Origin of the sequence: uncultured Lutibacter sp., assembly GCF_947493565.1 — a bacterium.
Taxonomy (GTDB): domain Bacteria; phylum Bacteroidota; class Bacteroidia; order Flavobacteriales; family Flavobacteriaceae; genus Lutibacter; species Lutibacter aestuarii.
In genome coordinates this window covers 115,343-346,028 of sequence record NZ_CANLRG010000001.1, presented here as the reverse complement: position 1 = coordinate 346,028, position 230,686 = coordinate 115,343, and the positions used below count along the sequence as shown (strand labels likewise).

208 protein-coding genes and 1 tRNA gene (1 of these 209 only partly in view) are annotated in these 230,686 nt (G+C 30.2%); 105 read left to right on the top strand and 104 right to left on the bottom strand.

Annotation, left to right across the window (positions count from 1 at the left end; translation table 11 throughout):
- Positions 1–113 precede the first annotated feature (113 nt).
- Entirely contained in the window at positions 114–446 is a 333-nt protein-coding gene (locus Q0714_RS01535) for a hypothetical protein (RefSeq protein ID WP_298262531.1), read from the top strand.
- 143 nt (positions 447–589) lie between these two features.
- On the top strand, positions 590–919 hold the full coding sequence (locus Q0714_RS01530; protein ID WP_298262530.1) for a hypothetical protein: 330 nt from the start codon (positions 590–592) through the stop codon (positions 917–919).
- An 86-nt stretch (positions 920–1,005) separates the two neighbouring features.
- On the opposite strand, the gene Q0714_RS01525 is transcribed toward Q0714_RS01530, so the two are convergent.
- Positions 1,006–1,446 carry a cold-shock protein gene (locus Q0714_RS01525; protein ID WP_298262529.1) on the bottom strand — a complete coding sequence of 147 codons (441 nt, stop codon included), beginning with the start codon at positions 1,444–1,446 and terminating at the stop codon, positions 1,006–1,008.
- Positions 1,447–1,757: 311 nt separating this feature from the next.
- On the opposite strand from Q0714_RS01525, the gene Q0714_RS01520 reads away from it, so the two are divergent.
- The 4 genes from Q0714_RS01520 to Q0714_RS01505 all read left to right on the top strand — a co-directional run bounded on the left by Q0714_RS01520 (position 1,758) and on the right by Q0714_RS01505 (position 5,384).
- A complete protein-coding gene (locus Q0714_RS01520; protein ID WP_298262528.1) occupies positions 1,758–2,036 on the top strand; it encodes a DUF3817 domain-containing protein in 279 nt (92 codons plus the stop codon).
- A gap of 67 nt (positions 2,037–2,103) precedes the next feature.
- On the top strand, positions 2,104–3,519 hold the full coding sequence (locus tag Q0714_RS01515) for an aldehyde dehydrogenase family protein (RefSeq protein WP_298262527.1): 1,416 nt from the start codon (positions 2,104–2,106) through the stop codon (positions 3,517–3,519).
- A 100-nt stretch (positions 3,520–3,619) separates the two neighbouring features.
- Positions 3,620–4,048 (top strand): hypothetical protein, encoded by a 429-nt coding sequence (locus tag Q0714_RS01510; protein ID WP_298262526.1) that lies wholly within the window; start codon positions 3,620–3,622, stop codon positions 4,046–4,048.
- A gap of 103 nt (positions 4,049–4,151) precedes the next feature.
- On the top strand, positions 4,152–5,384 hold the full coding sequence (locus Q0714_RS01505; RefSeq protein ID WP_298262525.1) for a glycosyltransferase family 4 protein: 1,233 nt from the start codon (positions 4,152–4,154) through the stop codon (positions 5,382–5,384).
- 1 nt (position 5,385) lies between these two features.
- Here Q0714_RS01505 and Q0714_RS01500 read toward each other — a convergent pair whose 3' ends face one another.
- The 6 genes from Q0714_RS01500 to Q0714_RS01475 all read right to left on the bottom strand — a co-directional run bounded on the left by Q0714_RS01500 (position 5,386) and on the right by Q0714_RS01475 (position 11,141).
- The gene (locus Q0714_RS01500) at positions 5,386–5,784 is read right to left on the bottom strand and encodes a thioesterase family protein (protein WP_298262524.1); all 399 of its coding nucleotides are present in this window, start codon (positions 5,782–5,784) and stop codon (positions 5,386–5,388) included.
- A 369-nt stretch (positions 5,785–6,153) separates the two neighbouring features.
- On the bottom strand, positions 6,154–6,309 hold the full coding sequence (locus Q0714_RS01495) for a hypothetical protein (protein WP_298262523.1): 156 nt from the start codon (positions 6,307–6,309) through the stop codon (positions 6,154–6,156).
- A gap of 11 nt (positions 6,310–6,320) precedes the next feature.
- Positions 6,321–6,632 carry a CAP domain-containing protein gene (locus Q0714_RS01490; RefSeq protein WP_298262522.1) on the bottom strand — a complete coding sequence of 104 codons (312 nt, stop codon included), beginning with the start codon at positions 6,630–6,632 and terminating at the stop codon, positions 6,321–6,323.
- Positions 6,633–7,214: 582 nt separating this feature from the next.
- Positions 7,215–7,661, bottom strand: a complete 447-nt coding sequence (locus Q0714_RS01485) for a MarR family winged helix-turn-helix transcriptional regulator (protein WP_298262521.1) — start codon at positions 7,659–7,661, stop codon at positions 7,215–7,217.
- A 393-nt stretch (positions 7,662–8,054) separates the two neighbouring features.
- Positions 8,055–9,824 carry a translational GTPase TypA gene (gene typA / locus Q0714_RS01480; RefSeq protein ID WP_298262520.1) on the bottom strand — a complete coding sequence of 590 codons (1,770 nt, stop codon included), beginning with the start codon at positions 9,822–9,824 and terminating at the stop codon, positions 8,055–8,057.
- Positions 9,825–9,974: 150 nt separating this feature from the next.
- On the bottom strand, positions 9,975–11,141 hold the full coding sequence (locus tag Q0714_RS01475) for a proline dehydrogenase family protein (protein WP_298262519.1): 1,167 nt from the start codon (positions 11,139–11,141) through the stop codon (positions 9,975–9,977).
- 88 nt (positions 11,142–11,229) lie between these two features.
- Between Q0714_RS01475 and aroB the strand changes: the two genes are divergently transcribed.
- Positions 11,230–12,297 (top strand): 3-dehydroquinate synthase, encoded by a 1,068-nt coding sequence (gene aroB / locus Q0714_RS01470; RefSeq protein WP_298262518.1) that lies wholly within the window; start codon positions 11,230–11,232, stop codon positions 12,295–12,297.
- Here aroB and bshA read toward each other — a convergent pair.
- The 4 genes from bshA to dnaB form a co-directional block, all read right to left on the bottom strand.
- Entirely contained in the window at positions 12,294–13,427 is a 1,134-nt protein-coding gene (gene bshA / locus Q0714_RS01465) for an N-acetyl-alpha-D-glucosaminyl L-malate synthase BshA (protein ID WP_298262517.1), read from the bottom strand. The genes aroB and bshA overlap by 4 nt on opposite strands.
- A 120-nt stretch (positions 13,428–13,547) precedes the next feature.
- On the bottom strand, positions 13,548–14,393 hold the full coding sequence (locus Q0714_RS01460) for a transketolase (RefSeq protein ID WP_298262516.1): 846 nt from the start codon (positions 14,391–14,393) through the stop codon (positions 13,548–13,550).
- A 95-nt stretch (positions 14,394–14,488) separates the two neighbouring features.
- Positions 14,489–15,799, bottom strand: a complete 1,311-nt coding sequence (locus tag Q0714_RS01455; RefSeq protein WP_298262604.1) for an asparagine synthetase B — start codon at positions 15,797–15,799, stop codon at positions 14,489–14,491.
- Entirely contained in the window at positions 15,780–17,297 is a 1,518-nt protein-coding gene (gene dnaB / locus Q0714_RS01450; RefSeq protein ID WP_298262515.1) for a replicative DNA helicase, read from the bottom strand. Before dnaB ends, Q0714_RS01455 begins: the two co-directional genes overlap by 20 nt.
- Positions 17,298–17,573: 276 nt before the next feature.
- Between dnaB and Q0714_RS01445 the strand changes: the two genes are divergently transcribed.
- From Q0714_RS01445 to Q0714_RS01405, 9 genes are all read left to right on the top strand, one after another.
- Positions 17,574–18,653: a DUF3810 domain-containing protein gene (locus Q0714_RS01445; RefSeq protein ID WP_367181309.1), complete on the top strand. Its 1,080-nt coding sequence runs from the start codon at positions 17,574–17,576 to the stop codon at positions 18,651–18,653.
- A gap of 99 nt (positions 18,654–18,752) precedes the next feature.
- Positions 18,753–19,562 carry an RNA methyltransferase gene (locus Q0714_RS01440; protein WP_298262514.1) on the top strand — a complete coding sequence of 270 codons (810 nt, stop codon included), beginning with the start codon at positions 18,753–18,755 and terminating at the stop codon, positions 19,560–19,562.
- Positions 19,563–19,578: 16 nt separating this feature from the next.
- Complete coding sequence (locus Q0714_RS01435) at positions 19,579–20,811, top strand: M48 family metallopeptidase (RefSeq protein WP_298262513.1); 1,233 nt, start codon at positions 19,579–19,581, stop codon at positions 20,809–20,811.
- 44 nt (positions 20,812–20,855) lie between these two features.
- Positions 20,856–23,075: a RelA/SpoT family protein gene (locus tag Q0714_RS01430; RefSeq protein ID WP_298262512.1), complete on the top strand. Its 2,220-nt coding sequence runs from the start codon at positions 20,856–20,858 to the stop codon at positions 23,073–23,075.
- 103 nt (positions 23,076–23,178) lie between these two features.
- Positions 23,179–23,622, top strand: a complete 444-nt coding sequence (locus tag Q0714_RS01425) for a Fur family transcriptional regulator (RefSeq protein ID WP_298262511.1) — start codon at positions 23,179–23,181, stop codon at positions 23,620–23,622.
- A 15-nt stretch (positions 23,623–23,637) separates the two neighbouring features.
- Positions 23,638–24,909 (top strand): adenylosuccinate synthase, encoded by a 1,272-nt coding sequence (locus Q0714_RS01420; protein WP_298262510.1) that lies wholly within the window; start codon positions 23,638–23,640, stop codon positions 24,907–24,909.
- 94 nt (positions 24,910–25,003) lie between these two features.
- The gene (locus Q0714_RS01415; protein ID WP_298262509.1) at positions 25,004–26,575 is read left to right on the top strand and encodes an OstA-like protein; all 1,572 of its coding nucleotides are present in this window, start codon (positions 25,004–25,006) and stop codon (positions 26,573–26,575) included.
- On the top strand, positions 26,572–27,759 hold the full coding sequence (locus Q0714_RS01410) for an aminotransferase class III-fold pyridoxal phosphate-dependent enzyme (protein WP_298262508.1): 1,188 nt from the start codon (positions 26,572–26,574) through the stop codon (positions 27,757–27,759). The genes Q0714_RS01415 and Q0714_RS01410 overlap by 4 nt, the downstream gene beginning before the upstream one ends.
- 151 nt (positions 27,760–27,910) lie before the next feature.
- Positions 27,911–28,033, top strand: coding sequence for a hypothetical protein (locus tag Q0714_RS01405; protein WP_298262507.1), 123 nt, complete (start codon positions 27,911–27,913; stop codon positions 28,031–28,033).
- Between the two features lie 81 nt (positions 28,034–28,114).
- Here the strand turns inward: Q0714_RS01405 and Q0714_RS01400 are convergent, their stop codons facing one another.
- The 15 genes from Q0714_RS01400 to Q0714_RS01330 all read right to left on the bottom strand — a co-directional run bounded on the left by Q0714_RS01400 (position 28,115) and on the right by Q0714_RS01330 (position 40,457).
- A complete protein-coding gene (locus Q0714_RS01400) occupies positions 28,115–28,654 on the bottom strand; it encodes a hypothetical protein (RefSeq protein ID WP_298262506.1) in 540 nt (179 codons plus the stop codon).
- Positions 28,655–28,673: 19 nt separating this feature from the next.
- A complete protein-coding gene (locus Q0714_RS01395) occupies positions 28,674–29,111 on the bottom strand; it encodes a hypothetical protein (RefSeq protein WP_298262505.1) in 438 nt (145 codons plus the stop codon).
- Positions 29,112–29,289: 178 nt separating this feature from the next.
- Positions 29,290–30,594: an outer membrane beta-barrel protein gene (locus Q0714_RS01390; protein ID WP_298262504.1), complete on the bottom strand. Its 1,305-nt coding sequence runs from the start codon at positions 30,592–30,594 to the stop codon at positions 29,290–29,292.
- A 3-nt stretch (positions 30,595–30,597) separates the two neighbouring features.
- Positions 30,598–31,152 (bottom strand): RNA polymerase sigma factor, encoded by a 555-nt coding sequence (locus tag Q0714_RS01385; RefSeq protein ID WP_298262503.1) that lies wholly within the window; start codon positions 31,150–31,152, stop codon positions 30,598–30,600.
- 49 nt (positions 31,153–31,201) lie between these two features.
- On the bottom strand, positions 31,202–31,735 hold the full coding sequence (locus Q0714_RS01380) for a hypothetical protein (RefSeq protein ID WP_298262502.1): 534 nt from the start codon (positions 31,733–31,735) through the stop codon (positions 31,202–31,204).
- A gap of 29 nt (positions 31,736–31,764) precedes the next feature.
- Positions 31,765–32,241 carry a hypothetical protein gene (locus Q0714_RS01375; protein ID WP_298262501.1) on the bottom strand — a complete coding sequence of 159 codons (477 nt, stop codon included), beginning with the start codon at positions 32,239–32,241 and terminating at the stop codon, positions 31,765–31,767.
- A 12-nt stretch (positions 32,242–32,253) separates the two neighbouring features.
- Positions 32,254–32,697, bottom strand: a complete 444-nt coding sequence (locus Q0714_RS01370) for a hypothetical protein (protein WP_298262500.1) — start codon at positions 32,695–32,697, stop codon at positions 32,254–32,256.
- 137 nt (positions 32,698–32,834) lie between these two features.
- The gene (locus tag Q0714_RS01365; RefSeq protein ID WP_298262499.1) at positions 32,835–33,395 is read right to left on the bottom strand and encodes a TlpA disulfide reductase family protein; all 561 of its coding nucleotides are present in this window, start codon (positions 33,393–33,395) and stop codon (positions 32,835–32,837) included.
- 122 nt (positions 33,396–33,517) lie between these two features.
- Positions 33,518–34,390 (bottom strand): succinate--CoA ligase subunit alpha, encoded by an 873-nt coding sequence (gene sucD / locus Q0714_RS01360; protein WP_298262498.1) that lies wholly within the window; start codon positions 34,388–34,390, stop codon positions 33,518–33,520.
- Positions 34,391–34,461: 71 nt separating this feature from the next.
- A complete protein-coding gene (locus tag Q0714_RS01355; protein ID WP_298262497.1) occupies positions 34,462–35,388 on the bottom strand; it encodes a UDP-3-O-(3-hydroxymyristoyl)glucosamine N-acyltransferase in 927 nt (308 codons plus the stop codon).
- A gap of 7 nt (positions 35,389–35,395) precedes the next feature.
- Positions 35,396–35,962 (bottom strand): elongation factor P, encoded by a 567-nt coding sequence (gene efp, locus Q0714_RS01350; protein WP_298262496.1) that lies wholly within the window; start codon positions 35,960–35,962, stop codon positions 35,396–35,398.
- 17 nt (positions 35,963–35,979) lie between these two features.
- Entirely contained in the window at positions 35,980–36,762 is a 783-nt protein-coding gene (gene lpxA / locus Q0714_RS01345; protein WP_298262495.1) for an acyl-ACP--UDP-N-acetylglucosamine O-acyltransferase, read from the bottom strand.
- Positions 36,762–38,159: a bifunctional UDP-3-O-[3-hydroxymyristoyl] N-acetylglucosamine deacetylase/3-hydroxyacyl-ACP dehydratase gene (locus Q0714_RS01340; RefSeq protein WP_298262494.1), complete on the bottom strand. Its 1,398-nt coding sequence runs from the start codon at positions 38,157–38,159 to the stop codon at positions 36,762–36,764. Before Q0714_RS01340 ends, lpxA begins: the two co-directional genes overlap by 1 nt.
- Before the next feature lie 2 nt (positions 38,160–38,161).
- Positions 38,162–39,193: a UDP-3-O-(3-hydroxymyristoyl)glucosamine N-acyltransferase gene (gene lpxD / locus Q0714_RS01335; protein WP_298262493.1), complete on the bottom strand. Its 1,032-nt coding sequence runs from the start codon at positions 39,191–39,193 to the stop codon at positions 38,162–38,164.
- 34 nt (positions 39,194–39,227) lie between these two features.
- Positions 39,228–40,457, bottom strand: a complete 1,230-nt coding sequence (locus Q0714_RS01330; RefSeq protein WP_298262492.1) for an HD domain-containing protein — start codon at positions 40,455–40,457, stop codon at positions 39,228–39,230.
- A gap of 39 nt (positions 40,458–40,496) precedes the next feature.
- Between Q0714_RS01330 and Q0714_RS01325 the strand changes: the two genes are divergently transcribed.
- From Q0714_RS01325 to Q0714_RS01310, 4 genes are read left to right on the top strand one after another with little or no spacing between them, the layout of a single operon-like run.
- Positions 40,497–42,044 carry a PglZ domain-containing protein gene (locus Q0714_RS01325; RefSeq protein ID WP_298262491.1) on the top strand — a complete coding sequence of 516 codons (1,548 nt, stop codon included), beginning with the start codon at positions 40,497–40,499 and terminating at the stop codon, positions 42,042–42,044.
- 24 nt (positions 42,045–42,068) lie between these two features.
- The gene (gene tsaE, locus Q0714_RS01320; protein WP_298262490.1) at positions 42,069–42,485 is read left to right on the top strand and encodes a tRNA (adenosine(37)-N6)-threonylcarbamoyltransferase complex ATPase subunit type 1 TsaE; all 417 of its coding nucleotides are present in this window, start codon (positions 42,069–42,071) and stop codon (positions 42,483–42,485) included.
- On the top strand, positions 42,478–43,683 hold the full coding sequence (locus Q0714_RS01315) for an alanine dehydrogenase (RefSeq protein ID WP_298262489.1): 1,206 nt from the start codon (positions 42,478–42,480) through the stop codon (positions 43,681–43,683). The genes tsaE and Q0714_RS01315 overlap by 8 nt, the downstream gene beginning before the upstream one ends.
- A 1-nt stretch (position 43,684) precedes the next feature.
- Positions 43,685–44,053, top strand: coding sequence for a hypothetical protein (locus Q0714_RS01310; RefSeq protein ID WP_298262488.1), 369 nt, complete (start codon positions 43,685–43,687; stop codon positions 44,051–44,053).
- Here the strand turns inward: Q0714_RS01310 and Q0714_RS01305 are convergent.
- Complete coding sequence (locus Q0714_RS01305; RefSeq protein WP_298262487.1) at positions 44,040–44,720, bottom strand: RNA methyltransferase; 681 nt, start codon at positions 44,718–44,720, stop codon at positions 44,040–44,042. The two genes, Q0714_RS01310 and Q0714_RS01305, sit on opposite strands and share 14 nt — an antisense overlap.
- Positions 44,721–44,776: 56 nt before the next feature.
- On the opposite strand from Q0714_RS01305, the gene Q0714_RS01300 reads away from it, so the two are divergent.
- The gene (locus Q0714_RS01300) at positions 44,777–45,460 is read left to right on the top strand and encodes a Sir2 family NAD-dependent protein deacetylase (protein ID WP_298262486.1); all 684 of its coding nucleotides are present in this window, start codon (positions 44,777–44,779) and stop codon (positions 45,458–45,460) included.
- Here the strand turns inward: Q0714_RS01300 and Q0714_RS01295 are convergent.
- From Q0714_RS01295 to priA, 6 genes are all read right to left on the bottom strand, one after another.
- Positions 45,435–45,911, bottom strand: a complete 477-nt coding sequence (locus Q0714_RS01295) for a DUF6495 family protein (RefSeq protein WP_298262485.1) — start codon at positions 45,909–45,911, stop codon at positions 45,435–45,437. The genes Q0714_RS01300 and Q0714_RS01295 overlap by 26 nt on opposite strands.
- Before the next feature lie 110 nt (positions 45,912–46,021).
- Positions 46,022–46,210 (bottom strand): hypothetical protein, encoded by a 189-nt coding sequence (locus Q0714_RS01290; protein ID WP_298262484.1) that lies wholly within the window; start codon positions 46,208–46,210, stop codon positions 46,022–46,024.
- A 59-nt stretch (positions 46,211–46,269) separates the two neighbouring features.
- A complete protein-coding gene (gene rplI, locus Q0714_RS01285) occupies positions 46,270–46,722 on the bottom strand; it encodes a 50S ribosomal protein L9 (protein ID WP_298262483.1) in 453 nt (150 codons plus the stop codon).
- A 14-nt stretch (positions 46,723–46,736) separates the two neighbouring features.
- Positions 46,737–47,030 (bottom strand): 30S ribosomal protein S18, encoded by a 294-nt coding sequence (gene rpsR / locus Q0714_RS01280; protein WP_298262482.1) that lies wholly within the window; start codon positions 47,028–47,030, stop codon positions 46,737–46,739.
- Between the two features lie 5 nt (positions 47,031–47,035).
- Positions 47,036–47,377, bottom strand: a complete 342-nt coding sequence (gene rpsF, locus Q0714_RS01275) for a 30S ribosomal protein S6 (protein ID WP_298262481.1) — start codon at positions 47,375–47,377, stop codon at positions 47,036–47,038.
- Between the two features lie 141 nt (positions 47,378–47,518).
- Positions 47,519–49,963, bottom strand: coding sequence for a primosomal protein N' (priA, locus tag Q0714_RS01270; protein WP_298262602.1), 2,445 nt, complete (start codon positions 49,961–49,963; stop codon positions 47,519–47,521).
- Positions 49,964–50,175: 212 nt separating this feature from the next.
- On the opposite strand from priA, the gene Q0714_RS01265 reads away from it, so the two are divergent.
- Positions 50,176–51,294, top strand: coding sequence for a hypothetical protein (locus Q0714_RS01265; RefSeq protein WP_298262480.1), 1,119 nt, complete (start codon positions 50,176–50,178; stop codon positions 51,292–51,294).
- 35 nt (positions 51,295–51,329) lie between these two features.
- Here Q0714_RS01265 and Q0714_RS01260 read toward each other — a convergent pair whose 3' ends face one another.
- Entirely contained in the window at positions 51,330–52,493 is a 1,164-nt protein-coding gene (locus tag Q0714_RS01260; RefSeq protein ID WP_298262479.1) for a class I SAM-dependent RNA methyltransferase, read from the bottom strand.
- Between the two features lie 149 nt (positions 52,494–52,642).
- On the opposite strand from Q0714_RS01260, the gene Q0714_RS01255 reads away from it, so the two are divergent.
- Together Q0714_RS01255 and Q0714_RS01250 are read left to right on the top strand one after the other, a co-directional pair.
- Entirely contained in the window at positions 52,643–53,371 is a 729-nt protein-coding gene (locus tag Q0714_RS01255) for a cyclopropane-fatty-acyl-phospholipid synthase family protein (protein WP_298262478.1), read from the top strand.
- Positions 53,368–54,039 carry a ZIP family metal transporter gene (locus Q0714_RS01250; RefSeq protein WP_298262477.1) on the top strand — a complete coding sequence of 224 codons (672 nt, stop codon included), beginning with the start codon at positions 53,368–53,370 and terminating at the stop codon, positions 54,037–54,039. Before Q0714_RS01255 ends, Q0714_RS01250 begins: the two co-directional genes overlap by 4 nt.
- Here the strand turns inward: Q0714_RS01250 and Q0714_RS01245 are convergent, their stop codons facing one another.
- Both Q0714_RS01245 and Q0714_RS01240 read right to left on the bottom strand, forming a co-directional pair.
- The gene (locus tag Q0714_RS01245) at positions 54,040–55,218 is read right to left on the bottom strand and encodes a hypothetical protein (RefSeq protein ID WP_298262476.1); all 1,179 of its coding nucleotides are present in this window, start codon (positions 55,216–55,218) and stop codon (positions 54,040–54,042) included.
- A 209-nt stretch (positions 55,219–55,427) separates the two neighbouring features.
- The gene (locus Q0714_RS01240) at positions 55,428–57,626 is read right to left on the bottom strand and encodes an ATP-dependent DNA helicase RecQ (protein WP_298262475.1); all 2,199 of its coding nucleotides are present in this window, start codon (positions 57,624–57,626) and stop codon (positions 55,428–55,430) included.
- A 186-nt stretch (positions 57,627–57,812) separates the two neighbouring features.
- Here Q0714_RS01240 and Q0714_RS01235 point away from each other — a divergent pair, with 186 nt between their 5' ends.
- The 5 genes from Q0714_RS01235 to Q0714_RS01215 are packed head-to-tail and all read left to right on the top strand — an operon-like array spanning position 57,813 to position 61,635.
- Positions 57,813–58,778, top strand: coding sequence for a KpsF/GutQ family sugar-phosphate isomerase (locus Q0714_RS01235; protein WP_298262474.1), 966 nt, complete (start codon positions 57,813–57,815; stop codon positions 58,776–58,778).
- A gap of 1 nt (position 58,779) precedes the next feature.
- Complete coding sequence (gene tatC, locus Q0714_RS01230) at positions 58,780–59,601, top strand: twin-arginine translocase subunit TatC (protein ID WP_298262473.1); 822 nt, start codon at positions 58,780–58,782, stop codon at positions 59,599–59,601.
- Positions 59,594–59,950 carry a carboxymuconolactone decarboxylase family protein gene (locus Q0714_RS01225; protein ID WP_298262472.1) on the top strand — a complete coding sequence of 119 codons (357 nt, stop codon included), beginning with the start codon at positions 59,594–59,596 and terminating at the stop codon, positions 59,948–59,950. The genes tatC and Q0714_RS01225 overlap by 8 nt, the downstream gene beginning before the upstream one ends.
- Before the next feature lie 14 nt (positions 59,951–59,964).
- The gene (gene lptB / locus Q0714_RS01220) at positions 59,965–60,705 is read left to right on the top strand and encodes an LPS export ABC transporter ATP-binding protein (protein ID WP_298262471.1); all 741 of its coding nucleotides are present in this window, start codon (positions 59,965–59,967) and stop codon (positions 60,703–60,705) included.
- Positions 60,706–60,720: 15 nt separating this feature from the next.
- Positions 60,721–61,635 (top strand): glutaminase, encoded by a 915-nt coding sequence (locus tag Q0714_RS01215; protein WP_298262470.1) that lies wholly within the window; start codon positions 60,721–60,723, stop codon positions 61,633–61,635.
- On the opposite strand, the gene Q0714_RS01210 is transcribed toward Q0714_RS01215, so the two are convergent.
- Positions 61,632–62,372 (bottom strand): CDP-alcohol phosphatidyltransferase family protein, encoded by a 741-nt coding sequence (locus Q0714_RS01210; protein WP_298262469.1) that lies wholly within the window; start codon positions 62,370–62,372, stop codon positions 61,632–61,634. The genes Q0714_RS01215 and Q0714_RS01210 overlap by 4 nt on opposite strands.
- Before the next feature lie 78 nt (positions 62,373–62,450).
- Here Q0714_RS01210 and Q0714_RS01205 point away from each other — a divergent pair, with 78 nt between their 5' ends.
- Positions 62,451–63,419, top strand: a complete 969-nt coding sequence (locus Q0714_RS01205) for an alpha/beta fold hydrolase (RefSeq protein ID WP_298262468.1) — start codon at positions 62,451–62,453, stop codon at positions 63,417–63,419.
- 128 nt (positions 63,420–63,547) lie between these two features.
- Positions 63,548–64,720, top strand: coding sequence for a DUF4105 domain-containing protein (locus tag Q0714_RS01200; RefSeq protein ID WP_298262467.1), 1,173 nt, complete (start codon positions 63,548–63,550; stop codon positions 64,718–64,720).
- A gap of 232 nt (positions 64,721–64,952) precedes the next feature.
- Here Q0714_RS01200 and Q0714_RS01195 read toward each other — a convergent pair whose 3' ends face one another.
- The 28 genes from Q0714_RS01195 to Q0714_RS01060 all read right to left on the bottom strand — a co-directional run bounded on the left by Q0714_RS01195 (position 64,953) and on the right by Q0714_RS01060 (position 93,397).
- Complete coding sequence (locus Q0714_RS01195) at positions 64,953–66,338, bottom strand: sugar transferase (RefSeq protein ID WP_298262466.1); 1,386 nt, start codon at positions 66,336–66,338, stop codon at positions 64,953–64,955.
- Between the two features lie 52 nt (positions 66,339–66,390).
- Positions 66,391–67,134 (bottom strand): glycosyltransferase family 2 protein, encoded by a 744-nt coding sequence (locus tag Q0714_RS01190; RefSeq protein WP_298262465.1) that lies wholly within the window; start codon positions 67,132–67,134, stop codon positions 66,391–66,393.
- Between the two features lie 3 nt (positions 67,135–67,137).
- The gene (locus tag Q0714_RS01185; RefSeq protein WP_298262464.1) at positions 67,138–68,421 is read right to left on the bottom strand and encodes a phenylacetate--CoA ligase family protein; all 1,284 of its coding nucleotides are present in this window, start codon (positions 68,419–68,421) and stop codon (positions 67,138–67,140) included.
- Positions 68,421–69,425, bottom strand: a complete 1,005-nt coding sequence (locus tag Q0714_RS01180) for a glycosyltransferase family 4 protein (RefSeq protein WP_298262463.1) — start codon at positions 69,423–69,425, stop codon at positions 68,421–68,423. Before Q0714_RS01180 ends, Q0714_RS01185 begins: the two co-directional genes overlap by 1 nt.
- Positions 69,422–70,774 (bottom strand): O-antigen ligase, encoded by a 1,353-nt coding sequence (locus Q0714_RS01175; RefSeq protein WP_298262462.1) that lies wholly within the window; start codon positions 70,772–70,774, stop codon positions 69,422–69,424. The genes Q0714_RS01180 and Q0714_RS01175 overlap by 4 nt, the downstream gene beginning before the upstream one ends.
- Positions 70,764–71,903, bottom strand: coding sequence for a glycosyltransferase (locus Q0714_RS01170; protein WP_298262461.1), 1,140 nt, complete (start codon positions 71,901–71,903; stop codon positions 70,764–70,766). Before Q0714_RS01170 ends, Q0714_RS01175 begins: the two co-directional genes overlap by 11 nt.
- 184 nt (positions 71,904–72,087) lie before the next feature.
- Entirely contained in the window at positions 72,088–73,299 is a 1,212-nt protein-coding gene (locus Q0714_RS01165) for a glycosyltransferase (RefSeq protein WP_298262460.1), read from the bottom strand.
- A complete protein-coding gene (locus Q0714_RS01160; RefSeq protein ID WP_298262459.1) occupies positions 73,296–74,432 on the bottom strand; it encodes a glycosyltransferase family 4 protein in 1,137 nt (378 codons plus the stop codon). The genes Q0714_RS01165 and Q0714_RS01160 overlap by 4 nt, the downstream gene beginning before the upstream one ends.
- Positions 74,423–75,808 carry a hypothetical protein gene (locus Q0714_RS01155; RefSeq protein ID WP_298262458.1) on the bottom strand — a complete coding sequence of 462 codons (1,386 nt, stop codon included), beginning with the start codon at positions 75,806–75,808 and terminating at the stop codon, positions 74,423–74,425. The genes Q0714_RS01160 and Q0714_RS01155 overlap by 10 nt, the downstream gene beginning before the upstream one ends.
- Positions 75,809–75,816: 8 nt before the next feature.
- On the bottom strand, positions 75,817–76,947 hold the full coding sequence (neuC, locus tag Q0714_RS01150) for a UDP-N-acetylglucosamine 2-epimerase (RefSeq protein WP_298262457.1): 1,131 nt from the start codon (positions 76,945–76,947) through the stop codon (positions 75,817–75,819).
- Positions 76,948–77,100: 153 nt separating this feature from the next.
- A complete protein-coding gene (locus Q0714_RS01145) occupies positions 77,101–78,141 on the bottom strand; it encodes an N-acetylneuraminate synthase family protein (protein WP_298262456.1) in 1,041 nt (346 codons plus the stop codon).
- 279 nt (positions 78,142–78,420) lie between these two features.
- Positions 78,421–79,086 carry an acylneuraminate cytidylyltransferase family protein gene (locus tag Q0714_RS01140; RefSeq protein WP_298262455.1) on the bottom strand — a complete coding sequence of 222 codons (666 nt, stop codon included), beginning with the start codon at positions 79,084–79,086 and terminating at the stop codon, positions 78,421–78,423.
- Positions 79,086–80,009 (bottom strand): PIG-L family deacetylase, encoded by a 924-nt coding sequence (locus tag Q0714_RS01135; protein ID WP_298262454.1) that lies wholly within the window; start codon positions 80,007–80,009, stop codon positions 79,086–79,088. Before Q0714_RS01135 ends, Q0714_RS01140 begins: the two co-directional genes overlap by 1 nt.
- 3 nt (positions 80,010–80,012) lie before the next feature.
- Positions 80,013–80,948: a sulfotransferase gene (locus Q0714_RS01130; RefSeq protein WP_298262453.1), complete on the bottom strand. Its 936-nt coding sequence runs from the start codon at positions 80,946–80,948 to the stop codon at positions 80,013–80,015.
- Entirely contained in the window at positions 80,941–81,585 is a 645-nt protein-coding gene (locus tag Q0714_RS01125; RefSeq protein ID WP_298262452.1) for a CatB-related O-acetyltransferase, read from the bottom strand. The genes Q0714_RS01130 and Q0714_RS01125 overlap by 8 nt, the downstream gene beginning before the upstream one ends.
- Positions 81,582–82,499, bottom strand: coding sequence for a sulfotransferase (locus tag Q0714_RS01120; RefSeq protein ID WP_298262451.1), 918 nt, complete (start codon positions 82,497–82,499; stop codon positions 81,582–81,584). The genes Q0714_RS01125 and Q0714_RS01120 overlap by 4 nt, the downstream gene beginning before the upstream one ends.
- A complete protein-coding gene (locus Q0714_RS01115; RefSeq protein WP_298262450.1) occupies positions 82,489–83,505 on the bottom strand; it encodes a glycosyltransferase family A protein in 1,017 nt (338 codons plus the stop codon). Before Q0714_RS01115 ends, Q0714_RS01120 begins: the two co-directional genes overlap by 11 nt.
- An 8-nt stretch (positions 83,506–83,513) precedes the next feature.
- The gene (locus tag Q0714_RS01110; protein WP_298262449.1) at positions 83,514–84,407 is read right to left on the bottom strand and encodes a glycosyltransferase family A protein; all 894 of its coding nucleotides are present in this window, start codon (positions 84,405–84,407) and stop codon (positions 83,514–83,516) included.
- The gene (locus tag Q0714_RS01105) at positions 84,407–85,180 is read right to left on the bottom strand and encodes a glycosyltransferase family 2 protein (protein ID WP_298262448.1); all 774 of its coding nucleotides are present in this window, start codon (positions 85,178–85,180) and stop codon (positions 84,407–84,409) included. Before Q0714_RS01105 ends, Q0714_RS01110 begins: the two co-directional genes overlap by 1 nt.
- Before the next feature lie 42 nt (positions 85,181–85,222).
- Positions 85,223–86,491: a hypothetical protein gene (locus tag Q0714_RS01100; protein ID WP_298262447.1), complete on the bottom strand. Its 1,269-nt coding sequence runs from the start codon at positions 86,489–86,491 to the stop codon at positions 85,223–85,225.
- A 6-nt stretch (positions 86,492–86,497) separates the two neighbouring features.
- Entirely contained in the window at positions 86,498–87,595 is a 1,098-nt protein-coding gene (locus Q0714_RS01095) for a DegT/DnrJ/EryC1/StrS aminotransferase family protein (RefSeq protein ID WP_298262446.1), read from the bottom strand.
- Between the two features lie 2 nt (positions 87,596–87,597).
- On the bottom strand, positions 87,598–88,347 hold the full coding sequence (locus tag Q0714_RS01090; protein ID WP_298262445.1) for a class I SAM-dependent methyltransferase: 750 nt from the start codon (positions 88,345–88,347) through the stop codon (positions 87,598–87,600).
- Positions 88,348–88,350: 3 nt separating this feature from the next.
- A complete protein-coding gene (locus Q0714_RS01085; protein ID WP_298262444.1) occupies positions 88,351–88,776 on the bottom strand; it encodes a hypothetical protein in 426 nt (141 codons plus the stop codon).
- Positions 88,761–89,744 (bottom strand): glycosyltransferase, encoded by a 984-nt coding sequence (locus tag Q0714_RS01080; protein WP_298262443.1) that lies wholly within the window; start codon positions 89,742–89,744, stop codon positions 88,761–88,763. Before Q0714_RS01080 ends, Q0714_RS01085 begins: the two co-directional genes overlap by 16 nt.
- Before the next feature lie 91 nt (positions 89,745–89,835).
- The gene (locus tag Q0714_RS01075) at positions 89,836–90,735 is read right to left on the bottom strand and encodes a glycosyltransferase family A protein (RefSeq protein ID WP_298262442.1); all 900 of its coding nucleotides are present in this window, start codon (positions 90,733–90,735) and stop codon (positions 89,836–89,838) included.
- Positions 90,729–91,565 (bottom strand): glycosyltransferase, encoded by an 837-nt coding sequence (locus tag Q0714_RS01070; protein ID WP_298262441.1) that lies wholly within the window; start codon positions 91,563–91,565, stop codon positions 90,729–90,731. Before Q0714_RS01070 ends, Q0714_RS01075 begins: the two co-directional genes overlap by 7 nt.
- Positions 91,566–92,558: a glycosyltransferase family 2 protein gene (locus tag Q0714_RS01065; protein WP_298262440.1), complete on the bottom strand. Its 993-nt coding sequence runs from the start codon at positions 92,556–92,558 to the stop codon at positions 91,566–91,568. It abuts the gene before it with no gap.
- 17 nt (positions 92,559–92,575) lie between these two features.
- A complete protein-coding gene (locus Q0714_RS01060) occupies positions 92,576–93,397 on the bottom strand; it encodes a glycosyltransferase family 2 protein (protein WP_298262439.1) in 822 nt (273 codons plus the stop codon).
- Between the two features lie 925 nt (positions 93,398–94,322).
- Between Q0714_RS01060 and Q0714_RS01055 the strand changes: the two genes are divergently transcribed.
- Positions 94,323–94,703: an HU family DNA-binding protein gene (locus tag Q0714_RS01055; protein ID WP_298262438.1), complete on the top strand. Its 381-nt coding sequence runs from the start codon at positions 94,323–94,325 to the stop codon at positions 94,701–94,703.
- A gap of 836 nt (positions 94,704–95,539) precedes the next feature.
- On the opposite strand, the gene Q0714_RS01050 is transcribed toward Q0714_RS01055, so the two are convergent.
- From Q0714_RS01050 to cysQ, 15 genes are all read right to left on the bottom strand, one after another.
- Entirely contained in the window at positions 95,540–96,460 is a 921-nt protein-coding gene (locus Q0714_RS01050) for a GDP-L-fucose synthase (protein ID WP_298262437.1), read from the bottom strand.
- Between the two features lie 251 nt (positions 96,461–96,711).
- A complete protein-coding gene (locus Q0714_RS01045; protein WP_298262436.1) occupies positions 96,712–96,999 on the bottom strand; it encodes a GIY-YIG nuclease family protein in 288 nt (95 codons plus the stop codon).
- A 229-nt stretch (positions 97,000–97,228) separates the two neighbouring features.
- Complete coding sequence (gene gmd, locus Q0714_RS01040; protein WP_298262435.1) at positions 97,229–98,341, bottom strand: GDP-mannose 4,6-dehydratase; 1,113 nt, start codon at positions 98,339–98,341, stop codon at positions 97,229–97,231.
- A 23-nt stretch (positions 98,342–98,364) separates the two neighbouring features.
- Positions 98,365–99,177, bottom strand: a complete 813-nt coding sequence (locus Q0714_RS01035; protein ID WP_298262434.1) for a glycosyltransferase family 2 protein — start codon at positions 99,175–99,177, stop codon at positions 98,365–98,367.
- A gap of 13 nt (positions 99,178–99,190) precedes the next feature.
- A complete protein-coding gene (locus Q0714_RS01030) occupies positions 99,191–100,342 on the bottom strand; it encodes a glycosyltransferase (RefSeq protein ID WP_298262433.1) in 1,152 nt (383 codons plus the stop codon).
- Positions 100,321–101,214 carry an NAD(P)-dependent oxidoreductase gene (locus tag Q0714_RS01025; RefSeq protein WP_298262432.1) on the bottom strand — a complete coding sequence of 298 codons (894 nt, stop codon included), beginning with the start codon at positions 101,212–101,214 and terminating at the stop codon, positions 100,321–100,323. Before Q0714_RS01025 ends, Q0714_RS01030 begins: the two co-directional genes overlap by 22 nt.
- Positions 101,215–101,243: 29 nt before the next feature.
- Positions 101,244–102,092 (bottom strand): sulfotransferase domain-containing protein, encoded by an 849-nt coding sequence (locus tag Q0714_RS01020; RefSeq protein ID WP_298262431.1) that lies wholly within the window; start codon positions 102,090–102,092, stop codon positions 101,244–101,246.
- Positions 102,093–102,102: 10 nt separating this feature from the next.
- Positions 102,103–102,918: a sulfotransferase domain-containing protein gene (locus tag Q0714_RS01015; RefSeq protein ID WP_298262430.1), complete on the bottom strand. Its 816-nt coding sequence runs from the start codon at positions 102,916–102,918 to the stop codon at positions 102,103–102,105.
- A 28-nt stretch (positions 102,919–102,946) separates the two neighbouring features.
- Positions 102,947–104,155, bottom strand: a complete 1,209-nt coding sequence (locus Q0714_RS01010; RefSeq protein WP_298262429.1) for an ABC transporter ATP-binding protein — start codon at positions 104,153–104,155, stop codon at positions 102,947–102,949.
- 234 nt (positions 104,156–104,389) lie between these two features.
- Complete coding sequence (locus tag Q0714_RS01005; protein ID WP_298262428.1) at positions 104,390–105,235, bottom strand: ABC transporter permease; 846 nt, start codon at positions 105,233–105,235, stop codon at positions 104,390–104,392.
- Between the two features lie 354 nt (positions 105,236–105,589).
- A complete protein-coding gene (locus Q0714_RS01000; RefSeq protein ID WP_298262427.1) occupies positions 105,590–105,877 on the bottom strand; it encodes a GIY-YIG nuclease family protein in 288 nt (95 codons plus the stop codon).
- A gap of 117 nt (positions 105,878–105,994) precedes the next feature.
- Positions 105,995–107,251: a GTP-binding protein gene (locus Q0714_RS00995; RefSeq protein ID WP_298262426.1), complete on the bottom strand. Its 1,257-nt coding sequence runs from the start codon at positions 107,249–107,251 to the stop codon at positions 105,995–105,997.
- Positions 107,252–107,491: 240 nt separating this feature from the next.
- A complete protein-coding gene (gene cysD, locus Q0714_RS00990) occupies positions 107,492–108,397 on the bottom strand; it encodes a sulfate adenylyltransferase subunit CysD (RefSeq protein WP_298262425.1) in 906 nt (301 codons plus the stop codon).
- A gap of 8 nt (positions 108,398–108,405) precedes the next feature.
- Positions 108,406–108,990, bottom strand: coding sequence for an adenylyl-sulfate kinase (cysC, locus tag Q0714_RS00985; protein ID WP_298262424.1), 585 nt, complete (start codon positions 108,988–108,990; stop codon positions 108,406–108,408).
- 3 nt (positions 108,991–108,993) lie between these two features.
- Positions 108,994–109,881 carry a 3'(2'),5'-bisphosphate nucleotidase CysQ gene (cysQ, locus tag Q0714_RS00980; protein WP_367181308.1) on the bottom strand — a complete coding sequence of 296 codons (888 nt, stop codon included), beginning with the start codon at positions 109,879–109,881 and terminating at the stop codon, positions 108,994–108,996.
- Positions 109,882–110,084: 203 nt separating this feature from the next.
- Between cysQ and purL the strand changes: the two genes are divergently transcribed.
- A complete protein-coding gene (gene purL / locus Q0714_RS00975) occupies positions 110,085–113,747 on the top strand; it encodes a phosphoribosylformylglycinamidine synthase (RefSeq protein WP_298262423.1) in 3,663 nt (1,220 codons plus the stop codon).
- Positions 113,748–113,819: 72 nt separating this feature from the next.
- Here purL and Q0714_RS00970 read toward each other — a convergent pair whose 3' ends face one another.
- From Q0714_RS00970 to Q0714_RS00930, 9 genes are all read right to left on the bottom strand, one after another.
- The gene (locus Q0714_RS00970) at positions 113,820–115,085 is read right to left on the bottom strand and encodes an OFA family MFS transporter (protein WP_298262422.1); all 1,266 of its coding nucleotides are present in this window, start codon (positions 115,083–115,085) and stop codon (positions 113,820–113,822) included.
- A 22-nt stretch (positions 115,086–115,107) separates the two neighbouring features.
- Complete coding sequence (gene pflA / locus Q0714_RS00965; protein WP_298262421.1) at positions 115,108–115,905, bottom strand: pyruvate formate-lyase-activating protein; 798 nt, start codon at positions 115,903–115,905, stop codon at positions 115,108–115,110.
- A gap of 22 nt (positions 115,906–115,927) precedes the next feature.
- Positions 115,928–118,153, bottom strand: a complete 2,226-nt coding sequence (gene pflB, locus Q0714_RS00960; protein WP_298262420.1) for a formate C-acetyltransferase — start codon at positions 118,151–118,153, stop codon at positions 115,928–115,930.
- Between the two features lie 293 nt (positions 118,154–118,446).
- Positions 118,447–121,257, bottom strand: coding sequence for a pitrilysin family protein (locus Q0714_RS00955; protein WP_298262600.1), 2,811 nt, complete (start codon positions 121,255–121,257; stop codon positions 118,447–118,449).
- Positions 121,258–121,413: 156 nt separating this feature from the next.
- Entirely contained in the window at positions 121,414–123,699 is a 2,286-nt protein-coding gene (locus Q0714_RS00950) for a family 20 glycosylhydrolase (protein WP_298262419.1), read from the bottom strand.
- 60 nt (positions 123,700–123,759) lie between these two features.
- A complete protein-coding gene (locus Q0714_RS00945) occupies positions 123,760–125,403 on the bottom strand; it encodes a sulfatase (protein ID WP_298262418.1) in 1,644 nt (547 codons plus the stop codon).
- Positions 125,387–126,940, bottom strand: coding sequence for an arylsulfatase (locus Q0714_RS00940; protein WP_298262417.1), 1,554 nt, complete (start codon positions 126,938–126,940; stop codon positions 125,387–125,389). The genes Q0714_RS00945 and Q0714_RS00940 overlap by 17 nt, the downstream gene beginning before the upstream one ends.
- A gap of 88 nt (positions 126,941–127,028) precedes the next feature.
- Positions 127,029–128,441, bottom strand: a complete 1,413-nt coding sequence (locus Q0714_RS00935) for a sulfatase (protein WP_298262416.1) — start codon at positions 128,439–128,441, stop codon at positions 127,029–127,031.
- 101 nt (positions 128,442–128,542) lie between these two features.
- Entirely contained in the window at positions 128,543–130,783 is a 2,241-nt protein-coding gene (locus Q0714_RS00930; protein ID WP_298262415.1) for an alpha-L-fucosidase, read from the bottom strand.
- Positions 130,784–131,028: 245 nt separating this feature from the next.
- On the opposite strand from Q0714_RS00930, the gene Q0714_RS00925 reads away from it, so the two are divergent.
- From Q0714_RS00925 to Q0714_RS00665, 53 genes are all read left to right on the top strand, one after another.
- Positions 131,029–132,582: an arylsulfatase gene (locus tag Q0714_RS00925; RefSeq protein WP_298262414.1), complete on the top strand. Its 1,554-nt coding sequence runs from the start codon at positions 131,029–131,031 to the stop codon at positions 132,580–132,582.
- Position 132,583: 1 nt separating this feature from the next.
- Complete coding sequence (locus tag Q0714_RS00920; RefSeq protein ID WP_298262413.1) at positions 132,584–134,431, top strand: sulfatase-like hydrolase/transferase; 1,848 nt, start codon at positions 132,584–132,586, stop codon at positions 134,429–134,431.
- A complete protein-coding gene (locus Q0714_RS00915) occupies positions 134,431–135,843 on the top strand; it encodes a sulfatase (protein WP_298262412.1) in 1,413 nt (470 codons plus the stop codon). The genes Q0714_RS00920 and Q0714_RS00915 overlap by 1 nt, the downstream gene beginning before the upstream one ends.
- On the top strand, positions 135,827–137,389 hold the full coding sequence (locus Q0714_RS00910) for a sulfatase (protein WP_298262411.1): 1,563 nt from the start codon (positions 135,827–135,829) through the stop codon (positions 137,387–137,389). The genes Q0714_RS00915 and Q0714_RS00910 overlap by 17 nt, the downstream gene beginning before the upstream one ends.
- Positions 137,390–137,522: 133 nt before the next feature.
- Positions 137,523–139,025: a sulfatase-like hydrolase/transferase gene (locus Q0714_RS00905; RefSeq protein WP_367181307.1), complete on the top strand. Its 1,503-nt coding sequence runs from the start codon at positions 137,523–137,525 to the stop codon at positions 139,023–139,025.
- Positions 139,025–140,506 (top strand): sulfatase-like hydrolase/transferase, encoded by a 1,482-nt coding sequence (locus tag Q0714_RS00900; RefSeq protein ID WP_298262409.1) that lies wholly within the window; start codon positions 139,025–139,027, stop codon positions 140,504–140,506. The genes Q0714_RS00905 and Q0714_RS00900 overlap by 1 nt, the downstream gene beginning before the upstream one ends.
- Before the next feature lie 14 nt (positions 140,507–140,520).
- Positions 140,521–142,122: a beta-N-acetylhexosaminidase gene (locus Q0714_RS00895; protein WP_298262408.1), complete on the top strand. Its 1,602-nt coding sequence runs from the start codon at positions 140,521–140,523 to the stop codon at positions 142,120–142,122.
- Positions 142,123–142,152: 30 nt separating this feature from the next.
- Positions 142,153–144,444 carry a family 20 glycosylhydrolase gene (locus Q0714_RS00890; RefSeq protein ID WP_298262407.1) on the top strand — a complete coding sequence of 764 codons (2,292 nt, stop codon included), beginning with the start codon at positions 142,153–142,155 and terminating at the stop codon, positions 144,442–144,444.
- A 15-nt stretch (positions 144,445–144,459) separates the two neighbouring features.
- Positions 144,460–146,037 carry a sulfatase gene (locus Q0714_RS00885; RefSeq protein ID WP_298262406.1) on the top strand — a complete coding sequence of 526 codons (1,578 nt, stop codon included), beginning with the start codon at positions 144,460–144,462 and terminating at the stop codon, positions 146,035–146,037.
- Positions 146,034–147,800, top strand: a complete 1,767-nt coding sequence (locus Q0714_RS00880; RefSeq protein WP_298262405.1) for a glycoside hydrolase domain-containing protein — start codon at positions 146,034–146,036, stop codon at positions 147,798–147,800. Before Q0714_RS00885 ends, Q0714_RS00880 begins: the two co-directional genes overlap by 4 nt.
- Before the next feature lie 84 nt (positions 147,801–147,884).
- Complete coding sequence (locus Q0714_RS00875) at positions 147,885–149,660, top strand: long-chain fatty acid--CoA ligase (protein WP_298262404.1); 1,776 nt, start codon at positions 147,885–147,887, stop codon at positions 149,658–149,660.
- Between the two features lie 82 nt (positions 149,661–149,742).
- Positions 149,743–151,533 carry a long-chain fatty acid--CoA ligase gene (locus Q0714_RS00870; RefSeq protein ID WP_298262403.1) on the top strand — a complete coding sequence of 597 codons (1,791 nt, stop codon included), beginning with the start codon at positions 149,743–149,745 and terminating at the stop codon, positions 151,531–151,533.
- Between the two features lie 89 nt (positions 151,534–151,622).
- Positions 151,623–153,311, top strand: a complete 1,689-nt coding sequence (gene dnaX / locus Q0714_RS00865) for a DNA polymerase III subunit gamma/tau (protein ID WP_298262402.1) — start codon at positions 151,623–151,625, stop codon at positions 153,309–153,311.
- A 2-nt stretch (positions 153,312–153,313) separates the two neighbouring features.
- Entirely contained in the window at positions 153,314–153,928 is a 615-nt protein-coding gene (locus Q0714_RS00860) for a hypothetical protein (RefSeq protein WP_298262401.1), read from the top strand.
- Positions 153,928–154,509, top strand: a complete 582-nt coding sequence (locus Q0714_RS00855; protein WP_298262400.1) for a tRNA-(ms[2]io[6]A)-hydroxylase — start codon at positions 153,928–153,930, stop codon at positions 154,507–154,509. The genes Q0714_RS00860 and Q0714_RS00855 overlap by 1 nt, the downstream gene beginning before the upstream one ends.
- Positions 154,509–154,952: a DUF4268 domain-containing protein gene (locus Q0714_RS00850; RefSeq protein WP_298262399.1), complete on the top strand. Its 444-nt coding sequence runs from the start codon at positions 154,509–154,511 to the stop codon at positions 154,950–154,952. Before Q0714_RS00855 ends, Q0714_RS00850 begins: the two co-directional genes overlap by 1 nt.
- 62 nt (positions 154,953–155,014) lie before the next feature.
- Positions 155,015–156,430, top strand: a complete 1,416-nt coding sequence (mnmE, locus tag Q0714_RS00845) for a tRNA uridine-5-carboxymethylaminomethyl(34) synthesis GTPase MnmE (protein WP_298262398.1) — start codon at positions 155,015–155,017, stop codon at positions 156,428–156,430.
- A gap of 166 nt (positions 156,431–156,596) precedes the next feature.
- On the top strand, positions 156,597–157,013 hold the full coding sequence (locus tag Q0714_RS00840) for a helix-turn-helix domain-containing protein (RefSeq protein ID WP_298262397.1): 417 nt from the start codon (positions 156,597–156,599) through the stop codon (positions 157,011–157,013).
- A gap of 96 nt (positions 157,014–157,109) precedes the next feature.
- The gene (locus tag Q0714_RS00835) at positions 157,110–158,204 is read left to right on the top strand and encodes a site-specific integrase (RefSeq protein WP_298262396.1); all 1,095 of its coding nucleotides are present in this window, start codon (positions 157,110–157,112) and stop codon (positions 158,202–158,204) included.
- The gene (locus Q0714_RS00830; RefSeq protein WP_298262395.1) at positions 158,204–159,154 is read left to right on the top strand and encodes a DUF6617 family protein; all 951 of its coding nucleotides are present in this window, start codon (positions 158,204–158,206) and stop codon (positions 159,152–159,154) included. The genes Q0714_RS00835 and Q0714_RS00830 overlap by 1 nt, the downstream gene beginning before the upstream one ends.
- 155 nt (positions 159,155–159,309) lie before the next feature.
- Positions 159,310–159,606, top strand: a complete 297-nt coding sequence (locus Q0714_RS00825) for a helix-turn-helix domain-containing protein (protein ID WP_298262394.1) — start codon at positions 159,310–159,312, stop codon at positions 159,604–159,606.
- A 2-nt stretch (positions 159,607–159,608) separates the two neighbouring features.
- Positions 159,609–159,905, top strand: a complete 297-nt coding sequence (locus tag Q0714_RS00820) for a helix-turn-helix domain-containing protein (protein WP_298262393.1) — start codon at positions 159,609–159,611, stop codon at positions 159,903–159,905.
- Entirely contained in the window at positions 159,892–160,800 is a 909-nt protein-coding gene (locus Q0714_RS00815; RefSeq protein ID WP_298262392.1) for a BT4734/BF3469 family protein, read from the top strand. The genes Q0714_RS00820 and Q0714_RS00815 overlap by 14 nt, the downstream gene beginning before the upstream one ends.
- Positions 160,797–162,548, top strand: coding sequence for a DUF3987 domain-containing protein (locus Q0714_RS00810; protein WP_298262391.1), 1,752 nt, complete (start codon positions 160,797–160,799; stop codon positions 162,546–162,548). The genes Q0714_RS00815 and Q0714_RS00810 overlap by 4 nt, the downstream gene beginning before the upstream one ends.
- A gap of 154 nt (positions 162,549–162,702) precedes the next feature.
- On the top strand, positions 162,703–163,002 hold the full coding sequence (locus tag Q0714_RS00805) for a helix-turn-helix transcriptional regulator (RefSeq protein ID WP_298262390.1): 300 nt from the start codon (positions 162,703–162,705) through the stop codon (positions 163,000–163,002).
- Positions 163,003–163,009: 7 nt separating this feature from the next.
- Complete coding sequence (locus tag Q0714_RS00800) at positions 163,010–166,324, top strand: DNA methyltransferase (protein WP_298262389.1); 3,315 nt, start codon at positions 163,010–163,012, stop codon at positions 166,322–166,324.
- A gap of 232 nt (positions 166,325–166,556) precedes the next feature.
- Positions 166,557–167,474, top strand: coding sequence for an Abi family protein (locus tag Q0714_RS00795; protein ID WP_298262388.1), 918 nt, complete (start codon positions 166,557–166,559; stop codon positions 167,472–167,474).
- 19 nt (positions 167,475–167,493) lie between these two features.
- Positions 167,494–169,581: a Piwi domain-containing protein gene (locus Q0714_RS00790; RefSeq protein ID WP_298262387.1), complete on the top strand. Its 2,088-nt coding sequence runs from the start codon at positions 167,494–167,496 to the stop codon at positions 169,579–169,581.
- Positions 169,582–169,595: 14 nt separating this feature from the next.
- A complete protein-coding gene (locus Q0714_RS00785) occupies positions 169,596–171,368 on the top strand; it encodes a helix-turn-helix domain-containing protein (RefSeq protein ID WP_298262386.1) in 1,773 nt (590 codons plus the stop codon).
- Between the two features lie 104 nt (positions 171,369–171,472).
- The gene (locus Q0714_RS00780) at positions 171,473–172,552 is read left to right on the top strand and encodes a serine hydrolase (RefSeq protein WP_298262385.1); all 1,080 of its coding nucleotides are present in this window, start codon (positions 171,473–171,475) and stop codon (positions 172,550–172,552) included.
- A 21-nt stretch (positions 172,553–172,573) separates the two neighbouring features.
- A complete protein-coding gene (locus Q0714_RS00775; RefSeq protein ID WP_298262384.1) occupies positions 172,574–173,440 on the top strand; it encodes an SDR family oxidoreductase in 867 nt (288 codons plus the stop codon).
- Positions 173,441–173,453: 13 nt separating this feature from the next.
- Positions 173,454–173,822: a hypothetical protein gene (locus tag Q0714_RS00770; RefSeq protein ID WP_298262383.1), complete on the top strand. Its 369-nt coding sequence runs from the start codon at positions 173,454–173,456 to the stop codon at positions 173,820–173,822.
- Between the two features lie 11 nt (positions 173,823–173,833).
- Positions 173,834–174,451, top strand: a complete 618-nt coding sequence (locus tag Q0714_RS00765) for a CatB-related O-acetyltransferase (RefSeq protein WP_298262382.1) — start codon at positions 173,834–173,836, stop codon at positions 174,449–174,451.
- 177 nt (positions 174,452–174,628) lie between these two features.
- Entirely contained in the window at positions 174,629–175,606 is a 978-nt protein-coding gene (locus tag Q0714_RS00760; protein ID WP_298262381.1) for an alpha/beta hydrolase, read from the top strand.
- A gap of 116 nt (positions 175,607–175,722) precedes the next feature.
- Positions 175,723–176,367 carry a hypothetical protein gene (locus Q0714_RS00755; RefSeq protein WP_298262380.1) on the top strand — a complete coding sequence of 215 codons (645 nt, stop codon included), beginning with the start codon at positions 175,723–175,725 and terminating at the stop codon, positions 176,365–176,367.
- A 32-nt stretch (positions 176,368–176,399) separates the two neighbouring features.
- Complete coding sequence (locus Q0714_RS00750; RefSeq protein ID WP_298262379.1) at positions 176,400–177,005, top strand: DUF3575 domain-containing protein; 606 nt, start codon at positions 176,400–176,402, stop codon at positions 177,003–177,005.
- Positions 177,006–177,057: 52 nt separating this feature from the next.
- Entirely contained in the window at positions 177,058–178,194 is a 1,137-nt protein-coding gene (locus Q0714_RS00745; RefSeq protein ID WP_298262378.1) for a serine hydrolase, read from the top strand.
- A 4-nt stretch (positions 178,195–178,198) separates the two neighbouring features.
- Positions 178,199–179,446 (top strand): S41 family peptidase, encoded by a 1,248-nt coding sequence (locus Q0714_RS00740; RefSeq protein WP_298262377.1) that lies wholly within the window; start codon positions 178,199–178,201, stop codon positions 179,444–179,446.
- 790 nt (positions 179,447–180,236) lie between these two features.
- On the top strand, positions 180,237–180,686 hold the full coding sequence (locus Q0714_RS00735; protein WP_092205671.1) for a LexA family transcriptional regulator: 450 nt from the start codon (positions 180,237–180,239) through the stop codon (positions 180,684–180,686).
- A 1-nt stretch (position 180,687) separates the two neighbouring features.
- Positions 180,688–181,947 (top strand): Y-family DNA polymerase, encoded by a 1,260-nt coding sequence (locus tag Q0714_RS00730; protein ID WP_298262376.1) that lies wholly within the window; start codon positions 180,688–180,690, stop codon positions 181,945–181,947.
- Between the two features lie 31 nt (positions 181,948–181,978).
- Positions 181,979–182,710: an SOS response-associated peptidase gene (locus Q0714_RS00725; protein WP_298262375.1), complete on the top strand. Its 732-nt coding sequence runs from the start codon at positions 181,979–181,981 to the stop codon at positions 182,708–182,710.
- 436 nt (positions 182,711–183,146) lie between these two features.
- Entirely contained in the window at positions 183,147–183,443 is a 297-nt protein-coding gene (locus Q0714_RS00720) for a helix-turn-helix domain-containing protein (protein WP_298262374.1), read from the top strand.
- Between the two features lie 245 nt (positions 183,444–183,688).
- Positions 183,689–184,162: a hypothetical protein gene (locus tag Q0714_RS00715; protein ID WP_298262373.1), complete on the top strand. Its 474-nt coding sequence runs from the start codon at positions 183,689–183,691 to the stop codon at positions 184,160–184,162.
- 85 nt (positions 184,163–184,247) lie between these two features.
- Complete coding sequence (locus tag Q0714_RS00710; RefSeq protein WP_298262372.1) at positions 184,248–184,886, top strand: DUF6266 family protein; 639 nt, start codon at positions 184,248–184,250, stop codon at positions 184,884–184,886.
- Between the two features lie 259 nt (positions 184,887–185,145).
- Positions 185,146–186,948 (top strand): tetratricopeptide repeat protein, encoded by a 1,803-nt coding sequence (locus Q0714_RS00705; protein WP_298262371.1) that lies wholly within the window; start codon positions 185,146–185,148, stop codon positions 186,946–186,948.
- Between the two features lie 80 nt (positions 186,949–187,028).
- On the top strand, positions 187,029–188,987 hold the full coding sequence (locus Q0714_RS00700; protein WP_298262370.1) for a serine hydrolase: 1,959 nt from the start codon (positions 187,029–187,031) through the stop codon (positions 188,985–188,987).
- Between the two features lie 45 nt (positions 188,988–189,032).
- Positions 189,033–189,554, top strand: a complete 522-nt coding sequence (locus tag Q0714_RS00695) for a GNAT family N-acetyltransferase (protein WP_298262369.1) — start codon at positions 189,033–189,035, stop codon at positions 189,552–189,554.
- A 90-nt stretch (positions 189,555–189,644) separates the two neighbouring features.
- On the top strand, positions 189,645–189,800 hold the full coding sequence (locus Q0714_RS00690; protein ID WP_298262368.1) for a hypothetical protein: 156 nt from the start codon (positions 189,645–189,647) through the stop codon (positions 189,798–189,800).
- Position 189,801: 1 nt separating this feature from the next.
- The gene (locus tag Q0714_RS00685; RefSeq protein ID WP_298262367.1) at positions 189,802–191,280 is read left to right on the top strand and encodes a serine hydrolase; all 1,479 of its coding nucleotides are present in this window, start codon (positions 189,802–189,804) and stop codon (positions 191,278–191,280) included.
- A 10-nt stretch (positions 191,281–191,290) separates the two neighbouring features.
- A complete protein-coding gene (locus Q0714_RS00680; protein ID WP_298262366.1) occupies positions 191,291–191,668 on the top strand; it encodes a cupin domain-containing protein in 378 nt (125 codons plus the stop codon).
- Positions 191,649–192,434, top strand: a complete 786-nt coding sequence (locus Q0714_RS00675) for a CPBP family intramembrane glutamic endopeptidase (RefSeq protein WP_298262365.1) — start codon at positions 191,649–191,651, stop codon at positions 192,432–192,434. The genes Q0714_RS00680 and Q0714_RS00675 overlap by 20 nt, the downstream gene beginning before the upstream one ends.
- A 75-nt stretch (positions 192,435–192,509) precedes the next feature.
- Positions 192,510–193,472 (top strand): NAD(P)-dependent alcohol dehydrogenase, encoded by a 963-nt coding sequence (locus tag Q0714_RS00670; protein ID WP_298262364.1) that lies wholly within the window; start codon positions 192,510–192,512, stop codon positions 193,470–193,472.
- A 29-nt stretch (positions 193,473–193,501) separates the two neighbouring features.
- Entirely contained in the window at positions 193,502–194,359 is an 858-nt protein-coding gene (locus tag Q0714_RS00665; RefSeq protein ID WP_298262363.1) for an alpha/beta fold hydrolase, read from the top strand.
- A 270-nt stretch (positions 194,360–194,629) separates the two neighbouring features.
- On the opposite strand, the gene Q0714_RS00660 is transcribed toward Q0714_RS00665, so the two are convergent.
- Both Q0714_RS00660 and Q0714_RS00655 read right to left on the bottom strand, forming a co-directional pair.
- Positions 194,630–195,958 carry a HAMP domain-containing sensor histidine kinase gene (locus Q0714_RS00660; protein ID WP_298262362.1) on the bottom strand — a complete coding sequence of 443 codons (1,329 nt, stop codon included), beginning with the start codon at positions 195,956–195,958 and terminating at the stop codon, positions 194,630–194,632.
- A 16-nt stretch (positions 195,959–195,974) separates the two neighbouring features.
- Positions 195,975–197,321, bottom strand: coding sequence for a sigma-54 dependent transcriptional regulator (locus Q0714_RS00655; protein WP_298262361.1), 1,347 nt, complete (start codon positions 197,319–197,321; stop codon positions 195,975–195,977).
- 143 nt (positions 197,322–197,464) lie between these two features.
- Between Q0714_RS00655 and Q0714_RS00650 the strand changes: the two genes are divergently transcribed.
- The 4 genes from Q0714_RS00650 to Q0714_RS00635 are packed head-to-tail and all read left to right on the top strand — an operon-like array spanning position 197,465 to position 203,159.
- Positions 197,465–198,706 (top strand): efflux RND transporter periplasmic adaptor subunit, encoded by a 1,242-nt coding sequence (locus tag Q0714_RS00650; RefSeq protein WP_298262360.1) that lies wholly within the window; start codon positions 197,465–197,467, stop codon positions 198,704–198,706.
- 12 nt (positions 198,707–198,718) lie between these two features.
- On the top strand, positions 198,719–199,423 hold the full coding sequence (locus Q0714_RS00645; RefSeq protein WP_298262359.1) for an ABC transporter ATP-binding protein: 705 nt from the start codon (positions 198,719–198,721) through the stop codon (positions 199,421–199,423).
- A 15-nt stretch (positions 199,424–199,438) separates the two neighbouring features.
- Positions 199,439–201,847, top strand: a complete 2,409-nt coding sequence (locus Q0714_RS00640) for an ABC transporter permease (RefSeq protein WP_298262358.1) — start codon at positions 199,439–199,441, stop codon at positions 201,845–201,847.
- Positions 201,840–203,159: a TolC family protein gene (locus Q0714_RS00635; RefSeq protein WP_298262357.1), complete on the top strand. Its 1,320-nt coding sequence runs from the start codon at positions 201,840–201,842 to the stop codon at positions 203,157–203,159. Before Q0714_RS00640 ends, Q0714_RS00635 begins: the two co-directional genes overlap by 8 nt.
- A gap of 106 nt (positions 203,160–203,265) precedes the next feature.
- Here Q0714_RS00635 and Q0714_RS00630 read toward each other — a convergent pair whose 3' ends face one another.
- Together Q0714_RS00630 and Q0714_RS00625 are read right to left on the bottom strand one after the other, a co-directional pair.
- A complete protein-coding gene (locus tag Q0714_RS00630; RefSeq protein ID WP_298262356.1) occupies positions 203,266–203,634 on the bottom strand; it encodes a DUF2200 domain-containing protein in 369 nt (122 codons plus the stop codon).
- Between the two features lie 21 nt (positions 203,635–203,655).
- Positions 203,656–204,243: an alpha-ketoglutarate-dependent dioxygenase AlkB gene (locus Q0714_RS00625; RefSeq protein ID WP_298262355.1), complete on the bottom strand. Its 588-nt coding sequence runs from the start codon at positions 204,241–204,243 to the stop codon at positions 203,656–203,658.
- 296 nt (positions 204,244–204,539) lie between these two features.
- Between Q0714_RS00625 and map the strand changes: the two genes are divergently transcribed.
- The 7 genes from map to Q0714_RS00590 all read left to right on the top strand — a co-directional run bounded on the left by map (position 204,540) and on the right by Q0714_RS00590 (position 213,124).
- A complete protein-coding gene (gene map / locus Q0714_RS00620; protein WP_298262354.1) occupies positions 204,540–205,304 on the top strand; it encodes a type I methionyl aminopeptidase in 765 nt (254 codons plus the stop codon).
- Between the two features lie 56 nt (positions 205,305–205,360).
- Complete coding sequence (locus tag Q0714_RS00615) at positions 205,361–205,894, top strand: pyridoxamine 5'-phosphate oxidase family protein (RefSeq protein ID WP_298262353.1); 534 nt, start codon at positions 205,361–205,363, stop codon at positions 205,892–205,894.
- A gap of 450 nt (positions 205,895–206,344) precedes the next feature.
- Positions 206,345–206,851: a winged helix-turn-helix domain-containing protein gene (locus Q0714_RS00610; protein ID WP_298262352.1), complete on the top strand. Its 507-nt coding sequence runs from the start codon at positions 206,345–206,347 to the stop codon at positions 206,849–206,851.
- On the top strand, positions 206,835–207,956 hold the full coding sequence (locus Q0714_RS00605) for an efflux RND transporter periplasmic adaptor subunit (protein WP_298262351.1): 1,122 nt from the start codon (positions 206,835–206,837) through the stop codon (positions 207,954–207,956). Before Q0714_RS00610 ends, Q0714_RS00605 begins: the two co-directional genes overlap by 17 nt.
- 21 nt (positions 207,957–207,977) lie before the next feature.
- Complete coding sequence (locus tag Q0714_RS00600) at positions 207,978–211,124, top strand: efflux RND transporter permease subunit (protein WP_298262350.1); 3,147 nt, start codon at positions 207,978–207,980, stop codon at positions 211,122–211,124.
- 3 nt (positions 211,125–211,127) lie between these two features.
- The gene (locus Q0714_RS00595; protein ID WP_298262349.1) at positions 211,128–212,522 is read left to right on the top strand and encodes an efflux transporter outer membrane subunit; all 1,395 of its coding nucleotides are present in this window, start codon (positions 211,128–211,130) and stop codon (positions 212,520–212,522) included.
- An 11-nt stretch (positions 212,523–212,533) separates the two neighbouring features.
- Entirely contained in the window at positions 212,534–213,124 is a 591-nt protein-coding gene (locus tag Q0714_RS00590) for a TetR/AcrR family transcriptional regulator (protein WP_298262348.1), read from the top strand.
- Between the two features lie 66 nt (positions 213,125–213,190).
- Here Q0714_RS00590 and Q0714_RS00585 read toward each other — a convergent pair whose 3' ends face one another.
- Together Q0714_RS00585 and Q0714_RS00580 are read right to left on the bottom strand one after the other, a co-directional pair.
- Positions 213,191–213,562: a GerW family sporulation protein gene (locus Q0714_RS00585; RefSeq protein WP_298262347.1), complete on the bottom strand. Its 372-nt coding sequence runs from the start codon at positions 213,560–213,562 to the stop codon at positions 213,191–213,193.
- A gap of 11 nt (positions 213,563–213,573) precedes the next feature.
- Positions 213,574–214,059 (bottom strand): hypothetical protein, encoded by a 486-nt coding sequence (locus tag Q0714_RS00580; RefSeq protein WP_298262346.1) that lies wholly within the window; start codon positions 214,057–214,059, stop codon positions 213,574–213,576.
- A gap of 751 nt (positions 214,060–214,810) precedes the next feature.
- Between Q0714_RS00580 and Q0714_RS00575 the strand changes: the two genes are divergently transcribed.
- Complete coding sequence (locus tag Q0714_RS00575; protein ID WP_298262345.1) at positions 214,811–215,584, top strand: LexA family transcriptional regulator; 774 nt, start codon at positions 214,811–214,813, stop codon at positions 215,582–215,584.
- Positions 215,584–216,978, top strand: coding sequence for an exonuclease domain-containing protein (locus Q0714_RS00570; protein WP_298262344.1), 1,395 nt, complete (start codon positions 215,584–215,586; stop codon positions 216,976–216,978). Before Q0714_RS00575 ends, Q0714_RS00570 begins: the two co-directional genes overlap by 1 nt.
- A gap of 11 nt (positions 216,979–216,989) precedes the next feature.
- Here the strand turns inward: Q0714_RS00570 and Q0714_RS00565 are convergent, their stop codons facing one another.
- The 3 genes from Q0714_RS00565 to Q0714_RS00555 form a co-directional block, all read right to left on the bottom strand.
- Positions 216,990–217,229, bottom strand: a complete 240-nt coding sequence (locus tag Q0714_RS00565; RefSeq protein ID WP_298262343.1) for a hypothetical protein — start codon at positions 217,227–217,229, stop codon at positions 216,990–216,992.
- A gap of 55 nt (positions 217,230–217,284) precedes the next feature.
- A complete protein-coding gene (locus Q0714_RS00560) occupies positions 217,285–219,192 on the bottom strand; it encodes a S9 family peptidase (protein ID WP_298262342.1) in 1,908 nt (635 codons plus the stop codon).
- A gap of 63 nt (positions 219,193–219,255) precedes the next feature.
- Positions 219,256–219,996 carry a slipin family protein gene (locus Q0714_RS00555; RefSeq protein ID WP_298262341.1) on the bottom strand — a complete coding sequence of 247 codons (741 nt, stop codon included), beginning with the start codon at positions 219,994–219,996 and terminating at the stop codon, positions 219,256–219,258.
- Positions 219,997–220,261: 265 nt separating this feature from the next.
- On the opposite strand from Q0714_RS00555, the gene Q0714_RS00550 reads away from it, so the two are divergent.
- Positions 220,262–220,846 carry an alkylphosphonate utilization protein gene (locus tag Q0714_RS00550; RefSeq protein WP_298262340.1) on the top strand — a complete coding sequence of 195 codons (585 nt, stop codon included), beginning with the start codon at positions 220,262–220,264 and terminating at the stop codon, positions 220,844–220,846.
- A gap of 49 nt (positions 220,847–220,895) precedes the next feature.
- Entirely contained in the window at positions 220,896–221,057 is a 162-nt protein-coding gene (locus Q0714_RS00545; protein ID WP_298262606.1) for a hypothetical protein, read from the top strand.
- A gap of 9 nt (positions 221,058–221,066) precedes the next feature.
- Here Q0714_RS00545 and Q0714_RS00540 read toward each other — a convergent pair whose 3' ends face one another.
- The 3 genes from Q0714_RS00540 to Q0714_RS00530 form a co-directional block, all read right to left on the bottom strand.
- Positions 221,067–222,803, bottom strand: a complete 1,737-nt coding sequence (locus tag Q0714_RS00540; protein WP_298262339.1) for an ABC transporter ATP-binding protein — start codon at positions 222,801–222,803, stop codon at positions 221,067–221,069.
- Between the two features lie 141 nt (positions 222,804–222,944).
- Complete coding sequence (locus Q0714_RS00535; RefSeq protein ID WP_298262338.1) at positions 222,945–223,082, bottom strand: hypothetical protein; 138 nt, start codon at positions 223,080–223,082, stop codon at positions 222,945–222,947.
- 50 nt (positions 223,083–223,132) lie between these two features.
- On the bottom strand, positions 223,133–223,717 hold the full coding sequence (locus tag Q0714_RS00530) for a sigma-70 family RNA polymerase sigma factor (protein ID WP_298262337.1): 585 nt from the start codon (positions 223,715–223,717) through the stop codon (positions 223,133–223,135).
- Positions 223,718–223,944: 227 nt separating this feature from the next.
- Between Q0714_RS00530 and uvrA the strand changes: the two genes are divergently transcribed.
- Positions 223,945–226,725 (top strand): excinuclease ABC subunit UvrA, encoded by a 2,781-nt coding sequence (gene uvrA, locus Q0714_RS00525; protein ID WP_298262336.1) that lies wholly within the window; start codon positions 223,945–223,947, stop codon positions 226,723–226,725.
- 3 nt (positions 226,726–226,728) lie between these two features.
- Here the strand turns inward: uvrA and Q0714_RS00520 are convergent, their stop codons facing one another.
- The 3 genes from Q0714_RS00520 to bshB1 all read right to left on the bottom strand — a co-directional run bounded on the left by Q0714_RS00520 (position 226,729) and on the right by bshB1 (position 228,485).
- On the bottom strand, positions 226,729–227,412 hold the full coding sequence (locus tag Q0714_RS00520; RefSeq protein ID WP_298262335.1) for a tetratricopeptide repeat protein: 684 nt from the start codon (positions 227,410–227,412) through the stop codon (positions 226,729–226,731).
- A 227-nt stretch (positions 227,413–227,639) separates the two neighbouring features.
- Positions 227,640–227,715 (bottom strand) — tRNA-His (locus Q0714_RS00515).
- 53 nt (positions 227,716–227,768) lie between these two features.
- Positions 227,769–228,485, bottom strand: coding sequence for a bacillithiol biosynthesis deacetylase BshB1 (bshB1, locus tag Q0714_RS00510; protein ID WP_298262334.1), 717 nt, complete (start codon positions 228,483–228,485; stop codon positions 227,769–227,771).
- Positions 228,486–228,714: 229 nt separating this feature from the next.
- Between bshB1 and Q0714_RS00505 the strand changes: the two genes are divergently transcribed.
- From Q0714_RS00505 to Q0714_RS00495, 3 genes are all read left to right on the top strand, one after another.
- The gene (locus Q0714_RS00505; RefSeq protein WP_298262333.1) at positions 228,715–229,557 is read left to right on the top strand and encodes a Two component regulator three Y domain protein; all 843 of its coding nucleotides are present in this window, start codon (positions 228,715–228,717) and stop codon (positions 229,555–229,557) included.
- 133 nt (positions 229,558–229,690) lie between these two features.
- Positions 229,691–230,152: a MarR family winged helix-turn-helix transcriptional regulator gene (locus tag Q0714_RS00500; protein ID WP_298262332.1), complete on the top strand. Its 462-nt coding sequence runs from the start codon at positions 229,691–229,693 to the stop codon at positions 230,150–230,152.
- A gap of 24 nt (positions 230,153–230,176) precedes the next feature.
- A protein-coding gene (locus tag Q0714_RS00495) for an HlyD family efflux transporter periplasmic adaptor subunit (protein WP_298262331.1) crosses the window boundary here: on the top strand, positions 230,177–230,686 show its start. The gene runs 612 nt beyond the window's last position; 510 of the gene's 1,122 nt are visible here — the first part of the coding sequence; its start codon is at positions 230,177–230,179; its stop codon lies beyond the right edge, outside the window.

Here is a 230,686-nt window from a genome sequence, read left to right as displayed (position 1 = left end):
GTACTCACCTCTATTAAGGTGTAGTTTTACAAAACTAATTATGATATAGCTATAAAAGTTAGTAAAACCAATAATCAAACAATTACTAAAATTTAAATTAAAAACTATCAATTATGAAAAATGTTAAAGTATTATTACTAGCCTTCGCCTTTACTTTTGGAACACTTGCTTTATTCGCTTTTGAAACTACACCTGACATACCAGTAAAAGAAATTAGAAGCCAAATTATTGAACTTTTTGATACTCCTGAATTTTATGTTGCTGAAGATATCAATGTTCAAATTAAATTTTCCTTTGATTCTGAAGGTAAAATAGTCATTTTATCTGTAGATTCAAAAGATCCAGAAATTTTAAAATATGTTCGTAAAAGTATGAATCATAAAGTTATATATACTCCAGGAGAAACGGATAGAGTATTTACAATGCCGTTGAGAATAACCAAATAACAACCATTAATTAAAACAAAAAAACTTAAGCTGATAAAGTTTAAGTTTTTTGTTCTACTAACTAAAAACTACATTTATATGTAGGTGACTTTATAAAATTACTATTGTAACTTTATATGACCAACGAATTAAAATCTATTATTATGAAAAATATTAAACTATTATTATTGATTCTAGTCTTTGGAACTTCAAGTATTTACGCTTTTAATTCTGATTCAAAAAAACCTAAAGATAAATTTAAACCAATGACTCAAATTATAGTTTCATACTCCAACGGTTTTAGCGGAATGGAAGGAAATAATATATTATATTTTAATCACAATTTCAAAGGGCATTTATTCACTGAAAAAGTGGTTTCAAAAAAATATTCTGTATTAACAATTATAAAAGAAAAATTGAATTATAAAAAGTTTGAAAAGCAAGCAATAAAAAATCATTCTTATTTACTACCTGAAATTGCTTTAAAAGAATAAAAACTATGAAAAAAAACTTAATTAAAACTTAAAAAGACTCAAATTTATTGGTTTGAGTCTTTTTTAATTTATATTTTCTCAGCGGATTATATTTTTTTAACACGAACAGCATTCATCCCTTTTAAACCCTTTTCTAATTCAAAAGAAACTTTATCATTTTCTTTAATTTCTTCAGTTAAACCACTCACGTGAACAAAATATTTTTCTTGCGATTGGTTATCAATTATAAATCCAAAGCCTTTAGAAGTATCAAAAAATGAAACTTTACCTTTATAATCAGTAGCTTCATCCTCTCCTCTATCTTCTTTCTTAGGAATTCCAATTTCTATACTTGAAGCATCCACTTTTACTTTTTTGGAAGGATCTGGAGGTGTACTTGTAAGTTGTCCGAATTCATCAACATAAATAAATTCACTATCTTGACCGCTTGCTTTACGTTCCTCTTTTCTAAGAAGTTTATCTTTCTTTTTCTTTAATCGTTTTTTTTCTCTTTCTTTTTTCCCAAAGGTTTCTTGTGATCCTGCCATTAATTTAAGTAAATTATATTTTTAGTTATACTACCAAATTTTTATTAAGGTAATTTAGTTGTTATTATAACACTAATAAAATGTTTGCTAACTTAATTTATTTAACTTAAATTTTACAAAAACAAACCAAGTGAAGGTAATAACTTGTTTCAACTTTATACATTGAAAATAAATGCTTCTAAGTGAAACTTTTGCAAATATAGTATTTTAATTTATTAAACATTTAAATTATTTTAACGACTTTAACAAACCTTTTTGCTTTATTAAACTTTAGAATCTTATTTTTGCTGACTAATTTATAAAATTAACAAATGTCATTTTTAACTATTTTTAGATCAATCGCATTTTTAGAAGGTCTATCCTATCTATTACTTTTATTCATTGCAGTCCCTATTAAATATTCTATGGGCAATGAAAGTTATGTTAAAATGTTAGGTATGCCTCATGGTTTTTTATTTATTGGTTATGTTGTAGTAGCATTTTTAATAAAATCTGATTATAAATGGACTAATAAAGAGTTTTTATTTGTATTGGCAGCTTCAATAATTCCTTTTGGCACATTTTATATTGATAAAAAATATTTGAAATAATTTATTTGCTACTTTTAGGTTTTACCTAAGTTTTATATAACTTTAAAACTTTTTATAGGTCATTTATATGCAAAATTTAAAAAGTAAAGAAGCATTAATTAAGTTATTTAATAATCAGCAAAAAAATCAATTTTATGTTGGAAATTCCACATATAAACAACGTTTAAAAAAATTAAACGCCTTAAAAAAAGCTATTGAAAAAACGTATAGAACAAAAATACAAGAAGCCTTGTATGCTGATTTTAAAAAGCCATTTACTGAAACCGATTTAACCGAAATTTATCCTATTATTAGTGAAATTAAGCATGTAAAATTTCACTTAAAATCTTGGATGAATAAACAAAGAGTTGCAACTCCAATTGCACTTTTAGGTGCTTCATCTTATGTAAAATACGAACCAAAAGGTGTGTGTTTAATTATTTCTCCATGGAATTTTCCTATCAATTTAACATTTAGTCCATTAATCTCTGCTATTGCTGCTGGAAATACGGTAATCATTAAACCATCAGAACTTACACCAAATACTTCGCATTTAATGAAGGAGATTGTTGAAGAGCTATTTGATGAACAAGAAATTGCCTTAATAGAAGGTGAAATAGAAACTTCTCAAGAGCTTTTAAAATTACCATTTAACCATATTTTTTTTACAGGCTCTCCATCTGTTGGAAAAATAGTTATGAAAGCAGCAGCAAAAAATCTAAGTTCTATAACTCTTGAATTAGGTGGTAAATCTCCAACTATAGTTGATAAAACTGCCAACATTAAAACAGCCGCTAAAAAAATCATTTGGGGAAAATTTATAAATAACGGACAAACTTGTATAGCTCCTGATTATATTTTAGTACATCAAACCGTAAAAAGTGAACTTTTAAAAGAGTTGAAAAAACAAATCAGTAATTTTTATTCAAACAATCCAGCTGCTTCAAGTTCCTACTGTAGAATTGTAAATGAAAAACACTTTAATAGGTTAAAAGATCACATTTTAAAAGCTAAACAATCAGAAGCTTCCATTGAATTAGGTGGAAATTTTAATAAGGATGAAAATTATATAGAACCCACAATAATTAGCAATCTACCTATAAATTCAGATTTATTACAAGAAGAAATCTTTGGACCCATTTTACCAATTATTAGTTTTCAAAATTTGAATGAAGCTATTAATTATATAAATTCTAAAGAAAAACCTTTAGCACTTTATATTTATACTAAAAGCAATAAAACAGCCAATTTTATTATTCATAATACAAGAGCTGGTGGTACGTGTATCAATCATAATATCATCCATTATTCAAATCACAACCTCCCTTTTGGTGGATCAAATAATAGCGGAATAGGTAAAAGTCATGGGTTTTATGGTTTTCAAGAATTTTCTAATAAAAGAGCCATTTTAAAACAACACACAAAAGGAAGCATTGAGTTTTTATTTCCCCCTTATTCAAAACTTAAACAGAAACTTATTAATTTTACAATTAAATGGCTTTAATTTTAATAAATGTATAATTAAACATGTTAATTTTATGAATAGTAATTTATTTTAATTAATTTGGTTGTCATATAATCATCTAACTTTTAAACTATTTATTATGACAAGTTCAAAAAAACCAACAACTGTATTTTGGATAATTAGTGTTTTAGCCCTTTTTTGGAATATTATGGGGGTGGTTGCTTATTTAGGGCAAGCTTATATGACTGATGAAGTTTTAACAATGTTGCCCGAAGCTGATCAAGCATACCACAATGGGGTTCCAGCTTGGGTAACAGCTGCATTTGCTTTAGCTGTCTTTTCTGGTTTACTCGGATGTGTAGGATTATTAATGAAGAAAAAATTTGCCACTACGCTTTTTATGTTATCACTTATAACAGTTATAATTCAATTTATTTACAATGCATTTATCCAAAATTTTGTAGAAGTCACTGGATCAAAATTAATGATGCCTATTGCAATAATTGTAATTGCAATATTTTTAGTTTGGTTTTCCAAAGACGCTACTAAAAAAGGTTATTTATCCTAAATTAATGAAAAAGAGTAACTCAAAAAGCTTGAAATAAATTTCAGGCTTTTTTTATCCTTAAATTCAAATTTAAAATACAAATTGTTTATACATTTGAATTTGTATGAAAAAAATAATAATTATAGGATTTGTATGGCCAGAGCCTAATTCAACAGCAGCAGGTAGTAGAATGCTCCAGCTAATCCAGCTATTTTTAAGTAATAATTATAAAGTTACATTTGCTAGTGTAGCTTCACAAAATGAAAAATCGTATAAATTAGAAGCATTAGGAATTGAAACTAATTCTATTCAACTCAACAGTGCTAGTTTTGATACATTTATAAAAAAAATAAACCCTGAAATTGTTTTATTTGATAGGTATATAACAGAAGAACAATTTGGATGGCGAGTAGCAGAAAATTGTCCTAATGCACTTAGAATTTTAGATACTGAAGATTTACATTTTCTTAGAAATGCACGTTTTGTATCCTATAAAAAGAAATGCGAACTCACACCAAACTTGCTAATTAATGACATTACTAAAAGAGAAGTCGCTAGCATTTATAGATGTGATTTAACACTAATTATTTCAAAATATGAATTGAAATTGTTAAAAAAAACATTTAATATTCCTAAGCAATTACTGTTTTATATTCCTTTTCTATTTGATTCCATCTCTGAAAAAGCATTTAAGCTCTACCCTTCATTTGAACAAAGAATAAACTTTATGACTATTGGAAATTTTAAGCATGAGCCAAACTGGAATGCAATTGTATATTTAAAAGAAACTATTTGGCCATTGATCAGAAAAGAACTTCCTAAAGCAAATTTAACTATTTATGGGGCATATAGCTCTCAAAAAGTAGAACAACTCCATAATAAAAAAGAGGGGTTTTTAATTGAAGGCTGGGTTGAATCTACTGAAAAAGCATTTTCAAATGCTAAAATTTGCTTAGCCCCATTGCAATTTGGAGCTGGTTTAAAAGGTAAATTAATTGATGCTATGAAGTATGGAACTCCAAGTATTACGACTACTATTGGAGCTGAAGCAATGCATCAAAAATTACAGTGGAATGGTTGTATTGAAGATGATCCAAAGAAATTTGCTGAAAGAGCAGTTGAGTTTTATAAAAATAAAATGTTGTGGAAACAAGCACAGCAAAATGGTGTTAAAATAATTAACCAGTGCTATCTAAAAGAAAAATTTGAATCTAAATTTATAAACCAACTTGAGTATGTACTAAAAAATATTGAGTTACATCGGTTCAATAACTTTATAGGAGCTATGCTAACACATCATACATTAAAAAGTACTAAATATTTATCTAAATGGATTGAAGAAAAGAATAAGATTTAAATTATTTTTTTACTTCGTTTAATATTTTTAGTATTTCTTTTGGAATTCGTATGGGCTTCATATTTTTCTTATCTAATAAACACCAAATAGTTTTAGCTTTTGCAATTACTGTATCATTTCTAAAAATCTCCACAAATCTCTCAGACTTTACTCCGTACGAATCGCCCACCCAAGTAGTTATCTCTATTTTATCACCTAATACTGCTGAAGCTAAATAATCTATTTCATGTCTTAATACTACCCATACAAAACTATTTTCAAAAGCGTTGTTTGTTAAAAAACTCCAATGCTTTTCAGATGCTTTTTGAACCCATTTTACATAATTTATGTTATTTACGTGATTCAAATTGTCTAATTCTTCTTCTTTCACAAAAAATGAAAAACTGTAAATATTTTTCATAAAATACATTTTTAAATCATTTATTAACAATAAATTACAAATAAAATAAAAATAATACTATAATATTTATTGTTTTTATTAATCTTATATTATAAATTTACTGACCTTAAAAAGTTCAAGAATATTTTAAACTTTTAACATTATTCTCAAATATGGTTAAAAGATTTACAGTCGTAATGCTTGTATTTAAAAAAATTTTCGTGGGGACGACAGTTTTTTTCAAGATTTTGCGGCTGTTTTAAAGTAAACACATGTGTTATCTAAAAACAGTTGTAAATTAAAATCTTACTATACTACCGTTGTGGGGACGACAATTAAAAGATTTTTTACAACTGTTTTTTTGTGGGAACAACAGTTTTCTTCAAATTGTTAGAGCATTACGCAACAATTTACCGGCTTTATTAATTTCCCTTTTTTGCTTTCAAATTCAAAATAAGGAGTTAATGTATTTACATAAATTCTTTTTAATTTTTTTGAAGATTTATAACTTCTAATTTGTTCAATTTTTTCTTTGAATGATTTCATAATTCATTTTTTTATCGTTTAATGAATATTTGTGTAAAATAATTTTTCCCACTAGCATTTTTAGCGGTTGAAATTCCAAAATGTGTAAAACTAGCATTCTCAATTAAAGCCCTATGAGAATCACTATTTAGCCAACTTGCTAAAACTCCTCTAATAGTGTTATATCCATAAGCAATATTTTCTCCAACAATTTTGGCATTAGCTAATGAAGGCAATTGTTCTTGCCTTTCATTAAAATAAAGACCTTCTTCTTCTTTTGAACATGAGGTCAAAATAATTGCCGTAAAGACTAGCAATATCATTCTAATTTGAATAATTTTCATTGGGGTTAGGGGTTTATTAATAATATTTTCAATAAAATACAGCCGCAACAATTATCTTCTTACTAACCGTTGTGGGGAGGTTGGGTGTTGATAAATATGCTGCGACTGATTTTATAAATACTTATAAATTCAACTAATTTTCGTTTATTCATAATAAAATAATTAGTTAAATCGATAGTATTTATCTTTACCATAGATTTTGATAAAACTCTATGATAAAACCTACTATAGAACATAGCAGAGTAGGAAATAATTATTAATAGGGTTAATAATAGGGAGTTCATGCTTTTGGGGTTTTGGGCTTGTTTGGGTTGATTTATTTACTCTTCAATATGTCTTTAATTTTTAAAAAAAGAGGTAGAATCAAGGGTCTTACTAACCATCTAACTTTTATATAAAGCATTTTCGGATTGCTTTATTGAAGTATGTGATTCCAGAGAAACTACCTCCTAAGGGTTGATTTACTTTTTCATAAATTCTTACTGTTCTTACTATTTTTAATTTAAAACTTACTTAATCACTAATTATGGGGTAATAATTAAATGTTTAAAATAAATTATCTTTTGTCTTTGGGCGTTGATTTTATTTATTCCTTATTTTTTCCAATAATTTATTGAGTGTTAAAATTTCATTATTTGATAAATTTTCAACAACACTATTTTCAAAATCTGTGTGTATTGCATCAATCTCATCTAATAATTTTAAACCTTCTTCAGTAATGCTAATATCAACCTGCCTCCTATTCTCTTCATTTTGCACTCTTGATATCAATCCTTTTAATCGTAATTTTTCAACTAAACGTGTTGTATTACTGTTTTTACTAACCATTTCAGCTGATAACGCTAAAAGATTTGTTGGTTTACCATTTAACTTTCTCAAAGAACGTAAAACTTGATATTGTTGAATAGATAAGGCATATTGTTTTAAATGATCTGAAAATTTCTCATTCATCCAGTTACCTGTATGCAATATGTTATCAATTGTATAAGCAGGTAAGTTTAACTCATCCTTTTTATCATTTTTATTCAACTTCGGGGGGACAACAATTATCTATACTACTATTGTATAGACATCAAATGTATATACAATTATTTTAACAAACAAATTTTTTGATAAAAAAATTAAATTAATTACTTCATTTTTAATTCAATATTTTATTGATTTTAAGTAATTTAGAATCTTAAAACCTTTTAAACACTAGGGATTTAAAAGGTTTTAAGTAATTTTAATTAGAAAATTAAAGTTTTAAAAATTGAATTATAGATTCAAAAAAAGAAAGCTTTCTGTACATATAAATTTTATTAATAAATGGAATTTAATTATAAAATTAAGTATATTTTTATTGAAAAGCGTACTATAAACAACCCAAAAAGCTCTTCCAATTATTTTGAAAGAGCTTTTTATATTTTTGATATTAGATAATTATCTAAATGTTATTTTACGCATACGTAAACTTTGTGGAGTTACTTCTAAATATTCATCCTCTTTAATGTATTCCATACATTCTTCTAATGAAAAATCAACTTTAGGAGCAATTTTAACACTATCATCTGTACCTGATTTACGTACATTTGTTAGTTTTTTTCCTTTAATAAGATTAACAGACATATCTTCTTGCTTATTATTTTCACCAACAACCTGTCCTTTATAAATTTCTTGATTTGGGTCTATAAAAAATCGACCTCTATCTTGAAGTTTATCTATGGAATAAGCAGTCGCTTTTCCTGTTTCAGCTGAAATAATAGCGCCATTATTTGAAGTTGCAATTTCACCTTTAAAAGCATCAAAACCACGTAATCTATGATTAATAATAGCTTCTCCTGCAGTTGCAGTTAATATTTTATTTCGTAAACCTATTAAACCTCTAGATGGGATATCAAATTCTAAATGCTGTAAATCTCCTTTTGGTTCCATTACTAATAAATCCCCTTTTCTAAGACTTACTAAATTAATGGCTTTGCTTGCTGATTCTTCAGGCACATTAATTACTAAAGTTTCATAAGGCTCACATTTCACTCCTTCAATTTCTTTAATAATAACTTGTGGACGTCCAACTTGTAGCTCATACCCTTCTCTCCTCATTGTTTCAATAAGAACAGACAGATGAAGAATTCCACGACCAAATACATTAAATTTATCTTCAGTATCAGTTTCTTCAACTCTTAAAGCTAGATTTTTTTCGATTTCTTTAAATAATCTATCACGTAAATGACGAGATGTAACGTATTTACCTTCCTTGCCATAAAATGGTGAATTATTGATGGTAAATAACATACTCATTGTAGGTTCATCAACTTTTAATCTAGGTAATGCTTCTGGATTTTCTATATCGGCTATGGTATCCCCAATGTCAAATCCTTCAATTCCAGTAATAGCACAGATATCGCCACTTCTTACTTTAGCGGTTCTATCTTTCCCTAAACCTTCAAAAGTGTGTAACTCTTTGATACGAACCTTTTTAGTACTCCCATCTGCCTTACAAAGCATATAGTCTTTTCCCTCCTCTAAATCTCCTCTGTAAACACGTCCAATTGCTATACGACCTACAAATGATGAGAAATCTAACGATGTTATTTGCATTTGAGGAGTTCCTTCTTTATATGGGGCTTCTGGAATATTTTCTAAAATAGAATCTAATAATGGAATAATATTATCTGTTTCTTCGTTCCAATCATAATTCATCCATCCATTTTTAGCTGAACCATAAATAGTCTTAAATTCTAATTGTTCTTCCGTTGCATCTAAAGCAAACATAAGATCAAAAACTTTTTCATGAACTAAATCTGGTGTACAGTTTGGTTTATCAACTTTGTTTACAACTACTATTGGAGTTAAGCCAAGTTCGAGAGCTTTCCCCAAAACAAAACGAGTTTGCGGCATTGGACCTTCAAAAGCATCAACTAGTAATAACACTCCATCTGCCATTTTTAAAACACGCTCTACTTCTCCACCAAAATCCGCGTGACCAGGGGTATCAATAATATTTATCTTAACGTCTTTATATTTTACTGAAACATTTTTAGATAAAATAGTAATACCTCGTTCACGTTCTAAATCGTTATTATCTAATAATAAATCGGTACGCTCTTTACGCTCGTCTAATAACTGAGCTTGGTCAATAAGTTTGTCAACTAAAGTAGTTTTTCCGTGGTCAACGTGCGCTATAATAGCTATATTTCTGATAGATTGCATGTTCTGATTTTTAAAGCGCTGCAAAAGTAGTTGTTTTATTTTGTTTTACACTATAAAAAATAAAGAAACATTCTTACTATAATTAATTGATTTACAGTTAAATAAAAAAAGAGCTGTTAAATAGCTCTTTTTAAATGAAAATTTTAAGTTTTAAATTTTACGCCTTTCTCTTTCTGTTTTAAGTAAATTAAGCTCTCGAGTTGTTTGTCCAGCAACAGAAGTATTTTCTTCTGCTCTTCTAATTAAATAAGGCATTACATCTCTAACAGGTCCAAAGGGAAGGTATTTTGCAACATTGTATCCATGAGCGGCTAAATTATAACTTATATGATCACTCATGCCATATAATTGTCCAAACCAAACTCTAATGTCATTTTTATCTAAACCAGATTTTGCTATTAAATCCATTAATAAATAACTACTTTCCTCATTATGAGTTCCAGCAAAAATAGCCATATCATCAATATTTTTATACATATAGGTTAAAACATCATTATACATTTTATCGGTAGCAGCTTTATTTTCACAAATTGGATCTTTATAACCTTTTTCTTCAGCTCTTTCTCTTTCTTTTTCCATATAAGCTCCTCTTACTAGCTTCATACCAATTTTAAAACCTTCTTCTTTAGCTCTTTTATGTAAATTTTTAAGATAATCTAATCTATCCCAACGATACAACTGTAAAGTACCAAATACAATCACTTTTTCTTTATTGTACTTTTTCATCATTTCTTCAATCAAGTCGTCAGCAGCATCTTGCATCCAGGTTTCTTCTGCGTCAATTAATAATGGAACGTCTCTTTCGTAAGCTGCTTTACTAACAATATTGTAGCGTTCTTTAATTCTTTTCCATTCAATTTTTTCATGAGCATCTAATTCTTCACCTTCCGTGATTTTTTGATAAATTTTAAATCGTCCAAACCCTGTTGGTTTAAAAACCGCAAATGGAATACTTTCTTTTTCTGTGCCAAATTTTATGGTATTTAGCGTTTTTTCCATAGCTAAATCAAATTGTTCTTCAACTTCTTTTCCTTCAGCTGAATAATCTAACACAGAATGTACATTTTTAGTATACATTTTATCAATTGTAGGCATACAATCTACCTCTGTAACTCCACCACAAAAATGATCAAAAACTGTGGCTCTAATAATACCTTCAACAGGTAAGTGGGTTTTCAGTGCAAATTTGGTAACTGCTGTACCAATTTTAACTAATGGTTCTCTCTTAATCATTTCAAACAAATAATAAGCTCTATCTAGCTCAGCATTTGTCTTTAAAGCAAAAGCAACCTCTGTATTATCAAATATTTTTTCCATTGTAAATTTGTTGTTTACACAAAGATACTTCCTAAGAGTTTATTTTTTCATTATTTTACCTTTAATTTGCACATCAAAATTATCCAAAATGCAACCAATTTTATCCAATAATTACTTTGTTCAATTTGAAGCTCAATCTTATATTGAATTAAACCGCTATTTATCTGAAAATTTACCATCAACCATTTTTATTTTAGTTGATGAAAATACTAATAAATATTGCTTACCAATTTTATTACAAGAAATTGAAACTACCAGTAATATTGAAATTATTGAAATTGAAGCTGGGGAAATTTATAAAAATTTAGATACTTGCATTGGTGTATGGGAAGCCTTAACTGAATTAGGGGCTGACAGAAAAAGTTTGCTTATAAATTTAGGAGGTGGAGTAATTACAGATTTAGGTGGCTTTGTAGCTTCGTGTTTTAAACGTGGTATTTCATTTATAAATATTCCTACAACACTTTTAAGTATGGTGGATGCTTCTGTTGGAGGAAAAACAGGTGTAGATTTAGGAGTGCTAAAGAACCAAATTGGATTGTTTTCTGATCCTGAAATGGTACTTATTGATCCTAGATTTTTAAATACCGTTATAGTTCGTGAAATTAAATCTGGTTTGGCTGAAATTATTAAATACGGCTTAACTTATGATGTTAAATTATGGAGTGAAATAAAAGATTTTAAAGAATTGAATATTAATAATATAAGCAATCTAATTTATCGCTCTATAGAAATTAAAAATGAAGTGGTTACCACCGATCCAAAGGAACAAGGTTTACGGAAGGTTTTAAATTTTGGACATACTTTAGGACATGCAATTGAATCTTTTTTCTTAGAATCTGAAGACAAAGAGAATTTAACACATGGTGAAGCTATTGCAATAGGAATGATTACAGAAGCTTATCTATCAAACAAACTTCTTAATTTTTCAGAAAATAAAGTTCAAGAAATTAAAGAAACATTATCAACTATATACGATAAAGTAGCTATTAATCCATCTGATTTTGAAGCGATACTTGCTCTTTTAATTCATGACAAGAAAAATATAGGCGGTCAAGTAAATTTTGTGTTACTTACTGATTTTGAAAAATTTAAACTTGACTGTAAAGTTGATAAAGCCTTATTAATTGAAGCTTTAAATTTTTATAATAATTAACAACAGTCAGCAATTACTTCTCTATACACTTCTTTGTAAGAAGGAAGGATGTTTTTTAAACTAAATCGTTTTGCTTGTTTTAACGCATTTAATTTAAATTGTTGCAACCTATCCAAATCTTCCAAAATATAGACTCCATTTTTTGCCATATCATCCGTATCCCCTACATCGCTTAAAAAACCTGTAACGCCTTGTATATTAACTTCAGACAACCCTCCTGCATTGGTTGATATTACAGGGGTTCTAGCTGCCATAGCTTCTAAAGCTGCTAATCCAAAACTTTCTGTTGCTGAAGGAAGTAAAAATAAATCAGAATAACATAAAAGCTTATTGACTTCATTACTATTTCCTAAAAACAATACTTTGTTAGAAATACCCAATTTTCTAACTTGTATTTCTAAATGTTCTCTATCGGGTCCTTCACCAACTAATAACAGCTTAGATGGTACTTCTTGTTGAATTTTATAAAAGACATCTATTACGTCAGAAGCTCTTTTTACGGGTCTTAAATTACTTACATGTGCAATAATCCGCTCATCTTCCCTTGCAATAGTATGTCTTTGACATTCAGGTGATTTAATTTCGGGATATTTTTCAAAATCAATAAAATTATGAATTACTTTAATCTCCTTTGTTATATTAAACAATCTTAAAGTATCTTTCTTTAAGCTTTCAGAAACTGTTGTTACTACATCAGAATTATTAATACTAAATTCAACTGCTGTTTTATAATTAGGATGACTCCCAACTAAGGTAATATCTGTTCCATGCAACGTGGTTACTACCTTAATATCTATTCCTTTTTCTTTTAACATTTGCTTTGCCATGTAAGCTGCATACGCATGTGGAATGGCGTAATGCACATGTAATATTTCTAAATTATACTGTTGCACAACTTCAACCATTTTACTCGACAAAGCCAATTCATAGGGTTGAAAATGAAATAATGGATATTCTTCTACAAATACTTCATGGAAGTGAATATCGTTAGATATAAAATCGAGACGCACTGGTTGTTTATACGTTATAAAATGAACATGATGCCCACGTTGAGCTAACGCCATTCCTAACTCTGTTGCCACTACTCCGCTTCCTCCAAAAGTTGGATAACAAACAATTCCTATTTTCATTTAATTAGTTTAAATTATTTTTTTGAACAGACGTAAAGATAAATGTAATCTTACAAATTATTAAATGTAAAACAATAAATAAATCATAAAAAAATCCTGCATAAAGCAGGATTTTGTTTTTTAATAATCTCCTAAAGTTTCAGGATTTTGATTTAAAGCACTTTCTAATTGAGCATCACTTGGTGGTTTTCCATGCCAAGCGTGGGTATGCATCATAAAATCAACTCCATTACCCATTTCAGTATGTAATAATATACAAACTGGTTTTCCTTTACCAGTAATTGCTTTAGCTTCTTTTAAGCCTTGTTTTATAGCTTCAATGTCATTCCCCTTTTCAACTTCTATTACAATCCACCCAAACGCTTCAAATTTTGCTTTTAAATTACCTAATGGCAATACATCATCAGTTGCGCCATCAATTTGCTTTAAATTGTAATCTATAGTTGCTATGTAGTTATCAATATTTTTACCAGCAGCGTACATTGCCGCTTCCCAAATTTGACCTTCTTGCATTTCACCATCTCCATGTAAAGAATAAACTAATTTATCATCTCCATTTAACTTCTTTGCTTCAGCTGCTCCAATTGCAACACTCATACCTTGTCCTAATGAACCTGAAGCAACTCTTACTCCTGGTAAATTTTCATGTGTAGTAGGGTGTCCTTGCAAACGTGTATTTAATTTTCTAAATGTAGCTAATTCACTTACTGGGAAAAAACCACTTCGTGCCAATACACTATAAAAAACTGGAGAAATGTGTCCGTTAGACAAAAAGAATAAATCTTCGTTTTTACCATCCATACTAAAATTAGTAGAATAATCCATGACCTCTTGATATAGAACCGTTAAAAACTCATTACAGCCTAATGAGCCTCCTGGATGCCCTGACTGTACATCATGCACCATACGAACGATATCTCTTCTTACTTGTTGTGCAAAATCTTGCAGTTGTTGTGTAGTTGACATTTTTAATTATTTAATTTTAAAGTTGCAAAAATACTATTTTTGATAGTTGAAACCATAAAAAAAGTTGGGAAAGTTATTGAACTGTTATTAACAGCTTAGGTTTTTTGCTTTTTTTTCTTTGCGGCTGGAAACAATACGTTGTTTAATATCAATCTATATCCTGGTGAATTAGGGTGTAAATCCAACTCGGTTTTAGCATCTCCTACTCTATGCTGATAATCTTCGGGATCGTGTCCTCCATAAAAGGTAAACATACCTTTTCCTTTTACTCCATGAATATAACGTGCTTCTTTATTGGTTTTATTTTCGCCCATTATTAATACACTTGATTTTATTGCTAGTCTATTAAATGAAGTAGTTTGCCCCATAAATCCTTTAATTAGCTGAGTATGATTTTGACAGAGCATAGTTGGTATTGGATCCCATTTTGCTGAATATTCTTGTAATGAAAAATAATCGGAAGTACGTTTAATGCTTTGGCGCTTACGAGTCATGTCAATAGATGAAAACTCATATTCCATAGGGTTTCTAACCAGCGTAAAGTCTTTAAAAGCAAACGTTTTATTATAATCAATTTTTTGCTGATAATTGATTTCTGAAGGATCTCCATCAAACATGACTTCACAAATATCAACTCCTTCAGCAGCTAAAGCAATATCAAAACTATCTGTAGCTGAACACATTGCAAACATAAATCCACCTCCTATTACAAAATCTCTTATTTTTTTGGCAACTTCTAGTTTCTCTTGTGAAACTTTTGAAAACCCTAATTTTTTAGCTAATTCTTCAGCATCATTTTTTTGTTCTATGTACCAAGGAGCCGTTCTATATGCACCGTAAAATTTTCCAAATTGACCAGTAAAATCTTCATGATGAAGATGCAGCCATTCGTATAACAATAATTTTTCTTCTAACACTTCGGTATCGTACACTACATCGAAAGGAATTTCAGCATAGGTTAATACCATAGTAACAGCATCATCCCAAGGCATTTTATCTTTTGGCGAATAAACTGCTATTTTTGGTGCTTTTTCTAAATCAATAGCTTCCATATTTTTTGATGGACTGCTAATTTCTTTTAAAATAGTTTCAGCTTGTGTATCTGAAATTATTTCAAAAGTTACCCCTCTTATTTTACATTCGTTTCGTGTAGCTTCATTATCTTCTAATAAAAAAGAACCGCCTTCATAGTTAAGTAACCATTTAGCTTTATTTCCTTGTTGCAAAGACCAAAAAGTAATTCCGTAGGCTTTTAAATGATTGGTTTGGGTTACATCATCCATCGGTAATAATATGAATGATGCAAACATATTTTGAGTGAATATTAACATTACACTCAACAGCAGTATTTTATAAACTGAAACCTGTTTTGTATTCTTTTTATTTTTAAAATGGTACATCGCCATCATCTAAACTATCAGGAGTTCCAAATGCATCTTGAGGACTTATCATACTAGAAGACGAAATGCTACTATTCATTTTAGATTGAAACTCATTTCCAAAATCTTCATCTAAATTACTAAATTGTGCTAAATGCCCCGTGAATTTCAATCTAATATTCTCTAAACCACCATTTCTATGTTTTGCTACAATAAACTCAGCCTGTCCTTCACAAGGTGTTCTTTCTTCATCATCCCACTCAGTTAATCCATAATATTCTGGTCTAAAAATGAATGAAACTATATCAGCATCTTGCTCAATTGCACCTGACTCTCTTAAATCTGATAACAACGGTCTTTTGCTTCCACCACGTGTTTCCACTGCTCTACTTAATTGAGAAAGTGCTATAACCGGAATGCTTAACTCTTTTGCCAATGCTTTTAAATTTCGAGAAATCGTAGAAATTTCTTGTTCTCTATTTCCTCCTGAAGAATTTCCTGCAGTCATTAATTGTAAATAATCAATGATGATAATTTTAATTCCATGCTGTGAAGCTAAACGACGAGCTTTAGCTCTTAAATCAAAAATTGATAATGAAGGTGTATCATCAATAAATATAGGAGCTTTTGATAAGTTTTTAACCTTTACATTTAATTGTTCCCATTCGTGAGGCTCTAAGTTTCCTTTTCTAAGTTTTCCAGAAGAAATACCTGTTTCACTCGAAATCATACGTGTAATTAATTGTACTGATGACATCTCTAAAGAAAAAATAGCTACAGGTGTATCAAAATCTATGGCCATATTTTTAGCCATAGACATGACAAATGCTGTTTTACCCATACCAGGACGCGCTGCTAAAATTACCAAATCTGAAGGTTGCCAACCTGAAGTAAGCTCATCCAAACGAGTAAAACCTGTAGCAACACCACTCATCCCTTTTTTATTTGATATTTCTTGAATTTTATCAATCGCTTGTTTTACAAGTCCTTGCGCATCTTCCGATCCCTTTTTAAGATTTCCCTGTGTAACTTCAAATAATTTTGTTTCTGCATCATCTAATAAATCAAAAACATCTATGGTTTCATCATAAGCTTCTTCTATAATTTCAGAAGAAATAGAAATCAATTTACGTTGTATGTATTTTTGAAGAATGATTCGTGCATGAAATTCAATATGAGCAGAGGAAGATACTTTTTGTGTTAAACTCACCAAATAATAATCGCCCCCTATTTGATCTAAATTTCCAGTTTTTCTAAGTTGATTGGCTACAGTTAATAAATCTGTAGGTTCAGAATTTTGAAACAACGTATAAATTGCATCGTAAATTAACTGGTGAGCTTCCTTATAAAAAACTTCTCCATGCAAAATATCAATAACATCATCAACCCCTTTTTTATCTATCATTAAAGCTCCCAAAACGGCTTCTTCTAAGTCAATGGCTTGTGGTGGTAATTTTCCTTTTTCAAGACTTATAATGGTGCTTTTTTTAAAACTTTTAGATGGTATGGGTTGTAAATTTTTCACGCGTTTATTTATTTGTATTTAACTAACTATCAATTGTTTATTAACTATAACAAAGATAAATAAGAATTATTACTCTTTATTTCTTAATTTATAAATTATTTTTAAAGAAAACAATCATTTACTGCAAATTAATCGAAAGCAAATGTAATTTTTTCATCTTCAAATTTTAGCTAAATAAGCATTTTTATTTTTGCACATTTGTTGTTAACAACTAACTATTTTGTTAATAACTATTTAAATTCATTCAACTGACTTTTAATTTTTTATTTTTGTGATATGGAGCGTCAAAAAATATATAAAATTTTAACTTTATTATTGCTTATGCAATGGGCATTTGTGCAAATTCTCTCACAGTATCCATCTTTTATTGAAAAATATTACTCAAATGGTTTATACCTTTATATTTCAAAATTTATGAGGTTGATTTTAGGTTGGCTTCCATTTTCTTTTGGAGATTTAATATACATAGCTTTAATTGTTGTTATTTTATATTCAATATTCAAACTTTTTAAAAAGAAAAAAATAGCTTTAAAAACTGCTTTTTTTAAAATTGGAGCTCTTGCATCCATCCTTTTTTTTGTTTTCCATTTAAACTGGGGATTAAATTATTTAAGACCTTCGTTAAGTAGTCATTTAAAAATTGATAATAAGCCATATACTGATGAGGAATTGATAACTTTCACTAAAAAATTGATTCATAAAACAAATCAAATTCATTATTCAATTACCAACAACGATACCATTTTAATTCAAAAAAATATTTCAAAAAAAGAAATACGAGAATATTCTTTCGAAGCTTATAAACAATTAGCAACGATATATCCTCAATTTAAGCACCAAACATCATCTTTAAAAAATTCTTTATTTAGCGTTCCTTTAACATATATGGGATTTGCTGGTTATTTAAATCCTGTAACTAATGAGGCACAGGTAAATTATTTAATTCCTAAAAACTCTTACCCTGCCACCGTATGTCATGAGTTGGCTCATCAAATAGGTATTGCTCCAGAAAGTGAAGCCAATTTTGTAAGTTATTTAGCTACTAAACATTCTAAAAACCCTTTTTTTAACTATGCTGGTAGCACTATGGCTTTACGTTACTGTTTAGCTGATATCTATCGAAAACAGCCTGCACAATTTGAATTGCTTAAAAAAGAACTAAATAAAGGAATTTTAAAAGATTTAAAAGAAAGTCAAGAGTTTTGGCAGTCTTACCAAAACTGGTCTGAAAAATACTTTAAATTATTTTACGATTCTTTTTTAAAAGCAAACAAACAAAAAGACGGAATTAAAGGGTATAGTAAAATGGTTACTTTATTAATTAATTACTATAATATTGAAGAACATCAATTATAATTCTTCAAATGGTGCATCTTTTTTATTTTAAATCTTAATTCAAATCAATTTCATGAAAAATAGCTAGAATTAGTATCTTTGCAATTAACTTTAATCTTTATGAATAAACAGATTACGAGCACACAAAATACTTATATTAAAGAATTAATTCAACTTAAAGAAAAATCAAAGCAACGCAAAAAAACTCAAACTTTTTTAATTGAAGGGTTAAGAGAAATTTCTTTGGCTATTGATGGGCAATATAAAATTGAAAAACTTCTTGTTGACATATCAATCATATCAGATAAAACTCTTGAAAAAATAATACATTCATTCACTTATAAAATTGACTGTATTGAAATTTCAAATGAAGTATATCAAAAATTAGCTTTAAGAGGTTCTACTGAAGGTATTATTGCAGTTGCTAAAAGCAAAGATTTGTCGTTAAACTCTATACAATTTAAAAATAAAAATCCGTTAATTTTAGTAGCCGAAGCTCCTGAAAAACCTGGTAATATTGGAGCATTACTTCGTACCGCAGATGCTGCAGGAATTGATGCTGTTTTAATTGCTAATCCAAAAACAGACATGTACAATCCCAATATTATTAGATCTAGTGTTGGTTGTGTATTTACCACAACAATTGCAACTGGAACAAGTTCAGAAATAATCAACTTTTTAAAACAACATCAAATTAATATTTATGGTGCAGCTTTAACTGCTTCGGTTGAATACCAAACTATAAATTACACCAATGCAAGCGCCATAGTTGTTGGTACTGAAGCTACTGGGTTAACTGAGAATTGGCTACAAAATACCACTGCAAATATTATTATTCCAATGAGAGGTAAAATAGACTCTATGAATGTGTCCGTTAGCGCTGCGATTCTTTTATTTGAAGCGGTTAGACAAAGACAATTAAGTAATTAATTACAACATTTTTTCAATGACTCCAACTATCGTATTCTATATTTTAATCAGTATTATTTGTATTAAATTTATTTTTGATACCGTACTCAATTATTTAAATTCTAAGCATTTTAATGATAAAATACCCGATGAACTCAAAGGTATTTATAATGAAGAAGAGTACCTAAAATCACAACAATACAAAAAAGAAAAATATAAATTTTCATTCATTTCAAGTACTTTTTCTATAATTGCCACACTCTTATTTTTTATATTTGATGGATTTGCTTTTGTTGATACTTTGGCAAAAAGCATCACTAGTAATTCCATTTTAGTAACGCTCGTATTCTTTGGAATAATTGCATTGGCAAGCGATATTTTTTCAATCCCTTTTTCATATTACAAAACCTTTGTAATTGAAGAAAAATTTGGATTCAACAAATCTACTAAAACTACGTTTGTTTTAGATAAACTAAAAGGCTGGATGATGTTATTAATTATTGGGGGAGGAATTTTAGCTTTAATCACTTGGTTTTATCAAATTACTACAAATACTTTTTGGTTATATGCTTGGCTTTTAATAAGTGTTTTTACAGTGTTTATGAATATGTTTTACTCTAAATTAATTGTTCCGTTATTTAATAAACAAAAACCATTAGTTGAGGGAGAACTAAAAACCAAAATTGAGAATTTTGCCAAAAAAATTGGGTTTAAACTTCAAAATATATTTGTAATTGATGGCTCTAAACGTTCAACTAAGGCAAATGCATACTTTTCTGGTTTTGGTTCACAAAAAAGAATTACCTTATATGACACATTAATAAATGATTTAGAAACTAATGAAATTGTAGCGGTGTTAGCTCATGAAGTAGGACATTATAAACAAAAACATATTATTTACAATCTTATCGCATCTATACTTTTAACAGGCTTTATGTTATATATTTTATCATTAATGGTAAGTAATCAAGTTTTATCTCAAGCTTTGGGAGTTGAACAAGCTAGTTTTCATATTGGTTTAATTGCATTTAGCGTTTTGTATAGCCCTATTTCTGAATTTACCAATTTTATTATGAATATTTTATCTAGAAAATTTGAATATGAAGCCGATGATTATGCCAAAAAACATTACAATGCCAATGCTTTAATTTCATCTTTAAAAAAACTTTCAAAAAACAGTTTAAGTAACTTAACGCCTCATCCACTATATGTTAAATTTCATTATTCACATCCAACATTATTGCAAAGAATTTTAAATTTAAAAAAATAATAATTTACAATTGCATAGTTAAATTTTAAATGTAATTTTAATCAATGACATACAATTTATCAACAGAAGAAGAAAATAAAGAAATAGCTAGACGCTATAAAGATTTACTAAAAGGCGCCTACCAAACATTTACAGATGCAGACAAAAAAGAAATTAGAAAAGCATTTGACTTATCGGTAGAAGCGCATAGTAGTCAGCGTAGAAAAACTGGCGAACCTTATATTTACCATCCCATTGCAGTAGCTAAAATTGTAGCGTATGAAATTGGTTTGGATACCACCTCTATTGTTGCAGCCCTTCTTCATGATGTGGTAGAAGATACAGAATATACTATTGAAGATATTGAGCGTTTGTTTGGCGAAAATGTGGCTCGAATTGTAAATGGATTAACTAAAATTTCTCACTTAAAAAAAGATCAAGATGCCTCTGTACAAGCCGAGAATTTTAGAAAAATGCTACTTACCCTTAACGATGATGTTCGAGTTATTTTAATAAAAATAGCAGACCGTTTGCATAATATGCAAACAATGGATGCTATGCCACATGAAAAACAAGTTAAAATTTCCTCTGAAACACTATATATCTATGCTCCCTTAGCTCATAGACTTGGTTTATACAATATAAAAACTGAACTAGAAAATTTAGGTTTAAAATATACCGAGCCTGAAGTTTATAGCGATATTGCCAAAAAAATCACCCAAAGTAAGGAAGAACAGAATAAATATATTGAGTCCTTTTCAAATATTATAAGTGATACTCTTGATAAAGAAGGTTTTAAATATTACATAAAAGGAAGAAGAAAATCCATCTATTCTATTAGAAAAAAGATGCTTTCACAAGGCGTTACTTATGATGAAATTTATGATAAATTTGCCATTAGAATTATTTATAAATCTACTTTAAAAAATGAAAAGTTTGATGCTTGGAAAATATATTCGATAGTAACAGATCACTTCATTCCTAACCCAAGTAGGTTAAGAGATTGGATTAGCCAACCAAAATCTACGGGCTACGAATCTCTTCATATAACCGTAATGGGACCAAAAGGGAAATGGGTAGAAGTTCAAATTCGTTCAGAAAGAATGAATGAAATTGCAGAAAAGGGTTATGCCGCACATTATAGATATAAAAATAAAAATGAACGTGAAAGTGGCTTAGATGATTGGTTGAATAAAATTAAAGAAACTCTTGAAAATTCAGATAGTAATGCTGTTGATTTTGTTGAAGACTTTAAATTAAATTTATACTCGAAAGAAATTTATGTGTTTACTCCTAATGGAGATTTAAAGGCACTTCCAAAACATGCCTCCGCATTAGATTTTGCATTTGCTATTCACACACAAGTAGGTATGACCTGTCGTGGAGCAAAAGTAAACGGAAAATTAAAACCCATAAGCCACGAGTTATTTAGTGGAGATCAAGTAGAAATTATTACCTCAAAAAGTCAAAAACCAAATATTGGTTGGTTAGACTTTGTTGTTACTGCAAGAGCTAGAACACGTATTAAAAGTGCTTTAAAAGAAGGACAAAAGAAAATAGCTGAAGAAGGAAAAGAAATTTTAGCCAGAAAACTGAGACATCTTAAAATAAACCTTAATGAAAAAGTTGTAAATGATTTAGTAACCCATTTTAAACTTAAAACCAGTTTAGATTTATTTTATAGAATGGGTAACGGGTCTATTGATAACAACCAACTTAAAGAATTTATTTCTAAACGAAATAATGCTTTTGTAAACTTCTTTAAAAATAGGATAAAAAGAAGTTCTAGCAATCCAGACTTTATAGAAAAAGATGAAATTGTAGATAAATATGATTCGCTAGTTTTTGGCAAAGAAGAAGAACGATTAGACTATAAAATGTCACAATGTTGCAATCCAATACCAGGAGATAAAGTATTTGGCTTCATCACAATTAATGATGGTATAAAAGTTCATAAACAAGACTGCCCAAACGCTATAAGCCTACAAGCAAATTATGCCTACAGAATTATGAGCGCAAAATGGATAGACTCTTCTAAACAAGAATTTAAGGCGATTTTGAAAATTTATGGTGCAGACCATGTAGGAATGGTAAATGAAATTACACAAGTAATTTCTAGAAATATGAGTGTGAATATCCATAGCTTAAACATTTCTGGCAACGATGGCATTTTTGAAGGAAAAATAACGGTGAGTGTAGTCAATCAATCTCAACTTCAAAAATTAAGTGATAGTATTAAAAAAATTGAAGGAATAGAAACTGTTGAAAGAATATACAAACACTAGTTTATTCACAATAAAAGTTAATAAATAAGAAAAAAATCAGGTTAAATATTTAAAAAATAGAAGTAACTTTGTCGTTTAGGTTTAAACTCAAATTTAGTGATTTATGAGTAGCGAAAATCAAAAAATTGTAAAAACTGTTTTTGTTAATTTTTTAGAAGCAAATAGCCATAGAAAAACACCAGAACGTTTTGCAATTCTTCAAGAAATTTATGATTTAGATGATCATTTTGACATTGAATCTCTTTACATTCAAATGAAAAATAAAAACTATAGAGTTAGTAGAGCAACACTTTACAATACTATAGAATTATTATTAGAGTGTGGGTTGGTAAGAAAACATCAATTTGGTCAAAACCAAGCACATTATGAAAAATCTTATTTTGATAAACAACATGACCATGTAATTTTAACAGATACTGGTGAAGTTATTGAATTTTGTGATCCTAGAGTTCAAATTATCAAAAAAACTATTGAAGACACCTTTAATATCGATATTCACAATCACTCGCTCTATTTTTACGGAACAAAAAAACAAAACAACAACTAACATATATTAAACAACATGGCTGTTAACTTATTACTAGGACTACAATGGGGAGATGAAGGAAAAGGAAAAATTGTAGATGTCCTTACAAAAAATTATGATATTATTGCTCGTTTTCAAGGAGGTCCTAACGCTGGACATACCTTAATTTTTGATGGACATAAACACGTATTGCACACTATTCCTTCAGGGATATTTCACAAAAATGCAGTAAATGTTGTTGGAAATGGCGTAGTAATTGACCCCATCATTTTCAAAAAAGAATTAGAGAATTTGGCGCAATTTAATTTAGATATCAAATCTAAATTACTTATTTCAAGAAAAGCACACTTAATTTTACCAACACATCGTCTTTTAGATGCTGCTAGTGAAACTTCAAAAGGAAAAGCTAAAATTGGTTCTACACTTAAAGGTATTGGTCCAACTTATATGGATAAAACTGGAAGAAATGGAATGAGAGTTGGAGATTTAGAATTAGAAGACTGGAAAGAAAAGTACCAAGCACTTACTGAAAAACACATTAAAATGATCGATTTTTTTGATGTTGACATTGAGTATAATTTAGAAGAACTTGAAACGGAATTTTGTGAAGCCATTGAAGTGTTAAAACAACTTACCTTTATAGATAGTGAAGAATATTTAAACAATGCCATAAAAAATAAAAAAACCATTTTAGCTGAAGGTGCACAAGGTTCTTTATTAGATATTGATTTTGGAACCTATCCTTTTGTAACTTCTTCAAATACAACTGCTGCTGGTGCTTGTACCGGTTTAGGAGTAGCGCCAAATAAAATTGGGGAAGTTTTTGGAATATTTAAAGCCTATACAACTCGTGTAGGATCTGGTCCATTTCCAACTGAATTATTTGATAAAGATGGAGAAATAATGGCTAAAGTTGGTCACGAATTTGGAGCTACTACTGGCAGGCCAAGACGTTGTGGCTGGTTAGATTTAGTAGCCTTAAAATATGCTGTGCAAATCAATGGTGTTACACAATTAATGATGATGAAAGGAGATGTTCTTTCTGGGTTTGATACTTTGAAAGTATGTACCTCATACAACTATAAAGGAACCGAAGTAAATCATTTACCATACAACATTGAAGAACACAACGTAACACCTATTTATACTGAACTTAAAGGTTGGAAAGAAGATTTAACTTCTATGACAAGCGTAGAAACTTTACCAAAAGAATTAAACGATTATATTAAATTTATTGAAGATTTTGTTGAAGTCCCTGTAAAAATTGTATCTGTAGGTCCAGATCGAAAACAAACTATTTTAAAATAAATTTAAAAGCTTCTTTATTGAAGCTTTTTTTTTAACGAATAGTTATCAATTAAAAAAAAACTTTTTCATTAGTTTTGCTATTAAATCTAAAAATTTGAAAAATATCTTATTCATACTTATTGCTTTTATTAGCATTCAAAGTTTTTCTCAATCTAAAAGAGTTAAAATTTTAAAAGCAGATAATACCTTTGTTAAGCCTGAATATCCTGGTGCTACCATAGTTTTAGGAAATGTTTTTGTGGAGCATGAAGGCGCAACGCTTAGGTGTGATAAAGCCTATATTTACCAAGATATAAAATTGATAAAAGCCATTGGTAACGTAATTATGAACCAAGGTGATACGGTTTTTCAATATAGTAAGTATGCCGATTATGATGGTTTAAAAAAAATGGCTACTTCTTGGGGTGATGTTCTTTTAAAAGATGAATTAATGGAGTTACGTACCGATACTCTTCATTTCGATAGAATTAATCAACATTTATACTATAAAAGCGGAGGAACTATTAAAGACACCACAAATGTTTTAAAAAGTAAAATTGGTAATTATTATTTAAGAACCAATAAATTTCAAGCATTTGACAGAGTTGATGTGTTAAATAAAGATGGTAGCACTTTAGTTTCCAAGCATTTGGATTATTATACAAGTACTGGAATTGCAGATTTATACGGTCCTTCAACAATTACTACAGATGGCAATAAAATTTATACCGAAAAAGGGCATCATAATTCTAAAACAAACATTTCTCACTTCTTAAAAAATTCCAAAATATTTTATGGAGATAGAACTATTGAAGGCGATAGTTTGTATTACAACAAAAATATTGAATATGCTTCAGCAACTGGAAATATAAAGGTTATTGATACCACAAATAATTCGTTCATCAAAGGAAATTTTGCTGAATATTTTAAATTAAAAGACTCTGTTTATATTACCGATAAAGCAGAAGCCATCACAATTATGGAAAATGATTCAATTCATATTCATGGTGATATTTTAATGGTTACAGGCAAAGTTGAAGATAGAATTGTTAAAGCTTATAACCATGTAAAAATTTTTAAATCTAATTTACAAGGTAAATGCGATTCTTTAATCACTTTTGAAAAAACTGGATTAACAAAATTACTTACTAATCCAGTTTTATGGGCGCAAGGAAACCAAATTACTGGAGACACTATACATTTAATTTCAAATACAAAAACTGAACAACTTGATTCTTTAAAAGTATTAAATAATGCCTTTATGATACAAAAAGATTCAGCTGGATACAGTCAGTTAAAAGGGAAAAATATGTATGGTAAATTTTTAAACAATCAACTAAAAACATTAGATGTAGTTGGAAATAGTGAAGTGGTATTTTTTATCCGTGATGAATTTAACGTATTAGTAGGTATTAATAAAATGATGAGTAGTAAAAATATTTTTATTACTCTTGGAGACAATCAAATTGAACAGGTTGATTTTATTCAAAAACCTGAAGGAAAAACCTACCCTCCTTCCGAATTTGAAAAATTAAATGAAAATGAAAAACTTTTAAAAGGCTTTATTTGGAGAGAAGATGAGCGACCAAAGAAAAAAGAAGATATCTTTATCAAAGACGTAACTGCTGAAGTACCAAAAAAAGATAAATTGGAAAAACCTTTACCTAAAGAAAGAATTAAAGATTGAAAAAGGACTTTTTAAAATATCAAGCACAAACTGGTAGTCATCCACTTGCCTTAGAAATTTCTCATGCAAATGGTAATTATGTTTATGATTCTGTAGGGAAAAAGTATTTAGATTTTATTGCTGGAGTATCTGCAAACACCTTAGGTCATAATCATCCTAAAATTTCTGAAGCAATTAAACAACAGGTTGATAAATATACTCATGTAATGGTTTATGGAGAGTTTATACAACAACCTCAAGTTGAGCTTTGTAAATTATTAGTGGAACATCTACCTAAAAGTTTAGAAACTGTTTACCTAACCAATTCGGGTACTGAAGCTACAGAAGGTGCTTTAAAATTAGCCAAGAGAATTACTGGTAGAAGTGAAATTATAGCTGCAAAAAACGCTTATCATGGAAATACGCAAGGAGCTATGAGCGTTTGTGGAAAGGAGGAACAAAATAGTGCTTTTAGACCTTTAATTCCTGGAATCAAATTTATTGAATTTAACAATGAATTTGATTTAATTCAAATTACTAAAAATACTGCAGCAGTAATTTTAGAAACTATACAGGGCGGAGCTGGTTTTATTGAACCTCAAAATAATTTCCTAAAAAAAGTTAAAGAACAGTGTTTGAAAGTTGGAGCACTATTAATTTTAGATGAAATTCAATCTGGAATTGGAAGAACAGGAACATTTTTTGGATTTGAAAATTACAATGTTATTCCTGACATTATTGTTGCAGGTAAAGGTTTAGGAGGTGGAATGCCTATTGGAGCATTTATTTCTTCAAATAAAATAATGAGTAGTTTAAAAGAGAACCCCAAATTAGGACACATAACCACTTTTGGAGGGCATCCTGTTATTGCAGCTGCAGCACAAGCTACATTATTAGAACTTTTTAATTCTACTTTAATTCAACAAACACTTGAAAAAGAAGCCTTATTTAGAAAATTACTAGTTCATCCATTAATTACAGAAATACGAGGAAAAGGCTTAATGCTTGCTGCTATGGTTGAAACAAGTGAAATTGCTTCAAAAGTTATTTTAGAATCCTTAGACAAAGGTTTGTTATTATTTTGGTTGCTTTTTGAAGGTAGAGCCATTAGAATTACGCCTCCTTTAACAATATCAGAAAATGAAATTTATGAAGGCTGTAATATAATTATTGATATTTTAAACAATATACTCTCTGATTTATAGATTTTTACTTAACTATAAATTAACAAATCTCCTACTTTTAAATTCTACAAAGTTAAATATTTGTTAATATAGTACTATGTATTGCATAATAGCGTAACAATTTGATTTTTAGGACGTCATTTAGTAAACGACAACTTTAAAACTCAATATTATGAAAACTTTAAATTTAAACACACTGCAAGAACACAAAAAGAAAGTTCACTTTATCAACTTCACAAACACTAAAAGATTACAATGGGATAAATTTAGAAGATATGGATTGTATGCTTCATAACCATAAAACTATAAAATTATGATTTTAGGTAACTAAGCCTGTAGCAAAGTAAAATCTACAGGCTATTTTTTTACCCAAAAATTATTTATTTGTCCATTTAAATGATTTAATAGTAACACCAATATAACAATCATCCATACAATTATTAGGAACAAAACCACACATTTTCATTAAACCATCTTCATCGGTTTCAAAATATATCCGATTGTCTTTTTCACTTACCACTAAATATTCTGCGGCACAAGTTGTATATAAATCATCTATTGTTTGTGGAATTGCACCTTTTGAATGTTCTCCTAAATTATCAATTGTTTCAAAATAACTATTTAGCACTTCATTTTCTCCATTTTGAAGATTAAATCTATACTCTTCATAAGCTCTTGAGACTACCTCACCATCTTTTATTTCTAACTCTGTGCTACTTCCAAATCCTGTCCAAGAGACAAATGATAATTTATAGACATAGGAGTTATTATTAACTTCTTTTAATGCATTCCATGTTTTTAAACTTTTGTTATAACTATACCCCTCTTCTCCTACTTTATCAAAAATGTCATTATTTTCACTACAAGAAATTAGTAAAAAAAGAAGTACTAAAACTATGGATATTTTGTTACTCATTATTTTTAAAAATTTAAATTTATTTTGTTCCACATAATGCTTGTCTTTGGTATTCAAGTGCTGGACCATCACAAGCATTCCAAGTTCCAATTAATTTATAGTCTTGAACTAACAAGTATTCTTCTAGTGTTGAAGTGCAATTTGCAATTAATTCATTTTCTTCAAAATAAGTGAATACTATAAATTCTTGTTCATTTATAGTTTTATAAGAATAACTACCTTTTACCTCAGTATTTACATCATTTCTATATCTAGATTTTAAAAATGTTCCATCAAAATTTAGCATATAAAATTCTTGCCATTCCATAGCTGTTCCTGTAGTTTCAGAACCTTCAACATTCCCTGTCATTTTAACTAATTGCCAAATTTGAGAGCTGGTTTCTTCTATAGCTTCTTCATTGTTTGAACAGCTAATAATTAATAGGTAACAGCAACATAAAACTAAATATTTTCTCATAATATCTCTTTCAAAAAAATTAAGGATCTGAAAGCATTGATAAGTAAAATCTCAGCTTATTCTAAATGAATAAGCATTGAGATTCTACAACCAAAACTATAAATTGTAATCATAAAAATTTATGAACCTATATTAACTAATACGTTGTAAATAATTGAAACGCTACAACAAAAGCGAATTATTTTTTTTGAATATTAAAATTGTAACGTAGATGCATCCCAAAACTAGAAAAATCTAATTTTTCTACTGTAGTCGGTTTTAATGAATATTTAAAATAAGGCTCAATTATAAGTGATTGCTGTTGTTTATTAATAGGTACTTCAAGTCCAAAAGAAAAGTTTAAAATATTAGCAAAATTAAACTTATTAGCATCATTAGGAGTGATTACTTTCTCATCTTTTTGCACCAATTCATACTTTACAACATTATTTCCATAGCTATCTTGCATAATAGTTGCTGATCTATCATTTACAATAAAATTTTCTTCTATGGATTGTTTTATATAAGATGTTGAAGAAAAACCTGTACTAACAAAAATATTCTTTTTATTTATTTTAAAGTTATACTTTACATTTAGTGGGATTTCTACTCCTTTAATAACTGCTTGTTTATTAATTAATTGACTACTACTCCTATAACTAACAACATCCGAAGCGTATTTTGGAGACGTATTTAAACTTAAAGTTTGATCGGAATAATAGACACCCATATTGATATCAAACTTTTTAGTAACTGGTATTTCCACCAATACACCAGCTAAAAAACCTACATCCGTACTCTCATTCGACTGATTATAATTAATTAAAGGAGATAAATTAACCCCTAATTTTATAGATTTTTTATCTATTTTATCTTCAGTAGCTACTTTTGTTTCATTTTCGAGAAGTACGAGTAAATCTTTTTTCTGAGTAATAGAATCTTCTTTTTTATTTAAGTTTAAATTGTTATCTGCTAGTTTTTCATTTAAAGATATTGAATCATTTGTTTTAAAAATTTCAATATTTTGAGCAATAACATTATTTTGTTTATCTAATTTCTCTTTAATTAATTGTTGTTGTGTAGTTTCTTTTAAACTACTAGAACTCTTAACTTTTTTGTTTAAAACAATAGCAGCTTTACTTTTAGTAGATTTATTTATATCAATTTTTGAATCTAGTGAATTTAAACTATCTATTGGACTTGCAGTTATAAAAATCTTATTATGTTTTGTAATACTATCAATTCTTAATGAATCATTGATTTTATCTAAAATAATTTCAGGTTTATATTTTTCTTCATAGTTCGTTTTAAAGAAATAATTTCCAATACTTCCAGCCAATAATGCTATAATTAAAAAAGCAGCAACTTGCCAATAAAAAAGAATTCTTTTCTTCTTCTTTTTAGCCATGAGCTTATCCCAATGTTTTGGGTTGTAAGGATATTCATGATTTTTGGTAACATCCTTAATTTTATTTGCTAATATTTTATCAAAATTATCTTCCATATTTTAAAAGTTTTTACCAATTAAAACTCTTAATTTTTTTTTGGCTCTAGTTAAAAAAACTCTTGAAGAACTTTCACTTATTAGAAGCTTTTCAGAAATTTCATTGTGTTTAAACCCTTGAATTTCATATAAATTAAAAACAACACGCTGAATTTCAGGCAATTGATCTAATAAACTTAAAATATCTTCAGCAGTTAAATTATCAATAACATTTATATCTGCAAAAATCTCATTAGATTCTTCAATATCTAGATGATTTAAATGCTTTATATTTTTTCTATAATGGTCTATTGCTGTATTAATTAGTATACGCCTTAACCAGTTTTTAAAAGGGATGGTGCGGTTATATCTTTTTTTTTCTATAGAGGTAAAAACCTTTAAAAAACTATCATTCAAAATACTAACAGCTTCATCATTGGAATATGTATATAACCTACAAACAGTTAATGCATAGCCATAATACTTTTTGTACAACATTTCTTGATGTACAACACTACCTCTTTCACATTTAGAGATTAGTTGTTCTATAGCTATGTTTTTATCTAGTTCCTTTTCCAAATTGAACGATATTAATTCAATGTATGTTATTTTTTAAAAGTACTTAAAATTAATTGATACTTTCCACAACAACATCGGCTAAATCTGTTGAATTATAGGTGCTAAAAATACGATACTCACAACTATCTTTATAAATTACATCCCCTACTAATTTTTTTAAATCTACAACAAGTGTTTCTGTTATTAAAGCCTCACAGGAATCTTCACTTTCTTTATGTATTAATAATAAATTCATATGGCTAGGCTCATCTGTATACACTAAACCATCCCATATAATTTCAAAATTATGTGGCATACAACCTCCCGAATATGATAAATTTATTTCTATAAAATCACCTTTACGTATGGCATTATTTATTATATAAGAATCTCCACTACTTATATTATTTACACGATTATCATTAATTTCTTTAAAAGCTTCTTCATTTATACGTAACACAACATTTCCATAAGAAACCAATAAACTTGAATTTTCACTATCTAATGAAGTTGAATACATTGCTGTATCTGTTTCATTTACACATGACATAGTGAGTATAATTATAATATAAAGTGACAACCGTGTAAATAATATTTTGTTCATTTAATTAAAATTTAGAGTATAATCGCCAATCATTTAGTTAAAATAAAATATGGATTTGTTCCATTAATTGATTCCCAAATTAAATCTCCATTCAACCAAATTTTTTTTTGAATAATAGCGTTCGAAGACCTGTAATAAGCCGCTTCAATTGTATCTGTTTCACTTTCGTTCCATTGTATATAAGTTAGTGGCTTATCCTCATTTTCTGAATGATTTTGAAAAATACCAATTCTAAATTCATTCTGGTGTTCATATATTCTGAAATTTCTTGGAAAATCATAGTTTGGATTATAAACCTCTTTTTTAATTCCATCAATAAGGTAATACAATTTAATATTAGATTCTTTAATACAATCTGGATGGCTTGGATTTAAAATATCTTCTCCATTAGAATTTACAATAGAAAACTCTAGTCCAACATCTAAAGTAGAGTTAAGTTCTTCTACAGACTCTTCATTACAACTAATAATGGTTAAACTAATAATTAAAACAATATACTTTTTCATTTTTTATTTTGCCTATATTTTAACTTGAATTATTCCTGTTGTAGTTGACTCAGAGAACTCATAAGTAGGTATTAAAAACTCAATTACCTCAAAATAGGTACAACAATCTCCTTGTTTTTTATCCATATCTAGAAAAAAACCTACTGAAACATCATCACTTAATTCAACTGTATAGGTTTTTGGTTCTAACTCCCATCCAATTGTATTAAGGGACAGTATTTTACGATCATTGTAAGGCACTAATTGAAATTCAATTTCTTCGTCGTTTTCGTCATACACTTTTAAATCATCTTCTTCAAAAGTACCATTTGTAAAAAGATTCTCTTCAGTATCTTTATCAGCAAAATCAAAATTAAATTGTCTAGGAGGAGAAAAACAGTCTCCACAGTCATTATTATCTAAATCACAAGAAATTAACGTTAATGATGCAACTACTAATACTAAAATTTTTTTCATTCTTTTGTTTTTTAAATTAAACTTATTTTAAATTAATTGAAATCAACTTTTAATTGAAATCTATAATATCAATACGTTTATTTATATAAGAACGCTACATCTGTTGTAAATTATTTTAGAAAAATTTTATTTTAGGCTTATTCTAAAATTAGCTCATCTAATAATTTTCTTATTTTAGTGCTATTCCAATCTGCAGCTCCAACTTTTGAAATACGAATATTCCTTTGTTTATCAATCAAATAAGTAGCGGGAATACTATTAGTTTCTAAAAAGGCATTTGGAGGTGTAGATAACGAATTATAAACGGGTAATTGGTAATTATTTTTTTTAAAAAATAAATCTACTGTTTCCCAATCTTCATTTGTAAGAAATACAAATTCAATTTTGTCTTTATAATCGTTATATAGCTTTTGAATCATTGGCATTTCAGCTCTACAAGGAGGACACCAAGTAGCCCAAAAATTAACAAAAACTACTTTATTTTCAAATTCCTGAAAATTGATGGAGGTGGTATTTAAACCTTTAAGTTCCCAATTATAAGTACTTAATTTTTTACTATCTTGCTTAGTTTCAACTGATGGGGAAAAAGCAATTTGTCTCATAAACCATTCTCTTGAAGGAGGATAAAGTAAAACCAGTATGGCTATCACAAAAACTATATTTGATATCGACTTTTTATTTAATTTAAAATTCATCATAAATATTTTATCGTTTTTAGTAGGTAAATTTAAATAACCTTACAAGTTTAAACTAAAAAAACCTTTGAATTCAAAGGTTTTTTTATTACAATTTAGAACCTATAAATTGGTTCAATTCAATTTTATCCTAACACTTCAGCAACTTTATCTCCAATTTTAGCTGGAGATTCTACTACATGAATTCCATTTTCTTTTAAAATAGCCATTTTTGCTTGAGCAGTATCATCTTTTCCCCCTACAATAGCTCCTGCGTGTCCCATGGTTCTTCCTTTAGGAGCAGTTTGCCCAGCAATAAACCCAATAACCGGTTTTTTATTTCCTGTTTCTTTTACCCAACGTGCTGCTTCGGCTTCTAGCTGTCCGCCAATTTCACCAATCATAACTATACAATGAGTTTCATCGTCATTCATTAATAACTCTACAGCTTCTTTTGTTGTAGTTCCTATAATTGGATCTCCTCCAATACCAATAGCTGTTGTAATTCCATAACCTTTTTTTACCACTTGATCAGCTGCCTCATAAGTTAAGGTTCCAGATTTAGAAACAATACCTACATTTCCTTTTTTGAAAATGAAACCAGGCATAATACCCACTTTAGCTTCTTCTGGAGTAATAACACCTGGACAATTTGGACCTACAAGTCTGCAGTCTTTATTGTCAATATAGGCTTTCACTTTAACCATGTCTGCAACAGGAATACCTTCAGTAATACAAATAATTACTTTTATTCCAGCAGCAGCAGCTTCCATAATTGCATCAGCTGCAAATGCAGGTGGTACAAAAATAATTGAAGTATCTGCTTGTACTTTATCAACTGCATCTTGAACCGTATTAAAAACAGGTTTATCCAGGTGAGTTTGTCCTCCTTTACCTGGTGTAACACCTCCCACAACATTGGTTCCATATTCAATCATTTGAGATGCGTGAAAAGTACCTTCACCACCTGTAAATCCTTGTACTATAATATTTGAATTTTTATTAACTAAAACGCTCATTAGTGTGATTTTATATTAAAATTATAAACTAATTACAAATGTAATTTTTTATATCTTCTATCTGAAAAAAATTAGATTTTTTTTTGATTTTTTATTAGCTGCTTTATTTCAGCCATTTCCTTTAACTTTTTTCTAGACTCTTCAACAGGTGTTCCAAAATAAGTATGACCGCCTTTAACTGATTTTGTTACACCAGTTTGACCTAATATTACTGCCTTTTCACCAATAGTAATTCCACTATTAGTACCTACTTGTCCCCAAATTGTAACATTATCTTCCACAACTACACAACCAGCAATTCCAGTTTGTGAAGCAATCAAACAGTTTTCTCCAATAATAGTATCATGACCTATTTGAACCTGATTATCAATTTTAGTTCCTTTTTTTATAGTGGTGTTTCCTGATACTCCTCTGTCAATTGTACATAAAGCTCCAATATCAACATTATTTTCAATGATTACAGATCCACTTGATAATAATTTATCATAACCATTAGGTCTTTTCTTATAATAAAATGCATCAGCTCCTAAAATACTTCCAGAATGAATGGTCACATTATTCCCAATTACCACATCATCATAAATAGTTACATTGGGATGGATGACACAATTTTCACCTATTATAACATTGTTTCCTAAAAAGACATTTGGTTGAATAATAGTATTGGCTCCAATCTTGGCTGTAATAGCTATCGAAGAATCTGTTGATTTGAATGGATTAAAATATTTTGTCAATTTATTAAAATCTGAAAAAGGATCATTTGAAATTAACAAGGCTTTACCTTTTGGGCAATCTACTTTTTTATTTATTAAAACCACTGAAGCTTTTGATTGTAGCGCTTTATCGTAATATTTAGGATGATCTACAAAAACGATATCTCCTTCTTCTACTACATGAATCTCATTAAATCCTAAAACAGGAAAATGTGATGAGCCTACAAAGTCAACATCAATTAATTCTGCGATTTCTTGTAAACTGTATTTACGCGGAAATTTCATAAATACATTACTCTTTTACACGCTCTAAATAAGCGCCTTTAGCGGTATCAATTTTAATTTTATCACCTTCATTAATAAATAAAGGTACATTGATATTTGCTCCCGTTTCTACCGTAGCTGGTTTTGTTGCATTGGTAGCTGTATTACCTTTAACACCTGGTTCAGTATGTGTTATTTCTAGTATTACACTCGAAGGCATATCTACAGAAAGGGGCATATTATCTTCCGTATTTATTATAATCGTTACTATTTCACCTTCTTTTAAAAGTTCTGGAGCATCTAAAGCTGACTTTTGAAGTGTTATTTGATTATAATCTTGAGTATTCATAAAATGATACGAATCACCTTCAGGATACAAGTATTGAAATTTTTGAGTTTCTACTCTAATATCATCTATTTTTCTACCAGCTGGAAAGGTATTATCTAATACTTTACCAGTAGATAAACTTTTTAATTTAGTTCTTACAAATGCAGGTCCTTTACCTGGTTTTACGTGTAAAAATTCAACAATTTTATAAATATCATTATTATATTTAATACACAATCCGTTTCTAATATCTGATGTTGTTGCCATGTTTTTTATTTATATTTTTAACTACCTGTATATCCTTTCATAATTCCTCTTTGAGAGTTTTTAATGAATAGAATAATTTGGTCTCTTTCTTTTGTTGCTTCCATTTCAGCTTCTATAATTTCCAAAGCTTGTGTGGTATTGTAATTCTTTTGATATAAAATTCTAAAAATATCTTGAATTTCTCTAATTTTTTCTGTTGAAAAACCTCTTCTTCTTAATCCTATTGAATTTATTCCAATATAAGATAAAGGTTCTTTACCAGCTTTACTATAAGGTGGAACATCTTTTCTAACCAATGAACCTCCAGAAACCATTGCATGTTCCCCAATATGGATAAATTGATGAACTGCAACCAAACCACTTAAAATAGCAAAATCTCCTATAGAAACGTGACCCGCAATTACAGATCCGTTAGCTAAAATGCAGTTATTTCCAATCACACAGTCATGGGCTATATGAGAAGTAGCCATAATAAGGCAATTTTTTCCAATTTGAGTTTTACCCAAGGCTTTGGTTCCTCTATTCACAGTAACACACTCTCTAATTGTAGTGTTATCACCAATTACAGCTAAAGAATCTTCACCATCAAATTTTAAATCTTGTGGTATTGCTGAAATAACTGCTCCAGGAAAAATTCTACAATTTTTACCTATACGAGCACCTTCCATAATAGTTACATTAGATCCTATCCAAGTTCCTGATCCAATAATAACATTATTGTGTATAGTTGTAAATGGTTCAACAACAACATTGGTTGCTATTTTGGCTCCAGGATGAATGTAGGCAAGTGGTTGATTCATTATTCTTTTGGTTTTTTTGCGATTTGTGCCATTAACTCTGCTTCTACTACTAACTTACCATTTGCATATCCATAGGATTGCATATGGCAAATTCCTCTTCTAATTGGCGACATTAATTCAGCTTTAAAAATTAACGTATCTCCAGGCAATACTTTTTGTTTAAATTTAACATTGTCCATTTTCATAAAATAGGTTAAATAATTATCTGGATCTGGTACGGTGCTTAATACTAATACCCCTCCACATTGTGCCATTGCTTCTATTTGCAATACGCCAGGCATTACTGGAGAATCTGGAAAATGACCAACAAAAAAAGATTCATTCATTGTTACATTTTTCATTCCAACTACATGTTTATCAGATAGTTCAATAATTCTATCTATCAATAAAAATGGGGGTCTGTGAGGGAGAATATTCATAATTTGATGAATATCCATCAATGGTGGTTGGTTCAAGTCAAACGTTGGTACATTGTTGCGTTTTTCTTGTTTAATTATTTTTTGAAGTTTTTTTGCAAAAACGGTGTTTACTAAATGCCCAGGTTTATTGGCAATTACTTTTCCTTTAATTCTTGTTCCTACTAATGCCAAATCTCCAATTACATCTAATAATTTATGACGAGCAGCTTCATTAGCCCAACGCAATGTTAGGTTGTCTAATATTCCATTAGGCTTTACAGTTAAAGATTCTTTATTAAACGCTTTCTTCAATTTTCCCATTGTATTTTCAGAAATTTCTTTATCAACATAAACAATGGCATTATTTAAATCTCCTCCTTTAATTAAATCATTATCAAGTAACATTTCAAGTTCATGTAAAAAACTAAAGGTACGTGCATCGGCTATTTCATTTTTAAAATCTGTAAGCGACTCTAATGTTGCGTTTTGTGTTCCTAAAACTTTGGTTCCAAAATCAACCATTGTAGTAATTTTGTACTCATCACAAGGCATTAAAATAATTTCACTTCCGGTTTCTTCATCTCTATATGAAATTATATCTTTAACTACATATTCTTCTCTTTCAGCATCTTGCTCCTCAATTCCAGCTTTTTCGAGTGCCTCAATAAAATGTTTAGATGAACCATCCATAATTGGAGGTTCTGGCGCATTTATTTCAATGATAATATTATCAATATCTAAAGCAACAACCGCTGCAAGTACATGTTCTGAGGTGTTTACTGTTACGCCTCTTTTTTCAAGATTGGTTCCTCTTTGAGTATTAATTACATATTCGGCACTAGCTTCAATTACTGGTTCTCCTTCTAAATCAATTCGTACAAAAGCATAACCATGATTTACTGGAGCAGGCTTAAAAGTCATTGTGACCTTATTTCCTGTATGCAAACCTACACCTGAAAGTGTAACTTCTTGTTTAATTGTTTTTTGATGTCGATTCATTTTCATTTTTTTAATGCTTTTATTTCTTTTTGTAAAGTGTTAATAGTTGCAACAAGTTCTGGTAATTTTTTAAAATAAACATACGATTTATTAAAATCTGAATAACCAAATGCAGGTGTTCCTTGAATTACCTCATTATCTTTTACATTTTTAGCAATACCTGTTTGTGCTTGAACTTTAACATTGTTTCCGATTGTTAAATGTCCTACAATACCTACCTGACCTCCAATCATACAATTTTCTCCAATTTTAGTAGAACCAGCTATTCCAGTTTGAGCAGCTATTACTGTATTTTTTCCTATTTCAACATTGTGAGCAATTTGTATTTGATTGTCTAATTTTACTCCTTTTCTAATAATAGTAGAACCTAATGTGGCTCTATCTATGGTAGTTGCAGCTCCAATATCAACATTATCTTCAATAACAACATTTCCTATTTGTGGAACTTTGCTGTAAATACCTTCTTCACTAGGTGCAAAACCAAAACCATCCGATCCAATAACTGCACCTGCATGTATTACACAATCACTACCAATGGTAGTTTCAGAATATATGTTTACTCCTGAAAAAATAATTGTATTATCACCAATAAACACATTTTCTCCAATAGTTACATTGGGATATATTTTTACATTATTTCCTATGTTTACATTGTCACCTATAATAGAAAATGAACCTAAATATAAATTTTCTCCTATGGTTGCTGTTTTACTTATAAAGGTATATTCTTCTATACCAGATTTATTGAGTTTTACTTGGTTGTAAAATTCTAACAAAGTTGAAAATGCTTTATACGCATCTTCTACTTTAATTAAAGTAGTTTCAATTTGTTTTTCAGGTACAAAATCTTTATTCACAATAGCAATGGTTGCTTTTGTTTCATAAATATAGTGAATGTATTTTGGGTTGGACAAGAATGTTAATGAACCTTCTTCTCCTTCTTCTATTTTAGAAAGTTTATAAACTTCAACATTTTTGTTTCCTTCTATCTCCCCTTCTAAAATACCTGCTATTTGAGTTGCTGTAAATTTCATCAATTGCAAAAGTAAAAAAAAACTTCAACTCTACCTACTTCTTAGGATAGCAGATATAATACTTATCTACTGGTTTTGATAAGGTTTGAATATTTAAATGGTCTGAAGCCTCGGTAACGTCTTTTAAATCTCCGTTTTTAAATAAAATTTTTATGGTATTTTTAGTTGCATCGTAGGCTTGATTAGATATTTTACCATAATATACAAAATAATCAAGTTCATTATTAGATAACTCAAGACTTCTCTTTATATCTTGTTGAATTTGTTTTAATTGTTTTTTATCAAAAGAGTTATTTTGGATCATCACTTTTGGTAAGTTCCTATTAATCAAACTTTCAGATAAATTGGCTAAAATTTTATCATCGCAAGAAATCCATTCTTTAATAGAGGATAAAACATCATAATCATCTAATTTGGCAAAAGTTTTAAGTGTTTCTTTTGTAAAATTTGTTTCATCTATTGCATTCTTTAAAAAATATGAAAAAGCTTTTGTTGCTGGTAATTTTTTACCTGTAAAAGATAGTTCATTGGCTCTTTTTAATACTTTTTCAAGTAGTTTTTCAGCTGCTAAACCAGTTTTATGTAAATAAACCTGCCAATACATAAGCCTTCTCGCCACAATAAATTTTTCAACTGAATAAATGCCTTTTTCTTCCACAACTAAATGATCATTTTTTACATTAAGCATGGTTAATAGACGTTCTGAGTTGATATTTCCTTCGGCAACACCTGTGTAAAAACTATCTCTTTTTAAATAATCTAGCCTATCCATATCTAACTGACTAGAGATTAATTGGTATAAAAATTTTCGAGGATACTCTCCTTTAAAAATGGTAATTGCCAATGAAAGTTGTCCGCTAAATTCTTCATTTAAAGCTTCCATAAACTTTAAAGAAATAGTTTCATGGTGAATTCCATTTGCAATACTACTTTCCAAAGCATGTGAAAACGGTCCGTGTCCAATATCGTGTAATAAAATAGCAATATACAATGCATTGGCTTCATCATCAGAAATTTCCACTCCTTTAAATTTTAAAATTCTCACAGCCTTTTGCATTAAATGCATACAACCAATGGCATGATGAAATCTTGTATGATGTGCACCTGGGTAAACTAAATGCGACAAACCCATTTGTGAAATTCTTCTTAATCTCTGAAAATAAGGGTGTTCTATTAAATCGTAAATTAACGCATTTGGAATGGTAATAAATCCGTAAATTGGATCGTTTAATATTTTGAGTTTATTCGTTTTTTTTTCGGTCAAAATTCTTATTTTATTAATATAAAGTACAAAGATAACAATATGAGCAATATAAACATTTTATGGGTTGATGATGAAATTGATATTTTAAAACCACACATTTTATTTCTTGAAAAAAAAGGATATAACGTTGCAACTTGTAATAATGGTGCTGATGCTATTGATATGTGTATTGAAACCAATTATGACATTGTTTTTTTAGATGAAAACATGCCTGGGTTAAGTGGTTTGGAAACTTTAATTAAAATTAAAAGCAAACGACCAAACATTCCAATTGTAATGATTACCAAAAGTGAGGAGGAATACATTATGGAAGAAGCAATTGGTAACAAAATTGCAGACTATTTAATAAAACCCGTAAACCCCCACCAAATACTATTAAGCCTAAAGAAAAACTTAGACCATTCTCGTTTAATTTCAGAAAAAACTACTTCAAATTACCAACAAGAGTTTAGAAAAATTGCAATGGATTTGGCTATGGTAAATTCTTATGAAGAATGGATTGATATTTACAAAAAATTAATTTATTGGGAATTAGAACTCGAACATATTAGTGACACCGGTATGGTTGAAATATTAGAAAGTCAAAAAAAAGAAGCCAATTCACTTTTTTTTAAATTTATTAAAAAAAATTATAAAGATTGGATTTTTGAAGAAAATTCACCTGTACTATCAAATACTTTATTTAAAAAAATCATATTACCTGAAGTTACTACCTCAAAAGGTACACTTTTAGTTGTTATTGACAATTTACGATATGACCAATTTAAAATTATTGAACAAACCATTAATAAATATTATAAAAAGAAAGAAGAAATCCCCTATTTAAGCATATTACCAACTGCAACACAATATGCAAGAAATGCCATCTTTTCTGGGTTAATGCCTTTAGAAATGGAACAACAGCATCCAAATTTTTGGAAAAATGATACCGATGAAGGTGGAAAAAACTTATATGAAGAAGAATTTTTACAAGCACAACTTACTAGATTAAAACAATCTATTAAACTTGGGTTTCATAAAATAACAAACCTTAAAAATGGCAAGCAATTAGTTGAAAATTTTAATAGCTTAAAAGAAAACGATTTAACGGTAATTGTGTACAATTTTGTTGACATGCTTTCACATTCTAAAACTGAAATGGAGGTTATTAAAGAATTGGCAAGTGATGATAAAGCTTATAGATCTTTAACTAACAGTTGGTTTTTAAACTCACCATTGTTAGAAATGATTCAAAAAGCACAAAATTTAAGACTCAAGCTTATTATTACAACAGATCACGGAACCATTAACTCTAAAGTCCCTTCAAAAGTTATAGGAGATAAAAATATCAGCTCTAATTTAAGATATAAAACTGGACGTAGCCTATCGTATGAAGCTAAAGAAGTGTATGCAGTAAAAGACCCTAAAGAAATTATGTTGCCATCCTTAAGTATGAATAGTTCATTTATTTTTGCAAAAGAAGATTTCTTTTTTGCGTACCCTAATAACTACAATCATTTTGTAAAATATTATAAAAACACCTATCAACATGGAGGGATTTCACTAGAGGAAATGATAATTCCATGTGCTATATTTGTACCTAAATAAAAAATTAACAAACTAGCAGCCTATATGAAAAAAAATTACGCTCTAAATCAGTTATCTGAAATTGCCAAAGATGTAATCAATACTTCAAAACATAAAGTATTGCTTTTTTATGGAGAAATGGGCGTTGGAAAAACAACTTTAATCAAAGAAATTGTAAAACAACTTCATGTAATTGATAATGTTAGTTCTCCAACTTTTTCTTTGGTAAATGAATACCTTTCAAAAGATGGAGATAAAGTATATCATTTTGATTTTTATAGAATTAACAATGAAGAGGAAGCTTTAGATATGGGAGTTGAAGAATATTTTTACAGCAATTGTTGGTGTTTGGTTGAATGGCCCAACAAAATAGAAAATTTACTACCTTTAAATGCTGTTGCAATTACCATAACTGCCAACGATAATCAATTACGAACCATTGAATTAAAAAATAATGAGTAAAAAAGCTTCTTCTCCATTTAGTCAACAAGAGTTAATTCCTCAAGAAGAAACCTTAGAAGTTGTAAAGCAAAAAGGGAAACTTATGATAGGAATTCCAAAAGAAACTCATTATCAAGAAAAACGTGTTTGCTTAACACCCGATGCTGTAGCTGCTTTAACTGCTCAAGGTCACAAATTTATTATTGAAAGTGGTGCTGGAGATGGTGCAAATTTTTCTGATAAAGACTACTCCGAAGCTGGTGCCAAAGTTTCTTATGATACTAAAGACGCTTTTGGTTGTCATATTATTTTAAAAGTAGAACCACCTTCTTTAGAAGAAATTAAACTTATCAATCCACAAAGTGTATTATTTTCTGCCTTACAATTAAAAACTCAAACTAAAAAATATTTTGAAGCTTTAGCCAGCAAACGAATCACTGCTGTTGCCTTTGATTATATTAGAGATGAACACGGAGTTTATTCCGTGGTAAAATCTTTAAGTGAAATTGCAGGTACAGCCTCTATACTTATTGCTGCTGAAATGATCAGTAAAGATAAAGAAGGCTTTGGTGGACTATTATTAGGAAACATAAGTGGGGTTCCTCCTACTGAAGTGGTCATTTTAGGGGCTGGTACAGTGGCTGAATTTGCTGCAAGATCTGCTATTGGTCTTGGAGCCAATGTAAAAATATTTGACAATTCTTTAACCAAGTTAAGAAGTTTACAACATAATTTAGGAAGACCTATTTATACTTCAACCATACAACCTAAAACCTTACAAAAAGCTTTAATGCGCTGCGATATTGCTATTGGAGCTGTAAGAGGAGTTTCACGGTCTCCAGTATTAGTAACAGAAGAAATGGTTCAGCAAATGAAATCTGGTGCTGTAATTGTAGATGTAAGCATCGATAGAGGTGGATGTTTTGAAACTTCTGAAGTAACCACCCATAAAAACCCTACTATCGATAAATACGGTGTCATACATTATTGTGTACCCAATATTCCTTCTAGGTACTCTAGAACTGCTTCAGTATCAATAAGTAATATTTTTACACCTTACCTTTTAAACATTGCAGAAGATGGTGGTTTTGAAAATGCTGTTCGTTTTGATAAAAGTTTGCAAAAAGGTATGTACTTTTACCACGGAATTTTAACCAATAGAACTGTAGCCGATTGGTTTAATTTACCTTATAGAGATATCAATTTATTGTTTTTGTAGTATGACTTTTAAAGAGCGTTTACCTTTTTTTTTGGGAGGTTTAGTTATTGGAATTATTGTCGTAATTTTCTTTTTTGGAAAAAAGAATACCTCATTTGACTATGGCCCGAATGCAAGGGTTTTAAAAAATATTAGAACTAAAGATCGAGTTTTTTCTGAAAAGGCTATAACTGTTTTAAATTCAAAAAAAATTGATACTGCTGCAATTTCTCAAATTTTAAAAAGTGGTAACGTTGATATGTGGAATAAACTAAAAAAAGATTCCTGTACACAATATGAAATAAAAGGAACTAAAAACTTACAAAATATAACGCTAACAATTAAAAACTGTGATTCAACTGCTTTTATTGAAAAAATTACAATTGATTAGCAATTTGAGTATAATAATGCTCTTTAATTTTTTGAATACTTTTAATAGATTTTTCTAACCATTCTTGGTATTTCTCCTTTTTCTCTTCTTCGGTTAGTTGCCAATGAATAGCTGATTTTTTCAGTCTTTCATTTAAATTTTGAAGTATAATTGCTGCAGCAACAGAGATGTTTAAACTTTCGGTAAAACCAATCATAGGAATTTTTAAAAACCCATCGGCATTGTCCATCACATGCTTAGATAATCCCTCTTTTTCAACACCAAAAAAGAATGCCGATTTTTGAGTAATATCAAAATCTTGTAACATACAAGATTCATTATGAGGCGTAGTTGCAATTATTTGATAGCCTTTTGCTCTTAAACTATCTATACAAATTAAAGTATTATTTACCCCTTTTTGGTTATGCAATGAAAAATCCAACCATTTTTGAGCTCCTTTTGCTACACGGTTAGAAGCATAGAACCTATATTTATTTTCAATCACATGTACATCTTGAATACCAAAAATATCACAACTTCTAACTACTGCACTTGCGTTATGAGGTTGAAAAATGTCTTCAATTGCAACCGTAAAATGTCGCGTTCTTTCATTTAAAACTCTATGAAATAAATTTCTCCTTTTTTCAGTTACAAACTGTTCTATGTATTCAATGTATTTTTCATCCACCCTTTAAAAAACTTTTTTTTCAAAGATAAAATTTTACTTTTGAATAAATATTAGATATGAAAAAAATTGTAGTGCTTACTGGTGCAGGAATGAGTGCCGAAAGCGGACTGAAAACATTTAGAGATGCTAACGGATTATGGGAAGGTCATGATGTTATGCAAGTAGCATCACCTAAAGGTTGGAACACCAATAAACAATTGGTGTTAGATTTTTACAACCAACGAAGAGCTCAATTATTACAAGCAAAACCTAACAAAGCACATCAAGAGTTAGTAAAATTAGAACGTAATTTTAAGGTTGAAATTATCACTCAAAATGTAGATGACTTACATGAACGTGCAGGTAGTAGTAAAGTTCTTCATTTGCATGGCGAATTACTAAAAGTAAGAAGTACTAAAAACTCAACTTTAATTTACGATTGGAAAAAAGATCTTTGTTTAGGTGATACTTGTGAAGAAAATTCGCAGTTAAGACCTCATATAGTTTGGTTTGGAGAAGAGGTTCCGCTATTAAATGATGCAATTAATATGACTGCTTCTGCAGATATTTTAATCATTATTGGTACATCTATGCAAGTATATCCAGCGGCTAGCTTAATCAATTTTATTAACTATAATACGCCCATCTATTTTATTGACCCTAAACCAACAATTCAAAAAAATTACTTTCCAAACTTGACCATTATTCCTAAAAATGCTAGTGACGGTGTAACCGCTATTGTTGGCCAATTAATGGGCTAATTACCGAAAACAGTTCACCTTTAGAAATAACACTTCCCTTTTCAATTAAATCAAACAGTTCTAAATTTCTTTCGTTTGAGTATGTTTTTATAGCTTTAAAATATTCAAAACTATCATCTAATGCATTTTTTTGAAACCACTCAAAATCACTTACTTTTAAAAAGCTTTTATTCTTATCATTCCATTTGATTAAAATTCTGATAATTTCTTTTGAAGAACACTTGAATAAATTGATGTGGTTTGATGATATATGATCTAAATATGCTACTTTAGTAAGCACATCTTCCCATACCAAATCACTAAAAATATTTAATTCTTCTTCGGCCATTTTTGGTTTTTCAGCTTTTATTTGCTCCCACTCCTTAACATCAATTTGCTGAGTTGCTAAAAATTTAGCAAATTCTTTATGTAGCGCCGAAAATTGTTCTTTTGTTAGTTGTCTATATTTCATAATTAATAAAAAACCGCTCAAATTGAGCGGTTCAAATATAGTGTTTTTTAAAAATTTAAAAACTGTAACGCAATCCAAATTGTACTTGCCATCTCAACAATAAACTAGCGTCATATACAAATGTGTTTTTTAGGTTGGGACGTTGGTGTTCCTCGAGAATACCTTCCACATACTAAAATCATAGTACCTGTAATAGTACCTATTAGCACAGGCGTTGCAACTATATTTGCACCATACAAATCTGTTGAAATTTCATTGTTAATTACACCTTTAGTTTTTAAATTGATTAACTCAAACATAAAAAAAAGCTCACTTTACAGTGAGCTTTTTTTTATGTTTATTAACTTTAAAGTGTAAATTACTTTGCTTCTGCAATAACTTCAATAGGTAACTCAAAAATTACTTCTCTATGCAATCTAATGCTTACATTGTATTTACCTAGTCTTTTAATAGTACCACCTTCAACTTTGATGTACTTTTTGTCAACTTCTTGACCAGCAGCTTTTAATGCTTCTGCAACATCTGCATTACTTACAGAACCAAATAATTTAGTTCCATCACCAGTTTTAGCAGTAATTTTTATTTCTAACTCTTTAATTGCATTTGCAATTTTAGTAGCATCTTTAATTAATTTTTCTTCTTTAAAAGCTCGTTGTTTTAAGGTCTCTGCCAATACTTTTTTAGCTGAACTTGTTGCTAAAACTGCATATCCTTGAGGAATTAAAAAGTTACGAGCGTAACCATTTTTTACAGTGACAATATCATTAATGAAACCTAAGTTTTCAACGTCTTGTTTTAATATAATTTCCATAATTCCTTCCTCTTTTATTTTAACATATCGCCAACATATGGCATTAAAGCTAAGTGACGTGCTCTTTTAATAGCAACGGACACTTTACGTTGAAATTTTAATGATGTTCCTGTTAAACGACGAGGTAAAATTTTACCTTGTTCGTTCACTAAGTACAATAAGAAATCAGCATCTTTATAATCGATATATTTGATACCGTTCTTTTTAAAACGACAGTATTTTTTTACTTGTTTAGTGTCAATATCTAATGGAGTTAGGTAACGAACATCACCTGATTTTCCTCCTTTTGCTTGTTGTTCTATAGACATAACTCTTATTTTTTAGTTGCTTTATTTCTTTCTCTTCTCTTTTCAGCCCAAGCAATAGCATGTTTATCTAACTTCACAGTTAAATAACGCATAACGCTATCATCTCTTCTAAATTCAAGTTCGAATGGTGCAATTACTTCTCCAGCAACTTTGTATTCGAATAAGTGGTAAAAACCACTTTTTTTGTTTTGGATTGTGTAAGCTAATTTTTTAAGCCCCCAATCTTCTTTAGCGATCATTTCGGCACCTTTAGAAACAAGATAGTCTTCAAACTTCTTTACTGTTTCCTTTATCTGAGTGTCAGATAAAACGGGATTCAAAATGAAAACAGTTTCGTAATGATTCATAATTAAATATTTAAGTTTTACTTTTAAGGCTGCAAATATACTGTTATTTACTTAATTGACAATAAATTTTGATTTAAAATCTTATTTTGAATTTCCTTTATGACATCCTTCCAAATTTTATTTAAAATTTTCATATAAAATTTAATAATTATCAACATCAATATTTAATTTTATGGAACGAAATTCTTTAATGGCTTGAAAGGCATTTTTTACTCGTATTATATTTTTTTTTGTGAGTTCTAAATGTTGATTTTGAGGAATTTTAACTATAATATGTCGTATGTAGTAATTTCTGATTTTTGAAATTGCTGGAGTTGTTGGTCCTAAAACCTGCTCCTTAAAAATACCTGTTAACGACTTTCCTAACCAATGAGCACCTTCTTCAACTCTATTAAAATCTTTATGCCTTAGTGCAATTTTTATAATTCTGTAAAAAGGAGGGTAATGGTATTGCCAACGCTCATCCAATTGTTCTTTATACATTTCTGCATATGCGTTGGTAGAAACTTGTTGCAAAATTTGATGATACGGATTAAATGTTTGAATAGCCACTTTTCCTCTTTTGTTTGCACGTCCTGCCCTACCTGCCACTTGAACCATAAGTTGATAGCTGCGTTCGTGTGCTCTAAAATCTGGAAAGTTCAACATGGTATCAGCATTCATAATTCCAACTAACGATACATTTGCAAAATCTAAGCCTTTTGAAAGCATTTGAGTCCCTACTAAAATATCAATTTCTTGAGCTTGAAATTGTCCTAATATTTTTTGATAACCATATTTTCCTCTTGTAGTATCTAAATCCATTCTACCTATATTGGCGTCAGGAAAAAGTTGGTGTAGCTCCAACTCTATTTGCTCAGTTCCAAATCCTTTGGTGTTTAACTTTTCACTCCCACACGCACCACAATTATGAGGCATTGTTTGCCTATAACCGCAATAATGACAACGCAACTCTTTTCTAAAACTATGGAAAGTCAAACTAACATCACATTGTGGACACTGTGGAGAAACGCCACAAGTTTCACACTCCACTACAGGTGCAAAACCACGTCTGTTTTGAAATAAAATTACTTGTTCTTTTTCATTTAAAGCTTCAGAAATCATTTCTAACAATCTATCAGAAAAATGACCCGTCATTCTTTTTTTTCTATATTTTTCTTTGATATCCACCAATTCAATTTCAGGCAATAAAACATCACCATAGCGTCTATCAAGTGTAACTAATCCATATTTTTGTTGCGTTGCATTGTAATACGATTCAATACTTGGGGTGGCAGAACCCAATATTACTTTTGCTTTGTGTTGATGCGCTAAAACAATAGCAGCATCTCTTGCATGATATCTTGGAGCTGGATCATATTGTTTGAAAGAAGGCTCATGCTCTTCGTCAACAATAATCAACCCTAAATTTGAAAAAGGTAAAAATAAACTCGAACGTGCTCCTAAAATTAATTGCGCTTTTGCTTTACTTTCTAAAACATTATTCCAAACTTCTACCCTCTCATTCATTGAATATTTGGAATGAAAAACAGATAAGTATTCTCCAAAATAATGTTGCAATCGTTCTATAAGCTGCGTAGTTAAAGCAATTTCTGGTAATAAAAATAATACCTGCTTATTATTTTCAAGTAATTGTTTAATTAATTTAACATATATTTCTGTTTTACCGCTACTTGTTACCCCTTTTAATAAAGCAACTTGTTTGGTTTTAAAAGTTGATTCAATTGCTTCAAATGCCTTTTGTTGATGAATGGTTAGTTCTTTTATTTCAGAAGATTTACCATTAAAAGTGATTCGGTCTTTTTGAATATAATAATAAGATAAAATATGTTTATCTATTAAAGATTTTATAACTGCTGTAGAACCATTTGATTGCTCTTGAAGTTCAGATGCTTTTATTGGTTTTTTTTGCGCTTTTAATTGAAAATAAGTTAAAATAACATCGCGCTGTTTTTTTGCTCTTCCTAATTCGTTTAATAGTTCTAAAAGTTTATCGGCAGCTTCCCACTCTTTTGTAAGTTGAATATATTTAACCAACTTAGGCTTATATTGTTCATAAATTTGCTCCTTAACAACAATTACCTTTTTTTCAATCAATTGTTTAATGATTGGAAACACCTTTTTTTTATCTAGAATTTGAATAATTTGGTGAATGGATAACTGCGGCTGATGTTGCAACGCTTCAAATACTAAAAACTCTTCATTTGTAAGTGATTTTTCATCAATAAAACCTTGCTGCAATAAAATAGCGGTTTCACTTTCTAATAAAAAAGCAGATGGTAAAGCTGCTCTAAATACTTCACCTAAAGAACACATATAATAGTTGGCAATCCATTCCCAATGCGTTATTTGGGTTTCATTAACAATAGGTATTTCATCTAAAATTTGATAAATATCTTTGGCTTCATACCCTACAGGTGCTTCTGTATGAATCTTATAAACTAAAGCTGTGTAAATTTTAGACTTTCCAAATTCTACTGCCACACGCATCCCTTTTTTTAAAAAAGAAACTTCTGCAACTGTTATTTTATAAGTAAATAACTTTTGCAAAGGAATGGGCAATATGACACTTATATAATGAATAATATACTTTTTTGTTTATTAAAATTGATTCACACAAAATTAATTATTTGAAATTTTAAACAACGTTAAATTCCATAAATTCCATTAAATTTATTTAAATATCTGATATACAATTGCATACGTCTATTTTTATTTTTTTGGCACGTTGTTTGTATTGTTGAGTTTGTATAATGCTAACCAACAAATTTTAGTATTAACATTTAAAATTCCCAATTATGAAAAACAAATTATTAATATTCGCAACATTTGTATTGGTAAGTTTTGGTGCAATTGCTTCAACAACAACTAAAAATACGACTACTTTAAATCCTTATTACAATAACTACGGAGATTCATTTACTTTTGTAGAAAGTGGTGTAACATTTGCTGTTTTTCAAAATGGTGAATTTGATTTTTACATCAACCCTAGAAGAGGAGTTAGCTTTGGCTATCAAGGAAACGGTGTAAATATAAGTTTCAACTCTGGTTACAACTATGATGCCTATGTACAGTATGATAATTATGGAGCCATCATTCAAATTGAAAATATTCCAATTTATTACGATTATTACGGTCGTGTTACTCAAATCGGAAACATCGATATTGATTACAATTATGGTAGACTCGTTAGATTAGGTAGGTTATATGTACACTATGATCGCTATGGACACTATGTAAACTATTCGGGTTACATTAATAGATACAACAGACATTATGTGTATCATCCATACCATGATTATTTTTCTAGACCTTTATTTGATTTTAGAATTGTAAGTTATAAACCTTATAGAACACATTACAAACCTATACGACATAAATATTATAGAGATCATTCAAGAAATAAATATTACAATAAATACAACAATAGATACTCTTATAAAAAACGTGACACTTACAATACTAGACAACGTGTAGCTACAACAAATATTCCTAAAAGAAGAAGTGATAACATAGCAAAAGTTGAAAGAAAAAATACTAGAACTAATGATCAAGTTTATAGAAATAAAAACACTCGCAATAATTCAATAAATCGTTCTACAGGAAAAAAAACAGCTAAAAATTATAAGAGAAATAATACAGCTACTCGAAGTCAAACTAATAGAGCATATACTGTTGAAAAACGTTCAAAAGCTAATGCTCCAACAAAAATAGATAGACGTATAAAAACTGATAAAACCCCTAAAAGAGTAGTAGAAAGAAGAAATACCGTTAAACAAAAACAAACTGGAGATAAAACAGTTAAAACTAGAAAATCTGTAACCGTAAAAAATAGAAAAGGTACAGCTGTAAATAAAAAAAGAGACGCTGTTAAAAGAGAACAAAGATCAGATAATACAAGAAAAAGAAGAGGATAACTAATTGAATTGTTAGTTAAAATTAAAGCTTCACATTATTGTGAAGCTTTTTTTGTTTTTCTACTTCCTTCATACATATCATAACGTACAAAACGACAATCTAAATCACCATTTTTTAAAGGTATTTTTTTAGAAGTTCTTAAACCAACATATTTTAACCCTTCTAAATTAGAGGTAATAAACCACACCGTAGAATCAGGATATCCATTTTTTAAAGTGTCTCCTATTTTTTTATAAAACTCTTGAATATCTATATCTAAGCGTTCTCCATATGGAGGATTAAATAAAATAGTTGTTGGACCAAATACTTCTTTTACAGAATTGAAAAAATTAACATGATGTACACCAACAAAATCAGTTAAATTGGCATTTTCAATATTTTTCTTAGCTTTTCTAACCGCTGATGGTGCTTTATCAAAGCCCATAATTTTAAAATGACAACTTCTAATTTTTTTCAACAAAGAATCTTGGATTGTAAAAAATAAATCTTCGTCATAATCACTCCATTTTTCAAAACCAAATTCTTTCCTATTAATATTGGCAGGAATGTTATTTGCAATCATTGCAGCTTCAATTAAAATAGTTCCTGAACCACACATCGGATCTATAAAGTTACAATCTCCTGTGTAACCTGATAGCAACACTAATCCTGCTGCCAACACTTCATTAATAGGTGCAATATTGGTTAAGTTTCTATACCCTCGCTTGTGTAAAGAATCTCCTGAACTATCTAAAGAAACGCTGCATAAATCTTTTTGAATATGCACATGTATTTTAACATCAGGGTGTTTTACATCTACATTAGGTCTTTTATGGTATTTATGTCTAAAATAATCTGCTATGGCATCTTTAGATTTTAAAGAAATATAATGTGAATTGGTAGTAAAATTTTTAGAATTCACTACAGCACCAATTGCAAAGGTGCTATCTACATTCATAATACGTTCCCAATCTATTTGTTGTATTTTTTTATACAAATCATCTTCATCAAAAACTTTAAAACGTTTGATAGGTTTTAAAATTCTAATGGCAGTACGCAATGCCATATTAGCCTTATACATAAAACCTTTATCTCCAGAAAATGAAACGTTTCTAATTCCAATTTCTACATGTTGCGCACCTAAATTTCTCAATTCAGTAGCTAAAACTTCTTCTAACCCAAATATCGTTGTGGCAACCATCTTAAAATTATGACTCATTTCTTCAATTTTACTTTGGTGCAAAAGTACTTAAATTTAAAATGATAGCTTATTAAATACCCTATAATTGAAAATTTATCTTATAAACAACGCTTCAAAACCTCAATCAATTCATTCAATTCCTTATTTTTGTAGCTATTTATTTAATTATGACGAAAAACAAAGAATGGTTTGCTTCGTGGTTCAACACTAGCTATTACCACATTTTATATAAACATAGAAATGATTCCGAAGCTCAGGAATTTATGCAAAACTTAGTAAACTATTTAAATCTAAAAAAAGGTGATTTAGTGTTAGATTTGGCTTGTGGAAAAGGTAGACACTCCATTTATCTTAACTCACTGGGATTTGATGTTATAGGCGCCGATTTATCTAAAAATAGCATACAACAAGCCAAAAAGTTTGAAAATGAAAGTTTGAAATTTATTGAACATGACATGCGCAATCCTTTCACTAGAACATATGATGCTATCTTAAACTTGTTTACAAGTTTTGGTTTTTTTGAAGATGATAACGAAGACATTACCGTATTAAAAAATATAAAAAACGGGTTAAAAAATAATGGTGTTGCTATCATCGATTTTATGAACTCGAAAAAGGTAATTGCCAATTTAATTCCTCAAGAAAGTCAAACTATTGAAGGTATTACTTTCAATATTACTCGTTATGTTGAAAATAATTTTATTGTTAAGGAAATTAATTTTATAGCTGATGGAAAGCAGCACACCTATTTTGAAAAAGTTAAAAATTTAGATTTAACAAAAATAAATACCTATCTCAATTCTGTAAATTTTAAAATTAAACATACCTTTGGAGATTACCAATTAACAAATTTCAATGAAGAAACTTCTGATCGCTTAATTTTAGTTTTAGAATGACATATATCGCATTAATTTTATCGGTTTTAATAGGAATTAGTATTGTTTTTGGCTTAAAACCTAGCGCAAAAACAGTACAACTTTTATTGGCTTTTAGTGGAGCCTATTTACTTTCAATTACTATTCTTCATTTATTTCCTGAAGTTTACAATATTGGCAATGTCAATGTAGGACTTTATATTCTATTAGGCTTATTATTACAGTTAATCTTAGATTTCTTTTCAAAAGGTGCTGAACATGGTCATATTCACATTCAAGAAAATATGACCTTTCCTTGGGCTTTATTTGTAAGCATTTGCTTACACGCTTTTATGGAAGGTATTCCTTTAGCACATAACCACCATCATGAACATTTACTATGGGCCATTGTAGTACATAAAGTTCCAATAGCAATTATTTTAGGAACTTTCTTTGTCAAATCTGGAATTGCTAAAAATAAAGCCGTACTTTTTTTACTGGCCTTTTCATTGATGTCTCCATTAGGTAGTTTGGCTGGAGAAAATATTTCATTATTAATTACTTATAAAACTGAAATTACAGCTATAATTATTGGAATTTTCTTACATATTTCAACTATTATTTTATTTGAAACATCTAAAGACCACAAATTTAATTTACTCAAATTTATTTCAATTATTATAGGAATGCTTGTGGCATATTTGGCATAATTAAATAAAATAGTAAACTGCAGTATAACAATAATGAGCAACTACCCCTGCAAAAATACCACCAATGGTGTGTGATAAAAGTGCTTTTGAAGTTAGCTCTCTAAATTTCAAAGTATCTAACATTGCTGTATGGGTGCTTAAGTAACCACTCCAACACATTCCCATTGCAGTAAATACAGCGATAGTATCTCCTGTTACAATCCCATCTGCTATAAATGCTTTTACTAAAGATAGAGAAGCTCCAACAGCACCTAATGAGGTTATTGGAAATGCTATTAATTCAGGACTTTCAAATCCAAATAACCCTTCAAAAAGCCACCAAATTTTACCAGCTAGTTCAGGTAGTAATGGTACTCCCTCATACGCAAGACCTTGGTAGCCAATTGCGGCATCTTTAACTCCAAAAGTAAGCATCATTACCATGGTAGAAATTATCAACACGCCTGGTATAATTGCTAGTCCTAGATTAACTCCTGATTTTCCTCCATCTAAAATTGAATTTAAAAATCTTATAAATACACCTCCTTCAGATTTAAAACTGATTGTTTCATCTAACTCAACTGTTTCATCAGTTGAAGTTTGACCAATTTTATTTTTAATTAAAAATTGCATTAACCTAGTAGAAATAATAGCTCCTGTGATGGCTCCAAAAAGACCAATCATGGCTGCTAAAAATAAATTTTCAGTATTACCTGGTATCTTTAAAGTAGACATAAAGGTAATCACTATCAACCCCATTCCAAAGGCTGTTCCAAAATTTGTTAGTGAAATTAATTCAACTTTTTTAAAATATTTATTAAAACTTTTATCGTTAGATAAACTTATAATGGCTGGATTATCCGATAAAAAAGTTAACACCCCTGCCAATGAAGCTACGCCTGGTAAATTAAATAAAGGTCTCATTAATGGTGCTAAAATTATTTCAAGCAAACGCACAACTCCAAATTCAATTAATAGTTTCCCTAATGCTCCAGACAATACCGTAATTCCCATAATATAAAACACGGTGTTCATTAATAAATCCCATGCAGTGTTCATAATTGTATTGAGCATATTTGTTACACCCATTGTGGTGCCTATGTATCCAAATATTCCAAAAAATACTGCTAAAAACAGGATAGCTTCATAGCGTCTTTGTTGTAAAAAATTTGATTGTTTTATTGATTTTAGAGCGCTCATTCTAAGTTAAATTAATTTTTAAAAATGCGTAAATTTACCATTAATTCTATATAGGAACACTAAAAAAGCCCTCAAAATAAAGGGCTTGGTATATTTTATAAAATTTAAAACTTAATTTTAAAATTGCTAAAAAAATAGTGAATTAATGAATTAAACTCTGTAGAATATTAGCTATAACTCATAATTCTATGCAAATAATAAATTCAATTTTAATTTGCTACTTGACTAATGAACTTAATTCTCATTAAACGAAGTTCTTCATCATCATATTCCCCATCAAATTCATCTAAAGCATCTTGAATTCTATCATTTTCAGATTCCATAAAATACTCAAAAATTTCTTCTTGTTGATCTTCATCTAACAATTCATCTATACAATAATCAATATTAATTTTAGTACCACTATACACAATGCGTTGCATTTCTTCAATTAATTCACTAAATGTTAAACCTTTAGATTTAGCGATATCTTGCAATGGAATTTTACGATCTGTATTTTGAATAATAAATAGCTTAAGTCCAGAATTTACACCCGTACTTTTAACTACAAAATCATCAGGTCTCATTACATCGTTTTCTTCAACGTATTTAGAAATCAGCTGAATAAAAGGCTTTCCAAATTTACTAGCTTTTCCCTCACCCACACCATAAATATTCTTGAGTTCATCCATGGTAATTGGATATTTTAAAGCCATATCTTCTAAAGACATTTCTTGAAAAACTGCGTATGGAGGTACTCCATGTTTTTTAGCAACAGATTTCTGTAAATCTTTTAATAACTTAACTAAAGTTTCATCGGCAGCGGCTCCTCCTCCTTTTTCATTAGTAACAACATTTGTAGTATCATCTTCTTCATATTGATGATCTTCGGTCATTAAAAATGAAACTGGATTTTTAATATAATCCAATCCTTTGTCCGTTATTTTAACAACTCCGTATTGTTCAATTTCTTTTCTAATATAACCAGCTACTAGTGCTTGTCTAATTAAAGCCATCCAATAAAAACCTTCATGGTTTTTTCCAGAACCAAAAAATGGTTGTGTATCTGTTTTATGCGATTTTAAAAGTGCATTTACCTTTCCTATTAAAGTATTTACCAATTCTTTAGCTTTGTATTTTTGATTGGTATCACGAACTACCTCTAATAATTTTTTAAGTTCATCCTTGGCTTCATGTTTTTTCTTAGGGTTTTTAACATTATCATCCATCTCAGCACCTAAACCATTTACTTCATCAAAATCTTCTCCAAAATAATGAAGCAAATATTTTCTTCGAGACATGGAGGTTTCTGCATAACCCACCACTTCTTGTAGCAAAGCGTTTCCTATTTCTTGTTCAGCTATAGGTTTTCCAGATAAGAATTTTTCTAATTTTTCAATGTCTTTATAAGCATAATACGCCAAACAATACCCTTCACCACCATCACGTCCTGCTCTACCTGTTTCTTGGTAATAACTTTCCAAACTTTTAGGAATGTCATGATGAATTACAAAACGCACATCTGGCTTGTCTATTCCCATACCAAAAGCAATGGTAGCTACTACCACATCTACATCTTCCATTAAAAACATATCTTGATGCTTGGCTCTTGTTTTGGCATCTAAACCCGCATGATAAGGCACTGCTTTTATGCCATTTACTTGTAATAATTGAGCAATCTCTTCAACTTTTTTACGACTTAAACAATAGATAATTCCAGATTTACCGGTATGCTGTCTAATAAACCTAATAATATCTCCTTCAATGTTTTTTGTTTTAGGACGTACATCATAAAATAAATTGGGTCTGTTAAATGATGCTTTAAATGTTTTAGCATTAGACATTCCCAGCGTTTTTATAATATCATCTTGTACTTTTTGGGTAGCTGTAGCAGTAAGTCCAATTAAAGGAACATTATCAATCTTTTCAATAATAGCTCTTAAATTACGATATTCTGGTCTAAAATCATGTCCCCATTCTGAAATACAATGCGCTTCATCAATGGCTACAAATGAAATGTTTTGAGATTTTAAAAAATCTATATATTCCTCTTTTATAAGTGATTCTGGGGCAACGTATAATAATTTAGTAATCCCATTTTCAATATCACTTTTCACTTGCGCTACTTCAGTTTTATTTAACGAAGAATTTAATACATGCGCTATTCCTTTGTTGTCTGAAATTCCTCGTATGGCATCAACCTGATTTTTCATCAAGGCAATTAATGGTGAAACTACTATAGCAGTTCCATCTTTTACTAATGCCGGTAACTGATAACATAAAGATTTTCCCCCTCCGGTAGGCATAATAACAAAAGTATCACTTCCTTGAATGATACTTGTAATAACATCTTCTTGTAAACCTTTAAAATTATTAAATCCAAAGTACTTTTTCAAAGCCTTGTGTAAATCAACTTCTTTACTATTCATGGTCTTTTCTGTATAGTTGTTTCTATTTTAGAATTTAAACTATTTTTAATTTTTAGTGAATATTTAATTTTACAAATTTCTGACTTTTGCTTTTTTTTCGGCAGTTTATTCAATTTCTAATTAAATAAATTTATTTTTGTTAGCTAATAAAGATAAAACATTTTTTTAATAGAAAACCTAAATCAATTGAAAAATAAAAGTACAATTATTGAGACTGCTAAACAAACAATTAAAGCCGAAAGTAAAGCAATTGCGAATTTAATAAATTTTTTAACGGAAGATTTTGAAAATGCAGTAAATTTTATTCAAGAGTCTAAAGGAAGAGTTATTATTACCGGTATTGGGAAAAGTGCTATTATTGCTCAAAAAATTGTGGCTACTTTTAACTCTACTGGAACACCTGCAATTTTTATGCACGCTGCAGATGCTATCCACGGAGATTTAGGAACTATTCAAAAAAATGATGTAGTAATATGTATCTCTAAAAGCGGGAATACCCCTGAAATTAAAGTTTTAGTACCATTAATTAAAAATTACGGGAACAAAATCATAGCCATTACTGGAAACATCAGTTCTTATTTAGGCACAAACTCCAACTTTGTTTTAAACTCATTTGTTGAAAAAGAAGCCTGTCCTAATAACCTTGCTCCTACAACAAGTACTACAGCACAATTGGTAATTGGTGATGCGTTGGCAGTGTGCTTGTTAGAATTAAATAATTTTTCAAGTAAAGATTTTGCTAAATATCATCCAGGTGGAGCTTTGGGTAAAAAATTATATTTAAGAGTTCATGATTTAATTGATAAAAATGAACTCCCTCAAGTACAACCTTCAACTCCAATTAAAGATGTTATTATTGAAATTTCAAAAAAGCGTTTAGGTACTACAGCAGTTATAGAAAATAATAAAATTGTTGGTATCATCACCGATGGTGATTTAAGAAGAATGTTAAAAGACAATACAGATATTAGTAAATTAACAGCTTGTGATATTATGAGTAAAAGTCCTAAAACAATTCAAGTAGATGCCATGGCAATCGAAGCTTTAGAAACGATGGAATCAAATAATATTACACAAATATTAGTTGTGGATGATTTAAAATATGTAGGAGTTGTACATTTGCATGATTTATTAAAAGAAGGAATTTTTTAAAATGGCAAAAAAAGAAGAAAAAGACATGTCGTTTTTAGACCATGTTGAAGAGTTAAGATGGCATTTAGTACGTTCAACTTTTGCAGTAATGTTGGTTGCTATTATTGCTTTTTTAATGAAAGATTTTATTTTTAACAAAATTATCTTTGCACCTAAAAATGCTGATTTTTTCACCTACCAATTCTTTTGTAAGGTGTCTAAATTCTTTGGAACCGATGGTTTGTGTATTGATGATATTCCTTTTACGTTTCAAAGTTTAGCAATGGCTGAACAGTTTAGTGTGCATATATGGACTTCAATTACAGCAGGTTTTATTATTGCCTTTCCATTTATTATTTGGGAATTTTGGAAATTTATTAGCCCTGGTTTGTATGAAAAAGAACGTAAAGGAGCTAAAAGCTTTATCATTATTTCCTCTTTTTTATTTTTCATTGGAGTATTATTTGGATACTATGTAGTTACACCGCTTTCAGTGAACTTTTTAGGAAATTATTCCATCAGTGATATGGTAGAAAGAAACATAAAAATTGGTTCTTATATTGCTTTGGTAAGATCCTCAACACTAGCTTCTGGCTTAATTTTTGAATTGCCAATTATTATGTACTTTTTAACCAAAATGGGCTTGATTACTCCAGAATTTTTAAGAAAATATAGAAAACATGCCTTGGTATTAGTACTAATTTTAGCTGCGGTTATTACACCACCTGATATCATTAGTCAAATAATTGTAGCTATCCCTATTTTATTGTTGTATGAAGTGAGTATATATATCTCAAAAATAGTACTAAAACGTGAACGTAAAAGAGAACAAGAAAATGCCTAATCAAATAGAAGAATTCAATGCTTATCGTCAAAAAATGAACGATAAAATTTTATCTGATGACAATAAAGTTATCAAAAGAATATTTAATTTAGATACCAATGCTTACAAAAGTGGTCATTTAGACGTTAAAACAAAAGAATTACTAGGCTTGGTAGCATCTGCAGTACTTCGTTGTGATGACTGCATAAAATACCATCTAGAAACGGCTTTTAAACAAGGAGCTTCTAAAGAAGAAGTGATGGAAACACTCTCTATTGCTACTTTGGTAGGTGGAACCATTGTAATTCCACATTTAAGAAGGGCTTATGAGTTTTGGGAAGCATTAGAGTACAATCATACAAATCGCTAAAAAGTAAAACAACAATGATATTAAGAGCCGAAAATATTAAAAAAAAATATGGGAGTCGCTATGTAGTGAAAGGCATTTCATTAGAGGTAGAACAAGGACAAATAGTAGGGTTGCTCGGACCTAATGGAGCAGGTAAAACAACCTCCTTTTATATGATTGTTGGTATGATTAAACCCAATGAAGGAAGCATTTTTTTAAATGATAAAGAGATTACCGATTTTCCAATGCATAAAAGAGCACAACAAGGGGTTGGATATTTAGCACAAGAAGCCTCTGTTTTTAGAAAATTATCGGTAGAAGACAATATTATGTCCGTATTACAATTTACCGACCTTTCAAAAATTGAACAAAAGAAAAAATTAGAATCTCTAATTGAAGAATTTAGCTTAGGTCATGTACGTACCAATCGCGGTGATTTACTTTCAGGTGGAGAACGACGTAGAACAGAAATTGCTCGTGCCTTGGCTTCCGACCCAAAATTTATTTTATTAGATGAACCTTTTGCTGGTGTTGACCCCATTGCCGTAGAAGATATTCAAAGTATTGTAGCACACTTAAAAGATAGAAACATTGGTATTTTAATTACCGACCACAATGTTCAAGAAACTCTTGCCATTACAGATAAAACTTACTTAATGTTTGAAGGAGGTATTTTAAAAGAAGGAACTCCTCAAGAACTTGCTGAAGATGAAACTGTTAGACGTGTTTATTTAGGAAAAGACTTTGAACTTAAAAAGAAAAAGTTTTCATCATAAAATAATTCAACAGCTATGAATTATAAACCTATAATAGCTAGAGTTGTTAAGCAGTTAGAAAATTTCAATAACTGTGGCGAAGTTGCAGATTATATTTCTGAGCTTCGTTTGGTAGATCCTCATAAATTTGGAATTCATCTAACCACAATAAAAAATAAGCAATACAGTTTTGGAGATGCTCATGAAAAATTTTCTATCCAAAGTATTGCCAAAGTATTGTCTTTAGTTTTAGCTTTTAAATTAGAAAACAATCATTTATGGAAACGTGTAGGTGTTGAACCTTCAGGAACTTCCTTTAATTCATTGGCTCAATTAGAACTAGATGGTGGTATTCCTAGAAATCCACTAATCAATTCAGGCGCTATTGTTATTTGTGATGTCTTGATTTCTCATTTAAAAAACCCAAAAAAAGATTTTATTGAATTTGTACGAAAAGTTTCTGGAATTGAAACCATTGATTATTGTCCTAGAATTGCTGAATCTGAAAAATTAACAGGATATCGAAATACTGCTTTGGTAAATTTAATGAAAGCCTATAACAATATCCATAACGATATTGATGAAATTATGGATTTTTATTTCAATTTATGTTCTATTGAAATGACGTGCCAAGAACTTTCTCAAACATTTTTGTTTTTAGCCAATCATGGCATTTGCCCTGCTACTCAAGAAAAAATTATCTCCAAAAGTAAATCCAAAAGAATCAATGCTATTATGCAATCTTGTGGGTTTTATGATGAAGCTGGAGAATTTGCTTTTAAAGTAGGCTTACCAGGCAAAAGCGGTGTTGGTGGAGGCATTATTGCCATTTACCCTCATAAATATAGCATTGCTGTATGGAGTCCAAAATTAAATAAAAAAGGAAATTCAACCAAAGGAGTTCAATTTTTAGAATTGTTTACTACCGAAACGCAAACTTCAATTTTCTAATTAGTAGCATCCTTAAAAAGTACTGCCATTAATACGTATAATAAAATAACCATAGGGATGGCTACAAATTGAAAAAACACACATAATACTGCTGTAAAACCTACAAATACATACTTAACTTTATTAGATTTCCAAGTATAATCTTTAAACTTTAAAGAAAATAACGGAATCTCAGCATTCATTAAAAAACTTAGTAAAAAGGTAAGTACTATTAAAAACCACTTATTTTCAATTAAATTTACAGCAAATTCTAAAGAACTATAGGTTAAAATTAATGGTAACGATAATACAACTAAAGCTGCTGCTGGTGTTGGTAAACCTATAAAAGAAGTTGTTTGACGTTCATCAATATTAAATTTTGCTAATCTGTAAGCTGCTGCCAATGTAATTAACAAACCTACGTATGGCAAAAGTTCAACCTCTGAAGTTTTCCAAGATATAATTTCTGTATTAAAAATTTCTAAACTATTTTTCGTTTTTAATAGTTGAAACATCACAATACCTGGCACCACCCCACTCGTAACTACATCTGCTAATGAGTCTAATTGTTTTCCTAACTCGCCTTGAACTTTTAATAATCGTGCTGCAAATCCATCAAAAAAATCAAAAAATATTCCTAAAAACACAAAATAAGCAGCCAAAATTAACTCCCCTTCTACTGCAAAAATAGCAGCAATAGTTCCTGATAATAAATTAAGTAAGGTAAGAACATTGGGAAGGTGATTTTTATAGATCATAAAGTTAAATTTTCGTAAATTTAATAAACTATTTATTTAATAAGATTTAATTATATTTAAATTTTTAAAAACTTTTAAATGCCCATCATTAAATCGTCTTATACTCCTCCTTTTTATTTTAAAAACACCCATTTCAACACTATTTATAAAACCTTATTTATAAAAGGTCAAATTGCCTACCGTAGAGAACGAATACCAACACCTGACAATGATTTTTTAGACTTAGATTTTTCTACTGTAGGTTCCAAAACTTTGGTAATTGCCTTGCACGGTCTCGAAGGAAGCTCACAATCTAAATATATAGTTTCGGTAGTCAATTATTTAAATTCAAAAGCAATAGATTGTTTAGCCGTTAATTTTAGAGGTTGTAGCGGTGAAGATAATTTGAATTTATATTCTTATAACAGCGGAAAAACAGATGATGTAAACGCTATTATTCATCATGTATTAAACAAGTATTCTTATACAAATATTTTATTATTAGGCTATAGTATGGGAGGAAATATCACCTTAAAATACATGGGAGAAACTCAAAATATTCCTTCCGAAATTAAAGGAGCTGTTGCTATTTCAACGCCTTGTAATTTGGAAGGTTCTTCTTTAGCCTTGTCAAAGTGGGAAAACAGGATTTATTTAAAGCGCTTTTTAAGAAGTTTAAAAAGTAAATCACTTCAAAAACTAAAAAAATTTCCTCACAATATTTTAAATAAAGAAGCGATATTGAAAGCTAATAATTTTATGGAATTTGATAATGCTGTTACTGCGCCAGTGTTTGGATTTAAAAATGCACAAGATTATTACGCGCAATCTAGTTCCATTCACTTTATTCCAACTATACAAAAGCCAACGCTTTTAATCAATGCTTTGGATGATACCTTTTTATCTGAAAATTGTTATCCATTTGCATTGGCGAACAAACACGCTTATTTAAGCTTAGAAACCCCAACTTATGGCGGACATGTTGGTTTCAACACTGCTCTTGGTAAAACTAAATTATATTGGAGTGAACATCGAATTTTTGAATTTATACAACATATTATTTCTTAAATTTAAAACATAACTTCTAAAGTTTTTTTACATTCGTAACTTTAAAATCATACTTATACTTTAAAAAAGTAAGTAGTAACATTTAAATTCATTCACTAACAAGCAATAGACTCTCTTAACTAATTATAATGAAAAAATATGTATTTATTTTTAGCCTCCTGTGTTGTTTTATCATAAACAGTACTGCACAAAATAAGCTTTCAGACAAAGCAACGGTGAGTGTGGTAACGTGTGGACCTGGTTCAGAGCTATTTACAGCATTTGGTCATAGTGCATTTAGAGTTTATGACCCTTTAATTGGTTTTGATAAAATATACAATTATGGTACGTTCGATTTTAATGCGCCTAATTTTTATTTAAATTTTGCCAAAGGAAAATTAACCTACTTTTTATCAACCACTCGTTTTAATTACTTTTTACAAGTATATCGATACGAAAATAGGTGGGTAAAAACACAAGAACTCAATTTAACACCAAACGAAGTACAAGCTGTTTTTAATTTTTTGGAACAAAACGCTAAACCTGAAAATAGAGACTATCAATACGACTTTTTTTATGATAATTGCTCCACTAAAATTGAAGAAGTACTTACCACTGTTTTAAAGGATAAAATTGTTTTTAGCAACCAACATATCACTACACAAAAATCGCATAGAGATTTGATTGCAGATTACACCAAAGCAAATTACAAATGGGGTAAATTTGGAATAGATTTGGCATTAGGGTCAGTTATTGATGATAAAGCAACCAAAGATGATTATAAATTTTTACCAGATTATATTTTTCAAGCTTTCAACAACGCGAGCATCCAAAAAAATGACCATCAAGAGCCTTTAGTAAAAAAAACTACTACTATTTTAAATGAAAATAACTCTAAAAAAGAAACATTGTTCTTTCAACCTTTGATTGTTTTTATATTGTTAAGCATCGGTATTCTTTTTATCACTTTCAAAAACTATAAAAACCAATCCCGTTCTAAGTACTTAGATTTTTTACTTTTTTTTAGTACTGGAATTATTGGAATAGTTGTTTTATTACTATGGTTTGCTACTAGCCATACAGCTACCTATAAAAATTTAAATTTTTTATGGGCTTTTGCACCTAATAGTATTATTGCTTTTTATTTTTTAAAATCAAAAATACCTACGTGGTTACAGTTTTACATCTTGTTTTTACTACTTTTATTACTGGGTATGGGTATCACTTGGATATTAAAAATTCAAGTCTTTAATAGTGCTTTGTTACCCTTCATACTAGCATTAGCTGTTAGATATAGTTATTTAAGTTATCGTTTGAACTAACAAGCATTATTTATTTGTGAGGGTGAACGTAATTAATAACGTGTTAATTTTCAGATATTGTTTGGAGGTACTATTTGGTAAACTGCTTCATTTTGTTTGCAATAACGGTTTGATACGTCTTTGCGAGAAGTTAAAAACAACGAAGCAAACTTTTGCGATTGCTTCACTGTAAAGTTTTAAAAAGAGCAGAGTAAACGCATCGTAAAACGCTAAAAATTAGACACAAACAATTTTAAGTCCCTCTAAAAAATAACACCGTACTAATGGTTTTTATCACTATTCTAAAATCTAGCAATAAATTACGTTCTTTTATATAGTACAAATCGTACATTAATTTTTTTTGCTGATCATCTACAGAACTCGCATATGGGTGCATTACTTGAGCCCATCCTGTTAAACCTGGTTTAATCACATGTCTAATGGAATAAAACGGAATTTCGTTTTCTAATTGTGTTACAAATTCTGGTCGTTCAGGTCGAGGTCCTATCAAACTCATTTCTCCTTTAAATACATTGATAAACTGAGGAACTTCATCCAATCGTGTTTTTCGTAATAAACGACCAAAACGAGTCACTCTAACATCATTTTTTTGTGCCCATTCAGCACCATTTTTTTCTGCATCAACCACCATAGACCTAAATTTAATAATCTTAAATTCTCTACCTCGTTTTCCAACTCTAGTTTGTTTGTACAATAAACTTCCTCTATTTGCCATCAAATTCCCCAAAGCTACTAAAGGTGTTAAGGCTATAAAAAAAACAATCCCCACCAAGGCACATACTACATCTAATATACGTCTAAATGCTAAATACAAGTTATTTTGATGACTTTTACTAAAGGTAAAATAATTATAAAAATTAGGGTTTAGTTGATTTTCTGAAACTCTCAATGTTTCTTCTTCTAAAAAGCTATCAAAATTTTTAATACTCATTCCTTTTTCAAACAAATCAATTAACTGTTTATTGATTGCTCCTTTAATGAAATTTAAGTTATTAGCAGATACCAAAATTTCATTGATATTTTTGGTGAGTACTAATTTTTCAATTTTGGTAGTTGTACTAGAAATAAACAACGCTTCACCTAAACTATCTATTGGGTGTTCAGAAATATAGGCAACTGTTTTAATTGCTTCATTATCAGTTATTGAATTTACCAATTTTTCTATTTCATCTCGATTGCCAATTAGTAAAATATTCTTTAAAAATCTAGGAGAAAATATAAATTGTATGTATAAAAACCTATTCAGTAAAATAGCGAACAATAAGGTAAGTGTAAAATAGACTATCTGTATCCTATTTTGAGGAAGTTCAGGAGAAATAATTGGTGTAAATACATAAAACAATACGGTAAATACTACAGTAATTAAAGTACTTCTAAGTGTTAAATATTGGTCGCTGGCCACTTTTAAATCGTACATTTCAAAAATTTCACCAAAAAACCAAACGTACACCGCTAACAAAAAAATCCAAGAGATATTTTTTGAACTGGCAATGTTAAAATATTGAAAGTTGAAATAGTAACTTACAACTAACAATCCTGTTAACGCAAAAATAACATCAAAAAAACGCAAGTATAGTTTACGTTCAGAAATACTGAAATGTAAGGTATCTTGGGGCATGTTAGCTTGTTAATTTTTAACAAAAATAACTACTTAGAACTAAATAGCGCTATTATTTTAACATTTTATTCATAAATAGCCTTGTAAAGTAAAAGGCAGATTGTATCAAATTTAGCTTTTCCAATGTTCTATATACTTTCCAATTATAAGTTAACAATTTTAATTTATTACTAGAAAGAGACAACTTTCTTTTGGTATAATACGCCAATGGCTGTTCAATACCTCTTGCAATGTTATTGTTTTTGGTAATTTTCAACCATAAAGCCCAATCTTGACGCTTTTTTAATAATGGAAAATATACTTTACCTACGTGTGGTACGCTATACATGACTGTTAAACAGCCTAAAAAATTATTCTTTAGCAAGTCATTATAACTCACTTGTTGTTTTGCCTTCAATACTTTTATGCGATCTCCAAATTCATTTACAACAACGTAAGAAGTAAACGACAACGCACAGTGTTGTTGTTGCATAAAACCAACCTGAATGGTTAACTTCTCTGGATGCCATCGATCATCACTGTCTAAAAAAGCAATAAACGTACCTTTAGCAATGTCAAGTGCTTTATTTCTAGCAACAGCTGTACCAGAGTTTTTAGATAGTTTAATTAATGTTATTCTTAGATCCCTAGTTATCAATTTTTCAATACTAGCTATAGAGTCATCCGTTGAAGCATCATCCACTATAATCAACTCCCAGTACGGATAACTTTGAGCTAAAACACTTTCAATACTAGCTGTTATAAAAGCTGCTGCATTGTAGTTAGGCATAATAATACTTACCAGTGCTTCTTTCATTTCTTAAATTGTAGATATAAAACCTTTTAATTTACCATTTTCAGCAATAATGGTTTGTGCTGTTTTAATGGTTATTTCAATATCATTTTTAAAGTAGTTGCCAATTTCATTTTTTAAAATACTTAACTCATCAGTTGTTAACGTTTGTTCAATTAAAAAGATTAACGCTCCTTTTTTTATTTGATGTACTTGATAGGTTAACAATAGTTGATGAGTTTTCGCTAAGTTTTTAAAAATATAATAAAAATACAAGCTTGGGTAGGTTTCTTTTTTTCCATACACCAGCTCACCCACTCTCCCTGTAACTTCCTCAATGATATGATGTTGCATTCCGCACGCACATTTTTTACTTTTTGGAGCTAGTTTGATATAATCACCTAGTCGATACCTGATTATTGGAAATGATTGCATTTGTAAATTGGTAACCACTATTTCATGATTCCATTCTTCAACAATCACTCCTTCCATGTTGATATGCATATTTCCATTTGGACATTCAAAAGCAATAATCCCCGTTTCTGCTGCACCATATTCACTAATCATTTTTACTCCAAAAGCTTGTTCAATTTCATTTTGATAGGTGCCATAAATCTTTTCAGAAGTTCCCTTTACCATTTTTAATAAACCAGGTTTTTCTATCTGTTGGGTATTAATGTATTTAGCCAATTCATAAATTAAGGAGGAATACCCATGTAAAAAATGTGCTTTTTTTAATTTTTTAGCAAACCTTTGAAGTGCCTGTTGTTGAAGTTTAAATAAACGAAACCTATTTTGTAAAGCATCTAAAAACTTGGTTTTTAATTGTGAGAACATTGAAAAATTGTATCCCCAAAAATAGCCATTACGTTCCCAAGGTTGAACTTGATACCAAGTATATCCTCTAAAAATTGCTGCTCTATTAAAGGAATCTGCTTGCTCTTCTCTTTTAAAGTTTAAAGTACTTCCTGTAGTTCCAGAAGTAGTTGCCTTCACATATTTTTTTAATTTTTGTTGGCTATGCAGCTCTTTATTATAAGTTATCAATTCTTCTTTGGTGATGATTGGAATTTTATTCAAATCAGCCAAACTCGTAATCATAGAAGGAGTTATTCCTAAACTTTCCAACTTATTTTTATAATAAGGAGTATGATTGAACGCATTATTCACCAATTTTTTTAATTGTTGCAGTTGATAAGCTTCCAATTCTTTTAAGCTCCATTTTTCAGTAGTCTTTAAAAACTGTAACTGTTGGTTTAACGAAGGATTTCGCAGCTTTTGACCTAATTTAAAAATGATTTTATACCACATCAACTTAAAATTTTCTTCCACGATAGTTTTACGGTTTCCAAATCAAATTTTGAAATCATTGCTCTTGCATTTATCGTTAATTGTTGTCCTACACTTTCATGATTTAAAAGAAACAAAATTTTAGCTACCATCTGCTCAACATTTTTTGATTCCACTAAAAGCCCTGTTTCTTCATGCGCTATTAAATAAGGAATCCCCCCTACATTAGTTGAAACTACTGGTAAGCCTAATGCCATAGCTTCAATGACACTTACAGGAGTGTTATCTATCGTTGTGGTATTGATAAAAATATCAAAATTTTTAGCTTTTTGTAACCATTCTTCTTTAGTTAAATAGCCTGTAAATTCAATGTTATTGGTTAATTTTTTTAGTCTTGCCAAAGCTTTTGCCTGTTGCAAAGAGCCATCTTTATCTGGACCTACCATACAAAGTTGCGCCTTTGGATACGTTTTTTTTAAGGCTTCCAATACGGCTATCGCCATGAATGGGTTGTATATTTGATCAAACGCACGTACCCATAGTAATTTAGGCGCTAATTGCTTTCTTTTTTTAAATGAATAGCGCTGTAAATCAATTCCATTGGCAATAAATTCAGTCTTAAAATTATAGGATAAAAACACCTCTTTTAGATACTTAGATGGGGCTATATTTATAGTAGCATTTGAAAATATTAACCGACTTAATCGTGGATGCTCTTGGAGTCTTTTAGGCAAGTTTCCTCCATGTAAAATTGGAATATAACTTATATAAAATAACCTAGCCAATTGAGATACAATTAAAGCATAATAAAAATTAAGTGTACTGTAGGTGTCAATTAAAACTATGGAAGCTTTTCGATGTTTTAACAGTCCCCAACACATATGCAACAATCGGAAAATTTTGCTTTTTTTATCCGAGTAGCTATCTACTTCCATCCCTAACTCTTTTAATACAAGACTTAATTGATTAGAAGTGGTTGGGTTCCCTCCTTTTAAATGATTTCCTATGTAAAGAACTTTTTTCATTCGGTACTGGCAACTTTAGAAATTTCCAACTCTTTAAAAGTAATTTTTGCAACACTTAGTCCATAAATAAAAGCAGGAAAAGCAATACGCATTGCTGAATGGTTGATGGTTAAAAACCAAAATAATAAAAATGCTCCTAAAAAACCTCTTGCTAAAAAAGGTTGTTTTAATATATGCCTTGTTGGGATCGCTAATAAAATAATCAATATCAAAACCCCTACCATTCCGTGTTCAGAAATCAATCTACCAATTTCATTGTGTGAGGCTGCTAATTTATCCAACTTATCCAGTCTATAAAATTTGCTACCTCCAACACCTAAACCAAAATAAGGATTATCAAAAAACCCCTCTAATTCAGCTTTTAAAATATCTAACCTCCCCGTAGTAAAATCATTTTTAGCAATCCCAGCAGCATTTTTATTTGTGTACCTATTAATAATCATGCCATCTGTAATGTTGACTGTATAAATCATTAAAAAAATTCCAAATAAAAATGTTAAGCCCAAATATTTGAAAAGGTTTTTTAATTGATTTTTTGTAACCAAAACATAGTAAAAAATAAAAACACTAAGCGCTATTAAAGCAGTTAATATACCTCCCCTTGAGAAAGTCAATACCCCACGATACGTAATATAAACTAAAAAGAAAAAATCTACTCCAAAAAAAGAAAAAATACGCCTTTTAAAAACCAAATGTATTGCAAAAACAAATACTCCTAAACCTAAAATAGTTGCTACTTGATTGGGCCCAAATCCACCTGAAGCTGCAAAATTAGCTTCACCTCCAAAACGAATATTTTCAATATCAGGAGTTTTAAAATACAACAAACTTAACATCGAAATAATTGGCAAGCCCATTACAAACAACAGGTTTAAAAGTGCTGTTAAAGAGATAGGACGCTTGTAAAAATAAATAGCGCTTAACCCCAATAAAACAGGACCACTCAAATTAAAAGCAATCGCCTTTCTAATAGATTCATCAAATGGTAAATCCATAAAAGCAATCCCTATCAATAATAATAGTATATAAATTAAATAACCTACAGAAATGTGATGCCTTCGTTTTTCCACCCATAAGCCAACTCCTAAAAATAACAATACCGAATATTTAGGCAATTCATGAAAAACCATCCCTCCAGACATCCTAAACAACACTTCAGCGCCAATCATATAAGCACTCCAAAATATGGCTTGGTTTTCATCATTTTTAGCACGTATAATAAACAGCACCCCAAATACAACTATCAATGCAGAGTATATTTTAGTAATCATACCTGACAGTAACAACACTCCTAATACCAAATGGAAAGAAGCTAGCAAAAAACGCGTATTTAAAATGTTAACTTTCATCTTTGTAGATTTCTACTAGTTTATTCATATAAACCTCTTGGCTATAATTTTGTTGAATTCGTTGCTGTAAAGCCACTCCCCATGCATCTCTTTTATGGGCATTCTCAATTAAAAATTGCAGTGCATTGACTAATTCATTGCTATTTTCTGCTGGAACTACCAACCCACATTGCTGATGTTTAACTACAGAGCTACATTCCCCTACATTAGTCACCACCACTGGTAATTTTGCCAAACCATATTCTAATAAAGCTACTGGCAATCCTTCAGAGTTGGAAGCCAATACGCCTATAGCAGCTTGTTGCAATACCTCAGCGACATTTTTAATACTTCCGTACAAAAATACATGGTTATTTAAGTCATTAGCCACTATAAAAGAATTAATTTGATAAGCATAGGCATCATTAAAATCCTTTCCTACCAAATGTAAACTCCAATCTGGGTACTGCTGTTTTATTTTAATAAATGCTTTTAGTAAATTTAAATGGTCTTTTTCTGGTCTTAAATTTGCCAAACATACGATACGTTTTTCCTCTTCACCGAATAAATTATTTTCTATAATTTTACTTACTTTTAAAGCTGCAAAATTAGGTAAATAGTACTTCTGAATTGAATAACTATTTTTCAAAGCCCATAAATGAAGGCTTTTATTTACTGAAATTGTAGTGAAAAAAAAATTTGATAATAGTATTATTGAAGTTTTTTTAAAAAAAGATAAATTAATAGTATTGCCATAATGATTATGCCAAATAAGCCGAACGTTTGGACAAAAAAGCGTGACCAAATACGCCATAAAGTAAGAAGATGAATGCGCATGAATCAAATTTATTTGATGCTTTTTTACATACGCTATCAATTTTTTAAGTGCAACAATGTCTAAGGTATATTTTTTATTTAAAAACACATAAGAAACATTGGGTGCTATTTTTTCTTTTAAATCTCCTTCTTTTCGGGTAACTCCTATATGTGACACCACGCCCAACTCCGCCAAACCATTGGCGATGTTTACAGCCATCATTTCTGCCCCACCTGCCTGTAAGGAATCTATAAGTTGTATGACGTTTAGTTGTTTGATAATACTATAATTTTTAATGTCATTGCGAGCAACGCGAAGCAATCCCCCAGTCATTGCGAGCACAGCGAAGCAATCCCTCACGTCATTGCGAGCACAGCGAAGCAATCTCCCAGTCATTGCGAACAAAGCGAAGCAATCTCCCAGTCATTGCGAACAAAGTGAAGCAATCCCCCAGTCATTGCGAACACAGCGAAGCAATCCCCCAGTCATTGCGAACAAAGTGAAGCAATCCCTCACGTCATTGCGAGCACAGCGAAGCAATCCCCTGCTCAAATTTTTCCAACGTAAAGTTTCGTGACCACTCTAACGCATTTTTTGAATGCATCTTATACATTTCAATAGTTGTTAAATATCTTTTAATTACAATACAAATTTCATTCACATTTGGAGCTACTATAGTTCCTCTACTTCCTTCACCTAACATATATGGGATGCAAGATACGTTACTTGTAATAGGTACGCAACCCCAAAACATGGCTTCTGCAACCACTTTAGGCCACCCTTCAGATTTAGATATAAACACCAAAAAATGCGCTTTTTGGTAGGCTTTTTTTACCATATCTTTAGCTGTATTTCCATGTAAAATCACTTCTTGTTGCAATTGCTTAGTAGCTATATAGTTTTCAAGCTTTGTACGTTCTTCTCCATCGCCATAAATATCTAATTGTACTGCATATCCCATGGCTTTTAATTGTTCTGCCACTTGAACACTTACTAAGGGTTGTTTTCCTATCGTTAAACCACCTACATAAATTAAGTAGAGCTTTTGAGTATCAGATTTTTCTTCAACTATTGAGTAATCTAACTTGCCAAAATTGCGAGGAGTATGCAACAAAGCAATCTCTTTATTCTTTAAAAGAGTTTTAGATGCTATTTCCTCCAACTCCGTTTCCGAATAACTTGCTGTAAAAAATGGAACAATATTTTTAGGTTGGTTTGGCCATTCTCCATACACCAATACCTTACAGTTTCTGGTTAAAAATGAATTAGACAGTAGCCATTTTTGAATTCTATAACTTAGGGGTTGTTTACTTTTAGGATCCCAATTTCCAGCATACTTTATCGTTTTAGGTTTGGTTGGAAAAACAATTTGAACCAAACAGCCTAACATCCCTACGTTTCCTGGGCAGCGCAAATGAATATGATCTGCCCAATACATGGCTTTAAAAATTTGATAACATATCAAAGGTAGTTTAAACAAAGTCTTTAGGCTGTTTTTAAATGAAGTGATATTAAATGAAGGAATAGGATTTAATTGAATAGCCTCCATTTTCTTAAACGCATAAGCACTCTCAATAGTACTCACCTTTTTAGATGAAATTGGTGCTACAATGTTAACTGCGTCCACATATTTTAGCCATAAGTTCATTTCACGTACATAAGGCTCATAAGTAAAAATACCTTGCTTCGTTAATTTATGTATAGCATGTGTTATAATGACGAATTTCAATGTATTGCGTTGTAAAAATTAATATTCTCTTGTAAACTATTCTCTAAATTAAATTTTTGGTGTACAGCATCAAAAGCGTTTTGAGCCATTGCAGCAGCTTGCTTTTTTTCTGTTAATATAAAAATTATTTTCTCAGCAATATCACTTGGTTTAAATGGATCACATGCCAATCCGTCTTTTTGATCTCTTATAATTTCTTTAAATGGTGGAATATCACTAAAAACTATTGCTTTCTTTGTTGCCATAGCCTCAATAACAGTCAACCCAAAAGATTCCATATGTGAAGGATATACGCAAACTTCTGATTGAGCAATTAATGTTGGTATCTGTTCATAAGATACCGTTCCGTAAAATGTAACATCTTGCAAATACATTTTAGGTATTCTTTTTTTTATATAGGAAGTGTACGATGGTATTTCTTCACTTTTCCAATCTCTTCCAACCAAGTGTAAAGTAGCGTTTGGTATGTTGTTTTTTACCAATAAAAAAGCTTCAATCAATTGTTTTACTCCCTTTTTTTCACAAATTGTACCAATAAATAAAATAGCATTGGGTTGTATTTCTACATCGCATTTTTTATTGAAATGCGACACATCAATAAAATTATAAATGGTTGTATATGGTTTTTTAAATTGAAGCAAGTGTTGGGTTGTTTCTCCAACAAAATTACTTACAGCTATCAATGCATCGGCTTTTTTAAAAGAAACTCTTTCTTGAAATGAACGCCATAATGCAGGCTTCTTGTTTAAAGTAACCGCAAAAAAATGATGTCCTCCATGCATTCGAATTACTTTTTTATACCAGGTTTTTTTGGGTAAAAAAGCAAATGATAACTCCGATCCTTCAACAATGTTAATGGGAGTTTGTTTGTGAATTTCTTTTATTTTTTTTCGAATACGAAAAGAATTAAAAATAAATTTTCCTAAAGATGCTTTAGATTGTGGAATTCTATATACTTGAACTCCTTTATCATTTATAAAACTTTCTTTAGAAGCAGTCATGCTAATTCCTATTACAGAAACTTTAATTTGTTGCTGTACTAAATTTCGGGCAATATTTTGAACAAAAGTTCCTATACCACCATGTGCAACTTGTTGAGTTGGATATTCATTTGTTAAATAAACTATGTGCACGATATTAATTTTTTAGCAATACGAGTTGAAGCTGTTTTTTGATGTTCTGCAATTAGGTTTAACCAAGCCTTCTGCTCTAATTTAGGGCTTTCAAAAACACAATTTAACACTTTTTTTATTTCTTTTTTGGCATCTAACCATAAAACAGGATTTAAACCTTGCATACTTCTAAAATGTTGAAATTGATAAATGGTTTCAATATTCCATTCTTTTGATACAACCGAATTATAATTCAAATAAATAGCAGGTTTCCCAAACATAGCAAAATCATGCGCCATCGTAGATCCAACATTTACTACGGCATCTGCATAATAAACCGTACTTACTAATAATTCAACATCCTTAAATGTTGGATAAATAATTTGCCAATTTGTACGGTTATTTGCATCAAAATTCCATAAAGGTGCTATTTCTTTTATGATAGATGGATACTTTAAAACTACTTCTTTAAACCTTCCAGACACATCTACAGGGGCTCTTCTTAATACAATTTGATACGGTAAATTTTCCTTTTCTATAGCGGAGGCTAAATCATTTAAATATACTGGATCAAAAGGTGAAGTACGCACATCATCTCCTGAAAAACATAGTATTTTTTTTGAAAAATCTAACGCATATTTTTCATAAAAATATTTTTTAGGAAGTATGAATTTTTTATTAAAATAAAATTCAAATTGCGGTGTTCCAGTAATCGTAATGGCTTTTGTATCAATTTCAGGATAATATAACTGCAGTTCTTTTTTCATATAGGTAGACCACACCACATAGCTATCCGTTTTTACCGTTAATCGTGCCTTAGGTAAATTATCCCAAGAAAAAATTGCCCCAACTGTTTCAATCCCTAATTGATGGGCAGCTAAAATTAATGGCAATGCATTCATTGCTCGTTGATGTGTAGAAAAAATAACATCTGGTTGTATTTGTTTTAAAAGTTCTTTTTGTAGCGTAGTACTTTTATGCAACACCAATTGCAATTGTATTTTTTCTAATGATACCACCCAAGAATATTTATTTGAAACTAATTTACCTAAAAACTGGACCAGTTTGTAAAACATTTTTTTTGCAATACTTTTGGTATTAGGTTTCCATGCATTTAATATAGTAGCATTATTTACCAACTTTTTATAATACACCAATCTAGCATAACAAACGGTTTCACGTAAAAATTTTTGGAACGCTGTTTCCTTATAATTTGGTAATTTATAAACTTCAAAGGGTTGCTTATGAACTTTTTTAATTTCTGCAATGGCTTTGGAAGAAATATTATGCAACAATACAATTTCACACTTATTTTTAAACAAGTGCTTCATTAAATTGGAATACAAATAATTTCGAATTCCAGTTCCATCAGGAATTACTATGCAAACTTTTTTCATACTAACATCTAAAAGTCGTTAAATTGCTTTTGTTTGGCTATTTTCCAAAAATTTTTTTCTTCCAAAATTTCTTTAAATAAATGAGCACTATTTCCTTTACCAAAATCTACATTTATTTCATAAGATAATGGTTTTAAATTTAAATTATTTATACTTTTTAGAATGGCTGATTTTGAATAATCACAATTTATTATAGATTTATTTACAACTCTATTTTGTTGTCTTGTTCCCACATTAATAGTTTTCACACTATAATAAGGAGCTTCTCTAACACCTGCACTTGAATTACCTATAATAAAATTTGCATTTTTTAACAAGGTTAAAAAATATTCAAATCTTAAAGAGGGTAGAATTCTAAAATGAGAATTTCTTTTTAATGCTTCAAATTCTTTTAATATTAAACTTGAACCTAAATCATTATTGGGGTAAATTACCAAATAATTTAAATTACTCACTAGTAATGCACTTGTAAAGTTTTTAGCATATTCAGCTATTTTATCATACTCTGTTGTTACTGGATGAAACATTGCAATTGCATAATTAGCAAAAGAAATATCATAATATTCTTTAGCTACTTGCAATGTTGGTAAAGTGTTAGAAAACATGCTATCAATATCAGGAGAACCAATAATTTTTATAGCTTCTTCAATTTCACCCATTTGTAATAACCTATTTTTTGCTTCACTATTTGATACAAAATGAATATGTGATAATTTACTTATAGAATGTCTTATCAGCTCATCTATAGTACCACTCAATTCACCCCCCTCTATGTGTGCAACCAATATATTGTTTAAACTTCCTACTATAGCCCCTGCCAAAGCCTCTACTCTATCCCCATGAACTACTATTAAGTCGGGTTTTAACTCATTAATATACGATGAAAAACCTTCTATAGTTTTAGATAAGGTTAAATCCATGGTTGTTTCATGAGTGTAATTTTCAAATCTTGAAATGTTTTTAAACCCACATTTTTCTACTTCAAGCACTGTAAATCCATAAACTTTTTGCATATGCATTCCAGTAACAAAAATATAAGGTTCAAATTGGCTGCTATGTTGAAGTATATGTATCAACGATTTTATTTTACCAAAATCGGCTCTTGTACCTGTTAAAAAAACTATTTTTTTTATTTTCATTTTAAATACTTCTCAACATACATATTTCTTAGGATGTAATAGAGATACAAATATACTTTTACTTTTTTTTAAAAAATAAGTATTTCACTTTTAATAACTATTTATAAAACTTACTTCTAGTATCATTCAAAGTATCTTTCTACTAACTTCAATTTATTTTATACAGTTCCAACTCAATTGTTCATCATTCAAAATATCATGTGTGGCTCTTTTTCCTAAAATCTCATTAAAATGTGCTGCTAAAATTTCTCCTGTACCTGGACGCTTCACCCAAATATTATCTTTTGTAAACAACTCTCCTTCTTTTATAGGAGCTATACTACAAACTGTTGCAAATGCAAAATCCATAGTAACTTGTTCTTCTTTAGTAGGTTCTTTTTTTCCTCCACGCATATACCATAATTCTTTACTTGAACCAATTAACTCACTACAAGTTTTTTCATCCATACTACATATAATATCTGGTCCCTTACGTTGCATGGTATCCGTAAAATGACGTTCTATAATACTAGCTCCTAAAGCTACAGCTCCCAAACAAGCATTATTGTTTAACGTATGATCAGACAAACCAAATACCTTTTTTGGAAAAGCTTTATGTAATTGTGTCATTGCACCTAACCTCACTAAGTTTGGAGGTGTTGGATATAAATTAGTAGTATGCAATAAAGCAACTGGAACATTATAATTATCAAATATCTCAACTGCTTTTTGAACGCTTTCTATGGTATTCATTCCTGTACTCAAAATAACAGGCTTTCCAAATTGAGCAATGTGTTCTATTAATGGATAATTATTACATTCGCCTGAACCAATTTTAAAAGCTTTAACATCCATTTTTTGTAACCTATTTGCAGCGGCTCTTGAAAATGGGGTTGAAATAAATAACATTCCTTTATCTTCAACATATTGCTTTAATTTAATCTCTTCTGCTTCTGACAATGCACAGCGTTCCATAATTTCATAAATAGATATATTTGCATTCCCTGGAATCACCTTTTTTGCCATACTATTCATTTCATCTTCTACAATATGTGTTTGATGTTTAACTACTTCAACACCTGCTCTTTGTGCTGCATCTACCATTTCAAAAGCTGTTTTTAAAGATCCTTCATGATTGATCCCTATTTCTGCAATTACTAACGGTGGAAAATCTTGTCCAATGTTTCTTCCAGCTATTTCTATGTATGGGTACATATCTCTTTTTATTTTATATTCTATTTATCAATTCAAGTGGTTTTATATACAACCTTTGTTCTTTTAAAAATTGTAACTATTAATTAAATATCACTATAACTATTTACCTAAAAAATGTCAGTTCGAGTAGTTTTAATACGAATGGAATTCGTGTTAAAAGTATATCGAGAACCATTCAGGTTACAAAACACTTCTCGATACAATTTCTTCGAAATCACTCGAAGCGACAACATCACCAAACAAACATCATTTCGAGTTGCCTAGTGTATCGAGAACCAATTACTCTATATTTTTATACTTTGTCAACAAATATTCCGCATATTCAAAATCATCTTTAGTATCAATATCAACTCTAGTAAATGGATGTTCAACTATAAAAGGAAAATGATGCTCTCCAATAATTTTACCTGTTTTAATTACACTTGATTTTATAATATATAATAAACCATTTTCAAAATATAAAGGTTCTAAATCTTGACTACGCTGTCCTATTTTATAGTTAAAAGGTTCAAATTTATGATTTTTAATTTTTCCAAATTTTTGTCTGTTTCTACTTACAGTCATCAAACTATCATAATTATCTTCTTCAAATTTATGTAAAGCTTCTTTTAATAAATTTTTAGGACGCAATGGATTTGTTGGTTGCAATAAAATTACAGTATCAAATGTTTCATCTAAAGTTTCTAAAGCATGTTTTAAAGCATCTATAGTAGGTGATATATCAGTAGCCAATTCTTCAGGTCTATCAATTACCTCTACTCCATTTTTTAAAGCAATCTCTTTTGTTTTAAAATCATCTGTGGTTACTATAATTTTTTGAATACCATTTTCTTTAGCATAATTTATACTATGAACTACCAAAGGGACTGCATTAAAAATTTTTAAATTTTTATTAGGTAGTCTCTTTGAACCTCCTCGAGCTGGTATAATTGCTATGATTTTCATTAATTCATAATTATATTTTGCTTAATTAATTTTTTAAATGATCTAATACAAACCCTATTTCCTTTAAATAAATTATTCAAAGGTGTTTTCTCGTAAATAGCATTAAAATCTTTAAAAGATTTGGATGAAACATATGTAAACGTTTCAATATATCTTTCTTTATTCGAATTTTGTAAAAAACGAGATCTCCAAGCATCAAGACCTTTAGACATATGATCATATCTTTGATGCATTAATTGTGAAGTATAATTTTTCAACAAATCTTGTTTAGTATTAATTTCATCGGTTATATCAACATAAAAATTAGGTAATAAATCTGTATGAACTGCATAAAATAATATTCTTTTATCAAATTCTAATTCACTACATATTTTACCTATTATATAAGAACAAAGTCTATGTTTTGGTGGTTGATCTAATGGCCAAATTGTAAATATATAATCCCAATCTTTTTTAATCCATTCAACTAAAACCTTTAAATGATTATCTGTAACATTCATAGATATGTTATCTAAACCTAGCTCTAACATTTTACAACCCAGATCATTACAAACTTTTTTAGCTTCTTTATGCCTGATTTTTATTGAATCCAATGGATTTGACAATTCAGCACCATTTGTTAAAAACCCAATTGTTAATTTATTATTATTTTTAAGTAGTTTAAGAATTGTTCCACCACATCCAATAATCTCGTCATCTTGGTGAGGAGCTAATACTAATATATTTTTATTTTGGGGAATTTTAAATTCTTGAGGTATTAATATTTCTCTAAAATAATCTAATTGCAAACAATTTTCTATAAAGTTGATATCAGTCGATTTGTAGATTTTATCCAATAAAAAATTATAAGCTCCCTTTTCATTATTAGCAAAATACTTGTATTTATAAATACTTTCTACTTTATTTAAAAAACGCCTAATCATAAATTACCATTTAGTTATTTTATCTCCCAAAAATTCTTCTAATTTTTGATTGAATGGTTTGTAATAATTTTTTAGATACTTTTCTATTTCAATATTTAATACTTGTTTTTTTCTTTTAGATGTATAATAAAAGCCTCTTAACTGTTTTCTTATTTTATCTCTTTTAAATTTATTATTAGCAACTCTTACTATAATTGCCTCGCTTAATCTATCCCAAAAATTAAATAGATATTTAATTAAAGGATACTTTGCATATGATTTTTTTTCTAATAATTCTTCCTTATTAGACTGAATTGGGTTGTGAAATATTTCTTCTGAATTATTAATACCTAAAAATGTACATATACTTTCCATTTCTTCAGACCAATTCTCCATCAACTCTTCTAAAATTACGATTTTGACTCTTTCTTTTGGTATATATTTTATGAAATGTTCTATACTTTCTATGTAACAGCCTCTCTTAATATATTGTAAATGTAATTTTTCCCATGAAGTAAGGTTACCATTAAACTCTCTTTCTATAGCTTTTTTAAAAGATAAAGTTTCTCTACCTTTCTTTAACTCATTAAAATATTGACTCTCAGCTCTTTTCACAGGGTCCCTAAGTATTATAATAAATTTACAATATGGTAAATATCTAGCCAATCTAGAATGAGTTTGTTTCCACCATAATAAATCTGCATCTTTTTGACCTGTTATAGACTCCTTTATCCTCTCAGATAATCTGTTATATTCTAATTTACTATGGCTCTGCTCCCAATTACTTATTGAATTTTCGTCTATTATTGGTTTTAAAGAGAATAATTCGGGTTCAATAAAATAATCAAAATCTGTTTTTTCAAACATTCCAATTTCGGGGTGTTTGCTTAAAACATCATAAAGTGTAGTTGTACCCGAACGTCTTTCACCGGCAATAATAAAATGGGGTTTTTTATTCATATATAGATTTTGAGTGAGTAAGATTTTTATAAAACAATGTTTTAATTTCTTCAATTTCTTTTTCAGTTTTATCCCACCATTTTAATTCTTGTAATTCATTAATTAACTTATCTGAAAACCTTTTCTTTATTATTTTTGCTGGAACACCTCCAACTATGTGATAAGCAGGAACATCTTTTGTCACAACAGCACCTGAGGCAATAATGGCTCCATTACCAATATTTACACCCCCAAGAATAATAACATTTTTACCAATCCAAACATCATTTCCAATTATGCTTTTTTTATTTGTTTTGTAGTTAGCCATTTTTCCACTTAACAAACGCTTATTTATATACGTTGTAAGGTGATTTGTTGGATGATTGAAAGTATTTATTGATGCATAAGGTGCAAATTGGCAATATTTTCCAATTTCAATAGTACCATGAATTAAATTATGCATACTAAACGTAGTCCCAAAACCAACTTTAATATTACCATTAAAATTACAGTTAGATAAAACTCCATTATTCCCTTCAAATTGAACCTGTTGCAGTCCTTTTACAAACCCGGTAACCATAACTTTATCTTGTTGCATTTTGCGGGTATAATTGTTGGCTCTTTCAAACAAATAATACAATAATTTATTAAAAATCATAACTCGGGTTTATAAAATAATTCATACACGGGTTTTGTAATACATAACACCTTTTCAATTTCTTGATTGCTTAATTTATTTTCCCATTTATAGGCATTTTCTTTCGAATTTCTGGCATGTTCTAATTCTTCTTTAGATTGGGTTGATTTTTTAATATAATCAACTGTTTTGCTGTTTAATTCCAAACCAATATAATCAAATATTTTCTGAAATTCCACTACTGGGTTTAACGATAGTGCTTCGTGTTTCACATATAACCATTGGGGGTATATACTTTGATAATATGCCACTTGTGTGTATATTACTTTCCAAATTAAAGCGGCATTTGTAATAATATCTTCTTTCTTTTTTGATGATTTATAAGCTGTAACCTCCTCTTTTAAATGAGCTAATTCTCCTTCAAAAAAATGAGGCTGATTTAGCAAATTGTCAAAATCAAACCACCAATTTTTCTCTTTTATACTAAGAGCAAAAGCTGCAGGATGTCTAATAATAACAATAGGCAACATATCAAATTCTTTTGCCAACCAAGGTATGCTAAACAAAGCAATGGGATCTTTAAACATTTTTACCGGACGCAACGACTTTTTTAATCTTTTTATAAAAGATTGTATAAAAGAATGATTCTCATAGGTTTTAAAACAATGAAAAGGAAATGTTGTAAGCTTAAAATTTATATAATAATTAATTAGTTTTTGTGCGTTGGTTATATCATTATTCAGACTGTTTTTATCAATTTTTAAAAACCAGTGGTTTAATTTAGGTCTTTTTAGGCGTTCAACTTTGTTAAGATTTAAATTAAATGGTTCCATTATAACATCAACTTTTTTATTTGTTGAAATTACTTTTCCTATCCAAGTAGAACCAGATCGATGTGAACCAGTTACCACTATATTTTTGTACTTAGTACTCATAATAACCTTGTTTTAACCCCCATATTTTAAACAGTTTGGGTTTTACTATTTTGTTCAACACCAATTTGTTTATTATTAAAGCTTTAAGCTTATAGGGCAATTGTATTTTTTTTGATTTGCCAAAATTGTAAGTTGGTGTTACCGTATTGGTTTGCTCAGTTTCAACAATTTCAACCATCCAGTTTTCTATGCAATTTCCCATATGATAGGCATAGTTTTTTACGGTAGCCAAACGCCAAAGTTTGGCTTTTTCAACGGGTATATCAATATAGTACCTATCGGCATCACTTGAATAGGCCAATCTACTTTTTTTGTTGGGTGAAAAGTCAAATACTTCCTTTCTCAATGTTGAAACAAAATGTCCGCAACCCACAACTGCCGATTGGTTTTTTCGTTTTACTGTTAATTGGTACTGCAACCTAATTTGTTTTTTATACATGCTTTTTTCTTTGCCAATACTTTTGGCAAACAATAGCATTTCTTGCGCTAAATTCAGTTGTTGAAAGGTTAACATATTTTTTAGTGCACCATCAAACAAGGTATTTGCAGTATAGTTGCCATAAACGGTACCATGTGGAACCGGTGAAACCATACCAGCTTCAGGAAAATAATTAAACACATCTTCAACAGCATGAATCCAGTTTTTTTTAAACAGCACATCTCCATCTGTAATGGTTATTAAAGGCTCTTCTGAAGTTTTGGCAACAGGAATTACGGCATCAATTTTTCCTAAATTTTCTTTATGATGAATTAATTGGTCTAATTTTCCTGAAATATATAACTTTTGTAAATAGTTGGTTACTTCGGTACAACTGCCATTATTAATTACCGTTAGGGCGCTTTGGTTATGGATAGTTTTAATTAAAGATTCTAAACATAAAGCAGTAATTTTTAAACCATCCTTAAAATAGCCCTCTAAATGTGGAACGCAAACGGGTACAATTATTCTATGGTAATAATTGTTTTTAATTTTTTGGTCTTTATTTGGGTTTGTACCAATCCGCATAGCTACTTTTATTTAAGTATTTTATGAAATAACAACCATTTTAAATTTTCAAAACGTAAAAACCAAATGGAGTCCAGTAAAAACAACTGTTTGACATTTAGTAACTTATGGTGTTTAAATGATTTTAATTGCATTTTACATAAGTTACTCAATAAATTTTTATATTGTATTCTTGAAATGGTTTTTGAATTTCTGTTTAAAATTAATACATTCTTTAAATATAATGGTAACTTTACATAGTTTTGATTACTTGCAGATATATTATTATTGTGTTTTCTATAGTAAACCAAAGGTTGGTTTAAAAAATAGAATTTTGTTTTAAATGAACACCTTACCCAAAACTCTACATCTTCACCTGCAGGCGGCATAACCTCATTAAAAAATCCTACTTGGTCAATCAATTCTTTTCTTAATAATACTGAAGAAGTCATTAATGTCCAGTTGCCTATCATTTTTAATGACACATCTCCATGTTTTACATCAGGCTTCCCCGGCTTACCAACAATTTCATTTAAGGGCAAACTATTTTCATCAATCAATTCACAATAGCCATGAGCCAATCCAAAATCTGCATTTTTTTCTAAAACAGTTACCTGCTGTTCTACTTTGTTTGGCAACCATAAATCATCATCATCAACAAAAGCAATATATTTTCCTTTAGCAGCTTTTATACCTGTGTTGCGCGGTTTAGCAGGTCCTCCACTATTGGTTATTTTTATATAGGTTACTTTCTCAAATTGTGTACATAGTAATTTTGAATCATCATTAGAAGACCCATCATCTATCACTATAATTTCTATATTGGAATAGCTTTGGTTAACTACACTATTTAATGTTTCTCTTAAATAGGAAGTTCTATTATAAGTAGGAATTATAACACTTACTAATGGGGATTGATTCATTATAGTTTAAGCCTTTTTTTAATTCTTTTAACAATTCCTTTAAAAGTTGCCCGCTTAAGTAGTCCTAGTTCTTGTTCTAATTCTAAAAGCTTTTTATAGTCGATATAAAAAACACCATAATATGCTTTCAAAATACTTTTATCTTCTTGCTTTTTTAATATCCTAAATTCAGGATTATTACTCAAACCCGTTAAATCGTATTTTGTTAAAGGATAATTAATGTGGTTAAAATGATACTTTGAACTTAAAAAACAAGCAATATAAAATGCGCGATCGGCCGCAATTTTATATGATTCATTATACAAGCCCATCTCTTCAAATACTGATCTTTTAAATAATGTGCTTTGATGCGGCAAAGATGATTTAACAAAAAATAGCGGAGTTAATTCATCGGGGTATATTTTTTGGCCATTTTCAAATACATAATCACCATAAATAATATCGCCTTTAAAATTAGGATGCTTTATAAAATCAAGCAAAGCTGTTGACCCATTTAATACATCACCACTATTTAAAAACAATAAATAATTGCCCTTAGCTTTTTTTATACCTTTATTCATGGCATTAAAGATACCTGAATCTTTTTCGCTTACCCAGTAATCTATATGCTTTTCATTTGCCTTAATAATAGGAATACTTTCATCTGTTGAGCCTCCATCAATTACTAAATATTCAAAATTTCTCCATTGTTGAGCTAACACACTATCTATTGTTTTATTTAATCCTTTAGAGTTATTAAAATTAATCGAAATTATAGAAAGACTTAAATTCATAAAATAAAATTTTAAATAAATATTTATTTTTAATAAAATAATTTATTGAATACTAATATTTATTTGTTCAATAATTCTATTTAAAAAAATATCAATTTTTAGCTTATTATTGAAAACAGTTAATACATTACTTCTATAAAAACTATAATTATTAAATATTTTTTCAACTGCAATAGGTATTTCATTTGGGTCTGTTATAACGAGACCTATATTGTTCTCTAATACTAATTCTTTAAAACCTGGTAAATTTGAAGTAATTACAGGTAATCCAAATTTTAAATACTGATATAATTTCCCCGATGCACCAGCCATAAATTTATAATTATCACTTATATTACCATTATAAATTGCTAAACCAATATGTGCAGAAGAAAATATTTTGTATAATTCATTAAATTTTACCGCTTTATTTGATATAATTAAATTATTCTTACCCTTTAAAATTACATCACTCAAATATGCTTGATTTTGATTTTTTATTATTCTATCATGAAAAATAATTTTTACTTTATCTTTAAAATTATAATTGCCTATAGCCTCCGCAATTTCAATACTACATACATTTTTTGAAATCATTCCTGCACTTAAAACAATTTTTGTATCTCGCTCAAGATTAAAATTTTCTAAAAAGAAATTATTCAAATATTTTTTTTCAATTTCGTTTATAAAATTTGTTGAATTAGGTAACTCTAACATTTTATTACTCTCAATACCAATATGTCTTTTTAAAGCTTTCCAACGATATGTATCCTGTATTATAGTATATTCTATTATTTCTTTAAAATATTTTTTTTCATTACTCAAAATTTTATTTTTTAAACTTGAAGATACATGCTTTGGGGTTTCCCCCAATTCAAGTGATAAATAGTACAAACTATTGTATTTAAGCTTACTTTGATCTAGTAAATAAAGACTTATTGCATCAACACAAAAAATCAAATTAAACTTTTTTTCATATTTGAAAATAGCTTTTGCAAAACATTGTATTCTATAATATTCTAATTTTTGCAGTATCTTTAGAATGATTTTATTAATAATTTTATTTAAAAATATAACATTGAATAATTTAATTTTTCTTAAAAAGTAAAGGAAAAAATATAAAAAATTATGACCATTTATAGTTTTAATTCTTATAAAATTAATACCTACTTTTTCAAAATCATTTATAGAATCTAGCGTAAACTCATTATCATCCTTAATAAAAACATCAACCTCAAAATTAAACTCATTTAGTTTATTTATTAAATATTGTAATGTTGGAGAAACGTCTAACCATCCATCCCAAAAAATAATTGCAATTTTTCTCTTCATTACAAATTATTCATGAAGTTTACTTATAACCTTTGCTACTTCCTCATCAGTTATACCAAGGCCACTTGGAATATAAAATCCGTTTCTCGCTAGTTTTTCACTTATCGGATAAACATCATTTTTAAATAATCCCATTTTTTTAAATACTGGCTGTTCGTGCATACACCAAAAAAATGGTCTAGTACCAATCTTAGAAATATTTAATTTTTTTATTGTTTCTTTTTGTCGTTCTTCACTTTCAGCAACTAGACCGAAAACCCAAAATATATTATCGGCATATGGTGTTTTTTCTTTTGGAAGTTGAAATCCTTTTAAATCTTTTAACCCTATCAAATACTGCTTACCTATGTCTCTTTTTCTTTGAATATGATAATTAATGTTTTCTAATTGTGCTACTCCTAATGCTGCTTGAAGATTAGTCATTCTATAATTCCAACCAAATTCATTATGTATAAAACGTCGACCTTCTGTCTCAAACGCTAAATTTCTTAATTTTTTTGCTTTTTTATCTAGATTTTCGTCATTTGTTAATAACATTCCACCTTCACCGCTTGTGATGTGTTTATTAGGGTAAAAACTAAAAATAGCAATATCACCAAAAGAGCCACACATTTTACCTTTATAGGTTTGCCCATGCACTTCTGCGGCATCTTCAATTAAAAATAAATTATACTTTCTACATAATTCTAAAATTGGATCCATATCTACAGGCAATCCATAAATATGAACTACAATAATTGCTTTAGTTTTTAAAGTAATTTTAGATTCAATGACATTTACATCCATATTCCAAGTAGATTCATCTGTTTCAATTAATACTGGTATTGCTCCTGCCCTTAATACAGAAAATGCTGGCGAAATAATCGTAAATGTCGGCATTATAACTTCATCACCCTTACCTATACATAAAGCCTGAACTGCAATATCTAATGCTGCTGACCCATTTGAAACTGCAGTCCCATATTTTTTCCCTATATATTTTGAAAAATCATTCTCAAATTTATTTACGAAAGGACCTTCACTTGACACCCAACCAGTTTCAATGCATTCTCTTACATACTTTAACTCATTGCCTATCATTAATGGCTTATTTACCGGAATCATAATTATATCTTTTTTAATAGAAAGCATACGCCCCAAGTATTCTCACTTGGCGACTTGCCTGTTAAAAATTCTTCAACACACAACACTTCAAACCCCGTTAATTCTGCCAAAATTTTAATTTCTGGTATTGAAAAATGTCTCATTATGTGTTTTTCTTTTATTTTTTCAGTTTTAGAAGTCATCTTATCTATAATTAGAACTTGAAAATCAACTTCTACCAAATTTTTATTAGTAATTATTCTCGATTCAGATATTCTAACTATATCAATTTGATCATTACTAAAGCGCTTAATTTTTGTGTTAGGCTTTTGATGATAAACTGCTGGCGTATACCAAACATCAAATATAAAAATTCCATTTTTATTTAATTGATTATAAGTAGTTTTAAAACAATTTATAACAGCATCATTTTCATTTAAATATGAAATTACATGAAACAAAGAAATAGCAACATCAAATTTTTGGCTTAAATTGTAGTTTGAAATATCTCCCTTAAATGCCTTAAAACCTTTTATTTGTTTCTCTTTTGATAACAATAACATTTGTTCACTTTTTTCGATACCTATAACTGAATAGCCTTCTTTGCAAAAATATTTAGCATGTGCACCACTTCCAGATCCCAAATCTATAATTTGCTTTGCTTTAGGAAAATATTCTTTAATTTTATTCACAACATATTGACTTTCTGCCTCGTAGTTTTTGTCTTTGTATAAAAGATCGTAATACTTACTGTAATTTTTAAAATTTGACATTTACTAAAAAATTATATTATTATCATCAATAGCTGAAAATCTAACTTTATCTTCATCTCCGCAGTATGGTCCTTGTTTTACTTCTATCATTTCAGTAACTTCCAGCATTTTAAAACCGTGGCCACCATTAGAAAGCAAAATAACATCTCCTGTAAAAAGTATTGAACTTTTAATATAATTTTGATTATTATCATAAAAATCCACTCTAACTTTACCTTTTTTCACAAATAAAACTTCTTGAGTTAAATGTACTTTTCTAGGAATTAAGTTATGTCGATGAGGTGCGATAACATAACCATTTGGTCTTTTCATATACCCTAATTGTTGTGAATCACTATCATTAGTAAAAAATTCAATACCTTCTTTACTATAAGTAGATCTTATGATAATAGCTAATTGTAAATTGTTTTCAGTTATAATTTCAACCATTTTTTTAATTTTTTCAAATAATCAGTAAAAAATAAAGGAATAAATATTTTAATTATTTTTTTTATTCTTTTTTTCAGGGATGGCCTTTTTAATTTACCAAAATAATTCCCTTTCCCCGAATAACCTAATTTTAAAGCTTTAATAACACTTTTTATCTCTATAACTTTAACTGATTTAAAAATGGGAAGATTTAAGCATAAAGGTGGCATAATATTTTTATTTGCGTGAGTTGCTTCATCGGATTCGATATGATTAGACATTGAAGGGTTAGGATATAATGTTAACCATCCTTTTAAAACACAAACTGCCTGCCATCTGATAGCCCAAGAATTTATCTTGCCTAGTTTTTGTTGATTAAGCATATTCATAAAATCAAAAGAATCATATGCATTGAAAATTTTAATTTTATTTTTATCCTTATTTAACTCCTCTTCGAGTTCTTCAATATTTGATTTAAAATGTTCCCAACGATTTCTCCAAGTTGCCCAACCCCAGCAGTCAGGTATCGAAACAAAAAAATAATCAGGATATTTTTCCCCACAAGCAAAGAAATTACAAGCTCCAATTTGTCCAACGGAAAAATTATCATCATATCTGTTCAACGAATCATTCATATACTGCAAAAAAAAAGGTGAAAGTATTAGGTCATCTTCCAATACAATAACTTTATTATATTTATTTATTACAGTTGTAACTCCTTTAATCACTGAGTTAGCTAAACCTAGATTATGTTCATGAATTGTTATGATAACTTTTTTAAACCTATTTTCATTTTTTATAATATTTCTTACTTTTTTGATTTTCTCCAAAATCTGATCTGAAACATTTGCTTTTACTCCATCACAAAAAACATATAAAACACTTTCCTTGGCCAATGTATTTGCAGCAAGTGAGTCTAATAATTGACTTGTATGTAATGGACGGTTATAAGTAAAAAGTACTATTGGTGCTAACTCCAAATTTTTCATTAATTCTTAAATTATCAATTAAAAATATAAATAATCCACAAATCTATTTTAAAAATAGATAGTCTTAAAATTTCTAATAAAAATTAATTTTTTAACTAATCACACTAATGAAAAAACGTCTTATAAATTTTATTATAGAAATAAAATTTAAAATCAAAATATATTTCTTAAACAAAAAAAACCATTCTTTTAAGCTCAATTTTCTATATTTTTTTATAGTTACTTCATAAATCATTAATATTTCTAGTTTTTCAATTTTGTTAAACAAATGTAATTTATTAATAATAATATCTTTAAATAACTGAATACTAGCATTATTTTTTAATAGCAAATCTTTTTTATTTCCTGAAATATTTTTATCCGATATCCTAAAATAGACTATAGCATCATTAATTGTAAATATTTTTTTTCCATCTGAAAAATCTAAACAAGCATTACAATCACTACCCCAACCAAGATAATAATCTTTAAAACCATATTTTTTATAAACTAATTTATAGAATATATATTCAGATAAAGAACTTCTCGTTTGACTTTTAATGAGTCGTGAAAAAAAAGTTGATTCCTTTTCCCAAATAGGATGTTTAAAAATATTCGAAATTGTATTTGATTTTTGAAAAATAACTTTAGTTGCAAACCGAATTAAATAGGATTTCTTGTTAAAAATATTAAAATTTTTATAAAATAACTCAACTACATTTTCTCCAAGTTTATCATCATCCCCTAAAATCATAATCCACTCTTCATCTTTAAAAAGTTCTATACAACGCTCCCATTGTTTAACTAAAGAAATACTTCCTAAATTTGATTCAAATCTATGGTATTCAAAATTAAATTGCCCTTTATATTTTTCTAATAACTCTGTTGGATCTTCAAGACTTGCATCATCGCCAATATAAACATTAAATCGCTTATCAGTTTGATTCGCTAAAGAATCTAAGGTTTCTTTAAAAAAAGTTATTTTAAAATAAGGTATTACTATGGCTAACATAAGCTCTTTTTTATTATTTGTTTACAAAAATATAAATGATATTTAGAAATTGGCTTTAATAAAAAAAGTTGCAACCAAACTGAATATGCAATTTTATTTTTATTAATTTTTAAACATGAATTAATAAATTTTATGGCATTAGAAACCTCTAAATTCTTATTACTACCAAAAGGTAACAAGTTTGTATAATAGTTATGGATTTCAAAAGTTGAATTAAACCAAGATTCATTTATTGACCCTAATGAAAAATGTTCTAATAAAATTTCATTTGTAACAACAATTTTATAACCACTCTTTTTGTATTCAAACGAAATGTTTAAATCGTAATTATGAAAACCTTTTAATTTTTCATTAAAACGTATCTTATCATCTGTTCTTGCCGCTATAAATACCCCATCTATAACAGCAACTTCTTCAATTCTCGTATTTCTAAACCCTATATTCCAATGCTCTTTGGCTTTATTGGGTATATGCTGTATAATATTTATTACTTTTTGATTTTCAAGACAATCCCACCAAGCAGAGGGCATTTTTGTTTTTGTTTTTGCTCCGGCTACACCTATTAGACCTATTTTTAAATCATTTTCAAAAATTTCATTGATTTTTAAACCCCAATTATTTGTTTCAAATAAAATATCATCATGAAGAAAACACAGATATTTCCCGTTACTTTTTTTAATGCCTAAATTATATGCTTGATAAATTGAATATTTATTTTCAGAATTATCAATAACTATTAATTCATATTCACAACCAATAGTATTTTTAATGTTTTCATACAAAATCGAGCATATTTTTTTTGTTCTTGAGCAAATAATTATTGAAACCATTTATTTTGCTTTTAACTTAAATAACCTTAAAAATTTTATTTTCAAGTTTTTACTAAAATTATAATTTTTAACAAACAAATCAAGAACTGTAATTAAAATTACAAATCCTTTTATTTTTTTATTATTTTTAATATAAATACGGGATTTTTCATATTTCAATTCCCTATAAATACTTTTGTTTTTAGAAGTTATTTTTTTAAAATTAGATACTTTTTTTCTTTTTAAGTAATAAAGCAGATTTTTACGCATTATAAAATCTAAGTCAATGATAGTAACTCTCTCTTTATACTTTTTTGCTTTTGAAATTACACTATTATCGTGATATCTAAAATAATTTAATGATTTACTGATAAAAGCATTTTTATTGTTTATTAATATTTTAAAATAAAACATCCAATCTCCACAATATCTAAATGAAGGATCTATAGTTAGATGTTTAGTAATATCAACAACATTTTTTTTAAATACAACTGCACTGGCATTTGGTATAACATTTCTAACAATTAAAAATTGTTCTATGAAATCATTACCGTTCATTATGAAATCATTTAAAAACAATTTGGAATTTAAATCATATGTGTGCTTAATCCAATCTCCAGTAACAATTCCATCCTCATTTACTTTATTTGATTGACAATATGACAAAACAACTTTATTATCATTAATTAAAGGTTTTAACAATACTTCTAAAAAATTTAATTCACAAAAATCATCACTTTCTGCAATCCAAATAAATTCACCTTGTGACAAAGAAATTCCTTTTTCCCATTGCTTAAAGGTATTACCAGTATTTACCTCATTAAAAATACAATGACTAACTTGTGGCTTATTAGCATACTCTAATAAAATTTCCTTACTGTTATCAGTGCTGCAATCATCTAATAAAATAACTTCAAAATCCCTAAAAGTTTGATTAAAAACTGTATCTAAACGTTGCCTCAAATAATTAGAATGATTATAATTTGGAACAATAACGCTAACTTTAGGATTCATAATATGAAATAGTCTTTTTAATTGTTTTTTGTTTTATACTTTCTAATTTTTCTTAACATAAATCTTGACATGGTATAAAAAATAACTCTATGCAAATTATTATTATTTTTACTATTCAAAATTATTTCACTACAAATTTCAATTAACTTACTTAAATTAAATACTTTAAACCCATTAAAAAAAAATATAGATAATTTATCATTTTCAAATTTTACATCTACATTTGATGAACTCAAACCATCAATCCCATAATTTGCAATTATTAAATTAATATAATATTTCTTAATTTTTTTTGAGTAAAACCAACAAATATTATGATGCCAATCAGCTAATAACTTGTACTTTAAATTAAATTTACCAATAGTTTTAAACATCCCTTTATTAAAAAAAATGGCTTGATGGCAAATATTTTGATTGAATAGTTTTATGGGTGTAAATTCTCCGGCATAAATACCGTTAAAACGTGGTGATGTAACATTACCATAAACAACATCATTATTTTTTAATTCTTTTAATGCTACTACTTTTTCAAGTGTTGTAGGTTCATATAAGGTATCATCACTTCCCATAAAATACAGCCATTCTCCTTTTGCTAATTGTATACCTTTATTCATAGCGTCATAAATGCCTTTGTCTTTTTTAGACTGAATCTTTATTTTGCTGGAAAATTGTGCTGCATATTTTTGGGCTATTATAAGGGTATTGTCGGTAGATAACCCATCCATTATCAACACCTCCCAATTGGTATAGGTTTGTTGCACTATACTGTTTAACGCCTCATCTAATGTATTATGGGCGTTAAAGGTTGGAATAATGATAGTTATAGTTGGGGTTGTCATTTGTAATTTTTTCTGAGGTAAAAATAGAAAATATAACACAAAATACCCGAGAAGATGTTACTTAGTTTTAATTTAACTTAGAATGTGTTATAAATTAGTATTTAAGAAAATAAATTGTATCCACTTGTCACTTCGAGTGATGTACGTAATGAAATGAAGTAAATCGTATCGAAAAGTGCTCTTTTAAAGTGATGTACGCAATAAAATGAAATATGTGTTATCCACTTTGTCACTTCGAGTGATTTTCACAGAAAATTGTATCGAGAAATGCTCTATTTTTATAACTCATTCATTTAATTGTTAAAATATAAATAAGCATTAAAAAAAATTTATTAATACCTTCTAATAAAAACACAAACATAATACGTTGTTTTTCAATATATTAAGTGTGTTTAACTATTAGCATCCTAATAATTTAAGAGTTTTTAAAAAAAAAATAAAATGTTACTAACTAATACATAAAAAGAACGGATTTCTCTTAATTATTAAATAATTTTACAGTATTGTTTTTACTCTATGTTTTAACAAGGTAAAAATGAGTTCATTGAAATGCCCTTAGAAGAAATTAGCAACTCTTCTTATAATACCACAAAACTTACGAGTTATGGTATAGAAAAGCAAAAGTCCTAAAGTTGGCGCTTTAAGACTTTTTACGGTGGTAACGCTAAAAGAAGCGTTAGATTTATTTTTTCTATTACAAATCTACTATTCTTCTTTTAGCTTACCTAAATTTTTAACATAAAATTTAATTAAGTTACTAATGTTGTAATCCTTTTTAACAATCAATACTATGCTAAACAACGAGCATAGTAACAAAGTACCAAAATTCATGGCTCCTTAGATTTTTTTAAATAAAAGGTGTGTAATTAAAGGCTTTAAGACAGTAGCCTATTGTCAAATACTGTCTAATTTTAAATTTTTAAATATGATTAAATTTAGTTTAAGGGGAAAAGTAAATCCTCAAAATTTATTAGAAGAGAATAAATTATTTCCAATAAAACAAGCTCAAGAAACGTTGACCTTAAGAGATTTTGGAAAACGCATTAGTAGAGAAAGTACAGTTAGTATGATGGATACTATGGCAGTTCTAGAAGGCTTGTTACAAATTATTCCTGATGAAATTTCCAACGGTAAAATTATTAAATTAGGTGATTTTGGGACTTTTAGAACAACCCTTTCTGCTGAAGGTGTTGCCACTGAGGAAGAATTTACCCTCTCTAAAATAAAAGGTTTAAATGTACGATTTAGACCTGCTCGTGAGTTTAGAGATCAATTAGCATCTGTAAAATATGAACGAGTTTCATAATTAATTTTTAAGTTAAAAAGGGAAGTAATTAATTACTTCCCTTTTTTTTGCCTTTATTTTTATTATAAAAGTAAGGGTGCTTTAAAAAAAAGTAAGGTTGTTTTTGAAATAAGTAACTGAGCTTTTGAAATAAGTAAGGGTGCTTTTTGTTCTCGATACACTACGTTACTCGAACTGACGTAACTTTGTGGTCAATTAAAGTATTGTACAACATAAAATTAAGTACATTGTATCCACTTGTCACTTCGAGTGATATACGTAATGAAATGAAGTAAATTGTATCGAGAAGTGCTCTTTTAAAGTGATGTACGCAATAAAATGAAATATGTGTTATTTACTTTGTCACTTCGAGTGATGTACGTAATGAAATGAAGTAATTTGTATCGAAAAGTGCTCTTTTAAAGTGATGTACGCAATAAAATGAAATATGTGTTATCTACTTTGTCACTTCGAGTGATATACGTAATGAAATGAAGTAAATTGTATCGAGAAGTGCTCTTTTAAAGTGATGTACGCAATAAAATGAAATATGTGTTATCTACTTTGTCACTTCGAGTGATATACGTAATGAAATAAAGTAAATTGTATCGAGAAGTGCTCTTTTAAAGTGATGTACGCAATAAAATGAAATATGTGTTATCAACTTTGTCACTTCGAGTGATGTACGTAATGAAATGAAGTAAATTGTATCGAGAAGTGCTCTTTTAAAGTGATATACGCAATAAAATGAAATATGTGTTATCTACTTTGTCACTTCGAGTGATGTACGTAATGAAATGAAGTAAATTGTATCGAGAAGTGCATTATAAAACAGTTAATTTCATCTATTTACAATCTTATTTAAACGCTTCTTTATACACCGCTCTAATCCCTTCTTCCAATTCAATAGTGTGCTTCCAACCTAATTGATGAATTAATGAAACATCTAGCAATTTTCTAGGAGTACCATCAGGTTTAGAAGTATTCCAAGTAATAATTCCTTTATAACCCACTATTTTTTGTATCAATTGTGCTAAGTCTTTTATAGATATATCTTTACCTGTTCCAATATTTACACTCACTGTTCCTTGATACGTTTGCATTAAATGATAACAAGCATTGGCTAAATCGTTTACATGTAAAAATTCTCTTTTAGGAGTACCTGTTCCCCAAACAGTTACTGAGGGTTCATTATTTATTTTAGCTTCATAAAATTTTCGCAATAATGCAGGTAATACGTGTGAATTGTTTAAATCATAATTGTCATTAGGCCCATATAAATTGGTTGGCATTACCGAAATAAAGTTACAGCCATATTGTTTAAAATAACTTTCGCATAATTTTACCCCTGCTATTTTTGCAATGGCATAGGGTTCATTTGTAGGTTCAAGTTCCCCTGTTAATAAATGCGTTTCTTTTATAGGTTGCGGGGCTAATTTCGGATAAATACATGAGGAGGCTAAAAATAATAATTTTTTAACTTTATATACATAACTTTGATGTATTACATTGCTTTGTATTTGTAAATTTTCATATAAAAATTGCGCTCTATAGGTATTATTAGCTTCTATTCCTCCTACTTTGGCAGCAGCTAAAAATACGTATTCAGGTTTTTCTGCTTTAAAAAAATCTATGACTGCCTGTTGATTGGTTAAATCGAGTTCTTTAGAGGTTCTCAACACTAAATTGGTATAACCTTCTTGTTGTAGTTTTCTAACAATAGCCGATCCTACCATACCCTTATGGCCTGCTATATAAATTTTGTCGGTTTTGTTCATATTTTTTGTTTTTTGTGTTGTGTTGTTCTTTTTTTAAGTTATAACGTCAGTTCGAGTGCCGAAGCAACGCGAAGGTGTATCGAGAACTGATTTTACGCTCATTTCTTCTCGATACAATTTTTTTCAAAAATCACTCGAAGTGACCCCTCGATGTAACTCGGGGCAGGCTTTTTTTATTACCATTACGCGTCAGTTCGAGTGCCGAAGCAAAGCGAAGGTGTATCGAGAACCAGCAACGAAAAATTTTTAAATCAGAACTTTTTCTTCGCTAAATTAATTAAACTGTCATATTCACCATTAATTAAAGCTTCTTTTTTTGATTTTGACCACTTCTTAATTTGCTTTTCCTTATTTATAGCAATACTGATATCTGTAAATTCAGCATAAAAAACCAATTCTAATGGTCTTCGTTTATATGTATAACTGTTTGTATGAAGACCGGAATTATGCTCAAACATTCGCTTTTCCAAACTTGAAGTAACGCCGGTATAAAAGGTGTTGTCTTTACATTTTAAAATGTATAGGTAACTTTTTTTCATAGCTATTATTTTTGCATTTCAATTTTTGTTTTCAATTTAACTACGGAAGCACACCTAAAATTTCGATAACTCTTTGATTTTGAATTACTATTACGCGTCAGTTCGAGTGCCGAAGCAAAGCGAAGGTGTATCGAGAACTGGTTGTACTCTCATTTCTTCTCGATACAATTTTCTTCGAAAATCACTCGAAGTGACGATTTGAAGAAACTGTATTCAGGTTTAATATAAACTACTCAAACGTGTTTAACGTATCAAATCCTCCTTTTTGTAAAAACTTATCTTTTTTAAATAGCTTTACATCGTATTCCATCATTTCTTTTACCAAACCTTGTAAATTGTATTTTGGTTGCCAGTTTAATTGTTGCTTGCATTTGGTAGCATCTCCAATTAACAAATCAACTTCTGTTGGCCTAAAATAACGTGGATCAATTTTTACCACTTCTTTTCCTTTTGGCAATTGAAAATTGGGATGTGTACATTGAGCTACTTTACCAATTTCTTGTTCATTTTTTCCTTCAAAAACAAGTTCAATTCCTACTTCAGCAAACGCTAGTTTTACAAAATCTCGAACCGAAGTTGTAACTCCCGTTGCTATTACATAATCTTCAGGTTTATCTTGCTGTAACATTAACCACATGGCTTCAACATAATCTTTGGCATGCCCCCAATCTCTTTTAGCATTTAAATTTCCTAAATATACGGTGTCTTGTAAACCTAGAGCAATTCTGCTTGCAGCTCTCGTAATTTTTCGAGTTACAAAAGTTTCTCCTCTTAAAGGAGATTCATGATTGAACAAAATACCATTGCATGCATACATATTATAGGCTTCTCTATAATTTACCGTAATCCAATACGCATACATTTTAGCTACTGCGTAAGGTGAACGTGGATAAAATGGTGTTTTTTCTGTTTGCGGCATTTCTTGTATTAAACCGTACAATTCTGAAGTTGATGCCTGGTATATTTTGGTTTTATGTGTTAAACCCAATAAGCGCACGGCTTCTAAAATACGTAAGGTTCCTAACCCATCTACATTGGCAGTATATTCTGGGGTATCAAAACTTACTTTTACGTGCGACATTGCGCCTAAATTGTAAATTTCATTGGGTTGTACTTCTTGTATGATACGTGTTAAATTTAAGGCATCGGTTAAATCGCCAAAATGCAGTTTAAATTTAACGTCTTTCTCGTGTGGGTCTTTGTATAAATGGTCTATACGCTCTGTATTAAACAAAGAGCTTCTGCGTTTAATACCATGCACGGTATAGCCCTTTTGCAGTAAAAATTCGGCTAAATACGCCCCATCTTGTCCGGTAATACCTGTTATTAGTGCTGTTTTCATAATTTTATAAAACTATTAAATTATTATTTAAATAGTATTTTTTTTATTTTTTTTAGTGGCTTTAAAATAAAAGTGCCAAGTCTATATGGTTTAGAACTTGTAACTCTTTTTAAGGTCTTTTTTAACTTTTGATTTTCAGCATATAACTCTATTATATTATATTTATGTGCTTCATTAAATATTGTTAATTCTGTATGAAAACCGTCAGCATTAGATTTTGTCCCGCTTAAACCAGTTTCATTAAAAATTGCTACAATTATTTCAATATATTTAATTTTTAATTCTCTATTTTGGAAACACCTAATATTAAAATCATAATCAGCATGTATAAAATATTTTAGATTGTAATTTCCAACAAGTTTAAAGGTTTTTTTACTATAAAATATTGCTTGATGACAAATACTTATCTGTTGATTAATAAGTTTTACTAAACTTGACTCACCAGAATAAATTTTCTTACTGAATTTAAATTCTACATTTCCGTAGATTACGTCATATTTTATATTATCTACAACAAAAATATTAGCTAAAGTATTTTTATTATAAAATACATCATCACTACCCATAAAATATAAAAAATCACCTTTTGCCAATTTAATTCCCTTATTCATAGCATCATATACTCCCTTATCTTTTTCTGAAATTAAAATAATATTTGAATGTGTTAATTTAAACTCGTTAACTAGTTCACAAGTGGCATCACTAGACAAACTATCAACAACTATAACTTCAATATTTACATATGTTTGAAATAATATACTTTCTAATGTTTGAGTTATGGTTTTGGCGGAATTGTAGGTCGGTATGACTATGGATATTAAAGGATTATGATTCATAATGAACAAAATATTAACTTGTGACTTCATTTATTAGTTCAACAAAATCCTGAGAAAACTTTTTCCTATTGATATTGTAGTCAATCTTTTTTATTTCTGGACTTGAAATAATATACTTTTCCATTAATAAAGCTAATTGATTTTCATTATTTGGTTCAAAAAAATCACAGTTAGAATTCATCTGCTCTCGATGAACCTCTATATTAGACAATAAAATAAAATTATTAACTGCTTTAACATCTTCAACAACTGTACTCCATCCTTCAAAATATGAAGGCTGTATAACAGCCTTAGCATTTTTCATAATTAGTAACTGATCTTCTCGAGGTATAAATCCTAAGAATTTGACATAATTTTCTAATTGATTTTCTTGAATATATTTTTTCAAATTAATTACATAGTCTTTATTTCTATAATCATTTTCTTTCCCAGAAAATACCACTAGAATATTAATTCCTTTATTTTTTAAAATTTTAATTGCTTTTAAAACTACTATATGATTTTTATGTTCCCAGAACTGATTAGGTGAAAAATAAAAATCACCATTTATCTCGTATTTTTTGAGTACTTTTTTATCATTTAATTTTTTATAATTTGGATGAGTAACCGCAAATTGAATTACATATTTCTTAATATTTGAATTAGGGAATAAAAGTTCAAAGTGATTTAAAGATGTTTTACTGCTAAAGCAAACAAACTTTTTATTTGATGCAATTGATTCATAATATTTTTGACGAGAATCAATTTCTTCCTTTTTAAAGTATTGAGGTAAATATTTTTCCTGAAAGTCTGGAATCCAATAAACACAATTCTCAAAATCTATAAAAAACTCTTCAGCGTAGTACTTATAAACCATATCCAACTTTTTTAATTCACTATTTGTCTCAAAAAAAGAAGGATATCCTATACTTTTTAGTACTTTATTTACTATTCTTTTAAAAAGAGAAATACGTTTATAAGTATTATAACAATGCAAATATTTATAATTTGTTTCATTTTTTAAATAGTTATAATCTCTAATATCGTTTGTAATAATACTAACTATTGGTTTATTTTTATCTTGTAATAAGTTTAATGCATGAATTAGGTTTAAAAAATAATATGTGCCGCCAATCCAATTCTCATTATATGAAAAAATTAAGCCTATTCGTTTTCTCTTAACCATGCTACATATTTCTTTAATCCTTGTTCAATACTAATATTTTGCTTATATCCAATCGCTTTCAATTTTGATATATCCGCTAACCAATTATTTGGGTCTCCCAATTTAGTTTCTCCATTAAATAGTAATTTTTTACTGGGATAAAATTCATTTATAAAAATTTGTGCCGCATTTGAAATTGTAATTTCAATATTATTAGCTACATTATAAGTTGAACCTTGAAACTTTGCGTGCTGGATTACTAAATCAATTATTTGTAATAAATCATCAATATAAATAAAATCTCTTGTCTCATTTCCAGTGCCGTAGAGGTAAACATTATTATTTTTTTTTGATTTTTCATATAAATCCCAAAACAGTTGTTTTTTTAATCTAGGACCATAAGCTGAAAAAACACGCAAACTGCAAGTATTCAATCCAAAAAACTTATAATATTCTTTTAGTAATAATTCGCTTTGTAATTTGTGAAATCCATAAGGTGAAAAAGGTTTACAAGGGCTATCCTCTGTAATGGGTAAAACCTGAGGATTACCGTAAACTGCAGCACTTGAAAAATTTATAAATTTACAACTATTATTAAAATCGCGAATTGCAACTAATATTTTTTGAACATTTACTACATTAAGCTCAAAATCTTTTGATGGGTTTTTAAATGAAAAGCCAACGTTGGCTGAACCTGAAGCGTTGATGCAATAATCAAATTTATTTTCTTTAAATATTATAGAAAAATCAGAATTATGAGAGGTAATTTGGTAATAATTTTTGTCATTTGATTTGTTGATATCTGCTTGCCAAACATCATTATTTTTAGATTTAAAATAATCTACACAATGACTGCCAATAAAACCTTTTGAACCAATTATTAATATTTTCATTTAATTTAAATTAATTTTTCAAAATTAAATTACCAATTGTTATTATTTTCATAACCTAGTTTAATTAATAATTCTCCGTAATTATCTTTAAAATAATTTATATTCTTTTTTGTAAAATAATTTTGCCAATCTCCAACTTCTCCTTTTCTATAGTGACTATTTTCATTTAATTCGCCTTTAAACCTTCCTTTTGTTTTAAAGTAAAAATCGTGCTTATAAATTAAACTCATTAATAACCCAAAATTTAAATCTCTTTTTTTATTACTATTAATATTGAAAATTAACTCATTTAAAATCTCTTTTTTAGTTAAAGTATGTGGTAAAGTACTTCTTTTATCTAATAATCCTAAAAAAATAAATATTTTAGGTAAAAAAATGTATGGATTTTTCGTTAGGTCCTCAAAACGAGTTTCAAATATATTTTCATTATCATAATTCCAATTATTAAGACTATCAAAAATCTTAACAGGCTCGCCGTCAATCATCATATCATCTAAATGTCTCATAGTTGCTTGTATTCCCTCCTCAAAATTTAATGATTTTAGCTCAGCCCTGTATTCATTTAATTCTGGCCACATATAATCAGAATGTGTTTTTAGATGCGAAAAATAAGATGAAACAACAATATCTCTAGGGTCACGAATAACGTGAAACCCCTTAAATGACCTATTCAATTTTTTAACAGAATTATATTCAGCATTTGTATAAGAAAAGAAATCTAAATTATTTATTGCAATTTCATTTTCAATATTGTGATTAAACATTTTTGCACTATGATAATGTTTATGATTTATATTCAGTAAATCAGATAAATCATACAAAATTTGAATTAACCAAGTTGATGCCGCTTTATGAATTCCGAAATAAAAGTAAGTCATTAATTTTATCTTATTTATAATATTTTTTTAAACTTATAGAATTTGAAATTTCAAATATATTTATTAAATCATCTGGAACTTCTTTTTTGAAAGTATCTAAATTGCCTTTTCTTATAAAATTCATACCATCTAAGAATTTTCCCTTTTTCATACTTGTCCAGTCCTCCCTTTTTTCCAATTCTTTCATATGTCCTATTGATGTTAATTTTACTACTTCATTCAATTCAATATCTGTTCTAGTAATATTTAAAAAATTACAAATGCGTTTTAATTCTTTTAATTTATTGTTTTTCAAATCTTCAAACTTAATCCATAAAATATCAGCATTAAATGGATTTTTTTCCCAACTTAAAATATGTTTTTGCCAAGTGCCCCCAAAAATATCTACTTTACCCATATACAAGTCTTCCAAAGAAACTTCTTTTCCCATATTTTTCATCATATGATAATAAGATAATAAAGCTTCCCTGCCGTCTCTCATAATATAAATAACTTTTTTATAACGTTTTTCAGGTAAGTTATGAGATTTAAAGAAACAAACATCATTAAATCTAAAATAATGTGTATTTGTATATATATCTGGAACAATAAAATTAACCATACTTCTACTACCTTCTTTATTTATGCCATAAACTAAGTGCGTTATTATGTGTTGCATTAAAGTATTGCCAGATTTTGGAAAACCAACTACAAAAACATCTTCATCTCTGGTATCAGTTATCGGAATTAAATCAACAGGAAACATTTTATCATTAGTGTTTTGTTGTGCAACAATAACATCCTTAAAAAAAATCTTTTTTATGAATTTTTTTGATTTTTTGAGCATAAATTTAAAATAATTATACATGTTTGGATTAAACTTTTTGAAAATCAGAAGTTAATAAAAACGGAGGGAAAATATCTAAATCATGTTTTATTTGAAATGATAGAATATTATTTTGTCTCAAATATACATTCTTGGTTTTTTCCCTTTTTACAACTATATCAACAGAATATACCCCTTTTGAAAATTGAACTTTATTGTGTTTTACTACAAATTCAATAAAGTTATTTTTAATTTCTAAATTAGAAAAGTCATTGTTTAAATCTAAATAAGCCGCAGGTCTTTGTTCTTTATCTAAAATTACAATAGCAAAAATTGGAATATTTTTAATTGACTTTTTTAATTTAAATCTAAAATATATTTTTAAATCATCTAACCAATTTAATTGATAAAGGTTATCACTATTTTTATTACAGTCTAATAATTTTACCTCATTTAATTCTAAAGTTTCATCTGTAAATAAAAGATTACTTTCATTTTGAACAAAACGCGTATAGTATAAATCTATAGCTTTACTTACATCTTTATCTTGAAATTTAGTTGTGCCATTATCTAATAATATTATTTGATTACAAATACGTGATACCATAGGCATACTGTGGCTTACAAAAATAATAGCAGTACGGGGCAATATTTTATCAATAGTTTTATAGCATTTAAGTACAAACCCTAAATCTCCCACAGCCAATACTTCATCAATTAACAATACATCAGGTTCTAGTTGTGCGGCAACGGCAAAGCCCAAGCGCACTTTCATACCGCTGCTGTAATTTTGTACCGGCATATCAATAAACTCGCGTATTTCGGCAAAGTCTATAATAGCTTCTACTTTGGTATCAATTTCTTTACGGGTAAAACCTAAAATAGCACCATTGTTGTAAATATTTTCTCTCCCAGACAGTATAGGGTTAAAACCAGCACCTAGCTCTATTAAAGCCCCTACACGCCCTTTGATAGTTACTTTACCTTCATCGGGGTTAATGAGTCCGTTTAATATTTTTAATAAGGTACTTTTTCCAGCGCCATTGTGCCCTATCAGTCCTAAACACTCACCTCGGCGCAGCTCAAAATTAATATCTTTTACCGCCCAAAACTCTTTAGGACGCAGGTTTCGAGGCTGCGTATTGCCCAACACATTGCTATACAAGTCTTTTACCCCATACCATAAGCTGGTTTTAAGGTCTTTACAAAACTTTTTAGACAGGTGTTCTACTTTTACCAATACCTCGTTTTCTTTCATACTTTTTATTTTAGTCATTGCGAACGTCATTGCGAGCAACGCGAAGCAAACCCGAACGCAGTGAAGCAATCTCAACAGTTTACTTCGTCGTACCCTCCTCGTAAAGACGTTCCATACGTCATTGCGAGCCGTCATTGCGAACGCAGTGAAGCAAACCCGAGCGAAGCGAAGCAATCTGTTACTCCACAGCAAAAGCTTGCTTCGTCGTCTGCGACTCCTCGCAAGGACGACTTTTTAAGCACTCATCCGCTCCACCAGTATAGGAATGGAAATTCTATACAATAGCAAACCCACTACCAACAAAGGAATACAAACCGCCAATACCCACCCATAATACGCTAAATACTCCGGACTTTGTCCAACTATAAACGCTCTTGTGGTACTAATAATGGGGGTAAACGGATTGAGTTCCATTAAGGTTTTCATCAATCCCTCTTTTGGAATGGCATATACTACTGGGGTGGCATACATTAAAAAGCCCAATCCCAAACTGATTATTTTTTTAATATCGTTATACAACATACCTATAGGGGTAATAAATAAACCTATAGTAGTTCCAAATAAAATAGCACCTAAAAATGCAAAAGGAAATAATAACAAACTGCTATGAAATCCCACACCAAACACCACTAAAAATACCAATAATATGATAATTTTTACCAAACTGTTAAACAATAATTTGTAAATACCAGATACTAATAAGGCTTCTTTAGGAAAGTTTATTTTGGATAACAACCCCTTGGCTGCTGTAGTACTGCTCATAGGAGCATCTATCGCTTCTTTAATAATAGACCATAACAAAGTACCTGAAAACGCATATACTGGATAAGGAATTCCGGTATCTGTTAAGCGAATAGTACCTGTAAGGTTTAAAAAAATCCAAACAAAAGCGGTGGTTAAAGGGGTAATAAACGCCCATATAATGCCTAAAAACGATTGGCGATATTGCGCTTTAATATCACGTACTGCCAACTGTTTAGATAAAAACCGAGAGTTGTAAATATCTTTAATACTGTCTTTTAACAGCTTTGCAATATTGGTGTTATTTTCCTTTTGATATATCTTGGTTTCTAATGCCATTTAAAAATAAATCTCCTATCCTGCTTTTTGAAACGTATGTACAGTTATTTTGTTGTTGTAATTTTTAACAAATGTTTCAATAATAGCTTTTTAGGACGTGCTTGAATTTTGGTTGATTTTGTTGGTAAATATAGGACTTTTTAATGGAAATGGAAGTAGTTTTTTGTCATTACGAACCGTCATTGCGAGCGAAGCGAAGCAATCTGTCAGTCATTGCGAACGCAGTGAAGCAAACCCGAGCGAAGCGAAGCAAACCCGAGCGAAGCGAAGCAAACCCGAACGCAGTGAAGCAAACCCGAACGCAGTGAAGCAAACCCGAACGCAGTGAAGCAAACCCGAGCGCAGCGAAGCAATCTACCAATCCCCCTCAAATAAATCCTCCCAACTTGGATTTTTTAAAGCAATCAACTGTTCTTTTTTAGCACGACTCCCAGCCTTCAATTGTTTTTCTCTTAAAATTGCTTGTTTGATATCATCAAACACTTCAAAATAAACCAATTTATTACAATTATATCTTGCAGTAAAACCTTTATAAAACTTTGTTTTATGTTGTTGTATCCGCTTTTGTAAATTACTAGTAACCCCTGTATAAATTACCGTATTATTTTTATTGGTGATTAAGTAAACATAGCCCTTTTTCATAGTTTAAAGATAGTAATTTAGTCATTGCGAGCGAAGCGAAGCAATCTGTCACTTGTCATTGCGAACGTCATTGCGAACGCAGCGAAGCAAACCCGAGCGCAGCGAAGCAATCTGTCACTACACCACCATCCCAGCAGCTACAGTTTCATTGGTAGCCGCATCAATTAAAATAAAACTACCTGTGGTTCGGTTTTTAGAATAGCTATCAATAATCAACGGTAAGGTAGTTCTTAGTTGAACTTTGCAAATGGTATTCATCTCAATTTCTTTAGCTTCTTCATTGCGCTTTAGCGTATCAATATCTACCTTATAATACACGTTTTTAATAATGGCTTTCTGTTCGTTAGTAGTATGTTTTATGATATATTTAGCTTTGGGTTTGGCGGGTTGATGATGCAACCAACAAAGCATCGCTGTAAGGTCTTGTGTTACTTTAGGAACATTATTCGATTTCACCAACATATCGCCTCTACTAATATCAATTTCATCTTCCAAAGTAAATACCACCGACATATCTACAAAAGCTTCTTCTAGCAATTCATCGTATTGATTGATGGTTTTAATGGTAGATGATAAGCCTGATGGATAAACTGTAACTTGATCTCCTGTTCTAAAAATACCTCCAGCTATTTTGCCTGCATACCCTCTAAAATCTGGAAAATCATTGCTTTGCGGACGCAATACAGTTTGCACTGGAAAACGAGCATCTACCTTATTGGTGTCGCTACTGATATGAATGGTTTCTAAGGTATGTAACAAAGGCGCATTTTGATACCAAGGCATCTGCTGTGAACGTATAACTACATTATCTCCTTTTAATGCACTAATTGGAATATACCGTACATCTTTAATCATCATTTTAGATGAAATTTCTTCATAATCTTGTACAATATTGGTAAAAACTTCCTCGCTATAGTTTACCAAATCCATTTTATTAACACATACAATAATATGAGAAATTTGTAATAATGAAGCAATATAAGAATGTCTTTTAGTTTGTTCAATCACCCCTTTTCTAGCATCAATTAACACAATAGCTACATTGGCGGTAGAAGCACCTGTAACCATATTACGAGTATATTGAATATGACCAGGAGTATCGGCAATGATAAATTTTCGTTTAGGTGTGGTAAAATAACGATATGCTACATCAATGGTAATACCTTGTTCACGCTCGTCGCGTAATCCATCGGTAAACAATGCCAAATCTAAATGTTCAAAACCTTTCTTTTTACTAATGGCGGCTACATTGCTTAATTGGTCTTCAAAAATGGATTTAGAATCGTATAACAAGCGACCTATTAAGGTGCTTTTTCCATCATCTACACTTCCTGCAGTGGTAAAACGTAATAATTGATTTTTATCTATTTGCATGTTTTATTTTTTTTATTTACGTCATTGCGAACGTCATTGCGAGCGAAGCGAAGCAATCTGCCAGTCATTGCGAACCGTCATTGCGAGCGTAGCGAAGCAATCTCTAACTCGGCACTAACAGTTTACTTCGTCGTTTTCAACTCCTCGTAAAGACGTTCCCCACGTCATTGCGAGCGCAGCGAAGCAAACCCGAGCACAGCGACGCAAACCCGAGCGAAGCGAAGCAACCCCTTACACAAGCTAAAAATACCCCTCCTTTTTACGATCTTCCATCGCAGTTTCAGAGCGTTTGTCATCGGCTCTATTTCCTCGTTCTGTTTCTCGCATGGCAGCAACTTCTTTTACAATTTTTGCTATATTATTCGCTTCACTTTCAATACCACCACTAATGGTAATATCTCCTAAGGTTCTAAAACGTACTTTTTTGGTAACTACTTTTTCATTTTTAAGGGGAATTAAAAATTCCGATACTGGAATCCAACTATTATTTCTCCATACCACCTCTCGTTCATGAGCAAAATACAAGGAAGGAATTTCAATACCTTCACGTAAAATATAATGCCAAACATCCATTTCTGTCCAATTGCTAATAGGAAATATTCTAAAATGTTCTCCATAATGCATTTTTGCATTGAATAAATTCCACAACTCCGGACGTTGATTTTTAGGAGTCCACTGCCCAAAATCATCTCTATGTGAAAAAAAACGTTCTTTAGCTCTCGCTTTTTCTTCGTCACGTCTGCCGCCACCAATAGCACCATCTATTTGATGCGTTTCTATAGCATCTAACAAAGTAGTAATTTGCAATAAATTTCGAGTGGCTTGGTGCCCTTTTTCTTCCACTACGCGTCCTTCATTTATAGCTTCTTGAACGCTTCCTACAATTAAATTTACATCTAATTTAGCGGCTAAATAATCTCTAAATTTAATGGTTTCAGGAAAATTATGTCCGGTATCTATATGCAATAATGAAAAAGGAATTTTACTTGGGTAAAAAGCTTTTTTTGCCAAATGAGTGAGTACAATAGAATCTTTGCCTCCTGAAAATAAAATTGCAGGGTTTTGAAACTCCGCAAACACTTCTCTCAACACAAAAATGGCTTCAGATTCTAGTTCATCTATATAATTTTGATAGTATTTAGACATCGTTTTACTTATAATTTTGATTTTAAAACTTCTAAAATTTTGGCAACAGCCTGCTGTGGACTTTCTTCAACCGTTTTAATTTCTATTGTTGGATGAGTGGGATTTTCAAAAGGTGCACTAATCCCCGTAAAATTTTTAATTTCACCTGCACGTGCTTTTTTATACAAACCTTTTACATCGCGTTGTTCACAAACCTCTAAAGGGGTATTTACAAACACTTCAATATAATGCTCGCTTCCAACAATGTTTTTAATTTCTTCTCTAATTTTAGTATATGGGCTTATAAACGCTGCAATAACTACCACACCAGCATCTACAAACAATTTGGCAACTTCTGCGGTTCGTCTTAAATTTTCTTCACGATCTTCTTTTGAAAAAGTCAAATCTTTGTTCAACCCCCTGCGTAAATTATCACCATCTAAACTATAGGTATGTATGTGTTGTTGGTACAATTCTTTTTCTAATAAATTGGCTATGGTAGATTTTCCTGAACCCGATAAACCGGTAAACCAAATTAAACAAGAGCGGTGTTGATTTATTTGCGCTCTGTCTTGCCTATTAATGGTATAATCTTGTTTTTTTATATGTTTCATTGTTTATTGAACTATAAAATAGGGATTCAACAATGTTTTTTTATTGTAGTGCAATTCTTCAGCTTGCTGCTGTTGCATTACTTTTAAACCCACTGCACTGCATATTGCATGTCCTGCTGCAGTATCCCATTCCATGGTGGGTGCAAATCTAGGATATATGTTGGCATTTCCCTCAGCAACTTCACAAAATTTTAAGGAACTCCCTTTTGAAATAAGGTTAATTTCTTTACCCTGAGCTTTTAAGCTTTGAATAAAATCTGACGTTTCTTTACTGTGATGAGAACGACTTCCCACAATAGTAAGTATTGAATTATTAGTAGTTTGAGGGTGGATTTCCATACAATCTTGAAACAGTTGGTTTGTAAACTGATGCTTACTTAACTCAATTTTATAGGCTTTAGTATCTGAAACAATGGCATAATATAAAGTTTTAGTCACTGGCACATAAATAACTCCAAGCACGGGTTTTCCCTGTTCAATCAACGCAATATTTACGGTAAACTCACCATTTCTTTTAATAAATTCTTTGGTACCATCCAAAGGATCTACCATCCAACAGCATTCCCATTGTTTTCTTGTAGCGTACGATACTTGTTTATTTTCTTCGCTGATAATAGGAAATGGTGTAGTTTTTAAATAGCTATTGATAATGGTATTGGCTTGCTCATCAGCAATGGTTAAAGGAGAACTATCCGATTTTAAGGTAACAGCTATCTTTCCAGCATATACATTCATAATTTCTGCACCTGCTGCAATTGCTGCTTTGATAGCTATTTGTAGGAGTTCTTTCATATATTTTGAGGATGATTTTTTTGAGCTTTCTTGTCTTTTTTTTAGATTTGGTAAATATAAGGCATTCTCCATGAAGATAAAAGGAACTCCGTCAGTCATTGCGAACGTCATTGCGAGCGTAGCGAAGCAAACCCGAGCGTAGCGAAGCAAACTGTCAATCAGTAGTAACAGTTTACTTCGTCATTTGCAATTCCTCGTAAAGACGTTCCGAGCACAACGAAGCAAACTCAAAAATAAAAGTGTTAATTCTAATAATTTAATTAAATTTGCATTTTCTAACATTTCTCTAAAAAAATCGATATATGATTCATTTCTTTGGAAACAAAAACAGCAAAATTTATGCTGTGCAAACGTCAAAAGAACTTTCGCAAGAAGACACTTTAAAATTAAACTGGCTTTTTGGAAACCAAGAAAAACTAACAGAGGCATCTATCGATGCTTTTTTTATTGGTCCTCGTGCCGCTATGATTACGCCTTGGAGTACCAATGCTGTTGAAATTACACAAAATATGGGAATTGAAGGCATTCTAAGAATAGAAGAATTCAATGCTTCCAATGCACAAGAGGAATTTGATCCTATGATTTTTCAAAAGTACCAAATCTTAAATCAAACTACTTTTGATATTGATATAGATCCAGCACCAATTATAGAAATTGAAGACATTGCCGCCTACAACATTCAAGAAGGTTTGGCTTTAAATGAAGAAGAAATTGAGTATTTAAATGAATTGAGCAATAGAATTGGTAGAAAACTAACCGACTCTGAGGTATTTGGATTTTCTCAAGTAAACTCTGAACACTGTCGTCATAAAATATTTAACGGAACTTTTATCATCGATGGCGAAGCAATGCCAACCTCCTTATTTAAGCTGATTAAAAAAACATCGGAAACCAATCCTAATAGCATCGTATCTGCATATAAAGACAATGTGGCATTTGTAAAAGGGCCTACCGTAGAACAATTTGCTCCAAAATCAGCTGACAAACCAGATTTTTATGAAAAAAAGGAGTTCAATACAGTCATTTCACTAAAAGCAGAAACGCACAACTTCCCTACTACAGTAGAACCTTTTAATGGAGCTGCTACAGGGTCAGGTGGAGAAATTAGAGATCGATTGGCAGGTGGAAAAGGCTCGTTACCTTTGGCGGGTACCGCAGTGTATATGACTTCTTATTCTCGTTTAAACGAAAACCGTCCTTGGGAACAAGGAATGAAAGAAAGAGCGTGGTTGTACCAAACTCCTATGGATATTTTAATCAAAGCCTCTAATGGAGCTTCTGATTTTGGAAATAAATTCGGACAACCTTTAATTACGGGTTCTGTATTGACCTTTGAACACGAAGAAGATGCTCGTAAATTAGGCTTTGATAAAGTGATTATGCAGGCGGGTGGTATTGGCTATGGAAAAGCAGAACAAGCCATTAAAGATACCCCTAAGGAAAGTGATAAAATTGTAATTTTAGGAGGTGAAAATTATCGCATTGGTATGGGAGGTGCAGCAGTGTCTTCTGCTGATACAGGAGAGTTTGAAAGCGGTATTGAATTAAATGCTGTACAACGTTCCAATCCTGAAATGCAAAAAAGAGCTGCCAATGCCATACGTGGAATGGTAGAAAGCGATATCAATCCTATTGTTTCTATTCATGACCACGGCGCTGGAGGTCATTTAAACTGCTTGTCTGAATTGGTAGAAGAAACCGGAGGATTGATTGACTTAGATCAATTACCTGTTGGCGATCCTACCCTATCTGCAAAAGAAATTATAGGAAATGAATCTCAAGAACGCATGGGATTGGTAATTGGTAAAAATGATGCCGAAACTTTAAAACGTGTGGCGGAAAGAGAACGTTCTCCTTATTATGAAGTAGGTGAAGTTACCAACAATCAACGTTTTACGTTTGAATCTAAAACCAAAGGCGATAAACCTATGGATTTAGCGTTGACCGACATGTTTGGAAGTTCTCCTAAAACGATTATGACAGACACTTCCTTAAAAAGAAACTATGCGGAAGTTCCCTATTCTGAACAAAACATTCCCAACTATATCAAACAAGTTTTGCAGTTAGAAGCGGTTGCTTGTAAAGATTGGTTAACCAATAAAGTAGATCGTTGTGTAGGTGGTAAAGTAGCCAAACAACAATGTGCAGGTCCTTTACAACTGCCGTTAAATAATGTGGGGGTAATGGCATTAGATTATCAAGGAAAAGAAGGAGTTGCTACTTCTATTGGACATGCGCCTGTGAGTGCTCTTATCAATCCTGCTGCTGGAAGTAAAAATGCCATTGCAGAAGCCTTAACTAACATTATTTGGGCGCCGTTACAAGATAATTTAGCATCGGTTTCTTTATCAGCAAACTGGATGTGGCCTTGTAAAAATGAAGGTGAAGATGCCCGTTTGTACCAAGCAGTAAAAGCGGTTTCAGAATTTGCCATTGAATTAGGCATCAATGTACCTACTGGAAAAGATTCTCTTTCTATGAAACAAAAATATCCTAATGAAGAAGTTATTTCTCCTGGGACAGTAGTTATTTCGGCTGCTGCACATTGTAATGATATTTCTAAAGTAGTAGAACCCGTACTTCAAAAAAGAGGTTTAAATAAAATATATTACATCAACTTATCTAACGATTGCTTTAAATTAGGGGGCTCTTCTTTTGCTCAAATTCAAAATAAAATTGGAACAGAAACGCCAACCATAAAAGATGCAACCAAATTTAAAAATGCTTTTAATACCGTACAACAACTTATTAAAGAAGGTAAAATTTTAGCCGGACACGATATTTCTGCTGGTGGAATGCTTACTACCTTATTAGAGCTGTGTTTTGCACAAGAGCAAATAGGTTTAAACATTGATATTTCTTCTTTAGGTGAAGCTGATACTGTAAAAGCGTTGTTTGCCGAAAATAGCGGTATCATTTTTCAAAGTGATTCAGAAGATATTGCTTCCATACTCACTGAAAACCAGGTAGAATTTTTTGAATTAGGAAATGCGGTTAGAAGCGAATCTGTAAAAATTACAAACAACGGAAAACTAATAGAATTTAATATTCCTGAATTGCGTGATGTTTGGTATGAAACTTCGTACTTATTAGATCGTAAGCAAACTGCAAATGATTTGGCAAAAGAACGTTTTAACAATTATAAGGTACAACCTTTAACTTTTAAATTACCCAATCATTTTACAGGAAAACTTCCAGTAATAGACCCTACAAAACCACGACCAAAAGCAGCGATTATTCGTGAAAAAGGAAGTAATAGTGAGCGTGAAATGGCACATGCCATGTATTTGGCTGGTTTTGATGTAAAGGATGTACATATGACCGACTTAATTAGTGGTAGAGAAACTTTAGAGGACATTCAATTTATTGGTGCTGTTGGTGGTTTCTCCAACTCAGATGTACTAGGCTCTGCCAAAGGGTGGGCTGGAGCATTTTTATACAATGAAAAAGCCAAAACAGCTTTAGATAACTTCTTTAAACGTGAAGATACGCTATCCGTTGGTATTTGTAATGGTTGTCAATTATTTATGGAATTAGAAGTTATCAATCCAGAACACAAAGTGCATGGTAAAATGCTTCACAACGATTCACATAAACACGAAAGTAATTTTACCTCGGTAAACATTCAAGAAAACAACTCGGTAATGTTATCTAGTTTAGCAGGAAGCACTTTAGGAGTTTGGATTTCTCACGGAGAAGGTAAATTTAATTTGCCTATGGAAGAAAATGACTACCATATTGTTGCAAAATATGGCTATGACACATATCCTGCCAACCCTAATGGATCTGATTATAATGTAGCGATGATGAGTAGTAAAGATGGAAGACATTTGGTAATGATGCCACATATTGAACGTTCTATTTTCCAATGGAATTGGGCGTATTACCCAAGCGAAAGAACAGATGAAGTTTCTCCTTGGCTAGAAGCTTTTGTAAATGCAAGAAAATGGTTGACTAAAAAATAATCACTATTCAATTCCATAAAAAAAACCTCTTTTAAATTTAAAAGAGGTTTTTTATGCTTGTTGGTTTTATACCTAAGAAGCAGTCGCTAATTTTAAAGAATTTGTTTTATTTTTATGTGCCTTGGTGATAGAAAATTTCATGACTATAGCCACAATTAATGCCACTATAAATAAGCTAGCAAATACATATAAGGTAGCATCTAACGAACCTGTTTTTTCTTTTACAACATCATAAATGGTAGGTCCTACAACACCTGCCAATCCCCAAGCTGTTAAAATCAATCCTTGAATGGCTCCTAATTCTTTTGTCCCAAATAAATCACTAATAAAAGCTGGTAACATGGCAAAACCACCACCATACATTGAAATGATGGTAAATAAGGTAGCTAAAAATAAAAGTTCATACGCAAGTGCTGGTAACAGATAAAATGCCACTATTTGAAAAGCAAAAAATAAGATATAAATGGTAATACGCCCTAAATAATCTGATAAACTAGACCAAAAAAGTCGACCTAAACCGTTAAAAATCCCTATAAATCCAACCATAGCAGCGGCTTCCATAGGGGAATAGTTTAATTTTTCTTGCAGAATAGGACTTGCAGAAGAAATCAATGCAATTCCACAAGCAATATTGATAAACATCATCAACCATAAATAGTAAAATCTAGGTTTTTTGATGGCTTCTTTGGCACTTATATTTTCAAGATCTTGCTGTTTCAAGGTGTTGTTTTCAGGATGATAACCTTCTGGAATATACTCTTTAGGGGGTTGTTGCATATACCTTGCAGATCCCACAATTAATACCATAAAAATACTTCCCAATACATAAAAAGCATTAGCAACACCTACTGTATTAAAAAGGTATTGCATGAAAGGCCCAAAAATTAATGCTGAAAATCCAAATCCCATAATTGCCATCCCTGTAGCCAATCCTTTTTTATCAGGAAACCATTTTACCAAGGTACTTATAGGCGAAATATAACCTAAGCCCAATCCAATACCCCCAATAACTCCATAACCTATATAAAATAGCGGTAAAGAGCCGATATGAATTGCTATACCAGTAGTCACAATTCCAATTCCGTATAAAATTCCTGCGGTAGTTCCACTTCGTTTGGGACCCACTTTTTCTACCCATTTTCCTAAAAAGGCCGCAGAAAAGCCTAGCATTAAAATGGCTAGCTTAAAAGCCCATTTGATAGCGCTTCCTTCTACTTCAAAAATATCTTTTACAGGATTGGTCATTACCGAATAAGCATATACAGAACCGATGGAAACTTGTATTCCTACTGCTGAAGCAGCTATGAGCCATCTGTTTTTTAAGTGTTGTGTGTTCATTATTTAGATAGGATATTTCCTTTTAATTTGTTTTTACTTCTTTAAAATAGTTTTGTAAAATGGCAACCGCAGCTTGTAATTCATCAGGAGTATTTTCACGTGCATCTTTTAATTGATATTCCCAACCTAAAGCTTCCCATTTATGAATTCCCAATTTATGATAAGGTTGTAATTCAATTTTCTCAATGGTCGTATAGTTTTTAAAATACTTTCCCATGGCATGCAATAATTCGGGCTTATGGGTAATTTCAGGAATTAACACATAGCGCAACCACATTGGTTTACCTGAAGCTTCTCTATAAGCTGCAAAATTGAAAGTGGTTTCTTTACAACTCTTCCCTGTTAAAGCTACATAGCCTTCTTCAGTCATATGCTTAATATCTAGCATGACTAAATCTGTATAATCATCTAACAATTGTTTGGCATAACTATTTAATATTCTACCATTGGTGTCAATATTGGTATGAATACCTTCTTCTTTTAATCGTTTAAAAAATGGGATGAGTTCTTTGGCTTGCAATAAAGGCTCTCCACCTGAAACCGTTACGCCTCCTTTTTTTCCAAAGTAAGGTTTCATTTTTAAAGCAATTTCAACAAGTTGTTCAATGGTATATTCCATACCTCCTGAGGTTTCAATGGTATCAGGATTATGGCAATACAAACATTTCAGTTTACACCCTTGCAAAAAAATTACCAACCGTATTCCTGGTCCGTCATGAGTACCAAAAGACTCTATAGAATGAACTCTTAATATGTTTGCTGTTGTTTTGATAATTTTCTTTTTTGTGGCTATTGAAGGGCTATGTACATAGCCCTTCAATAGAAATATTAATTGGGGTTGGTTACAAAGATTCGTGGAACGAGCGTGTAATCACTTCTAATTGTTGTTCTTTGGTTAAACGAACAAAATTAACCGCATAACCAGAAACACGAATGGTTAATTGAGGATATTCATCAGGGTTTTCCATGGCATCTAACAACATTTCTTTATTTAATACATTCACATTTAAATGCTGAGCGTTTCTATAAAAATATCCATCTAAAGTAGTCGCCAAATTTTCAATTTGTTCTTCTTCAGTAGCACCTAATGATTTTGGTACAATTGAAAAGGTATTTGAAATTCCATCTTTAGAGTCGACATAATTAATTTTAGATACTGAATTTAAAGAAGCAATAGCTCCGTTACAATCGCGCCCATGCATTGGGTTTGCTCCTGGAGCAAAAGGTACTCCTTTAGCTCTACCATCAGGGGTTGCTCCAGTTTTTTTACCATAAGAAACGTTAGAAGTAATGGTTAAAACCGACATGGTAACTTCGGCATCTTTATACACTGGTAATTTTTTTAACTCATTATTAAATTCTGCAACCGCACCACTTGCTAATAAATCTACACGATCATCGTCATTACCATACATAGGAAACTCCCCTTCAATTTCAAAATCAACAGTCAAACCTTGCTCATTTCTTATCGGTTTTACTTTGGCATATTTGATGGCTGACAACGAATCTGCTACAATAGATAAACCAGCAATACCATACGCTATATTGATACTTGGGTTGGTATCTATTAAAGACATTTGAGCTTTTTCGTAATAGTATTTATCGTGCATATAGTGGATAATATTCATAGAATCGTTATACACTCTAGCTACTTGCTTCATCGCAATTCTAAAATTAGCCATCACTTTATTAAAATCTAAATATTCGTCGGTATATTCAGGTATTCCTTCTACAATTGGGGTACCTGTAAATTCACAACGACCACCATTTAAAGCTAATAATAACGTTTTTGCCAAATTGGTACGTGCGCCAAAAAACTGAATAGATTTTCCAAGTTCTTGGTAAGAAACACAACAAGCAATGCCATAATCATCAGACCCACGACTTTTAAGCATTAGGTCATCGTTCTCAAATTGAATAGATGAAGTATCTATGGCTACTTTTGCACAGTAGTTTTTAAAGTTTTGAGGTAAATGTTCAGACCATAAAATGGTGATATTTGGTTCTGGTGAAGGCCCTAAATTATATAAGGTATTTAAAAAACGGAATGAAGTTTTGGTTACTTTGGTTCTACCATCAGCCAACATTCCTCCGATAGCTTCAGTTACCCACGTTGGATCACCAGCAAAAATTTCATCATAGGCTTCCATACGTAAATGACGTACCATACGAAGTTTCATCACAAATTGATCGATGTATTCTTGTGCTTCCACTTCTGTAATCAGCCCAGCTTCTAAATCTCTTTCTATAAAAATATCTAAAAAAGAAGACACATTTCCTAAAGACATGGCTGCTCCATCTTGCTCTTTCACCGCAGCTAAATAAGCCATGTATGTCCATTGAACAGCTTCACGAGCGTTTTCAGCAGGTCTGGATAAATCTAAGTGATAAGATTTCCCCATTTCCACCATTTCTTTTAACGCTTTAATTTGCTCAGAAACCTCTTCACGCAAACGAATAACCTTGTCACTCATTGGCCCTACAATAGTCGCTAAATCTTGTTTTTTAGCGGCAATCAATCTATCAATCCCATACAATGCAATGCGACGGTAATCTCCAATAATTCTTCCTCTGGCATAATTATCTGGCAAGCCTGTTAAAAAACCTAATGAACGGTACTTTTTAATTTCATCGGTATAGGCATCAAAAACACCATCGTTATGTGTTTTTACGTATTTTGTAAACAATTCTGAAAGATGGTCGCTTGGTTTTAATCCATGTTCAGAAAGTGCTTTTTGAACTACTTTAAAGCCGCCAAATGGTTTCATCGCTCTTTTTAAAAGCTCATTGGTTTGTAAACCAACAATTACTTCATTTTTTTGATCAATATATCCAGCTTCAAAAGCATTGATTCCAGAAATAACTTCGGTATCTACTGAACGCACGCCATTACGCTCTCTTTCCTCTTTGGTTCCTTGTTTACAAGCTTCCCATAATTGTTGAGTTTTTTCACTCGGCCCAACTAAAAAGTGATGCGTTCCATGATAGGGTGAAATATTTTTGGCAACAAAGTCTCTTAAATTAATAAATTCATTCCAAACACCTTCATTAAATTTCTTAATTTTCATATATTTTAATTTAAATTTTAATCCTAATTTTCTTGAATTCTGGTACAAAATTAGTCCAATTAAATAGGTAAAATATGACAAAAATCATTGAATAATTAAGCCTTTTAAGTCTAGTGTTTTCAAGGCTTCACTAAAACGTTTGAAAATGTATTCTATGAAAAAACAGCTTCTTTTCAAAAAAAGGAAAAAAATATCATTTTTTTAAAAACGTATGTTTTTTTGATGCTTTTATTTAAAATTGAAGACAAAAAAAGGGATGCCAAAAGCATCCCTTTTTATATCATTCAAATTTTTTATTGTTTAACCGTTTCTAAAGGCACTTCTTCTCCTTCTTTTGAAACTAATTTTACTTCATCAAAGCCCATAGACTTGAATTGTGCAAATTGAGTAGCAGCATCACCAACCACTAAATACAACATTTTAGATTCATCTAAATATTTATTGGCTAATTTTTTATGCTGTTCTAAGGTCATATTATTAATAATACTTTCTTCATTTTCAATATAATTTGCTGGTAAATTATATGTACTCATTTCTTGTAACATTCCTAATAAAGATCCTTGAGTTTCAAAACGACGTGCATTGGATTTGATCAACGCATTTTTAGTGAATTCCAAATCTTCAGCACTAATTCCTTCTTTGTATGTTGCTATTTCATCTTTAAAAATTTGAACAGACTCTCCTGTAGTATTGGTTCTAACACTTGAGGAAGCTGAAAATGTTCCAGGTATTTTAGACCCACTAAAACTAGTACGGGCTCCATAAGTATAGCCTTTTTCTTCACGTAGTACTAAATTCACATTTCCAGAAAAAGAACCGCCTAATTTATAATTCATCACTTCTACTGGATAAAAATCTTTATCCGTTCTTGGCAATGCAATATAACCAATATTGATTACAGACTGTTTGGCGTTTGGAATGTCAACAAAAAATAAGGAAGATTTATCACGTGTATTTGCTATTGGATACGTTGGTATTTCAACCTCTTTGGCTTGCCAATCATTTTCTAAGCCTTTTAATACTTCTAAGGTTTTTTCTTTGGTGATGTTACCAACCATATGAAACTTGCTAATTGATGGACTGAAATTTTTAGTGTAAAAATCTTTTAAATCATCAATAGTAATGGCTTCAACAGAAGCTACTGTACCAATTGCAGGATAACTAAATATATGATCTTTACCATACAACGATTTGTTAAACACACGATTTGCCACCTGATTTGGGTTTGAATTTGAACGTGTAATTTGATTGATGGTACTTGTTTTTATACGAGCAAATTCTTCTTCATCCCAACGTGGTTCTAATAAAATTTCTTTGATCAACTCCATTGTTTTTGGTAAGTTTCTCACTAAAGTATTTCCTCTAATAACTATAGATTCGTTGGTGGTGTACATATTGATATTGGCTCCTAATAATTCTATGGCCTCTTCCAATTCTTCAGGTGTTTTGTTAACTGTACCTTCCATCATAATATCAGTCATTAAATTTGCTACTCCATTTTTTTCGATAGCATCTAATAAATGACCACCTTCTATAACCAAGCTAAAGTTAACCAACGGAATTTCATTTTGTTCAATACCATAAACTTGTATTCCATTTGCTAATTCCGCAGTCCAGCTTTGTGGGATACTTAGTTTAGGGGATTCTCCTTGTGCTGGAGCTACAGAACGATCAATTTTTGAAGGTGTTTTTACCACCTCATCGTTTTTATCTACAACCGTTTTAGTGACATTTTCTTTTATTTCTTCTTCAACCACTTCAGCTTTTACAGAATTATCAGCAACTAAATCTAACTGTCCCTTAGGTACAAAACTCGTCATTACAAAAGGTTTTCCTTTAAGATAGGTTTCATACACACGCATCACATCTTCTTTGGTTACCTTTTTAATATTTTCAATGTCTTGTTCAATAAATTTAGGAGTTCCTGCAAATACGTTGTATTGTGCCAATTGAAATGATTTTCCTAAAACACTGCTAATTCCATTATAAAAACTAGTTTCTAAACCAGCTTTGATACGTTCAATATCTTTATCTTGAATGCCTTCTTTTTCAAATAGCTCAAATGCCTCAAAAATACCAGCTTCTACATCTTTTAAGCTTTTACCATTGTTGGCAGTAATTGAAATATGAAATTCTCCAGCCAATTCTTGGGCTCTATTATATGCAGTAGTTCTAGAGGTCAATTCTTTTTCTTTAACTAAAACTTTGTACAATGGTGCTTTTTTTCCACTTGAAAGTAGTTCCGCTAAAAAGTCTAAAGCATACGCATCATCTACATATTGTTGAGTTGTTGGCCATACAATATTTAATTGTGGAGCTGAAGCAAAATTATCTTCATGATACAAACGCTTGGTTTCTGAAATAGTAATTGGTTGCGCAGGTAATGGTGTTACTTCTTGTCTTTTTTTAATTTCTCCAAAATATTTTTCAATCAAAGCTTTAGCATCTTCCAATTCAAAATCTCCGGCTAAAACTAAAGTTGCATTATTTGGCCCATAAAACTTGTCGTAAAATTCTTTTACATCAGCAACGGTAGCATTTTGTAAATCTTCTAATTCACCAATTACTTGCCAACTATAAGGATGTCCTTTTGGGTATAAATTTTTATCCAATACCCAACTTGTATGACCATATGGATTGTTATCTACACGTTGTCTTTTTTCGTTTTGAACCACTTCTTGTTGGTTGTAAAAAGCAGATTCTGTAACGGTATTGATTAAATATCCCATTCTATCGCTTTCTAACCATAGTACGGTTTCTAAAGCATTGTTTGGTACCACTTCATAGTAAATAGTACCATCTTTCCAAGTACCTCCATTAAGTGTTCCTCCTAAATCTTGAATTTTTTTAAAAAATTGATCTTGAGGTACATTTTCAGATTCTTGAAATAACATGTGCTCAAACAAGTGAGCAAAACCAGTTCTTCCAGTTTTTTCCCTATTAGAACCTACTCCATATTGTATGGCTACCGATACAATTGGATCACTTTTATCTTGATGTAAAACTACATCTAGACCATTTTCTAACTCATATTTTTCAAAATCTATTGAAAATTGAGTTTCATTACTAGCAATTTTTGTGTCTTCTTTTTTACATGAAGTCATTAAAAAAGGCAACAAGAATAGCGTAAAAATTAAATTTTTTAAATTCTTTTGAAGCATATTTATGTGTTTTTTTAGAATTGACTAAATATACACAAGATTATTTAAATAAGTCACCTTCTTTTAAAAACTTAATTTTAAGGTGTTTACCATAGTTGTTTATTTGATAGATAGTTCATCAACAAAAATCCAAGCAGCTCCTTTTCTTATATGCCATTCTGGAAGTGTTCCTCTGTTTTTAGCGACTATTTTTATAAATCCTACCTTTTGTTTTTCAAAATTAGTTTCTATTCTTTTAATAAAAGGATCTCTTTTTTCTATAGTTTCAATGGCTGAATTAAGTACTGGAAGATAATTTTTCCCATCTTTTGAAATTGCTATAGAAACATTAGTTGGCAACATAACCGAAGTTGAACCTATGTGTTGAAAGAAATTTAAGCCTATATAAGAAAGTTCACTTACACTTCCTAAATCAATGGTAACCTCAAAGTCATCTTTTTTAAATCCTTGCCAATGAGGATCATCACCTCTAGAAATGGCAAATTTTTGATCGAACAAGGCTTCAGCACCACCTCCACTATACGCATCATTATACGCATTTGTATAGGTGATAGTACATTGATCACTAAAACTGGTAGAAAACATTTTTATCAACGGATACCCTGTTTGTTCTCCATTTCTAAAACATACCGCATGTAAATGGATAGGTGAAGTATAACGAATAGGCTTAGTATATACGGTTGAATTTAATGTTGGTTCAGAACCATCTAAAGTATATCTAATTTCATAACGATTGAGTTCATTGGCTAATCTTAAATTAAATTGTTGGGTAGTTTTATCATAGCTCACTTGGTAATTAGGTGTTAATGAACTTGTTGCATACTCATAACCTAATTCTTGAAACCTATCAAATTGAACATCGAGTTTGTCTATAAATTTTTCTTTATTTTTTTGAGTTGAAGGAGTCCACAAAGCTTCAGAAAGTGCACTAATTCGAGGTAAAATCATATATTGAATATGGTTTAATGAAGCAATTTGCTCTGTCCAAAGGTTTGCTTGTCCTCCTAAAATATGATGCTTTTTATCTGCTGCAATTTCATTTGGAATAGGATGAAACTCATACACTTTTAAAAGATTGTTATACCCACCCCAAGATGGTGGTTCAAACTCGCTACTCCCTTGACTGTGGTCAAAATAACAAGGTGAACCTGGCGACATTACTACATCGTGCCCCTCATTAGCTGCTTCAATTCCACCTTTAACTCCACGCCAAGACATTACGGTAGCTCTTTCAGGCAAACCACCTTCTAAAATTTCATCCCAGCCTATTAATTTTTTATTTTTTGAATGAATAAACTGCTCCATTCTTTTAACAAAATAACTTTGCAATTCATCAGCATTTTTTAAGTTTTCTGTTGCCATACGTTGTTTACAATCGCTACATTGCAACCAACCTTCTTTACCTACTTCATCTCCTCCAATATGTAAATATTGACTAGGGAATAATTCAACCACCTCTGTTATGATATTTTGTAAAAAAGTAAAAGCACCATCGTTACCAGCACAATACACACCTGTAGCTTCAACTCCCTTGCACATAAACTCTGGATAACATTGTAAGGCAGCTTCCGAATGACCTGGCATTTCAATTTCTGGAATTACTTCAATATAACGTTCAGCCGCATAAGCTACAATCTCTTTAATATCTTCTTTGGTATAATAACCGCCATATACCTCTCCATCAAAATTTTGCTCACAAACTTCAAATTCTTCCCAAGGTTTTCTATTTTCTTTTACTTTTCTCCAAGCGCCTTTTTGAGTTAACATTGGATACTTATCAATTTGTATGCGCCATCCAATACCATCAACTAAATGCCAGTGAAATTTATTCATTTTATGCATTGCTAAAATATCTATCACCTGTTTAACTGAATCTTTTGGTAAAAAATGTCTTGATACATCTAGCATCATTCCTCTCCATTTAAATTCGGGAGCATCTTTTATGGTTACTAAAGAAAGTATTGGTTTTTGAATGCTATTTTTAGGACTTAATAGTTGCTTTATAGTTTGAACTCCGTAAAAAATTCCTTGATAAGTTCCAGCTCGAATTGCAATTCCTTTTTTTGAAACCGTTAAATCATAAGCTCCTTCTTGTACTTGCTCACCTACTTTTGTTAGAAAAATAGCATTGTTTTGAGCTGTAGTTGAAACTTCTATACTTAAAGAAAATTGATTTTTTAAAAAAGTAATCAGTTCATTAGCTATGCTTTTAGCATCTTCAGATTCATCAATTACTATAACTGTTTGCTCATTGATTTCAAAATACCCATCTTGATATTGAATATGAGCTGGTTCTGGAATAATTCCAAGACGTTTTGGTGGTTCTTGCTGACAAGAAATAGTAATTAATACTGCTGCTAATACAATAATTTTAGAGATGTTCATTGGAGCTTATACTTTTAAATGGAAGTTTTTAATTTGTACAAATAACTATTATTCAAATAGTTATTTTTGAAGTCCTTTAGCTTTGAGATATCTAGTTAAATTTGTTTGGGTTAAAGCATCACTGTCACCATATTTTAACCTGAGTTCTTTTAGCTGTTGATGCATTTTCTTCTGAACTTTTGCATACGATGGGTTATTGTATAGATTTTTCATTTCTGAAGGGTCTTTTTCCAAATCATACAATTCCCAAGCATCTATATCATAATAAAAATGAATGAGTTTATAACGAGCTGTTCTAATTCCGTAATGCCGCTTTACATGATGTTCTCCTGGAAATTCATAATAGGTATAATAAATCGCATCTCTCCATTCACTTACTTCTCCATTCACCAATTTTCTAAACGATTCTCCTTGGACATCTTTAGGTATTTCAACACCAGCGTAGTCTAAAAAAGTAGGTGCAAAATCTAAATTTTGAACTAATTTATCAATGGTAGTTCCTGGTTTTATTTCTTTAGGATATTTCATAAGTATGGGAGTTCTAAAAGACTCTTCATACATAAAACGTTTGTCGAACCACCCATGCTCTCCTAAATAAAAACCTTGATCTGAAGTGTAAACTACTATGGTATTTTCTGAAAGCCCTTGTGCATCAAGATATTCTAAAATTTCACCCACCCCATCATCTACAGATTGTATGGTGCGTAGGTAATCTTTTATATACCTATTGAACTTCCACTTGGCTAAGTCTTTTCCTTGATATTTTTTTTCTTTAAAATCTTTTATGATAGGTGTATAATATGCATCCCAAACCTTTTTTTGAAGCGAATCCATTCTATTATACTGATTTTCAAACGCTTTTCTGTACCTTGTTTTTAACGCTCCTTCTACATCTAACATTTTTAAATCGTACACCACATCCATATCTTTATAAATTCCCATTTCATGTTTAGAGGCTGCCAATCTACCCGAATAATCATCATAAAAGTTCGCTGGAAGTTCAAACTCTTTATCCTCAAATAAAGTGAAATACTTTTCTTCTGGCATCCAAGTTCTATGCGGTGCTTTTTGATGATACAAGAGCAAAAAAGGGGCGTCTTTTTTACGTTTGTTTTGTAACCAATCTAACGCAATATTAGTCGTTACCTTAGTCACATATCCTTGGTATTGTTTTCGAACCCCATTTTCAATAAAATCTGGGTTGTAGTATTCTCCTTGCCCTGGCAAAACATTTGAATAATCAAAACCTTGTGGTAAGCCTTTTAAATGAATTTTTCCGACCAAAGCTGTTTGATATCCTGATTTTTGAAGCTGCTTGGCAAAATTATCTTGATCCCAATTATAAGGTAATATGTTATCTACTTTACCATTGATATGACTGTGTTTTCCAGTAAGCATTACTGCTCTGCTTGGAGCACATATAGAATTAGTCACAAATCCTTGATTGAAAATGACTCCTTCTGTTGCAATTCTATCAATATTAGGTGTATGATTCAATCCATGACCATAAGCGCTTATTGCTTGATATGCATGGTCATCACTCATAATAAAAACAATATTTGGCTGTTTAACTTCAACAATTGCTTTAGTTACTTTGCCTTTAGACTGTTGACAACTACTCAAAGTTAGCACACAGCTAAAAACACCTAGAAAAAGTGAAATTTTGTTAAAATATCTAGATTGCTTCTTATTTTGAAATTTCATCTCCAAGTTCTTTAATTTTAAATTTTTCTATATCTGCAGGAGTATGTTCTTCTTTCATAATAGTCGTAATTTTCTCTACAATTTCCGGATATTCATCAGCCACATTTATAGCTTCAGTTGGATCTTCTTTTAAATTGTACAACTCAATGTCCATATTTCCTTTAAAAATATTTTTACGAATTCCTTTCCAATCTCCCATTCTTACAGCTTGCTGACCTTGATAGCTTGGAAATTCCCAATATAAAAATTGATGAGTTGGTTGATCTCCTTTTTCTAATAAAGTTGGTAAAAAACTAATTCCATCAATATCCTTAGGTAACTCAGCATTTACTAAGCTACCAAAAGTTGGTAATACATCCCAAAAAGCCGATACATGATTGGTGGTGCTTCCTGCCTTAATTTTTCCAGGCCAACTTGCAATCATTGGAACTCTAATTCCTCCTTCATAAGTAAACCCTTTGGTTCTTCCATATTCATTTGAGAAAGGTTTGGCACTATTAAAATATTCAGCATCTACTCCCCCTGTGTATGTGGGTCCATTATCGCTTGTAAATACAATAATGGTATTTTCATACAAATCCAAATCCTTTAACTTTTGAACGATTTCTCCAACTTGGTCATCTAAATAAGTAATCATTCCAGCATAAGTGGCATTTGGATATCTTGTTGGAAAATAACCTTTATCGCCCACATATGGTGCTTCCTCTCCAAACAGTTTTACGTATTTATCTACATATTGATGAGGTACTTGCAACGGTAAATGAGGTAAAGGAGAAGCATAGTACATAAAAAATGGCTGCTCTTTGTTTTCTTCAATAAATTGAAGAACCTCTTGTTGCATTAATGCTGGAGCATATTCATGTTGTTCATATTTTTGATAACTTTCAGAAGCCATGATATCAGCTCCCTTATCTAATTTGGTATTTGGAGCAATCAACTCGTTTGCTAACCAAACTTTTTCTTCATTTTTCCATAAATGTTTTGGATATAATTGATGTGCTTGACGTTGGCAATTATACCCATAAAAAAAGTCGAAACCACTTTTAGTAGGTATCCCTTCCGTTAATGGAGCTCCTAGTCCCCATTTTCCAACCACTGCAGTTTTATAGCCTGCTTTTTGCAATACCTTTCCTAAAGTTGTTGTACTGTTTAAAATTGGACGCTGCCCTTCTAAATTTGGATCTTCTACTGTTTTTTTATAATTCCAAACATCACCACGCTCTGCCCATTCATCATTCCCTCTAATACGCGCATGTCCAGCATGTTTACCAGTTAACAACATATACCTTGAAGGTGCACAAACTGGGGCACCTGCATAATGTTGCGTAAATATCATACCACTAGAGGCCAAAGCATCTATATTTGGAGTTTGAATTTTTTCTTGTCCATAAACACCCAATTCACCATAGCCTAAATCATCTGCTAAAATGTATATAATATTGGGGTTCTTAACTTCATCTTTGTTAGGTAACTCTTTACACGAATTAAAATTAAGTGCTAAAATTAGGATAAATACTATTTTTTGAAGGCTTTGCATTGATTGTTAAATTTAAATGACCTATAATTTTGCTTTATATTAGTTGTAAAAATAAACCATTTTACATTAAATGTGTTATTTACAATTATTAATACTGAATATTTATATCGTTAGTTCTAATTTCTTTTAATTTGAGTCGTAATTTCAATTTCATTTCAGCTACTATGCTTTTATAATTTGGGTTATTTGCTAAATTGGTAAATTGTTGAGGATCATTTTCCATATCAAATAATTCTATACCAGAACCAGCATCTTCATCGTACTGAATATAAGCCCATTTTTTTGTTCTAATTAAAAATGATTTTCCTCCTTGACTTACCGAAAATGCCATATCTCTTACTTTAGCATTTGGATTGTCGAGTGTTTTAACTAAACTTTTCCCTTGTAGGTGTTTAGATGCTTTTAATCCTGCTAATTCCGCAATGGTAGGGTATAAATCCAATAGTTCTACAAAAGAATGACATACAGATGCTTTTTTACCTGGAACTTTAATAATCATAGGAACTCTAACAGATTCTTCATGCAAGCTTACTTTCATCCAAAAATTGTGTTCTCCTAAATGAAAACCGTGATCAGAGGTAAAAATTACAATGGTATTATCTTCTATACCTTCTTCTTTTAAAGCGTTTAACACTTTCCCTACTTGGGCATCCATATAAGATACTGCAGCATAATACCCAGCTACTGCTTTTTTTTCTTGCTCAAGATTCATTTGAGCATTTACACTGGTTACATAATTAATTCCTCTTTTTGGAATATCATTCCAATCATCTTTAACTTTTGGAGGCATTTCAATCACTTCAAATGGGTAGTCTTTAAAGTACTTTTTTGGGGCAACAAATGGCACATGTGGACGAACAAACCCAACTGCCAAAAAGAAAGGTTCATTTTTGTGTTGTTTAATTAACTCTATAGCTTTTAAGGCTGTTTTTCCGTCAGAATGTACAGTGTCATCTCCTTCAGCTTTTACAATAGTCATAACATTTCCACCTTTTCTTTCTATGCTTTCATCAGGGTTTCCTTGTACAAGTTCAGCTTCACCTTCAGCTTTCCATTCAGGACCTTGACTATTAAAACGCTCCGTCCAAGAAGCTTCATCATCTTCACCATTAGAGCCTGTTTCAATATCAATTGGAACTCCCATATGAAAAATTTTACTCACTCTAGCCGTATAATAACCATTATTTTTAAACAATTGTGCCCAAGTATTTCTATCATTTCCAATATTTTTTCGTCCGCTAACATATCCGTACGTGGTAGTAGCATTTGGATAATAACCAGACATTAATGAAGCTCTAGAAGGTCCACACACAGGGTATTGGCTATATGCTTTGGTATATTGAACCCCTTCTGAAGCTAATTGGTCAATATTTGGCGTTTTACAAGCCTTGTTTTCATAGGAAGAAACTGCAGTAGCAGTTAAATCATCTGCAATAATAAATAAAACATTTGGTTTAGTTGATTTTTGAGCTACTATGTTATCAACGGTTAGGAATACCATTAATACTAAAACATATTTAAAAAATTGTTTGTGACTAAAATTTATGAATGGCATTATTTATTTATTTATTTATTTATTTATTTATTTATTTATTTATTTATTTATTTAAAAAAATTAAGTTCTGAAATAGTGGCTGTACTTTTATTTCCAGCAATGGTATTGGTAACTATTTTAACAAATCTAAAACTAGACTTTGTATTAAAATAATGTGTTCTTGGTGAAGGGTCATTAATTAAATTTCCAAATTCAAAGGTATCCAAATACTCCCAAGAAGATCCATCAGTACTGGTATAAATTGTTCCTTTTTCTATCATCCCTAAAATATTATTTTTTGGAGGAAGATATTCAAAACCTTTCAATGCTATTAACTTTCCTAAATCTATACTTATACTGTGATTGGTTCCAGAAGTTGATTGCCAATAAGTTGTTGGGTTTTCATCAAAAGCAAAATAAGCTTGATGCTTTTGTTGTTCACTAGAGACTTCTAAAACTTTCCAAGTATTTTTTAAAATTCCTAAAGTTTTAGCACTTATACTTCCTTGATCTGAATTTACATAAGCAACCGCTTTTATGATTCCTGATTGGTATTTAAATGGCACTGTGTATAATTTTGATTTTTTAGTGGGGGTACTACCATCAATTGTATACCTAATTTCAAGATTGCTTTGTAAATTTTTACGACTATTTTCTCCATGAGGTTTCCAGCTAAAGTTCGTAGTTTTTGGTTCAATTTTTACCATTCCATTAAGCGTTCTATGTATTGTTAATTGAGGTGGTGTAGCTTTGTAATAATGTGCTGAGATTAAAGAGATGGCAGGAGTAAATCGATTTTTTAGAATTCGAAGTCTAAATTTAGTAGAAGTTACCTCTTTAAATCGAAGAATTTTTTTATAGCCAACATTTGTTCCTTCTGCTATAAGCGTCCATTTATTGTTTAACCAGGCATCTACTGCATATTTTTCAATTCTCTCGCTATGAGTAGCAATAGCCTCTTGAAGTACCAAACGATTGATAGTAACTGGTGTTGGTGTTGATATTACCATACTCTTATTATTTTCATCAAACAGTTTATAGGTAGTATCATTTAAATCTAACACTTCTTTTGGTCCTGTTGCATATTGAAATAAATTAACGGCATACGTTTCTTTAATTCGTTTTCCAACTTCTTGTAAAACTGCAACATCTTTTGATGAAAATTTACCTTCTTTATTAGGAGGGATGTTTAATAAAAAAACGGTGTTTCCTCCAACAGCTCTTTCATACATATCAAAAACATCGTCTGCATTTCTTACTTGCTGATGTTCATCATCTCTATAAAACCACCCTGATCTTATAGAGGTATTAACTTCAGCGAATTGATAATGTAAAAAATTAGCATTATAGAGTTGAGGTCTTTCACCAATTTCATCTGAGGTTATATCATCAAACCTAGTAAGTTTATTAGGATTATCTTTATATGGAATAATATTCCACTCCGTTTTTCTTGTTTTTCCTGCTTCATTACCACACCACCTAACATCTTCTTTTCCAAAAATAACAGCTTCTGGAGCTAATGTTTTTATAAGCTCTTTCCAAGCCTGGTAATTGTATTGCTGATTTCCTTTTCTTTTAGGATGTGCTCCATCAAACCATACTTCGTGGATAGGGCCATATTCTGTTAATAATTCAAATAATTGATTTAAAAAATATTCATTATAATCATCTACTTCAAAAGTAAACGTAGTTGTATTTTTAAACGGCCTATTTGATACTATTTTTGGAATGATTCTTTGAGTAATTTTGCTTCCATTACCATACAAACCTTTGGGGTTTTCAATTTGAAACAAATCTGCTGGAGACAAATAAACTCCCAGCTTAAGCCCATATTTTTGACAAGAAGCCGCTAAATTTTTAAGCACATCTCCTTCACCATTTTTAAAATTTGTTGACATAATTCCATGCTTGGTATATCTCGTTTGCCATAAACAAAATCCATCGTGATGTTTGGCTGTAAAAATAACCTTGGTCATACCTGCACTCTTCATAGCTTCACACCATTGATCGGTATCTATTTTTTTTAACTCAAATAATTGAGGATCCTCCATTCCTGAACCCCATTCTTTTCCTGTAAATGTATTAGGCCCAAAATGGATAAATGCAATAAATTCATCCTTTAAAGCATTAAATTGTTGCTTTGTAGGAATCACATGGGCAGCTTTTAAAATTATAGACTCTTTAGTATCATTTTGTGCAATTTCAATTGTATTTGTAGGTTCAATATTAATCTTTTGTTGAGCCGTACTCTTAAAAAAAGTGAAGAAACAAATTGCTATTTTGAAAATCATTTTTATATGAAGTCTCATAATTTATTAATTTATATAGCTTTAAAATTAAATGAATTCTATTGATATCAATATTAATTTAGATAAAGAGCGTCAATTTTCAATTAAATGACAGATTTTAAAGAACATCTTAACAAAATAATTATTTAAGCTAAAACCAAAATTGAACATTAGTATGTAAACTTAGAACCTTCGTCTAAAAATATAGTAAAACCCTAAGTAAATTTTTAAATTTAACTGTTTTTTAATTTTTAAAATAATTATACGTGAGATTTATAGCTTGTATATATGCACACAAAACTTCTACTTTTTATAAAAACTATATGTTCTTTTGGTTGTTGACATTTATCTTTACCAATCCTCATACCGTTTTTAGTCAACAACATAAACTCCCAAATATCATTTATATTTTAGCTGATGATCTTGGGTATGGTGATATTTCTCATTTAAATGAAGCTTCCAAAATAAAAACTCCTAATATCGATCAGTTAGCTGCCGAAGGAATTTCATTTACAGATGCACATAGCAACTCAGCTGTTTGTTCACCAACAAGATATGGTATTTTAACTGGAAGGTATGCTTGGAGAACTTGGATGAAAAAAGGAGTTCTTTGGAGTTATGATGAGCCATTAATAAAAAAAGATAGAGCTACTGTAGCCAGTATTTTAAAAAAGAAAGGCTATCAAACAGCTTGTATTGGAAAATGGCATTTAGGTTTAGAATGGGCAAAAAACATAGACGGTTCAGTAAATTTTAAGCAACCTTTAAAAAGTACTCCAAATGATGTAGGTTTTGATCTATTTTATGGAATTAGTGCTTCTTTAGACATTCCTCCATACTTCTATATAGAAAATCATAAAATTACAGCTACAAAAATTGACACTATTGAGGCTACTACCGGAAAAGGTTTTTGGAGAAAAGGCCCTATCGGAAACGATTTTAAACACCAAGACGTACTTCCTCATTTAACAAATAAAGCAATCACATATATTCAAGAAAGCACTCAAAATAATAACCCTTTCTTTTTGTATTTTCCTTTGCCTGCACCCCATACTCCAATTTTACCCTCCGCTAAATTTAAGGGAAAAAGTGAAGCTGGTGATTATGGCGACTTTGTTTTAATGGTTGATGATGTGGTAAAACAACTAGAAAACACCGTTAAAGAATTAGGTATTTCTGAAAACACTTTAATTATTTTTACAAGTGATAATGGCTTTGCTCCAGCAGCTGATACTAAAGAACAACTCCGTTTTGGACACACCCCAAGTAAAAATTTTAGAGGATATAAAGCAGATATTTACGAAGGAGGTCATCGTATTCCTTTTATTGCAAAATGGCCTGCTAAAATTAAAAAAGGAACTTCTTCAAATGAAATTATATGCCTCACAGACTTAATGGCAACAGCAGCTGCTATAGTTGATGAAAAATTAGCTGATAATGAAGCCGAAGATAGTTATAACATACTACCCGCTTTATTGAGTGCACCTTATGATACACCTATTAGAGAAGCAACTGTGCATCATTCTATTGAAGGAATGTTTTCCATTAGACAAGGAAAATGGAAGTTAGTTTTTAGTGCTGGTTCTGGAGGTTGGTCTTATCCCACTCCAAAAGAAGCTGAAGAAATGAAATTGCCAAACTATCAACTATACAATTTAGAAAAAGATATTTCTGAGACCGTTAATATTGCAAAAGAACACCCTGCTATGGTCAAAAAACTTACCTTACTCATGAAAAGCTATATTGAAAAAGGAAGAAGTACTATAGGAAAACCACAAAATAACGATACAAAAACTTCTTTTTTACCAAAAACACCTTAGCATGAATACCCATTACTTTTATACGAGCATTAAAATTTTAATTTTAGGAATTGTGCTGGTTTATAACCTCAACCTAAATGCACAGTCTAAAACAAAACCCAATGTAATTATTATTTATACAGACGATCAAGGTGCTGTAGATTTAGGAAGTTATGGGGCAAAAGATATTTATTCACCAAATATAGACCAACTAGCTAAAGAAGGAACACGCTTCACCCAAGGGTATGTTGCTGCTCCTGTATGTGCACCTTCTAGAGCGGCTATGTTAACAGGAAAGTATCCTCAAAATGCAGGTGTTTCTGGAAATACTTCAGCAACTCCAAATTCCAAAGGGTTGCCTGCAGAACAATATACCATGGCTGAACTATTTAAAGACAATGGATATGCTACTGGTCATATAGGAAAATGGCATTTAGGAATGGATGAAGCTAGCAGTCCTAACAAACAAGGTTTTGATTATTCTTTTGGGCATTTAAGAGGTTGTATTGACAATTATTCTCATTATTTTTATTGGGAAGGTCCTAATGTGCATGACTTATATGAAAATGGCAAAGAAGTTTTTTATGATGGTACTTATTTTCCAGATTTAGCTTCTGAAAAAGCAATTAATTTTGTGGAAAATCAAAAAGATCAACCATTTTTCTTGTATTATGCCATAAACATGCCTCATTATCCATACCAACCAACTGAAAAGTGGAGAGAATTTTATAAAAATACTCCTAAACCTAGAGGAGATTATGCCGCATTTATATCTACCATTGATGAAAGAATTGGTTTTTTAGTTGACAAATTGGAAACATTAAATCTTTTGGAAAACACCATTATTATTTATCAGTCAGATAATGGTTATTCAACGGAAGTAAGAGCATTTAATGGTGGAGGAAATTCTGGGCCTTACAGAGGTGCAAAAAGTAGTCTTTTTGAAGGTGGAATTAGACTTCCTACCATTATTCAATGGAAAAATCACCTTCCTAAAAATACCGTAAACCATCAATTTTTAATGAATCTTGATTGGATGCCAACACTTGCTAGCCTATGTGGATTTACAACTCCTTTAAAAGATATTGACGGAATGGATCTTTCCCAAATGATTAAAAATCCAGCCACAAACTCCCCTAGAACCAGTGCTTTTTGGAAATATGGAAATCAATGGGTTGTTAGAAAAGGAAATTGGAAACTGATTGGAAATCCGAAAGACACTTCACATAAAGGAACCTTGGATTTTGAAAATGATGCCTTGTTTTTAACCAACTTAAAAATGGACCTTTCTGAAATGGAAAATTTGGCTAAAAAATATCCAGAAAAAGTGAAAGAACTTATTCAAGAATATATTGCTTGGGAACATGGAAACGAAAAAGACATTCCTAAAAAGATAAAAACAGTCAGTCATATAGCAGTCCATAAATTAATTACTACCCAAAGTAAATTAAATGCCAACTATCAAAATATTGAAGTTTTAATAGATGGTAAATTTGGATATGCTGATTTTAGCACTGGTCAGTGGATTGGTGTTGAAGGAAAAGATGTAGAACTCATCATTGATTTAAAAAATTCTGAACCTATTTCTGAAGTAGGTATCAATTATCTTTCTTCTGCTGGTAATTGGATTTTTCCTCCCCAAGAATTTGAAGTTAGTTTTTCTGAAGATGGTAAAAAATTTAAGAATTTAAAATCTGTAAAAATTAAACAAACCAAACAACAAAATAGTATCGACTATGCCTCTTTAAGTACCTCTCAAAAAAGTAGGTTTGTAAAAATAACCATAAAAGGTATTGGAGTTTGTCCAGATTGGCATACTGGAGCTGGAAACCCTGCTTGGTTTTTTATTGACGAATTAATCATAAAGTAATGATTAAAAATATTTTTATAAGTTTATGTCTTTTCATTTCAACGATAGGATATAACCAAAATAAACCTAATATTGTATATATCAATATTGATGATTTAGGATGGACAGATCTCTCATGTTATGGAAGTACATATTATGAAACCCCTAATATAGATAAACTCGCTGCTAAAGGCATAAGGTTTACCAATGCGTATGCTTCAGCTGCAAATTGTGCTCCCAGTAGAGCTGGATTACTTTCAGGCATGTACAGCCCAAGACATGGAATTTATACCGTGAATAATTCTGATAGAGGAAAAAGTAAACATCGTAAATTAATTCCAATTAAAAATACCACTGTACTTCATGATTCTATAATAACTATTGCTGAAGCTTTAAAAAAATCAGGATATACAACCGCTTCTATTGGTAAATGGCATTTAGGTAAAACTCCAAAAACACAAGGTTTTGATTATAATGTTGGAGGAACTCATGCTGGACATCCTCAAACCTACTTTAGTCCTTACAAAAACCCGAATCTAAAAGATGGACCTATTGGTGAGTATTTAACGGATAGGTTAACCAATGAAGCCATAACATTTATCAATAAAAACAAAAACGCTCCTTTTTTTTTGTATTTAACTTACTATACAGTTCACACACCAATTCAGGGGAAAAAAGAGCTCATTGATAAATACAACCAAAAGAAGCCAACTAAAAATCATTTCAATCCAACTTACGCTGCAATGGTTGAAGCGATGGATAGCAATATTGGTAAATTAATGAGCGCTCTCAAAAATTTAAATCTAACTCAAAAAACACTTATTATTGTTACATCAGACAATGGCGGCTTGTACTCAGTTTCCAAACAAACCCCTTTAAAACATGGGAAGGGCTCTTATTATGAAGGAGGAGTTCGTGTTCCACTTATCATTAATTGGGAAGCTAAAATTAAACCAAATACAATTTCCGAAACTCCAGTTAATAATATTGATTTTTATCCAACATTTTTAGAAATTACAAACACCAAAGCCCCTAAAACCCAACCACAAGATGGTCAAAGCTTAACTCCTATCTTATTTAATAAAGGAACCTTTAAAAAACGCCCTTTATTTTGGCATTTTCCGATTTATTTACAAGCCGAAAAAGGTTTTAATAATGACACAGGAAGAGATCCTTATTTTAGAACAAGACCAGGTTCTACCATAAGATATGGAAAATGGAAGTTGCATTACTATTATGAAAATAACGAAATTGAACTTTACAATTTAAAGGATGATATTTCTGAAAATCATAATTTACTAGAAAGCCATACCAAAAAAGTAAAGAAATTATTAATCTTATTAAATGATTTAAGGATACAAACAAAAGCACCCATTCCTACTAAATTAAATCCAACTTATAAAAACGAACATCAAAATGAGTCTAAAAACTAACTACATTACTTTTATAAATTTACTACTTCTACTTTTTATAAGTTGTACCCCTGAAAAAAAAGAAGTTGTTAATGTACCACCAAATATCGTATTTATAATGTCTGATGATCATACTTCTCAAGCTTGGGGTATTTATGGTGGTGTTTTAAAAGATTATGTAAAAACTCCAAATATCACACAATTAGCTAATGAAGGTGTGGTTTTAAATAATGCCTTTTGTACCAACTCTATATGCGTACCTAGCAGAGCAACCATTTTAACTGGACAATATAGTCATAAAAATGGGGTATACACATTAAATGATGCGTTAAACCCTGATAGTTTAAACATTGCTAAAGTGCTACAAAAAAATGGATACCAAACAGCAATTATTGGAAAATGGCATTTAAAAAAAGAACCTAGCGGCTTTGATTATTACAATATTTTACACGATCAAGGCAGGTATTGGGATCCTATTTTAAGAACTTCAGAAAACTTTTACAAACCTGCTGAAGAATGGGATATCCATAAAGGCTTTTCAACTGATGTAATTACAAATTTATCAATCAAATGGTTAGAGCAAAGAGATCATAGCAAACCTTTTATGTTAATGACTCATTTTAAAGCAACTCATGAACCTTTTGATTTTCCTGAAAGATTTAAAGATTTATTTAAAGATATTGAAATTCCAGAACCAGCTAACTTACTAGATTTTTATTCAAAAAATTCTGAAAGAACCTTTGAGGGTCAAACTCTAGAAAATTTGGGGTTACGATGGGAAACAGCTTCAGCTGATCCAGATAGTTGGTGGTGTAAATATCCTGAACTTCCATTTTCAGTTAAAGGAATGGATTCCATCACTGCTAGAAAACATATTTATCAAAAACTTGTCAAGGATTTTATGAGATCTGGTGCAGCTATTGATGATAATATTGGAAAGCTATTGGACTATTTAGAAAATTCGGGATTGGCAGAAAACACGGTGGTTATTTATACTGCCGATCAAGGATACTTTTTAGGAGAACATGGCTTTTTTGACAAACGTTTAATTTATGAAGAATCTCTTAGAATGCCTTTTGTAATTAGATATCCGAAAGAACTAAAAGGCGGTAAAAGAATTGATGATCTTATTTTAAATATTGATTTTCCAGCATTAATGGCTGACTATGCAGGAGTCAAAATTCCTGCCTCTATTCAAGGAAGAAGTTTTAGAGAAAATTTAAAAGGGAACACTCCTAACAATTGGAGAAAATCAGCCTACTACCGTTATTGGCAACACTATCCAGTAAGACCGGGTCATTTTGGAATTAGAAATGAACAGTACAAATTGGCGTTTTTCTATGGTCAAGCATTAGATATGACTGGTTCTTCCAATGAAACCACAGCTCCAACTTGGGAATTTTATGATTTAGCAAATGATCCACATGAAAATCATAATCAATACCAAAACCCTAATTATGCTGAGATTATTAAAGATATGAAATTAGAATTGGTAAAGCAACGAAAAGCTTATGGCGATACTGATGATAATTACCCTATAATAAATGAACTCCTAAACACCTATTAGAACAATTAAAAATTAATAATAATACTATAGAAATTACTGTAATACTTTTGATAACATCTGAATTCAAACTATATTTGTGTGTTCGAACACATTATTTTGAGTAACTAAAAGGCAAAAAAGTGATAGCTTAAAAATGACTAGCAATATGATTACTTCGTTTAAAATACACAATAAGCTAAAAAATACTAAACGTATTTTACTATTTTGTTTGTATATAGGATCCGTTAACTTTATTTTTTCACAAAACAAAATCAAAACAACTGACAGACCAAATATTATCTTAATTATGGCAGATGATTTAGGTTGGGGAGATGTAGGTTTTAACGGAAATAAAATCATTAAAACCCCTAACTTAGATCAACTCGCAAATAATGGCATTACTTTTAAACGATTTTATGCGGCTGCTCCAGTTTGTTCACCTACAAGAGCAAGTTGCTTAACTGGTAGAAATCCTTATAGACAAGGTATTTATACTGCAAATACAGGAAAATTAAAAAAAGAGGAAATTACACTATCTGAGATTTTAAAAGATGAAGGATATCAAACAGGAATTTTTGGGAAATGGCATTTAGGAACACTTACAACAAAAGAAAAAGATGCCAACAGAGGAAAACCTGATAATTATAAACACTACTCTACCCCAGATATGCATGGGTTTGATGAGTATTTTGTAACCGAATCTAAAATACCAACTTTTGATCCTTTAGTGTATCCTGAAATTTTTGATGAAAAGCAAGGTGAAAGTTGGAGATATGGTTGGTCTGCAATAGAAAATAAAAAAACCAAAAATTACGGTACATCCTATTGGACAGGTAAAGACGAAAAAGCATTAGTAAAAGATATTGAAGGAGAAAACACTAAAATTATCATGGATAAAGCCATTCCTTTTATAGCTAAAGCCATAAAAAGCAACACTCCTTTTTTTACAGTAATTTGGATACATACCCCACATTTACCAGTGGTAACTGATAAAAAAAATAGAGATATATATTCTAAATATACCCATCAAGAACAATTGTATTATGGAAGTATCACCGCAATGGATACTCAAATTGGGAGACTCTATGATTTTTTAAAAAAACAAAAAGCAGCAAATAATACAATGATTTGGTTTGCTTCAGATAATGGTCCTGAAGTAAACACTCCAGCTACTGCTGGAATCTACAGAGGGAAAAAAAGAGATTTATATGAAGGCGGTTTGTTAGTTCCTTCATTTTGTATTTGGCCTCAACAAATACCTTCAGGAAAAACCACCAATATAGCTTCGGTAACTAGTGATTATTTTCCTACAATTTTGGCTATGTTAAATATAAAAAATAAGAGTACCTATCCTATTGATGGAATTGATTTAACCAATGCCATTTATGGAAATCAAAAAGAAAGATATTCTGGCATAGGATTCCAATACCCAGATAAAATGTCATGGGTAAATGATACTTATAAGCTAATTAGAAATGGGAAGGATAAGGCTTTCGAAATGTACCATCTTATAAATGACCCCAAAGAAAAAAATAACATTATTAATAAATACCCTAAAATAGCCAACCAATTAAAAAAAGAACTATTTGATTGGGTTAAATCTTGTGAAAAAAGTGAAAAAGGTGCTGATTATCATAATCCTAAAACCAAAAATTAATGATGAAATATTACCTCCTTGTTTTAAGTTTTGTTTTCTGCATTTTATGTAGCTCATGTAGTGAAAAAAAAAGAGAAACCAATTTAGTGAATAAATCACCTAATATTGTTCTAATAGTTGTGGACGATTTAGGCTTTGCTGATATGAGTCATACTGGTTTAGCCACAGATGTAAAAACACCCAATATTGATGAACTTGCTAAAAATGGGGTATATTTTAACAATGCATACGCTACTTCATCCATTTGTAGCCCTTCAAGAGGTGGATTAATCACCGGAAGTTATCAACATCGCTGGGGAACTTTTTGGTACGGAGGAAAAGGTATTCATAATAACAATTATAAAACCATTCCAGAACTATTGAAACAAAAAAACTATGCTACTGGTTATGTAGGAAAAGTTCATTATGGTTCTAATGACTATCAGACTGATAATAGAAGCTTCCCTTTAAATCATGGGTTTGACTATTATTTTGGAAATACTTCTGCCCGTAAACATTATTTAAATCATACAGACTCAATAGAAACGGCTTTTCAAAAAGTTAAGGAAGAACATCATAAAAAAGGACAAAGTTTAAGGCAACAAGCTTTTTGGAAAAATAAGTCTAAGTTTGATACCATTGGATTTTCAACAGAAATCTTTGGAGTAAAGGCTCGAAATTTTATTCATAAAAACAAAAACAATCCGTTCTTTTTACAAGTATCTTTCAATGCAGTTCATAACTTTACACATCAACTTCCTAAAGAATATTTAGAAAAAAAGGGATTAAAAGGCTTAGAAGATTGGGATCCTGCTAAAGAAGAATATTACGATTGGTATCAAAAAGCACGATACCCAAACAATCCTGAAGGTAGAGCTTTATACTTAGGTCAGTTAGATTATTTAGATACTGAAATTGGGAAAATAACTAGCTATTTAAAAGAGGAGCATTTATTAGAAAATACTATCCTAATTTTTATAAGCGACAATGGAGGCTCCACTCCTATTTATGCAAATAACGCCCCATTTAAAGGTTCAAAATATACTTTATATGAGGGAGGTATTCGAGTTCCACTAATAATTACATATCCACAAAATTTTCAAAAAGGAAAAACATTAAATAATGTTGTAAGTGCTATGGATATTTTACCAACTATTTGTGCAGCAACAGGTATTGACATTCCTTCTAATATTGATGGAATTAACATGTATGATGTATTAAACGGAACTAATAATAAGTTACAACACGAGTTTTTAGTATGGGATAATAATGCCCAAACAGCAGTAAGAAAAGGCTCATGGAAATTAAGAACTGCCAGTGACAAAGCCAAAAGCAATTCTGAATACGAAATGGTTGAAATGGAGTATGGAACGTATTTATACAATTTAGAAAACGACCCAGGCGAAACTACCAATTTGGCAAAACAGTATCCAAAAATTATGAATGAATTAAAAAATATTCATCAAGCTTGGAGAACCGAAATTAACGAAACCAATCAATAAAAAATACAGAACCCATGAAAATTAAAGTAGTTCTCTTAATTCTAACATTTTGGTTGCCAACTATGGCACAACAAACAGAGTTTCATATCATTCCAAAACCCAATCAAATAGAAATATTTAATGGATTTTTTGAAATTCATAAAAACACTCAAATTGTAGCTTCGGAAGCTACTCTAGAAACCGCAAAACAGTTTCAAAGTTTTATATTCAATCGCTATCACTTAAAATTAGCTATTGGAAATACGCAACAAAAAAATAAAAATAATATTGTACTAAAATTAGCTAATAATCTTGCTAAAGAAGCATACCAATTGTCCATTACTAAAAATCAAATACTTATTACAGGTGGTTCACTTACAGGTATTTTTTATGGATTTCAAACGATACAACAATTTTTGCTTCAACAACAAACCATAGAGCTTCCAATAAAACTTCCAGTATTAAAAATTGAAGATGCACCAAAATTTGGTTGGAGAGCATATATGTTAGATGAATCTCGTTATTTTCATGGAAAAGATTTTGTAAAATTAATCTTAGATGAAATGGCTTTATTAAAAATGAATATTTTTCATTGGCACTTAACCGATGACGCTGGCTGGAGAATTGAAATAAAGAAATATCCTAAACTTACCGAAATTGGAGCTACAAGAGCTGATTCAGAAATTGAAACTTGGGGAAGCGGTAAAACTTCTGGAAAAACACATAGTGGCTATTACACACAAGAAGAAATAAAGGAAATTGTTGCCTATGCGGCTGCTAAACATATTACTATAGTTCCCGAATTTGAAATGCCTGGACATTCTAGCGCAGCAATTGCAGCTTATCCTTGGTTGGGTACATTAGGTAAAAAAATTGAAGTTCCAGTTAAATTTGGTCGCCATTATGACAATTACGATGTTACCAAACCAAAAGTACAACAATTTATCAAAAATGTTTTAAATGAATTATTTGAATTATTTCCATCAGAAGTAATTCATATTGGAGGAGATGAAGTTGGTTATAAAGTATGGGAAGAAGCCGAGCATGTACAAAAATACATGAAAGAAAAAGGCTTGAAAACACCAGCCGATTTACAAATTTATTTCACAAATAATATCTCCAAATTTATTGAAAGTAAAGGAAGAAGAATGATGGGGTGGAATGAAATTATGGGAAAAAATATTCATAAAGGATTTGAAGAAAAAAAACACGACAAAGAAGCTGAAACATCTTTAGCGCAAAATGTAGTGGTTCACTTTTGGAAAGGAAATTTAGAATTGGCTACCGAAGCTGCAGAAAAAGGTTATGGTATTGTAAATTCTTTACATAGCAACACGTATTTAGATTACAGTTACAAATCAATTAGTTTACAAAAAGCTTATAACTTTAACCCTATTCCTGAAGGGTTAGAAGAAAAATACCACAAAAACATTTATGGCTTAGGCTGTCAAATGTGGAGTGAATGGACACCAACTAACAATGATGTAGCATACCAAACCTTCCCTAGAATTGCTGCTTTTGCTGAAGTTGGATGGACCAATACAACTGCTAAAAATTTTGAAACTTTTAAACAAGCCTTAAAATTATTGCAGCAACATTGGAAAAATAAAGGGATTAACTATGCTAATAAACTTTAATTAAAATATAATTCATTCCTAAAATAAATTATGAAAAATCTACTTTTTTTACTCCTAATTTCAACTATTTTTAGTTGTACCCAAAAAAATAAAACATTCCAAAACTCTGAAATTTCAGTTATACCAGAGCCTACAAACCTAATTTTAGAAGACGAATCTTTTTTATTCACTTCCACAACTCAAATTTCAATTGAAGAGGATAATCAACTAATGGCTGCTACGTATTTAAACGATTTATTTAAACAGGCGGCTGGCTTTAATTTTACAGTTAAAAAATCCAATTCAGCTGCTTCTATTACTTTTAAAAAAGTAGAAAGTTTAGAACCAGAAGCTTACACCTTAAAAGTTTCTCCTTCCAAAATTGTAATTAGTGCTAATGATGCTGCAGGTTATTTTTATGGAATACAAACGCTTAGACAATTGCTTCCTGCTGAAATTGAAAGCAAACAACCTATGGATGTAGAATGGTTGGTTCCTTGCGTAACTATCCAAGACAGCCCTCGTTTTTCTTGGAGAGGAATGCATATGGATTTCAGTCGTCATTTTTTTAGTTTAGAAAATGTAAAAACTTTTTTAGACTATATGGCAATGTATAAAATGAATACCTATCATATGCATTTAACCGATGACCAAGGCTGGAGAATTGAAATAAAAAAATACCCATTATTAACCCAAAAAGGCGCTTGGAGAATTGAAAGTTCTCATGATAAAGAATGTAAAGAATTAGCCAAAATAAACCCTTCATTTACTATTGATGAACAACATTATCATGAAATAAATGGGCAAAAAATGTACGGAGGCTTTTTTACTCAAAATCAAATCAAAGAAATTATTAGCTATGCTTCTGATAGAAATATAGAAGTGATTCCTGAAATTGATATGCCTGGTCATTTTAAAGCTGCTATCGATAATTACCCTTATTTATCTTGTACAGGCAAAGCTGGTTGGGGCAATCACTTTTCAATACCTGCCTGTTTAGGGAAAGAAACCTCGTATCAATTTGCCAAAGATATTTTAAGTGAAGTTGCAGCGTTATTTCCTTCAAAATATATACACATTGGTGGTGATGAAGTAAATATTGACTCATGGAAAAAATGTCCAAACTGCCAAAGAGCCATTCAAAAAAATAAGCTAAAAAATGAACATGAACTACAGTCTTTTTTCAATAAGGATATAGAACAATTTTTACATTCAAAAGGAAAAAAATTAATAGGTTGGGATGAAATTGTAGATGGAGGCTTATCTAGCGATGCTACAATAATGTGGTGGAGAAACTGGGCTCCAAAAGCAAGATACATAGCTGCAAATAATGGTTCTAATATGATTATTTGTCCTGATTTTGAATATTATTTCGACTTTACTAATGAAGCAACTCCAATTGACAAAGTTTATAATTACGAACCTGTTCCTGAAGATTTTACCAAAGAGCAAGAAGCCCATGTACTAGGAGTACAAGCCAATTTATGGTCCGAGAGAATTCCAAATTTTAAAAGATTGCAATACCAAACTTTTCCAAGAATTTTGGCTTTGTCAGAAACTGCCTGGAGCTCAAAGTCCAATAAAAATTATGATGATTTTCAACAAAAACTATTAAATCATTATCAAAGATTAGATTTTTTAGATATACAATATTACATTCCTACTGTAGAAGGTTTAGCTGATAAAATTGCATTTTTAGATGAAGCTAAAATAACCTTAACTACCCCATTAAGTGGTATGGATATTTATTATACTTTAGATGGTACACAACCAACTAAAAATTCTTTAAAATATACAGCTCCTTTAACTATTTCAAAAAATACAACTATAAAAACAATTGCTTACAGAGGAAACAACGCTAGTGAAGTTAAAACTGCAATTATTGAAAAGCAAACCTATAAAGAGCCTTTAAAAATTGAGCCTAAAATAGGAAATATCCAACAATGGATTGCTTTAAATAAATTTAATGTAGTTGAAGAAGTAAAATTGCCAACTCAACCAATTTGGAAAACCACACAAAAAATTGATTTAACCGGGTATGAAACTAAAGACCAAGTATCGATGGTTTTTAAAGGTTATTTTAAAGCTGAAGAAGATGGTTTGTATCAATTTTCTACAAAATCAGATGATGGCAGCTTACTTTACCTTCACAACAAGTTAGTAGTAAACAATGGTGGCAACCACGCAGCCATACTAAAGGATGGAATGATCGCCTTAAAAAAAGGATGGCATCCAATAAGTATATATTTTCACGAAGCTAGTGGTGGTAACGAATTAACTGTTTGGTACAAAAGTCCAACTCAAGCGCAAAAAAAATTAGAAGGCTCAGTTATAGCCTATTAAAAAATACTGGTGATTTTGAAAATTTATTCTAAATACTTTTATCTTATACTCGTACTACTATTTTCAAATATATTTATAGCTTGTAAAAGTAGCTTCAATAAGTTTAAAAAAACAGCAACTACTCAACCCAATATTATTTTATTTATGGTTGATGATATGGGATGGCAAGATACCTCTGTCCCTTTCTGGAAAGAAAAAACCAATTTCAACAAAACGTATCACACTCCCAATATGGAACGCTTAGCTAGTGAGGGAATGAAATTTACTCAAGCCTACGCCACACCCGTTTGTACGCCAACTAGGGTGAGTTTAATTTCAGGGATGAATGCCGCTAGACATCGAGTGACTAATTGGACATTCAAACGAGGAGTTTCTATGGTGGCCCCTCCTAAAGAATTACAAATGCCTCTTTGGAATTTAAATGGAGCACAACCAAGCGACTCTATCGAACGTTCTGTTCATATAACACCTTTGCCACAATTATTAAAAAATAAAGGGTACAAAACTATCCATGTAGGAAAAGCTCATTTTGGAGCTATTGGTACTCCTAGTGCCAATCCTTTAACCCTAGGATTTGATATAAATATAGGAGGACACGCTGCTGGACAACCAGGAAGTTATTATGGAACAGACAGCTTTAAAAATAAGCGTAGTAAAGAAAAAATTTGGGATGTTCCAGGTTTAGAAAAATACCACGGAAAAGATATTTTTTTAACTGAAGTACTAACCATTGAAGCTATAAATGCTGTTGATAAAGCAGTAAACCAAAAAAAACCCTTTTATTTATATATGTCTCATTATGCCGTACACACCCCTCTACAAGGAGACCCAAGATATGAGTCAAAATATCTAGCTCAAGGCTTACATCCTACTGAAGCTAAATATGCTTCATTAATAGAGGGAATGGATAAAAGTTTAGGTGATCTTATGGATTATTTAGATAAAAAAGGAATTGCCAATAATACCATCATCTTATTTATGTCTGATAATGGAGGCTTAAGTGCCGTTGCAAGAGGTGGTACTAAGCATACACATAATAAACCATTGTCAAGTGGAAAAGGAGCTGTTCACGAAGGTGGAATTAGAGAACCCATGCTTGTAAAATGGCCTGGCGTAACCAAAGAAAATTCTACCACAAATAGTTTCGTAATTATAGAAGACTTTTTCCCTACTATTTTGGAAATGGCACATATTTCAAATTATCAAACCATACAGAAAGTTGATGGTCAGAGTTTTACTCCTATTTTAAAAGGAAATAATTTAAATACAAACTCTAGAGCTTTATTTTGGCATTACCCTAATAATTGGGGGCCAACAGGACCCGGTATTGGAGCTAGCAGTACTGTAAGAAAAGACGACTGGAAACTAATTTATTATCATATAAACCAACAATTTGAGCTTTTTAATATTAAAAATGATATTGGTGAAACTACCAATTTAGCCTATAAAAATAACCATAAAACAGTAGAATTAGCTAAGCTCTTAGGAAATTACTTAAGAAGTGTAAATGCACAAATGCCTAGCTACACTAAAACAGGAAATAATGTGCCTTGGCCTGATAATACAATTGTTCTACAAAAATTAAATAAATGAAACATTTAAATTTACTTTTCTTTATCATTGTTAGTGTTATAATAATTGGATGTCAACAAAAGAAACCACTTCAAATAAGTGCTACGTATCTAGAACCTTTAGACCCTGCCCCAAACTCTCTTGAAAATTGGAATGTTATTGAAAATGGTTTGCATGCTTCTATAGTACCCATATCAAAACGATTTGTAAAAAGTGATTTACCTAAAATTCCAATTGAAAAAAACTGGACTACAAATGTTTGGAAAGGCGAACGTGCTTCTTTACAATTAGCTCTTTGGAGTAAAGATTCTATCACAAAAGTAGTTGCTGAAATTTCAGATTTTAAATCGGAAACTGGAGAAAAACTACCTTCATCCATTGCCCAATCTCGCTTTGTTAAGTATGTAATTACAGATGAATTTGCACAAGGATGTGGTTATAGAAAACCTGAAGATTTTAAAGCTTCTCTTGTTGCAGATGCGCTTGATACCGTTAGTTCTTATGCTGTTAAACAATTTGAAACAAGACCCCTTTGGATTACCATAAATATTCCTGAAAATGCAACTCAAGGCACTTATGTAAGCACATTAAAACTACTAATAGAAGGTCAAAAAACGCAATCTTTTACTTTATCATTCAATGTTCTACCCAAAACATTACCTCCTCCAACAGCATGGAAATTTCATTTAGATCTATGGCAAAACCCCTATGCTGTTGCTCGCTATCACCAAGTTGAGCCATGGTCAAAAAAGCATTGGGAATTACTTACCCCTTTAATGAAGGAACTGGCTGATGCAGGGCAAAAAGTAATTACAGTTTCACTCAACAAACGTCCTTGGGGAGGACAAACTTTTGATCCTTTTGATAGTATGATTAAATGGATAAAGAAAGCTGACGGTACTTGGGAATATGATTTTACAATTTTTGATACCTGGGTTGAATTTATGATGAACCTTGGTATTAAAAATCAAATCAGTTGTTATTCTATGGTTCCTTGGGGAAATGAGTTTTACTATTTTGATGAGGAAACCAACCAAGAACTAAAAGTTAAAGCTCCTCCAGGCTCAAAAGAATATGAACAATTATGGATTCCTTTTTTAACTAAATTTAAAGTACATTTAAAAACAAAAGGGTGGAATACTATTACCCGTATGGCTATGGATGAACGTAAACCAGATGAAATGAAAGCCATGTTTAACTTACTTAACACCTATGCACCAGAATTTGGAGCTTCGTTTGCAGACAATCATAAAAGCTACAAATTATATCCAAATCAGTTAAAAGATTTGTCAGTTGCCTTTGGAGCAACTATCGATGAAGAAGATTTACAACTTCGTAAACAAAATGGATATATAAGCACACATTATGTTTGTTGTTCAGACAAGTTTCCAAATGTATTTACATTTTCCGATCCTTCAGAAGGAGTTTTTATTGGATGGTACTCTATAGCAGCAGGTTTTGATGGGTTTTTAAGATGGGCTTATAACAGTTGGGTAGAAAATCCTTTGCAAGACTCAAGATTTAGAACTTGGCCTGCAGGAGATACCTATTTGGTGTATCCAGATGCACGTAGTTCTATTCGTTTTGAAACTTTAAGAGAAGGAATTGAAGATGCTGAAAAAATTAGAATTCTTAGACAATACCTAAGCGAAAATAACAAAATTGAAGAATTAAAAGAATTAAACAAAATGGTTGAAAAATTTAACATTACTACAAAACCCCCTCACCTCGATCATTTAATTCTAGAAGGAAAAAGTACCTTAACACGTCTTTCAAAACTATAAAAACCAATTTAAAATTATAACTAAGGATTTCATTTTTGTGAAATCCTTTTTTATTTCTATTTTGCATCTATGTAAAATTAACCTATGCCTACTGAAATATCTCGATTATTTGATTTTGCTTATCAGCAACTAAATGTCAATCCTAATGCTAAATGCTTCAATACAAAAATTGGAGAACAGTGGGTAAGCTGTTCAACTAAAAATTATTTAGAACAAGCTAATACTATAAGTAGAGCGTTATTAAAATTAGGTGTACAACCTAATGATAAAATTGCTGTTGTAACTTCAAACAATAGAATTGAATGGAGTATTTTAGACATTGCTGTGCTTCAAATTGGTGCGGTAAACGTTCCTTTATACCCTACAATATCTTCTAAAGATTATAAATTTATCATCAACCATTCAGATGCTGTATTGTGTTTTGTATCAGATGAAGAATTGGCAAAAAAAGTAGATCAAATAAAAGAACATACTCAATTAAAAAATATTTATTCTTTTGATGAAATTTCAGATGTACCAAGTTGGAAATCCCTTTTAAATTTAGGAAAATCCACTAGCAATCAACATGAGGTAGATGATTTAAAAGCTAAAGTCCAACCTAAAGATTTGGCAACAATTATATACACCTCTGGTACTACTGGTGTTCCAAAAGGTGTTATGCTATCACACCAAAACATTGTTGAAAATACAATTGTAAGTGCTAAAGCGCTAGATTTAGAACCTAGTAACTATAAAGTACTAAGCTACTTACCTGTTTGCCATATTTTTGAAAGATTTGCTTTATACTATTACCAATATATGGGTTTTGAAATTTATTTTGCAGAATCCGTAGATAAATTAGGAGATAATTTAAAAGAAGTACAACCCCACTTTATCCCTGTTGTTCCAAGATTATTAGAAAAAATTTATGATAAAATTGTAGACAAGGGAAGCGATTTAAAAGGTCTCAAAAAATTAATGTTCTATTGGGCGTTAGATTTAGGAAAACACTATGAACCTTACCATAAAAATGGTTGGTGGTATCATTTTCAGCTTAACATTGCTAAAAAAATTGTTTTTAGCAAATGGAGAGCAGCATTGGGAGGAAATATCAAATTTTTAGTTTCAGGTAGCGCACCACTTCAACCCATACTCATTAAAATTTTTACCGCAGCAGGTATTCCAGTTTTTGAAGGTTATGGCATGACAGAGACTTCTCCCGGAATTTCCATCAATGATTTTAGACATCGAAAATTTAAAATTGGTACGGTGGGAAAAGCCCTAGAAGGCATTTCAATAAAAATTGCTAGTGATGGAGAAATTTTAGTAAAAGGCTCAAATGTAATGATGGGATATTATAAAAATGAACAACTTACAAAACAAACTATTATTAATAATTATTTGCATACAGGTGATATTGGTGAATTGGATTCTGAAGGTTTTTTAAAAATAACAGACAGAAAAAAAGAAATGTTTAAAACCTCTGGTGGAAAATACATTGCTCCTGCTGTTTTAGAAGGTAAACTTAAAGAATCTCGTTTTATTGAACAGGCTATGGTTATTGGAGAAAATGAAAAAATGCCTGCAGTAATCATTCAACCTCATTTTGAATTTTTAGTTGAATGGGTGAAACGAAAGAAAATTAAAACTGACGGATCTTTTAAGGCAATCATCTCAAAAAAAAGAGTAAAAAAACGCATTCAAAAAGAAATTGATAAAGCAAATGAAACTTTTGGGCAATGGGAACAAATAAAAGCTTTTGAATTAACTTCTGAAATTTGGTCTGTAGAAAACGGGTTACTCACCCCTACTATGAAAATTAAACGCCGCTCTATAAAATCAAAATACAAAAATTTATTTGGCAAAATATACAAAAAATAATTTTAAACTATTCCAAATTCCAAACTTGTAAATTCATATTATTTTTATAATTTGCGATATTACACTTAACCAAAACTATACCATGTCAATAAAAGTTACCAGAATATTCGATTTTCCTCAATATCAATTAGAAACATTCAACCTTAAAAATGCTTTCAACACTAAATATAATGGTGAATGGGCTGCAACTTCAACTAAAGAATATATTGATAAAGCCAATGCTGTAAGTAGAGGTCTTTTAAAATTAGGGATAAAACCTGGTGATAAAATTGCGGTAGCTTCAACAACCAATAGAACAGAGTGGAATATTTTAGATATTGGAATTTTACAAATTGGAGCAATTGGAGTTCCTATTTATCCAACTATTACAAAGGATGATTTTGAATATATTTTTAATCATGCTGAAGTAACACTTTGTTTTATTTCTGATGAAGAGTTATTTAAAAAGGTTTCAAAAGTAAAAAAGAAAGTGGCAACACTCAAAGAAATCTATTCATTTGAACACGTTGATAAATGTAAAAACTGGGAAGAAATAATTGAATTAGGTAAAGATGAAACTTTACAACCTGAAGTACAAAAAATAATGGATAGTGTAAAAACCGAAGACTTAGCCACAATTATTTATACATCAGGTACTACAGGAAGGCCAAAAGGAGTTATGCTTTCGCATAGCAATATAGTAAGTAACGTACTTGATAGTATGCCACGTTTACCATTAAAAATTGGAGACTTTAAAGCCTTAAGCTTTTTACCTGTTTGTCATATTTTTGAAAGAATGTTATTGTATTTATATCAATATTCTGGATGCTCTATTTATTTTGCGGAAGCTATCGATAAAATTGGAGACAACTTAAAAGAAGTAAAGCCAAACTTTATGACTGTAGTGCCTCGCCTGTTAGAAAAAGTTTATGACGGTATTATAAACAAAGGATCAGAACTAAAAGGTATTAAAAAAGCTTTGTTTTTTTGGGCTGTAGACTTAGGCTTAAAATGGGAACCTTACAACAAAAATGGTTGGTGGTACCACAAAAAATTAGCAATTGCAGATAAATTAATCTTTAGCAAATGGAGAGAAGCCTTAGGAGGAAATATTGAAACTATGGTATCTGGTAGTGCTGCGCTTCAACCTCGTTTAGCAAAAGTATTTTCTGCCGCTGGAATGCCAATTATGGAAGGGTATGGCTTAACCGAAACATCTCCGGTAATTTCTGTAAACATGCTAAAAGATCATATGATGAAAATTGGAACTGTTGGAAAAACAATTGACAATGTTGAAGTTAAAATTGCTGACGATGGTGAAATTTTAGTTAAAGGCCCTAATGTAATGATGGGGTATTATAAAGATGAAGAAAAAACAGCCAGTGTAATGACGGGTGAATATTTTCATACTGGAGATAAAGGAGAAGTTGACCAAGATGGTTTCCTAAAAATTACTGGTCGCAAAAAAGAAATTTTCAAAACTTCTGGAGGTAAGTATATTGTTCCGGCATTATTAGAAAATTCCATAAAAGAATCTCGTTTCATTGAACAGGTTTTAGTTATTGGAGAAGGACAAAAACTACCCGCTGCAATTATCCAACCCTCATTTGAATTTTTACGTGAATGGGCAAGAATTCACCATGAACCAATTTCAGGTAGCAACCAAGACTTAATTGAAAACCCTCACATTATTGAAAGAATTGAAAAAGAAATTAAAAAGGGGAATAAAGGATTTGGAAAGTGGGAGAAAATAAAGAAGTTTGAATTAACTCCTGATGTTTGGGGAATTGATAATGGCTTGCTAACTCCTACTATGAAACCTAAACGCGATGAAATCATAAAAAAATATTTGTATTTATATAATAAAATTTATTCTGAAAATCCAAGAGAATAAGTATTCAATTAAAAGTTTAAAAAACCTACATCATATGGTGGTATTCAACTTAGGTTTTTTTATTTTTGCATAAATTCATATTAAAATTAATGGAACATTTTATAGTATCAGCTCGAAAATACAGACCTCAAACTTTTGAGGAAGTCGTTGGGCAACAAGCCATTACAAACACGCTTGAAAACGCTATAAAAAATAATCATTTAGCACAGGCGTTATTATTTACAGGACCTAGAGGTGTAGGTAAAACAACATGTGCCAGAATATTAGCAAAAAAAATCAATCAAGAAACTTCTGAACAAACAAATGAAGATTTTGCTTTTAATATTTTTGAATTAGATGCTGCATCTAACAATTCTGTAGACGATATAAGAAATTTAACCGATCAAGTTAGAATTCCTCCTCAAACTGGAAAATACAAAGTATATATTATTGATGAGGTTCATATGTTATCTGCTTCTGCATTTAATGCTTTCTTAAAAACGCTTGAAGAACCTCCAAAACATGCTATTTTTATATTAGCTACTACTGAAAAACACAAAATAATTCCAACCATTCTATCTCGTTGTCAAATATTTGATTTTAAAAGAATTGGAGTTTTAGATGCTAAAAAATATTTAGAAAAAATAGCTAAAGTAGAACAAATTACTGCAGAAGACGATGCCCTGCATATTATTGCACAAAAGGCAGATGGAGCCATGCGTGATGCCTTATCTATTTTTGATAGAGTGGTAAGTTTTTCTGGTAATCAATTAACTAGAAAAGCTGTAACCGAAAATCTAAATGTTTTAGACTACGATGAATATTTTAAAACTACCGATTTACTTCTTGCAAATGATATTCCAAAAGTATTGATTCATTTAAACAATATTTTATCGAAAGGATTTGATGGGCATCATTTTATAAGTGGTTTAGCTTCTCATTTTAGAGATTTATTAGTAGCTAAAGATAAAATTACCATTGATTTGTTAGAAGTTGGAGACAATGCTAAAAAAAAATACCTAAGTCAATCTGAAAAGGCAGACTTACGTTTTTTACTTCAAGCCATAGATGTAGCCAATAATTGCGACTTAAAATATAAAAGCAGTAAAAATCAACGGTTATTGGTTGAACTTACTTTAATGCAATTAGCCTCTATCACTTTTGATGGAGAAAAAAAAAATGACAAGCCCTACATCATAGCCGCATTACATTTTCAAAAAAACAAGGTTATTAAGCCTAAAAAGGCTTCAAAAAATATAACTGAAGTTAAAAAAACAAGTACAGAAATTGCTGTACAAAGCCCTAAAAAAGAACAACCTAAACCTATTTTAATTACCAATAATCGTAGGCGTTCTGCACTATCATTAAATAGTGTTCATCGTAAAAATGAAATTTCAAAACTTGATGTTGAATTTGAAGAGGTTGAAGGTTTACCTACTGATGCATTCACCAACCAAAGTCTTGTAAAATTTTGGGATAATTATAAAAAAAATTTAATTAAAAGAGGAAAAAAAAGTTTAGCATCTATAATGAGTGCTAGCATTCCATCAAGCAAAGGAAATAATATACATTATAAGCTTCCAAACTTATTAATGAAAGATCAATTTGAGAGAGATAAGCCTAATGTAATGAAATATTTACGTGAAAAGCTGAACAACTTTAAAGTTGATATTATTATTGAAGTTAATGAAGAAGAAGCTAAAAAATACGCCTACACACCTCAAGAAAAATATCAAAAATTAAAAGAAAAAAATGAGGCAATAGAATTACTCAAAAAAACCTTTGACCTAGACCTATAATAATGTTTATAAATTTCTTTCTTAACATAGATTATTATAATTTAGATTTAAAATTATTAATCACATTTTTAATTGTTTTTTTTATTGTTTTCATTGCAGCAAACCAAATTGCTAAAGTTTTTCAAAAAATAAAATTTCCGTTAATTACTGGATTAATAATTACAGGAATTATTACTGGTCCTTCTTTTTTAAATTTTATTACACCAGCTTATTTAGAATGCTTAAATTTTTTAAATGAATTAAGAAGTCGTGTTAAAAGTATCAAATGGATGACTATTGGTCAGCTTTTCATCACTTTTTTTATGAGTTCAACAGTCATTTATTCCATTGCAAGTTATATTCCATTTATGAAGCAAATGGAATATACTCATAAAGTTGCAGTTGCGATACTGGATGATGGACAAGATTCTATGGAACTTGAAATAAGAAATGAAGACATCCACGGTATACGCTTAAGAAATTTACGACTTTCACCTGATGTGTTAGTGCTCTCGGTAAAAAGAAAAAGTCAACTCTTAGTATCACTCGGTTATACTCGCTTAAGATTAGGCAATATCATCACACTAGTTGGTACTATAACTAGCTTAGAAAAACTTAAATTTAAATTTGATACATAATGTTAGGATTGAAACTTCCAACTGACCCAAGATGGGTTAATATCGCAGAAAAAAATATTGATGAAATTTTAATTGACCATGCACATTGTGAATTAAAAGCCGCCTCAACTGCCAATTCATTAATTATGAGTTTTCCTGAATACTCTGAATTAGTTTCAGAAATGGTTTCTTTAGTAAAAGAAGAAATGAGTCATTTTAAAATGGTTCATGAAAAGTTGTTAAATAGAGGAATTAAGCTTGGGCAAGATAGGAAAGACAGTTATGTAAACAACCTATTAAAATTCTTTCCAAAAGGTGGAAGCAGAACTACACAATTGGTTCATAGATTATTGTATGCAGCGTTAATTGAAGCTAGAAGTTGCGAACGATTTAGATTGCTTTCTGAAGGAATAGAAGACCAAGAATTAGCGAAGTTTTATCGTGATTTAATGGCCTCAGAAGCCAATCATTATACGTTATTTTTAAATTTCGCACGTAAGTTTGGAGTTCGTAAAGAAGTTGATAAAAAATGGAATGATTTGTTAGAATATGAGGCTGAATTAATGAAAAATTTAGGAACCCAAGAAACCATTCACGGTTAATGTTTAGTAAAGAAGAAGCCGCTCAATTAAGAAAAGAATTTTGGACCAATTTTGGAAAATCGTTTCCAAGAAAGTGGCTGTTATACAATACGAAAATTAAAGGGTTTAGTTTTAAATTTGTAGCTGATAAAAAACAAGCTTTAGTGTGTTTAGATATTGAATCTTATGACCCCATCAAAAATGAGCTTTTATACGAACAACTCGTAGATTTAAAAAGTGTATTAAAAGAACAATATTTACCATCTATTATTTTTGATAAACAATACCAATTAGAAAATGGTAAAATAATACATCGAATTTATGTAGCTCATAATCAAATTTTTAACATTCATAATAAAAATACTTGGCAAGCTGCATATGAATTTTTTTATAAAAACATGCATCAATTTGAAGAATTTTATGAAGATTTTGAAGACTTTATAAAAAGAGCTATTTACGAATAAAATATATAGATTGCATTTAAAATAATTTTTAACACATTTTAAAATACTGTATTTTTGTATTTATGGATAACGCTGTTACAAATGATACTATTATAGCTTTAGCAACTTCATCAGGTGTTGGTGCTATTGCAGTTTTAAGACTGTCAGGAAAAAATGCAATTGAAATTGTAAACAACCATTTTAAATCTAAGTTTGGTAAAAAAGATTTAACACAAGTTAAAACACATACCATTCATTTGGGTAATATTGTAAATAAAAACCGAATTATTGATGAAGTATTGGTTTCTGTATTTAAAAATCCTAACTCATATACAGGTGAAAATGTGGTAGAAATTAATTGCCATGGCTCTGTTTACATTCAGCAAGAAATACTACAGCTTTTTATAAAAAATGGTGTACGAAACGCCAACCCAGGAGAATTTACCTTACGTGCTTTTTTAAATGGAAAAATGGATTTAAGTCAGGCTGAAGCTGTTGCCGATTTAATTTCATCCAATTCAGCAGCATCACACCAAGTTGCCTTACAGCAAATGCGTGGTGGATTTAGTACAGAAATTGAAAACCTACGCCAACAACTACTCAATTTTGCAAGTTTAATAGAACTAGAATTAGATTTTTCTGAAGAAGACGTTGAATTTGCAGATAGAACTGAGTTCAAGAATTTAATTGATAAAATTAGTGCGGTTTTAAAGCGTTTAATAGATTCTTTTGCTTTAGGGAATGTACTAAAAAATGGAATTCCAGTTGCCATTGTTGGAGAACCCAATGTGGGAAAATCAACCTTACTTAATGCGTTACTAAATGAAGAAAAAGCTATTGTAAGCCACATAGAAGGAACCACAAGAGATGCCATTGAAGATGAAATTACGATTGATGGTGTTGCCTATAGATTTATAGATACCGCAGGAATTAGAAACACCGAAGATTTTGTTGAAAATATTGGAATTCAAAAAACTTTTGAAAAAATTGAACAAGCTCAATTAGTTATCTATTTATTTGATTTAGAAAAGGTTAAACACAAAAAAACATTAATTAATAATAGTTTTAGTGAAGTTAATAAGCTAAAAGAAAAACACCCTAATAAACATATTTTAATTATTGCAAATAAGGCAGATACTATAAATAACACCCTAAAAAATGAGGTGAAAAAGGTATTTAAAAACAATGACATCCTATTTTTATCAGCAAAAGAAAAAACCGGTATTTATGAACTTACCTCTACCCTAACTCAATTAGCCAATAAAGGTGCTTTAAGCAACAATGAAACTATTGTCAGTAATTCACGTCATTTTGAAGCACTTACTAATGCTTATAGTTCAATAAAAGAAGTTCAAAAAGGAATAGAATCAAATATTAGCACCGATTTATTTGCCATTGATATTCGACAAGCATTATTTCATTTAGGTGAAATCACAGGAGAAGTAACTACCGATGACCTTTTAGGAAACATCTTTGCTAACTTTTGTATCGGGAAGTAACCACACTTTCTTTTCTTGTTATCTACTTATTTTTCATATAGTTACATATTTTTAATTTCCTTTTTTTGTTGCTTTTTTGCTCTTTTTAAACTAAATTTGTTGTATATCTGTTGCCTTAAATACGGATTTGTTGCCCAAATCTGTTGGCTAAAAGATTGGCGAATTGATGCACCATATTGCCCCACGTTGCACCATAACGCTACATAAAGCACCATTTATGAGTAGTAATTTATACATTCCAAAAAATTGCAAATACTGCGGTAATGCATTTACCGCAAGAACAACAGTAACAAAATACTGTAGTGATACCTGTGCTAAAAGAGCATATAAAGCACGTAAACGTGAAGAAAAGATTCAAGCTATACTTACAAAGGATATGCAACAACCAAAAGAAGTTGTTCAAGTTATCAATCCAAATGCAGTAAACAATAAAGATTTTTTAAGTGTTACGGAAGTATCTCAACTAATTGGTGTTAGTAGATGGACTGTTCAAAGAATGATTCAACAAGGACGTTTAAAAGCAGTTCCTTTTGGTAGAAAACGAATTGTAGCCAGATGGCAAATAGAAAACCTTTTTAATTAATAGCCTATGAAATAAGCCATAACAAATCTTGATTCCCACCGAGATAATTATTGGCGAATTCCATCTGACCTAATTAAAACAATAAAAAATAAACAGATGAAAGTAACTTTAAGAGAACGCCAAAAGAATAACAAAATTAGCTTGTATTTAGATTACTATCATAAAGGTAGTCGTAAATCAGAATACCTACGATTATATTTAAATCCAAATCCTAAAAACAAAACGGAAAGAGATTTAAATAAAAAAACTAAAAAATTGGCTGAAACCATTTGTGCGCAAAGGCAATTAGAAGTTCAGAATGGTATTTATGGATTTCAAGATATAGAGAAGTTAAAAGGTAGTTTTATTACTTATGTTACAACATTGGCTGAAAAGAAAAACACGAGCTCTGGAAATTATGGCAATTGGAATAGTATGCTAAAGCATTTAAAAACCTTTTGTAAAACAGATATTAGTTTTCAAGAAGTTGATAAAATATTTGTACAAAAATTCAAAGATTATTTAGATAAAGATGCAATGGCAAGAGCTGGTAAAAAACTCTCTCAAAACTCTAAATATTCATACTTCGGTAAATTTTGCGCAGCGTTAAAACAAGCGGTTAAAGATGGTATTTTAAAAGTAAACCCTGCAAATGGTGTTGAATATTTCAAGCAAGGAGAACCTCAACGAGAATTTTTAACACTCGAAGAATTACAAAAAGCGGTAAATACAGAATGTGAATTACCTTTATTAAAAAAGGCTTTTATCTTTTCAGCTTTAACAGGTTTACGTTGGTCTGATATTGAAAAATTACTTTGGTCAGAAATTCAGCATTCTAATGAAATGGGTTATTATATTAGGTTTAGACAAAAGAAAACTAAAGGTGCAGAAACACTACCTATTTCAGAACAAGCAAGAGAATTATTAGGAGAAGAAGGTAAACCAAACGAAAAAGTATTCGGTAATTTGTATTATAGTGCCTGGACTAATTTAAAACTGCAACAATGGATGATGAATGCAGGAATAACTAAAAAAATTACGTTCCATTGCGCTCGTCATACCTATGCTACCCTACAACTAACTTTAGGAACTGATATTTACACAGTTTCAAAACTTTTAGGACACAAAGAGTTAAAAACAACTCAAATTTATGCAAAGGTTATCGACAACAAAAAGAAAGAAGCTGCTAACCGTATTAAACTAGATTTATAATGAGTGGAAGTGTATTTTCAAAATTGGTTTCAATAACCAACGGTTTACACAGGGATAATAGGTCGGAAAGAGAATTTGACGTCCTAAATTCTGAATTAAAGGAACTACCGAAAGTAATAAGTACGGTTTTTAAAGTAAACTTTAAAAGACCTTTAAATAGTAAAAAGGGATATTACAATAAATTGATTTCAAATGAAGTAAAAGCTGAATTATCAGCATTCAAAAATCACTTCCCAAAAGATGCGACCAATCCCGAAAATAAATACAATTTTGCTATCCTTTATAACAAATTTGATAAGTACCTAAAAGATATTGCCAGTTATATTAAAAAGCGAGGTATCACAACAGATTTAAGTAGTGATAACGATTATATCATTAATTATTTAAAAACATCAGCAATCCACTTATATGCTGAACTACAGGAACAATACGAACAGTATTCAGAAACACCTCAATTTACAATTAAGGAAGTAGCCGAAAAGTATTTTAATGATATTGAATTTGATGCATCCCTATTTGAAAAAGTAGATATTTCTAAAAAGGTTGCAGTTAAAAAAACTTCAAAATCGAAACGCAAGCCAAAAACCTCGTTTGGTTATAAAAATAAAGACACCTCTGGACTATTGAAAGTATTAAACGATTTTCAATTAAGAGTTGATATGCTTGACAATAGAACTACAGTACAACAGTTATATAGCCTATTAATAGCTAAAGATTTTACAGAAGTAAATACACAAATTTATATTCAATGTGAAACAACACAGTTTAGCTATATTGTGGATGTTCTCAAACCATTCTTTACAGGATTCAATCCAACTTCTATTGAACGTTCAGGTAAATTTATCACCAAAACAGGAACGCAATTAAAAGCAAATAATCTTCACAAAAACAAAGTTCACAACCCAAAAGAAAAGGAAGAAATAGACAATATTATCCAACAACTGCAATAAAAAACAGTAAGATTAGTAAGAAATCTTACTGTTATCTTACCCTTGCTTTACACTCTTACTAAAATCGAATAGCCGATTTCCAACCTTTGTCTTGTTCTTGAAAATCAAGAATGACATTAGGCCTGATGTCCTCATTTATTTAAAACAAAATAGAGATGGACATTAACATCATCGAAAAATTAGAAAGCATCGAAAAGTTGTTACAAGAACAACAAAGATTGCAAAAGCAAGTATTGAATTTCAATGAAACTTGTAAGTATTTAGAACTATCACAATCGCACTTGTATAAACTAACAAGTACGGCAGCTATTCCACATTACAAACCGAATGGCAAAAAAATCTATTTCCAACGACAGGAATTAGACCAATGGTTATTGCGTAATCGGATGGATTCACAAGATGAAATCGAGCAACAAGCAGCTGATTATCTAATCAAAAAAGGAAAGATTTAGTGATGGCTGAAATAATCGATTTAATCTTGGCTTTATCCCAAGAAATTAAGGACTTAAAAGCACGTATAGAGTTATTGAGAGCTTCACAATCTCAATTGCTAAAAGATGCGTGGATTGACAATCAAGATGTAATGCAAACGCTTCATATTAGCAAAAGAACATTACAAACATTTCGTTCAAATGGCACAATACCATACAGTAAGATACAAGGTAAATTCTACTATAAAGTTACAGATATAGAAGAATTGTTGCTAAACAATTATTACAACCCAAAATTCAAATGTGATGGAAATAAGTAGAGAAAATATCTTGAATAAGACACATTATGGGTTAAATATTTATGCTTTTGTATTAAGGAAATACTATCCAAATACAACAGTCCTTTCCGTAAAAGGAAGGGACTGTGAAATAACTCGCAATCCTTTTAATGGTGGTAAAGCCACATTACAAGTTAATGTTGTTGATTTTGTTGCAAAACATTCTGATACGGAATTAAAAGATTTCAAAGGTGATGTATTTGATTTTGCATCCTACCATTTTAAAATTTTGGATGAGCAAGAGTTATTGGAAAAAATCAATAATGAATTATACTTAAATCTTAAAACTAATAAAAAAAACGAGTTCTCGTGGTTAGATGAACCTGATGATACTTGGTACGCATACAGTAGTTTTTACAAAGCACCAATTAGAAATGTATATCCTACTGAAAAAGTACGATTACATCAAATATTTGAACGTATTACAAGTGATAAATACAAAAGTATCACAGAAAAATTTAGAGCCATTTCAGACATCAAAGAAGCACGAAAATATAAAGCAAATCATTTTGATTATGTAACATTTTCAGGTGTATTCTCGAAAAGAAATGATGATAGTTTAATTGAACATTCATCATTACTAACAATCGATTTTGACCATTTAGAAAACCTCGAAGAATTAAAACAGCAATTACTACAAGATGAATATTTTGAAACCGAATTATTGTTTACATCACCTTCTGGAAAAGGTATAAAATGGATCATTAGAATCGATGTATCTAAAGCACCACATAGCGAGTATTTTAAAGCAGTGGCAAATTACATTAAGCAAACGTATAACATTGAGGTTGACCAGTCAGGTAAGGACGTTTCCAGAGCGTGTTTTTTACCATACGACCCAACAGCCTTTTTACATAAAAGACACCAAGCATTATGACTAAAATATTTAATCCAAAAGAATGGTTAGAAGTTCCAGAAGAGCAACCACAACCATCAAGTAACAACGCAACAACAAATGTTGTTGCTGTTGCCGACAACGATATTGAATCCTATATCCAGATGATTGAGCAATCAGGTATTGACATAACAGGCAATTATGCGACTTGGAGAGATTTAGGTTTTGCATTAGCAGAAGAATATGGAGAAACAGGAAGAGACTATTTCCATCGTATAAGTAAAAACTTTGTAGGTTATGATACTAAAGAATGTGATGACCAATTTAGCAAATGCCTAAATGCCAAAGGGCACGGAATTAATATTGCTACTTTTTACCATTATACATATCAAGCAGGTATAAAACCGTTAAAGCAACAACACAACAACGAGATTGCAACAAATGTTGCAACTGTTGTTGATGTTCCAGAACAAGCAATGCCAACAATCCCAGATGAGGTATTTAATACCTTACCGCAGTTTTTACAACAAGTTGTAAATCCTGCGAGCAGTCAAGAGGAAAAAGATATTTTGTTGTTAGGAGCTTTAACCGCTTTTAGTGCCTGTTTTCCGAAACTCTTTGGTATTTACGACCAACGCAAAGTATTTGCTAATCTATATCTATTTGTGACAGCACCTGCATCTGCAGGTAAAGGCAGGCTTAACCAAATTAAAAATTTGGTAGATCCTGTACATAAATTAAAACGTGAGCAAGCCAAAGTATTGAAGCAACAATTTAATACAGAAATGGCAACGTATAATATGAACAAGGGTAAAGATGAAAACTTGGAGAAACCAGGCAAACCACCTGAAAGAATGTTATTTATTCCTGCCAACAATAGTGTTACTGGTGTCTATCAATTAATTTCTGATAATGAAGGCAGAGGATTGATTTTTGAAACCGAAGGCGATACCTTGGCACAAGCTTTTAAAAGCGATTACGGTAATTATTCCGATGGTTTTCGTAAAGCCTTCCATCACGAAACCATAAGTTATTATCGTAGAACAGACAGAGAGTATGTAGATATTGAAAAACCGTGTTTATCAACTGTATTGTCAGGAACACCCAAGCAAGTGGCAACCTTAATACCGAATGCAGAAAATGGTTTATTCAGCCGCTTTATGTTCTATTATATGAATATAAAACCTGCTTGGAAAAACGTGTTTTCAAGCAACAATAACGTAAGGTTAGATGATTACTATTCGCAATTAGGTAATGAGTTTTTAGGCTTATACAAAACCTTAAAGAATAATCCAGAAATCGAAGTAAGATTGACTTTGCAACAACAACAGCAATTCAATAGATTTTTTGAGTCATTACAGACCAAATACATCAATCTACAACCCGAAGAATACATTGCAACAATTAGACGTTTAGGCTTAATTGCATTTAGATTAATGATGCTATTTACTGCATTTCGCATTATGGAGGATGGTGATGTAAATGCTATTAAAGAATGTGAAGATATTGATTTTCAAAATGCATTAGCAATCATTTCAATTTTAGTAAAGCACAGTAGTAAGGTGTTCAATGATTTGCCAATAGAGCAAAAAGCTGTTAAACGTCTAAATCGTAAAGAAAGATTTTTGGAGAGTTTACCAAAACAGTTTAACAGACAAGAGTATTTAGATTTAGCAACCAAACAAAACATCCCACATAAAACAGCAGAAGGCTACATCACCAAGTTTGTTGATGCAGGTTTGCTGCATAGAGAAGCTCATAACACATACACAAATCCCGCAAAAGGATAATAAGGAGGTTGAGGAAACAAAGGATTTAAAGTATTAGTTTCCTTAAATCCTCAACTTCCTCATTTTCTGTTAAAAAACTCTTTTTACTTTTACTATGTTTTTAATTTCTTTTTCTTACATTAGACAAATATTGACAAGTCAAAATCTCTCTAAAATGGCATTTGGTAATTATATAAGGAAATTAAGGGAAGAGAAGCAACTATTACTTCGTGAAGTAGCATCTCAAATGAATATCGATACAGCATTATTAAGTAAGATTGAACGTAGTACGCGTATTGCCAGAAAGGAACAAGTAGAAGATTTAGCAAAGGCTTTAGATGTAAGTGAAAAAGAATTACTACAACTTTGGATGGCAGATAAAATTGTTAAAATGATTAAGGATGAATCCAACAGTACGGAAATCCTCAAAAAAGCACAAGAAGAAATTAAGAACTTAACCAACAAAAAACAGTAGCTATTAAATGGCATTATTTCAAACATCAGTATTAAAAACATATTTAGCACAACAAGACACTGCTATTGTAGAACGTGCCTATAAAAAATACACCAAGTATTTTCATAATGCTACCATTCAGGAGAATATTAAAAACTCTAAAGAAGAACAATACCAGGCAAAGTTTCTGGACGAGTTGTTTGTAAATGTCTTGGATTACACCCTAAATCCGAAACCTGATTTTAACATTACTACCGAGTTTAAAAACCAAAAAGGAGCAGGTAAAGCAGATGGAGCCATTTTAAAGGAAGCAAAAGCAATTGGTGTTATTGAACTCAAAGGGACCAATACCAAAGATTTAGAAAGCATTCGCAAGCAAGCGTTCGACTATAAAGCCAATCAAAAAGGTTGTGTCTATGTCATCACGTCCAATTTTGAGAAGTTAAGGTTTTACATCAACGATGCTACCGAGTTTTTAGAGTTCAACCTATTCCAGTTAGCACCAGAAGAATTTGCTTTAATGTATTTGTGCTTACAAAAAGACAACATTCTTAACCAGTTACCGCTAACCATTAAGGAAGCCTCTTTAGTAGAAGAAGACAAAATAACCAAACAGTTTTACAACAACTATTCGGTATTCAAGCGCGAACTCTTTAGAGACCTCGTAAAACGAAATGCTAAACGTATAAAACAAAATGTCATTGCGAACCACGAGGAACGAAGTGGGCGGCAATCTCATAATGAGGACGATAGTAACGAACTAAAAGCACTCGAAAAAAACGTCAAACTATCCCTATTCAAAAAATCACAGAAGCTCATAGACCGTTTTCTGTTCATTTTCTTCGCTGAAGATAGAGACCTCTTACCACCAAACTCAACCATCCAAATTCTCGATAAGTGGAAAGCCGATATCGATTTTGGTGACGAACGCCCATTATACGGATTGTTCAAACAATACTTTCACTTTCTCGACCAAGGCAGAAAAGGCACAACCTCAAGAGCCGAAATCTATGCCTACAATGGTGGTTTGTTTAAACCGGATACCATTCTCGATACTTTAGAAATAGATGATGAGCTGTTGTACAAACACACCTATAAACTCGCTAAATACGATTTTAGCAGTCAGGTAGATGTCAATATTTTAGGTCACATTTTTGAAAACTCACTTAATGAGATTGAAAGCGTGAATGCCGAAATTGAAGGTGGTGAGTTCGATAAGCAAAAAAGCAAACGCAAAAAGGATGGCGTTTTCTATACACCCAAATACATTACCAAATACATTGTAGAAAATACGGTAGGTAAATTATGCCAAGAGAAAAAAGAAGCACTGGGCTTTAAAGAAGAAGCCTATTTCGAGGTAAAGAAAGGTACACACCAAAACACCAAAAAACAACTGTTAGAGGTTTTGGACACCTACAGAGAATGGCTATTGCAAATCACTATTTGCGACCCTGCTTGTGGTTCTGGAGCATTTTTAAATCAAGCTTTGGATTTTCTCATTAAAGAACACCGTTATATCGATGAACTTAAAGCAAAAGTACTGGGTGGTGGCTTAATATTAAGCGATATAGAAAACACCATATTAGAAAACAATATTTATGGCGTTGACCTTAATGAAGAAAGTGTAGAAATTGCCAAACTATCGCTGTGGTTACGTACCGCACAACCACGCCGTAAGTTAAGCGATTTAAGCAGCAACATTAAATGTGGCAACTCATTAATAGATAGCAAAACAGTAGCAGGCGATAAAGCCTTTAATTGGCAACAGGAATTTCCTCAAATTTTCAACCATACTGTCATTGCGAGCGAAGCGCGGCAATCTCATAATGCAAAAAACGGCTTTGATGTAGTGATTGGAAACCCGCCTTATGTTAGAGTACAATTCCTTGAACATACTCAAATTGATTGGTTTAAGAAGAATAAAAAAGTTGCACACAAAAGGATAGATATTTCTCTTATGTTTTTTGAACTCGCAAGTGAGATTTTGAGAAAAAACGGATTAGTGTCATTCATAACATCTAATCAATTTTTAACAACAGAATATGGTAGAAACTGTAGAAAATTATTGTTGAAAGAATTTAAAATTGAGAGATTAATAGATTTTGCTGATTTACCAGTTTTTGAAGGTGCTTTGACCTACGTCAGCATTTTTACATTGCGGAACAGCAAACCGACAAACTTTAATTTATTTAATGTTGAATCTTTACAAAAAGCACAAGAATTAGATTTTGGAGAGGCTATAAACATTCAAATAAAGAATTTGACTGATGATAGTTGGACTTTAAAAGATTCAAGAGAAACTGAAATTATCGAAAAAATAAAACTTTTTCCTAATCTAAAAAATATAGGTAATTGTAATTATGGTATTGTTTCGGGTAATGATTCAGTGTTTATAGTTGACGAGAATGATTTGGCATTACATAGTATTGAAGATGGAATTTTATTGCCTTTATTAAGAGCTGAAAATTGTGGTAGATATAAAAAGGTTGAAGCCCTCAAAAGAATTATTTATCCTTATAAAAATTTAGATGGTGATACTATTTTGTTTTCTGAAGAAGAACTAATGAATAATTTTCCAAATGCCTATGCTTATTTAAATACTCACAAAGAAACATTAGAAGAAAGAAAGGATTCTCGGAAAACTCTTAAAGGTGCTAAAGATTGGTATAAGTTAACAAGATTTGGTACAATTGATATGTTTAATAAGACTAAAATTGTTTACCCAGGAGAAACCAAGAATAATAAATTTGGTATTGATTATAACAAATCTGGTTACAGTGGAGCAAGGGTTTTTTCAATTACTCTAAATTCAACAACTAATTATGAGGATAACTTATTAGCATTGTTAGCCCTTTTAAATTCTAAATTGGTTGAATTTTACTTGCATTCAACATCCCCATTAAAACAAGGAGGTTATTACTCATATTCATCTACTATTCTGAATACTATTCCTATTCCAGAAAAGTACGAATCAACAAGCCTCAAAGAAAAATCTTTAAAAATAATTGAACTATACAGTACGTACGATAATATTATATCAAAGTTCACCACCTATTTATTACATCAATACAGTGAATTAATTTTAACCCGCAAACTCGAAAACTGGCACGAGTTAGACTTTGCAGACTTTATTAAAGAACTCAACAAAGCCATTAAAAAAGCAGGTGGTACAACACTCACCAAAAAAGATGAGTTTGAGTGGCTGGAACTCTTTGAGGACAACAAGAAAAAAGCCCAAGAGCTACAAACCCAAATCACTCAAACAGAAAAGGAAATAGACCAAATGGTTTATGATTTATATGGCTTAACACAAGAAGAAAGAGATATAGTGGAGAACACATAAAACAGTAATTATTGTCATTGCGCGGAGGTCATTGAGGTTCTCGAAATGAGCGACGTGGCAATCTCATAAAAAGGTATAAAAACAAAAAATATGGTAAAAAGTAGTAAAATATGGTATAAAGTTTGTACTTTTGCAGTAACAGTACACACCACGCTACCCATTAGAACAGCGTCCCAGGGTGTGTCTTTTGCTTTATATACCTTCCTTTTGTTAATCAATAAGACACTTTTCTATGTTTAACAAAAAGTCAACTACCATACAAGAGCAGATTGCCCAATTACAAAAAAGGGGCTTGCAAATTCCCAATGTTCCATTAGCAGAAAAGTACTTGGCTAATATAAGTTACTACCGTCTCGGGGAATATTGGTATGTAATGCAGGAAGATAAAGAGAAACATACCTTTAAGCCAAACAGTAGATTTTCAGATGTAATCGCCTTATACAATTTTGATGCAGAATTACGCTTATTGTTGTTTGATGTCATTGAAAAGATTGAAATCAGTTTACGTACAAAACTGATATATAACTTATCTCACGAAATAGACCCTTGGTGGTTTGCTAACTCAAGTATTTTTATTGATACTTTACAATTTACTCGTACACTGGCTAAAATTGAAGAAGAAATTACAAGAGCAAGGAGTAAAGATGTAACTATTAAAAACCACTACAAAAAACATAAGGATGATTTAAGGTTTCCGCCCTCTTGGAAAAGTTTAGAGCAAGTAAGTTTTGGTAACTTATCAAAACTCTATGGTAATCTTATACATACAGTGAAGGCAAAAGATGGTATTGCACAAGAATTTGGAGCAGTAAACCATACCTATTTACCAAGTTGGCTACAATCAATTGCTCAAATTCGCAACTTTTGTGCGCATCATTCAAGATTATGGAATAGAAACTTACCAGGTACGGTAAAGTTATTACCTAAACCACCAAATCCTTGGATTGTAGATAACGACAATGTTCCAAAACAGCACGAGTTTAGTAAACTTTATGTGCATATGTGTTTAATGAAATATCTATTAAATACCATTCAACCCAACAACCAATTTACAACACGTTTAAATGATTTATTTATAAAATACCCTAATGTAGACCCTAATGCATTAGGTATGAAGCCTGATTGGAATAAAGAACCATTATGGCAATAGCTAAAACACCTCAATACCTATGCAAGAACACTTAAAATTCAACATATTAAATTTCAATTGGCCTCGTAAATTATTAACCTTTTATGTGTCATTAAACCAAACAAAAGAGGTTGATACTATACATCATAGGAAGTTTCCAAATAATATTACAGAAGTGTTCAGCAATGAGGAATTAGAGGAAGCAGAAGAAATATATACCACTTTTACAACACCAACAGAGGGGTTCAAACCTTTAAAGGTAGATTGTAATAATTATAACCTCAATTTATATAAGCAATTCTTAAACGCACAAATAAAAAGGCATTTTGATGGTTTAAATATCATAAACCGTAAAAACAGAATATTAAAAGATAGACAAGTTTGGGTATTAGATAAGAATGCTTACCATAAAGACTATCATTATTATGATAAGTTTACATTAAAGATTCAATTTACTGAAGTATCAGATTACCCAGAATTGGTTGTATCGTTTGATGGTACGTCGAAAATCTTAAAAAAATCGGTTCAAGAACTCGACAATGCTAATTTGGTTACTAAAGCAATTTTTAGAAATCAAGTAGTAAATTTTCAAATGAAAACAGACACACCTCAAAAAGAAGCCTTTTATAACAGCCTTATTTTAGAGGAACTATTACCAATTCTTAACAGAGAGTTGCAAAGAGATTTAAACATCCCATTTGAACTTAAAAAAACAAAAAACAGATACACCAAGTATCTAAAAAAAATACAAGACTTTACGCAAGAGTATTTATTTACAGAAAGCTTTCAACAAATATGTGATTTCAGAAGTCAGGAATTTATCGATGCACCTTTAAATAGAATCGGTCATATAGAAAAAGAAAAAGGCTTGCTGGAGTATGGTAAAGATGCACAAGGCAATAAGCAAACAGGTATTACCCCTAAACTGGAACTAAATAGATACAGACCATATTTTAGACCATCCAATCCAAACATTAAATTCTTTTTTATTTATCATAAAGAGCACCAAACAACCATTAAAAAGCTATGGAGCTATCTTAAAAATGGAACAGGTAATTATTATAAAGGTTTAAAAAGTTTTATTGACATTCCTGTAAATTCAGCACCTAACCATTTTATTGAATTTGAAAATAAGGAAAACCCAATTCCAGAGATAGAACAAAAATTAATTGAATTGGAATGGGATACATCCGTAGCCTATTTAGCATTTTATATAAGTCCATTTACACGATTTGAATCCAATCCACAACTTAAAAACATTTATTACCAGGTAAAAGAATTGTGTTTAGATGAAGGTATTATGACCCAAGCGATTGATTTTGAGGATTTACAGAGAAACATCAGTAATTACCAATGGCACTTAAATAACATATCATTAGCGATACACGCCAAATTAGGTGGTAAACCTTGGAAACTGGCAGTAACCGAGAAAAAAGAATTGGTTATTGGTGTAGGAGCATTTACAAACCAAGACCACAAACACCGTTATGTAGCAAGTGCATTTAGCTTTCAAAACAACGGTATTTTTAATAAGTTCGATTGTTTTTCAAAAAACGAAACAGACTTGTTGGCAGGAAGTATTATTACAGCAATTCGTAAATTCTTTACACAATCCGAAGCTGATAAAATTGTTATCCATTTTTACAAAGAAATGAGTAAACGAGAAATGCAGCCTATTTTAGAGGGAATGCATAAACTCAATCTGGAGAATAAACCTATTTACATCTTAAATATTAATAAAACAGAATCAAAAGACATCATAGCGTATGATACCGATTTTGAAAATAATCTAATGCCTTATAGTGGTACATTTGTAAGATTAGGAGAACGTAAATTTTTACTTTTCAATAACGGTAGGTTTGAAGAAGAACGCTTTTTTGATTCCGATGGATTCCCATTCCCAATTAAAGTAAGTATGAGTAGCCCTAATGAAGATGCTTTTGATGATGATAATATTATAACAGAATTGCTAACACAAGTATTCCAGTTTAGCAGACTATATTGGAAGTCTCTAAAACCTCAAAACGTACCAATAACCATTAGATACCCAGAAATGGTTGCCCAATTAGTACCACGTTTTCAAAATGATATTAAAGAAGAAGCAAAAAGTAAACTTTGGTTTTTATAAATTTGAACTTTTTAATGAATAATACACAATCCATAGCAGTCCTTCCTTTCGTCAATATGAGCAGTGATATTGAAAACGAATATTTTTGCGATGGAATTACGGAAGAAATTATTAATGCACTCACAAAAGTAAAAGGCTTAAAAGTAATTGCAAGAACCTCTTCTTTTGCCTTTAAGGGTAAGAATATTGATATCAGGGAAATTGGCAAGCAATTAAGTGTAAATACAATTCTTGAAGGGAGTATAAAAAAAGCACAAGATAAGGTTAGAATAACAGCGCAGTTAATAGATGTTGTGGACGGAATATACTATTGGTCTAAAAAATACGATAGAGAACTGCTTAATATTTTTGAATTAGAAGACGAAATTAGTTTAGCTATAGCAGACGAGGTTAGAAACAATTTTGGTCATTTTGAATTGCAAGAGCATCTCATTAAACAACCTACAAACAACATTGAAGCTTACCAATTGTTTTTAAAAGGTCGTTCATTACAATTAAAATGGACACCAGAAAGCATAAAAGAGGCTATTACATTTTACAACCAAGCCATTGTGCTGGATAAGAATTATGCAAAAGCGTACTATGCCAATTTGCAATGTTATGGCTTATTGGCAATGTGGGGCTATATGCCCTATCAAGAAGCGATGGACTTGGCAATTAGTAATTTGTTGATCGCCAAAGAAATTGACACCTCATTACCTGAATACCCATTATCTTTTGTAGGTAAGTTTTTCTGGGAAGAATGGGATTTTAAAAATGCCTACCTACATATAAACAAAGTATTAGAGATAAACCCAAATCACATAGATGGTTTAGAAGCTATGGCAGAATTAGGTATTGCTCTCGGTATTTTTGATATAGCTTTACGATATGCCAACAAATTATTAGAGGTAGATCCGCTTTCGGCTAACAATTATTACACCTTAGCACATATTTATTACTATCAAGGTCAATATGAGAAAGCTTTAGAAAAAGTAAATTACGCCTTAACACTGAATCCTCAATTAGAATTGGCACATCATTTAAAATGCTTTTGTTTAATTTGGCTCAACAAAAAGCAAGCGTTTATTTCCCATATTCATAACACTACACTCATTGAAGAAAAAAAATTATTGTTTAGCCTTATTAATGAAAATGCAGTTACAGTTCCGCAACAAATTATTGATAAATGGAATAAAAATAGTCCTAATCAAACGATGTTGGTCCCATATGATGCATTTATTTTAAGCAATTCAAATCATAGAGACAAAGGCTTTTCAAGTTTAAAGGAAATGATTAATCATAGACGAGGTCAAGTAATCAACTTTAGGCAAGAACCTTTTTTTAAACCCTTGCAAAGTTTCAATGGCTTTTTAGACTTACATCAGTCAAACTTACTTTTAAAGGATGTTAAACCTCTTCAAATAGAACAAGAAGAATCACACTCAATTCTTTTGGATAATCAACAAATAGATACTCTAAAAGAAGAATTACTTTCTTATTTTAAGGAAGACGAACCGTATTTAAATCCGCAATTAACATTAAAATTTGTAGCAGATGTTTTAAGGTTAAATACAAATAAAATGTCTTATTTAGTTAACCAAGCATTTAACATTAATTTTAATGACTTTGTTAATTCGTATCGTTTAAATTATTTTAAAGCCATAGCCTTAGATCCAAAAAATTCACATCTCACCATTCTTGGATTAGCTTATGATAGCGGCTTTAATTCTAAAAGTGTTTTTAATACGTTTTTCAAAAAAACAGAGGGCACTACCCCTAAGGCTTGGTTAAAAGCCAACTCGTAGCAAATCTTATTTAGTTTGTTTCAAATTATAATTCAGAACGATTGCTTTAGTTATCTGATGAATCTTTGTATCATCATTTAATTATAATCAAAAAACGAACAGTTATGACAACTTTACACAAAATTTTTGTAGCATTTATGGTAACTACCATAATCCTTTTTACATCTTGTTCAAAAGATGATGACAACAACACACCATTAAACAATTACACAAACGTAGAAAATTTACTAAATGAAATTGATTTTCAGGGGTATGCCATTGTAACTAAAAACGGAAACGATTTAACGAGACAAGGATTTGGATTGGCAAACCAAACCACAGCTTTATTACAAGATTATAATCTTGATTACCGCATTGGCTCTGTTTCAAAAACATTAACCGCAGCTGGCATTGTCGAATTAAAACGCGATGGCTTAATTAATAGTTTTAATCAAACTTTAGATGAATTTGACTCTGAATTTCCAAACGGTAGTCAAATTACTATTGCACAATTATTATCTCATCAATCGGGTATTCCAGATTATCAACTTGTAGTAGAGGGCGCTTACGAAGAAGGAGAAACTTTAGATGAAGAAGATATATATGAAGTAATTAAAGAATTGATATCTGTAAATGGTCTCGATTTTACCCCAGGTTCAGCTAAGCAATACAGCAACTCAAACTTTCTTATTGCTGCTTTGTTAATTCAAGAAGTATCTCAAATGCCTTACCACAACTATATTCAACAAAACATATGTAATCCCCTTGCAATGTACAATACATTTAAAGGTACTGATGTAATTGATGAAAATACACACGCTCAAGGCTATTTAAATGGTAATACAAATAGCACCTACCCAATGACAATTGCTTTTGGAGCTGGAGATTTTAGTAGTACACCAAAAGATATGGAATCTTGGGTAAATGCTTTAAAAACCAATTGGTTTACAAATGCTGAAAAAAACGAAATATTTACCCAAAGCGTACCAAGTGGCTATACCGATTTTGGTTTAGGCTGGTTTACTACCCAAGAGGGAAATACAACAATGTATTGGCACGGTGGTGATATTAATGGATATTGGAGTATGATTGGTTTTATACCAGAATACGATGCAACTATTGTTTTGTTAAGCAATCAGCAAGATGATACAGGGACGCAACGCAATACCATTATTGAGCAATTATTAACAAATGAATTTAATTAAAATCATAGTAACCTTATAGTAATGAAACATACTAACATATTATTGGCAGGTGCTACAGGTTACTTAGGGTCTTATCTGTTAAATGCCTTAATTGATAATCAAAATCAAGTTCTTGCCATTGTACGTAATCCAAATAAACTTAAAAATAATAACGAAAATTTTTTAGAGGTTAAACAAGCAGAGGTTACAAAACCTGACACCTTACGTGATATTTGCAAAGGTATTGATACGGTAATATCTACAGTAGGTATAACAAGGCAAAAAGATGGCTTAACTTATTTGGATGTAGATTATCAGGCAAATATGAATTTGTTGGAAGAAGCAAAAAAAGCAGGTGTAAAACATTTTGTTTACGTTTCGGCTATCAATGGCAACAAATATCGGAATTTAAAAATTTTTGAAGCCAAGGAAAAGTTTGTAGATGCCTTAAAATCTTCTGGATTAAACTATACCATAGTAAGACCCAACGGTTTTTTCTCAGATATGAAAGATTTTTTGCAAATGGCAAAATCGGGTCGGGTTTATTTGTTTGGCTCGGGCAATCAAAAATTTAACCCAATTCACGGTAAAGATCTGGCAACATTTATTGTGGATAATCTAGAGGAAACCAATAAAGAATTTACCCTTGGAGGACCCGATGTGTTAAGTCTTAATGATATTAGTAAATTGGCTCTAAATGCTTTGAACAAACCCATAAAAATCATTCATTTACCAGATTGGTTGCGAAAACTAACTATTTGGAGTTTAAGAACCTTTACTACTGTAAAAACCTATGGGCCAATTGAGTTTTTCCTAACCCTTATGGCAGAGGATAATATTGCACCAACCTACGGAAAGCATCACTTAAAGGATTTTTATGTTCAAGAAGTTAAAACGATTGGAGTATAGTAAAAGCATCACAATGAAATTATCTCAAAAAATCGCTCTAATTATTATTGTTGCCTACTGTATATTTCACGTACTGGTTTTATTTCAAATCATTCCCTACACTATAGTTTGGGGTGGTAAAATAAAATCTTTTAACGAAATGTACATTTTGGAAGGAGTAGCATTAACTATAATGCTGTTTATAGGCGCAATTCTTTCTATGGAAAGCAGACTGGTAAAATCAATTTTTACAGCTAAAACCATAAAAAGGATACTATTGGTTTTTGCGATTTTTTTTATATTAAACACTTTTGGTAATCTTTTAGCAGAAACTATAATTGAAAAATGTCAGGCTATCATAACCATATATTTAGCAATAGTATTTTATAAATCATCAAAATAAAAAGAAAAATTATGAAAGCACCCAACCCAAGTACCCTATTTCCGTTACCCAATTATAAAAAGCTTTGTTTTTTAAAAAACCTTGTTAACAATCCAAATATTATTGTAGGAGACTATACGTATTATGATGATTTTGAAGATGTTTCAAACTTTGAGAAAAACGTAAAATATCATTTTGACTTTATTGGAGATAAACTCATTATAGGTAAGTTTTGTATGATTGCTTCAGATGCAACATTTATTATGAATGGTGGTAATCATTTAACAGAAGCCACAACAGCATATCCATTTGCCATTTTTGGTGGCGCGTGGCAAGATGCTATGGAAGGTAAGACCTATCCAACCAAAGGGGATACCATAATTGGTAATGATGTATGGATTGGTCACGATGCTACCATTATGCCTGGTGTTTACATTGGTAATGGTGCAATAATAGCATCAAAAGCTGTAGTGACAAAAAACGTAGAACCTTACACTATTGTTGGAGGTAATCCTGCTAAACCAATTAAAAAACGGTTTTCTGAAGATACCATTTCAAAACTATTAGAGTTAAAATGGTGGGATTGGGATATTGAAAAAATTACTGAAAACGTAGAAAAGCTTACCTCTAATCCTGAAGCGTTGCTTTAAGATAATATCCTAAGAACTAATAAAAGGCTTAACTCTAAAATGTTAAGCCTTTTTTATGCCATCTTGTTCTGTTTATAAAAAATAGACATAGCACTCAATAGGTGCTACATTATAATCTAAAACGATGGAAACTACTTTTCAAATCATCTTTGTCCTAGTGAATTAAAAACAATTAAAATGAATTTTAAAGCAACTTACTTAATAATTATTAGTGTATTTATTTATAAAATGAATGCACAAAATATAGAAAACGTACATCAAAAAATAGATACATCCTACTTTGTAAAGATTGGAGGTATAGACCAATACATTAGTCTTAAAGGTATTAAGGATAAACCAATAGTGTTGTATTTACACGGAGGTCCAGGAGCAGCTGCATCTGCCCATAGTGAAAAAATAACAGCATCGTTAGAGCAAGACTTTATGGTGATTCACTGGGATCAAAGAGGTGCTGGCAAAACCTTAAAACAAAATGGTTTAAAACAAAGACCAACATTAACATTAATGCAGTCTGATGCTGAAGAGTTACTTACTTATATTTTAAACACGTTTCAGCGTCAACAAATTATTTTAGTCGCAAATTCTTGGGGGACTTCATTAGCCATTCATTTAGCGGAATCAAAACCTAATAAAATTTCAACATTGGTTGCCATAAGCCCTATTGTAAGTCTTTTTTCAAGTCAAAAAAGTCTGAATAAGATACTTATTAGACACTTTAGGAAATCTAAAAACCAAAAAGCAGTTAAGCAACTAAAAACCATTAATATACCATATCATAATGCAAAAGATATGGCCATTCAGTTCAAATGGCTCTCTGAATACCAAGGCGCAGTAATTAATGATACACTGTATAGCCAATATTCACAGTTTTTCGAACAATGGTACACCAAATGGGGTTTGTTATACAGCCAACTTTATAAAGTAAACAGACTAAAAATTACATCTTCAATACAATGTAGAACGATTGTTTTTTATGGAGATAAAGACTATACAGCTTATTATAAGTTATCCAAAAAGTTCTTTAAGGGTATAAAATCTAAAGAAAAGGAAATTTATAGGTTTAAAGATGTAGGTCATCAAATACCAATGGAAGCATCCAATAGAATGCAGGAGCTACTTCTTAAAGTTCTGCTTAATGGTAAAATTAATTATTAAAACTATCAGCAAAAAGGTTCCAAATTATAATTCAAAACGATTGCCCTTAAAATTCAGTGAATCTTTGTACCATCAAATTATTAATCAAAAAAACGAACAATTAAAAACACATTAAAATGAAAAAACTAGTAATCATTTGCTTATCGCTTTGTGCACTAAATGCTTTTGCTCAGAGTAATAATGTATCATTAGAAAAGAATGATACAGATTTCAAATACAGAGTCAGTTTTCCTGCTATTATCTTGGGTAACATTGGTAAGGGAGGCGAAAGAACCAATACACAACATATCGAATTTCACGTAAAGCGTGAATTGGATTCAAAAAATATTATCGGAGTAAAGTTTGCTACTTGGAGGTTGTTTCAACCAATGGGTATTCAATGGTGGGATGGTCTTAGGGACAAAATAGATTCTGAAACTGAGTTTTATCCGGGATATTTGCGTGAAACGGGTATTGGAATATCGTATCAACGTATGCTATGGAAAGGTTTATTTGCTTCCGTAGAAGTATTGCCACAATACAAAACGTATTTAGATTTAGATAACAAAAAAATAGCAAACGGTTTTAAGCTTTACAATTCGTTCCATCTTGGGTATCATTTTGCATTTGGTAAGAATAAAAGATTTTTTATCGAGCCTCAGGTTCATTCTCAATTTTGGGTTTTTGACACCAATACGCCAGATGCATTCAAACAATTAGATAATAGATGGAAAAACTATTTCCTTTTTGAACCAAACCTTTACATAGGATTTAAATTTTAAAAAAAATAATCAATAGATAAATAGTAATAAAAATGAAAACAAAATTTAAAATTAGTCTTACAGCTTTTGCAATAGCTATATCCTCAATTGCTTTTGCTCAGGAAAAGAAACAAACATACGATTATCAAAGGGATTTTAAACACTCAATTAGTATGTGTCCAGTTGCAGTTGCTTTTGGAATTTATTCGGTGAATTATGAGTATTTACACCATCAAAAACACGGCTTTGTCGTACGTTTTGATTATGAGGCCATTCCTAAAACCTACACAGATGCGCGTATAGAATCCAGTGGCTATTCATTTTTATTGAATTATCGTTATCATTTCAATAAAAAAATGAATTCGTATTTTGTTGGTGCTTACGGTAGATACAGACAATTTGATGGCGAAGGTAAAATTAACAACACAAATTTTGATTTTACAATGCCAGATACTAGTTTTGGTATCAATGCAGGTAAAAAATGGGTTTGGAATAGTGGATTTACAATTACTTTTGCTCTTGGTTATGGCTTTTCAAATGAAGATTGGGATAGCAACCCAAATACCACTGAGGTTAATAATATGATTAGGGATTTTAGAAATGATTATGATTTTATAGATCCATTTTACGGAGAATTTTCTATAGGGTATTCATTCTAAAATAAAGCTATTTTTTTAATAATAAAATTTAGCTTCAATAATAAAAAAAGAAATGAAACATTTAATTCAGCTTTTATTTTTTCTTCTTACCTCACTTCATTGTTTGGCACAAAAGAATATTGTAAATGAAATCGATTCAGTTTTTATTCAATATTCAAGTGCTAAAAATATAAACAATGCAGTATTACAAGTCTATTCTACATCTAAAAATATAGATCTATCAGTTAGTAAAAACAATACATCTGCAAATCCAATAGATGCATCGTGTCAACCTTTTTACACAGCCAGTATTACCAAAATGTTAACGGCTACTTCAATAGGTATTCTAAAGGATATGGGAAAATTAGATTTTGACGATAAGATTAGTCAATTTTTACAAGAACCACTGATGAACAAATTGCACTTTTTTAATGGTAAAGATTATACCAATGCAATTACAATAGCTCACCTGTTACAACACACCTCAGGTTTACCCGATTATTTTACTGACGAAACCATTGATAGTAGCCAAAATATTATCAATCAATTACTAGTAGATACTAATAGGCTTTGGACGCCATACGAAATGATTGAGTTTACTAAAGAAAAAATGAAACCTCATTTCATTCCTGGCCAAGGCTATCATTATACAGATACGGAGTATGTGCTTTTAGCTTTGATAATTGAAAAAGTAAGTGGTCTATCATATAATGCGTTTTTAAAGAAATATATTTTTCAACCTTTGGTTATGAATGATTCTTACATTAATTTAAAATCTTCACCTATAAAAAATCAATTGCCTATAGCTAAGTTTTATGTTGGTGACATAGAACTATCGTCAATTAAAAGTTTAAGTGCAGATTGGGGTGGTGGTGGATTGGTCTCTACAACCAAAGACCTTATAACTTTTTTAGAAGCTTTCAATGCTGATAAGATTGTAAAAAAGAATACGCGTTTAGAAATGCAAAATTGGATTAATGAATCAGTAGGAATGGAATACGGTTTCGGAATTAGAAAAGTATCTTATAAAGATACTAAAGATCAAAACAAAAAATTAACACTTATTGGTCATACAGGTAGTACCGCATCCTTTTTGTGGTATTGCCCAGAACTAGATACTTATATAGCAGGTACTCTAAATCAATTAGAGGCTTCAAAAAGTACAATCCCATTAGTTTATGACGTACTTAAAATCATAGAAGGCAAGTAGTATTATGAAGTTATTAAATAAAAAAAGTATTTATTATATCATTATTATATGCTCAATCTGTAATGTCTTAGTTGCACAGACATCAAAAAAAATTGATTGGAAAAATGACCTTGAAATTTATAAAAAGGGCTTAGAACAAAAACATATAGATGTATACCATTCAATTACTAAAGAAGATTTTGCAAATGAGTGGCAAAAGATTTACAACAGTTCTGACACTTTAAATGATTTTGAAATCATTTTAAAATTAATGCGTTTAACAAGGCGTATTAATGATGGTCATACTTCTGTTTCATTGCGAAATATGCCTTTACAACGTTTTCCTCTTGAAGTAAATTTCATTGATGGTGAGTGGCGTGTGGTAAAAGTAAGCAGTAAACATAGTAGCTTATTAAAATTATCCTTAACAGCCATAGATGATATTCCCATTGTTGAGGTTTCAGCAAAAGTGTCGGAAGTTGCACAATTTGTAGAAAACCAATATTCTCAAAAAATAAGAACTGGGGAATATTTGAATATATCCGAATTACTATTTGCACTTCATATTACTAAAAAAGTGGACAAAGCGGTATTTACCTTTTTAGATGACAATAATCAAGAGATAAAAATAACACTAAACTCTTTAAGTGTAGATACATCAAACAAAGTATCAAATTTTATTCATTTAACTACAGGTGTACCAGAAATTACAAAGCCAGAAAATCCTAGTTTTCCTTATTTATGGTTTACACCAATAAAAAATAGTAAAGCCCTATATATCAATTTTGAAAGCTATCCAACCTTTGAAGATATGCAGGTTTTTGGGGAAACATTAGTAAACTACATTGCTACAAACCACATTCAAAAAGTCATCATAGATATGCGTAATAATGGAGGTGGTGATTTATATGTTGGGGTGGTTTTAGCCTATGCATTAAACCTTGCAGATTCAATTGATTGGAAAAATGGTGTTTTTGTATTAACAAGTAACAAAACCTTTTCGGCAGCAACAAGTAATGCGGCTCTTTATAAACAATTGTTAAATGCTAAAATTGTTGGTGAACCTACAGGATCAAACCCAAATGGGTATCAGGATATGGATAGTTTTACTCTACCTAATTCAAAATTAGTAATTACATATTCAAAAAGACTATTTCAGTTATCAGAAAAGCTAAATGCTACACTTCAGCCAAATATAAAATTATTTTATAACTGGTCTGATATTATAATGGGGAATGACAATATTCTACATACCTTAATAAAAAATCTGTAGTAATTGTTTTAATGTGGTATGAATTTTATTTATTATTCCTATTGGATAAAGCTAAATTAGTCCCCACAAAACAAAACCCAGTTTTTTCGCTTGCCTTAGCTTGAGCCTGTTTAAAGCTCAAAACCCTCTGTCTTTTGTTTTGTTCCGCTCGCCAACGCGCTTGTAGTTTTTGGTTGCCAACCCTCACACAGCACATTACTTTTCTTATTTAAACGTTTATATTTTAATAAAAAGGTACAATAAAAAAGACAAATGTGTAGCATTCACGAACACCTTAACTTAAAATAGAAATGACGTGAGTAAAGAGCTGTTCCCAACGCACACACCAAAAACCACCCAAAGCTATGTTTACATAACGGGTAGTTATAATAGCAGCCGCTACACCCACCACATTACCAAAGCTGTAGTTATAACGCCATTATGTAAAATAGCCACGTCCCAGCCGCACAAATCGGAACTAAAATTAAACTGTGGATATTCACGAGTACATTAATTTAAAATAAAAATAAAACGAGCTAAATAGCGGCTTATCCAACGCTTAAATTCTAACTACAAATAATATTTGCCGTTATTCACGAGTACAAAAACAAATAAAAATGAAACGAGCTAAATATCCACACACCAACCCCACAAATCGGAACTAAAATTAAACTGTGGATATTCACGAGTACATTAATTTAAAATAAAAATAAAACGAGCTAAATATCCGCTCTGCCTTTGCGCTCAACACCGTTAATAAATTGAAAGTTTTGGTATAAAAAACGAACATTTTTTTATATAACTTTGCAATATGCAAGTCAGAAAATTATATAACACAAGAGCAATAGAATTTTATGGAGCAGATGTTTCAACACATCTAAAATTGCCTTTTGTGGCTAATGGTATAAGCGCAGGATTTCCATCCCCAGCAGATGATTTTTTAGATATAAACATAGACCTCAATAAACATTTAATTAAAAACCCAAGCACAACATTTTATGGTCGTGTTCGTGGTGATTCAATGATAGATGCAGGTATTCACGATGGTGATTTACTAATTATTGATAAAAGTTTAGAACCTACAAATAACAAAATAGCTGTTTGTTTTATTGATGGTGAATTTACAGTTAAACGCATCAGCATAGAAAAAGACTGTGTTTGGTTAATTGCAGAAAATCAAAATTACAAACCTATTCAAGTCACTAAAGACAATGATTTTATCATTTGGGGTATTGTTACTAACGTAATCAAAAACCTATGATATGTTCGCACTCGTTGACTGCAATAACTTCTACGCTTCCTGTGAGCGTGTTTTTAACCCATCATTAAATGGTAAACCTGTAGTGGTTTTATCAAACAATGATGGTTGTGTTATTGCAAGATCCAACGAGGCCAAAGCGTTAGGTATTCCAATGGGCGCACCTGCATTTGAATATGCTAAAACATTTGAAAAGCAAAACGTAAACGTTTTTTCTTCAAATTATGCTTTATATGGTGATATGAGTAGTAGAGTGATGAATCTACTTTCAGAGTTTACACCAGAAGTTGAAATATACAGTATCGACGAAGCATTTTTAAAGTTTATAGGTTTTGACCTTTTTAGCCTTCAGGAAATTGGAGAAACAATGCGTAATCGTGTAACAAAAGGTACAGGTATTCCAATTAGTATTGGCTTTGCACCAACAAAAGCATTATCTAAAGTAGCCAATAAAATAGCAAAGAAGTTTCCAGAACGTACAAACAATGTTTATGTGATAGATAATGAAGAAAAGCGCATAAAAGCCTTAAAGTGGTTGTCAATCGAAGATGTTTGGGGTATTGGTAGGAAACACTCACAAAGACTTAAAAATCTCAATATTCATAATGCTTATCAATTTTCCCAACTGTCAGATGATTGGGTACGTAAAAATATGTCAGTTGTTGGTTTACGTCTAAAACACGATTTAGAGGGTAAACCTACTTTAGATTTAGAAACTACTGCAAACAAGAAAATGATAGCAACAACACGCTCATTTGAGGGTATGCTAACATCATATCAAGATATTAGAGAACGTATATCTACGTTTGCAGTGTCCTGTGCAGAAAAATTACGTAATCAAAAATCACAATGCAATATGCTTATGGTATTTTTGCATACCAACGGTTTCCGAAAAGATTTACCTCAATACGGTAGAAACATTGTTGTAAAAACGCACTATCCAACTAATTCGAGCATAGATTTAGTCAAATATGCAGAAGCAGGGTTACAAGCAATTTATAAAGAGGGCTTTCATTATAAAAAAGCAGGTGTTATTGTAATGGGCTTAACCCCGAGTAATCAAAAACAATTCACACTATTTACTTCCGAAAACCCAAAGCACCAACCAATAATGAATATCGTAGATAGGCTAAATAAAGCCTATGGTAGCAATAAAATAAAGTTTGGTAGTCAATCATTAGGTAGGCAATGGAAAATGAAACAAGAACGCCTATCCCCACGATATTCAACCAACATTAATGAAATAATCGATATAAGAGTTTAATTAGTATATTTAGTAACCTAAATAAAACCTTATGTGTTTCCATACTTCTCAAACTAAAAAAGTAATTGAGCTTGAAAATCGCTATGATGTTTCATTGACAAGGGATGATGCAAGAGAAGCGTATGATATTCCAAGATACCACTTAAACGGTTTTTCTCATCCTGATATGCTTATAATACCACAAGAAGGTCCATCAGCTTTAGCACCTGCATTATGGGGTATAGTTCCAGGCAATAAAAAACCTGAACAATTAACCGATTATTACAAAGAAGCTGTTCGGTATGGTGGTGGTCTTAATGCTCAATCCGAAAAATTATTTAATCATTTTATATACAAACATTCAGCCTTAACAAGACGTTGTATAATTCCAGTAACAGGATTTTTTGAACCTCACGAGTACAAAGGAAAAAAATATCCATTTCATATAAAAAACAAAAACAACGATGTTTTGTCTTTGGCTGGGTTATATACAATAATTGGCGATGTTGTTACCTTTACTATTCTTACTAAAAAAGCATCACCATTATTTGCAAAAATTCATAATAAAAAGAATAGACAACCGGTAATACTTCAAAAGGACTTTGAACAAGAATGGTTAAAAGATGATTTAAACGAAAACGGAATTAATGAATTAATTAATCTAAATTACAATGAAGAGGTATTAGATACATACACAGTAAGTCGTGATTTATTTAGTCCAAGAATCAATTCAGATACAGAATCAATTATCGATGAAGTAAAATACGAAGGAGTTCAAATCTAAATAATTATTATAATTAGTTACCTCTTTCAAGCTGCACAAAACCATCGTTAAGCCTGTATTGAGCGTAGCCGAAATATCCAAGTATTCCTTACCTCAAGTCTTTGTTTGTTTCATTTCGTTAACAAATATCATAGTCCACTTTTCCCCACCACCCAAGTCAGCGGTTATAAAAAAATAGGTTCATAATATGTAGTAATACGCCATAGCATATTGCTTTTTCACCCTGCCCTGAGTGTCAGCCGAACGGGTCAAAAAACAATAAGCTATTGTCTAAAAGTCCTGTATAAGTAGCTTGTTTAAATGCTGTTTTATCAAACAACTATTTAAAACGCTACCCATACAAACGCTTCATCCAACGCACAACTTATCAAAAACCTATTTTTTTAAGAGTTTATTCCCCAAAAAGTGTTGTTCAATAGATTAAATACATTTCAATATGATTACAAAAACAATCCAAATTACAGAAGTCAAAGTTGATGAATTAGCGGATAAGATAGCAGAAAAATTATTGTTTAAAATTGAAGATTACCTTAAAGAACTATCAAAATCAAAAAATGATGAATTACTAACAAGACAAGAAGTAGCCGAATATTTAAGAATCAGTTTGGTAACAATACATTCCTGGAATAAACACGGCATTTTAAATCCAATTCGTATGGGCAACAGAATTTTTTACAAAAAACAAGACATTTTAGATGTTTTAGAAGAACAGTCAATAAATAAAAAAAGGTAGCAAATATATGTGGCCACCACAGCCAACGCGCAAGGCTATAAAGGTCAAGCCCTACGGGTTTTGAATAAAACTTTTTCAAAAGCATTTTTCACAATCATTAAACAATTAATCTAAAAAAACTTTTATCCAAAAACCTTGACAGCCTTATCCACGCCACAAGAGCATTAGGCTTTCTTTTTTTATTGTTTTTCTTTTAAAAAATTAATGGTGCGAAGCGTAGCGAAGCAATTTTAAATTGGATAGCTATGTCAACTCTTGAACTAAAAACACACCAAATCGGAAGAACCTACTCGCAACCTCATTTTTTTATTCTGAACAAAGGGCAAAACAGCGGAAAGCCTTTAATAAATCCGTGTCCTAATTGCTTTGTGGTAACTGTACTAACCGAAGAAGAAAAGCACACCCTTTATCATTTATCAATGATGCTACAAATAGGTGGTTTCTATGCGTATTATTTAAAAGGCAGTGTTATTCCGTTCATTTCAATAGATGATTGCAGAAACACGCTTAAAGATGGCTACACTTCATTATTAAATGAATCTAAAGAGTTGCAGAAGCATATTAGTATAGTGTCAGCTATTAGCAGAAAAGAAGCAGAACTACAAAAAACAGTTTCAAAAATGGCAGATTTAAAAGTGTCATACATTCAAAGTTTATTTTCTAATAAGCAAAATCGGGCAACAGAGGGCAACAAAAACCAAAACAATCTAATAGCATAGTATTTGCCATATACTATCTGTGTTGGTTAAAGACTATACCAAGTCCATACCAACCCCAATTAGTAACTTTTAAAATCAATTAAATATGGGCAAAATTAGCCAAGGTATCCTAGGAGGATTATCAGGAAAAGTAGGAAATGTTATCGGTGCATCGTGGAAAGGTATCGATTACCTAAGAATTAAACCATCTAGTGTCGCAAATCCACGTACCCCTGGACAAGTAAATCAAAGAAATAAATTTACTGCTTCATTAGAATTTTTACAGCCAAACAAAGACTTCATCAATGTTGGCTATAAAAGTTTTGCTATTAAAAAAACAGCATTTAATGCAGCGATGTCAGAAATTTTAGGAACTGCCATCACAGGAACAGCACCAAATTTTACAGTAGATTATGCAAATGCATTGCTTAGTAAAGGAACATTAGCTGGAGTATTAAATCCTACAGCTTCCTATACAACAGCAGGTCAAGTAAATTTCAATTGGACTGATAATTCAACAGGGATAAATGCTAACTCAACAGATCGTTCAATGTTATTGGTTTACAACCCTATAAAAAATGAATCTGTGATGTTTTTAAATAGTGCTGAAAGAGAAGAAGGAATGGCTGTTTTAGCGATACCAAGCACCTATGCAGGTGATACATTACATACTTATATGGCATTTATTTCTTTAGATGGTAAAGTGTCAAATAGTGTTTATTTAGGCTCTGGAACAGCTAATTAATTTTGGTGCTTTTATTTAAAAACCGCTCAAATGAGCGGTTTTTTTATGCTATATTTGGAAAACGAAACTATTAATATTTACCATCTAATTTCTCTTATCTGACAAGATTTGTACCTTATTTGTAGCCCAATCTTTCAGAATCCTTTATTTATAAGGAAAGTTAAATGTTGTATTGGGAAGTAACTTACTTTCTTTTTTCTTCTTGATGCTAAAGATAAATTATAGTTTTTGTAGAATTAACTAGTAAAATAATTTAGTAATGGCTTTAAATAATATAAACAAAAAATCTATTGCAGTATTACCATTTCAAAATATGAGTAATAGCTTAGATAATGAGTATTTCTGTGATGGATTAACAGAAGAAATTATTAATGCGCTAGCTAGAATTAAAGCCCTTTCTGTTACTTCCCGTACATCCTCATTTTATTTTAAAAACAAAAAAGTAACAGCAGAAGAGATTAGGGAGAAATTAAAGGTGGCTACCTTTATTGAAGGTAGTGTTAGAACATCAAAAAATAAAATGCGCATCACAGTGCAAATGATTGATACTTTAGACGATTATCATTTCTGGTCAGAAACCTTTGATAGAAACCCTCAAGATGTTTTTGAGATTGAAGATGAGATAAGCTTGTTTATTGCAGAAAAATTAAGAGAGCATATAGGTCATCTTGAAATAGAAGATAAGCTAGTAGAACCTATTGATGTTCCTGTAGATATTTACAAAGAATATTTGAAAGGTAGGTATTACATTATGAAGTTAGATATTGCTAGCTCACTGAAAGGTATAGATATTTTAAAAGGTATTACAGAAAAAGCACCTAATTTTTTAAATCCTTATTTAGACATAAATCTGAGCTATATTTATATGGGAACGCTTGGATTATTACCAGCTTATGAGGCTTTTCAAAAAGCACAACCTTTTTTTGACAAAGCTATAGAGCTTAATCCCAATTCATCAAGAGTACAATTAAACTTATCTTGGGTAGAATCTTGGCAAAATTGGGATTTAAAGAAAGCGTATGAACACGCAAATAGAGCCCTTGAAATTCAACCAGCAGACGATATTTACTTAACCATTTCTAACTATTTAACCGTTGAAGGGAAATTAGATTCAGCGCAAAATTACATAGATAAAGCGTTACAGCTAGATCCTTTCTCTGCAATGAATCATCATTACAAAGGATTTTTACTGTACCTTCAAGAAAAGTACAACGAAGCAATACCCTACTTACAAAAGGCATTAGAATTAAATCCTGATTTACCTTTTCCGCCATTATACATAGGAGAATGTTTTTTGCTCACAGGGAAACATCAAGAAGCTATTAATTATTACGATGATCTAAAAGGTGTTCCAATAACCGATTTAACACAATTAGGTGGCTTGGCAATGTGTTACGCAAAAATAAATGATCTTGAAAAATGTAATGAAAAGGTAGTAGAACTTGAAACCTATTTACAATCGAACCATATAGATAAGGCTTTCAACTTCTTAATTTTGGTAAATGTACTATTGAATAACTACGATAAGGCATTAGATCTTATTGAGCAAGCTTTTGAGAACCATTTACCTTTAATCTTATTGCTGAATACAGAACCCATAATAAAACCAATAAAAAACAATAAACGCTTTAAAAGCATCATGCTAAAAGCCATTCCTGATAACGTCAACTATAAACAAAAGAAAAAGTACAAACAAACACTATTAAATAGAGACGAAATAGAGAAGTACACAAAAGAACTTGAGCAGATTATGATAGACTATAAACTGTACTTAAACCCAGATTTATCATTAAAAGATTTAGCCTCTTATTTAGAACTGCCAACCAATTATGTATCTCAATTACTAAACCAAGGCTTCGATAAAAACTTCTCTGAATATATCAATACTTATAGGATTAACGAGTTTAAAGAACGTATTCTTTTAGAAGAAAACAAAGATCTAACTATAATGGCTGTCGCTTATGATAGTGGCTTTAATTCTAAAACTGTGTTCAACACCTTCTTTAAAAAAATAGAAGGTATTACACCAAATTCTTTTGTAAAGAGTAATACTTCAAGTTAGTTCTGATTTTTAAAATAGAACTTTTAAGCCCTTATTTAAAGTTATTTTTGCTGTGTTATTATGTAATCAATTTATTCGAAATGAAACTATATATCAAATTATTTATTGCGTTAGTGCTTTTTAGCGCTTGTAAAGGTCAGCTAAATTCTAATGTAACGACACAACCAATTTTATCTGATTACAAAGCAGGAGAAAAATGGGTGTGGAAGTATAAAGGTGTAACCACAAAAGGAGAGACGAGGTCTGAAGGAACAGATACACGAGAAATCATAGATGTTGATGGTGAATTGCGAATAACAATTGGTAAAGACACCATTCCGGTTACAGATATTGTAAAACCTAAAAAAAGTAAAACACCAAAGTACCATTGGCCTCTTAAAGTAGGTAAAACGTGGATTTATAAAGAAAACTGGACAAGTCAAGATGGTACAACAGGAAAACAACAACTAAAAGCTGAAGTTTTATCTTACAAAGAAGAAAAAGTAGAAGCAGGAACCTTTATGGCATACACAATTCACTACAATGGTAACATCACAAATTCCAGAGGCTATAATGCGGTTGTAGATGAAGTTTGGCTGTATGCACCAAAAGTTAAAAATTTCATTAAACTAACTCAAAAACAAGATGATTTTGTTTATAACGAAGAGCTAATTGAGTATTTTGATAAACCATCAAAAAACAAAGTTCAGTTAGGGAATCATATCATTGGAAAAGTGAAGTTTTTAGAAGAGCCTGAGAACTTTAGTACCATAGCAAATAAAATGGCCGACTATAAAATACCTGCTCTCTCGCTTGCAGTTATCAATGATGGTAAAATAGAATGGACTGATACTTATCAAAACCCAAGTTTTTTAGGCCAAAATTTAAACGATAATAGCATTTTTCAAGCGGCATCTTTATCTAAACCAGTAACTTTTTTTGCAGCCTTACGTATGCATACGGCAGGAAAAATAGATTTAGATGAGAATATTGAAAACTACTTGCAGCGTTACCAATTGCCACAAGGCAAACAAACCGCTGAAAACCCAGTAACCTTCCGAAATATATTTGCGCATACTTCTGGTATTACTTCAGGAGGTTACCAAGGCTATGCTAAAAACCTTGCTATACCAACTGATATTGCTATTTTAAAAGGTAGTGAAGGCGTTAATTCACCAAAAATAGAAGTAATCTCGGTACCTAATGAAATGTTAGCGTATTCAGGAGGTGGATATACTTTAGCAGAGGTGGCAATTCAGGATATTTTTAATGACGAGTTTTCTAATATTATGAACCAATGGATACTTAAACCCATTGATATGAAGAATTCCGAATTTACGCAACCATTGCAACCAACAGATTCAAGCAAAATAGCAAAAGGATACACGTCAAATGGTGTTGTTTTAGATGGAGGTTGGAGAAATCACCCAGAACAAGCAGCAGCTGGGCTTTGGAGTAATGCAGTTGATATGGCAAAATTTTTAATTGAAATTTACAAAGGATTTCAAGGTAAAAGCTCAATTTTTTCAAAGTCAGAAATTCAATCGATACTCAATCAAGAACGTGATGGACATATTTATGGGTTAATAGTAGATAAATCAGAAAAAGGTTTTGCAATCACCCACTATGGAGGTAATGCTGGGTACCGAACTGGTATGACCATAGACCTTAATACAGGAAAAGGATTGGTGTATTTAATCAATTCGGATAATGGTGGCGCACTTGGCAATGAATTGCTGTTATCAGCTTCACAATTATACAATTGGAATCACTTTAAACGCACATCTGTTAAACGAAATCATTTAGATACAGCATTTTTAAAACAGCTTATAGGTAAATACAAATGGAATAGTCAGGTTGATCTTTCTATAAGTTTTAATGATGAAATAAACCAACTTTCATTGTACTTTCCAAATGGTGACACCTATAACCTCATTCCAATAAAAGACGAAGAAATAAGTTTCATCAATCCAAACACTGGAGTCAATGTCAAATTTTTAAAGTCGAGTAATTATAATTCATTTGTCTTGTACGGACAAACGGCAGTTAAGCTGAATTAAGCTTATGTTTTGTGTAATTGCTAAAACTGAAAAATACGTTTTCCTATGCGACAAATTAGTTTGAATACCATTGACAATACTTATTTCTATTCAGCTTGGAAACTTTATGAAGAAGCCTTTCCGATTTATGAAAGAAGGACATTAAAGGCCCAAACTAAACTGTTTGGTAACCATAGCTATAAATTTGATCTCTTTGTACAAGATGATGTTTTTATTGGATTTATCTTGTGGTGGAATTTTAAAGATTTTCAATATATCGATCACTTTGCTGTTTCAAAGCTTCTTAGAAATAAAGGATATGGCGCCAAAATTTTACAAGAGTTTATAAAAAGTAATTCTAAACCTACTTTACTAGAAGTTGAATTACCTGATAGCCCACTTAATAAAAGACGAATCAAATTTTATGAACGATTAGGTTTCAAGTTGAACTTACATAATTACAAAGTGCCTTCAAGCATTGATAATCGTAAAATTGATTTATTGGTAATGTCTTATCCAGAAGTTATATCCAAAGAAAAATTAAATCAATTTGTTGTTAATAACCACCCAACGATATTTAATTCTTAAACTTAGTTCTGATTCTTAAAATAGAACTTTAAACCCAATCATTCATCCTATTTTTGAAAGTAATTAATACAATCAATAAAAATGAAAAAAATGAAAACTAAAAAAAGTAAAAAAGGAGTAAAATTAGGAATAGGAATTATACTAGGTATTATTATAGGTTATTTAACCTCAAATATGCAATTATGGTTTGTTCTAGGCATTGCCATAGGTGCTGCGTTAGAATATGGTGGTAAAAAAAAATCATAAAATGAAATCGTTTACTAAAACACTATTTTTTGTACTTATTACGCTTTCAACCTTCAGCGTTTTTTCTCAAAACACGAATAAAAAGCTCTTTAATAACATTGACGCTTATTTAAAGGCAAGCGAAACAAATGGCTTTTCTGGAGTTGTTTTAGTTGCTAAACAGGGAGAAGTTATTTTGTCTAAAGGATACGGATGGGCAGATCGAAAAAATAAAATTCCCAACTCACCAGCAACTGTTTTTAATATTGGTTCAGTAACTAAACAATTTACGGCATCTGCAATTTTAAAATTGGTAGAACAAGGAAAAATTAAAACATCAGATAAAATAAGCTCATATTTTACCCAAACACCTATTGATAAGAGCGATATAACGATTCATCAATTACTTACGCACACATCAGGAATTTCTAATAGAACAGGTGGTTTTAGATATGATGAAGCTAGTAAAGAACAATTTTTAAAAGAGTTTTTTGAATCTGAATTACACTCTAAACCTGGCACAAAGTACCAATATGCAAATGCAAACTACATTATGTTAACGGTTATATTAGAGTTGGTTTCAGGCCAAACCTATAATGCTTTTCTAAAGGAACACCTATTTGAACCTGCTCATTTAAAAAGTACAGGTTATAAAAGCTTTAACTTTAATAGCGAAAAGCTAGCACATGGGTACTACTATAATAGAACTGATGAGAAATGGGCAGATTGGGGAACAACCCAACAACATCTGCCTTACAATAACAACCATTGGTATAGTATAGGTAAAGGCGACATTCATTCTACTATTGAAGATTTATACAAATGGCATGTTGCTTTAAAAAACAATGTCGTTTTAACATCAAAAACTAGAGAAATCCAAGAAACACCATATGTAGCCGAGAATGATAAAATGACATCGTATTATGGTTATGGCTGGGCAATATCTAAAAGTGATAAAGAAACTAAAATCGTTGCTCATAATGGTAGTAATGGATTATATTTTGCGGATTTTGTCAGGTTTGTGGATGATGATGTAGTTGTTATATACATAACAAATGCGTTTTTAGGAAATGAATCAGAATACGTTGCCAGAGAAATTGGTAAGATGGTTTTTAATACAAATTATACCCCTACCCCAATTTCAAAAAACATTTATGAATTGATTCATGAATTTATGAAAACCAATTCATCTAAAAATGTAGAAAAACTACCAGCTTATTTAAAAAAAGAACTTAAAGATGAATTTAACGACCACTGCATACTAAACCGACTTGGCTATGGCCGTTTGAAAAAAGAAAAACAACCTGGTTGGGCTTTAGGATTGTTTAAACTTAATGTGAAATTATTCCCTGAAGATGGTAATTTATGGGATTCATTGGGTGAGGCTTACTTAAAATATAATCAAAAAGATAAGGCTGTAAAGTGTTATACAAAAGCAGTTGAATTAGGCAGTGAGGATTCCAAAAAAACATTAAACAAATTATTGAAAGAAGACGAATAATACATTTGAAATGATAAACATAAAGGATCAAATTAAAAAATTGCAATCCTATTATTCACCAAAAATAATAGCTGAGGTAAATAACGAATATGTGAAAATTGCCAAAATTAAGGGCGATAAAGTTCCTTGGCATATGCACGAAAAAGAAGATGAGTTATTTTACATTTTAGAAGGTTCATTAGTTATGGAATTAGAGAAACAACCAAGTTTTACTATGCAAAGAGGAGATCTATTTGTGGTTTCCAAAGGCGTAAGCCATAAAGTATCATCAAAAAAAGAATGTGTCATACTATTGATTGAAAGTAAAACAACCTTACATACAGGAAATGTAAAAACAGAGATTACAAAATTAATCAAAGAACAAAAAAATGAGAAAAATCAACTTTAATCGCATTAAAACAGCAGTAGTTATTGTTGCCTTATTTATAATAGGTACACTGCTAAACATTCCCTTTAGTAGAGAATTAAAACGATTAAAAATTGAGGCAGGAGATGCAAATGTAAAGCTATCAGATTCCATATTTAGTGATGTAATACAAACAGGGATTTATGGCCTTATTTTAGGTATTATCTTAGTTTTTGTTGGCTTATGGTTATCAAGAAAAGCTAAATTGGGAGCACCAGTAATAGAAAGTTTTTTTTCAAAAGAAAAAAACACAAAAAACTCTTTTTCGTTTAAAAAACTTCTGTACCCTATTGGCTTTAGTGTAATCTTAGCATTAATAATACTTGTATTTCATAAGTTAGTTAGAAATTACTATCCAGTAACAACTATCATGGACAGACCTTCTAAGTTGTATTATGCTATTGTATCTTTTTCAGCAGGAATTACAGAAGAAATTATTTTTCGTTTAGGGTTGATGTCTCTTGTAATAGCAATAATTCAATTTTTTAGAAACGTAGATAGACCATCAGCAAAAGTAGTTTGGTTGGGAATAATTATAACTGCAATATTTTTTGGTTTAATTCATCTACCATTATCAAAAAACTTTTCAAACCTCACTTTTGTTACTATTAGTGCTACCATGATTGGTAATCTTATTACAGGGTCTTTCTTTGGTTGGGTGTATTGGAAACGTGGTTTATTAGCAGCAATAATTGTGCATATTGTTTGGGATTTAGTTTTTCACGTAATAGGCTCACCATTTTTATAGAAACCTAGTTCCGATTGTAAAACACGAACCTTCAATAGCTTAATTAAGTTCAACTTTACAATAAATAAGAGTAATATGAAAGTAGCAATTTATACAAAATACGGTTCCCCAGAAGTTATTCAGATAATTGACACTAAAATTCCATCACCAAAACCTAATGAGATTTTAGTGAAAATTAAAGCATCTTCTGTAACTAGAGCTGATACTATGATGCGCCAAGGAAAACCAAAGTTTGGGAGATTATTTTTAGGGTTATTTAAACCAAAAAACACGGCTTTAGGCACAGGGTTTTCAGGCGTTGTAGAGGCTGTAGGTTCGCAAATCACAAAATTTAAAGTAGGTGATGTGGTCTTTGGCGAAAAACTATTTAGCAATGGTTGTAATGCAGACTATTTGTGTATTTCAGAAGATATGGTTATTGAAAACAAGCCAGCTAATATTTCACATGAAGAAGCAGCACCTGTTTGCGATGGGTTTTTAACCTCTTATAACTTCTTAAAAGATATTGCAGATTTAAAACCAGGGCAACATATTTTAATCAATGGTGCTTCAGGAAGCCTAGGTTCGGCAGCAGTTCAATTAGCAAAAGTAATGGGAGCAAAAGTTACAGCAGTTTGTAGCACAAGAAATATTGATTTTGTAAAATCTATAGGAGCAGATAAAATAATAGATTACACAAAAACATCTATAACTAATATTAATGAGATGTATAATGTAATTTATGATTCGGTTGGAACCTTATCATATAAAGACACTAAAAATCTAATAAGTTCTAACGGTATTTTTATGACACCAGTATTAAGTGGTCAAATACTTTGTCAAACGTTATTTAATCCAAAGAAAGTAAAATTTGCAGCTACAGGCATAAAAAAGACTGAGGAGTTAAAACGATTATTTTTAGAATTGGTAGACTTTTTTAAACAAGGTAAACTTTATACAAATATCGATAAAAGCTACAAGCTTCCAGATATCGCAGAAGCTCATCACTATCTTGAAACTGGTCGTAAAGTGGGTAATATAGTAATCGTCAATCCATAAATAGTCATCAATCAAAAAACAAACAGTCTATGTTTTTCAAATCACAAGAAGGAAAATCTAAAATTCTACACCTTTACAATCAAAAGCTAAAAGAGTTATCAGTAAATTATTCTGAAAAATTACTGGACACCAAATTTGGTAAAACCAATGTAATTATCGTTGGGGATACTAACTTACCTCCGCTTATACTGATTCACGGAACAGGAGGTTGTGCGCCACAAATCTTAGAATCTTTCCTCAATTTATCATCAAAGTATTGCGTTTTTGCGGTAGATGTGTTAGCACAACCCAATAAAAGTGCAGAGAATAGATTAGATATGAAATCTTTGGATTATGGAAAATGGCTTATTGAAATCATTATAAAACTTAGGCTTAAAGAAGTAACTCTTGTAGGCTTTTCCTTTGGAGGTTTCATTAGTTTAAAAGCACTAGAGTTTAATGAAACGCCAATTAGACAGGCTTTCTTAATCGCTCCAGTCTATATCGTAAATGGTAATCCTCTTGTAGGTTTATTCAAAATGTTCCTACCATTAAAAAAGTTTATAAAAACAAATAACCAAAAGTATATTAAGAAAGTTATGGGTTCTTTATTTTCAGACTACGATGATTTTGCATTAAACTTCATGTCAACTACTTTTCAATATTGCAACATGGATTTTTCACCACTTCCAGTAATTACTAAAGATTCAGCTAAAAATATAAAAAAACCAATCAGTATTTTCGCTGCTGAAAAAGACATCCTTTTTCCTGGGAAAAAAATGATGAGACGAGCGAAACAACTATTTCCTTCTTTAGAAAAAGTTATTTTACTAGAAGATTCCAAACATGTACCAAATGTACCTGATTTTAAAAAAATAGAAGAAATAATTCTATATAAAAGCGAATAGAATAATGAAAACAATAAACGAAACCGTAATCTTTCCTGAGCCAACTATGATTCCAATAAATGATTTTGAGTTAGAAGTATTTGAAGCAGGCAACTAAAATTCAGGAAATCCAATTTTATTATGTTATAGCTTCCCTAAACAGGCATCCTCTTGGACCATCAAATTCCAACATAGTAGAAGCAGATTTCTATTTTGTTCATTTTAACAAACAATCTGGAATCGTGGATAAAGATGTTAGCAATTTGTAAAAAAGAATCATAGTTATAAAAACTATTCAACCAAACAAATTACAAAACTAGTTTTATTTTCTTCATTTTGATACACCAAATATCCACCATGAGCTTCAATTATGTTTTTTGATAAGGTAAGTCCAATCCCCGCTCCTTGTTTTCTTGTTGTAAAAAATGGTAAAAATATTTTATCTTCTATTTCTTTTTCCACTCCCTTTCCTGTATCAGAAATTGTAATAAAAACTCTTTTATCTTTAACCTCTGAAGAAATTTCTATTTCTTTTTTTGTTTTATTTTTTAAAGCATAAATGCTATTTGTTAGTAAGTTGATAAGTACTTGTTCTATTTGTAATTTATCAACATATAACCATCTATTGTATGAAATCGTATTGTTTACAGAAATTCTGGCTTCCTTAAAAAGAGGATTCATAAAATGTAAGCTATTTTTTAAAAGTTTATTTAAAGCAACTTTTTCCTTTTTTGGAGATGGTAGCATGGCCAATTTTCGGTAATTTTCAACAAAATTTTGGAGGTGGTCACTTCTATTTAAGATGGTGTTTACACTTTCCTTTAAATCTATAATATCTTCTTTTGATAATTCATCTTGCTGTACCAAATCGTTCATATTTTGTGTTAATGAGCGAATAGGTGTTAATGAATTCATAAGTTCATGAGAAATTACTTTCATTAAATTTATCCACGCTTCTTTTTCTTTTTTCTCAACAACTCGCTGTATGGAATCTAATAAAATAACGTAATAATCCTGTCCGTAAGTTTTTGTTAATGATGTCTGTAAAATAAATGTTTGTAAATCTTCTTTACCTACTCTAACTTGTATTGAAGCTTTTACTTCCTTAAAATCATAATCTTCTATAAGTTCGCAAAGTGAAGGAAGTTGTTTTTTTAAATAATGCCATTTAGAAACTTTAGGAACTTTAAAATGATTTGAGAAATAATCATTCATTAAAAAAATATTCCATTCTGTTTCTTGCTTTTGCAGCATTAATACTCCTGTTTCAACATTATTTAATATAGACCTAAATACCAACTCTTTAGATATCTGATCTTTTTGTTTGTTTTTTAATTTCTCATATAATTTATAGAGATTTTTATAATTTTTTGATTGGTATTGTTTTGAAAAATCGGCTGAAAAATCATTGTGCAAAATGGCATTAATGGTTTTGTCATAAAAAATAAATATTCTTTTTACAAAAAAATACACTTCAAAGAGCGCTAATATGATAACAAAACCACAAAATATTACACTATACTGCATATTTTTAGAAAATAACCAAAAACACAAACCTGTTAATAATAGAATCAATACAAGTCTAATAAACAGTTGATTGTATAATTTCCATGAGTTCATAATTATAATTTGCGTCTTAATTATTTCCTATTCCATATTTTTCCATCCTTCTATATAAAGAAGCCCTAGAAAGTTTTAATTCTTCTGCTGATCTGCTGATGTTGAAATTATTTTTTATCAATACTTTTTCAATGGTATTTTTTTCCAATTCCTCTAATGGAGATTCTTCTAGAAAACTATCTCCTGAAACAGTATCTAGATCTAAATCTGAAATTTTAATACAATTGTTATCACAAAGAATAACAGCTCGTTCAATTTTATTTTCCATTTCTCGAATATTTCCATTCCAAGAATATTTTTTTATAAGTTCCAGTGCATCTTTCTCAAAAATGATCTCATTTCTATCATATTTCAAAGCCATTTTATTCAATAAAAATTGAGCTAAAGGAACTATATCTTCAATTTGTTCTCGTAATGGAGGAACTGTAATTTCCATTGTATTGATACGGTAATAAAGATCTTCCCTAAACTTTTTTGATATCACTTCTTGTTTTAAATCGGTATTAGTAGCCGTAATAATTCGCACATCTAATGGTCTTTCTTTAGATTCACCCAACCTTGTAAACGCTTTTGTTTGAATAACCTGTAATAATTTAGATTGTAAATGGATTGGTACGTTTCCAATTTCATCTAAAAAAATAGTCCCCCCTTGAGCAGTTTCAAATCTACCTGGGGTGTCAGCTTTTGCATCTGTAAAAGCTCCTTTTGCGTATCCAAAAAGCTCACTTTCAAATAAGTTTTCATTTAATAAGCCTAAATCAACTGCTACAAAAGGTTGCTCTTTTCTACTTGATTTATCGTGAATATACCTTGCTAATATAGATTTACCTGTTCCATTTTCACCCAAAATAAGTACATTCGCATCTGTTTTAGCCACTTTATCTGCTAAGGAATATACTTTTTTAATTACGGCTGAATTTCCTTTAAATAAGGTAGTGTCTTTTGTAAAATTTTCTAGATGCTTCTTTTCTTTTCTTCCTTCCTTAACAGCAGATTTTACAACTGAAAGTAATTTTTCATTATCCCAAGGCTTTAATATATAGTCAAAAGCACCTGCTTTTAATCCTTCTACCGCCGTTTCTACTTTTCCAAAAGCTGTCATTAAAATAACTGATGTATGTGGTGATAATGTTTTAATTTCTTTTAACAAATAAATTCCTTCTCTTCCATCTTCAAAACCAATTCTATAATTCATATCTAACAAAACAACATCAATGGCATTTTCAGACAATATTTTAATCATATTTTTAGGATTATTCACTGTAAAAATTGTCTCAAAATACTTTTTTAACAACATTTTTGCTGAAAATAATATATCATCTTGATCATCTATAATTAAAATATTGGATTTTATTTTTTTCATTCTCTGTTCAGTTTTGTACAAAAGTGTTCATTATCGGTCACTTACAATTTTTAATCACTTTAAAAAGTATTGAAAACCATCTAATTACAAATTATAAATAAATGGCACGAAATTGCATTTATATTAGGTAAATAAAATGTGTAATGGATACGATCATCACTCGTAAAAGTAAAAAAAATAAATACTTAATAACTGCTTTGTTGCTTTTTTTGATTTTAAGCTTTATTAGTTATTTCTCATTTACTAAAAAGCAAAGCTTAAATGTAAAACGAGGCGAAATAATAATTAAAACTGTTGAAAATAGCTACTTTGAAGACTTTATTGTTTTTCAAGCTAAAGTTGAGCCTTTAAATTCTATGCTTATAAATGTTATTGAAGGTGGAGCAGTTCAAGAAATATTTGTTGAAAATGGAGCTTATTTGGAACAAGGGCAACCTTTAGTAAAATTGTACAACCCAAATACCGAGTTAGGTTATGTAACTCAGGAAACTTCAATAATTGAACAAATCAACAATTTGAATAAGGCGCGTTTAGATATTAGAAATCAAGAACTGAATTTAGCTAAAGATTTGGTTGCTATTGAACATGATTATATAGATGCAAAAAATAATTTTGAATTGAATAAAAAATTATTCGAGCAGGAAATTTTATCTAAAAATGAATGGAAAAACTCTCAAGAAAACTACAGATTTCAACAAGAACGAAAAAACATCATTCAAGAAAGTATTAAAAAAGAAAAACAAACCAATCAAGTTCAAATAGCACAAATAAATCAATCTATTGCTTTTATGCAAAAAAGTTTAGAAATTTTAAGAACTAACAAAAAGAATTTTTTGGTTACTGCTCCTTTATCTGGAAGACTTTCTTCTTTTGAACCTATTTTAGGAAAAACATACTTAGCAGGTGAAAGTATTGGGAAAATTGATGTAATGTCTGGCTATAAACTTATTGCTCTTGTAGATGAATATTATTTAGATCGTGTTTCAAAAGACCAAAAAGGAAATGTGGAATACAAAAATGAAAAAGTTGAAGTGGTTGTTTCTAAAGTACTTCCAGAAGTTAAAAATGGTAGATTTCAAGTTGAGTTAAATTTTGTTGACAACAAAGAACTAGATCTTAGACAAGGATTAAGTTTTGGTGTACAATTAATTCTTTCTGAAAAAACAAAAACAAAAGTAGTATCAAAAGGTAGTTTTTATCAGGAAACTGCTGGTAAATGGATTTTTGTTGTTGAAGATAATAAAGCATTTAAAAGAAACATTAAACTTGGTCGAGAAAATCCTTTGTATTATGAAATTTTAGACGGATTAAAAGAGGGTGATAAAGTAATTACCTCTAACTATAAAGATTATTTAAACATCGAATTACTAAACATAGAAGATTAAAACCATATAATTATGATAAAAATTGAAAATCTTTCAAAAATATTTAGAACTGAGGAAGTAGAAACCAAAGCCTTAAATGACATTTCTTTTCAAATAAAACAAGGAGATTTTGTAAGTGTAATGGGGCCTTCAGGTAGTGGAAAATCTACTTTATTAAATATTGTTGGACTTTTAGACAGCGTTTCAAATGGAAGTTACCAATTATTTGGTAAAGAAATGGTTGGACTAAAAGAAAAAGACAGAGCCAAGGTAAGAAAACAGAATATTGGCTTTGTTTTTCAAAATTTTAATTTAATTGATGAACTTTCTGTATTTGCAAATATTGAATTGCCATTGATTTATAATAATGTAAGTAGTTCTGAAAGAAAGAAAAGAGTTATTAAAATTGCTGAACGACTAAACATTTCTCACCGTTTAAAACATTTTCCACAACAGCTCTCTGGTGGTCAACAACAACGTGTAGCCGTTGCTAGGGCATTAATTAACGATCCCAAAATTATTTTGGCAGATGAGCCCACAGGAAATTTAGATAGTAAAAATGGCAATGAAGTAATGGAATTACTTACCGATTTACATGCAAATGGCGCAACCATTTTAATGGTAACTCATTCAAATTATGATGCTTCTTTTTCTCAAAAAACAATTTTAATGAAAGACGGAATGATCTTATCAGAAAAACTAAATCAAAGAAACATTGACATTCTTGTAAATAACTAATAAAAATCCTTCATTATGCTTAAAAATTGGCTACAAATATTTTTACATCATATAAAAAACAATAAGTTATTTACTAGTCTTAACATATTAGGGTTAAGTATAGGAATTGCCGGATTAATTTTTGCAACACTCTATTGGAATGATGAACAATCTTACAATGCTTGGAACCCTGAAAACGAACATGTATTTCAAGTAATTAACGATGTTGGTGAAGGAAATATTTGGAATACAAATCCTGCTCCTCTTAATGCTTTTTTAAAAAGTACATTTTCAGAATTAGAAAGTCATTGTTATTTAAACACTTGGTATTTTAATGAAATTATTGAATATAATGGAAGAAAAGAGCTTATCGATAGGATATTGGATTCTCAAAATACGTTCTTTTCTTTTTTTCCTTTTGAATTTATTAAAGGAAATGCCGAAACAGCTTTACAAGACAATACAAGTATTGCACTCTCTGAAACAACTGCTAAACGTATATTTAAAGATGAAGATCCGCTTGGAAAACAAGTGCTATATTCTGGAAGGAATTTAGTTGTTAGAGGGATATATAAACTCAATAAAAAATCATCGTATGCTCCTAAGGTTGTAACCAATTTAATACATAAAAGGTTAGATCAAAATAAAGATCTATGGGGAAATTACAATTTTGGATTATTATTAAAATTAAAAAATCCATCAGAATCTGAACACGTTTCTAAAAAAATTGAAAATTTATTTATAGAGCATAAAACTAAGAATGATGCAAAAAATGCTGGTTTAACGCTAGAAGAGTATATAGAAAAATATGGTCCAGCTAAAGTAATACTTGAACCTTTAAAAACAGCTAGATTACATTCAATAATGGATGGTTACCCAGAAGGCAAAGGTAATTACCAATTTCTACTAATTATGGTAGGTTTATCTATTTTAATTTTAATATTATCAATTGTAAATTACGTAAATTTAGCCACCGCAAATGCTATAAAAAGAGCTAAAGAAGTAGGTGTACGAAAAATTATTGGCGCTTCAAAAGTTAACATTATTAAGCAATTTATTTTTGAAACAATTCTTTTAGGTTGCTTTTCAATACTGTTGGCTCTTGTTATTGTAGAATTATCACTACCCTATTACAATAATTTTTTAAATAAAGAATTGCTTATGAATGGTAGTCAGTTTTACCTTCAACTAATAGCCATTTTTATTACTGTAATAATTGTAGCAGGCATATTACCATCTATTTATGTATCTAATTTTGAAACCCTAAAAGTACTTAAAGGAAATTTTGGAAGAAGTAAAAGTGGCGTTTGGTTACGTAATGGAATGCTAATTCTACAATTTGCTATTGCTAGTTTTTTTATTATTGGATCTTATATTGTGTATCAACAAGTAGATTATATGAATACTAAAAAGTTGGGGTTTGTAGGTAAACAAGTTTTAAGTATTAATTTTAGAAGAACAAATGATGAACAAACTTTACTTAGGTACTACACTATAAAACAAGAACTTTTAAAAATGAAAGGTGTAAAATCCGTTTCTACAGGTGTTTTTACATTTGGAGAAGGGGCAAGATCTTCTTCAAGTTTTAGTTATAACGACATAAGTATACAAGGGGAAAATATGGCCGTAGATTTTGAAATGCTTGATATGATGAAAATTAAAATTGCTGAAGGAAGAAATCTATCTCCAAATTTTTCTTCAGATACAATTAACACCATGTTAATTAACAAAACAACTGCTAAAATGATGAAAGAACCAAATCCAATAGGTAAAGAAATTAATTGGAATGATAACAAATTAAAAATTGTTGGTATTGTTGAAGACTTTCATATATATGGCCCTCAAATAGAAATTCCTCCAATGGTATTTTTTCATATGAAAACTATTGACTGGATGATGTATAATATGAATGAAGTATATGTAAAAATAGAACCAGAAAATATGAAAGAGACCATAGCTAATTTAGAGGAATTTTGGACAACTAAGGTAGATACAAAATATCCTTTTAGTTATGATTTTGTTGACAAAAAGTTTGCTAGAACATATGAAACATATGTAAAACAAAAAGATTTGTTTTCTCTCTTAAATATAGTGGTAATAATTATTGCACTTTTTGGACTTTTTGCTTTGGCAACATATTCTATTGAAAGACGTATGAAAGAAATTGCAATAAGAAAAACACTAGGCGCAGAAACTCAAACCTTACTTAAAGAGCTATCCAAACAATACATTATATTTTGTGTAATTGGTTTTTTAATAGCTTTATTTCCAGCTTATTATTTATTGCAAAAATGGCTCGAAAATTTTGCATTTAGAATTTCAATTTCAATAATTCCTTTTACTATTGGTTTTGTTGTATTGGCAATTTTAACACTTATAGTAGTGCTCTCAAGAGCCTACGAAGCAACCAGAGTTGACGTTTTAACTTACTTAAAATATGAATAGTAGAAATTATTTAATAATACTCCTTTTTACAGTTAGCAATTTTGTTAGTGGTCAAGAAATTATTTGGCCACTACAAAAATGCTTTGATATTGCTTTGGAAAATAGTTTAGATGTTAAAATGAAACAACTAGAAATTTCTAAAGCTCAAAAAGAGTATTACAACCCTTTATTAAATTTGCTACCCTCAATTAGCTTAGTTGGTTCTCATAGCTACGATTTTGGTTCAACAATAGATCCATCAACCAACGGAAGAGTGAGTTCAGATATTCAGTACGATAATTTTTATCTTAATGCTGATATAAGTATATTAGATTTCAATATGTTGGCTACAGCCAAAAAAAATAAAATTGCTATTGAAAAATCAAAAATAAGTAAAGCTGTGGTTGCTTATGAATATAAAATGCAGCTATTGGAAAGATATTTTGAAGCCTTATATACTCAAGAATTGGTAAAAATTCAAAAAGAGCAATTAATAAATACAAAATATAACCAAGAAAGAATAGAAAAGGAAGTGATATTGGGCAAAAAGTCAAAAAGCGATTTGTATGATATTCAACTAAGTTATTCACAAGAAGAAAAACGAATTTTAGAAACTGAGCAATTATTTGAGCTTCAAAAAATACAACTTTTTCAACTAATGAATATTACGGATGAATCCATTGTAAATGTAGTTTTTCAACCATATTTTTTAAATGAAAATCCAGAAGAAATTGAACTTTTTCAAAATCAAAATTTAATTAACAACCCAACAATTCGGTTAGCAGAATTAGCTTATAAAAGTAGCCTCAAAGATATTACTATACAACAAGCTTCAAAACTACCATCCATTTCAGCATATTACACCTTATCATCGTTTTATTACAATCCTTTAAACCAACCTGATGCAGCTGTAACGAATTTTAAAACTCAAATAGACAATAATCAAAGTCAACAAATAGGGTTTCAATTAAGAGTCCCTGTATTTAACAGATTTAAAAACAACAAAAAAATAGCATCTACAAAAATAGAAAGTGAAAGAATTAAGTTAGTTGTCGAACAAGAAAAAATAAAAATCCGTAAACAACTAGAACAAGAAATAGCAAAAAAGAAGCAATACCTTCAAATAAAGGAAAATTTAAATACAAACTTATTATTAGCCGAAAAATCATTTAAAACTACTCAGGCTAAATTTTTACACGATAAAGTTAATGCTTTTGAATATACTTCAGTAAAAAACCAACTACTCTCAGCTGAATATAATATATTGAAAAACAATTTATTATTACAATATACATCCTTAAAAATAAATCTTTTAAAAAATAATACATTATAAAAATAGGTCTTCAATGTACATTGTCAGTAAAAAGTGAACTGATTTATATAAAATTATAATTTAAAAATGTTTCTCCTTACTGGAGTGTTTATAATTTTGAAAAATCTTATTGATCTACTCTTAAAATTTTTTCCATTTTTCTTCCTTTTGCTAACTCATCTACCAATTTATCTAAATACCTTACTTGTTTTGTTAAAGGGTTCTCAATTTCTTCAATTCTATAACCACATATTACTCCTTTAATTAAATGAGCATTGGGATTTAGCTCAGCTTTTTCAAAAAAAGTTTCAAATGTTGCTTTTTCATCTATTAACTTTTGTACTTCTATATCATCAAACCCTGTTAACCACTTTATTACTTGATATAGTTCTTGTTTTGTTCTATTTTTCTTTTCAATTTTAGTCACGTAATGAGGAAATACAGAGGCAAATGTCATTTTGGCAATTCTTTCATTATGTTTAGCTGTTACTTTCATTTATTTTTAGTTATTTTTAATTCAATCATCAAATCCGTATTTTCTAAAGGTAAGATTTATCCTTGGATTTTTATATTTAAAATCAATTGGCAAACTGTGTTCATACCTACTTTGGCAATGCTCCCCCATAATTATTAAGCTTCCATCTTCTAATAGTGTAGAAAACTCATTTCCATTTTCTTTATTTCTAAATTTAAATACTCGTTCTTCTCCCAAACTTATTGATGGAATTATTGTTGTATCTCCAAAAGCCATAAAATCTGAATGATAATCAACTCCAGCACTACCATCTGGATAAAAAATTAACACACATACCTGAAATTGTTGTTTTGTAAAACTTTCAATTTTAACTTTTAAATTCTTTAATTTGTTCGTCCAAATTCTTGTTGGTCCCCATTGCTCCTCAGGAAATATATTTTTACCTATTAAATCTTGATCTAAGAACATTATTTTTTTAAAATTAACTTCAAAAGATGTCCCACTTTCAATCTGGGGAATATAGTTCAACTCTTTAACTAGTTCACTTAATTCTAAATATAAACCTTTTGCATCTTCTAAATCTAAAAAATCTCTAAAATAATCTACTTCGCAGTTTATAGGTAATTTCATATAATTTGATTGTTTTCACTTTTGAAAAAATAAGATAATTTTTAAAACTTCTAAATTACTAAAAAAGTAACAACACTAAATAGATTTAATTTTAGGAACCAAAAAGTTAATTATATATTTAACTGCACTAATTTTAAAGTATAATAATGTTAAATTTACCACCTTTAATGAAAAAATAACAGGTACAGGTTTTTATTTAACCTCTCTAAAAGATGCTTTTGAATTTAATAACTACCACGAAGGATTACATTTGGGGTATATGATGAATTTAAGAAAATTTTAAAACAAAACTAAAAATGTCAATCACAAAAGAATCCGAATTAATTGGAATGAAAAAAATTAGTGAAGTTGTTGGTACAACTCTCAAACTAATGATAGAACATGCTAAAATTGGAATGTCAACCAAAGAGCTTGATGATTTTGGAGGTGAAATTTTGAAAAGTTTTGGAGCAAAATCTGCTCCATACGAAACCTATGGGTTTCCAGGCTATACCTGTATCAGCGTTAATAAAGAAGCTGCACATGGAATTCCATCTAAAAATAAAATATTAAAAGAAGGTGATTTGATTAATATTGATGTTTCAGCTGAACTGAATGGCTTTTGGTCAGACAATGGAGGGTCATTTGTTCTAGGTAAAGATATTTACAACCATCAACCACTTGTTGATGCTTCAAAACATATTTTAAAAAAAGCAATCAACACTATTAAAGGTGGTGTTAAAATTGCAGATATTGGATATTTAATTGAAAGTGAAGCTAAAAAATATGGTTTTAAAGTTATTAAAAATTTAGCAGGTCATGGAGTTGGAAAAAGTTTGCATGAGGAACCAGAAAATATTTTAAATTACAGAGTTAAAAGTAATAAAGAACGATTTAAAAAAAATACAACTGTTGCTATTGAAACTTTTATTTCAACAAATTCAACAATGGCAATTGAATTAAATGATGGATGGACTTTAGTTGGAAATAAAGGAGGTTATGTTACTCAACATGAACAAACTATATTAATTACTGATAATAGCCCTATTATTTTAACTAAATCTAACCGTCTTTGGGATTAAAAATCAACTTTAATAAAATATTCTACTAATTTATTTAATTAAATCCACCACTATTAATGGGCAAAAAATTAAACGCTATTACAAATGATTTAAAAGAATTTATTGAACAACAAAAAATATTTTTTGTAGGTACAGCAGCTAATGAAGGTAGAGTTAATATATCTCCTAAAGGAACAGATTCTTTTAGAGTACTTGAAAAAAATAAAATTGTATGGCTAAATTTAACAGGTAGTGGAAATGAAACTGCAGCCCATTTAATAAAAAATAACAGAATGACAATTATGTTCTGTGCCTTTGAAGGTAGCCCTTTAATTTTAAGGCTCTATGGAATTGCACAAATTTATCATCATGAAAATGAAAAATTCCAACAATACATCAATTTATTTCCAAAAAATGCCGGAGTTAGACAAATTATTGAAATGGATGTTGATTTGGTACAAACTTCATGCGGTTTTGCAGTTCCTTTTATGGATTTTAATAAAGAACGTACCACTTTAAATAATTGGGCCACCAAACAAGGAAAAGAAAAAATTAAAGAATATTGGAAGAAGAAAAATAACACAAGTATTGATGGATATAAAACAAAGTAAATTAATGTAAAAAAATCTTAAGGTACCTTACAAAAGTTTATTTAACAATTAGTACAAAAAATTGCATGTATAAGAACCAAAAAAAGCCTAATAAGGTATTTTATTTGAGTTTTTTTTGGTTAAATCAAAAATTTATATTCCTTAAAATACTAATAAAATTTCATCAAATTTAGTAAGATTATAACTAATTTTTGAAATTGATACCAAACAAAAACTGAAGTTCTCCAAAATAATTATTTAAAAATTAATGCAAAACTAAAATTCTATTTATTCCATTTCACTGACTTAATTTAAGAAAAAGAGAATTTAATTATAATCTATACAAAAAGGAACTTTTCTACTACTCTAAACCCTAATTATTTTAATTAAAATAGCTTTAACAAATTATTAACTTCATTTAGTTCGCTTTTTACCGAACTAAACATATATTTGCATTTTAAATTTAAAAATATGAAAGTTCAAGATTTAATTAAAGAGCAAAAAAACTTAGTTGAAGAACTAGGTGTATACTTCCATAACCTAGAAGATATGTCTCCATTATCTGCAAGAATTTTCTCTTTATTAATATTAATTGGAGAAGAAGGTACTTGTTTTGATGAATTAGTAGAAAATTTAGGAGCAAGTAAAAGTTCGATATCCGTTAATTTAAACCTTTTACAAACAAAAGGAGTAATTAGATATTTTACCAAAACTGGAGATAGAAAAAGATATTTTATTATTTCAGAAGATTATATTATTAATAGACTTGAATCAAAAATAAAAGAATGGAAAGTAGAAAAAACACTTCATGAAAGAATCTTAAGTTTTAAACTAAAAAAAACAAATTCCAAAATAGACAGAATTAAATTTAATGAAAATTATATTCAATTAATAAATAATGTCATATCAAACTTTGAAAATCTAAAAAAATCATACATATCAAATACATTAAAAGAAAACAATGAAAAAAATAATTAAATCAGTATTTATTTTATCCTTAAGCTTCGTGTTATATAGTTGTAATAACAATGAAAATAAACAAGTTCAAAACCAACAAAGAGCTATGCCTTTTCCAGTTTCAATTATTGAAAATAAAACTGTAATTGGTTATGATACTTACCCAACAAGTATAGAAGGAATAATAAACAGTGAAGTAAGAGCAAAAACTACTGGATATATAAGTAAAGTCTTGGTTGATGAAGGTCAAAAAGTAAAAAAAGGACAAGTTTTATTTCAATTAGAAACTGAAAGTTTAACACAAGATGCAAAAGCTGCAGCTGCTAATGTTAATGCAGCTCAAGTTGAGGTTAACAAATTAAAACCTTTAGTTGAAAAAAATATAATAAGTGAGGTACAATTAGAAACTGCTAAAGCCAAGTTACTACAAGCCAAAAGTAGCTATAACAGCTTATTGGCTACTATAGGGTATGCTCAAGTTAAAAGCCCTATTGACGGTTGGGTAGGAAGTATTAATTATAGGGAAGGGTCTCTAATTAGTCCTTCTAATTCTACTCCACTTACTGTAGTTGTAGATACAAAAAAAGTGTATGCTTACTTTTCAATGAATGAAAATGAATATTTAAATTTTCTACAAAAAACAAAAGGAAATAATCTTCAAGAAAAAATTAAAAACTTTCCAAAAGTAGAATTAAAACTTGCTAATGGAACCATTTTTTCTGAAAAAGGAAAAATTCAAACTGTTAATGGGCAGGTTAATAAAGTTACTGGAACAGTTAACTTCAGAGCTTTGTTTAACAATCCAAATTTACTAATTAGCAATGGAAATAGTGGTCAAATTCGTATTCCTATTGAGTATAAAAATAAACCTGTTTTACCAAAATCAGCAACTTTTGAACAACAAGGTCAAGTATTTACATATAAAGTAGATAACAATAATACAGCTAAAGCTAAATTAATAAATATAAAAGCTAGTGTTGATAATTTATATGTCATTGAATCTGGGTTAACTGCTGGTGAAACAATTGTTACTTCAGGTATTAATAAGCTACGTAACAATACTGTTATTTCTCCCCAAGAAGTAGCATATGATTCTATTGTTAAACCTATTAAAGTTTTATTTTAAATAATTATAAGATTACCAACAATGTTAAAAACTTTTATTGAAAGACCTATCTTATCAACCGTTATTTCTATAATTATAGTAATTCTTGGTGTTTTAGGGTTAGAAACTTTACCTGTAGAACAATATCCAGATATTGCACCACCTACAATTAATGTTACTGCAAGCTATCCTGGGGCTAATGCAGAAACTGTATTAGAAAGCGTAATTGTTCCTCTTGAAGAACAAATAAATGGTGTAGAAGGAATGACCTATATAACATCTACAGCTACCAATAATGGTACTGCAGAAATAAATGTATTTTTTGAACAAGATGTTGATCCAGATATTGCTGCTGTTAATGTTCAAAATAGGGTTGCTAGAGCCAACTCTTTATTACCTCAGGAAGTAAAACAAATTGGGGTTTTAACTCAAAAGAAACAAACAAGTGCCTTAATGTTTATGACGGCTTATACAAAAAATGAACATTATGATGCTACATATCTACAAAACTATTTAAAAATTAATGTTACTCCCGTACTTCAACGTGTTAAAGGTGTAGGTGAAGTAAATGTATTTTCAAGGCAAGATTATGCAATGCGAATTTGGTTAAACCCAAGTAAACTTAAAGCTTACAACCTTATTCCAACTGATGTTACTAGTGCCTTACGTGAACAAAGTTTAGAAGCTGCTGCAGGTGCATTAGGTGAAAATAATGGAGAAACTTTTTCTTATGTAATAAAATATAGTGGGCGATTTAAAACAGAAAATCAGTATGAAAATATTATCATTAAAACATTGGATAATGGAGAATATCTATATCTAAAAGATATTGCTGATATTGAACTTGCTTCACAATCTTATGCCACCAGTTCTAAAACAAAAGGTTTTCCAAGTGTTGCTATGGCCATTTATCAAACTAAAGGTTCCAATGCGCAAGAAATTATTAAAAATATCAAAACTGAATTATCTATTCTTGAAAAAGATTTTCCTGAAGGGATAGAAGTTTATATTCAATATGATACAAACGAATTTTTAACAGCTTCTATAGATAAAGTTACAAGATCTTTAATTGAAGCTTTTTTATTAGTATTTGTAGTGGTTTTTATCTTTTTACAAGATGTTAGATCAACTATAATACCTGCAATAGCTGTTCCTGTATCCATCATTGGTACATTCTTTTTCCTGAATCTATTTGGGTATTCAATTAACTTACTAACTCTATTTGCTTTAGTTTTAGCTATTGGAATTGTAGTAGATGATGCCATTGTAGTTGTAGAAGCTGTACATGCAAAATTAGATGAAGGTGATACTAGCAGAATGCACGCAACAAAAAGTGCAATGGGTGAAATTTCTGGGGCAATTATTGCCATTACCTTAGTGATGGCTTCAGTATTTATACCTGTGACTTTTGTTCAAGGACCAACAGGTGTTTTTTATGAACAATTTGGGGTAACATTAATTGTTGCCATTGGAATATCAGCAATTAATGCACTTACTTTAAGTCCAGCTCTTTGTGCTGTTTTTCTAAAATCTCATAAAGATAAAAAGGTGAAATCATCATTAATGGAGCGTTTTCATACAGCCTTTAACACATCGTTTAAAGCATTAATTGAACGCTATGGAAGAGCTTTATATTTTCTTTCAAAAAATAGATGGATTCCTGTTTTAACATTAATCATTACTGTAATTGGTATTTGGTGGGCAGCAAGTACTACTAGAACTGGGTTTGTTCCAAATGAAGATAGAGGCTTTGTATTTATTAATGTAGAATTGCCTGCTGGCTCATCTTTAGATAGAACCAATCAAGTTAATGAACAATTATATAATAAAACTAAAGATTTACCAGGTGTAGAAGGTGTTTCAGTAATTAATGGTGTTAGTTTATTAGGAGGACAAGGTAGTAATTATGGATTAGGATTTATTAAACTTAAAGATTGGTCTGAACGAAAAGAAGACTCATTAAAAACTACTACAATTATTAAAAAATTGTTTGGTATAGCAGCTACTATTCCAGATGCTAAAATTATCTTCTTTGAACCACCAAGCATCCCTGGATTTTCAATTTCTTCAGGATTTGAAGTTAACTTATTGGACAAATCTGGAGGAAGCTTTAAAAATTTAGATGCTACACAAAAAGAATATATCAATAATTTAGTTAAACACCCTGAAGTACAATATGTTCAATCTGCTTTTAATGCTAATTATCCTCAATACGAAATGGAAATTAATATGCCACTTGCAAAAAAATTAGGGGTACCTATTAACAGTATATTTTCAACTTTACAAGGATATATTGGTGGAGTGTATGCCTCGGATTTTTCAAGATTTGGAAAACAATATAGAATTTATATTCAAGCTTTACCTGAAGATAGAGCTGATGAAAAATCTTTACAGCAAATGTATGTTAGAACCGCTAGTGGTGAAATGACTCCAATAACTCAGTTTGTTAAATTAAAACGTGTTTATGGTCCACAATCTGTTACTCGTTTCAACCTTTATAATTCAACTAAATTAAATGGGGCTGTTAATGCTGGTTTTAGTTCTGGTGATGGAATTTTTGTTGCTAATAATGAAGCTAAAAACTTACCTAGTGATTATGATATTGCATATTCGGGTCTTTCAAGAGAAGAAATTAATGCTGGAAATCAAACCATCCTTATCTTTATATTATCATTAGTATTTGTGTACTTTTTACTAGCAGCACAGTATGAAAGTTATCTACTTCCGCTATCTGTAATATTTTCAATTCCATTAGGTGTTTTTGGAGCGTTTATTACTACAAAATTGAGTGGATTAGAAAACAATATTTATTTTCAAATTTCTCTAATTATGCTAATTGGTTTACTTGCTAAAAATGCAATTTTAATTGTAGAATTTGCAATACAACGAAGAAGAAAAGGTGAAAGTTTATTAGATGCTGCCATTAACGCTGCAAAAACAAGATTAAGACCTATTTTAATGACTTCTTTTGCTTTTATTTTAGGCTTAATGCCTTTAGTAACATCAAGAGGTATTGGTGCCGTTGGAAATAATTCAATTGGAACTGGTGCTGCTGGAGGTATGCTAATAGGTACTTTTTTAGGGATATTTATTATTCCAACTTTATTTATGTTTTTCCAATGGATTCAAGAAAAATTTACTGGAAACCCTTATGAAAAAATTCAAAAAAAATTACAAGAAAACAATTAAAAAATGAGAAAACCAACAATTGTTAATTTTGCAATATTAATAGGCGTTTCTTTATTATTATCATCTTGTTTTGTTAGTAAAAACTACCAAAGACCAGATTTAAAAGAAACACAAGGCTTATACAGAACAGATCATATATCAAAAGACAGTTTGTCTATGGCAAATATCTCTTGGAAAACCTTGTTTACAGATCCTTTTTTAACAAAATACATTGAAGAAGGTTTAGCCAATAATATTGATATTAGAGTAGCTATTCAACAAATAGTAATGTCTGAAGCTTATTTAAAACAAGGAAAGGCAGGGTACTTACCCAGTATCAACCTGAAAGGCTCGGCTATGCATCAAGAAACTTCTAAAAATAGCACTTCTGGGAAAATATCATTTGATCAGTTTGACTTAACTACCACACTATCATGGGAAGCAGATATTTGGGGTAAAATTAGAAGTAATAAAAGAGCTTATGAGGCTAATTATCTTCAAAGTGTTGCTGCTCACCAGGCTGTAAAAAGTAGATTAATTTCAAATATCGCCACAACTTATTACCAATTATTAGCTTTAGATGCACAATTAAATATAACAAGGCAAACAATTAATGCTAGAGAAAAAAGTGTAGAAACTATTATTGCTTTAAAAAATGCTGGTCAGGTAACTCAAGTTGCTGTTGACCAAAATATTGCACAATTAAACAGTGCTAAAGCGTTACAAGTTGATATTAAAACTGAAATTTTTAGAACAGAAAATGTTTTGAGCATTCTTTTAGGGAAAAAACCTCAGTCCTTTGAAAGAAGTAGCTTAGAAAGTCAATCTTTAAACACCAATATTAACGTTGGAGTTCCTTCAATTTTATTGAGAAATAGACCCGATGTAATGTCTGCTGAATATGGTTTAATTCAAGCCTTTGAATTGACTAATGTTGCTAAAAGTAACTTTTATCCATCATTAACTTTAACAGCTAACGCTGGTTTTCAAAGTATAGATTTTAATAATTGGATTGATTCTAACTCTTTATTTTCAAATTTAATAGGAGGTCTTGCTCAGCCAATTTTCAATAAAAAGAAAATAAAAACCCAAAATGAAGTTGCTTTAGCTCAACAAGAACAAGCATTATTAAATTTTAAACAATCTTTATTAAATGCTAGCAGTGAAGTTTCAAATGCTTTATTTGCGTATACATCTGAAACAGAAAAATTTAATTATCGAATAAAAGAAGTAGAAGCACTTAGAAATGCAGAGTTAAATTCTGAAGAGCTATTAAAAAATGGGTATGCTACTTATTTAGACTTGTTAACTGCAAGACAAAGTGCTCTAAATGCAGAATTAAATGTAATTAATAGTAAACTACTACAATTAAAAAATATAGTGTATTTATATGAAGCTCTTGGTGGTGGTTGGCAATAAATTTATAACTCATGAAGAAAGATCAAATTATAATACATGCCATTCAAAAATTTACAAAATTTGGTAGCAAAAGTTTTACACTTGATGAGCTTGCTAGTGGATTAGGAATATCAAAAAAAACTATTTACAAATATTTCAATACTAAAGAAGAACTAGTTAGAGAAAGTGTTCAATATTTATTAGAAAAATTTTTAACTGAAATAAGTGATTTAAATACATCTTGCAATGATTCTATAGAAACCATTATTTTAATCTATAAAAAAGGGTTTGAATACCTTAAACATTTTAAGCCATCTTTTTTATTTGGTTTAAAAAAATATTATCCAAATGCCTTTAAAGAATTTTATAGTTTTAGAAACTATCTAGTAACTAAATTAATTTTTGATTTATTAAATGCTTCTAAAAATAATGGTGATATTAGAAAAGATGTAAATATTAAATTAGTTTGTGACATCTTATTTTTACGTATTGATGATGTGCTTTTCTCAGAAACTAGCTTGTTTAATAAGTACTCCGAAAGTGAAATTTTAAATCACTTAATTATTAACAGTTTAAGAGGAATTACTTCGAAAAATTATACCAATAAATTTTATATAGAATAATTTAAAGCAATGAAACCTCCAAAGCTAAAACTTTGGAGGTTTCAGTTAAACTTATTTAGTAGGAAATTAAACTAATTCTTTTTCTTTTTTCTGACTTTCAATAATTTTTTCAATCAAATCAGGTACTTTTTCAAAAATAGCCGCCAAACCTTGAGTTTTACCTGCAGCTAAAAAAGAAATATTATCTCCTCTACTTACTAAAAAACCAACAGGTTCTATTCCTACTCCAGCTGCTCCAGCTCCTCCTCCTTTTCCTTTTTTTGATTTTTCTTCACTACCTTCTGCGCCACCAGAACCAAATCCCATTCCTACTTTAATAACTGGTACACATTTAAATTCTCCTAATTCAAACTGTTCACCCATAATGGTATCAGTTTTAGCTTCAGACTTAATAAAGTCTGTAATTTTGCTTAATAATTCTTCAAAATGTAATTCCATAATTATATATTTTAATTGTTAATAAATGATGTAATTATATATACAGGCCTACTTTGTACTTTAAAAACTAAATAATTTTTCCCTTTAAAATTTATAGTATAATCTCCATAAGTAGTATTTAAAATAGCTATTAAAGGGAATAATTTAGCATTAAGTATAAAATCTCCTGTGTCTATATTTAATTGTAATTTTTTAATTTTAAAAGATTTTATAAGGTTTTTTGCCAATTTTGAGCTTTTAATATTGAAATTTCCAATCTTCTTATTAAATATTGGAGCTCTTGCCTTTTTAAAAGGATAGTAATAAAAATGATAAAAAAATAATTGAAATTTAATTTGTATAATTTCTTTAGGATGCTTTTCTAAACTAGCTTTAAATAACCCTTTTAAAGCTAAATAGTATAAGTTTTCTTTAGTATTTATATATATTATAATAGGAATAAATAACAAATAAATAACTCCAAAAAATAATAGAAATAGTAAAACAAATAGCATCATCTTCAATTTTTATTAAAATTAAATGCAGCACGTTTTTTTTACAATGACTTCAATCAAAATAAGTAATGAGATAAATCATACTCAAAAATAAATTCAATTCATTTAATGATTTCTCTCATATTAACCTTTAATTTTCAACAACTTATATTAAAGACTCCTTAACAAATAGCCTGTTTAAATTATAGCTTTCGTTAAAAATTTGTTAATATAGTACTATGCTATGCAAAATACCGTAACATTTTAGAAGTGAAGACGTCTATTAGTAAACTATTAACAATTAAAAACATTTATTATGACAACTCAAAATTTAACATCAGAAACCAAAAAAAGAACTTTTATTAACTTTTCAAATACGAAAAGAAATCAATGGACAAACTATAGAAGATACAGTCTTTAATTAACACTTAATATTTAAAATTATGACAACTCAACATATTACCACAAATCACAAAGAAAATACCATATTTTTGTCATTTTCAAATTCAAAAAGATTGCAATGGAATAATTATAGAAGATATGGCTTTTAAACCGATAACCCTCTAAAACAAAACATATGAAAATTTTTTGTTAACCTGTAAAAGAATAACATCTTACAGGTTTTTTTATTTTTAAAAATTAGCTATGTATTCAAAAAATTCATTTAAACTATAGATTTAATTTGCGGTCACATTTGAAACAAAAATTTGTGACTGAAAAAAAAATTATTAATTTAGCTAAAAATAATAGCATTTAATGATTGTATTTTTAGCAAATGAATAACTTATCAAATAATATCAAACATTTAAGAACTCTAAAATCTTTAACTCAAGAACAATTTGCTAAAGATTTGAAAGTTTCACGCTCTAGGATAAGTTCTTATGAAGAAAATAGAGCCATCCCTCCTATTGATTTTTTAATTGAATTATCCGAATATTTTAATATTTCAATGGATATTTTAATAAAAAATGATTTAACCTCAGCTACCGAAACTTCGTTTATTAAACTCAACAACCAAAGAATTTTATTTCCTATTACCATTGATCAAAAAGATGAAGATTTAATAGAAATTATACCTATGGAAGCTTCTGCTGGTTATTTACGAGGATATTCAGATCCGGAATATATTGAACATTTATCAAAAATTAAATTACCTTTTTTACCAACAGGCACTCATCGTGCATTTCCTATTAAAGGAGATTCTATGCTACCCGTTAAGAGTGGATCATATATTGTAGCTCGTTTTATTGACGATGTTAGAAATGTTAAAAATGGTAAAACCTACATTGTTTTAACCTTAAATGATGGAATTGTTTACAAACGTGTTTATAATAAAATTGAAGAACATCAAATGTTGTTATTAGCTTCTGATAATAAAAAATACGACCCATATTACGTGCCAATTGATGAAGTTTTAGAACTATGGGAATTTACTTGTAGCATAAATACACAAGAATATGATGAACATGAGTTGAAAATTAGTAGCATTGCAAATATGCTAACTGAGTTAGGAGTTGAATTAAAAGAACTTCAAAAATCTTTTAACTAATGTATTCAATTGTTGATATAGAAACCACTGGTCAAGGAGCTAAAATTACTGAAATTTCAATTTTGGTATTTGATGGTAAAAAAATAATTGACGAGTTCACCACACTAATTAACCCAGAATGTCATATACCTCCTTTTATAACCAATTTAACAGGAATTAACAATGCAATGGTAGGTAGTGCTCCAAAATTTTATGAAATTGCAAAAAAGATAGAAGAAATTACACTAGACACTATTTTTGTGGCACATAATGTAAATTTTGATTATCATATCATTCAACAAGAATTTAAAAACCTTGGATTCAATTTTAAAAGAAAAAAATTATGCACTGTAAGGTTATCCAGAAAATTAATTCCAGGATTAAATTCTTATAGTTTAGGTGCTCTCTGTACTTCTCAAAATATTACTATTAAAGACAGACACAGAGCTAAAGGCGATGCTGAGGCTACCACTATATTGTTTAAAAAACTACTAAAATTAGACACTTATGGAAGTGTATTTCATTCATTTTTAAATCCAAAATCTCGTCAGGCTACCATTCCTCCATTATTACCAAAAAAAATTGTAGATGAACTCTCTACTAAAACAGGTGTTTATTATTTTAAAAATAGTAAAAATGAAATTATTTATATAGGAAAATCAACTAATATAAAGCAACGTGTTTTAAGTCATTTTTATGATAAATCTAAAAAAGAAGTTGCCATGTGTTTGGAAATTGAGAACATTACTTTTGAAGAAACTGGAAGTGAATTAATAGCACTTTTACTTGAATCTGCAGAAATCAAAAAACATTATCCAAAATTTAACCGAGCTCAAAAAAGAGCCAATGAAAGCATTGGTTTATTTAGTTATGAAGATAGAAATGGAATTGTACACCTAGCTTATAATCGCTTAAAACTTATATCTAATCCACTTATGAAGTTTTATAATGAAACTGAGTGTAGGTTATTTCTAGAAAAGCTTTGTGAAACATTTGAATTATGCCCAAAATACTGCCATTTGCAATCTAATGTAAGTAGTTGTTTCCATTTTCAATTAAAAAAATGCAAAGGAGTTTGCAGAAACCAAGAATCAACATCAAGCTATAACAAAAGAGTACAAAACGCCATAGCATCCATTAAATACAACACCGAAAATTTTATCATCAAAGAAACTGGTAGAACAAAAAAAGAAGCGGGGATTGTATTAGTTGTTAATGGAATTTACAAAGGATTTGGGTATATAAATAATACTAAAAAAGCAACATCGATTACCGATTACTACAACCACATTGCTGCCCAAAAAGACAATAACGATGTGAAAAGAATTTTAACGGCCTATCTTAAAAAAAATTCAGAAACCACTATCCCTTTGAAAAGTAGTTTTGTTGAAGTTGCACCAAACTTATTATTTTAAAAAAAAGTATGCTATCCTTTTTTAAAATAGTGTATTAAAGAATTTAATGAAATAAGTGCCCAAACACCTTCAAGTATGATAAAAGGAAGATACTTTAACAATATCGACGCTAAACAAGCTAGAGACGCTCCTATTAAATTCAATAAAATAAATGATAAATGAGTACTTTTTACCATATTTTTCACATTTAAAAAATAGGCTACAAGTATTAATGTAACCCCTACAAACCCCAGCCAATCAGTTCCATTCATAAATGTACAATTTTTAAAGCCTTAAATACTGTAGTATTTAAGGCTTTAATTTACTTTATAAGGTTTCTTTTAACCATTTAAAAAATTCTCGTTGCCAAACGATACTATTTTGACTATTTAGTACCCAGTGGTTTTCATCTGGGAATAATAATAATTTACTTTTAATTCCTTGAAGTTGTGCCGCTTGGAAGGCCTCTAAACCTTGTCCTATAGGAACTCTATAATCTTTTTCTCCTTGAATTATTAAAATTGGTGTATCCCATTTAGAAACGAAGTTTACAGGGTTAAATTTTGTGAATGATTGTTGAGCTGCTTTATTATTTTTATCCCAATAAGGTCCTCCTAAATCCCAGTTCACAAAAAATAATTCTTCTGTGGTACCATACATACTTTTTAAATTAAAAAGTCCGTCATGCGAAATAAAACTTTTAAATCTACCATTATGAATTCCTGCTAAATAAAACACAGAATAACCTCCATAACTAGCTCCTACACATCCTAATCTATCATTATCAACATAAGGCTCTTTTGCTACATCATCAATTGCCGCTAAATAATCTTCCATATTTTGCCCTCCATAATCTTTACTTATTTGTTCATTCCATTCAACTCCATGACCAGGCATTCCTCTTCTATTTGGTGCTACAATTATATAACCATTTGCAGCCATAATTTGAAAATTCCATCTAAAAGAATAAAACTGGCTCAATGCTCCTTGAGGACCTCCTTGACAATATAACAATGTAGGATATTTTTTAGACGGGTCAAAGTTTGGAGGATAGATAACCCAAGTTACCATCTCTTTTCCATCAGTGGTTTTAACCATTCTTTTTTCAACTTTTCCTAAATCTAAAGAATTGTAGGTTGCATCATTTTCATGAGTTAATTGCATCATTTTTCCATCCTTTAAATTAACTGTATAAAGCTCTGGAGCATGATTCATATCTCTTCTAGTTACCACCATGGTATTTTTAGATTGTCCTACCATACCACTTACATCAAACTGTCCATCAGTAAGTTGCTTAGGTTCACTAATTTTGTTAGCTGAAGAAGGAACTTTTATTTCAAACATTTGTACGGTTCCAGCTATAGGAGCGATAAAATAGATTTTTTCTCCTTTTTCATCCCATAAAAAACTATTAACTGTACCATCCCAATTAGCTGTTAAATTAATAGTTTTATCATCTAATTTTACAATAATATCATTTTTATCTGCCTCATAACCATCGCGCTTCATTTGTAACCATGCCAATTGTCCTTTTGATGAAAAGGCTGGTTGGGTATCGTAACCTTTATTTTCTTCGGTAAGGTTTTTAGTTACTTTAGTCTTCAAATTATATTCATAAATATCCGTATTTGTACTAACAGCATAAGCCGTTCCATTTAATTTTTTAGTAACATATAAAATACTGTTACTATCTGGACTCCACAAATAATCTTCAGCTCCTCCAAATGGTTTTTGAGGGCAATCAAAAGGTTCTCCTTCCATAATATCAATTCCCTTTGCATCGCTGTTTTTAGTTTCATAATAAAAAATATGACTATATGCACCATCTTCCCAAGTATCCCAATGGCGATAATTAAGGGCATCATAAATTTTTACATTTGAATTTTTAACATCTGAATAAAAATCTTGACCAGTTACATTTTTTAATTTAACATCTGAAGCTATTATTTTATAGGTTCCATTAGGTGAAATGCTGGCATCATTTAGTAATGCACTATCATTAGTAATTACTTCTGCATTACCTCCTATAATTGGAATTTTATAAAGAGTTGTAGATTTACTGTCGCTATCTAAATGGTATTTCGAAACACTATAAATTACACTTTTTCCATCTTTGGTAATTCCTTTTCCAGAAACCTTGTTTAATTGGACTAAGAGTTCTGGTGTCATTACATTTTGAGCTTTGATCCCTAAAAAAGAGATGAAAAGTACGATACTAAAAAGAATTTTTTGCATACGAGTTTAAAATTGAATTAATAAATTAAGAAAACAAATTTATCAATTAATTCTAATTAATGTTTAAGATTTCTTTCTTTTTCTGGGTAAAACTTCTTCAGGAAATGGGAATAAAATGGTTGAATTTTTCTCTGAAGCAATATTTGCTAAAGTTTGGTACAATCTTAACTTAATTGCCGATGGAGACTGATCTATTAATTTCCCTGCTTCTAACAGCTTTCCTGCTGCTTGTTCTTCTGCTAATGCTAAAATAATACGTGCGCGTCTAGACCGTTCTGCTTCAGCCTGATTTGCCATCATTCTTCGCATATTTTCAGGTAATTGAATGTCTTTAATTTTTACATCAATTATTTCAATTCCCCAATCTTTAGTTTCGTTTTCAACAATAGACTTGATATTTTTTCCCATCTCTTCTCGTTTAGACAAGATGGTATCTAACTCTACCTTACCACAAACATCTCTTAAAGCTGCTTGTGCCAATTGTGTAATGGCAAAATTATACTCTTCAACTTCTAACACTGCTTTTTCCGGATTATTAACTTTAAAAAATACCACACCATCAATACTACAAGGTACATTGTCTTCTGTCATTACTTCTTGAGAAACAATATTAATTGTAATTACTCTAATATCTACAATTTGAACCGTTTCAATTACTGGAATTACCCATCTAAATCCAGGCTGTAAAGTTGTTATGTATTTACCAAATCTAAATTTTAAGGCGCGTTTATATTCAAAAACAATTCGAATTCCGCTTAGTAAAAATACTATTAAAAGAACGCTTATAAATAATGTTGGATTCATAATAAATAATTTAAATTGAAATTTTTCAGATAATTTGTTCAAACAAAATGTGAAATTTGCAAATGTTTGAATAGTCTACAACTCTTTTAAAGTTACAAATAATTTACTGAATATGAGAGGTTTGGATAATAATTATTTTTATTTAAATCTTTCAAAAAATAAAAAAATGTTTTTTTCAGTTAATTATTTAGAATTCAGTAGTTTTGTCAAAATTTGATTCTTTTCAACAAAATTTATAACAACTTTTAATTAAAACAATACTATAATGAGTATAGCTAATGAATTGCATGAACGTAGTGGATCTAAATGTGAATTATGTGGAGCTTCAGAGAAATTAACCATTTTCCAAGTTCCTCCTGTAAGCATTGGTGGACTTGACGAGAGTTTACTTGCTTGTGAAACCTGTATATCTCAGATTGAAAACCCTGAACTTATGGACAGTAATCACTGGAGATGTTTGAATGATAGCATGTGGAGCGAGTTTGATTCTGTTAAGGTAATAGTTTGGAGAATGTTAAATCGCTTAAAATCTGAAGGATGGCCTCAAGATTTATTAGAGATGATGTATTTAGATGATGACACTTTAAAATGGGCTGCTGCTATGGGTGATGGAAAAAGTGAAGATGAAATTATTAAACATTTAGATTGTAATGGAGCATTATTAGAAGCTGGTGATACTATTACTATTACAAAAGATTTAGATGTTAAAGGTGGTGGAAATTTTACAGCCAAACGCGGAACTGCAGTTAGAAATATTTCATTGGTACATGACAATGCAGAACAAATTGAAGGAAGGATAAATGGTGTACAAATTGTTATTTTAACAAAATTTGTAAAAAAATCTACTTAATCAACCATATTAATGAATTTATAACCCCTTTTAAAAAGGGGTTTATTGAATGATGTCAAAAAAAGGGAAAGCTAAAAATACAGTAAACAAAGCAAAGCATTCAAAGCTAATAAACCGTAAGAAAAATAAATTACGAACTTCAAAAGAGCTAACAAAACAACGTTTAAAATCTATAATTTCAAAGCATCAAAATCAATTGAAAGATTCTTAAATTATTAGATTAAATTCTACTCTGGTAAGTATATAAGTCATAATATCTTCCTTTTTTAGCTAACAATTCTTGGTGTTTTCCACGTTCAACAATATTTCCCTCTTCAATTACCAATATTTGATCAGCTTGTTGAATGGTACTTAATCTATGAGCTATTACAAACGTAGTTCTATTATTCATTAAACCACTCAAACTTTTTTGAATATAAGATTCACTTTCTGTATCTAAATTTGAAGTTGCTTCATCTAAAATAATAATTTTAGGAGCTGCTAAAAGTGCTCTAGCAATTGAAATTCGTTGACGTTGTCCTCCTGAAAGTTTTACACCACGCTCACCTATAATGGTTTCTAAACCATTTTCAAACCTGTCTGTAAATTCATTTACATAAGCTCCTTCAACAGCATGTAATAATTGATCTTCTGTTGCATTAGGTCGTGCAAATAAAATATTTTCTTTAATAGTTCCTTCAAATAAAAAATCATCTTGTAGAACTACTCCTAAATTACTTCTAAAACTACTTAAATTTATTTTTGATAAATCTTTTTGATCTAAAAAAACAGTACCATCAGTGGGAGTTAAAAATGTAGCTGCTAAACTTGCTATGGTAGTTTTTCCAGAACCAGAAGAACCTACTAAAGCTGTTACACTTCCAGCTGGAGCTTTAAAAGAAATATTATGAAGTACCTCTTTTCCTTTCTCATAACTAAATGAAACATTTTTAAATTCAACATTACCTATAATATTATCAAGTTTTATAGTTCTTATTGCTGAATTATTTTCTTCTCTCATTTCCATCAATTCTTGAGTCCTATCAAGTCCAGCCATTGCTTCTGTCAACTGACTTCCAATATTGCTCATTTGAACAATCGGTGCAATCATAAAACCCAAAAATAACGTAAATGACACAAATTCTCCATAGGTCATTGAATTATCCATAATAAAATATCCTCCAATTCCCATAATTCCAGCGGATGCAAGTCCCAAAAGAAAAGTAGAAGAACTTGTAATTAATGCGGTGGATGTCAAACTCTTTTTAACATTTAAAAACAAAGCTTCTACTCCTTTTTCAAAAGTAATATTTTCTTGTTCTTCCGCATTAAAACCTTTAATAACACGAACACCATTCAATGTTTCTGTAAGTCTTCCAGTGACTTCAGCATTAATTTTTCCCCGATCTCTAAAAATTGGTCTGATATACCCGAATGCTTTTAATGCAACAAAAGCAAATATAGCTACAGGCAACAGTACAAAAAGAGTCATGGTGGCATTTATTTTGATTAAAATAATCAAAGATATGATCGCTGTTAAACTTCCTCCAATTAATTGAACCAATCCTGTTCCTACCAAATTTCTAACACCTTCAACATCTGTCATTACTCTAGAAACCAATGCTCCAGACTTATTATTATCAAAAAAGCTGACAGGAAGTGTTAATAATTTACGTTGAACTTGTGCTCTTAATAACGATATTAAATGTTGAGCTTCAACACTTAATAGCCTCGTTAATAAAAAAGAACTTACAGCTTGAAGAAAAATTGAAATACAAACAATGAGTAATAAAATTTTTAAGGCATTTAAGTCTTTAGAAGGTATTACTTCATCAATTAAATTCTTGCTTGCATAAGGCAACACTAAGCCCGATAAACTTTTAATGATAATTAAAATTAGGCCGATTAAAACAATTTTTTTTCTAGGCCAAATAAATTCTTTAAATGCCCAAGTAAACGATACTTTTCTTTTATTCATATTAATTGAAAATCTACTGTAATGGTTGTAATATTAAATTTAGAAATTTAAGTCAAAAAAAGTATTAACAACTTACAAAAAATAAAATATTTAAGCACACAAAACCCATTTTATTGGTTTATAAAATGGGTTTAAAGAACATTAATTCAAATGTAATTCAATATAGTTTTTGTTGGTTTTTACCACTCTCAATTGCTTAGAGTAGTTAAGTAAATATTGAATTATTTCTTGGTTGGGTTGCTCCTTTACAGGAGTCTTTTCTGAGTAAAGTTTCATCATAAATAATTGGTTTATATACAACTATGAACGATAAAATTTTACGTTTAGTATTAATTGACTAAAATAATATTATGTTTTTCTATTAACTTCCTTAAATTTATAAGTGCATAGCGCATTCTACCTAATGCTGTATTAATACTAACATCGGTATTTTCCGCTATTTCTTTAAAACTCATATCTCTATACATACGCATAAGTAATACTTCCTTTTGATCGTCAGGTAATTCATCAATCAACCCTCTAACATCATTTAAAATTTGATTTTTTATCAATTGTTTTTCTACATTTAATACTTCATCACTTATTACAGAAAAAATATCAAATTCATCTGTATTATTAAATGTTGGGATTCTTTTATTTCTTCTGAAATGATCAATTACCAAATTATGAGCAATACGCATTACCCAAGGCAAAAATTTTCCTTCTTCGTTGTAAGCACCTCGTTTTAAAGTTTTAATTACTTTAATAAAAGTGTCCTGAAAAATATCTTCTGCAATATCTCTATCTAAAACTTTGGATAATATAAAGCTAAATATTCGTTGTTTATGACGAACAATAAGGATTTCTAAAGATTTTTCGTTACCGTTAATGTAATTGCTGACTAGAACGCCATCAGCCATAAGTTTACTTTCCATAGTTAAATACTTATAGGGGTTAGTGTAAATTTGTATTTATTAATTTATAAAAAGTAAAGGTGTTATATAGGCGTTTGTTTACGAATTAATTATCAAATATGCAGTATTTTTTTTAAAATACCAAACTTTAAAGATATTAATTCAATCTTTTTAAGATTCCCAATTTTAGAGACTGCTGTTTTAAGGAAATGTAATTATCTTTGCGTTCATTTACTTTTTCAATTCAAATGACAAACAACATAGCATCACTAAATCCTAAAGAGTACATATTAATTAAAGGAGCAAAACTTCATAATTTAAAAAATATTGATGTTGCCATTCCTAGAAATAAATTAGTAGTAATTACAGGGCTTTCAGGTTCAGGAAAATCAAGTTTAGCATTCGACACCTTATTTGCTGAAGGACAAAGAAGATATGTTGAAAGTTTATCGTCCTATGCACGTCAATTTTTAGGCAGATTAAACAAACCAAAAGTAGATTATATAAAAGGAATAGCTCCAGCAATAGCCATTGAACAAAAAGTAAATTCAACCAATCCAAGATCTACAGTAGGTACTTCTACTGAAATTTACGATTACTTAAAATTATTGTATGCCAGAATTGGGAAAACATTCTCTCCTATTTCAGGAAATGAAGTTAAAAAACATACCGTTTCAGATGTTATAAATTATGTAAAAACACTTGAGCTAAACACCAAATTACTACTCTTATCTCCTGTACATATTCCAAAAGAAAGAAATGTTTTACAAACTTTAAAAATTTTAGCGCAACAAGGATATTCTAGAATAAAATATAAAAATAAAATTGTAAGAATTGAAGATATTACAACTGAAATTGATCACGATTTTTATTTAGTAATAGATCGTATTGTTGTTAATACTAATGAAGATTTTTACAATCGATTAGGTGACGCCATCCAAACTGCATTTTTTGAAGGAAAAGGCGAATGTATTATTGAAGATAATTCCACCAAAAAACAAACCTTATTTAATAATAAATTTGAATTAGACGGACTTCAATTTTTAGAACCTAACAGCCATTTATTTAGCTTTAACAATCCTTATGGAGCTTGTCCTTCTTGTGAAGGTTATGGAAATGTAATAGGAATAGATGAAGATTTGGTAGTTCCCAACACCTCGTTATCTATCTACGAAAATGCTATTTTGCCTTGGAAATCTGATTCTTTTAAAAAATATAAAGATGCTTTAATTAATAACGCTTACAAATTTGACATTCCCATACATAAGCCTTGGTTTGAACTTACAGAAGAACAAAAGCAATTGATATGGGATGGAAACAAATCCTTCAAAGGACTGCACCATTTTTTTAATCATTTAGAAGAAAAAAGCTATAAAATTCAGTACAGAGTCATGCTTTCTCGTTATAGAGGTAAAACAAAGTGTACTACTTGTAATGGAAAACGTTTACGTAAAGAAGCTAATAATGTTAAAATTAATGACAAAAATATTAGTGAATTAGTTGATTTGCCTTTAAATGAATTAATTATTTTTTTTAAAAACATTCAATTAAACCCTTACGAACAAAAAATTGGAAAACGTTTATTAACTGAAATTAACAATCGTCTACAATTTTTAAATGATGTTGGTTTAAATTATTTAACCTTAAATAGAACCTCAAACACGCTTTCTGGAGGAGAAAGTCAACGAATTAACTTAGCTACCTCATTAGGAAGTAGTTTAGTAGGCTCAATGTATATTTTAGATGAGCCTAGTATTGGTTTGCATCCAAAAGATACCGAACGTTTGATCAAAGTTTTAAAAGATTTAAGAGATTTAGGAAATACCGTGATTGTTGTTGAACATGATGAAGATATTATGAAAGCTGCAGATCAAATAATTGATATTGGCCCCAAAGCTGGCACTTTTGGAGGTGAAATTGTAGCAGAAGGCACTTATCTACAACTCTTAAAAAGTAGTTCTTTAACAGCTCAATATTTAAATCATCAACTTAAAATTGAAGTTCCAAAAGTTAGAAGAAAAATAACCAAAACTATTGATGTTATTGGAGCTCGAGAACATAATTTAAAAAATATTGATGTAACTTTTCCTTTAAATAGTTTAACGGTAGTTACTGGAGTTTCGGGAAGTGGAAAAAGTACTTTGGTAAGTAAAATTCTCTACCCAGCAATTCAAAAAAAGATAGGAGGTTATGGAGAAAAAGTTGGACAATTTACAGAGCTTAAAGGTGATATTTCAGCTATTGAGCATATTGAGTTTATCAATCAAAATCCTATAGGACGTTCAAGTCGATCTAACCCAGTAACCTATATTAAAGCTTATGATGATATTAGAACTTTATTTGCTTCAGAAAAATTATCCAAAATAAGAAACTATCAAGCCAAACATTTTTCATTTAATGTTGATGGAGGAAGATGTGAAGTTTGCAAAGGTGAAGGTGAAGTTACCATTGAAATGCAATTTATGGCAGATGTGCATTTAGAATGTGAAACTTGTAAAGGAAACAGGTTTAAAAAAGAAATTTTAGAAGTCACATTTCATAACAAATCTATCAATGATATTTTAAACAGTACCATTGATGATGCTATCAGCTTTTTTAATGAACACAAAGAAACTAAAATTGTAAAAAAATTAAAACCCTTACAAGATGTAGGTTTAGGGTATGTTACTTTAGGGCAATCTTCTTCTACGCTTTCAGGAGGTGAAGCTCAACGAATAAAATTAGCTTCCTTTCTGGTAAAAGGCACTCGCCAATCTAAATCTCTATTCATTTTTGATGAACCCACAACAGGTTTACATTTTCATGACATTAAAAAGTTATTAAAATCATTTAATGCATTGATCAAAAATGGGCACTCTATAATTGTAATTGAACACAATATAGATTTGATTAAATGTGCTGATTACATTATAGATTTGGGTAAAGAAGGAGGTAAAAATGGTGGTTCCTTAGTTTTTCAAGGTACTCCTGAAGAACTAGCCACTATTAAAAATTCTTATACAGCACCCTATTTAGCTGAAAAACTATAAATTTTAATTTGTTGTTTTAGCTTCTAAAGTGGTTAGTTTGCTCTTAGCTAAAACAAATTCAGGAAAAAGTTGTACCGCTCTTTCAAAACTAGCTTTAGCCTCTTTATCCTTTTTCAAATTTAAGTAGGTCAACCCTTCTAAATAAGCTATGGCAGCTTTCAAACTTACATTTTGATTGTAATTTTTATTTACTTGAAAAGTTACAGAAAGTTTACCATCATCAGGTAATTGATCTGCTTTTTTTATAGAAACTAAGGCTTCTTCAAATTTGTTAAGTGCTAGCTCTAACCCTGCTATTTTATATGCGTGAAAGTTATTATTGGTTTTGGTTAGTAAACTGTCATAAGTCTCTTTTGCTTTATCCAAAGCTCCCATGTTCTCTAATGAGACAGCTTTCATCTCTAACAACTCTAAATTATTTTCTTTATAACTTAAAATATCATTTGTTACCAAAAAACAAGAAACAAAATTTCTAGCATTAAAATATAAGTAAGCTAAACTATCTTTATACGTACTTTGAGGACCTTCCATAGCAACTATTGAATACATAGCATCGGCAGCAATAATTTTATCTCCATAAGCTAAAGCTTGTTTAATTTTTTGTTTTTGTAATTCTGTAGAAGTTGTATTTTGTGCTATTGCAGTGGTTGCTAACACAAAAGAGAAAATATAAAGTAATTGTTTCATGTGTATACGTTAATTTTTAAGAATGTAAAGCTATTAAATTATAATTAAAAAAAACCTTAAAAGAATCCTAAATTCTAAAACAAAAAGTACTACGCAATATTTTGTGTTAATTGGCTAAAAAATCACTAATTATGATTTCATATTTCATAAACTTTAACATTCATTAAAACTCTATTAATCAATTTTATAAAACAAAAAAAGGTCTGTAAAAACAGACCTTTTATTTTGGGTGGAAGACCGGGTTCGAACCGGCGACCTCCGGAACCACAATCCGGCGCTCTAACCAGCTGAGCTACAACCACCATTTATTAGAGGTTGCAAATGTAAAACATTTCTCTTTTTTTACAAACATTTTTTTAGAATAAATTTTCTAAAGATTTTACGGCAACGTAACGTTCTGAATTAAAACCTTCTGCAAATTCAGTTCCAACCAACCTTCCCAAATCTTGGGCTCTATAAGTAACACTATCAATAAAATTTTTACTTGAAATTGGAGAACTTGGCTCTTTACTGTTTGGATTATAAAATTGTGAACTATATGCCTTAACCGCTTCTATTTTAGCATCAATAAATCCAGTTATATCTACCACAAAATCTGGTTCTATATTTTTCCATTGAATATAATGATATACTTGTTTCGGCCTCCAAGCTGGTTGCATTTTGCCGTTCAATTGAGTTTCTATTTTAACCAAACCTGATAAAAAACAAGCGTCAGAAACCAACTTACTTCCTTTAGAGTGATCTATATGCCTATCATCTATGGCATTACATAACACAATTTCAGGCTGATATTTTCTTATTATTTCAATAATTGCAAGTTGATGTTTTTTATCATTGGAAAAAAATCCATCAGCAAATCCTAAATTTTCTCTAATTGAAACACCTAAAATTTTAGCTGCGTTTGAAGCTTCTGTATCTCTAATTTCAGCTGAGCCTCTAGTTCCTAATTCTCCTCTTGTTAAATCTAAAATTCCAACTTTTTTTCCTAACGAAATTTCTTTTGCAATGGTTCCTCCACAGCCTAATTCAACATCATCTGGATGTGCTCCAATGGCTAAAATATCTAATTTCATAAAATATTCTTCTTATTTACAAACACAAATATATAATAAATATTATACGCAATTTGTGGAAACATTAATATTGAAAAACGCATTTTAATTTTTAATAAACAAACCTTTTAAATACAATAAATGGTATGCTTTTTACAATAAATGGTATTAAATATTTGGTAAATTGTAAAAAATAAATTACATTTACTTTAAGATTTAAGAAATACAAACCCCTAAATCCCCAAAAACAATGAAAAAATTAACCCTAATAATCGTTTTTTTGTTAGCTATTGCTCCTAATACTTTCTCTCAAATTTCCGATTTAGAAAAATCAGCTTTAATTGATTTGTATGAATCAACAAATGGAAAAGATTGGAATTCTGTTTGGGATTTAGAAAGTGATATTAATAATTGGCATGGTGTAACTATTGAAAATAACACTGTAACAGCTCTTAATTTAAGTATGAATAATTTAGTTGGTACAATCCCTAATACCATACAAAACTTAACTTCTTTAAAAAAATTAAATTTAGGTTTTAATAAAATTAGTGGTATTATCCCTTCTGAAATTACTTCAATTAAAAGCTTGGTATCTATAGAATTATTTATGAATCAATTAGAAGGTAATATTCCTTCAAATATTGGCAATTTAACTAATCTTAAAAAACTAATATTATTTAATAATTTAATTAGCGGAAATTTACCTGAATCAATTTATAAATTAGCCAATCTCGAAACTTTACATATTAGTAGTAACCGTATAACAGGTATGTTATCTCCAAAAATTAAAAATATGTCAAGTTTAAATACACTAAGCTTATTTGACAATGCGATGTTTGGTTTTATCCCTTCTGAAATTGGAGCTTTAGAAAAATTAGAAGAATTAACATTAGCAAATAACTCATTTGAAGGAGAGATACCATTAGAACTTAATAAACTTTTAAACTTAGAAACTTTACTTTTAAATGATAACCGATTTATAGGAAGTATTGATAAAAGTATTTCTGAGTTACCAAACTTAACGACCTTTGAATTTTCAAATAATACTACAAAAACAAAAAGTTTATATGCAAGTAGTGTAAATGAAGACTAAATAAATAGTTTTTTAAATTTTTACATTCAAAAATCACTCCATGGAGTGATTTTTTTTATTATTTTCATTTTTTTAACATAGTTGCATATACAACTAAAATTGATAAAACTATATTTGCAATAAAATTTATACAATGCAAAAAGACTTTGAAAAAGCAGATTTCAATAAAACTGTAGGTCCTAGCATAGGTAAAACCTATAAAATGATGAGCATTTTTATTTGTGATCAATTTTTAAAGAATGATATTCAAGTTACTAAAGAGCAATGGATAGTTTTAAAAATTTTAATTGAACAAAATAAGAGTATTTGTCAAAATGAGCTTGCATTTATCACCAATAGAAATAAAACTACGTTAACAAGATTAATTAACGTAATGGAAAAAAATCAATTAGTTGAGCGTTTAACTTCAAAAAAAGATGCTCGAAAAAAATTAATACTAATAACTGCAAAAGGTGAAAAATTATTTTTAAAAATGAAGCCAATTATGTTTCAAATAATGAACATCTTTCAAAAAGGAATCTCAAATCAAGAAATGGAAACCTTTATAAAAATTACTAATCAAATTCAAAACAACATAAAAAATCAATCTTTATAGTCAATTACTAATCAAATTTAAAAAATGAGAAAAACGGTATCAATCATATTAGCTCTACTTCTTTTAACAGGTGCTATTTTTTTAGCTAAATATCTTATAGACAATAAACAAAAACCTAAAGCTAAAGTAGAAAAAAATATAAAAACAGTATTTGTAGAAACGGTAACAAATACAAATATTCCTATCATTATTTCTACCAATGGTAATTTAATTGCTAAAAATAAAATTGAATTATTTTCTGAAGTTCAAGGTGTTTTAGTTATTACTTCAAAAGAATTTAAACCTGGTACAACTTTTAAAAAAGGAGAAACTATTTTAAAAATTAATAGTGATGAATTTTATGCCAATTTACAAGCTCAAAAAAGTAATTTCTACAATGCTCTAACAGCCATAATGCCAGACATTAGATTGGATTTCCCTAATGAATATGGTAAATGGCAATCTTATTTACAAAAATTTGACATTCAAAAACCTCTTGAAAAACTACCTGAAACTGTTTCTGAAAAAGAAAAATTCTTCATTTCTGGTAGAGGT

Bases quoted from the DNA above. Each gene is read 5' to 3' on its own strand.
- Q0714_RS01390 (WP_298262504.1), bottom strand. From the start codon at position 30,594: ATGGAAGATAATTTTGATAAAATATTAGCAAATAAAATTAAGGATGTT.
- Q0714_RS00970 (WP_298262422.1), bottom strand. From the start codon at position 115,085: ATGAACACACAACACTTAAAAAACAGATGGCTCATAGCTGCTTCAGCA.
- map (WP_298262354.1), top strand. From the start codon at position 204,540: ATGTCAATCACAAAAGAATCCGAATTAATTGGAATGAAAAAAATTAGT.
- efp (WP_298262496.1), bottom strand. From the start codon at position 35,962: ATGGCAACAACATCAGATATTAGAAACGGATTGTGTATTAAATATAAT.
- Q0714_RS01085 (WP_298262444.1), bottom strand. From the start codon at position 88,776: ATGGTTGAAATTATAACTGAAAACAATTTACAATTAGCTATTATCATA.
- Q0714_RS01265 (WP_298262480.1), top strand. From the start codon at position 50,176: ATGAAAAACAAATTATTAATATTCGCAACATTTGTATTGGTAAGTTTT.
- Q0714_RS01420 (WP_298262510.1), top strand. From the start codon at position 23,638: ATGGCTGTTAACTTATTACTAGGACTACAATGGGGAGATGAAGGAAAA.
- rpsF (WP_298262481.1), bottom strand. From the start codon at position 47,377: ATGAATCATTACGAAACTGTTTTCATTTTGAATCCCGTTTTATCTGAC.
- Q0714_RS00915 (WP_298262412.1), top strand. From the start codon at position 134,431: ATGATTAAAAATATTTTTATAAGTTTATGTCTTTTCATTTCAACGATA.
- Q0714_RS00655 (WP_298262361.1), bottom strand. From the start codon at position 197,321: ATGAAAAAAATAAAATCCAATATTTTAATTATAGATGATCAAGATGAT.
- lpxD (WP_298262493.1), bottom strand. From the start codon at position 39,193: ATGAAATTTACAGCAACTCAAATAGCAGGTATTTTAGAAGGGGAGATA.
- Q0714_RS00520 (WP_298262335.1), bottom strand. From the start codon at position 227,412: ATGAAACAATTACTTTATATTTTCTCTTTTGTGTTAGCAACCACTGCA.
- Q0714_RS01170 (WP_298262461.1), bottom strand. From the start codon at position 71,903: ATGACTGGGGGATTGCTTCGCGTTGCTCGCAATGACATTAAAAATTAT.
- Q0714_RS00555 (WP_298262341.1), bottom strand. From the start codon at position 219,996: ATGAATCCAACATTATTTATAAGCGTTCTTTTAATAGTATTTTTACTA.
- Q0714_RS01020 (WP_298262431.1), bottom strand. From the start codon at position 102,092: ATGACTTACTTTTATTTCGGAATTCATAAAGCGGCATCAACTTGGTTA.
- Q0714_RS00645 (WP_298262359.1), top strand. From the start codon at position 198,719: ATGATAAAAATTGAAAATCTTTCAAAAATATTTAGAACTGAGGAAGTA.
- cysC (WP_298262424.1), bottom strand. From the start codon at position 108,990: ATGAAACATATAAAAAAACAAGATTATACCATTAATAGGCAAGACAGA.
- Q0714_RS00900 (WP_298262409.1), top strand. From the start codon at position 139,025: ATGATGAAATATTACCTCCTTGTTTTAAGTTTTGTTTTCTGCATTTTA.
- Q0714_RS00890 (WP_298262407.1), top strand. From the start codon at position 142,153: ATGAAAAATCTACTTTTTTTACTCCTAATTTCAACTATTTTTAGTTGT.
- cysD (WP_298262425.1), bottom strand. From the start codon at position 108,397: ATGTCTAAATACTATCAAAATTATATAGATGAACTAGAATCTGAAGCC.
- Q0714_RS00880 (WP_298262405.1), top strand. From the start codon at position 146,034: ATGAAACATTTAAATTTACTTTTCTTTATCATTGTTAGTGTTATAATA.
- Q0714_RS00870 (WP_298262403.1), top strand. From the start codon at position 149,743: ATGTCAATAAAAGTTACCAGAATATTCGATTTTCCTCAATATCAATTA.
- Q0714_RS00705 (WP_298262371.1), top strand. From the start codon at position 185,146: ATGGCTTTAAATAATATAAACAAAAAATCTATTGCAGTATTACCATTT.
- Q0714_RS01000 (WP_298262427.1), bottom strand. From the start codon at position 105,877: ATGAAAAAGGGCTATGTTTACTTAATCACCAATAAAAATAATACGGTA.
- Q0714_RS01435 (WP_298262513.1), top strand. From the start codon at position 19,579: ATGACTCCAACTATCGTATTCTATATTTTAATCAGTATTATTTGTATT.
- Q0714_RS01045 (WP_298262436.1), bottom strand. From the start codon at position 96,999: ATGAAAAAAAGTTACCTATACATTTTAAAATGTAAAGACAACACCTTT.
- Q0714_RS01315 (WP_298262489.1), top strand. From the start codon at position 42,478: ATGAGTAAAAAAGCTTCTTCTCCATTTAGTCAACAAGAGTTAATTCCT.
- tsaE (WP_298262490.1), top strand. From the start codon at position 42,069: ATGAAAAAAAATTACGCTCTAAATCAGTTATCTGAAATTGCCAAAGAT.
- Q0714_RS01365 (WP_298262499.1), bottom strand. From the start codon at position 33,395: ATGATGAATTTTAAATTAAATAAAAAGTCGATATCAAATATAGTTTTT.
- Q0714_RS00895 (WP_298262408.1), top strand. From the start codon at position 140,521: ATGAAAATTAAAGTAGTTCTCTTAATTCTAACATTTTGGTTGCCAACT.
- Q0714_RS00545 (WP_298262606.1), top strand. From the start codon at position 220,896: ATGATGTCAAAAAAAGGGAAAGCTAAAAATACAGTAAACAAAGCAAAG.
- Q0714_RS00780 (WP_298262385.1), top strand. From the start codon at position 171,473: ATGACAACTTTACACAAAATTTTTGTAGCATTTATGGTAACTACCATA.
- Q0714_RS01200 (WP_298262467.1), top strand. From the start codon at position 63,548: ATGAAAAAATATGTATTTATTTTTAGCCTCCTGTGTTGTTTTATCATA.
- Q0714_RS01400 (WP_298262506.1), bottom strand. From the start codon at position 28,654: ATGAGTAACAAAATATCCATAGTTTTAGTACTTCTTTTTTTACTAATT.
- Q0714_RS00600 (WP_298262350.1), top strand. From the start codon at position 207,978: ATGTTAAAAACTTTTATTGAAAGACCTATCTTATCAACCGTTATTTCT.
- Q0714_RS01115 (WP_298262450.1), bottom strand. From the start codon at position 83,505: ATGCGGATTGGTACAAACCCAAATAAAGACCAAAAAATTAAAAACAAT.
- Q0714_RS01095 (WP_298262446.1), bottom strand. From the start codon at position 87,595: ATGATTCCGGTAAATAAGCCATTAATGATAGGCAATGAGTTAAAGTAT.
- uvrA (WP_298262336.1), top strand. From the start codon at position 223,945: ATGACAAACAACATAGCATCACTAAATCCTAAAGAGTACATATTAATT.
- Q0714_RS00835 (WP_298262396.1), top strand. From the start codon at position 157,110: ATGAAAGTAACTTTAAGAGAACGCCAAAAGAATAACAAAATTAGCTTG.
- rplI (WP_298262483.1), bottom strand. From the start codon at position 46,722: ATGGAAATTATATTAAAACAAGACGTTGAAAACTTAGGTTTCATTAAT.
- Q0714_RS01210 (WP_298262469.1), bottom strand. From the start codon at position 62,372: ATGATCTATAAAAATCACCTTCCCAATGTTCTTACCTTACTTAATTTA.
- Q0714_RS01310 (WP_298262488.1), top strand. From the start codon at position 43,685: ATGACTTTTAAAGAGCGTTTACCTTTTTTTTTGGGAGGTTTAGTTATT.
- Q0714_RS01300 (WP_298262486.1), top strand. From the start codon at position 44,777: ATGAAAAAAATTGTAGTGCTTACTGGTGCAGGAATGAGTGCCGAAAGC.
- Q0714_RS00995 (WP_298262426.1), bottom strand. From the start codon at position 107,251: ATGCAAATAGATAAAAATCAATTATTACGTTTTACCACTGCAGGAAGT.
- Q0714_RS00920 (WP_298262413.1), top strand. From the start codon at position 132,584: ATGAATACCCATTACTTTTATACGAGCATTAAAATTTTAATTTTAGGA.
- Q0714_RS00825 (WP_298262394.1), top strand. From the start codon at position 159,310: ATGGACATTAACATCATCGAAAAATTAGAAAGCATCGAAAAGTTGTTA.
- Q0714_RS01505 (WP_298262525.1), top strand. From the start codon at position 4,152: ATGAAAAAAATAATAATTATAGGATTTGTATGGCCAGAGCCTAATTCA.
- Q0714_RS01325 (WP_298262491.1), top strand. From the start codon at position 40,497: ATGAGCAATATAAACATTTTATGGGTTGATGATGAAATTGATATTTTA.
- Q0714_RS00590 (WP_298262348.1), top strand. From the start codon at position 212,534: ATGAAGAAAGATCAAATTATAATACATGCCATTCAAAAATTTACAAAA.
- Q0714_RS01405 (WP_298262507.1), top strand. From the start codon at position 27,911: ATGAAAACTTTAAATTTAAACACACTGCAAGAACACAAAAAGAAAGTT.
- Q0714_RS01495 (WP_298262523.1), bottom strand. From the start codon at position 6,309: ATGAAATCATTCAAAGAAAAAATTGAACAAATTAGAAGTTATAAATCT.
- Q0714_RS00820 (WP_298262393.1), top strand. From the start codon at position 159,609: ATGGCTGAAATAATCGATTTAATCTTGGCTTTATCCCAAGAAATTAAG.
- Q0714_RS00950 (WP_298262419.1), bottom strand. From the start codon at position 123,699: ATGAACATCTCTAAAATTATTGTATTAGCAGCAGTATTAATTACTATT.
- pflB (WP_298262420.1), bottom strand. From the start codon at position 118,153: ATGAAAATTAAGAAATTTAATGAAGGTGTTTGGAATGAATTTATTAAT.
- Q0714_RS00860 (WP_298262401.1), top strand. From the start codon at position 153,314: ATGTTTATAAATTTCTTTCTTAACATAGATTATTATAATTTAGATTTA.
- Q0714_RS01340 (WP_298262494.1), bottom strand. From the start codon at position 38,159: ATGAATCGACATCAAAAAACAATTAAACAAGAAGTTACACTTTCAGGT.
- sucD (WP_298262498.1), bottom strand. From the start codon at position 34,390: ATGAGCGTTTTAGTTAATAAAAATTCAAATATTATAGTACAAGGATTT.
- Q0714_RS01005 (WP_298262428.1), bottom strand. From the start codon at position 105,235: ATGGCATTAGAAACCAAGATATATCAAAAGGAAAATAACACCAATATT.
- Q0714_RS00690 (WP_298262368.1), top strand. From the start codon at position 189,645: ATGAAAACTAAAAAAAGTAAAAAAGGAGTAAAATTAGGAATAGGAATT.
- Q0714_RS01520 (WP_298262528.1), top strand. From the start codon at position 1,758: ATGTCATTTTTAACTATTTTTAGATCAATCGCATTTTTAGAAGGTCTA.
- Q0714_RS01295 (WP_298262485.1), bottom strand. From the start codon at position 45,911: ATGAAATATAGACAACTAACAAAAGAACAATTTTCGGCGCTACATAAA.
- Q0714_RS01130 (WP_298262453.1), bottom strand. From the start codon at position 80,948: ATGAATAAAAAACCCCATTTTATTATTGCCGGTGAAAGACGTTCGGGT.
- Q0714_RS01180 (WP_298262463.1), bottom strand. From the start codon at position 69,425: ATGAAAAAAGTTCTTTACATAGGAAATCATTTAAAAGGAGGGAACCCA.
- gmd (WP_298262435.1), bottom strand. From the start codon at position 98,341: ATGAAAACAGCACTAATAACAGGTATTACCGGACAAGATGGGGCGTAT.
- Q0714_RS01075 (WP_298262442.1), bottom strand. From the start codon at position 90,735: ATGTTAGCCATAGTAATACCTTATTTTAAAATAACTTTTTTTAAAGAA.
- Q0714_RS00625 (WP_298262355.1), bottom strand. From the start codon at position 204,243: ATGAAATTACCTATAAACTGCGAAGTAGATTATTTTAGAGATTTTTTA.
- Q0714_RS00715 (WP_298262373.1), top strand. From the start codon at position 183,689: ATGTCAACTCTTGAACTAAAAACACACCAAATCGGAAGAACCTACTCG.
- Q0714_RS00665 (WP_298262363.1), top strand. From the start codon at position 193,502: ATGTTTTTCAAATCACAAGAAGGAAAATCTAAAATTCTACACCTTTAC.
- Q0714_RS00790 (WP_298262387.1), top strand. From the start codon at position 167,494: ATGCAAGAACACTTAAAATTCAACATATTAAATTTCAATTGGCCTCGT.
- Q0714_RS00710 (WP_298262372.1), top strand. From the start codon at position 184,248: ATGGGCAAAATTAGCCAAGGTATCCTAGGAGGATTATCAGGAAAAGTA.
- Q0714_RS00650 (WP_298262360.1), top strand. From the start codon at position 197,465: ATGGATACGATCATCACTCGTAAAAGTAAAAAAAATAAATACTTAATA.
- Q0714_RS01490 (WP_298262522.1), bottom strand. From the start codon at position 6,632: ATGAAAATTATTCAAATTAGAATGATATTGCTAGTCTTTACGGCAATT.
- Q0714_RS00750 (WP_298262379.1), top strand. From the start codon at position 176,400: ATGAAAACAAAATTTAAAATTAGTCTTACAGCTTTTGCAATAGCTATA.
- Q0714_RS00720 (WP_298262374.1), top strand. From the start codon at position 183,147: ATGATTACAAAAACAATCCAAATTACAGAAGTCAAAGTTGATGAATTA.
- Q0714_RS01355 (WP_298262497.1), bottom strand. From the start codon at position 35,388: ATGAAATTTCCGCGTAAATACAGTTTACAAGAAATCGCAGAATTAATT.
- Q0714_RS01215 (WP_298262470.1), top strand. From the start codon at position 60,721: ATGAATTATAAACCTATAATAGCTAGAGTTGTTAAGCAGTTAGAAAAT.
- Q0714_RS00670 (WP_298262364.1), top strand. From the start codon at position 192,510: ATGAAAGTAGCAATTTATACAAAATACGGTTCCCCAGAAGTTATTCAG.
- Q0714_RS00875 (WP_298262404.1), top strand. From the start codon at position 147,885: ATGCCTACTGAAATATCTCGATTATTTGATTTTGCTTATCAGCAACTA.
- Q0714_RS01455 (WP_298262604.1), bottom strand. From the start codon at position 15,799: ATGGCGATGTACCATTTTAAAAATAAAAAGAATACAAAACAGGTTTCA.
- Q0714_RS01535 (WP_298262531.1), top strand. From the start codon at position 114: ATGAAAAATGTTAAAGTATTATTACTAGCCTTCGCCTTTACTTTTGGA.
- Q0714_RS01090 (WP_298262445.1), bottom strand. From the start codon at position 88,347: ATGTCAAATTTTAAAAATTACAGTAAGTATTACGATCTTTTATACAAA.
- Q0714_RS01375 (WP_298262501.1), bottom strand. From the start codon at position 32,241: ATGAAAAAGTATATTGTTTTAATTATTAGTTTAACCATTATTAGTTGT.
- Q0714_RS00595 (WP_298262349.1), top strand. From the start codon at position 211,128: ATGAGAAAACCAACAATTGTTAATTTTGCAATATTAATAGGCGTTTCT.
- Q0714_RS01260 (WP_298262479.1), bottom strand. From the start codon at position 52,493: ATGAGTCATAATTTTAAGATGGTTGCCACAACGATATTTGGGTTAGAA.
- mnmE (WP_298262398.1), top strand. From the start codon at position 155,015: ATGGATAACGCTGTTACAAATGATACTATTATAGCTTTAGCAACTTCA.
- Q0714_RS00685 (WP_298262367.1), top strand. From the start codon at position 189,802: ATGAAATCGTTTACTAAAACACTATTTTTTGTACTTATTACGCTTTCA.
- Q0714_RS01105 (WP_298262448.1), bottom strand. From the start codon at position 85,180: ATGAATTTAAGTCTTTCTATAATTTCGATTAATTTTAATAACTCTAAA.
- Q0714_RS01510 (WP_298262526.1), top strand. From the start codon at position 3,620: ATGACAAGTTCAAAAAAACCAACAACTGTATTTTGGATAATTAGTGTT.
- Q0714_RS01430 (WP_298262512.1), top strand. From the start codon at position 20,856: ATGACATACAATTTATCAACAGAAGAAGAAAATAAAGAAATAGCTAGA.
- Q0714_RS00905 (WP_367181307.1), top strand. From the start codon at position 137,523: ATGACTAGCAATATGATTACTTCGTTTAAAATACACAATAAGCTAAAA.
- aroB (WP_298262518.1), top strand. From the start codon at position 11,230: ATGCAACCAATTTTATCCAATAATTACTTTGTTCAATTTGAAGCTCAA.
- Q0714_RS00570 (WP_298262344.1), top strand. From the start codon at position 215,584: ATGTATTCAATTGTTGATATAGAAACCACTGGTCAAGGAGCTAAAATT.
- Q0714_RS01530 (WP_298262530.1), top strand. From the start codon at position 590: ATGAAAAATATTAAACTATTATTATTGATTCTAGTCTTTGGAACTTCA.
- neuC (WP_298262457.1), bottom strand. From the start codon at position 76,947: ATGAAAATAAAAAAAATAGTTTTTTTAACAGGTACAAGAGCCGATTTT.
- Q0714_RS00505 (WP_298262333.1), top strand. From the start codon at position 228,715: ATGAAAAAATTAACCCTAATAATCGTTTTTTTGTTAGCTATTGCTCCT.
- Q0714_RS01060 (WP_298262439.1), bottom strand. From the start codon at position 93,397: ATGACAACCCCAACTATAACTATCATTATTCCAACCTTTAACGCCCAT.
- purL (WP_298262423.1), top strand. From the start codon at position 110,085: ATGATTCATTTCTTTGGAAACAAAAACAGCAAAATTTATGCTGTGCAA.
- Q0714_RS00785 (WP_298262386.1), top strand. From the start codon at position 169,596: ATGAATAATACACAATCCATAGCAGTCCTTCCTTTCGTCAATATGAGC.
- Q0714_RS00840 (WP_298262397.1), top strand. From the start codon at position 156,597: ATGCACCATATTGCCCCACGTTGCACCATAACGCTACATAAAGCACCA.
- Q0714_RS00955 (WP_298262600.1), bottom strand. From the start codon at position 121,257: ATGACTTCATGTAAAAAAGAAGACACAAAAATTGCTAGTAATGAAACT.
- Q0714_RS00795 (WP_298262388.1), top strand. From the start codon at position 166,557: ATGTTTAACAAAAAGTCAACTACCATACAAGAGCAGATTGCCCAATTA.
- Q0714_RS00585 (WP_298262347.1), bottom strand. From the start codon at position 213,562: ATGGAATTACATTTTGAAGAATTATTAAGCAAAATTACAGACTTTATT.
- Q0714_RS00930 (WP_298262415.1), bottom strand. From the start codon at position 130,783: ATGAGACTTCATATAAAAATGATTTTCAAAATAGCAATTTGTTTCTTC.
- Q0714_RS01255 (WP_298262478.1), top strand. From the start codon at position 52,643: ATGACGAAAAACAAAGAATGGTTTGCTTCGTGGTTCAACACTAGCTAT.
- Q0714_RS01055 (WP_298262438.1), top strand. From the start codon at position 94,323: ATGATTAAATTTAGTTTAAGGGGAAAAGTAAATCCTCAAAATTTATTA.
- Q0714_RS00640 (WP_298262358.1), top strand. From the start codon at position 199,439: ATGCTTAAAAATTGGCTACAAATATTTTTACATCATATAAAAAACAAT.
- Q0714_RS01010 (WP_298262429.1), bottom strand. From the start codon at position 104,155: ATGAAAGAAAACGAGGTATTGGTAAAAGTAGAACACCTGTCTAAAAAG.
- Q0714_RS01145 (WP_298262456.1), bottom strand. From the start codon at position 78,141: ATGTACCCATACATAGAAATAGCTGGAAGAAACATTGGACAAGATTTT.
- Q0714_RS01185 (WP_298262464.1), bottom strand. From the start codon at position 68,421: ATGTGGTATAAAATCATTTTTAAATTAGGTCAAAAGCTGCGAAATCCT.
- Q0714_RS00565 (WP_298262343.1), bottom strand. From the start codon at position 217,229: ATGAATGGAACTGATTGGCTGGGGTTTGTAGGGGTTACATTAATACTT.
- tatC (WP_298262473.1), top strand. From the start codon at position 58,780: ATGGCAAAAAAAGAAGAAAAAGACATGTCGTTTTTAGACCATGTTGAA.
- Q0714_RS01240 (WP_298262475.1), bottom strand. From the start codon at position 57,626: ATGAATAGTAAAGAAGTTGATTTACACAAGGCTTTGAAAAAGTACTTT.
- Q0714_RS00695 (WP_298262369.1), top strand. From the start codon at position 189,033: ATGCGACAAATTAGTTTGAATACCATTGACAATACTTATTTCTATTCA.
- Q0714_RS01025 (WP_298262432.1), bottom strand. From the start codon at position 101,214: ATGAAAATATTAATAATTGGTTCAAAAGGTTTTATTGGCAGTCATTGT.
- Q0714_RS00500 (WP_298262332.1), top strand. From the start codon at position 229,691: ATGCAAAAAGACTTTGAAAAAGCAGATTTCAATAAAACTGTAGGTCCT.
- lptB (WP_298262471.1), top strand. From the start codon at position 59,965: ATGATATTAAGAGCCGAAAATATTAAAAAAAAATATGGGAGTCGCTAT.
- lpxA (WP_298262495.1), bottom strand. From the start codon at position 36,762: ATGAATCAACCACTTGCCTACATTCATCCTGGAGCCAAAATAGCAACC.
- Q0714_RS00575 (WP_298262345.1), top strand. From the start codon at position 214,811: ATGAATAACTTATCAAATAATATCAAACATTTAAGAACTCTAAAATCT.
- Q0714_RS00700 (WP_298262370.1), top strand. From the start codon at position 187,029: ATGAAACTATATATCAAATTATTTATTGCGTTAGTGCTTTTTAGCGCT.
- Q0714_RS01440 (WP_298262514.1), top strand. From the start codon at position 18,753: ATGAATAAACAGATTACGAGCACACAAAATACTTATATTAAAGAATTA.
- Q0714_RS00660 (WP_298262362.1), bottom strand. From the start codon at position 195,958: ATGAACTCATGGAAATTATACAATCAACTGTTTATTAGACTTGTATTG.
- Q0714_RS01190 (WP_298262465.1), bottom strand. From the start codon at position 67,134: ATGAAAGAAGCACTGGTAAGTATTATTATGCCTAACTACAATGCAGCA.
- dnaX (WP_298262402.1), top strand. From the start codon at position 151,623: ATGGAACATTTTATAGTATCAGCTCGAAAATACAGACCTCAAACTTTT.
- Q0714_RS00810 (WP_298262391.1), top strand. From the start codon at position 160,797: ATGACTAAAATATTTAATCCAAAAGAATGGTTAGAAGTTCCAGAAGAG.
- Q0714_RS00815 (WP_298262392.1), top strand. From the start codon at position 159,892: ATGGAAATAAGTAGAGAAAATATCTTGAATAAGACACATTATGGGTTA.
- Q0714_RS01070 (WP_298262441.1), bottom strand. From the start codon at position 91,565: ATGGTTTCAATAATTATTTGCTCAAGAACAAAAAAAATATGCTCGATT.
- Q0714_RS00535 (WP_298262338.1), bottom strand. From the start codon at position 223,082: ATGATGAAACTTTACTCAGAAAAGACTCCTGTAAAGGAGCAACCCAAC.
- Q0714_RS00560 (WP_298262342.1), bottom strand. From the start codon at position 219,192: ATGCAAAAAATTCTTTTTAGTATCGTACTTTTCATCTCTTTTTTAGGG.
- Q0714_RS00755 (WP_298262380.1), top strand. From the start codon at position 175,723: ATGAAAAAACTAGTAATCATTTGCTTATCGCTTTGTGCACTAAATGCT.
- Q0714_RS00740 (WP_298262377.1), top strand. From the start codon at position 178,199: ATGAAGTTATTAAATAAAAAAAGTATTTATTATATCATTATTATATGC.
- Q0714_RS01290 (WP_298262484.1), bottom strand. From the start codon at position 46,210: ATGTTTGAGTTAATCAATTTAAAAACTAAAGGTGTAATTAACAATGAA.
- Q0714_RS00805 (WP_298262390.1), top strand. From the start codon at position 162,703: ATGGCATTTGGTAATTATATAAGGAAATTAAGGGAAGAGAAGCAACTA.
- Q0714_RS01120 (WP_298262451.1), bottom strand. From the start codon at position 82,499: ATGAGTACTAAGTACAAAAATATAGTGGTAACTGGTTCACATCGATCT.
- Q0714_RS00830 (WP_298262395.1), top strand. From the start codon at position 158,204: ATGAGTGGAAGTGTATTTTCAAAATTGGTTTCAATAACCAACGGTTTA.
- Q0714_RS01425 (WP_298262511.1), top strand. From the start codon at position 23,179: ATGAGTAGCGAAAATCAAAAAATTGTAAAAACTGTTTTTGTTAATTTT.
- Q0714_RS01140 (WP_298262455.1), bottom strand. From the start codon at position 79,086: ATGAAAATCATAGCAATTATACCAGCTCGAGGAGGTTCAAAGAGACTA.
- Q0714_RS00945 (WP_298262418.1), bottom strand. From the start codon at position 125,403: ATGAAATTTCAAAATAAGAAGCAATCTAGATATTTTAACAAAATTTCA.
- Q0714_RS01175 (WP_298262462.1), bottom strand. From the start codon at position 70,774: ATGAAAGTTAACATTTTAAATACGCGTTTTTTGCTAGCTTCTTTCCAT.
- Q0714_RS00635 (WP_298262357.1), top strand. From the start codon at position 201,840: ATGAATAGTAGAAATTATTTAATAATACTCCTTTTTACAGTTAGCAAT.
- Q0714_RS00775 (WP_298262384.1), top strand. From the start codon at position 172,574: ATGAAACATACTAACATATTATTGGCAGGTGCTACAGGTTACTTAGGG.
- Q0714_RS00940 (WP_298262417.1), bottom strand. From the start codon at position 126,940: ATGCAAAGCCTTCAAAAAATAGTATTTATCCTAATTTTAGCACTTAAT.
- Q0714_RS00745 (WP_298262378.1), top strand. From the start codon at position 177,058: ATGAAACATTTAATTCAGCTTTTATTTTTTCTTCTTACCTCACTTCAT.
- Q0714_RS01525 (WP_298262529.1), bottom strand. From the start codon at position 1,446: ATGGCAGGATCACAAGAAACCTTTGGGAAAAAAGAAAGAGAAAAAAAA.
- Q0714_RS00935 (WP_298262416.1), bottom strand. From the start codon at position 128,441: ATGGTATTCCTAACCGTTGATAACATAGTAGCTCAAAAATCAACTAAA.
- rpsR (WP_298262482.1), bottom strand. From the start codon at position 47,030: ATGTCTATAGAACAACAAGCAAAAGGAGGAAAATCAGGTGATGTTCGT.
- Q0714_RS01035 (WP_298262434.1), bottom strand. From the start codon at position 99,177: ATGAATCATAATCCTTTAATATCCATAGTCATACCGACCTACAATTCC.
- Q0714_RS01380 (WP_298262502.1), bottom strand. From the start codon at position 31,735: ATGAACAAAATATTATTTACACGGTTGTCACTTTATATTATAATTATA.
- Q0714_RS00675 (WP_298262365.1), top strand. From the start codon at position 191,649: ATGAGAAAAATCAACTTTAATCGCATTAAAACAGCAGTAGTTATTGTT.
- Q0714_RS01030 (WP_298262433.1), bottom strand. From the start codon at position 100,342: ATGGTTAAGAGAAAACGAATAGGCTTAATTTTTTCATATAATGAGAAT.
- Q0714_RS00680 (WP_298262366.1), top strand. From the start codon at position 191,291: ATGATAAACATAAAGGATCAAATTAAAAAATTGCAATCCTATTATTCA.
- Q0714_RS00615 (WP_298262353.1), top strand. From the start codon at position 205,361: ATGGGCAAAAAATTAAACGCTATTACAAATGATTTAAAAGAATTTATT.
- Q0714_RS01100 (WP_298262447.1), bottom strand. From the start codon at position 86,491: ATGAAGAGAAAAATTGCAATTATTTTTTGGGATGGATGGTTAGACGTT.
- Q0714_RS01395 (WP_298262505.1), bottom strand. From the start codon at position 29,111: ATGAGAAAATATTTAGTTTTATGTTGCTGTTACCTATTAATTATTAGC.
- Q0714_RS01225 (WP_298262472.1), top strand. From the start codon at position 59,594: ATGCCTAATCAAATAGAAGAATTCAATGCTTATCGTCAAAAAATGAAC.
- Q0714_RS01125 (WP_298262452.1), bottom strand. From the start codon at position 81,585: ATGATTTTTAATAAATTATTGTATTATTTGTTTGAAAGAGCCAACAAT.
- Q0714_RS00765 (WP_298262382.1), top strand. From the start codon at position 173,834: ATGAAAGCACCCAACCCAAGTACCCTATTTCCGTTACCCAATTATAAA.
- bshA (WP_298262517.1), bottom strand. From the start codon at position 13,427: ATGAAAATAGGAATTGTTTGTTATCCAACTTTTGGAGGAAGCGGAGTA.
- Q0714_RS00630 (WP_298262356.1), bottom strand. From the start codon at position 203,634: ATGAAAGTAACAGCTAAACATAATGAAAGAATTGCCAAAATGACATTT.
- Q0714_RS01475 (WP_298262519.1), bottom strand. From the start codon at position 11,141: ATGGAAAAAATATTTGATAATACAGAGGTTGCTTTTGCTTTAAAGACA.
- Q0714_RS01065 (WP_298262440.1), bottom strand. From the start codon at position 92,558: ATGAATCCTAAAGTTAGCGTTATTGTTCCAAATTATAATCATTCTAAT.
- Q0714_RS01245 (WP_298262476.1), bottom strand. From the start codon at position 55,218: ATGAGCGCTCTAAAATCAATAAAACAATCAAATTTTTTACAACAAAGA.
- Q0714_RS01135 (WP_298262454.1), bottom strand. From the start codon at position 80,009: ATGATTAGGCGTTTTTTAAATAAAGTAGAAAGTATTTATAAATACAAG.
- Q0714_RS00800 (WP_298262389.1), top strand. From the start codon at position 163,010: ATGGCATTATTTCAAACATCAGTATTAAAAACATATTTAGCACAACAA.
- Q0714_RS00730 (WP_298262376.1), top strand. From the start codon at position 180,688: ATGTTCGCACTCGTTGACTGCAATAACTTCTACGCTTCCTGTGAGCGT.
- Q0714_RS00725 (WP_298262375.1), top strand. From the start codon at position 181,979: ATGTGTTTCCATACTTCTCAAACTAAAAAAGTAATTGAGCTTGAAAAT.
- Q0714_RS00540 (WP_298262339.1), bottom strand. From the start codon at position 222,803: ATGAATAAAAGAAAAGTATCGTTTACTTGGGCATTTAAAGAATTTATT.
- Q0714_RS00770 (WP_298262383.1), top strand. From the start codon at position 173,454: ATGAAATTATCTCAAAAAATCGCTCTAATTATTATTGTTGCCTACTGT.
- bshB1 (WP_298262334.1), bottom strand. From the start codon at position 228,485: ATGAAATTAGATATTTTAGCCATTGGAGCACATCCAGATGATGTTGAA.
- Q0714_RS01370 (WP_298262500.1), bottom strand. From the start codon at position 32,697: ATGAAAAAAATTTTAGTATTAGTAGTTGCATCATTAACGTTAATTTCT.
- Q0714_RS00605 (WP_298262351.1), top strand. From the start codon at position 206,835: ATGAAAAAAATAATTAAATCAGTATTTATTTTATCCTTAAGCTTCGTG.
- Q0714_RS01250 (WP_298262477.1), top strand. From the start codon at position 53,368: ATGACATATATCGCATTAATTTTATCGGTTTTAATAGGAATTAGTATT.
- Q0714_RS01110 (WP_298262449.1), bottom strand. From the start codon at position 84,407: ATGAATCAATCCCCATTAGTAAGTGTTATAATTCCTACTTATAATAGA.
- Q0714_RS00910 (WP_298262411.1), top strand. From the start codon at position 135,827: ATGAGTCTAAAAACTAACTACATTACTTTTATAAATTTACTACTTCTA.
- Q0714_RS01460 (WP_298262516.1), bottom strand. From the start codon at position 14,393: ATGTCAACTACACAACAACTGCAAGATTTTGCACAACAAGTAAGAAGA.
- Q0714_RS01500 (WP_298262524.1), bottom strand. From the start codon at position 5,784: ATGAAAAATATTTACAGTTTTTCATTTTTTGTGAAAGAAGAAGAATTA.
- Q0714_RS01195 (WP_298262466.1), bottom strand. From the start codon at position 66,338: ATGCCCCAAGATACCTTACATTTCAGTATTTCTGAACGTAAACTATAC.
- Q0714_RS00850 (WP_298262399.1), top strand. From the start codon at position 154,509: ATGTTTAGTAAAGAAGAAGCCGCTCAATTAAGAAAAGAATTTTGGACC.
- Q0714_RS00855 (WP_298262400.1), top strand. From the start codon at position 153,928: ATGTTAGGATTGAAACTTCCAACTGACCCAAGATGGGTTAATATCGCA.
- Q0714_RS00610 (WP_298262352.1), top strand. From the start codon at position 206,345: ATGAAAGTTCAAGATTTAATTAAAGAGCAAAAAAACTTAGTTGAAGAA.
- Q0714_RS01155 (WP_298262458.1), bottom strand. From the start codon at position 75,808: ATGAAAAAAGTTTGCATAGTAATTCCTGATGGAACTGGAATTCGAAAT.
- cysQ (WP_367181308.1), bottom strand. From the start codon at position 109,881: ATGACTGACGGAGTTCCTTTTATCTTCATGGAGAATGCCTTATATTTA.
- Q0714_RS01445 (WP_367181309.1), top strand. From the start codon at position 17,574: ATGGAGCGTCAAAAAATATATAAAATTTTAACTTTATTATTGCTTATG.
- Q0714_RS00550 (WP_298262340.1), top strand. From the start codon at position 220,262: ATGAGTATAGCTAATGAATTGCATGAACGTAGTGGATCTAAATGTGAA.
- typA (WP_298262520.1), bottom strand. From the start codon at position 9,824: ATGCAATCTATCAGAAATATAGCTATTATAGCGCACGTTGACCACGGA.
- Q0714_RS01050 (WP_298262437.1), bottom strand. From the start codon at position 96,460: ATGAACAAAACCGACAAAATTTATATAGCAGGCCATAAGGGTATGGTA.
- Q0714_RS00760 (WP_298262381.1), top strand. From the start codon at position 174,629: ATGAATTTTAAAGCAACTTACTTAATAATTATTAGTGTATTTATTTAT.
- Q0714_RS00530 (WP_298262337.1), bottom strand. From the start codon at position 223,717: ATGGAAAGTAAACTTATGGCTGATGGCGTTCTAGTCAGCAATTACATT.
- Q0714_RS00735 (WP_092205671.1), top strand. From the start codon at position 180,237: ATGCAAGTCAGAAAATTATATAACACAAGAGCAATAGAATTTTATGGA.
- Q0714_RS01515 (WP_298262527.1), top strand. From the start codon at position 2,104: ATGCAAAATTTAAAAAGTAAAGAAGCATTAATTAAGTTATTTAATAAT.
- Q0714_RS01080 (WP_298262443.1), bottom strand. From the start codon at position 89,744: ATGAAAAATTTGGAGTTAGCACCAATAGTACTTTTTACTTATAACCGT.
- Q0714_RS00580 (WP_298262346.1), bottom strand. From the start codon at position 214,059: ATGATGCTATTTGTTTTACTATTTCTATTATTTTTTGGAGTTATTTAT.
- Q0714_RS01205 (WP_298262468.1), top strand. From the start codon at position 62,451: ATGCCCATCATTAAATCGTCTTATACTCCTCCTTTTTATTTTAAAAAC.
- Q0714_RS01015 (WP_298262430.1), bottom strand. From the start codon at position 102,918: ATGCTCAAAAAATCAAAAAAATTCATAAAAAAGATTTTTTTTAAGGAT.